The organism is Plantibacter sp. MDV22-iso1 (assembly GCF_058408345.1).
Genome location: NZ_JBZVDY010000002.1, coordinates 167,877 through 398,562, shown reverse-complemented (window position 1 = coordinate 398,562; position 230,686 = coordinate 167,877). Strand labels below are relative to the sequence as shown.

The window sequence follows — 230,686 nt, the reverse complement described above, 5'->3', positions numbered from 1 at the left end:
GGAACGTTCTGCCGCGCTTCGGCCCCTACCTCGCGGACGGCGCCGGGAACACCTGGGGCGACGGCCTCAACCTCGACGGGCCGGACTCGGACGAGGTGCGTCGGTACATCATCGACAGCGCGCTGCTGTGGTTCGAGGAGTACGGCGTCGACGGCCTGCGCCTCGACGCCGTGCACGCCCTGCACGACACCCGGGCCATCCATCTCCTCGAGGAACTCGACGCCGCGGTGGATGCGCTCAGCGCCGACCTCGACCGGCCGTTCACGCTGATCGCCGAATCGGATCTGAACGACCCGAAGCTCATCACGCCCCGGGGCCCCGGCGGTGCCGGCGGGTACGGTCTCGACGCGCAGTGGAGCGACGACTTCCACCACGCACTGCACGTGGCGCTCACCGGCGAGGTGACCGGCTACTACGCCGACTTCGCGCCGCTCGGTGCACTCGGGAAGGTCATGGAGGAGGGGTTCTTCCACAACGGCACCTGGTCGAGCTTCCGCAAGCGCCACCACGGCCGCCGCATCGACCTCGAACGGACGCCGAGCTGGCGGCTCGTCGTCTCCGACCAGAACCACGACCAGATCGGGAACCGGGCGACCGGCGACCGGCTGGCCGCGACCCTCGACGACGGCCAGCTCGCCATCGCCGCCGCCGTCACGCTCCTCGGGCCGTTCACCCCGATGCTGTTCATGGGGGAGGAGTGGGCCGCCTCGACGCCCTGGCAGTTCTTCACCTCGCACCCGGAACCCGAGCTCGGTGAGGCGACCGCGAAGGGCCGGATCGCCGAGTTCGCGCGGATGGGGTGGAACGAGGACGACGTGCCGGATCCGCAGGATCCCGAGACCTACCGTCGATCGGTGCTCGACTGGTCGGAGCGCTCCGGCGGACGGCACGCGACGCTGCTGACCTGGTACCGACGGGTGATCGAGCTGCGACGCACGGTCCCGGCGTTCACCGATCCGGCGTTCGCCGACACGACGGCGATCGTCGACGAGGCGACCGGCTCGTTCGTGCTGCGTCGTGGCTCGGCCACCCTGGCGGTCAACTTCGGGACGGAGCCGGTCGAGCTCGCACTGCGGGTCGGCGAACTCCTCGACAGCTTCGGTGAGGTCGTCACGACGGACGGATCACTCCGGCTCGGTCCCCACGCGGTCGCGATCCTCCACCACTGACCTGCCCGCCCTGCCCTTGGGCCAGCGCGGTGCGCTGACGCGAGCGCGGGTCCACGGCGTGAGCGCGCCCCTCCGGAGGGGCGCGCTCACGCGCACGCCCCGCGGCGGGGCCGATTCCGGCGCGCTCACGTCAGCGCACCGCGCCGACGCCGAAACGCTCGCGGTCACGTCGGCGCACCGCGCTGACATCTTGGCCGACAGAGGGTCTCAGGCGACCGGCAGGGTCGAGGGCGTCGTGAACCAGACCGTGGTGTCGCCGTGGATAGTCCTGCCGTCGAAAGGCCCGCTCGCGACGAGCACGGCCGAGTCCGCGAGCGACGAGGGGACGGCGATGTCGTCGGCGCCCGTGTTGGCGACGACCGTCACCGCGCCGTTGGTCAGCGCGAGGATGGTGTCGGGTGCCCCTTCGATCCAGGCGATCGAGCCGAGTCCCAGCGCATGCTCCCGGCGCAGGCGGAGCAGCGTACGGTACAGCTCCAGCGTCGAACCGGGGATGCCGGCCTGTGCGTCGCGCGAGTAGTCGTTCCAGTCGTCGGGCTGCGGCAGCCAGGATGCACCGGTCGTGTTGAAGCCGTATGCGGGGTGCCCGGCCTCCCACGGGATCGGCACGCGGCAACCGTCGCGACCATACCGCTCGTGGTTCGTGCGGAACCACGTCGGGTCCTGACGGGCGTCATCCGGCAGGTCGATGACCTCGGGGAGCCCGAGCTCCTCGCCCTGGTAGAGGTACGCTCCGCCGGGCAGGCTCAGCATGAGGGCGGTCGCCGCCCTGGCCCGCTGCAGCCCGAGTGCCCGATCCGGCTGGCCGGGGGTGTTCGGACCGACGCCGTAGCCCTGGGGGTTCTCCTCCGTGAGCGCGAGACGGGACGCGTGCCGGACGACGTCGTGGTTGGACAGCACCCACGTGCTCGGAGCGCCGACCTGCGCGAACGCCCGCAGCGACTCACCGATGACCGCCTTGAGGTCCGCGGCGTTCCACGGGGTCTCGAGGTACGGGAAGTTGAACGCCTGCTGCATCTCGTCGGGGCGCACCCAGAGGGCCATCTTGTCGAGCGGGTCGACCCAGGCCTCGGCGCAGAGCACACGGTCACCGTCGTACGTCGCGAGGAGCTCGTGCCAGTCGCGGTAGATCTCGTGCACGCCGTCCTGGCCCCAGTACGGCGCGGTCTCCGGCCACGAGGCGGGCCCGGTGCTGATGCCGGGTTCGAGGGCGACGCCCGCCGAGGCGCCACCCATGCTGCCGCCCTCAGCCGGTGGGGTGTAGTCGGGCAGTCCGTCGGCCTTGATCATGCCGTGCGCCACGTCCACACGGAACCCGTCGACGCCGCGGTCGAGCCAGAACCGGAGGATGTCGCGAAACTGCTCGCGGACCCACGGGTTCGTCCAGTCGAAGTCGGGCTGCGAGGAGTCGAAGATGTGCAGGTACCACTGGCCAGGCGTGCCGTCGGCCTCGGTGACGCGCGTCCAGGCCGGGCCGCCGAAGACGGACTCCCAGTTGTTGGGGGCGATCTCGCCGTGCTCGCCCTTGCCGTCGCGGAACATGTACCGGGCGCGCTCCGCCGAGCCGGGTCCGGCCGCGAGGGCCTCCTGGAACCAGCGGTGGGCGCTCGAGGAGTGGTTGGGGACGAGGTCGACGATGACGCGGATGCCGGCGGCGTGCGCAGCGGCGGTCATCGCGTCGAAGTCGGCGAGCGTCCCGAAGATGGGGTCGACGTCGCAGTAGTCGGCGACGTCGTAGCCGGCGTCCTTCTGCGGGCTCGTCATGAAGGGAGACAGCCAGATGGCGTCGACGCCGAGCTCCTGCAGCGCGCCGAGGCGGGAGGTGATCCCGGGCAGGTCGCCGAGGCCGTCGCCGTTCGCGTCCGCGAAGGATCGCGGGTAGATCTGGTAGATGACGGCGGAGCGCCACCACTCCGAACCGGGGGTGGAGCCTCCTGCGGGGGAGGCATGCTGAGCTGCGGTCGCCGACGTGGTCGGGAGGGCGGAGTCCATGTCGCTACCCTAGGCCATTTGCGGAGCCTGTCGCCGCTCGTGGATTGGCCGGCGCGGTGTCGCCACGGCGGGTGCGCGACGGTCGATTCGGACCGGATTCCCGGCCATCGACCCGCCCGCCCTGCTTAGAGTGGGGACATGACGACGGAATCGGACGGCTCGGCCCGCAGCACGGCGAAGCGCGTCGCCGCGCAGGCGGGAGGCATCGCCGGATCAGCGGCCCGGACGACGCGTGGCATCATCCGTCGGAATCCGACCGCGAACCGGGTGTACCGGGCGGGTGTCGGAGTCGTCGGTGGTGGCACCGTGGCGCTCGGCGTGGCCCTGATCCCGCTCCCCGGACCGGGTGCTCTCATCGCCGTCGGCGGGCTCGCCGTCCTCGCGTCGGAGTTCGAGGGAGCGAAGCAGGCCAGCACGAAGGCGAACGCCGCTGCCAAGAAGGGCGTCGCCGTCGCGAAGGACCTTCGGGCGAAGCGCCAGGCCAAGAAGGCTGCGAAGGCTGCCCGGGAGCACTGAACCTGCGGCGTGCCGCTGACCCGGCTCGCGTGGGCGAACCGCGCCGGCACCAGTGCCCGGCTACGGTGGACCGGTGGGAACATCGGCGAAGGGGAGTGGTGCCCGCCGGCCCGCACGACGGAAGACGGCCGTGCCAGGACGACGCACGGCCGGCGCAGCTCGCTCGACCCAAAAGCCGCGCCCCCGACCGGCCGGTGCGCGCAGCGGCTCCCGGCGACCGACCGCAGCCGCACGCCGGAACCGTCGATCGGGCGTCCGCGTGGGATGGCTCGTCGCCGGCGGGGCGGGAGCGATCGTCGGCCTCGCCGTCGTGATCGCCGCCGTCGTCTGGGGGCCGGAACTCGTCAATCGAGCTGAAGCGCGGGACTCGATCCTCGGAACCGCGCCCCACGCGGCCGTCGAGGGCCCCGGCATCCCGGCAGCGGGCTCGGCCGGAACGGCTCCGGCGGCCGTCACCGACCGGGTGGACCGTGCTTGGTCGGCGGCCACGGCGCTCCGCCTCGGCATCCCCGAGCGGGCGATGGTCGCCTACGCCGGTGCGGCGCTCGCCGTCGCGGAGACGCAGCCGGGCTGCGGGATCGCCTGGAACACGCTGGCCGCGCTCGGCAGTGTCGAGTCCGGCCACGGCACGATCTTCGGCGGTGCGCTCGACGATGCCGGTCGGGCCGTTCCGCCCATCGTCGGCCCGGCGCTCACCGGCACCGAGTTCGACGCCGTCACCGACACGGACCGCGGCGCCTTCGACGGCGACGCCAGATGGGATCGCGCGGTGGGCCCGATGCAGTTCATCCCGTCCACCTGGCAGCGGTGGGGAGCGGACGGGAACGGCGACGGCGTCGCGGACCCACAGCAGATCGACGACGCGGCGCTCGCCGCAGCGCACTACCTGTGTCACGGCGGCCGGGACCTCCGCATCGAAGCCGATTGGGTCGCGGCGATCGGCTCGTACAACGGGGCCGCGTCGTACCTGCAGAAGGTCGTCCACGCCGCGGACACCTTCGCCGCGAACTGATCCCGATCCGGTGTACGAAGCACCCCTCGCGGGATGCTAGTCTCTACTGGTGCCATTTCCGCGTGAGCGGTTTGGTTCGCGCTCCGATAGCTCAGTGGTAGAGCACTTCCTTGGTAAGGAAGAGGTCGCGGGTTCAAGTCCCGCTCGGGGCTCGTTCTCTCCGTCACTGCTCTCGCCGGCATACGGAGAGACGTGGCAGGGTAGCTCAGTTGGTGAGAGCGCACGACTCATAATCGTGAGGTCGAGAGTTCGAATCTCTCTCCTGCTACAGCAAGGCCCGGGAGACCGGGCCTGTTGCGTTTCCGGGCGATTGTGTTCCTTCGCACTGCCGGGCACAGCGCCTTCACCCGTGTCAGGCGCCCTTGGGCTCGGGCCCCCGGCCCGCACGGAGCAGGACGCCGACGAGCATCGCGGTGCCGATCAGGAGACTCGCGCCGGTCAGCACCACACCGACACCGACGACCGAGGTCCCCGGACCGTCGTAGCCCTCGAGCACCGCCGTGCCGGGGTCGTCCGCTCGATAGATCACCGTGACGACGTCGCCGACGGCGGGTTTGCCGTCGAGGGGCCAGTCCGCCCAGACTCGCTGTGGCGAACCGTCGGGTGCCAGATAGTCGGTCCTGAACCGGTGGTGAGATGCCTTCCGGCCGTCGTCGACCTCGGTGACCGTCCCACTCGTCCGCTCCCCGTTCTGCAACAGGTCGCTGTCGGCAGCCATCATGAAGGAGCCGACGACCACGGCCACCGGACCGGCCAACAGCATCAGGACGATCGCCGCCGTCTGGAACACCCTGCTGTGCAGGAAGCCCCGTGTGTCGCCCGCCGCGCGCTTGCTCGCCATCACCAGTGCGCCACCGTCCCGATTCGAAGCTCCTGCATCAGCGGTTCCCGGTGAGGGAAAGACTCAGCATGATGATGGCGGGCGCGATCAGGCCGATCGCGACGCCACCGGCCGCCGCCCAGAGCCCGATGCTGACATGGGGGCTCATGCGAGGACGCAGACCGAGTTCTTCGCCGATCTCCTTGATACGCGCGCGTTCGTTCTCGGGGCTGAACGCGATCTCGAACCCGCCGGGAGAGGTCCCGAGCATGATGACCCTGCCGTACCGGACACGGCCGGACTGCCAGGAGAACGACCAGGAGAGGCGCGGCTCGAAGCCGGAGACCCCAGCCGACCAGCTCATCCGCTTGACCGTGTCGGTGATGCTGAACCGCCGCCGTCGCTCATCGACCCGCACGGTGTAGGTGATGCTGTCGGACACCTCGTTCAGCTGGAGGACGTTCCACCAGCGGGCGTCCGCCAGGTCGTATCCGACCTGGAACCCGTCGGGGAGGCTGGTGACGGTGAATGGGGTGTTCTGCAGCTCGGCGTCCACGGCCCACTGATAGTCCTGTAGCACGCCCGTCGGCGCAACGTCGGTTCCACTCACGGACTCAGTATGGCAACGCGGCGAGAGTGCGCGACCACCGTCGGATGGGCAGTGCTCCCCATCGCACACTGACCTCGAACTGCTATCGCTCCCAGATGCGACGGTAGCCGGGCATGAAGGCGATCATCGCCGCGAGCAGGGTGCCGAGGTTGAGCAGTGGCAGAGCTGGACCGATGGTCCAGGGCGAGTCGGCGTAGACCCCCATCAGCATGACCATCCAGGCGCCGATGTTGCCGAGGATGAGCACGATGATGAAGGTCACCGCGGTCGCTCCCGCTCGCGACGAAACCCGCTTGCCCGCGAGGGTCGGCGCGGTGCAGATCGTGCCGACGATCACGACAATGAGTATCAGGAACGCACTCGCGAACAGGATCGAGGCGGCCTCCGGGTCGCCGTCGTCGTCGCGATCGGCGAATCCCGCAAGGAAGAAGAACAGGTTGAAGGACTCAGGGTCCTCATCCGTCTTCGTCTGGCTCGCGTAGGGGACGAACAGCGAGAGGATGAGGGCGATCTCGAGCAGCAGCATCGGGACCGAGATCAGGATCGACTCGATGCCCGCCACGCGCTCCTCGAGCCGGGTGCGCGCCGCCTGGGCGGCGACCGACTCGGTTGCGGTCGCTGGTCCCTGCTTCGCTGGTTCCCTCATCGTTGATCCCCCGATCGGGAGCCGGGCTCGAACAGGCCCGGCTCGGTTGCCATGACGACGGAGCCCGGCTCGCATCCCGGGCCTCCGACATCGACATGGTAGCCGCGATGGAACGCTACGGCCGCGCGAGGATCAGGGTGATGAGCGCGGCGTCGGACGGAACCGTGGGGTCGAGACCGGTGAGCTCGGTGAACCGCTGCAGGCGTTTCAGGAGGGTGTTGCGATGGACGAAGAGTCGGGAAGCCGTGTCGCCGATCGATCCGGAAGACTGGTAGGCACGAACCGTGTCGACGATGGCACTCCGTTTCCCCGCCGAGAGTGCGTCGAGTCGGCTCGTGAGTTCACGACGAGCGATCGGCCAGGCCTCGCCGAGGCCCTCCTCGACGAGCATCGGCCAGTGGGTGAGCAGCGTCGCGGCGTTCTGCGGCTCCGTCACCTCGTCGGCCAGACGGCGGGCGATCTGCCAGCCGACGCCGAGGCCCGCCAGTCCGTCGATGGTGGGCGACAGGCCCGCCGGCGCGGATTGTAGCCGGGCCTCGGGCGGCGTCCGCGGCCCGGATCGCTCGACGATGAGGAACTGCGTGCCGTCGATCACGTGCAGGTCGGCACCTGCCACGTGTTCCTTCGCCCAGCGTCGGAAGGCGTCCGCGAAGCGCGGGGCGGCCACGAGGACCCGATACCGGCCGAGGACCGGCAGGCCGAGCGCCGACGCCAGGTGTGCGAGCTGCGTCGGGTCGCTCGTCTCGCCGACGAGGAGGCGCCGGAGCAATGAGGCCCGTTCGAGCTCCAACTGCCGGTTCATCGACACGAGCTCGTCGATGTAGGCGGCCTGGATGTGGCTGGTGTGGACCTCGACCGCCTCCCAGACCGTGGCCACCTCCTCGGAAAGCGCGAGGACCTCGTCCGCATCCGCCTCGTCGCGGAGCACCTCCCAGAGGAACCGGAAGTCCATCCGGACTGCCCGCAGGAGCGAGTCCAGTGCGAGGCCCTGTTGTGCGCGATGCCTCCCGACCCGCTCGGAGACAGCGCTCAGCGTGCCGCGGACGTCGTCACCCGCGAGCATCCGCATGAGGAGGTCCAGGACCTCGCGGGCGGTGCGGGAGAGCTCGTCGTCCGTCACCGTCGCCACTGCGTACCCAGGGAGTCGGCGCACCTCTTGCGCGTACTCCTCGGCGATCTTGGACAGGCGGCCGCGGCATCGGTCGGCGACGTCGCGGAGCGCTGTGGTGTGCATATGCACACATTAGAGGGCCCAAGACGATGCAGGGTGGCATTGCGACCGGGCGAGCGCCTTCGGAGTATTGAAGCGCAGGTCCCCATCCCGACTTCCGGAGGCACTCATGACGCAACGCTCATCCCCGCGCTCCACCGCTCCCGTCCACGTCAGCTCGAAGGACGCGCGGCGCATCGCCGGGGCTGCGTTCGTCGGCACGGCGCTCGAGTGGTACGACTACTTCCTCTTCGGCACTGCAGCAGCCCTCGTCTTCAACCGCCTGTTCTTCACGGACCTCGACGCGACCGCAGCGACGCTCGCCGCGTTCGCCACCTTCGGCGTCGGATTCGCAGCACGTCCCATCGGTGCGTTCGTGTTCGGGATCATCGGCGACCGGTTCGGCCGTCGCCCGGCGCTGCTGGTGACGATCGTCATGATCGGCGTCGCGACCGGCCTCATCGGTGTACTCCCCGACTACCTCGCCGTCGGAGTGGCGGCGCCCGTCATGCTCGCGATCCTCCGGCTCGTGCAGGGTCTGGCCGTCGGCGGGGAGTGGGGCGGCGCGGTCACCATCGCCGTGGAACACGCGCCCATCGAGAAGCGTGCACGGTACGCGGCACTCGTGCAGATCGGTTCGCCAGTGGGAACCCTGCTCTCCTCCAGTGCCTTCGCGCTCGTCCTCCTCCTGCCGGCCGAGGCGTTCGACGCCTGGGGATGGCGCCTGCCGTTCCTCGGCGCGTTCCCGTTGCTCGCCGTAGCCCTCTACATCCGGTTCAAGGTCGAGGAGTCGCCGGTCTTCACGCAGCTCGTCCAACAGGAGGAGCGGGTCAAGGTCCCCGCGTTGCAGGTGTTCACGAAGGCCTGGGGTCGCCTGCTCGTCGCCATCGCGGCCGCCCTCCTCGGCGTCGGCGGGTTCTATCTGATGACCACCTTCGTCGTCAGCTACGGCTCGAACACCCTCGGCGTGGACCGCGGGGTGATGGTCAATGCGACGCTCGTCGCCGCCGTGCTGCAGATCCCGATGACGATCTTCTCGGGGCGGCTCGCCGAACGGTTCGGTCCCGGGCGCATGACCCTGTTCGGTGCGCTCCTCACCGCCGCGGCCGCCTTCCCGCTCTTCTGGCTCATCGACACGCAGAACGCGATCGGCATAATCGCCGCAGTGAGTATCGGTATCCTCCTGATCACCCTCGCGTACGCCGTCACCGGCGCTTTGCTCACCGATCTGTTCCCGCCGCACCTCCGGTACAGCGGTGTCGCGCTGGGCTACAACCTCGCCGGCGCCATCAGTGGTTTTCTGCCGCTCATCGCCACCGCGTTCCTCGCGTCCAGCGGCAACCAGTCCTGGTCCGCTGCGCTCCTGCTCGTCGCCGTATCCCTCATCACCGCGGTCGGCGGTCTCATCGGAGAGCGTCTCCGGATCCGAGACGCCGTCGTCACCGCCGACACCGAAAGGTCACCCGCATGACACTCGACAACGCCACCCGTGAACGCATCCTCGCCGAGGTGGATGCCGGGTTCGACGCACAGCTCGCCTTCACGCAGGAACTCGTCCGCCACCCCTCGCTCCGAACGGAGGAGAGCAGCGCGCAGGACCTCATGTTCGCGGCGATGCAGGATCGCGGCCTCGAGATGGACCGTTGGGAGCTGGACGTCGACGACATCGCGTCGCATGAGGGCGCTGGCATCATCGACGTCTCCTACGACGACGTGGACAACGTCGTCGGCACCTACCACCCCGCGTTGGAAGCCGGCCGCTCCCTCATCCTGAACGGTCACATCGACGTCGTCCCCACGGGTCCGGAGAGCGAGTGGGCGACGTCCCCGTGGGACTCGCGGATCGACGGGGACTGGCTGACCGGGCGGGGGAGCGGGGATATGAAGGCCGGTCTCGTCGCCAACCTGTTCGCTTTCGACGCCATCCGTCGGGCGGGGCTCAGCCCAGCCGGCCGCATCCACTTCCAGTCCGTCGTGGAGGAGGAGTGCACCGGGAACGGGTCGCTGGCCGCACTGCAGCGCGGGTACACGGCTGAGGCCGTCGTCATCCCCGAGCCCGAGGAGGACATGCTCGTCCGCGCCAACGTCGGCGTCATCTGGTTCCGGCTCCGAGTGTCTGGCAAACCCACCCACCCTCGCGAGATGTCCTCCGGCTTCAACGCCATCGACGCCGCTCACCACGTCGTGGGTCGGCTGCGGGAGCTCGAGGACCGGTGGAATGCGCAGAAGGACTCGCACCGGTACTTCGAGGATCTCGAACACCCCATCAACTTCAACCTCGGCAAGATCGCCGGTGGAGACTGGGCATCCAGTGTCCCCGCCTGGTGCGAGGTCGACTTGCGCGTGGCACTGTACCCGGGGGTGACCGCCGAAGACGCGTGGACGGAGATCACCGACCACCTGGCCACGGTCGTCGACGACGAGCATGGGCACCCGATCACCGCCAGGACCACCCGCAACGGCTTCTTCGCCGAGGGGTACGTCCTCGACGAGGGCAGCGACGCCGAGAACGTCCTCCGGAGCACGCACCGCGAGGTGTTCGGCGACGAGTTGCGCACCTTCACGACCCCCGGCTACCTGGACGGCCGGGTCTTCACCCAGTACGGGGGGATCCCCGCGCTGGTGTACGGCCCGATCTCGGAGGCGATCCACGGGTACGACGAACGCGTGAGCATCGAGTCGGTCCGCCGCATCACCAAGTCCATCGCGCTGTTCATCGCCGAGTGGTGCGGGATCACGGAGGCGCGGGCCGAGTCCGATCCCGGACGTTCGCACTCCTCGTGACGGAACCCGAACGTCGGTCCTGAGCGCCGCCCGCATCAGCTGCGCGGGCGGCGCTCAGGCGGCATCAAGGTCTGGGAGTCGATCCTCGCGCAGCGCGGGGCAGTGCTCCGGCGTCGGGTGGAGGGTGATGTCGATGACCGTTTCCAAGCGGGCGCGCGCTGCTTCGAGGTCGGCCATCTGCGCGGTGATGCGGTCGCGTTCGGTCTGGAGCAGCGCGAGCGACTCAGCCGTCGCGACGCCCGCATCGACGCAGGGGAGCAGCTGGACGATCGTGCGGCTCGGCAGCCCGGCGGCGAAGAGCTGCTGCACGAGCTCGACGCGTTCCACCGCCGCTTGTTCATAGGTCCGCTGGCCACTCGTCGTGCGGGTGGCGGTGAGCAGCCCCTGCTCCTCGTAGTAGCGGAGCGAGCGGACGCTCACCCCGGTCCGAGCCGCGAGATCTCCGATGCGCATCGAGCTTCCGTTCCTGGCTTGCACCTGACATTGATGTGAGGTCTTAGCCTAACCAGGCTGCTGCGGGATCGCCCCGCACGCGAAAGGGAATCATGGACATCGCAGGATCCGTCGCACTCGTCACCGGCTCGAACCGGGGCATCGGACGCAGGTTCGTCGTGCAGTTGCTCGAGCGCGGGGCCTCGAAGGTGTACGCGACCGCGCGGCGCCCGGAACTCGTCGACATCCCGGGCGTGGAGGTGCTGCAGCTCGACATCACCGATCAGGCGTCCGTCGCTGCGGCGGCCGAGATCGCGACCGACGTCACGTTGCTCGTCAACAACGCCGGGATCGCGACGCAGGGCTCGATGCTGACCGGCGACCTCGCGGACGCCCGGCGGGAGATGGACACGCACTACTGGGGCAACCTCGCCATGGTGCGTGCGTTCGCGCCGGTGATCGAGGCGAACGGTGGAGGGACGATCGTCAACGTGCTCTCCGCCCTGAGCTGGTTCGCCCACCCCGGCTCCGGCGGATACGCCGCGGCCAAGGCGGCGGAGTGGAACATGACGAACGCGGTCCGTCTGGAGCTCGCGCCGAAGGGTGTCACGGTGCAGGGGCTCCACCTCGGGGCCGCCGACACCGACATCATGGCCGGCTACGACGGCCCGATGGTCGACCCGGCGGACGTCGCACGGGCCAGCCTCGACGGCGTCACGTCCGGCGCTTCCGAGGTCGTCGTCGATGAGTGGAGTGCCATGGTCAAGGCCTCGCTCGCTCACGGCCCGGACGCGTTCTACGCGCAGTTCGCCTGAGCATCGAGGCCGCACGCCGTACTCCGGGCGTGGACGGTGCAGAATGGAGGAAGCCCCCGAACAGTTACGGTCTGCTCGGGGGCTTCCTCGTGCCGGCGTGGACTACCGCGCGGCGGCGACGAGGTCGGCGATGCGCTGGCCTCGGGCGTTCGCCTCGGCAACGAGGGTCTTCACCTGGTCTTCGGTCAGGCCGGTGACCTGGCCGTAGGCCTTCGTGTTGGCGGCGATGGAGAACCCCTGCGAGCCGCCGGGTGAGGTGTACATCGTTCCGAACGTCTCGGTGACGAGCGCGATGGTGCCGGCCGGCACGCTGATGATCTTGGGCATGTCTGACTCCTTGAGCGGGTGTCCCGGGTCGTCGCCGTCCAGGCGAGCGTTGATGAACGGATACGGATCCGTGGTGACGCCGAGGTCGGCGTTGTTCCACGTGCCGTCCGCGGTGAAGGTGATGGTGAGATGCAGATGGGCTCCGCGTGAAGCGGATCCGGTGTTCCCGACGACACCGACGGGTTCACCGCGGGCGATCGCCATGCCGACCTGATGAGGTGAGGCGCCCGCCAGGTGCGAGTAGCCCGAGTACATGCCGTCGGGGTGGGCGATGACGAGGACGTTGCCGAGCGCGTCGCTCCAGCGGTTGGCGGAGACGATGCCGGCTGCGACCGCCGGGATCGCGGCCCCGGCGCCCGGTTGGTAGTCCAGCCCGCGGTGCGGTTGGGTCCGCCCGCCGGCCATCGATCCCCAGCCGTCGGCCAGATCCATCTGCGGGAACGGGTGTTGATAGCGGAGGACCATGTGGCTCCTTTCGTGGCGCGGAGGGTGGGCCCCCGAGCAGTTACGGTCTGCTCGGAGGCCCTCCTCCGTTGCCGGTCAGTGGTGACTCGCGGTCACCGCTGCGCTACGCCTGGTTCGACGTGAGCTCCCGGATGGTGGTGTAGAACTGGTCGCCCGTGAGGTTCACGTACGGCCCGTAGGTCGGCACCAGCGCGTCGTAGACGACGGGTGCTGCGATGTAGCGGACGTAGCCGGGGCCGACGAGCGCGATGGCGCCGAAGGTCTGCTTGCCCTGCCAGACGTAGCCGGACTGTCCCTGACGGATGATCTTCACGAGTTGTTCTCCTGTGTTTGTGGATGGGTTCGCGGAGCCGAAGTAGCTCCACGGGTTCTGGCGGCTGCCAGAGGGGTCGAGCAGGTGACGGTGGAGGTGCTGATCCACCGGTCCGGTGTCGCCCGAGTAGGCGATGATGTCGCCCTGGTTGAAATGCTGACCGTTGCTCCCGACGTACCGGTCGAGGTGCGAGAACACATCGGCCCATCCGGGGTTCTGGTCGTGGTTGAAGCGGCACGAGTTGCCTGCTGATCCGTCGTTCGGAACCCAGTTCATGGTTCCGGGCGTCGGTGCGAGCACCGGGGTGCCCACGTCGGCGACGAGGTCGACCCCACCGCGGCCGCTCCGGTCGAGGTGGTGCTGCCAGGACACGTAGGGATCGCGGTTGTCGTCCGCGATCACCGTGGACGGGCCGTTCAGCACGTAGTTGTTGAGCGCCACTCTGCCTCCAATCTGTTGTTTCGTGGAGGAAGTGTCCTCCGACATTCGAACGTGTGTTCGAGAGAGACTCTATGACCATCTCGTCGTCTTGTCCAGTTCATTTTGCCGATTCATCATGAAATTCTTTCTTCAGTGGCAGATTTGACACCTGAATCGAGTCGCGCATGGCGCGGTGTCGATCCCGCTCTCAGTCTCGTCAGGAAGCCGTTCACGCCGGGGATCGCCATGATCCGGGCCAGTGCTGCGGCGATCGCGGCCGTCGTGGCCACTGCTGCCGCCGCCCAGGCGTAGACGTCGTCCGGGAGGAGTTCCCGGATCGCCTCCAGGAGCTGTGGCGCGATGATGCTCGCGGTGGTGATGCAGGCCACTGAACTCAGGATCACGGCCGCGGTCGTCTGGATCACCGTGCGGATGATCCGCTGTGCCGGAAACGGGACGGGTGGTGGAGTCGGTGATGTGGGTGGTTGGTCCGGAGTGGTCCGGCGTTCGGTCATGGTGCCTCCTCAGGCGTCGTGAGTGGTGATGGACAACCCGGATGGTTTCCAGAAGTTGTCTCATCTGGCATCATTCGGGTCGGAGATGACACTATAGAGCGCATAGGACAGGTTTTCTGCCGCTCACGACAGGGTTTCTGGCTACGATCGAAGCGTGAACGCAGCAGAGGCGATGGTCAATCAGGCGTTGGCGGACGAACTCGTCGCCGCCTACAAGCGGCGGCGCATGAATCAGCGCGCTCTGGCCGAGGCGACGGGGATGAGCCCGACGACGCTGCAACGTGTCCTCGCCGGTCGCAGCGAGATCAGCGGCCCGACCTTCGTCACCCTCTGCGCGGCGACCGGCGCCGATCCGGTGCGTCTCCTGGCCGACGCGCTGCAAGCGGTCGGGGGGATGAGTCGGATCGAGGCCGAACTGCAGGCGAGCGACGACGAGCGCGTGGCTCCCGTGTCGGACACCACTGCTACGAATGACGAGCTGGATCGCAGACGCCGGCAGCGGGAAGCTGCGTCGTGGACGACGGAGCAGTTGGAGGGGGAACGTGGGGCGGCAATCACCGATGGAGAACTGGAGCAACCCGAGCCGGAAGCCCCGTGAGCGTGGGCGCGCCTACGACCCGTATGCGCATGCGGAGGAGCTCGGTCTCGCCGTGATCTTCCGGCCGCTGCGGGTGTCCCACGAGCGCTGGCTGCCGTCCGCGCACACGATCGTCATCCAGGAGTCGCTCCGGTCCGTCCACCGGCGGAACGCCCTCGCCCATGGCATCGCACACTGCGTGCTCGGCCACGAGGACGACCGACCGAAGCACGAGGTGCAGGCCGACCGCTTCGCCGCGTCGAACCTCATCGACCTCGACGAGTTCCGGGCCATCGCGCGTTGGGCTCCGGACCTCGAGCATCTCGTCGCGGAACTCGGCGTCACGAAGCGCTTGGCGCGGGCATTCGTCGCGCAGCATACGGATCTGTCCCAGCACGCCGATCTCGTGTAGCGGCGCGCGCATACTGGGACCATGACCGACGAAGCCGCACCGGACCCGCAGCCTGAGGCGGCCGTGGGCGACGACGTCCTGGAGTCGACGATGCTCGACCTGCTGGGGAAGCGGGCCGCGACCTCGTCCATCTGTCCGTCCGACGTGGCCCGAGCCGTCGGTGGCGACGACTGGCGAGCGCTGATGGACGACACCCGCCGGGTCGCCTGGCGCTTGGTCGACGAGGGCCGGGTGCGGATCACGCAGGGTGACGAGGCGGTCGACCGCGCGACGGTCCGCGGCCCCATCCGGATCCGATGGGCCAAGGACGCCGACGCTGAGGAGTGCGCTCCCTGTCGTACTGAGACCGGAGGAGCGCGGTCCGACGCCGGTTAGGCTGGAGACATGACCATCGCCCTCATCCGTCACGGACAGACCGCCTGGAACTTCGAACGACGGCTGCAGGGCACGACGGACATCCCCCTGAACGACACCGGGCGGGAGCAGGCGGCCACGGTCGCCCCTCGACTCAGCGGCACCTGGGACGTCGTCGTCAGCTCCCCACTCGGGCGCGCACGCGAGACCGCGCAGATCATCGCGGACGCGCTGGGTCTCGAGCTCGGACCCACCTACCCGGACGTGGTCGAGCGCCACTACGGCGACGCCGAGGGCGCGACGGCGCAGATGGTCCTCGAGAACTGGCCCGACCACCAGTACCCGAACCTCGAGACCGAGGAGTCGGTCATCGAGCGCGGACTGCGTGGCATCGACGCCATCGCACGCGACTTCCCCGGGCAGAACGTCCTCGTCGTGAGCCACGGCACGCTCATCCGACTCACCCTCAGCCACCTCTCCGGCACGACGGTCCCACCGCTGGAGAACTGCTCCGTGTCGGTCATCGGGGCGACCGACACCGGTTGGTCACTCCTGGACGCCGGTACCGCTCGCACGACGCCCTCGCTCGAGACGGCGCTGTCCGGCTCCAGCGCGCAGTGAGCGGGAACGACTCGACCGGCCGTCCGGTCCGCTCCCCGTCGGGCATCGCCTGGCTCATCGGCATCGGACTGACCGCCGGGTTCCTCTCCGGGCTGTTCGGTGTCGGCGGCGGCATCCTCATCGTCCCCGCCGTCGTCTTCCTGCTCGGCTTCGGCCAGCGGCTCGCGGCGGGGACCTCACTCGCGGCGATCGTCCCGACCTCGCTCGTGGGCGTCGTGTCGTACGCGGTGAACGGGACCGTCGACTGGGTGGCGGCGATCCTCCTGGCGATCGGTGCGATCGGCGGGGCGCAACTCGGCAGCTACCTCCTCTCCAAGCTCCCCAAGAGGGCGCTGCAGTGGGGCTTCATCGGCTTCCTGCTCGTCGTGGTGGTCTCGCTGTTCCTGATCGTCCCGTCCCGCACGGCCGAGATCGATCTGCACGTCGGATCGATCATCGGCCTCATCGTGCTCGGCTTCCTGACCGGCGTCCTGTCGGGGCTGCTCGGCATCGGCGGCGGGGTCGTCGTCGTGCCGATGCTCATCCTCCTGTTCGGCGCGAGCGACCTCATCGCCAAGGGCACCTCGCTGCTCATGATGGTGCCGACCGCGATCTCCGGCACCATCGGCAACGTCCGGCGAGGCAACGTCGACCTCACGGCCGCAGCCATCATCGGCATCGCCGCGTGCACGACCACCGCCCTCGGCGCCATCGTCGCGTCGGTCGTCCCGCCGTTCGTCGGCAACCTGCTCTTCGCGGCGTTCCTCGTGGTCATCGCCATCCGCATGGTGTTCCAGGCGCTCAAACGCTCCTGACCGGCTGCCGGTCCGTCCGTGCCCGGCCTCCCGGCCGGGGCAGCGGGTAGGCTGGAGGGCGTGTCAGTGAACCCAGAGCTCGCCGGTCGGGTCTTCCCGCCCGTCGCCCCGTACCTGGTCGGACGCGAGAAGATCCGCGAGTTCTCGCGGGCCGTCTTCGCGACGAACCCGATCAACCTCGACCCGGAGGCGGCCCGCGCCGCAGGATACGCCGACGTCGTGGCGCCGCCCACCTTCGCCGTCGTCGTCCAGGAGCACACGCTCCAGCAACTGCTCGCCGCACCCGACGCGGGTATCGACTTCAGCCGGGTGGTCCACGGCGACCAGCGCTTCGTGCACCACCGTCCGATCGTCGCCGGCGACGAGCTCACCGCGCAGCTGACCGTCACCGCGGTGAAGTCCCTGGGCGGCCACTCGATGGTGACGTGCGACTCGGTCATGACCGATGCCGCCGGTGAGCCGGTGGTCACCGCGACCTCGACGCTCGTGGTGCGAGGAGATGAAGGATGAGCGACGTGCAGCAGACCCCGACCATGCCGGCCGTCGGAGACGTCGTCGCGGAGCGGACCGTCCACCTGACGCGCGACGCCCTCGTGCGGTACGCCGGAGCCTCCGGAGACTTCAACCCCATCCACTACCGCGACGACGTCGCCGCGTCCGTCGGGCTGCCGGGTGTGCTCGCCCACGGCATGCTGACGATGGGGATCGCGGCCCAGCCGGTCGTCGACTGGATCGGCGACCCCGGTCGGGTGCTCGAGTACCAGGTGCGGTTCACTCGACCGGTCGTCGTCGACCCCGAGACCGGCGCCGACCTCCAGATCCTCGCCAAGGTGGGCAAGGTCGACGAGGAAGCGCGTACCGCGCGCGTCGACCTCACCGTCACCTACGCCGAGCAGACGGTGCTCGGCAAGGCGCAGCTCGTCATCAGCTTCGCCTGACCCGGAGGACCATGAACGACGCCATCCGTCTGAGCGAGCTCACCACCCTCGGGGTCGGCGGGCCGGCCGCGGGCTTCGTGGAATGCGCGAGCGAGGCCGAGCTGATCGAGGCCGTGCTCGACGTCTGGAACACCGATGAGCCGTGGCTGTTGCTCGGCGGCGGATCGAACCTGCTGATCGGCGACGAGCCCCTCGACGCGACTGTCATCCGCGCGGCGAACCGCGGCATCGAACGCCTCGACGCTCCGTCCGGTCGGGTCCGCCTGCGGGTGCAGGCCGGTGAGGACTGGGACGCGCTCGTCGCCTTCACCGTGGAGCACGGCTGGGCGGGTATCGAGGCGCTCTCCGGCATCCCGGGATCTTGCGGGGCTGCGCCCGTGCAGAACATCGGCGCCTACGGGCAGGAGATCGTGTCGTCGCTCGTGGCCGTCGACCTGCTCGACGAGGAGTCGCAGACGGTCGAACGCGTTCCCGCCGCGGAGCTCGGTCTCGGCTACCGGACGTCGGTCTTGAAGCGTCACGGTGGCGGAGAGCCTGAGCGCTCCGGTGTGGTCGTGGCGATCATCATCGACCTCGATGACGTCGGCGCCGACGGCCTGGCAGCACCGATCGCCTATCAGCAGCTCGCCTTCGCGCTCGGCGTGGAGGTCGGCGAGCAGGTGCGCCTGGCCCAGGTGCGCACGACCGTGCTCGCGCTCCGGGCGTCGAAGGGCATGGTGCTCGATCCCGACGACCCCGACACCGCCAGCGCGGGGTCGTTCTTCACGAACCCGATCGTGTCCGAGCACGTCGCCCGGTCGCTGCCGGGCGACGCCCCGTGGTGGCCGGTGGACCCACCGGCCGACGACGACACCGAGTACGTCTTCCCGCTCGGGGACGTCGTCAATCCGCCGCGTCCGGCCCCCGTGGAACGCCTGGCGAAGCTCTCGGCCGCCTGGCTGATCGAGCGCGCGGGTGTCCGTCGCGGGTTCGCGCTCCCCGGATCGCACGCTGCGGTCTCCACGAAGCACACCCTCGCACTCACGAACCGTGGGGGAGCGACCGCGACGGAGATCGCGGAACTCGCCCGCTTCGTGCAGGCACGCGTCCACGCCGAGTTCGGCGTCCTCCTGCAGCCCGAGCCCGTGGTGGTCGGCGTCACGATCTGACGCTGATGCGAGGCCCGCTCGCCCGGAGACGAGCGAGCGGGCCTCGGGTCAGGACGCGAAGAGGCGCTGGAGACGCTGGACGCCCTCGAGGAGCTGGTCGTCGCCGAGCGCGTAGCTGAAGCGCAGGTAGCCGGACGGCCCGAACGCCTCGCCGGGCACCGCCGCGACCTCGGCTTGTTCCAGCATGAGGTCGGCCAACTCGAGCGAGGTCGTCGGGGTGACCCCGCCGAAGGTCCGCCCGAGCAACGCCGAGACGTCGGGGTACACGTAGAACGCACCCTGCGGTGTCGGTGTCTGGAAGCCGTCGATCTTGTTCAGTTCGCCGACGATGAGCTTGCGGCGGCGGTCGAAGGCCTCGCGCATCGTCTCGGCGGCGTCCTGCGGGCCGGTCAGTGCCGCGATCGCCGCACGCTGCGCGATGTTGTTCACGTTGCCGGAGAGGTGCGACTGGAGGTTGCCGAGCGCCTTGATCGCGTCCGACGGTCCGACGGTCCACCCGACGCGCCAGCCCGTCATCGCGTAGGTCTTGGCGACGCCGTTGACGAGGAGCGTCTGCTCGGCGAGCTCGGGGACCGCCTCGACGATGGAGATCGCCTTCACCGCCTCGCCGCTGTCGCCGGCCGAGTAGGTGAGGTTCTGGTAGATCTCGTCGGAGATCACCCAGATGCCGTGCTCGAGCGCCCACTCACCGATCGCCTTCGTCTGCTCGGGGGAGTAGACGGAGCCGGTCGGGTTCGAGGGCGAGACGAACAGGAGGACTTTGGTGCGCGGGGTACGAGCCGCCTCGAGCTGCTCGACCGTGACCTGGTAGTTCTGCGAGGCGTCGGCGAAGACGTCGACCGCGACACCGTCGGCGAGCGCGATGGCCTCGGGGTAGGTGGTCCAGAACGGCGTCGGCACGATGACCTCGTCGCCCGGGTTCAGCAGGACCTGGAACGCCTCGTACACCGACTGCTTGCCGCCGTTGGTGACGATGACCCGGCTCGGGTCGACCTCGAGACCGGAGTCGCGGAGCGTCTTCTCCGCGATGGCGGCGCGGAGGTCCGGCAAGCCGGCCGCCGGGGTGTACCGGTGCGCCTTCGGGTCACGGGCTGCGACGAGCGCCGCCTCGACGATGTGCTCGGGTGTCGGGAAGTCCGGCTCGCCCGCCGCGTAGGAGATCACGGGCCGGCCTTGCGCCTGCAGCGCCTTCGCCTTGGCGTCCACCTTCAGCGTGGCGGACTCGGCGATCGCTGAGATCTTCGTGGACAGGCGGGGCGTGGGAGTCGATTCAGGCACGAGTCCGAGCGTACCGAACCCGGTGTCGAGAGGACAGTATGTGTCCGACCTCGCGTGCAGCGAGGTGAGGCACCTCGTCGCCCGGTCCATCGGGGAACGACGACGTGCCTCACCTCGGTCGTTACGCGGGGTCGACGAGGTACCTCGTGTACGCCGGGACGGTGAGGAAGGTCGGGAACTCGTCGCGCAGTGCCACCTCGCGGAACAGCTCGGCGGCATCGTCGAAGCGGTCGTCCGCGGCGCGGGGGAGCGAGGCGAGGAGCTCGTCGAGGAGGCCTTCGACCCGCTCACGGGTGATCGGGCGGCCGTCGTCGGTCGCGACGTCCTGGTGGATCCACTGCCAGACCTGCGATCGACTGATCTCCGCCGTCGCCGCGTCCTCCATCAGTCCGTCGATGGCCGCGGCGCCGATCCCGCGGAGCCAGGAGTCGAGGTAGCGGACGGCGATCGACACGTTGTCGCGGAGACCGACGTCCGTGACCGCGCGACCGATGCGGACGTCGAGGAGCTGCGACGGTGTCACCGACACGTCCTCACGCAGACGGTCGAGCTGATTCGGGCGATCGCCGAGGACCGCGTCGAACTCGGCCCTGGCGGTCTCGATGAGGTCCGGGTGCGCCACCCAGGTCCCGTCGAAGCCGTCGCCGGCCTCACGACGCTTGTCGGCCGAGACCTTCTCGATCGCGCGCGCCGTCGCCTCCGGATCGCGTCGGTTCGGGATGGACGCGGACATCCCGCCGATCGCGTGCGCATCGCGGCGGTGGCACGTCTGCACGAGGAGTTCCGTGTAGGCCCGCATGAACGGCACCGTCATCGTCACCTCGCTGCGGTCGGGCAGGACGAACCGGGCACCGCGCCCCCGGTAGTTCTTGATGATCGAGAAGATGTAGTCCCACCGACCGGCGTTGAGACCGGCGCAGTGGTCGCGGAGCGCGTACAGGATCTCGTCCATCTCGAACGCCGCCGGCAGCGTCTCGATGAGCACGGTGGCGCGGATCGTCCCATGGTCGAGACGCAGACGCTCCTCGGTGAACGTGAAGACGTCGTCCCAGAGCTGCGCCTCCTCGCTCGACTCCAACTTCGGGAGGTAGAAGTACGGCCCGCGGCCGGCGTCGATGAGCGCTCGGGCGTTGTGGAAGACGTAGAGGCCGTAGTCGACGAGGCTCCCGGAGGCCGCCATGGCCGCCCCGGAGCGGTCGATGAACCGCAGGTGCTTCTCCACGAGGTGCCAGCCGCGCGGGCGCATGACGATCGTCGGCGTCTCCGTCGCGGTGACGCGGTACACCTTCCCCGCCTCGTTCGTGAACGCCAGCTCGCCGCGGACGGCGTCGCGCAGCGAGAGCTGACCACCGATGACGTTGGCCCACGTCGGGCTCGTCGCGTCCTCCTGGTCGGCAAGCCAGACGTTCGCGCCGGAGTTGAGGGCGTTGATCGTCATCTTCGGATCGGTGGGGCCGGTGATCTCGACCCGACGGTCCTCGAGACCGGGCCCGGCGCCGGCGACTCGCCAGGAGCGGTCCTCCCGGATCGCCGCGGTGTCATCGCGGAACCGCGGGTCGCGGCCGTTCCCGATCTCGAAGCGTCGGCGCATGCGCTCGGCGAGGCGGTCGTGCCGCGCACCCGCGAACCGCTGGTGCAGGTCCGCGAGGAAGACGAGGGCGTCGGGGGTGAGGATCTCCTCGTACCGGTCACCGAGACGACCGACGACCTCGACGGCGGGGCCCGTGCGCTGCGTGGGCACCGGCGCGGTGGTGGGTGTGGACGGGGAAGCGAGCATGGTGTTCATGGGGTGACTCCGTTTCGGATGGTCGTGCGTCGGATGGGCCCTTCGAGCGGTCCCTGGGCTTGTCGAAGGGCGGGGCTGGGATGGATCAGTGGAACTGCTGTTCCTCGGTCGAGCCGGCGAGGGCGAGGGTGGCGCTGCCGGGGTTGAGGGTGGTCGCGACCAGGTCGAAGTAGCCGGTACCGACTTCCCGCTGGTGCCTGGTGGCGGTGTAGCCGCTGGATTCTGCGGCGAACTCGGCCTCCTGGAGGTCGACGTACGCGCTCATCGCCCGCTCCCGGTAGTCGCTCGCCAGGGTGAACATCGAGTGGTTCAACGCGTGGAAGCCGGCGAGGGTGATGAACTGGAACGCGTACCCCATGGCGGCGAGCTCGCGCTGGAAGGACGCGATCTGCGCGTCGTCGAGGTGCGACTTCCAGTTGAACGACGGCGAACAGTTGTAGGCGAGCAGCTTGCCCGGGAACCGCTCGTGGACGGCTTCGGCGAATCGACGGGCGAGGTCGAGGTCGGGTTCCGCCGACTCGACCCAGAGCAGGTCGGCGTACTCCGCGTAGGCGAGTCCGCGCGCGAGCACCGGACCGATGCCGTTCTCCACCTCGTAGAAGCCCTCCGGGGTCCGGTTCCCGTTCAGGAACGGCAGATCGCGCTCGTCGATGTCGCTCGTGAGAAGCGTGGCGGCCAGCGCATCGGTGCGGGCGATGACGATGGTCGGGACACCGGCGACGTCCGCCGCCAGCCGGGCCGCATTGAGCGTCCGGATGTGCTGGCCCGTCGGCACCAGCACCTTGCCGCCCATGTGGCCGCACTTCTTCTCACTGGCGAGCTGGTCCTCCCAGTGGACGCCGGCGGCGCCCGCCTGGATCATGCCGGCCATGAGTTCGTAGGCGTTGAGCGGTCCACCGAAGCCGGCCTCGGCGTCGGCGACGATCGGCGCGAGCCAGTCGATCGCCTCGCGTCCCGGGTCCTCCCCGACGGCCCGCTCGGCGAAGTCGATCTGCTCGGCCCGGAGCAGCGCGTTGTTGATCCGCCGGACGACCGCCGGAACCGAGTTCGCCGGGTAGAGGCTCTGATCGGGATAGGTCTGCCCGGAGAGGTTCGCATCGGCGGCGACCTGCCAGCCGGAGAGGTAGATCGCCTGCAGGCCGGCCCGGACCTGCTGCACGGCCTGGTTGCCGGTCAGCGCGCCGAGGGCGGGCACCCATTCTTCGGTGTGGAGGAGGTTCCACAGTCGCTCCGCCCCTCGGCGGGCGAGCGTCGGTTCCTCCCGGACACCGCCGCGCAGGCGGACGACGTCCTCGGCGGTGTAGTCGCGGCGGACCCCGTCCCAGCGCGGGTCGGTGTCCCACTCGCGCTGCAGTTCCTCGGCCGTCTGCGTCTGGTCGCCGGCGCGGAGGGGCGTGCGGTGGTCGGTCGGTCGGGTGGCTTCGTTGCTCACGATGACTCCTGTGGTGTCGAGGTCGGTGGGGCGGGTCGTGCTGTGGGAACGATCCTGCGCTCGCCGCAACCCCGACGGACGTCATCCGTGGACAGAAGAACGGCCGACCTTCTGTTTGCCGGAACAACCGGCGCGTGTGAGCATGATCACCATGACCAGCACCGCCGCTGCTCCACCCGCCTCCGCCACCCCTGGTGACGGACCTGCTCCGCACGCGGACGCCCTCGTCCTCGGTCGCCGGATCCGCGATGCCCGGTCTCGCGCAGGCCTCACGCTCGACGAGCTCGCGCAGGCGATCGACCGAGCACCGTCCCAGGCATCGGCGATCGAGAACGGGCATCGGGAGCCGAGCCTGTCGATGCTCCGCGTCATCGCCGCCGCCCTCGGCACCACCGTCGACGACCTGCTCCGTGACGAACCGCCGAGCGACCGGGCCGCGCTCGAGATCGCCGTCGAGCGTGCTCAGCGGGGCCCCGTCTTCTCCGCCCTCGGGATCGCGCCCATCCGGGTCTCGAAAGGGACCGCGGACGAGACGTTGCGCACTGTGCTGGCGCTGCACGACGAGGTCGCCCGCCTGCATCGGGAGCGCGCGTCGACACCCGAGGAGGCACGCCGGGCCAACGCGGTCCTCCGGGCGGACATGCGGGCGGCCGACAACCACTTCCCCGAGCTCGAGGCCGTCGCGAAAGGGCTGCTCGACGCCGTCGGCTACACCGGAGGGCCGGTCTCGCATCAGACGGTCGCGGAGATGGCGCAGCACCTCGGGTTCTCGCTCCACTACGTCGGCGACCTGCCGCACTCGACGCGCTCGGTCACCGACCGGCGCAACGGTCGGATCTACCTGCCGACCGAACCCTCGATGTCCCGTGACTCGCGATCACCCATCCTCCAGGCGTTCGCCAGTCACCTGTGCGGACACGAGGAGCCGGGAAACTACGCGGACTTTCTGCGGCAGCGCGTCGAGACCAACTACCTGACGGCGGCCATACTCCTGCCCGAGCGCGACGCCGTGCGCGTCCTCGGTGAGGCGAAACAGCTCCGGCGCATCTCGATGGAGGACCTGCGCGACGCGTTCGCGGTGTCGTACGAGACCGCCGCGCACCGCTTCACGAACCTCGCGACGAGGCACCTCGGACTCCCGGTGCACTTCATGAAGGTGCACGAGTCGGGGACGATCATCAAGGCGTACGAGAACGACGGGGTCACGTTCCCGTCCGACGTCCTCGGAGCGGTGGAGGGCTCGCTCGTCTGCCGCAACTGGACGGCCAGGACCGTCTTCGACGTCGAGGACCGCTTCAGTCCCTGGTATCAGTACACCGACATGGACACCGGCACCTTCTGGTGCACGTCGCGGATCGAGAAGGCCAAGGAGGGCGAGTACTCGGTCAGCGTCGGCGTCCCGTTCGCGCACGTGAAGTGGTTCCGCGGACGCGAGACGCCGCATCGGTCGACCTCGAACTGCCCCGACGAGCGATGCTGTCGTCGGGCGTCGCCGGCGCTCGCCGAACGGTGGGAGGGGAACGCGTGGCCGGCGGCGCGGACGCCGACGAGTCTGCTGGCCGCGCTGCCGACCGGATCCTTCCCAGGGGTCGACTCCGTCGAGGTGTACGAGTTCCTCGAGTCGCACGCGCCCCGGGCGGACTGACGTGAGGCGCCTCGTCGCCCGACGAGGTGTCGAGCGACGAGGTGCCTCACCAGAGCGTGTTCAGCTCGCGAGGCGCGGGTAGTCGGTGTAGCCCTCGGCGCCCGGGCCGTAGAAGGTGGCCGGGTTCGGCGTGTTCTCCTCGTGCTCGCCCGCCCAGCGCTCGACGAGGTCGGGGTTCGCGATGGCGAGACGCCCGACGGCGACGGCGTCGGCGTGCGCGTGCTCGACGAGGGCGATCGCCTCGTCGCGCGTCGTGACGGTGCCGAAACCGCTGTTGACGATGAGCTTGCCGCCGAAGTGACCGCGCAGGTCCTGGACGAGCGCACCGGCCGGGTCCTCGTGGAGGATGCTGAGGTAGGCGAGGCCGAGCGGTGCCAGGGCGTCGAGCAGGGCCTCGTAGGTCGCGCGGACGTCGGCCTCGTCGGTCTCCGCCGTGTCGCCGGCACCGTTCATCGGGGAGATGCGGATGCCGACGCGCGCTGCACCGACCGCCTCGGCGACGGCGCTGACGACCTCGGCAACGTACGACGCGCGGGCCTCCGGGCTGCCTCCGGCGCGGTCGTCGCGCACGTTGGAGGCGGGGGAGAGGAACTGGTGCAGCAGGTAGCCGTTCGCGGCGTGGAGCTCGACGCCGTCGAGCCCTGCCTCGATCGCGTTGCGGGCGGCCTGGACGAACTCCTCGCGGACCGTGTCGAGCTCCTCGGTGGTCAGCGCGTGCGGGACGGGGTAGGGCTGGGCGCCGGCCGGCGTCCGGACCTCGCCGGCGATGGCGATCGCGCTCGGCGCGACGATGCGGTCGGTGCCGGTGATGTCGGTGTGCGAGACGCGGCCACCGTTCATGAGCTGCATGACGATGAGCCCGCCTGCTCCGTGCACGGCCTCCGCGACGCCCCGCCAGCCCTCGACCTGCTCGGGGGTGACGATGCCGGGCTGGCCCGGGTAGGAGCGCGACTCGGCGCTCGGGTAGGTGCCCTCCGTGATGATGAGCCCGAGTCCTGCGCGCTGGCTGTAGTGCTCGGCGACGAGGTCGCCGGGGACGCCGTCGGCGCCGGACCGCATGCGGGTGAGCGGGGCCATGACGACGCGGTTGGCGAGTTCGAGGTCGCCGAGTCGGACGGGGGCGAAGAGATCCATACGGGTGATGCCTTTCGTGGGGGTGCGGCACACGGACGACGCGGCCTCCGGACGCAACCCACCGGTGACCGTCGATATTCCGATGATGCTTCTGGACCTTGTGCATCTGGAATACTTCTTGCTAGGCTCACCGTGTGGTCGTCGGGCTCTGTCCCCGCAGCTCGCGACGAGCACGACCCGGTGTCGACGAATCCGAGGGGGAGGCGTCGGCACCGGGATCCCTGCCAGGATACGAAGATGCCCGCCCCCAGATTCGGTCTCGTCTCCGATCTCCGTCGCCCGGAGTCCGGCGAACGCGCCGAGCGCGTCACGTTCGTCGAGTTGTTCTTCGACCTCGTCTTCGTCTTCGCGCTCACCCAGCTGAGCAAGCTCATCGCCGACGACCAGAGCATCACCGCCGCCCTCGAGTCGATCGTCCTCATCCTGGCGCTCTGGTGGTCCTGGGTGTCCACGAGCTGGGTGACGAACTGGCTCGACCCGGAACGGCTCGCGGTGCGACTCGCGCTCATCGGCTTCGGCCTGTTGGCGTTCGTCGCGGCGGTGTCGGTGTCGGCGTCGTTCACCGACCGCGCGCTGGCGTTCGCCGTCGCCTACGTCGTGCTCCAGCTCGTCCGGACGCTGTTCATGGTCGTGGCGACCTGGCGGCACGACCGCGACGTGGCGCTGAGCTTCGCACGCGTCCTCGTCTGGACCGCGTTCGCCGCCGTCTTCTGGATCGCGGGCGCGCTGGTGCCGGCCGACTGGCAACTGGCGTTCTGGATCTGCGCCGTCGCCATCGAGTACGGCGGCGGGGCGCTCGGATTCCGGCTGCCGGGTGTGCGGGCCTCGAAGGTCGAGAGCTGGGAGCTCTCCGGTGCGCACCTCTCCGAGCGGGCGTCGCTCTTCATCATCATCGCGATCGGTGAGTCGCTGCTCGTCACCGGGTTCGCGTTCGTCGAGCTCGAGACGTCGGCCGCCGCCGTCGTCGGGATGCTGAGTGCCTTCGTCTCCGCGGTCGCGCTGTGGTGGTTGTACTTCCACCGCACGGAGGCGGCAGGACGCCGAGCGGTGGAGGCCGCCGAGGAGGAGGGCGACCGCGCCGACCGCGACGGAGGCCGACCCGGGCGACGGGGGCCGGGCCGTCTCGGACGCATCGCGCGCGATGGATACAGCTACGCCCACGTCGTGGTCGTCGCCGGGATCGTGCTCGTCTCGGTGGGGGACAAGGAGATCCTCGACCGACCCGCCGATGCCGTCGAACTCGCCGGGGGCGTCGTCATCCTCGGCGGCCCGGTCCTCTACCTGCTCGGGCTGTCGCTGTTTCGGTTCGTCGTCGACCGCGCCGTACCCCTCGCGCCGGTCATCGGCCTCGCGATGCTCGCGGGCTGCGCGGTCGCCGCGTTCCTCCTGCCGCAGCTCGGGGAACTCGTCCTCGGGTGTCTCTGCACCGGCGTGCTCGTCCTCGCCGCGATCGCCGACACGGTCCTCCCGGACCGGCGGGTCACTGCGGAGCGTCGCCAGGCTTGATCTGGGTGCCCTCGCGGTGCGGCCCCGTGTCGTAGCGGGCACCGCCCCGGTCACTCGGCTGCGCCGCGAGCCAGATGAAGAAGAACCACCCGAAGATCGGGACCAGGTTGATGAGCTGCCACCAGCCGCTGTGGTCCGTGTCGTGCATGCGGCGTGCGTTCAGCGACAGCCCCGGGATGATCGTCGCGAGACCCCAGATCCCGGACAGGATGCTCTGGACACCCCATGCGGGGCCTTGGGTGACCTGACCCTCCCAGAAACCGGCCGTCACCCCGGTCGCGACGTCGACACCGCGTCCGATCACCAGGAGTGCGGTGACGATGACGGCGTGGACGACCACCCACCACCAGAACTCGCTCCGGCTGGCCCGCCCGGTGAAGATCGGATACCGCTTCCAGAAGCGGAGGAACGCCTGGATCGGGCCGGCGCCCGGGAGCGGGCTGTCATCCGCAAACCGGGCCGGGATCCGGCGATCGTCCTCACGATTCATCTCCGCCGCCTTCGCGGTCACTGCGTGTTCGTCTGCGCTGCTCATCGGTCCCCCTGGGTCGAGTCGTCGTGCGTCCGAAGGAGCAACCCTACGCGAGCAAGCGCTCCGAGTGCAGGAGGAGGGATCCCTCGCCGGCGAGACCTGACGCCGGTTTTACAGCCGGGCGACCGTGCCGTACACTAGATGGAGGTAGTTGAAATCTGCCATGATTTTCTGCGCCTGTTTTCACCCGTGTGGTGAGGCAACGCACAGGAGGTCAGGGTAGCTTCGACCCCTCCGGTGCGTCAGCACTGAAGGGCGGTGGCTCAATTGGTAGAGCAGCGGTCTCCAAAACCGCAGGTTGCAGGTTCAAGTCCTGTCCGCCCTGCGAGTCGGTGCGTATGCACCGGCACACGAAAGGTGTAACGAGTGGCCCCGAAGAGTACCGACACGCCCGGCGAGGACGTCGTCGTCAAGGCGAAGGCGGACCGTGCCGAACGGCGCGGCTTCTTCTCGGGCATCGTCCTGTTCCTGAAGCAGGTCTTCGCGGAACTCAAGAAGGTCGTCACGCCGACGCGGAAGGAACTCCTCAGCTACACGGCTGTGGTGCTCATCTTCGTCTGCATCATGATGGCGCTCGTCTACGGCATCGACTTCGTCTTCGCCTGGGTCGTCACGCTGGTGTTCGGTACCGCGAGCTAGTTCCGCTCAGGTTCCGGTGCTCCGGCCCGGTACCCGGGTTCCACAATCACAGACGGCGACGCAGTCGTCACGCGCCAGGATCCGGCGCCGCGGTCGGGGATCACCCGCGATCCGCACAACAGAAACGGAATGGAAATCAGTGTCTGAGCGAAACTCGAACGACGTCGACTGGGCAACCGCTGCCGAGCAGTCCTCGGAGGACGACGAGGCCCAGGAGGGCAACGTGCTCTCGGCCGACGAGCACTCCGTCGACCCCGCTGAGCACAACGCCGTCCACGTCGAGGAGACCGGCGACACCGAGGTCGACCTCGACGCCGTGCTCGACGCAATGGCAGAAGCCGTCGACCCCGAGGCCGACGCCGTCGTCGACGACGCCCTCGAGCTCGATGAGGCCGCCGAGGTCGAAGCCGCAGCAGAGGCCATCGCCGAAGAAGAGGCCGACCCCACCGACGCCGAGCCCGCCGAGGAGTCCGAGGAGGACCCCTACGACGCGTTCCGCAAGGAACTCCGCTTCCTGCCCGGCAAGTGGTACGTCATCCACTCCTACGCCGGTTTCGAGCGCAAGGTGAAGGCCAACATCGAGCAGCGCAAGTCGACGCTCGAGGTCGCGGACTACATCTACCAGGTCGAGGTCCCCATGGAAGACGTGGTCGAGATCAAGAACGGCCAGCGCAAGATGGTCACCCGCGTCCGCATCCCCGGCTACGTGCTCGTCCGCATGGACCTCAACGAGGACAGCTGGTCGGTCGTCCGCCACACGCCTGGCGTGACCGGCTTCGTCGGCAACGCACACAACCCCACGCCGCTCCGCTTCGAGGAGTCCTTCAACATGTTGAAGTCGCTCGTCGAGGTCAAGGAGACCGCGCCCGTCAAGGGCTCCGGCACCAAGGGCAGCGCCACGCAGCAGCGTGTCATCCCCGCCGAGGTCGACTTCGAGATCGGCGAGACCATCACGATCAAGGAAGGCTCGTTCGCGGGTCTCCCCGGCTCCATCAGCGAGATCAAGCCCGAAAGCGGCAAGCTCACGGTGCTCGTCTCCCTCTTCGAGCGCGAGACGCCGGTCGAGCTCAGCTTCGACCAGGTCACCAAGCTCTAAGCCACACGGCTCCACAGTCCACCGCCGCCCGACGGGCGCGCGGGAGAGCGCACATCATCCGATGGCGCTCGAACCCCAGAAGAAGGAAGAAACATGGCACCGAAGAAGAAGGTCACGGGTCTCATCAAGCTGCAGATCCAGGCCGGCGCCGCAAACCCTGCTCCCCCCATCGGCCCCGCCCTTGGTCAGCACGGCGTCAACATCATGGAGTTCTGCAAGGCGTACAACGCGGCCACCGAGTCGCAGCGCGGCAACGTCATCCCCGTCGAGATCACCGTCTACGAGGACCGTTCGTTCACCTTCATCCTGAAGACCCCGCCCGCAGCGGAGCTCATCAAGAAGGCCGCCGGCGTCGCCAAGGGCTCCGGTACCCCGCACACCGTCAAGGTCGCGAAGCTCACCAAGGAGCAGGTCCGTCAGATCGCCGAGCAGAAGGCTCCCGACCTGAACTCGAACGACATCGACGCAGCCGCGAAGATCATCGCCGGCACCGCCCGCTCCATGGGCATCACGGTCGAGGGCTAACCCTCTCGACCCGCTTCGGGGACGCCACCAGGCGGAACCGCGCACGTCTCACTTTTTCACTCGTGGCAGCGCCGGCCAGGCGCAGATGACCACATTTCTCATAGGAGAACGCACATGGCACAGAAGTCGAAGGCCTACCGGGCCGCAGCCGAGAAGATCGAAGCTGACAAGTACTACACCCCGAACGAGGCCGTCGCCCTCGCCAAGGAGACCGGTTCCGCCAAGTTCAACAGCACCGTCGAGGTCGCCCTCAAGCTCGGTGTCGACCCGCGCAAGGCTGACCAGATGGTCCGCGGCACGGTCATCCTCCCGCACGGCACGGGCAAGACCGCCCGCGTCATCGTCTTCGCGACGGGCCCGGCAGCAGAAGCCGCGATCGCGGCCGGTGCTGACGAGGTCGGCGGCGACGAGCTCATCGCGAAGGTCGCCGAGGGCTACACCTCGTTCGACTCCGCGGTCTCCACCCCGGAGCTCATGGGCAAGGTCGGTCGTCTCGGTAAGGTCCTCGGTCCCCGTGGCCTCATGCCGAACCCCAAGACCGGCACCGTGACGCCGGACGTGGCCAAGGCCGTGTCCGACATCAAGGGCGGCAAGATCGAGTTCCGCGTCGACAAGCACTCCAACGTGCACTTCGTCGTCGGCAAGGCCTCGTTCGACGCTTCGCAGCTCGAGGAGAACATCAACGCCGCGCTCGAGGAGATCCTCCGCCTCAAGCCGTCCTCCTCGAAGGGCCGTTACATCCAGAAGGGCGCCGTGTCGACCACGTTCGGCCCCGGCATCCCGCTGGACGTCAACTCCATCTAGTCTCACCGGCACGAAGGCCCGGTCGCGTCACGCGACCGGGCCTTCGTCGTCCGACGGGGTGGCGTCGTACGATGCAGGGATGGTCTCCACCCGCACCGCCACGGCCGATGACGCCGCCACCCTCGCCACGCTGGCTGCAGCGACCTTCGCCCTCGCCTGCCCGCCCGGCACCGCGCAGGAACACATCGACGCGTTCATCGCCGAGCACTTCACCTTCGACCGGTTCACCGGCTACCTGGCCGATCCCGGACGCGCGCTCCGGCTCCTCGTCGACGACGATGACGGCACGGCCATCGGCTACACGATGCTCGTCTTCGGCGATCCGGTGGACGCCGACGTGCTCGCTGCGGTCACGCACCGTCCGACGGCGGAACTCAGCAAGCTGTACGTGCTCCCCGCGAGCCACGGTGCCGGCGGAGCGCGCACACTCATGGAGGCCACCCTCGACGACGCCCGGTCCCGAGGGGTGACGTCGGTGTGGCTCGGGGTGAACCAGCAGAACGCCAGGGCGATCCGGTTCTACGACAAGAGCGGGTTCACGGTCGTGGGGACGAAGACCTTCCTCGTCGGACCCGAACGGCACGACGACTTCGTCATGGAGCAGGTCTTCGGGAGCGCACTTCGACAGGCTCAGTGACCGGGGTGGGGCTCATTGACCGGTTCTCCGGTCCCTGAGCTTGTCGAAGGGCGGCAGCCTAGCCGTCGGCGACCTTGAGGACGATCTTGCCGCGTGAGTGTCCGCCCTCGAGGAGCACGTGGGCCTGCCGGACGGCGTCCAGGTCGAACACTTGGTCGACGAACACCCGGACGTCCCCGGACTCCAGCAGCCTGCTGATGGTGTCGAGCGTGGCACCGTCGGGTGCCACGGTGAACCGCGTCGCGCGGACGCCCGCGGCCCGGGCCTCCTCCTCGAGCGTCGGCCAGGAACCGGTCGGCGCGTTGATGATGAGCCCGCCCGGGCGGAGGACCCGCAGGGAACGCGACCCCGTGTCCTCCACGGTGTTGCCCACGAGGTCGATCACGACGTCGACCTGGTCGACGACGTCCTCGAACCGGTGCAACTCGTGGTCGACCGCCTGATGGGCGCCGAGTTCGCGCAGCCAACCGACATTCCGACCGGAGCCGGTGGCGATCACCCGCGCGCCGAAGTAGGTGGCGAACTGCACGGCGAAGTGCCCGACACCGCCGCTCCCGGCGTGGATGAGGATGCGCTGCCCCTCGTGCGCCTTCGCGACGTCGACGACCATGCCCCACGCGGTCAGTGCGGCGAGGGGGACCCCGGCTGCCTCGACGTGCGACAGGGTCGTCGGCTTCCGCGTCAGGCTCAGGGAGGACACCGTGACGTACTCGGCGTAGCTGCCGCCCGTCCGCGGGAAACTCGTCATGCCGTAGACCTCGTCGCCGGGCAGGAGGCCGGCCGCAGCGAAGGGCGACTCGACCACGATGCCGCTGAAGTCGTACCCGAGGACGGCCGGCATCGTCGTGATGGCCGAGGAGACGCCCCGGCCCGCGCGGGTCTTGGCGTCGACCGGGTTCACGCCGGCCGCGACGACCTTCACGAGGAACTCCGCCATGACCGGACGCGGTGTCGGTACGGTCTCCATCCGGAGGACCTCGGGGCTGCCGACGGCGTCGATCACCGCGGCTCGCATGGTCTCCGGTGCCGGCTTCACCGCGTCCGCGGTTGTCGCCAGAGACCAGGAGTGTCCGACTCCTTGACGCATCGAGTACTCCTTCGTCGTTCATCCCCCGAAAGCTCCACCCGGCGGAGGTCGGCTCGGCGACGAGTCTCGCTCCGGTGCGTGGTCCGGCTCTGTTCTCATCAAAGCCGTCGAATGAGTCGGCGCTGTTACGGGGGTGTCAATTGGCTGGAAACGATTCCCTCTCTTCGGGGCACAAGGCGGCCCGGCTGTCGCCCGATCGTCGGGAGCGTGCTTCCGATACAGTGGCGCAATGCGCGCACTGTTCGGAGTCATCAGGATCATCGCGGGTGGGGTGATCATCGCCGCCATCGTCGGCCAGTTCGTCTACACCCTGTCCTTCGGTGATGCGCCCGACGACTTCTTCGTCAACTTCTTCAGCTACTTCACGATCCTGTCGAACGCGCTGAGTGCGATCGTCCTGTTGGTCGGCGCCGGGTACTGCTTCCGGCTGCGACGCGATCCGGCCTGGTACAACCTCGTCCTCGGCTGCGTCGTGACCTACATGGCGACCACCGGCGTCGTCTACAATCTGCTGCTCCGCGGCATCGCCCTCGACCAGGGGCACACCCTCGGCTGGTCGAACGAGGTGCTGCACCTCATCGCACCGATCTACCTGGTGCTCGTCTGGATCGTGACGCCCGGCAAGTCCCGCCTGGAATGGCGTCAGGTGTGGGCGATCATCGCGTTCCCGCTCGTCTGGACCGTCTACACGATGATCCGCGGATCGATCGTCGGCTGGTACCCGTACCCGTTCCTCAACCCGGCTCAGCCCGGCGGCTGGGGAGCCGTCGTCGTCTACATGATCGCCATCGCCGGGTTCATCGGCCTGATGGGCTGCGCCGTCATCGCGTTGAGCCGGACGAGGCTCATCCGCGGATGACGGGAGCCACATCGGACCAGCGGGTCCCTCGCTCCTCGGCGGTCCGCCGTCGCCGGTCCGTCGCCCTCGCGTTCGCGATCATCGGTGGCGTGCTCGTCGTGGTCGCCACGGTCATGATCTGGGCCGCGCGTCTCAGTCTCGGTAAGAACAGCTACGTGAGCGGCCTCGGCGCCACCGGCGAGGTGACGGCTCCGGTCTTCAACGCGGCACTGCTCATGGTCGCGATCGGTGGTCTCAGCATCGCCGGAGCGCTGCAGCGAGTCCTCCCGTCCCGCGAGCCCGGTCAGCGCCGCACGAGGGTCGGACTGCTGCTCGTCCCCTGGCTGCTCGTCGGACTGTCGAGCCTGTGCTTCCTCGTGGCGTCCCGGGTGACCTGTACCTACGAGTGCCCGATCCCGTCGAACCCGCTGTTCACGCTCCAGGACGCGGTGCACATCTCCTTCGCGGTGCTGGGCTTCGCGCTCGCCTGCCTGGCGATGATCGGGTCGGCCCTCGGATCGCGGTTGCGCGCCGTCCGGCGGCTGTCCTGGTTCGCGGGGTCAGCCGTCGCGGTGATCGCGGGGCTCGGCGGCCTCCTCTCGCTCGCCGAGGTGGGGCAGCAGGTCGGGAGCTGGTTGGAGTTCGCGGCGATGACGATCGCCCTGTTCTGGCTCGTCGGATACGGCCTGGCGGAGGTGCTCGCCGTCGGGAAGGCGGACGACGACGGACGCCCTGGTTCCACAGTGGAGGACGCGCGTCAGGTCGATGCGGCGTCGAGCGCCCGAGGCTGAGTCATCGCGTCGATCGCGGGTGCGGACAGGGCGTCGCGCAGCACCATGATCGCCGCTCCCAAGACCCCGGCCTCCTCGCCGGCCGTCGAGGTGACGATGCCGAGGTGCCCGGTGGCGAGCGGCATCGACCGACGGTAGACCACTTCGCGGACGCCGGTGAGGAGATGTTCGCCGGCACGCGTCATCGTCCCACCGAGCACGATCACCGAGGGGTTCAGGAGGTTCACCACGACACTGAGCACCTCACCGATCTCCCGGCCGGCCTGCCGGGTGGTCTCGATGGCCGTCCGGTCGCCCGCGCGGATGAGCGCTGCGACGTCGCGACTGCTCATGGCGTCGATCCCGTGGGCGCGGAGCTCGGTGGCGATCGCCGGCCCGCTCGCGATGGCCTCGAGGTCGCGGTCGTCGTCGGCTGCGCGCGGGGAGTCCCGTCCGACGGGGACCTGCACATGCCCGATGTCGCCGGCCGCACCGAGTGCGCCGCGCTGCAGTTCGCCACCCGCGATGATGCCGGCACCGATCCCCGTGGACACCTTCACGTAGACGAGGTCGTCGGTGTCCGGCCAGGAGATCGCGTGCTCCCCGAGGGCGAGGACGTTGACGTCGTTGTCGACGAGGACCGGGACGTCGAGGGTCCGGCGGATGTAGGCGGGGACGTCGAAGCGGTCCCAGCCCGGCATGATCGGCGGGTTGGTCGGCCGTCCGGTGGAGTGCTCGACCGGTCCCGGCAGGCCGATCCCGATCCCGATGACCGGGGGAGCGACCGGCTGGGGTGTGGCCCACGTCTGCGGAGCGGCCAGCAGGGCCGACGCCGCTTCGACGACCCAGTCGAGGACGGGCTCGGGTCCTGCGGCGATCTGCAGCTCCGCGCGGCTCGTCGCGAGGATCGCTCCGGCCAGGTCGGTGACGGCCACCGTCCCGTGCGTCGCCCCCAGGTCGACGGCGACGACGACGCGCGCGAGCGGGTTGAACGCGATCCGTGCGGGCGGGCGGCCGCCCGAGGACGCGGCTTCTCCCGCGGGGCGGAGGAGGTCCGCTGCGACGAGGGCGTCGATGCGGAGGGAGACGGTGGAGCGGGCCAGACCGGTCAGGGCGCACAACTCGGACTTCGTGCGCGCCTCACCGCCGCGGAAGAGTTGGAAGAGGTCGCCGGCGCCCGGTGCTCCGGGGGAGGGGCGCAGCGGCTCGGTCATGGCCACAGTCAACCACCTCGGTCGACTTCTGTCGACTTGTCGTCAGAAGTCGAGGCTCACCAGGGGTTCCCGGAGCGGCCGAGCGACGGGCGCGGGCTCCGGGAGGACCGGGCGCCGGGCGGCCGGATTGGTGCGGTGGTACAGCTCGTCGATGAGCGCGTTCGCGAGGCCGACCAGCTTCGCGATCTCGGCGTCGTCGCGCTCGACCCACCGACAGAGCGGTTCGTCGTCGACGGGGACGAAGTCCTTGTGCTCCTCCCAGACCACGAGTGTCCGCTCCGCGCCGATCACGTATTGCTGCCACCACACCTGACGCAGGTAGTTGCGGGGGATCGAGCGCCAGGACTTCGTCGTGGTCTTGATCTCCGCGAGCACGACGGCCCCGCGCTCGGTCACGGCGATGCCGTCGGGGGTGGCGAGGTGACGGTGTTCGACCTCGGCCCGGAACAGCGCCGACGAGGGGTTGATCCCGTGCGTCGCGGCGACCCACCGGGCGATCTCGGGCTCGCGGGCGCGCCCGTGGTCGGTGAAGGCGTTGCCGGAGAAGCCCGTCCCGCCGAGCTTCGCGTCGGCCGCCCGCTGGATCGAGGCCGGGGTCGAGAGGGTGGCGACGTCGGTCGCGGTGATCCCGCGCGAACGAGCCCGCAGCCACGAGATGCGGTCGCTGGAGTCAGCGACGATCCGGGAGAGCAGAGCTGAGTTCACCTCTCCATTGTCCCCCACGCTTCCGACTCCTGCGGTATTCGTCGCCGGGGGAGTGGCGACCGGTGGGAGACTTTTGTTTGACCACCGACAGAAGTGTGGTTAGCCTGGATGTCGCAGCAGCGGCTGCCTGACACCATCATCATTGAGGAGCATCGTGTCGACTTCCCAACTCTCTGTCCAGCTCTACTCGGTACGGGAGCCGCTCACCGCGGATCGTGCCGCAGCGCTGCAGCGCCTGACCGAGATCGGCTTCCGTCAGGCCGAGCCGTTCGGCTTCGGTCCCGGCGTCAGCCTGCAGGACATCCACGATGCCGGCCTCGCCACCCCGAGCGCGCACGGCAAGGTCATCGCCGAGGGCATCGACCTGTCGGCGGCCTTCGGGGCCGCTGCTGAGCAGGGTGTTCAGGTCCTCATCGATCCCGCCATCGCCGAAGAGCGTTTCGCCACGGCAGAGACGGTCGCGTCGATCGCCGACGAGCTGAACGCCGCTGCGGCGGTCGCCGCCGGTCACGGGGTCCAGGTGGGCTACCACAACCACTGGTGGGAGCTCGAGGGCGACGTCGCGGGCACCAGCCCGCTCGAGCACCTCGCCGCACTCACCGACCCGGCCGTCGTGTTCGAGGTCGACACCTACTGGGTCGAGGTCGGTGGACGCCGCGCGGTCGACGTCCTCGGCGCGATCGGTGATCGCGTGCGCTTCATCCACGTCAAGGACGGTGACGCCTCCCGCGACACGCTGAAGCAGCTGCCCGCGGGTGCCGGGGTCGTCCCGGTGCTCGACATCCTCGCCGCGGCACCGCAGGCCCTGCGCGTCGTCGAGTTCGACGCGTTCGACGGCGACATCTTCCAGGGGCTCGAGCAGAGCTTCACCTACCTCACCACGAACGGAGTCCAGGCATGAGCAACAGCACCGGAACGGTCGGTGTCGGACTCATCGGCGCCGGCGTCATCAGCGACCAGTACCTCGGCAACCTGGTGACCTTCCCCGACCTCGACGTCCGGTTCGTCGCGGACCTCGACCTCGAGCGGGCGAAGACGCAGGCCGAGAAGTACGGGGTGCCCGGCCACGGCTCGGTCGCCGAACTCCTGGCCGACCCCGAGATCGAGATCGTCGTCAACCTGACCATCCCGAAGGTCCACGTCGAGGTCGCCATGCAGATCCTCGACGCAGGCAAGCACGTGTGGAGCGAGAAGCCCTTCGCGCTCGACCGTGAGAGCGGGCAGGCCCTGCTGGCCGCCGCGAAGGAGAAGGGGCTCCGCGTCGCCACGGCACCGGACACCTTCCTCGGCGCCGGCATCCAGTCCGCCCGCCGACTCGTCGAGGCCGGTGGCATCGGCCAGCCCCTCACCGCGCTGACCCTCATGCAGAGCCCCGGCCCGGAGTCGTGGCACCCGAACCCCGACTTCCTGTTCCAGGACGGCGCCGGTCCGCTCTTCGACATCGGCCCGTACTACATCACGGCGCTCGTGCAGCTGTTCGGGCCGATCGCCCGCGTCACCGCTCTCGCCTCACAGGCCTTCCCGCAGCGGACGATCGGATCCGGCCCGCGCGCGGGTGAGTCGTTCGACGTGACGGTGCCGACGCACGTGAGCGCCCTCTTCGAGTTCGAGAGCGGCCAGCTCGCGCAGAGCGTCTTCAGCTTCGACTCCAAGCTCGGTCGCACGCAGTTCGAGGTCGCCGGCTCGACCGGCACGCTCGTCGTCCCCGACCCGAACACCTTCGAGGGTGACCTGCTCGTCTACGGCGGTGGCGAGGAACCCGAGTCGATCCCGTCGACCGGTCCGACGCAGGGCCGCGGAACCGGTGTGGTCGAGCTCGCGCAGGCGATCCGCGCCGGTCGTCCCGAGCGTGCCTCCGGTGAGCTCGCCTACCACGTGCTCGACGTCATGGTCTCGACTGCCGAGTCGGGCCTGAGCCGCACCTCGGTCGACGTCGTCAGCACCGTGGAGCTCGCTCCCGCGCTCCCCGAGTCGTGGACGCCGGCGGACGGCACCTTCGGAGCATGACCGTGGCCGGTCCCGGTATCGCGGTGGTGGGCGGTGGCTTCATGGCCACCGTCCACAGCCGGGCGGCCCGCGCGGCGGGTGCCCGGCTGGTCGGTGTCGTCGCCTCGACGCCCGAACGCTCGCGGGAGGTCGCCGTGAACCTCGGGTTCGAGCGCGGGTACGGCTCGCTCGACGAGCTGCTGGCCGACCCGTCGGTCGACGTGGTGCACGTGTGCACGCCGAACGCGCTCCACGCCGAGCAGGCACTCGCGGCCATCGCGGCCGGCAAGCACGTGGTCTGTGAGAAACCCCTCGCGACCGACGCCGCGACCGCCGAGCGTCTCGTCACCGCCGCAGCCGAGGCCGGTGTCGTCGGCACGGTGCCGTTCGTCTACCGCTTCCACCCGCTCGTCCGGGAGGCCCGCGCGCGTGTCGCCGCGGGCGACCTCGGGACCCTGCTCACGATCAGCGGGTCGTACCTCCAAGACTGGTTGCTCGCGCAGGCCGACGACAACTGGCGGGTCGACTCGGCGGCCGGGGGCCGTTCGCGCGCCTTCGCCGACATCGGTTCCCACCTCGTCGACCTCCTGGAGTTCATCACCGGCGCGCACATCACCGAGCTGAGTTCGACGGTCCGCACCTTCTTCGCCGAACGCGCGAACACCCCGGAGGTCACGACCGAGGACGCGGCCGCGGTCGTCATCAGGCTCGAGGGCGGCGCCATCGGCACGCTGCTCGTCTCGCAGGTCGCGCCCGGTCGGAAGAACCGACTCCACCTCGAGGTCGCCGGGACGGAACTCAGCATCGGTTTCGACCAGGAAGCGCCGGAGACGCTCTGGCTCGGCCGTCGGTCGGGGACGCAGGTGCTGCCTCGCGACGCCGACCAGTTGCACCCGGACGCCGCACGCCTGTCCATCGTCCCCTCGGGGCACCCGATGGGCTACCAGGACGCCTTCAACGCGTTCGTGGCCGACAGCTACGCGGCGATGGCCGGACAGTCGCCGGACGGTCTGCCCGTCTTCGCGGACGGACTCCGAACCGCGCGCATCACCGAGGCCGTCCTGGACGCGGCCGACACCGGTCGCTGGGAAGCGATCGCCACCTCCACCGACGACGAGCAGAGGATCACCGCATGACCGACACCACCGCTAAGCAGTACGCGAGCCGCCTCCCGGTGACCCTGTTCACCGGACAGTGGGCGGATCTCCCCTTCGAGGAGGTCGCCCGTCTCGCCGCCTCCTGGGGCTATGACGGCCTCGAGATCGCGGCCTCGGGCGACCACCTCGACCTGAAGCGCGCGGATGAGGACGACGCCTACCTGCAGTCCCGCCTCGACATCCTCGACCGGCACGGCCTCGAGGTCTTCGCGATCTCGAACCACCTCACCGGCCAAGCCGTGTGCGACGACCCGATCGACTTCCGCCACCAGGCGATCGTCCGCGACTACACCTGGGGCGACGGCGACGCGGAGGGGGTGCGTCAGCGTGCGGCCGAGGACATGAAGCGCTCCGCGCGGGTAGCCCGCAAGCTGGGCGTCGACACGGTCGTCGGCTTCACCGGGTCGAAGATCTGGCAGTACTCCGCGATGTTCCCGCCGGTGCCGGCGTCCGTCATCGACGCCGGGTACGAGGACTTCGCGAACCGCTGGAACCCGATCCTCGACGTCTTCGACGCCGAAGGGGTCCGCTTCGCCCACGAGGTACACCCGTCCGAGATCGCATACGACTACTGGACGAGTGTCCGCACCCTCGAGGCGATCGACCACCGCCCGGCGTTCGGTTTCAACTGGGACCCGTCGCACATGATGTGGCAGGGCGTCGACCCGGTGGGGTTCATCGTCGAGTTCGCGAACCGGATCTATCACGTCGACTGCAAGGACACCCGGATCCGGCCGGCCACCGGTCACGCCGGCATCGTCGGCTCGCACCTGCCCTGGGGCGACCCGCGACGCGGCTGGGACTTCGTGTCGACCGGTCACGGCGACGTGCCGTGGGAGGACGCCTTCCGTGCCCTCTCGAGCATCGGCTACGCCGGGCCGATCTCCATCGAGTGGGAGGACGCCGGCATGGACCGCCTGCACGGAGCCGAGGAGGCCGTCGGGTACATCCGGAACCTGCTCTGGAAGTTGCCCGAGCAATCCTTCGACGCGGCGTTCAGCACCCAGTAGCCCCGGTCCCTGAGCCGCTTCTCCTGTCCCTGAGCCTGTCGGAAGGGCTACAACGCCTTCGCCGCCGCCACGAGCACCTGGTTGAGCGTGGGTGCCCCGGTCGCGCGGAACACCTCGGTGCCGTCGTCGGCCGTGATGATGACCGTCGGGGTGGAACGGATGCCGTCGGCCTCCGCCTCCGCCGAACGGAAGGCGACGTCGCGCTCCTCGACGACGGCTCCGGCCACGAGTGCCGGGACCTCGGCCAGGACGGCGCGAGCCTGCATGCAGGGGGCGCAGAACGCGGAGGTGTACAGGGTGAGCTTCACATCTCCTCCAACGCGACCCGGCGGTCCGCCATTCCGCCGCGACCGCCGGTTCCTGGGTGAGTTGTCAATCGCCCGCCCATTCCTCGTCGGATGGACCAGGATGGCGTCATGAGAATCGCAGTGACGGGAGGCTCGGGCAAGCTCGGGCTAACAGTGGTCGGCCATCTTCGGGAACACGGTCACCTGGTGATCAACCTCGACCAGGCGGGAGAGCGCGGTGACGGCTTCGTCCGCATCGACCTGCGTGACGCGGGCCAGGTGTTCGACGCCCTCACCGGTGTCGACGAGCAGGCGCCGGACGGGTTCGACGCGGTCGTCCACCTGAGCGCCATCCCTGCGCCGGGGCTTTCGACGAACACCGCGACCTTCCAGAACAACATCCTCAGCACCTACAACGTGTTCAACGCCGCCATCAAGGCCGGCATCACGAACATCGTCACGGCGTCGAGCGAGACCGTGCTCGGGCTGCCGTTCGACACCCCGCCCCCGTACATCCCCGTCGACGAGGCCTACGCCGCACGACCCGAGTCGACGTACTCGCTGTCGAAGCACCTCGAGGAGCAGCTGGCGATCGAGCTCACGCGGTGGCACCCCGAGCTCAAGATCATCGCCCTCCGGTTCTCCAACGTGATGAACGAGGCCGACTACGCGGCGTTCCCCTCGTTCGACGCCGACGCCACCCTCCGCAAGTGGAACCTCTGGGGCTACATCGACGGCCGCGACGGCGCGCAGGCCGTGCGACTCGCGCTCGAGCACCAGGCCACGGGATTCGACCGGTTCATCATCGCGGCTGCCGACACGGTCATGTCGCGCGACAACGTCGAGCTCGTCGCAGAGGTCTTCCCGGACGTCCCCGTCACCGGCGACATCGCCGGCAACGGCACCCTGCTCTCGATCGACCACGCCCGCGAGGTCCTCGGGTACGACCCGAAGCACAGCTGGCGCTGACCCGTTCTCAGGAGTTCCTCGGCGCGTCGCTCGCTCGCGAGCCCGGCGCTCCGGCGGACTCCTGAGAAAGGGACTTCAGAGGGCGCCGTTGAGCTTCGCGAGGAGTTCGGCGAGTCGCCGCACCTCGGCCTCGTCCCAGGACGAGAGCTGCTGGTAGAGCATCGCCTGGTCGTTGGCCCGTGTCGACTCCATCCGGCGCTCGCCCTCGGCGGTCGCGACGACGAGGCTCGCACGGCCGTCCTCGGGGTCCGGCGTCCTCGTGACGAGGCCGAGCGTCTCCAGTTGGTGGATGAGGCGACTCACCGCGCTCTTGTCGGTCGCGAGCATCTCGGCCAGGGCACCGGCGCGGATCGCTCCGGAGCGCGAGACCATGCTGAGCAACTTGTAGCCGGCCGGCTGGAGTCCGGGGGAGATCCGCTCGGCCCGGTCGCGGATACCGTTGCGGATGCGGTTGACGAGGAGCGCGAACTGCTCCTCCACGGCACCGATCGCGAGGTCGTGCGCGGTGCCGGCCGCTGCGTCGTCGGCAGCGGCCGGCCCGGCCTGGGCGTCGTGATCGATGGACATCGTTCGCATTGTACGGACTAGCGGCCGTGGCGGGGGCTGTGTGCCTCGGTCTCCGTGCCGCCGTCGGTGTCGGCGGTCTCGTCCCGTCCTCGCTCGAGTCGGGTGTCCGCCTCGCCACCGATCATGGCCTCGGCCACGTCGAGCGCACCGGTCGCGAACGACTGGGTCGACGTGGACGCGGTAACCGTCGTGACGGACCCGGTGGCCGCGCCGACGAGGGCGGGCTCCCCGGAACGCTGCTCGGCCATGCGCTGCACGGCGTTCTTCGACCCGAGCTTCTTGTTCGGGAGGAAGATCACGGCGATGATCGTCAGGATCGCGAGTGGTGCGGCGACGAGGAAGATGTCGGCCACCGCGTCACCGTAGACGGATTCGATGATGGTCCGCACCGACTCGGGCAGCGTGCTCACCTTCGGGATCGTGCCGCTCGAGAGCGTCTCGGCGATCTTGGCGCCGGGTGCGCCGAGGGCGACGATGGCCGCCTGCAGGTCGGCCTGGCGGTCGGCCAGCATGTCGGTGACCTTCGTCGCGAGCACGGAGCCCATGACCGAGACGCCGATCGTGCCGCCGAGGCTGCGGAAGAACGCGACACCCGCGCTCGCCGTACCCAGCTGCTGCGGCAGGACGTCGTTCTGGACCACGAGCACGAGGTTCTGCATCACCATGCCGACGCCGGCGCCGAGGATGAACATGTACACGGAGACGAGCACGTAGTTCGTGTCGTAGTGGATCGTGCTCATGAGGAACAGGCCGACGGTGAGGAGGATCGAGCCGACGATGAGGTACGGCTTCCAGTGGCCGAAGCGCGAGATGAACTGCCCGACCACGATGGAGGCGATCAGGAGGCCGCCGATCATCGGGAGCGTCAGCAGGCCCGACTCCGTCGGCGTCGCTCCACGCGCCAGCTGCATGTACTGGCTGAGGAACACCGAGGTGCCGAACATCGCCACACCCACCGAGATGCTCGCGACGACCGCGAGGGTGAAGGTGCGGTTCTTGAACAGCGACATCGGGATGATCGGCTCGTCGACCTTGATCTCGACGATGACCGCCGCGGCGAGCAGGAGGACGGAGATGCCCACCATGACGAGCGTCGTGAAGCTCGCCCACTCGAACTGCGTCCCGGCCAGGGTGACCCAGATGAGCAGCAGCGAGACGCCGCCGGCGATGAGGGCGGCGCCCAGGTAGTCGATCTTGACCTTGCCGACGTTCCGCTTCGGGAGGTGGAGCGTGCGCTGCAGGAGGAAGATCGCGGCGATCGCGAAGGGGACGCCGACGAAGAAGTTCCAGCGCCAGCCGAGCGAGTCGGTGAGGAGGCCGCCGAAGAGCGGGCCGCCGACCGTGCCGACCGCCATGACCGCACCGAAGAGGCCCATGTACCGGCCACGCTCACGCGGGCTGATGATGTCGGCCATGATGATCTGGCTGAGCGCCGTGAGACCACCGGCGCCGAGGCCCTGCAGGACGCGGAAGCCGATGAGCGTGCCGGTGTCCTGCGAGAAGCCCGCGAGCGCCGAGCCGAGGACGAAGATCCCGAGCGCCAGCTGGATGAGCAGCTTGCGGTTGAAGAGGTCGGCGAACTTGCCCCAGATGGGCGTCGAGACGGTGGTGGCGAGGAGGGTGGCCGTGACGACCCAGGTGAAGGCCGTCTGGTCGCCGTTCAGGTCGGAGATGATCCGGGGGAGGGAGGTCGAGACGACGGTGCCGGCGAGGATCGACACGAACATGCCGAGGAGGAGGCCGGAGAGGGCCTCGAGCACCTGGCGATGCGTCATGCCGTTGTCCGCGCGAGCGGGCGTGGCGGGTGTTGAGGTGGTGTGTGACATGGGCTCCGCGATCGTGATGACGTCAGCTAGTTGATATGCGTCAACTATATGAGAAGTAGTTGATCGGTGTCAACCAATCACGGTGGCGGCGTATTCCCGTGGCCCTTCGACAGGCTCAGGGACCGGGGTAGGCGGCTTAGGGACCGGGGTGGGCGGGTCGGGGAGCGGATGGGAGCCGCTCCCCGAGCCTGCCGAGGGGCCGGTCAGCGCCGAGTCGTGACGTCCTTGAGCTTCCCGTTCGCGATGTGCAGACGACGCTCGGCGCGCTTGGCGACCGCGGTGTCGTGCGTCACCACCACGACCGTGAGCCCGCGGTCCCGCCACAGGCCCTCGAGGAGGTCCATGATCTCGTCGCGGGTCTCCTCGTCGAGGTTGCCGGTCGGTTCGTCAGCGAGCAGCACCTCAGGCTCCTTGACGAGCGCACGGGCGATCGCGACCCGCTGCTGCTGCCCGCCGGACAGCTCGGCGGGGAGGTGCGAACCCCGCTCGGCGAGTCCGACGGACGCGAGCGCCGCACGCGCCCTGGTCTCGCGTTCGGCCCGCGGGGTGCCGATCGGGACCAGGGCCATCTCGACGTTCTCCTGTGCCGTGAGCGTCGGGATGAGGTTGAACCCCTGGAACACGAAGCCGATCTCCGTGGCGCGGATCCTGCCGAGCTTCGTCTCACTGAGCGTCGAGAGGTCGTCGCCGGCGAGGGAGATGCTGCCGGCGGTCGGTCGGTCCAGCGCGCCGAGCATCTGAAGCAGCGTCGACTTACCGCCGCCGGTCGGGCCCTGGATGGCGACGAGCTGTCCATCGGGGATCTCGAGGTCGACGCCGTCGAGCGCTGTGACGGAGCGCTTCGCCTGGCGGTACTGCTTAGTGAGGCCGGTGATCGTGTACATGGGGTCCTTCGTTCTGCTGGTCGGAGTGAGAAGTCGGACCGCCGGGTGGTCGCGGGGGAGACGGCCACCCGGCGGCGTCTGGTGCGTCGCCTAGGCGACGGAGCGGAGTGCCTCGGCCGGGCGCAGTCGTGAGGCGCGCCACCCGCCGATCGCACCGGCGAGCAGCCCGCCGAGGATGGCGATCCCGACGGCGATGACGATGATCCACGCGGTCACGGGAGCCTGGAGCACGATGTCGGTGGTGGTCGCGGCCGCAGCGCCCGGGGCACCGCCGAACCCACCGGCCGCTCCCGCCGCCGCATCCGACGGCATGCCCGCGGCACCGCCGGGGCCGCCGAGTCCGCCGCCGGCGGAGGTCGTCGCCGCTGCACTGAGGGTCGGAGCGACGAGGTTCACCACGAGGATGCCGATGAGGCCGACAGCGACACCGACGGCGCCGCCGATGAGCGACTGCACGACGGACTCACCCGCGACCTGGCCGACGATGCGCCGGTCACTCCAGCCGATCGCCTTGAGCGTGCCGAACTCGCGGGTCCGTCGCGTGACGCCGGAGATCGTGAAGAGGATCGCGATGAGGAACGCGGCGGCGAGCACGATGAGCGACAGCCAGGTGCCGAGGTTCGACACCAGCGTCGACGCCGAGGCGAGCGAGCCGGACACGGTGGACGCGAGGTCCTCCTGGGTGCTCACGGTCGCGTCGGGCAGTGCCGCCTCGATGTCCGTCTGCACCTGCGTGATGTCGGTCGACGAGGCGGCCTGCACGTACACGTCGCTGACCTGGCCGTCGAGCCCTGCGAGGGACTGCGCGACGTCGAGGGGGATGTAGACGTTCGATGCGGTGGTCGCGTCGGCCCCGGAGGCGGTCACCGTGCCGACCACGCTGAACGTGGTGCCCGCGATGTCGATCGTGTCGCCGGTGGCGATCCCCGCCTCGGTGGCGTAGGAGGCGTCGAGGACGGCGACGTCCGTGCCCGCGTCGTCGGCTGCGAGCGAGCGACCGTCGCTGAGGGTGACGGCCGAGAGCGGACCGACGGCGTCGCCCGAGGGGTCGAGACCGAGGACCGTGAATGAGTCGACGCCGAAGGAACTCCCGCCTGCGCCGTCCGGACCACCCTGCGGCGGGGTCGCGCCGCTCGCATCACCGCCGGGGACGCCTGCCGCCCCGTCGGACCCCTGTGCCTGCGAGAAGTCGGGCAGCTCGCCCGTGAAGGTCGTGTTCGTGAGCGACAGGGTGGCTGCGGCGGCCTCGACGTTGGCGACGTCGGTGACCGTGCCGAGGGCCGTCGCGTCGAAGGTCGACGTGCCACGCGCTGCTTCCAACCGCGACTGGTTGACGGTCGTCGTCCCGTCACTCGTCGACCCGTCGCCCGAGCCGAAGTCGAAGTTCTGGCCGGGGCCGCCGCCGGCCGTCGGCGCCTCGGCCGCCTGACTCACCGTGATGTCCGTTCCGACCCCGTAGACGGATTCCAGCACCGACGCCTGCGCCGTCTTCACGCCGGCGGCGACCGAGTTGACGATGATCACGAGGGCGATGGCGAGCGCCATCCCGATGGCGATGATGATGGTCTGTTTGCGGCGACCGACGAGTTCCCGCCGGAGATAGGTTCCGAACATGTCTGCGTTTCCTTCTGCTCTGGTGCACGTGCCGGCGTCCCCGTTGCGCGACGCCGACGATCCGCACGTCGCGGATGACTTGGACCGGACGCTACGGAGGCTCGCTTGGCCTGCGCCTCGGTGACGCTATGAATCGGCCCAGGCCGCTGCGGGCGCTCCGCCGGCTCGGGGAGGGCACAGCATCCGTCTGGCCGGTTCATAGACAGCTCATAGGGCGGAGGCCAATACTGAACGCGTGAACATCCCGACCCAGGCGCCCGGTGCCGCGCGAAGCGCACTCAAACGGGCCGACGGCACCGCCGTCCGTGTGCTCGTCGTCGACGACGAGGCGACGCTCACGGACCTCCTGCAGATGGCCTTGCGCTACGAGGGCTGGGAGATCCGGACCGCCGCCGACGGCCGTGAGGCCCTCACGATCGCCCGCGACTTCCGACCGGACGCCATCGTGCTCGACATCATGCTGCCCGACCTGGACGGACTGCAGGTGCTGAACCGCCTGCGGACCTCGGGGAGCGACGTCCCCGTGCTGTTCCTCACCGCCAAGGACTCGCTCGATGATCGCATCGCCGGCCTCACCGCCGGCGGCGATGACTACGTGACGAAGCCCTTCAGTCTCGAAGAGGTCGTCGCGCGGCTGCGCGGGCTCATCCGCCGGTCGACCCTGCTGGCCGCCGACGAGTCCGGCCCGGACATCGTGGTCGGCGACCTCGTGCTCAACGAGGACAGCCACGAGGTGACGCGCGACGGCGAACCCATCGAGCTCACCGCGACCGAGTTCGAGCTGCTGCGGTTCCTCATGCGGAACCCGCGCCGGGTGCTGAGCAAGGCCCAGATCCTCGACCGGGTGTGGAGCTACGACTTCGGCGGTCGTGCGAGCGTCGTCGAGATCTACATCTCCTATCTCCGGAAGAAGATCGACGCCGGGCGCGAGCCCATGATCCACACCGTGCGCGGTGCCGGCTACATGTTGAAGATCCCGACGGTCGGTTCGTGACCACGAGACCTCCCGTCACCGACCCGACAGCGACGACCGTCGACTCCACCCGCCCCAAGCGCGCTCCGTGGACGCTCCGTCGACGCCTCATGGTGGTCGTCGTCGGCCTCCTCGCCCTCGGCAGCGCCATCGTCGGCGTCGCGAGCGCGGTCGCGGTGAGCGGCCTCCTCACCGAGGGCGTCGACAACCAGCTCACGAAGGCCGCCGAGCGGATCGTCGACTACGGCCGCAACGGCCAGCTCCCCGCACCGGACTCCCTGCCGGACTCCGGCATCCCCGACGGCTACGGCGGTGGTTCGGGCACGCGTGAGCCGCCCGCCTTCATCGGCGCTCCGGGCCTCGGGCCCGGCGCACTCGGGGCGATCGTCGTCGACGGCACCATCGTCAACGCCGGATACCTCAGCGCCGACGGCAGCACGGTCCCGTGCACCGAGAGCCAGGACGCCATGATCCTCACGGTGTCGGCCGGTGACCGACCGTCGACCATCAACCTCGGGGAGCACCTCGGCGACTACCGCGTCGTCGCCGTCACCGACGCGAGCGGCGCGACGAGGATCATCGGGCTTCCGCTCGCCGAGGTCGCGTCGACGGTCATGCAGCTCGTCACCCTCATCGCGATCATGAGCGTCGTGGTCCTGTTGCTCGCCGGACTGGCGGCGTTCGCGATCGTGCGGTACTCGCTCCGCCCGCTCGACCGGGTCGTCGCGACGGCCGCGGTCGTCGCCGAACTGCCCCTCGACCGCGGTGAGGTGGCGCTCGCCGTCCGGGTACCGGAGTCGGACACCGACCCGCGGACCGAGGTCGGACGCGTCGGATCGGCGATCAACCGCATGCTCGGGCACGTCTCGTCCGCACTGAACGCCCGGCAGGCGAGCGAGAACAAGGTGCGCCGGTTCGTCTCGGACGCGAGCCACGAGCTCCGGACCCCGCTGGCTTCCATCGCCGGATACTCGGAACTCGCCGCGCGGAAGTCGGACGCGCTGCCGGAGGACGTCACCCACTCCCTCGGCCGGATCCGCTCCGAGGCCGGTCGCATGACCACGATCGTCGAGGACCTGCTGTTGCTGGCGCGGTTGGATGAGGGACGCGAACTCGCGAAGCGCCCCGTCGACCTCACCGAACTCGTCATCCACACCGTCGGCGACGCCCATGTCGCCGGGCCGGACCACGTGTTCGAACTGGATTTCCCCGAGGAGCCCGTCCTCGTCACGGGAGACGCGTCCCGGCTGCAACAGGTGATCGTGAACCTGCTGGCGAACGCGCGGACCCACACGCCCGCCGGGACGACCGTGCGGGCGGGGCTGGCGGTCGAGAGCGGTCCTGCGGGCGAGATCGCCGTGCTGACCGTGTCGGACGACGGTCCCGGCATCGACCCTGCGCTGCAACCCAACCTCTTCGAGCGCTTCGTGCGCGGTGACGACTCCCGCTCACGGGCCACGGGGAGCACCGGCCTCGGGCTCGCGATCGTGCACGCCGTCGTGACCGCGCACCACGGCACCGTCCGATGCGAGAGCGCACCAGGACGGACGGTGTTCCGCGTCGAGCTACCGGCCGTCGCCACCCCGGACGTCCTCGTCCCGTCGGCGGAGTGATCCGTGCGGCCGGGTAGCGTGGTCCCCATGTGGGTGAAGGTGTGCGGTCTGTCCGAGGCGTCCGACGTCGCTGCGGCGGTGGACGCCGGAGTCGACGCGATCGGCTTCGTGTTCGCGCCGGGGTCGCCCCGGACCGTCGAGCCCGAACGGGTCGCCTCGCTGCTCGCCGACGTCCCCGAGTCGGTGCTGACGGTCGGCGTCTTCCGGCGCCAGTCGGTCGAGGAGGTCTCACGGATTGCCGGTGCTGCGGGGGTGCAGGCCGTCCAGCTCCACGGCGACGAACCACCCGAGGCGTTCCACGAGCTGCAGGCCATGGGGTGGCGGACGCTCCGGGCCACCTCGGCGGTGCGCTACGCCTCCGAGAACGCCGCCGAGCGCGCCGCCTACGCCGAAGAGCTGCTGCTGCTCGATGCCCCGGACCCGGGAGCCGGGAGGACCTTCGACACGATCGCCCTGGTGGCGAACCCACCCACCCGCACCTGGATCCTCGCCGGAGGGCTCACGCCGGAGAACGTCCAGGGCCTCGTCGCCGAGCTCCGCCCCTGGGGGGTCGACGTGTCCAGCGGGGTCGAGTCCTCGCGCGGGGTGAAATCGCCGGAGCTCATCCGGTCGTTCGTGCACGCCGCCCGGGCGGTCTGAGCGTCAGCGGGACACCCGCTGGTCCGCGGTGTGACCCGCACGCTACATTCGTCGGATGAGGCGGTCGGTCGACCGCGACGACGACAAGGAGCGCCACCACCGTGTTCGACACCATCCTGCTCGCCGCGGACGACAACGGTCGTGCCGCCATCGAGTTCATGAACGCCCCCGCCAACGTCTTCGGCGGCATCATCGGCTACGCCCTGTTCGTCGCCTCCGTGTGGGGCATGTTCGAGAAGTCGGGCCGCTCCGGCTGGACCGCGATCATCCCGATCTACAACTGGTACGTCGTCGTCAAACTCGCCGGCTTCACGGGCGCGGCGACCATCCTCTACTTCATCCCGCTCGTGAACATCGTGTTCGGCTGGATCGTCGGTTGGCACATCGGCAAGCAGTTCGACAAGAGCACGGTGTTCCGGATCTTCGGACTCGTCCTGTTCCAGCTGATCGGGTTCTTCATCCTCAGCTACGGCTCGGACCGCTACCTGGGCAAGCAGGCCGACCGCGCCTAGCCCGCGGTCACCGGGGCCGGACGCTCACCGCGACGGCCAGGCCCACGGCGGCGTCGACAGCAGACCTTGATCCTCGACGGTCGTCTCACCGAGTCGTTTCACCAGCCGGTGCTCGTGCACCTCGCCGGCCTCGAGCATGGCCTCGATGAGTGGGCGGGCGTGGGAGACGACCACGAGCTGCGTGTCGGCGCTCGCCGCGGTGATGAGCCGAGCCAGCTGGGGGAGGAGGTCGCCGTGCAGGCTCGTCTCCGGCTCGTTCAGCACCATGAGCTCGGGCGGGCGAGGGGTCAGGAGAGCCGCGACGAGCAACAGGTAGCGGAGCGTGCCGTCGGACAGCTCGCCGGCCGAGAGCGGACGGAGCATGCCGGGCTGTTCGAGCTCCAGCCGGAACACCCCGTCGTCGGCGCGCACGCGCAGCACGCTGCCGGGGAACGCGTCGTCGACGGCGGCGTCGAGGCGGTCCCGGGCGCCGGACTCGATGATCGTCTGCACCGCGGCGGCGAGGTCGGCACCGTCGTGTCCGAGCACGGGCGTCCGCGTGCCGACCTGCGGCGCACGGGCCGGGGCCTCGCGGTCGGTCCGGAACTGGTCGTAGAACCGCCAGCCGCGCACCTGGCCGCGCACGCGCAGGATCTCGGGCGTCGCGTCGGCGTCCGAGAACTCGGTGAGGATGCTCTCCGAGGTGCCGAGCGTTCGACCGATCGGACGCCACGACCCGTCGCGGACGCGGACCGCCGGACCGTGCCGATCGACGAGCAGGCTGCTCGGTTTGGCCAGTGCGCCGGCGAAGATCTGCTCCCGCTTGATCTCGGGGTCGCGGCCGAACAGGGTCGTGGACGGCTGCGGGATCCCGAGGTCGATGAGATACCCCAGCGTGTCGGTCGCGAACCCGAGTCGCAGGCTGATCGGCCCCGAGCGGCGTGTGCCCTGGACCGGGACGGAGCCGTCGACCATGGCCTGACTCAGGTGTTCGGGGCCGGCCCAGAGCGTCGAGGAGAGCCCGCCGTCGCGGGCGAGTGATCCGACGACATCGCCGTCGCCCGCACTCGCCAGGAGTCGGAGTGCCCGGTAGAGGTTGGACTTGCCGGTGCCGTTCGCGCCGGTCACGACGTCGAGGCCGTGCAGCGGCAGCACGGTGTCTCGGATGGACCGGTAGCCGGAGATGGCGAGCGTCTGGATCATGTCTCCATGGTGACGGTCGCCTCGGACATCCGCACGGGCGGTCGTGAGCGCTCGGACCACGCCTGTCGGAACGGGGTCGGGGGTGTGTTATGGTTGTGGAAACCAAAGACCGCCGGTCACTGTCGCGTGCAAACGAGACAGTCGAAGGTTCTCATGACGAGACGTCCAGCGCAGGTGTATGAAGATCTGATCGAGGCTCGCCTCTCCCCAGCTCCGTGCGCTTGCGCCGGAGCTTTTTTCATGCCCGAATCCTTCACCGGTCCGGCGGTTGGTGTGTGCGGCCTCCGCTGCATGCATTCAAGATTCGAAAAGGAGTGGCCATGGCGAACAAGGAAGCCTCGGTTGCCGAACTCACGGAGAAGTTCCAGAGCTCGACCGCCGTTCTGCTGACCGAGTACCGCGGCCTCACTGTTGCTCAGCTCAAGACCCTGCGCAAGAGCATCAGTGCGGACGCAACCTACGCCGTGGTGAAGAACACGCTGACCAAGATCGCGGCGAACAACGCCGGCATCTCGTCGTTCGACGACGAGCTCGCCGGTCCGTCCGCGATCGCATTCGTGCACGGTGACCCGGTCACCGTCGCGAAGGCTCTTCGTGACTTCGCCAAGGCAAACCCTCTCCTCGTGGTCAAGGGCGGTTACTTCGACGGTAACCCGCTGACCGCTGACGAGGTGCGCAAGCTCGCCGACCTCGAGTCCCGTGAAGTGCTGCTGGCGAAGCTCGCCGGCGCCGTCAAGGCCTCGCTGTTCGGAGCTGCCTACCTCTTCAACGCACCGCTCTCGAAGGCCGTTCGCACGGTCGAGGCGCTGCGCGAGAAGCAGGAGTCCGCGGCCGAGTAATTCGGTTCCGCGAACCATCAACCCCGTACCTGTGCGCCGCGTGATGCGGTTGCAGGGCATGAAACAAGGAGAACAATCATGGCAAAGCTGTCAAACGAAGAACTGATCAACGCGTTCAAGGAGCTCACGCTCATCGAGCTCAGCGAGTTCGTCAAGCTGTTCGAGGAGACCTTCGAGGTCACCGCTGCTGCTCCCGTCGCCGTTGCCGGCCCGGCTGCTGCCGGCGGCGCTGCTGCTGAAGAGGTCGAGGAGAAGTCCGACTTCGACGTCATCCTCGAGGCTGCTGGCGACAAGAAGATCCAGGTCATCAAGACGGTCCGCGAGCTCACCTCGCTCGGCCTCGGCGAGGCCAAGGCTCTCGTCGACGGCGCTCCGGCTGCCGTCCTCGAAGGCGCCAACAAGGAAGCCGCTGACAAGGCGAAGGAAGCCCTCGAGGCTGCCGGCGCCACCGTCACGCTCAAGTAGTCGGTCCCCTGCGGGGGACAACCACTGGGCTGGCGACCGACTCCGGTCGGTCGCCGCTGACGATCGCGGATCTTCCTGAGACGAGTGCTGTGTGCACTCGGCAGAGACATCCGTGATCGGAGGGCATCGCCCCCGATTCGTTCGGGAGCGGTGCCCTCCGTCGGTTAACCGGGGGGCCTGCGATTCGTCGCGCCCCTCCATGCACGCGGATGCTCTGCACCCCGTCGACGACGTTCGTCGACGGTTCACGCAGGCATCCGCGTCGTCGTTCCGCTCCCGGTGAGTGGGGGCTGTCGGTGCGGTGCCCGAATCGGGAGAACCCACCACCATGAACACCCATGCACGCTGGCGTGCAACCATCACCTGGATCCGAGCCCAGCTCGCATCCGCTTTCACCGAGTCGGAACGGGCGAGCGACGCCCACCCGCCCGATCCACGGGTCAGCCAGTCCTTCACCACCTGGATGCGCTGACCCGGTTCACAATTCAGGACCGCCTGGGCGAGTCCCGCCCTGCGGGAGGCTCCCGGTGCCGACGCGCCGGGAGCCTCCTGAATTGTGATCATCGGACTGCAGGTGTAAGTGCATAGCCAGGCTATGTATACTGGTCACATCATGACCGAGAACCGTACGCATTCACCCCTGCACACCATCCTCGGCGACCTCATCACGGCATCGCACCGGCTCACCCGCCTTGCCGCCCAGGCCACCGGATCCTCCGAATCGCCCGCCGTCTGGCGCACGCTCTCCGTGCTCACCACGGTCGGCCCCGTCCGGGTCGGCGAACTGGCCCGCCAGAGTCGGGTGTCCCAACCCACGATGACCAAGCTCGTGCAGAGCCTCGACGAGCGCGACTGGATCAAGCGGATCGCCGACGTCGACGACCACCGCGCGTGGCTCATCGCCATCGCCCCAAAGGGGACGGCCGCCCTCCTCGCCTGGCGCGACGAGCTCACCGACGCCCTGGAGCCGGCCTTCACCGACCTCGAGGACGACGACCTCGCCGCGATCGCCAGGACCGTCGAGATCATCCAGGCCCGCGTGGCCGTCGAGGTCGCCTCGGAGCTGACGGCATGAGCGCCGACACCAGCGCACACACGTCCTCCACGCCCACCCCCACAGCGTCGAGCCACGGCCACGCCGCAGGCCACAGTGCCGGCCTCGGCGGCATCCTGCACCAGCCGAAGGCCGTCTGGGCGGTCGCCTTCGCGAGCGTCATCGCCTTCATGGGCATCGGCCTCGTCGACCCGATCCTGCCCGCGATCGCCGAAGACCTCCAGGCGACGCCGACCCAGGCCGAGATGCTCTTCACGAGCTACCTGCTCGTCACCGGCGTGGCGATGCTGTTCACGAGCTGGCTGTCGAGCCGGATCGGTGCCAAGCGCACGCTCCTCATCGGACTCGCGCTCGTCGTCCTGTTCGCGCTCCTCGCGGGCCTCTCCGACTCCGTCGGTGCCGTCATCGGCTTCCGGGCCGGCTGGGGCCTCGGCAACGCGCTCTTCATCTCGACGGCACTCGCCACCATCGTCGGAGCCGCAGCGGGCGGACGCGCCAACGCGATCATCCTGTACGAGGCCGCCCTCGGGCTCGGCATCGCGATCGGTCCGCTGCTCGGGGGGCTCCTCGGTGGCATCGGCTGGAAGTGGCCGTTCTTCGGCACCGCGACGCTCATGGCCGTCGGGTTCATCGCGATCGTCACCCTGCTGAAGACCGAAGGCCCCAAGCCCGCGCCGCTCAAGCTGTCCGCGCCGTTCAAGGCGCTGGCGATCCCGTCGCTGGGCATCCTCGCGGCAGCCGCACTGTTCTACAACATCGGCTTCTTCACGCTCCTCGCGTACTCGCCGTTCCCTCTCGGCCTCGATGCGATGGGTCTCGGGTTCACCTTCTTCGGGTGGGGTGTCGCGCTGGCGATCACGAGCGTGTTCGTCGCACCGCTGCTCACGGCCCGGATGCGTCGCACCTCCGTGATCAAGCTCGTCCTGCCGTTGCTGGCAATCGACCTCGTCGCGGCCGGACTCCTCGTGCAGTCCACCGTCGGCCTCATCGTCTGCATTGTCGTCGGTGGGCTGCTGCTCGGCGTCATGAACACGGTGCTGACCGAGGCGGTCATGGAGGCGACGGACCTGCCGAGCAACGTCGCATCCTCGGCCTACTCGTCGGTCCGGTTCCTCGGTGGGGCCATCGCGCCACCGGCCGCCGCGGAGATCGCGAAGCTCATCTCGCCCGCCGCGCCCTACTATGTGGCCGCCGGCTCGCTCATCGTCGCGGTCCTCATCGTGGTCCTCGGACGCAAGCACCTCGCCCGGGTCGACGGCCCGGTGGAGAGTGAGCTCGACGAGGCCATCGCGATCACCGCAGCCGACGCGAGCTGATCCGACCGGTCACCGCGCCCCACCGACGCGAGCGCGACCCTCCGGGGGCCCGCGCTCACGTCGGTGGGGCGCGCTCGTGCCAGCGCACCGCGCTGGGACCGCAGCCGGGTCGTCTAGTCCGCGGGCTCGGGGCGCGTCGTGGTCTGTCGGATCACCAGGCGGGTCGGCCAGCGCACCTCGGAGACCGTTGTGCCCGGGTCCCCGGAGTCCGGAGCCTGCGCGCGCTGCTCGTCCTCCAGGTCCTGGAGGAGGATCTCGACGGCATGCCGTCCCTGCGCGCGGGGCTCCTGCTCGAAGGTGGTGAGCGCGAACATCTCCGCATAGGAGTGCCCGTCGATCCCGATGACCGACAGCTCCGCCGGAACGGTTATCCCGAGGCGACGTGCCGCGATGATGATGCCGATCGCCACCTCGTCCGTCGAGGCGAACACCGCCGTCGGCCGGATCCTCGCGTCCCGCAGCAACTGCGCCGCGGCCTCGTACCCGCCCGGTAACGAATGGACGGCGGGCAGGACGTGCACGGCTGAGGTGAGTCCGGCATCCTCCATCGCCGCGAGGTAGCCCGCCAGGCGCCTCCCGTGCACGGTGTCCGTCTGCAGTTCCGCGTCGTGCCCGGTGATGTGGGCGATGCGCGTGTGCCCGAGGGTGATGAGATGTTCCGTCGCCTCACGGCCGAGTGCCTGGTCGTCGATGTTGATGGAGTGACCGCCACGGATGTTGCCGCCGATCGACACCAGTGGACGGGGATTGGCGAGCAGGCGTGCGATCTCGTCCTGCGAGGCCTCGATCCCGATCGAGATCATGCCGTCGAAGCGCTTGTTCGTCAGGTAGGCGTCGAAGATGCGATCGCGCTCCGGGGAGTCGGGCGGCAGATGGTGGAGCGTCAGGTCGTAGCCCCGCGCACGGAGGGCGCCCTCGGCGCCTTCCAGGACCTCCCCGAAGTACCAGCGGTTGAGGAACGAGGTGAGGACGCCGATGGCCAGCGTGCGTCCGGTGGACAGACTCGCGGCGATGGGCGAGGCGACGTACCCGATCGTGGCCGCGGCCTGCACGACCCGTTCCCGGGTCTCGGCCGACACGTATCCGCGCCCGGTGAGCGCTCGCGAGGCCGTCGCTTTCGAGACGCCGGCGAGGGCCGCGACATCGCTGATGGCACCACTCATGCCGACTCCCTCCGTTGGGTAGCACCACCATAGCGAATCTGGAACAGACCTGGAACTGCCGACTGGAACTGATCCATAACAACTGGAGCACGAATGGTCCGCCCGGCCTCGTGATTTCGGTGGGAGCGCTCTCACTGTCTATTTCGTTATGTTCTCGTGCTTGCATCCTGTCGCCGGGTGAAGTACTTTGGCGCATGGAAACGGTTCCGCATCCGGACCGATTCCGCACCAGTGCATCATCGGAACGGCTCGACCCTGGAGACGTTCGAACCTGCAGCACTCAATGAGGAGGACACAGATGAGTTTCATTCGGACCCGCCGGACGGCCCTGCCGCTGGCCGTCCTGGCCGTCGCGGGCGTCGCGCTCACCGCTTGTTCAGGCGGATCGGGCAGCAGCGGCGGTGGCGACGACGACAAGACCGTCACCATCTACGGGACGATCGCCGACACCGAGGCGAAGCTGCTCGAGGAGAGCTGGGCCGACTTCGAGAAGGAGAGCGGCATCACGATCAAGTACGAGTCCTCCAAGGAGTTCGAGTCGCAGATCGGCATCCGCGCCCAGGGTGGTAACCCGCCCGACCTGGCGATCTTCCCGCAGCCCGGCCTCCTGGCCGACCTCGCCAAGCGCGACTACCTGAAGCCCGCGCCCGACAGCGTCAAGGCGAACATCGAGAAGTACTGGTCGAAGGACTGGGCCGCCTACGGCACCGTCAACGACACCGTCTACGGCGCTCCGCTCATGGCGAGCGTCAAGGGCCTCGTCTGGTACCAGCCGGCCAAGTTCAAGGAGTGGGGCGTCGAGGTCCCGAAGACCTGGGACGAGCTGCTCACGCTGACCAAGACCATCCAGGAGAAGACGGGTTCCGCACCGTGGTGCGCCGGCTTCGGCTCCGGCGACGCCTCGGGCTGGCCCGGCACCGACTGGATCGAAGACCTCGTCCTGCGCCAGCAGGGCCCGGACGTCTACGACGACTGGGTGGCCAACAAGGTCAAGTTCACCGACCCGAAGATCAAGGAAGCGTTCGACTCGGTCGGCGAGATCCTCAAGAACCCGGAGTACGTGAACGCGAGCTTCGGCGACGTGTCCTCGATCAACTCGACCGAGTTCGGTGACGTCGCTCCGGCGCTCGCCTCCGGCGCCTGCGCCCTCCACCACCAGGCATCGTTCTTCTCCGGCTTCCTCGAGGACGCCGGCGCGACCGTCGCCCCCGACGGTGACGTGTGGGCCTTCGTGACCCCCGGCATCAAGGAGGGCGAGACCGCTGTCACCGGTGGTGGCGAGATCGTCGGCGCGTTCAGCGACGACGAGAGCACCGTCAAGGTCCAGGAGTACCTCTCGAGCCCTGAGTGGGCGAACAAGCGGGTCAAGCTCGGCGGCGTCATCTCCGCCAACAACGGCCTCGACCCGGCGAACGCCTCGACCCCGATCCTCAGCCAGGCGATCGAGATCCTGCAGGACGAGAAGACCACGTTCCGCTTCGACGCCTCCGACCTGATGCCCGGTGCCGTCGGCGCCGGAACCTTCTGGAAGGGCCTCGTGAACTGGATCAACGGCGACGAGACCGACCAGGTCCTCAAGGACATCGAAGCCGGCTGGCCCTCCAGCGAGTAATCGATATCCGGAACTGCTGCTCGTGAGCGGGAGCGCCGGAGGGTGATCACCACCCTCCGGCGCTTCCGCCTCGGCAGTGGAACCCCCTAGGGTTCACTCAGGGTCCAACGCCGTACTCGAAAGGCCAGCTATGTCAGGTTTCCTCAACTGGTTGGGCGGACTGCCTCCGCTCGCCCAGATCCCGATCGTCGTCATCGCCTTCGGCGCGGTGGTGGCCCTCCTCCTCTTCTTCGTGGACATCGCGCCACGCAAGGGCACCCTGTACACGGTCATCCGTCTGGCGTTCTGCGTCCTGGTGCCCGTCGTCGTCGTCCTCTTCTTCGGCTCGTTCCTCTGGGCCGCGGCCGTCGCCGCCGTCCTCGGCGGCGTGCTCTTCCTCCTCGACTACCGCTCGAAGAAGGGCGTCGGGTACCTCGTCCAGCTCGTCGGCTTCCTCGCACCGGCGTTCCTGCTGCTGCTGATCGGCCTGATCCTGCCGTCGATCAACACGACGATCGCCGCGTTCATGTCGGCGTCCGGCAAGAACTTCGTCGGCCTGAACAACTTCATCTGGCTGTTCACGCAGCCGAGCGCGATCCGCACCGTGATCAACACGATCATCTGGGTGCTGCTCGTCCCGGCGCTGTCGACGGCCTTCGGACTCGCCTACGCCGTGTTCATCGACAAGTCCCGCGGTGAGAAGTACTTCAAGATCCTCGTCTTCATGCCGATGGCGATCTCCTTCGTCGGTGCGTCGATCATCTGGCGGTTCATCTACGCCTACCGCGAGGCCGACGCGACCCAGATCGGTCTGCTCAACCAGATCGTCGTGTGGTTCGGCGGCACTCCGGTGCAGTGGCTGCAGAACGAGCCGTGGAACACGCTGTTCCTCATCGTCGTGCTCATCTGGGTGCAGACCGGATTCGCGATGGTCGTCCTGTCCGCCGCGATCAAGGGGGTCCCCACCGAGCAGATCGAGGCCGCCGAGCTCGACGGCACCAACGCCTGGCAGCGCTTCATCAATGTCATCGTCCCCGGCATCCGCTCCTCGCTCGTCGTGGTCGTCACGACGATCTCGATCGCCTCGCTGAAGGTCTTCGACATCGTCCGTACGATGACCGCCGGCAACAACGGCACCTCGGTCATCGCGAACGAGATGTACACCCAGTTCAAGAACTTCGAGAACGGCCGGAGTGCGGCGTTCGCCGTGGTCCTGTTCGTCCTCGTGCTGCCGATCGTCATCTACAACGCACGGCAGATCAAGAAGCAGAGGGAGATCCGATGAGTGCTGTGCAGCCGATCGAACTACCGATCGACGAATCCACCAAGGAACAGCTCGCCCAAGGGGAACGCGGCATCGAGGCCGCGAGCCGACGGACGAAGAAGCGGCTCACCAGCCGCGGGGCGACCATCGCGGCCGTCATCATCGCGGTGCTGTGGACGGTCCCGACCTTCGGTCTGTTCGTCTCCTCGTTCCGACCTGAGCAGCAGGTGAAGACCACCGGTTGGTGGACGATCTTCTCCGACTTCCAGGTCACCATCGACAACTACGTGCAGGTGCTGCAGGCCGGCAACTCGACGCTCAACCTCGCGGGCTCGTGGGTCAACTCGATCGCCATCGCGGTCCCGGCGACCCTGATCCCGCTGGTGGTGGCGAGCCTCGCGGCGTACGCGTTCGCGTGGATCGACTTCCGCGGCAAGAACTTCCTGTTCATCCTCGTGTTCGCGCTGCAGGTGGTGCCGATCCAGATGGCGCTCGTGCCACTGCTGTCGACCTTCTCCCGCGGCCTGAACATCTTCGGCCTGCAGGTCGGCGAGGGACTGGACGCGAGCGGCACCTTCGCCCAGGTGTGGATCGCGCACACCATGTTCGCGCTGCCGCTGGCGATCTTCCTGCTGCACAACTTCGTCGCGGAGATCCCCGCCGAGGTCATCGAAGCGGCACGCGTGGACGGTGCCGGTCACGGTCAGATCTTCTTCCGGATCGTGCTGCCGCTGACCATGCCCGCCATCGCGTCGTTCGCGATCTTCCAGTTCCTGTGGGTGTGGAACGACCTTCTGGTCGCGCTCATCTTCGCGGACGGCGAGGTCGCACCGATCACGAAGCTGCTGGCGGAGATCACCGGTACGCGTGGCAACGAGTGGCACCTGCTCACGGCCGGCGCGTTCATCTCGATCCTCGTCCCGCTCGTGGTGTTCTTCGCCCTGCAGCGCTACTTCGTCCGCGGGCTCCTGGCCGGTTCGACGAAGGGCTGACCCGACACGCGGTTCGATCCTCCGATCGACAGCGTCGTCGGTGCGCGAACGCCCCGGGAGCTCATGCTCCCGGGGCGTCCGTGCGTCTGCGGGTCGTCTGGTCTGGTTCACAGTTCAGGTGAGCCTCGGCGTGTCGGACCTGCCGCCGGGAGACTCAGTCAGGCTCGCCGAATCCGTCCTGAATTGTGAACAAGGAGACCGATGTGGGAGTTCGACGGCAGTGTTCACAATTCAGGAGAGCCTCGGCGTGCCCCGCCCGACTGACCGGGTTCTCGGCGCGACACTCCGTGGACATCCTGAGTTGTGGACCGAGAGCAACGGCACATCGAACGACCAGTCGAGGTCACGATTCGGCGAGAGCCGAACGAATGGCTCCTTCGACGGCGTACCAGTCGTCCATGACCATCCGGTAGGTGAATCGGAGGACGCGGTACCCGCGGATCGCCAGCATCGCGTCCCGCCAGCGGTCGTGCTCGTGAGCATCTGGCGTGTCGTGGAACTCACGTCCGTCCCACTCGATCACGATCCGTCCCGCCAGGACGAGGTCGACCCGCCCTACCCCATCGATGAGTACCTGATGGACTCCGCGGATGCCCGCACGCTCGAGGCGGATCCGGCCGATGGTCTCGAGGAAGCTGTGGCAGCCGCTCTCTCGCCGGGGGAGGGCGTCGAAGAACCGGCGGGGGAGTTCCCGCAGCCAGTCCTCGAGATGCACTGCGCCGCGTGGATCGACGTTGATGAAGGAGTCGAATGCGGCGACGGCGAGGTCGGGATGCTGGCAGGCTGCGATCTGCAGGGTGGTCTCGTATGGCGAGGTCAGGAGCTTCGGTCGGTCATCTCTGGAGAGGGGCGAGTGCCAGTGCAGAACGAGACCTTGCAGGTCGCGGAACTCCTCGCCACGGGGGTAGGTCGTCCGGTCATCGGGATGGCGGAGTCGTGAGGCGTTCTCGGCGAGGCTCACATGCACCTCACCCCTCCGAGCAACGGCCCAGCCGTAACGCTCCGCGGCTGAAACGCAGCCCAGTCGCCCGCCCACCCGGACGGCCCGGATCAAGGCGGGATCTGCGGCGGGTGCCGCGTACCAGCCACGGCGTGGTCGGACGAGGAGTCCTGTCGCCACCGCGAATGTCAGTTGTCGCCCCGTGAAACCGTGGTCGATCAGTTCACGCCGAGTCGCCACCTGTCCCAGGTGCTCTACGGCGGTCGCGAGTCCGATCATCGCTCCAGCGTCCTCGTGCCGCATCGGTCGCGACGACGCCCGCCAGCGCCGATGTGCACTGGTGACCGGTTCGACCGGTTGTGGAGCATGCTCGTGGCGGTTCACAACTCAGGATCGGGGGCGGCGTGTCGGCCAGCAGGCACACGAACGGAGGCGAAACGCCGAGCCGCTCCTGAGTTGTGAACCGCGGGACGGGGACAGGGGCGGGGAGGACGGCGGGCGGGGATAGGGTGGCGGGATGAGCATGCACGGCGGACGGGGCGGGCCACGCGGCGGTGCACCCGGGGGCGGCGGGCCCCGCGCGGGCAGCCGCGTCAGCGGTGGCGACACGGCGGCGCAGAAGGCGCTCAACGCCGAGGCGCCGAGGATCCCGAACCTCGGCAAGCGCATCGTCGCGCTGTTCGTGCCGTTCCGCGCCAAGATCATCCTCACGATGGTGCTCGTCGTCATCGGTGCCGCCCTCGCGGTGCTCCCACCGCTGCTCGTCAAGCAGGCGTTCGACGTCGGCCTGTTCCCGACCGACGGTGGCAGCCCGAACCTCGTCGCCCTCGCGGAGATCGTCGGCGCGATGGTGGCGCTGTTCATCATCGCGGCGCTGCTCGGCGTCTGGCAGACCTACCTCACGGCGACCGTCGGCAACAGCGTCATGGGCGCCCTGCGCATCAAGCTGTTCTCGCAATTGCAGGCGATGGAGCTGAGCTTCTTCACCCGCACCAAGACGGGCATCATCCAGTCGCGCCTCCAGAACGACGTCGGTGGCGTCGCGAACGTCCTCACCAACACCGTCTCGAGCGTGCTCGGCAACACCGTGACGGTCATCTCCGCGCTCGTCGCCATGCTCATCCTCAACTGGCAGCTGACGATCGTCGCCCTCATCCTCATGCCGATCCTCGTGATCGCGCAGCGCCGCGTCGGTCAGGTCCGGGCGCGGATCGCGACGAAGACGCAGGAGTCGTTGTCGGAGATGACCGCGATCACGCAGGAGGCCCTGAGCGTCTCCGGCGTGCTCCTCGCGAAGAGCTTCAACCGCCAGGACACCGAGGTCGAGCGCTACAGCGCCGAGAACCGCACCCAGATCCGCCTCCAGGTCAGCCAGGCGATGAGCGGACAGTGGTTCTTCGCGATGGTGAACATCTTCCTGTCGTCGATCCCCGCGATCGTCTACCTCGTGGCCGGCTGGCTCATCACCGGTGGGGCCGCGGACGTCACCGCCGGCTCGATCGTCGCCTTCACCACCATCCAGGCCCGCCTGCTGTTCCCGCTCATGGGCGTCATGCGGGTCGCCCTCGACCTGCAGACCTCCGGAGCCCTCTTCGCGCGGATCTTCGAGTACCTCGACCTCAAGCCCGCGATCGCCGACCGTCCCGGGGCCGCACCGCTCCCGAGCGTCGCACCGCAGATCCGCTTCGACGACGTCACCTTCCGGTACGCCGACGCCCAGGACGACTCGACCCCCACCCTCGACGGGGTCTCCTTCACGATCGAACCCGGACAGTTCGCCGCGTTCGTCGGACCTTCAGGAGCGGGCAAGACGACCATCTCCTACCTCATCCCGCGCTTCCAGGAGGTGTCGGGCGGCCGGGTCATGGTGGCGGGCGCCGACGTCCGCGACGTCACCCAGGAGTCCCTCGTCTCCCGCATCGGCATCGTCAGCCAGGAGACCTACCTCTTCCACGCGACGATCGCCGAGAACCTCCGCTACGCGAAGCCCGACGCGACCCTCGACGAGCTCGAGGCCGCCTGCCGCGCCGCGAACATCCACGAGACGATCGCTCGGTTCGAGGACGGCTACGACACGCTCGTCGGGGAACGCGGCTACCGCTTGTCCGGCGGTGAGAAGCAGCGCATCGCCATCGCGCGCGTGCTGCTGAAGGACCCGGAGGTGCTCATCCTCGACGAGGCGACGAGCGCCCTCGACACGATCTCCGAACGGGTCGTCCAGGTCGCCCTTGACGACGCGACCCGCGGACGCACGACGGTGTCCATCGCGCACCGCCTGTCGACCGTCGTGCACGCCGACGTCATCTTCGTGCTCGATCGCGGGCGCATCGTGGAGCGTGGCACCCACCAGGAGCTGCTCGCCGCCGGCGGCGTGTACGCGACGCTCTACGCGCAGCAGGCCGTCACCGCCTGAGTCGAGACGGCAGGCGCTGCGACGTGTCGTCTGGACACGTCGACCGCGCGCACGGCGGTCCGGTCCGGCAATGTCCGGCCAGCGAAGAACCGCCGTCCGGCCATTGTGGGCGCGTGACACGTGTGGCTAGAGTGAGCGCCATCGTGACCCCCGAAGAAGGGGGACGCCCGCGCACCGCCGGATCGAGTAGGGGACTCGTCGATGACCGCAGCTGTGAACGCACCATCCGGGCCTCCGCCAGGTGACGGCACTCCGCCCGCGGAAGCCTCGACGACGGGTCCTCCGATCCCTCCAGCGCCGTCCTCGGTCGCGCGGTCCCGTAGGCTCGGGCGTCGTCGCTTCGGCCGCCCCGGCTTCAGCATCCAGTCGAAACTCCTGGTGATGCTGCTGCTGGTCAGCGTGGGGGCGTCGGTGGTGACCGGCATCGTCGGGTACCTCTCCGGCAGCGAATCCCTCCGACAGGCGTCGTTCGAGCGGCTGACCGAGTTGCGCGAGTCGCGTGCCCGCGAGATCACCAACTACTACCGCCAGACGGCGGACTCGCTCGTCGTCTACACCCGCGGCACGACCGTCGTCGATGCGATGAACCGGTACCACGACGCGTTCCAGGAGCTCGAGGAGCAGCCGGTCGAGCCGGCGCGAGCTGCGGAGGTCGACCGTTTCTACACGGACACCTTCGTCCCCGCGCTCAACGAACGGACCGGCGATACGGCGGATCCAGAGGCCTTCATCCCGACGAACCCGGCCCAGACCTACCTGCAGTCGGTCTACACGCCCACCGATCTCGACTACGACCAGGCGATCACGGTCGACGACGCCGGTGACGGGAGCACGTGGTCGGCCGTCAACGCGGCCTACAACGACTACTTCCGCGAGATCATCAACCGGTTCGGCTACGAGGACGCCCTCCTGATCGACGACGAGGGTGACGTCGTCTACAGCGCGTTCAAGGGACCGGACCTCGGGACCAACGTGCTGACGGGCCCGTACCAGGGTGGCGTCCTCGGCGACGGGTTCACGAAGGCCCTGCGGTCCAACGCGGTCGATTACACGGGCATCACCGACTTCGAGCGGTACCAGCCCTCGCTCAACGTCCCCACGCAGTGGATCTTCTCACCGGTCGGGCAGGATGGCCGCATCGACGGCGTCCTGGCGCTGCAGGTGCCCATCGAACAGATCAACTCGGTCATGACGAGTGGCGGGGAATGGAAGCAGGACGGCCTGGGCGAGACCGGCGAGACCTACCTCGCCGGACCCGATCAGCTGATGCGCTCGACGTCCCGACTGCTCATCGAGGACCCGAAGGCGTATCTCAAGCAGTCCGTCGCGGCCGGCACGCCACCGCAGGACGCGCAGCGCGCGGTCGACGTCAAGGGCACGATCGAGATCCAGCCGACCCGCACCCAGTCCGTGGAGCGGGCGCTCGCCGGGGAGACCGGCACGCTCATCGGTCGTGGTTACCTCGGTGGGGAGAACCTGACGGCGTACACACCACTCGACATCGACGGGCTCCAGTGGGTGCTCGTCGCGCGGATCGACGCGTCGGAGGCCTTCGCGCCGGTCACCGACTTCACGCGCAACCTCATCATCTCCGTGCTGGCGATCGTGGTCGTCGTGTCGTTGCTCTCGCTGTTGCTGGCGCAGGTGTTCGCACGCCCGGTGCGGTCCCTCGTCGGCGCGGTGCGGCGCGTGGCCGCCGGTGACTACAGCGTCGAGGTACCGGGAAACAGGCGTGACGAGTTCGGCGACCTGGGCGCGGCCTTCAACGACATGAGTCGCAGCCTCCGGGTGAAGCAGGAACTCATCGACGAGCAGCGCGCCGAGAACGAGAAGCTCCTGCTGACGCTCATGCCGGCCACGGTGGCGAAACGCTACAAGGAGGGCGAGGAGACCATCTCCGAGGTCCACCAGGACGTGTCGGTCATCTTCGCGGACCTCGTCGGGTTCGACGACCTCACCCGAGGCCTCGACCCGGAGCGCGAGCTGTCGATGCTCAACGCCCTCGTCCGCAGCTTCGACGAGGCCGCGGAGCGACTCGGGATCGAGCAGGTGCGGACGCTGCGGGAGGGCTACCTCGCGAGCTGTGGCCTCATCGTGCCCCGTGTCGACAACGTCCGCAGGACCCTCGACTTCGCGCTGGAGATGCGCACGATCGTCGAACGCTTCAACGCGCAACACCAGGCCGACCTGACGCTCCGGATCGGCGTGGACACGGGTGTCGTGACGAGTGGCCTCGTCGGTCGCACGAGTCTCGCCTACGACATGTGGGGTGACGCGGTCAGCCTCGCCAACCAGGTCCAATCGGTCTCCGGTCGGGCCGGGATCTTCGTCAGCCAGCGGGTGCGTGACCGCATGCAGGACACCGTCACCTTCGAGGCCGCCGGCACCGTGGAGACGCGCGGGGGTCCGCAGGCCGTCTGGCAGGTCGTGGCAGGGACGACGTCATGACGCAGGTGTGGCAGGAGGCGTGGTTCCCCTGGGCCGTCGCGCTCGCGGTCGGTGTCCCGGTCCTCCTCATCGTCCTCACCGAGGTGCTCGGCGCACTGACCCGGCGCGGGAACGCCGCGGCCAAGCCGGTACGACTCATGCGGAACTACGTCGTGCCGGTCGGCGCGGTGTTCGCACTCCTGGTGTTCGCTTCGCTGCGGGCGGACGACCTCATCTGGGTCCGGATCGTCGGAACGGTCCTCGGGTTCCTCGTGATCCTGCTCATCCTGTCGGCGTTCAACGTGGCGCTCTTCGCCAACGCGGAGGAGGGCTCGTGGCGTGACCGCATCCCGTCGATCTTCGTGGACCTCGCTCGGCTCGCGCTGATCCTCATCGGACTCGCCATCCTGTTCTCGTGGGTGTGGGGCGCCGACATCGGCGGCCTGGTCACCGCGCTCGGCGTCACCTCGATCGTGATCGGCCTCGCCCTCCAGAACGCGGTCGGCGGGGTCATCTCCGGACTGCTGCTGCTGTTCGAGCAGCCGTTCCGGCTCGGTGACTGGCTCGACACGGGGAGCGTCCGCGGTCGCGTGGTGGAGGTGAACTGGCGTGCGGTCCATCTCGACACCGGCAACGGCATCCAGATCGTCCCGAACTCCTCGCTCGCCGGGGCGTCGTTCACGAACCTCAGTCAGCCGGTCGGTGCCTACACCGCGAGCGTCGAGGTGACCTTCTCGACCGACGACCCGCCGGACGACGTGCTCCGGCTGCTCCGCGAGGTCGGATCGGGACTGCCGATGCTCGAGCCGGGGGACGTGGTGTCCGCCTCCTACCTCGGAGGCGCCAGATTCTCCGTCACCCTGCCCGTGTCCGGGCCGTCCACCGCCGACGCCGCCGTCGCCCTGTTCCGCGCCTGGCTCTGGTACGCCTCGCGCCGCCGTGGTCTCGCGCTCGACGGCGACGGCTCCGACCCGATCGCGACGCCGGAGCGCTTGCGAAGTGCCATCGCCGCCTTGGCACCGACCCTCCACGCGCGGGAGGAGGACTACGACGACCTCGCCCGGACGTGCACACTCGAGCGGTACGGGCCGGGGGAGACCATCCAGCAGGCGGGAACCATCCCCGGAGCGATGCGGTTCCTCGTCGAAGGCGGCGTCCATCTCGCCGTGCCGACGGCGGACGGGCTCATCACCTTCCAACGACTCGGCGTCGGCGACTTCATCGGTCAGACGGCGCTCACGAGGGAGGTCGCCATGGCCGCAGCGATCGCCGACGGGACGACCCTGGTCCTGCGGATGCCGCTGTCCACCATCGACCAGCTCGTGCGGAGCAAGCCTCGGCTGGCGCAGGAGATCGGCGCCTCCATCGACAACAAGCATCGGCAGGCGCAGGCGGCGCTCGCCGAGGCGGGGATCGTCCGCGGTACGATCGGCCGGTAGCCAGCAGCCGTCCCCAGCCGAACGAGGAACCGATGCCGAACCCCGATGGACCGTCCGGGTCGCGGCCGTCTCCCGCCGGCGAGTCCGTGACGGAGCGGATCCGCACGGCGATCTACGACGGGACGCTCGCCTCGGGCGAGCTGCTCATCGAGGCGGAACTCCGGGAGTGGCTCGACGCTCCGAGCGAGGAGATCGCCGCAGCACTCCGGGAACTCGAACGCGTCGGACTGGTCGAGACGGCACCGCAGCGGCACACCCGTGTCGCGCAGCCACGCGCCGAGGACCGGACAGCCGTGCTGCAGACCCTCGGAGCGCTCGTCAGCGGCGTCGTCCGGGTCACCGTTCCGACCTTGACCGCGGGGCAACGGGCCGAACTCCTCGCCTTCGTCGAACACACGATGACGACCGTGGCGGCTGAGGACGCGGATGCGCACGGCCGCTGCGTCTGGGGGCTCGTGGACCGGTTCCTGAAGCACTGCGAGAACCCGGTCCTCGTCTCCGCGACGAAGGACGTGATCGGCGCACTGATCTACCGTGTCTCGGCCACGCGCTCCGCGGCGACGGTCGACTGGTCGGATCTGCGCGTCGGGTACCCGCACCTCCGATCCGCCCTCGCCGCCGGTGACGCCGTCGGGGCCGAACTCGCGATCGAGCACATCTTCCGGCTTCAGGTTCCGCTCCACGACCTGGAGGTGCACTGAGCGTCGGCGCCATGCTGACCTCGGGGCTGTCGCCGGTGGGACGCGGGGCAATAGTCTGCTGATGACGCGGTGCTCGCCAGAGCTCCGCGTCCACGTCGTCACCTCGAGCGAGAAGAGCCCAGATGTCCTCCCCGGAAGTCCCACCCTCCGTCGAACCGACCACCGCGTCGCAACTCCTCGCAGAGCTGGCCGGCACCTTCCTGCTGGTCTTCGGTCTCGTCGGGACGGCGACCTTCTCCGCGTTCTTCGGCGAAGAGACGTCGAACCCCCTGGGCGTCGGCTTCCTCGGGGTGGCGATCGCCCTCGGCCTCTCGGTGACCATCGCCGCCTACGCGTTCGGCCCCGTCTCCGGCGGGCACTTCAACCCGGCGGTGACGCTCGGGCTGGCCGCCGCCGGTCGGTTCCCCTGGCGTGCGACGTGGACGTTCATCCTCGCGCAGCTCGTCGGAGCGTTCCTCGGCGCACTGGCGGTCTTCGGCCTCGCGGCCGGCGGCCCGGCAGGATTCCTCGACAAGGCCGTTGCGAGCGGCTTCGTCTCGAACGGCTTCGGTGAGCTCTCGCCCGGCGGATTCGGACTCGTCTCGGCGATCGTCATCGAGGTCGTCATCACCGCCCTCTTCCTGTACGTCATCCTGGGCGTCACGCACACCCGGGCCGCCGCTGGTTTCGCGCCGATCGCCATCGGTGGCACCCTCACCCTGTTCCTGTTGATCGCGATCCCGATCGACAACGGCTCGATCAACCCGGCGCGCTCCATCGCGACCGCCATCTTCGGCGGGGGCGACTGGCTCGCGCAGGTCTGGGTGTTCATCGTGTTCCCGATCATCGGCGCGCTGATCGCCGGATTCAGCTACCGGATCCTGTTCGAGGGGACCCGCCCGGCGGGTTCCCGACCGGTCGCGAACCGCAGCTGAGTCGTCTCCGGATCGCCCGCGCCCCGTCCGCCCTGGCTGGACGGGGTGCGTCGTTTCGGGCCGGCACCCCGCGAACGCGGGCAACCCGCATTGGGGGACGCGCTTTCCACGGGCACCGAGCATGCTTGAGGTTCGAGCGCCGGAACCTTGGAGGGGCGATGACGATGACCGAACGCGACGCCCCCACGACCGCGTGGGTGGGTCCGCTGCAGGATGGCGGCAGCATGCCCGATGCGCCGCTCCCACCGGACGTCGCCTGGGAGCTCCTCCGGGAAGCGCTGGTCGAGGATTTCATCGACGACCTCCCGCGTCCGGTCCGGACGGCGGAACTCGCGGCGCGGCTCCATGTGAGTCGAGCGTCCCTCATGACCAACATCCGTCGTGGCAATGTCGTCGCGAACCGCCGCGCCGGCCGATGGGAGATCGACACCGTCGCCAGCCGCACCTATCTGCGGTCGGCCATCCTCAGCCTCGGTGAACGTCGTCGCGCGCTGAGCGGTGTCGATGAGGACCGCTCCGCGACCGTGCAATTGACGCTCAGCGGGCGCGCGTCAGAAGTGCTCTCGGACCTCATGCAGGACACGCACCTGTCCGCCCCGGAACTCGTGGCCATCGCGCTCGACCGGTTCCGGAGCAACCCCGTCGACGGCGGCGTCGAGGGCCGCTGACCGGCACGGAGTGACGATCGACCGCTGACCGCCGCAGACGCGAACGGCCGGGCTCCCGTCGGGACCCGGCCGTCACGCGTCTCGAGCCGGGGACTACTCGTTCCCGACGGCCTTGTCCGCGGCGTCGCGAGCGCTGTCGATCTGCCCGTCGAACTTGCCGCCGGTGACCTTCTTGGCCGCGTCGGCCACGGTGCCGAGGAGCTTGTCGCTGATGTCCTCGGCCTGCTCGCTCTTCAGGGCGTCCTTGACCTTGTTGTCGTTCAGGAATTCCTGAGCCTTCTTGGTGATGTCGTCCAGTGCCATCCGTCGCTCCTGTTCATCGGGCCCGTTCGGGCGTCGGGATCATTCTTCGCCGTCAGTCGGTGTTCTGGCTAGCCCCTTGTCGGAGCCCGCAGGTCGTCCGGGCGGTCGACGGGGCGTCAGCCGGCGAGGTCGACCGGTCCGCCCCGGTCGTCGAGCATGCCGGTCATGAGCTCGATCTCCGCCTGCTGGCTCGCGATCACCGCGCGCGTGAAGGCCAGCGCGGTCGCGTTCGTGGTCCGCGGCTGCAACGCCTCGGCCATCTCGACCGCGCCGCGGTGATGGGCGATCATCAGGGTCAGGAACACCCGCTCGGCCTGGACCCCGGACGCCGCCGTCAGCTGGTCGATCTGGGCGGGTGTGGCGAGGCCCGGCATCGGATCGCCCGGGGTGTGGGTGGACCCGGGGGTCGCCGAGTCGCCGCCGTGCGCATGGCCGCTCGCACCCGAGAGCGTGGGGAGCGTCATCCACGTCATGTCCGGCTGCCGTGAGCCCTGCGGCAGGTTCCACTGGACGAGCCAGTCGTACAACTGCCCGGACTGCTGCGCCTGGGTGGTCGCGATGTCGTACGCGAGGGTGCGCACGTCGACCGCGTCCGTCCGGTCGCGGATGAGCATGGCGAGCTCGACACCCTGGTTGTGGTGCACCTGCATGTCGCGCGAGAAGCCCGCCTCGGCGCTCGTCGTGGTGGGTGTCGGGTCGGCGAGTGTACTGAGCCGACCGACCGAGAAACCGATCGCCGCAGCGACCATGATCGCGACGACGGCCATCGCGGCGATGACGACGCGGGTCCGGCTGGAGCCGTCGGGGGAGCCCTGCGCCTCCCAGGCGGCGAGTTCCTCGTCGGTCACACCGCCGTCGGCCGGTTCACCGGTCGCCGGGGCGTCGGGGGTGCTCGCCGGGGTCAACGGATCAGACCTTGCCGGGACCGTCGATCGCGCCCGTGCAGGCCGCGCCGGGCTCCGGGACGTTGTTGCTCTTCCAGAACTCCTCGAAGAAGTCGGCGATGCGCGCGTCGCTCGCGTTGTTGACCTGCAGCTGGGAGTTCCAGCCGCTCAGCACGATCGGGGAGGGGAGGTCGGACTTCGGCGACAGGATGACGTACGTGGTGGGGAGCAGCTCCTTGAGCTTCGTGAGCTCCGCGTCGCTGAGGGACGGGTCGTAGGTGACCCAGATCGCACCGTGCTCGAGGGAGTGGACCGCGTTCTCGTTGGTCTGCTCCTCGGTGTAGACGCCGCAGTTCAGCCAGTACTGGTTGTGCGGACCACCTGCCGGCGGGTTCTGCGGGTAGTCGACCGTGCCCTCGACGTGCTCCGAGGTGTTCTGGAACAGTTGCACGCCCGCGATGTCCTGGCCGGTGCCGGTGCCGCCGCCGGGGTAGCTGGCGTTCTTGGGCAGGGTGAGGACGACACTCGTGATGAGGACGGCGATGACGGCGACGCCGCCGACGACAGCGGCCCAGATCCCGATGCGGCGGTTGCGGTTCTTCCGCTTCTGCGCCTGCTTGAACGCCGCGACCTTGGCCTGACGCTGGGCTTCGCGCTCCTGCTTCACGCTCTGCTGCTTGACGGCGGGCGGGACGGGGGTGTTCTTGGGGCGATCTGCTGCGGGGGTCACGGGGGCCTCTCGAAAAGTTGTATGCGTAACTATCGAACCAGATGTGCTTCCGGGGGCCGTTCCGGCGCCTGACGATGTGCAGTCGATTCTCAGCCTCATCCAAGCAGACGGCGGGTGAAACCGAGAGTTAGAGTCCTCTAACAAATGTAGCTCGGTGTTGCTAACATGGCCGACGTGACCACCGACCTCGCTGCTCCGGCGACCCGCGCGCCCCGCGGACCGCGACTCCTGTTCCTGCTCGGACCCGCCTTCGTGGCGGCGATCGCCTACGTCGATCCCGGGAACGTCGCGGCGAACCTCACGGCGGGAGCCCAGTACGGCTACCTGCTGGTATGGGTGCTCGTCGCCGCGAACGCGATGGCCGTGCTCGTCCAGTACCTCTCCGCCAAGCTCGGCCTCGTCACCGGGCAGAGTCTGCCCGAGCTGCTCGGCTCACGACTGCGAACCGGGCCGCGTCGGCTCTACTGGGTGCAGGCGGAGCTCGTCGCCGCCGCGACTGACCTCGCCGAGGTGATCGGCGGTGCCGTGGCGCTCCACCTGCTGTTCGGCATCCCGCTCGTGCTCGGCGGCGTCATCGTCGGGGTCTTCTCGATCGTCCTCCTCGCCGTGCAGAACTGGTACGGCCAGCGGCACTTCGAGTTCGCGATCCTGACGCTCCTCGCCGTCATCGCCGTCGGCTTCCTCGCCGGCCTGTTCGTCAGTCCCGTCGACTGGGGTGCCGCGGCCGGAGGCCTCGTGCCACGGTTCGAGGGCACGGCGACGGTCCTGCTCGCGGCGAGCATGCTCGGTGCGACGGTCATGCCGCATGCGATCTACCTCCACTCCTCGCTCAGCAGGGACCGGCACGGCGTCCAGACGAGTGACGGTGCCATCCGTCGGCTCATCGTGGCGACCCGCTGGGACGTCGCGGCGGCGCTCGTCCTCGCCGGAGCGGTGAACATCGCGATGCTGCTGCTCGCGGCCGCGTCGCTCGGCGGTGTCGACGGGACGGACTCGATCGAGGGCGCGCACGCGGCGATCACCGCTGCGCTCGGGCCCGTCATCGGCGTGATCTTCGCCATCGGGCTGCTCGCCTCCGGGCTCGCCTCGACCTCGGTGGGCGCCTACGCGGGAGCGGCGATCATGGGCGGGCTCCTCAAAGTGCGCATCCCGTTGCTCGCCCGACGGGTGATCACCCTCATCCCGGCGCTCGCCATCCTGGCGGCGGGCATCGACCCGACCACCGCGCTCGTGCTGAGCCAGGTGTTCCTCAGCCTCGGCATCCCCTTCGCGCTCATCCCGCTCGTGCGCTACACGGGCGACCGGCGGATCATGGGGGTCCATGTCGACCAGCTCGCCACCCGGGTGTTCGCCTGGGTCGTGGTCGCGCTCATCGTCTCGCTGAACGTCGCGCTCATCGTGCTGACCTTCTTCGGGTGATCCGCCCGGCGGTTCATCCGCCCGAAGACGGGCGAGTGGAGCTGCCGGCGATCAGGCGACGACCGTCACCCAGACGGCATCGGCGGCGAGGCGACCGAGCGTGAGGCGCGTGCCGGTCGCGGTGAGCCGGAGTTCGAGTTCGCCCGCGAACGCACGGTGGTCGTCGACGCTCAGTTCGGTGTCGAGGACGATGCCGAGGCTGCTCAGGTGTCGGAGGGTCTCCGGGTCGGCGTCCGAGATGCGGCACACCGTCAACGGGCTGTCGGACGGAGCCTCGTTCAACCGGACCGCGTCCGGGCGGTGCGGGGTGCCGTCGGCGGAGGGGATCGGGTCGCCGTGCGGATCGCGGATCGGGTGGCCGAGCGCGGCGTCGATGCGCTCGATCATCGTGTCGCTCGCCGCGTGCTCGAGGATCTCCGCCTCGTCGTGGACCTCGTCCCAGCCGTAGCCGAGCATCTCGACGAGGAAGGTCTCGATGAGTCGGTGCCGCCGCACCATCGCGACCGCGTGCGCCTGCCCGGCGGGGGTGAGCTCGATGCTGCCGTAGGGCTCGTGCACGACGAGTCCCTGGGCGGCGAGTCGCTTCACCGCGTCGGAAGCGGTCGCGGGACGGACACCCATGCGATCCGCGAGCAGCTTGACGGTGGCCGACTCGTCGGCCCACTCGGACGTCGTCCAGATCGTCTTGAGGTAGTCCTGGGAGACGGCGGAGAGGCCGGAGACGGTCATGGCTCCAGTCTAGGGAGCAGGTGCGCGTCCATCATGCGTCCTTCGGCAGGCCACCGGGTGTTCACGCCCGCCTGGCAGAATGGGCTCCGGCACCCCCGAACAGGGCACCCGGCTGCTACGGTCGAGTCCTCGCACCCGCGAACACCGATCCATCCGACGAGAAGGGCCACGTGATGTCCCAGGCGCTGCGCACCTCGACCGCACGGCTCGGATCCGGCGCGCGTGCCACGCTCGAACTCGTCGTCGCCGCCATGGCGGGCGAAGGCCACCTGGAGGCACCCGGGGCGGACGGGACACCCCGTCGTCGCCCGGTCGAGCTCGTGTTGCGCCGGCTTCCGGCGCTCCTCGCGGTGCTGCTGCTCGCCGCGGTCGTGCTCACGGTCATCGGCGTCCTCATGGTGCTGACCCTCGCCGTCCGGCTGGTGTCCTCTGCTGTCTCGGCACTCGGTCCGCGGCCGCGACTCGTCGCGATCCACTGACGCCGGATCGGCCCCGTCATCCGGCTGCGTTCACTGCACTCGCCGGGTAGGGTGGTCTGCATGCGTCTCCGCCTGTCGTGTTCCTGCTGTCCCCGCTGAACCGTCCCTGCCGGGATGCCGCCTCAGCCGCCCCAGCCATCCGGTGACGCACGCGAGAGTCGTGCGGTGACGCACCACAGGAACAGATTGCAGACATGAACTACGCAGACTCCGTCCTCGATCTCATCGGGAACACGCCCCTCGTCAAGCTCAACCGGGTCACCGAGGGCATCGCGGCCACCGTGCTCGTCAAGGTGGAGTACCTCAACCCGGGCGGCTCCTCGAAGGACCGCATCGCGACGCGTATCATCGACGCCGCCGAGGCGTCGGGCGACCTCAAGCCGGGCGGCACGATCGTCGAGCCCACCTCCGGCAACACCGGCGTCGGCCTCGCCCTCGTCGCCCAGCAGCGCGGGTACCGCTGCGTGTTCGTCCTGCCCGACAAGGTCGGCGAGGACAAGCGGAACGTGCTCACCGCCTACGGTGCGGAGATCGTCGTCACGCCCACCTCCGTCGCTCCCGACAGCCCCGACTCCTACTACAGCGTGTCCGACCGCCTCACCGCCGAGATCCCGGGGGCGTTCAAGCCCAACCAGTACGCGAACCCGAACGGGCCGCGCAGCCACTACGAGTCGACCGGTCCCGAGATCTGGCGCGACACCGAGGGCGAGATCACCCACTTCGTCGCGGGCGTCGGCACCGGAGGCACCATCTCCGGCACGGGCAAGTACCTCAAGGAGGTCTCCGAGGGCGGCGTGCGCATCATCGGTGCAGACCCGGAGGGCTCGGTCTACTCCGGCGGCACCGGTCGCCCGTACCTCGTCGAGGGCGTCGGCGAGGACTTCTGGCCGACCGCCTACGACCCGTCCATCCCCGACGAGATCATCGCCGTCACCGACGCCGAGTCGTTCGCGATGACACGTCGCCTCGCCCGCGAGGAGGGACTGCTCGTGGGCGGCTCCAGCGGCATGGCGGTCCAGGCCGCTCTCGTCGCGGCGCGCGACCTCCCGGCGTCGGCCGTGGTCGTCGTCCTCCTGCCCGACGGCGGGCGTGGCTACCTCGGCAAGATCTTCAACGACTCCTGGCTGCAGTCCTACGGCTTCAGCGAGGTCGCCGACGACCGCACCGTGGGCGACATCCTCCGCGGCAAGGGCTCGGAGATGCCGGACCTCGTGCACGTGCACCCGAGCGACACCGTCCGCGACGTCGTCGACATCATGACCGAGTACGGCGTCTCCCAGCTCCCGGTGCTGAGCGCCGAGCCGCCCGTGGTGATGGGCGAGGTCGTCGGTGCGATCGACGAGGCGAGCCTCATGGACGCCGTCTTCAGCGGCGCGGCCAAGATGAACGACGCCGCGAGCGCGTTCGTCGGCGACCCGCTGCCGCTCATCGGCCTCGGTGAGTCCATCCCGGCGGCGCGCGCGGCGCTCGGTTCCGCCCCGGCGTTCCTCGTCACCGACGGCGGCAAGCCGATCGGCGTCATCACGCGGCACGACCTCCTCACCTACCTGGCGGGTTGAGCGTGGGCGGCATGCAGGTCGTGTGGGCGGAGTCAGGGCGATGTCCCGACCACGCCCGACCCCGGTGACCGGGCCAGTCCGACCGGTCGCCCACCCGACACCTCCCCGAATCCTGAACCGAAAGAGTCACCCATGAGCAAGCACGACCACGGCTTCGCCACCCGCAGCATCCACGCCGGACAGGAGTTCGACCCCACCACCGGGGCGATCATCCCGCCGATCTACCAGACGTCGACCTTCGTCCAGGACGGCGTGGGTGGGCTCCGCGGCGGCTACGAGTACAGCCGCTCCGCCAACCCGACCCGCACGGCGCTCGAGACGCAGCTCGCCGCCCTCGAAGGCGCGAAGCACGGCTTCTCCTTCGCCTCCGGCCTCGCCGCCGAGGACGCGCTCATCCGGACGGCGCTCCGCCCCGGCGACCACATCGTCATCGGCAACGACGTCTACGGCGGCACCTACCGGCTGATCAACCGGGTGCACGGCGCCTGGGGGATCGAGCACACGGTCGTGGACCTCGGCGACCTCGCGGCCGTCGAAGCGGCGATCATCCCGGGCCGCACGAAGCTGCTGTGGGTCGAGACGCCGAGCAACCCGCTCATGAAGATCAGCGACATCGCGGCCCTCGCGGCCCTCGCGCACCGCCACGAGATGCTCTCCGTGGTGGACAACACCTTCGCCTCGCCGGCGTTGCAGCAGCCGCTCTCGCTCGGGGCCGACATCGTCGTGCACTCGACGACCAAGTACCTCGGCGGACACTCCGACGTCCTCGGCGGCGCCATCATCATGAACGACGACGAGCTCGCCGAGCAGCTCGGCTTCGTGCAGTTCGCCGCCGGCGCGGTCTCGGCACCGCTCGACGCGTGGCTCACGACGCGTGGCATCAAGACCCTCGCGGTGCGCATGCGTCAGCACAGCGCGAACGCGCAGGCGATCGCGGAGTTCCTCGACGGCCACGCCGCCGTCGAGCGCGTCTACTACCCGGGCCTCGAGAGCCACCCCGGTCACGAGCTCGCCGCCCGCCAGATGTCCGGCTTCGGCGGCATGCTGTCGCTCGCGCTCGTCGGTGGCCCGGCTGCAGCCACGCGCCTGGTCGAGAAGACGAAGCTGTTCGCACTCGCCGAGTCGCTCGGCGGCGTCGAGTCGCTCATCGGCCTGCCGGCGCAGATGACGCACGCCTCGGTGAAGGGCACGGAGCTGGCTGTCCCCGAGAACGTCGTCCGGCTGTCGGTCGGCATCGAGGACGTCGCCGACCTCATCGCCGACCTCGACCGCGCGCTCGCGAAGGTCCTGAAGGCGAGCGCCAAGCACTAGCGGGCCGTTCCGGCTCGTTCGCAATTCAGGAAGGCAGCGGCGCGCCCCGCGCCGAACCCGTCGATCGGCGACGGCGCGCCGGGCACGTCCTGAATGGTGAACGGGCAGGGGTTCGTCAGCGCTTGACCTCAAGTCGCATTGAGGTTCTAGGCTCGGAATCGTGACCACAGCGACGACCCCCGAGCCCGCGACCGGAGCCGACCCGACACCCCGCGACCGCGGGATCTTCAGCCGCCGGTTCGTCCTCGTCACCATCGGTGCGTGCGCGCTCGTGTTCCTCGGCGCCTTCGAGTCCCTCGCCGTCACGACGATCATGCCGCTCGTGAGTGGCGAGCTCGGCGGCGAGCAGCTCTACGCGCTCGCCTTCGCCGGCCCGCTCGCCGTCAGCGTCATCGGCATGGTCGCCGCGGGCTCGGTGGCCGACCGTATCGGTCCGGTCCAGCCGCTGCTCGCCTCCGTCGTCCTGTTCCTCGTGGGTCTCCTCCTGGCCGGAACCGCGACCACCATGTGGGCCGTCGTCGCCGGACGCCTCGTCCAGAGCCTCGGTTCGGGAGCGATGACCGTCGCCCTGTACGTCCTCGTCGCCCGCATCTACCCACCGGCCCTGCACCCGCGGATCTTCGCCGGGTTCGCGGCCGCCTGGGTCGTCCCCTCCCTGATCGGGCCGTTCCTCGCCGGCGTGGTCGCCGAGCGGTTCAGCTGGCACTGGGTCTTCCTCGGCGTGGTCGGGCTCGTGGTCGTGGCGACGCTCCTCCTCCTTCCGGCGCTCCGGATGCTGCGCGCCGCAGCAACCGAACGCGCCGAGCGGCAGGCCGCCGAGCTGCAGTCGGCGGAGGACGGTGGCGAGGCGGCCACCGTCGCGCGGACGGGCGCGGAGCTGCGTCGGCTCGGGTGGGCGGTGCTCGTCGCGGCCGCGGTCCTCGCGGTCAACCTCTCGACGGAGTTCTCGGGATGGACCGCGTGGGCGCTGCCGATCGTCGGCGCGGTCGTCGCGATCCTCGCCCTCCGACCACTCATCCCGCTCGGCACGCTCACCGCGCGCCGAGGGCTCCCGACGGTCATCCTGGTGCGCGGACTGACCTCCGCCGCGTTCTTCGGCGCCGAGGTGTACGTGCCCTACCTGCTGACCCGCGAGCACGGGCTCACGCCGGCGCTCGCCGGACTCGCGCTCACCGGTGGAGCGATCGCGTGGTCGCTGTCGTCCTGGTTGCAGGGGCGCCTCGGGGACCGGCTGTCGAATGCGAACGCCGTGCAGATCGGGTCGTCACTCGTCACGGTCGCCGTCGCGATCGCCCTGTCCGCCGCCCTCGTCGGCCTGCCGCCGGTGGTACCGATCGTCGCCTGGGTGGTGAGTGGTGGCGGGATGGGCCTCATGTTCCCGCGACTCAGCGTGATGACGCTCGCCTACTCCGACGAGCGCTCGCAGGGGTTCAACAGTGCGGCGATGTCGATCGGCGACGCGATCGGCGGTGCCCTCGCGCTCGCGGCGACCGGGCTGGCGTTCACGGCGCTCGACGGCTCGGGGGCGTTCGCCGGGCTGAGCTGGATCGCTCCCGGCGGGGTCGCGTTCGCCGGATGCTTCGCGATCGCGCTGGTCGCCGGTGTCGCGGCGGTCGTCGTCGCGCGTCGGGTGAGCCGACCAGCGGAGCCAGGCGTGACCGGGTGAGCCGAGACACCGTCGCCTGGGTAGTGCTGCGGTGCGTGGGGGGTAGCGTCGCCCACGCATCGCTGCAGTGCCCAGGCGGCGCCGCGAGACACGGTGACAGCGTGCTGGGTATCGTTGATGACGATATGCCGGAACGCCGGGCGTCGGTGGCAGGTGCGCCGAGGGGCCTCGTGCGGATGAGGAGGATCGTGCAGGACCCGATGACCGCCTCCGCGGAACGGCCCGTTCGCCGGCCGCCGGTCTGGCCGCATCTCGTCGCACTCGTCATCGTCGCGGCGACGCTGGTCATCGGCCTGGTGGTGTATCCGTCTGCTCCTGATCCCATGCCGGTGCACTTCGACGCCGCGCTCCGGCCGGACGCCTGGGCGGACAAGCGTCTCGGCGGGTTCCTGCTCCCGGTCATCATCGCGGCCGCGGTCGTGGCGATCTTCTGGATCGTCGCCGCCTGCCTGCCGCTCGCCGGAACGACCCGATCGGACGACGGCCCCCACCCATCGGCCACTGCATCCGTGTGGTCGACGCAACTGTCGCCTCGACCTGAGGTGACGGCTGCCACGCTCGACGCCACCGTGCGACTGCTGGGGAATCTGACGATCGCGACCGCCGCGCTCATCGCCGTCGTCGCACTCACCACCTGGCTCGGCGTGCCCGCGTGGATGGCGCCCTGGCTGCTCCCGGTGCTGATGGCGGTGTTCTTCGGCTCGCTCGCCGTCTCGTGCGTCCGGGTGTTGCGGGCGCAGCGCGGTCTCGTTTGACGGCGCCAGCGTGCATGAGGGGTGCCGAAGCCGCGTACCCTTGATGCGTACGTCTCGGCTCGTCCCCCCAGTGACCCGCTCCTCGTGTCTCGGAGCCGGACTGCAGAAGGACTCTCTTGAGCGACGAATGCAAACACGGTTTCGACAACGGCCTCTGCGCGACCTGCTTCCCGCCGCCGCCCCGCGAGGTGCCGGTCGCTGAACCACCCGCTCCCAAGGTCCGTCGGTCGACGGTCGCTCCCTCGCTCCGCGAGCCGGCGCCGACCCGCGTGCGGACCGCGCCCACCGCGAAGACGGTGACGAAGGCGGCGGCCGCCCTGCCCGTCGTGCGCGTCGGCGAGCAGCGGCTGTACCACGTCACCCACATCCGCAACCTCGAGCGCATCCTCGAGACCGGCAGCATCCTGCCGGTGGCGTCACCGGCGCTCCCCGACGGGCCGGTCGTCGACATCGCCGCCGCGAGCCACCGCGAAGCGAGACGCACGATGGTCCTCGCCGGCACCGACGACCTCACGCCGGCCGACTTCGTCCCGTTCTTCCTGACCCCGGACGCCGACCTCTGGGCGGGCATCCGCGCGGGTGAGCACGACGTCCGTCTGTCCGCCGAGGCGCTCGCGTCATCGGTCAACGATTACGTGGTCCTCGTCACCACCATCGACGGCGCAGCCGTGCACCCGGGCGAGTTCGACGCCGACACCGGTCGGCCCTCCCGCGCGCGGGTCGTGGTCGCCGACGGTGACGCCTCCCATGTGCTCACGAGCATCGGCGCGAACGCGATGACCGCCGACCGCATGGTGCAGCGCTTCGCGACCGACGAGGACCCCGCGGCCCTCCGACGCGCCGAGGTGCTCGTCGCCGACGCCGTCCCGTTCGACCGCATCACCGTGATCGGCGTCGCGACGGTCAACGTCCGCGAGCACGTCAAGCGACTCGTCGCCGGCGCCGGCCACCGCACCAAGGTCGCCGCCTACACCCCCTGGTTCCAGGAGCACGTCGCCGACTAGGCGAAGCCTCACCGCGTTCACAATTCAGGACGCACCCGGCGAGCCGACCCCACCTCCACACCGGTTGCGGGCGGCTCGCCGTGGCGTTCCTGAATTGCGAACAGGACAGGACCGGACGGGTCAGGTGCGCGGCGGGGTGCTCTCGCGGAGGAGGACCGTCGCGCCGACGGGCTCCGTCGTCGAGCTGTCCGTCGCCGGGTCCAGCGCCAGCCGCACCGCGTGCTCGCCGACCGCCTCGAGCGGCACGGCGACCGTGGTGAGCGCGGGGGTGACGTCGCGGGAGGTGGCGATGTCGTCATACCCGGCGACCGCGAGGTCCTCGGGAAGTCGGAGTCCGGCCGCGCGGAACGCCGACATCGCGCCGATCGCCATCACGTCGTTGACGGCGAAGACCAGGTCGACGTCGTCGAGTCCCAGCTGTAGGAGCTCGGCCGCCCCCTGTCGCCCGCCGTCGCGGGTGAACTCGGCCCGGACGATCCTCGACGGGTGGATCGCGATGCCGTGTTCGGCCAAGCCCTCGGCGAACCCGCTCACGCGCTCCCGGGAGGTGAGCAGGCGATCGTCGCCGGCGATGACGGCGAAGCGGCGGTACCCGGCACCGACGAGCTCCCGGGCGAGCTCGCGGGCACCGGTCGCGTTGCCGAGCTGCACCGTTGCGAACGGGAGCGTCCGCTGCGAGACGAGGACGACGCGTCCGCCCGTGGACTCGTAGGCCGCGAGCTCATCCGACAGTCGGTGCTCCGAAGCGACCCCGTCCCAGCGACTACCCGTCAGGATGATGGCGCGTGGCCGTTGTCCGCGGAGCACCCGCACGAGTTCGAGTTCGCGCTCGTGGTCGCGGTGCGTGACGGCCATGGTCGTGGCGATGCGTTGCTCGTCGGCCGCGCGGATGGCCCCGGCCGCGATGGACGAGAAGTACGGGTCGGCGATGTCGCTGACGAGCAGCGAGATCGTCGACGACAGGCCCTTCGCGACGGCCTGAGCCGACAGGTTCGGCGTGTAGTTCAGCCGGAGTGCGGCGTCGAGGACCCGCCGACGGAACGTCTCGTTGACCGTCCGGGTGCTCCCGTTGAGCGCGCGCGACGCGGTGGCGAGGGAGACCCCCGCCTCACGGGCGACGTCGTGCAGCGTCGGTGGGACCGGCGTCGACCGGTGCTCGTCGACCGACATGGCGCTCCTTCGTACTGGCGGCTGCTGAGACACACTCTGCCACAGGGCGGCCGCGGCGATCAGGGGTGGTGGATCGCGTCGTCGTCGTGGTCGAGGTGCGGGACGACCGTCGCCTGGAACGCGTCGACGGTGCGATCCACCACCTGCTGGAACGGGCTGTCCCAGATGTCCTGGTTGAAGAGCTCGACCTCGATGTCACCCGTGTAGCCCGCCGCCTCGACGGCACGGGTGAGCGAGCCGAAGTCGACGACGCCGTCGCCCGGATAGTGCCGGGAGAGGAGGACGTCCGCGGCGAGCGGCGTCGCCCAGTCGCACGCCTGGTAGCTGGAGATCCGACCGGTCGCACCAGCGCGGTCGATCTGCTCGAGCACCTGCGGGTCCCACCAGATGTGGAAGGTGTCGACGACCACCCCGACGGCCTCCGGAGCGAACTGCTCGGCGATGTCGAGGGCCTGACCGAGGGTCGAGACGACCGCGCGGTCCGAGGCGTACATCGGATGCAACGGCTCGATGGCGAGCTGCACGCCGGACTCGAGGGCGTGGTCGGTGAGCTCACCGATCGCGTCGCGGACGAGTTCGCGGGCGCCGAGGAGGTCGCGGGACCCGGCCGGGAGGCCGCCGACCACGAGGACGAGGGCCGGAGCGCCAAGGGCGGCGGCCTCGTCGATCGCGGTCCGGTTGTCGTCGATCGACGTCCGACGAGCCGGACCCTCGGGCATGGTGAAGAAGCCACCACGGCACAGGCTCGAGACGTGCAGCCCGCTGTCCGTGAGCAGGCTCGCCGAGGCGGCGACGCCGTACTCCTGCACCGGCTCGCGCCAGGCGCCGAAGCTCGTGACACCGGCCGCGGTGACGGCCGCGACCGCCTCCGGGAGGGTGGCGTACTTGATCGTGGCCTGGTTGACCGAGAGTCGCGCGTGCGGGGTGGTGCTGCCGCCCGCCGGTCCCTGACCCTGTCCCGCCGGTCCCGGAGCTTGTCCCGCCGGTCCCTGACCCTGTCCCGCCGGTCCCTGAGCTTGTCGAAGGGCGGTGGTGCTCATCGGATTCCTCCCGCAGCGGTCAGCGTGCCGACGACACCGGCCGTGCGCAGCAGGCCCGTCCAGCGCTCGGCGGCGAGTTCCGGGTGTTCGAGCGCGCCGGCCGCGTCGGCGAGGCGCACGATCTCCGACAGGTGCGGCAGGCTCCGGGCTGCGTGCAGGCCGCCGACCATCGAGAACGCCGGCTGGTGACCGTTCAACCAACTGAGGAAGGCGATACCCGTCTTGTAGTAGTAGGTCGGCGCGGCGAAGATCTGGCGCGACAGGGCCTCGGTCGGTCGGAGGATCCGCTCGTAGGCGGCCGGGTCGCCGGCGTCGAGCGCCTGGATCGCGGCGGAGGCGGCCGGGGCGATCGCGGTGAACGCCCCGAGCAGAGCGTCGGAGTGTCCGACGGCGTCACCGGCGATGAGATCGACGTAGTTGAAGTCGTCCCCGGTGAACATCGTCGTGCCGGCCGGAAGACGACGCCGGACGGCGATCTCCGCATCGGCGTCGAGAAGACTCATCTTGACTCCGGCGACGTGGTCGACGTGGTCGGTCATGATGCGCAGCAGGGTGTCCGAGGCTTCGGCGACGTCGCTTGCGCCGAAGTAGCCCTCGAGGCTCGGGTCGAACGCCGTGCCGAGCCAGTGCAGGACCACGGGCGCCTGCGCCGCCGACAGGACCCGGTCGTAGACGCGACGGTAGTCGTCGGCGGACTGTGCGGCCCTCGCAAGGTGTCGGCTGGCCATGATCACGGTCCCGGCGCCCGCGTCCTCCGCGAACGCGAGTTGTCCGAGGTAGGCGTCGGCGACCGTGTCGAGTGAGACGGTCTCGTCGCTGAGGTGGTCGGTGTTGACACCGACGACGAGCGCACCGCCGACGGAGGCGGCCTCCGCGGCGCTCCGGGTGATCAGCTCGCGCGTGGCGGTGGTGTCGAGTCCCATGTTCCGCTGGGCGGTGTCCATCGCGTCCGCCACGCCGAGGCCGTACGACCACACGTGGTGGCGGTAGGCGAGCGTCGCGTCCCAGTCGAGCTCGGCCGGCGCACCCGGCACGTTCTCCGCCCAAGGCTTCGGGACGACGTGCGCGGCGGCGTAGGCGGTGCGGCTCGTCAGGGGAGTGGTCGGGCGCTCGGCCACGACGGGCTCGCGGAGCTCCAGCGCGGTGACCGTGCCGTCGGTCGAGAGCAGCGGGACGGACGTCATCGTGCGACCGAGCCCTCGAGCGATGCCAGCTCCTCGTCCGCGCCGGGGGTGTCGCTCGTGCCTCCGAGCGTCACCTCGGGCAGGTCGAGGCGGCGGCCGGTGCGCGAGCTCTCGAGGCCGAGCTCGGCGAGCAGGACGCCGCGCGCACCGGCGAGCAGGTCGTACTCGTAGGGGCCGTCCTCGACGACGTGGCGGAGGAACTCCTCCCACTGCGTCTTGAACCCGTTCTCGAACACGTCGTTCGTCGGCACGTCCTGCCAGTCGCTCGCGTAGTCGTGGTCGTCGGCGAGGTCGGGGTTCCACACCGGCTTCGGGGTGACGTTCCGCGGCTGCACCTTGCAGCCGAAGAGGCCCGCCACCGCGGAGCCATGCGTGCCGTCGACCTGGAACTGCACGAGCTCGTCGCGGTCGACGCGGACCGTCCAGCTGGAGTTGAGCTGGGCGATCACGCCGCCCTCGAGCTCGAAGACCCCGTAGGCGGCGTCGTCCGCGGTGGCCGCGTAGGCCTCGCCCCGCTCGTCGAAGCGTTCGGGGATGTGCGTCGTGGCCTTCGCGTACACGGACTCGACCCGACCGAAGAGGTTCTCGAGCACGTAGCTCCAGTGCGGGAACATGTCGACGACGATGCCGCCGCCGTCCTCGGCCCGGTAGTTCCAGCTCGGGCGCTGCGCCGGCTGCCAGTCGCCCTCGAACACCCAGTAGCCGAACTCGCCACGGACGGAGAGGATCCGACCGAAGAAGCCCGAGTCGATGAGGCGCTTGAGCTTGCGCAGCCCCGGCAGGTAGAGCTTGTCGTGCACGACGCCGTTCTTCACGCCCGCCTCGGCGGCGAGACGCGCGAGTTCCAACGCCTCCTCGAAGGACTCCGCCGTCGGCTTCTCCGTGTAGATGGTCTTGCCGGCCGCGATCGCCTTGCGCAGCGCTGTCGCGCGGACCTTCGTGACGAGGAAGTCGGCGTAGACGTCCCAGCGGGGGTCGGCGAGGACCGCGTCGAGGTCGGTCGAGGTGTGCTCGATGCCGTGCCGTGTGGCGAGCTCGTCCAGGGTCGCCTGGTTGCGGCCGACGAGGATCAACTCGATCTGGCGGCGCGTGCCGTCGGACAGCTGCACGCCGCCCTGCTCCTGGATGGCCAGCAGCGACCGCACGAGGTGCTGCCGGTAGCCCATGCGCCCGGTGGCGCCGTTGACGATGATCCCGATGGTCTGCTCTGACACGGTGGCTCTTCCTCTGGTTCGTGTTCCGGTCCCGGCGGCCGCGGCTCGTCCGGAAAGCGTTTACCGGGTCACTGTAGAACGGCGTGCGGGGCCAAGGCAAGGGTTCGAACCGATTCGGTCACAGGTGATCACGGATCGAACACGGATGCGGATTGAATCGTTGCATCGTCCGATGAGGCCGTGATAGAACTTGATGCAGCTCAGCCGGGAAACGCTTTCCGGGAAGTCATCAACGACGATCGACAAGGAGGTCCGACGTGGTCCGTGCAACTCCAGGAGCGCCCAGGACGACACTCGCGAGGGGTGTTCGGTGAGCGCGCTCGGCGAGCTCCGCAAGCTCAGCGCCGGCAAACGCCCGCAGACGGCGGCCGAGAAGGCCTTCATCAAGAAGGACAACCGCCGCGACAACAAGGCCGCCTACCTGTTCCTCCTCCCGTGGCTCATCGGACTCGCCGTCATCACCGTCGGCCCGATGGTCGCCTCGCTCGCCCTGTCCTTCACGAAGTACAACCTGCTGCAGGCGCCGAAGTTCATCGGCGTCGACAACTTCATCCGCATGATGGGCGACGAGCGGCTCCACAACTCGCTCGGCGTCACCTTCGTGTACGTCTTCGTATCGGTGCCGCTCCAGCTCGCCGCGGCACTGGCGCTGGCAGCCCTGCTCGACCGCGGTCTCCGTGGCCTCGCGATCTACCGGTCCGTGTACTACCTGCCGTCGCTCCTCGGCTCCTCCGTCGCCATCGCGGTGCTGTGGAAGCAGGTGTTCGGCGGCGAAGGCCTCGTGAACCAGTTCATCGCGATCTTCGGGATCGAGGGGCGCAGCTGGATCGCCGACCCCTCGACCGCCCTCTCGACCCTCATCACGCTCAACGTGTGGACCTTCGGCGCACCGATGGTGATCTTCCTCGCCGGCCTCCGCCAGATCCCCGTCATGTACCACGAGGCGGCGCAGATGGACGGCGCGACGAAGTGGCAGCGTTTCACCAAGATCACCCTGCCGCTGCTCACCCCGATCATCTTCTTCAACCTCGTGCTGCAGATCATCCACGCCTTCCAGGCCTTCACGCAGGCCTTCATCGTGTCGGGCGGAACGGGCGGCCCGGCCGACTCGACGCTGTTCTACACGCTGTACCTCTACAACCGCGGCTTCTCGAACTTCGACATGGGCTACGCCTCGGCCATGGCCTGGTTCCTGCTCCTCATCATCGGAGTCTTCACCGCGATCAACTTCTGGGCCTCGAAATACTGGGTGAACTACGATGACTGACACGCTGACAACACGGTCCATCACGACGGACAGCAAGAACCGCAGTCGCGAGGCCAAGGAGGCCGAACGCCAGTACCGCCGCGCTCGGGGCTGGTCGCCCTGGAAGTCGGTCCTGAAGCACATCGGCCTGATCCTCGTCGGCTTCATCATGCTCTACCCGGTGATCTGGCTCGTCGTCTCCTCGCTCCGCCCGACGGAGGAGATCTTCCGGAACCCCGGCATCGTCCTCGACAGCTTCGAGGTGAGCAACTACAGCGAGGGCTGGAACACCCTCTCGGAGCCGTTCCACGTCTTCCTGCTGAACTCCGTGCTCATCGTCCTCGGCTGCATCGTCGGCAACCTCGTGTCCTGCTCGATGGCCGCCTACGCCTTCGCCCGGCTGAAGTTCAGCGGTAAGCGCTGGTGGTTCGCGGCGATGCTCATGACGCTCATGCTGCCGATCCACGTCATCATCGTGCCGCAGTACATCATGTTCTCCCAGCTCGGCTTCGTGAACACGTACCTGCCGCTGATCCTGCCGAAGATCCTCGCGACCGACGCGTTCTTCGTCTTCCTCATGGTGCAGTTCATCCGCGGCATCCCGAAGGAACTCGACGAGGCGGCCCGCATCGACGGCTGCGGCCACCCCCGCATCTTCGGGGTCATCATCCTGCCGCTCATGGTGCCGGCGCTCGCGACGACCGCCATCTTCACCTTCATCTGGACCTGGAACGACTTCTTCAGTCAGCTCCTGTACCTGACGAAACCGGAGATGTACACGGTGCCGCTCGCACTCCGGGCGTTCATGGACGCACAGTCGTCCACCTCGTGGGGGCCGATGTTCGCGATGAGTGTCGTCTCGCTCCTGCCGATCTTCCTCGTCTTCCTGTTCGGTCAGCGGTTCCTGTTGAAGGGCATCGCGACGACCGGCGGCAAGTGAGGCCCGACCCACCGACCAGCACCACCGCAGCACCCGCACCAGACCACCAGCACCAGACCCAGCACCACCGGATCCAGCAGCTCCGGGTCCGGATCGATCGATTCGAAAGGGAACAGCATGAGCATCAGCAAGCACGGCAGAGCCGCCGGCTTCATCGCGACGGGAGCCGTCGCCGCCCTCCTCCTCGCCGGCTGCAGCGCCGGGGGCGACGCCGCCACCGAACTGTCCGACGAGCCCGTCACCCTCCGCTTCACCTGGTGGGGCAACGACGCCCGCACGGCGGCCACGCAGGAGGTCATCGCGGCCTTCGAGAAGGAACACCCGAACATCACCATCGAGCCGCAGTTCACGGACTGGGCCGGCTACTGGGACAAGCTCGCCACCGAGACGGCGGCGAACGACACCCCCGACATCATCCAGATGGACGAGAAGTACATCGCCACCTACGGCGACCGCGGCGCGCTCCTCGACCTCAACACCGTGACCGATCACCTCGACCTCGGAGACTTCCCCAAGGAGACGCTGACGTCCGGCACGGTCAACGATTCGCTCTACGGCATCCCCTCGGGGATCACGAGCTATTCCATCGTCGTGAATCCGAACCTGCTCGCCGCGGCCGGCATCGAGATGCCCGACGACGAGACCTGGACCTGGGACGACTTCACCGCGCTGAGCGAGCAGGTCTCGGCAGCCGGTGGCGGATCGGTCTACGGCTTCCAGCCCTTCGGCTTCGAGGACGGTGGCCTGAACAACTGGGCCCGTCAGCACGGCGACGAGCTGTACAACGACAAGGGCGAGGTGTCCATCAAGCCGGAGACGCTCGCCTCCTGGTGGACGTACCTGCTCGAGCTCGTGAACGACGGTGCGACGCCGCCGGCGTCCGCGATCGTCGAGAAGCAGGCCGGTGGGCTCGCCGAATCCTTCACCGCGACCAACGCCGCGGCGTTCGCCCCCTGGTGGAACAGCCAGCTGACGGCCCTGACCGAGGCGAGCGGTTCGCCGCTCGAACTCCTCCGGATCCCGACCGTCGACGGTGGGGCCGACGAGTCGGCGTACTACAAGCCGTCGATGTACTGGTCGGCGTCCGCCCGGACCGAGCACCCCGCCGAGGCGGCGCTGTTCATCGACTTCCTCGCCAACAGCGAGACCGCGGCCGACTCGCTCCTCACCGAGCGCGGCGTCCCCGCCAACACGAAGATCCGCGAGTACATCACGCCGAAGCTGGCGGAGACCGACCAGGCGGTCGTCGAGTTCCTCGACGGGCTCGCCGACGACATCGGTGAGCCGCCGACCGTCACGCCCGCCGGTGGCAGCGCGATCGAGGCGCTCGTGAAGCAGTACACCGAGCAGGTCCTCTTCGCGAAGAACACGCCCGACGAGGCCGCCGAGGGGTTCATCAAGGACCTCAAGGCCGCGGTCGCAGCCGGCTGACCCGGCCACAGCCCCTCGACCGGCTCGGAGAACGACGTCCGTTCCCCGAGCCGGTCGACCGGCAGCTCCACCACCGCTTCATCCGAGGGGATCCCGTGACGACCGACCACCGCAGCCGTCCGACCGGTCTCGCGCTGACGCACGAGGTCGGTTCGGCCGTCACCGTGCATCTCGACGGGATCGACATCCTGCGGTACACCTACCGTCCGGACACGGTCCAGCGCGAGTCGCCGAAGCCGTACCTCCACCCGGTGCGCACGGCAGGTGGCGCGCTCGTGACGCTGGCCAGACCGCACGACCACGTCTGGCACACCGGGATCGCGTGGGCCCTCCCTCACGTCGGCGACGACAACTTCTGGGGCGGCCCGACCTTCACCGGGACCGCCTACGAACAACTCGCGAACAACGGCCGCTCCGAGCATGTCGCGGTCACGGACGTCCGTGCCGACCCGGGCGAGGTGCGGTTCGCACACACGCTCGCCTGGATCGCGGAGGACGGTCGGCACGTCGTCGACGAGGAGCGCGCGCTCACGGTGCGACCGGCCGCCGGGGACTGGACGCTGACCTTCGAGACCCGGATGCGCAACGTCTCCGGCCGGGACCTGTCGATCGGGTCGCCCACGACGAAGGGTCGGGAGAACGCCGGCTACGGCGGACTCTTCTGGCGCGGCCCACGATCCTTCACCGGCGGCACCCTCCACGCCCCCGACGGGAGCGGCGGTGAGGAACTCCGCGGCACCCGCCACGCGTGGATGGGGTTCACCGGCCTCCACGACGGAACGGCCGCGGCGTCGAGCATCGTCATCGTCGATGACGTCCGGAACCCCGCGCACCCGCCGCAGTGGTTCGCGCGCACCGAGGAGTTCGCCGGACTCTGCCCGGCCCCCTTCTTCAGCGAGGAGCTGCCGTTCGGAGCCGACGAGACCCTCGAGTTCCGCTACGCCGTCGTCGTCGTCGACGGTGCAGCCGGTGACGGCCGGGCTGTGGCGCTCGCCGCATCCGGTCGCGACGCACTCGAACGCTCGCGTTCGGGCCGTTCCGATCACCACGACAGCGCGCCCATCGCAACGCCCGCCGCACCGACCCGGAAGGACCCACGCGCATGACCACGACCCGCGAACGCTACGCCCTCATCGGCACCGGACACCGCTCGCAGATGTACCTCGACGCCATCGTCGGCCCGCACGCCGACGTCGCCGAGCTCGTCGCCTGGAGCGACAGCAACCCCGGCCGGCTCGACCACTACGAGGGGATCCTCGCCGAGCAGGGTGTCCCGCTGCCGGCTCGATACGGCCCGGACGACGTCGAGCGGATGATCGCCGAGCAGCGCGTCGACCGGGTGATCGTGACGACCCCCGACTTCACCCATGCCGAGATCGTCTCACGCGCGCTCCTCGCCGGTGCCGACGTCGTCGTCGAGAAGCCGCTCACCATCGACCGCGAGGGCGTCGAGCGCATCGCGGCGGCCGTCGCCGAGAGCGGCCGGAACGTCGTCACGACCTTCAACTACCGCTACAGTCCGCGGAACTCGGAGCTGCGCCGCATCGTGCAGGACGGTGGGATCGGACGGGTGACGGGCGTGCACTTCGAGTGGGTGCTCGACACCGTGCACGGCGCCGACTACTTCCGCCGCTGGCACCGTGAGAAGGAGCATTCCGGCGGCCTCCTCATCCACAAGGCGTCGCACCACTTCGACCTCGTCAACTGGTGGATCGGGGCTCGGCCGGCCTCCGTCTACGCCACCGGCGGCCTCCGCTTCTACGGCGATGCCAACGCGGCCGAGCGCGGGCTCGCGGCGCGTCCGGGGCGTGGATCGGTGCCGGACGACGCCGAGGCGGCGGCTCGCGATCGCCCGAACGACCCGTTCGCCCTCGACCTGCGTGACGACCCGCGGCTCGAGTCGCTCTACCTGCGGGCCGAGCAGCACGACGGATACCTGCGCGACCGCGACGTCTTCTCGCCCGGAATCGACATCGAGGACAACCTGTCCGTCCTCGTCGAGTACGACGGGGGCGCCTCGCTCAGCTACTCCCTGAACGCCCACGCGCCGTGGGAGGGGTACCGCGTCTCCATCAACGGGACGGAGGGCAGGGTCGAGCTCGAGGTCGTGGAGCGCGCCGCCGTGCTCGTCGGGGCCGACGGGCGCGTCGTCCTCGACCCGAGCCTGAGCGGCGACGGCGAGACCGCGGACGGCGCCGCGTCCGTCGCGCCGGTGCGTTCGCGCGGAGAGCGCCTCGTGCTGCAACGCCACTGGGAGGAGGCCCGCGAGATCGAGATCCCCGAGGGCGTCGGCGGACACGGCGGCGGCGACGCGTTCCTGCTGCGGCACCTCTTCGACCGCGTCACCGAGGACGAACTGGGACGGCCTGCCGGCTACGACGACGGTGTGCGGGCGATCTCGGTCGGCATCGCCGGGAACGAGTCGCTGCTGACCGGGCGTCCGGTCGCGACGATCGCGCCGTGAGCTGCGGCCCGGAGGCCGGCTCCGGCGCCGACTCGGACGTCGGGTCGATCCCGGCCGCTGAGCGGGTGACCGAGGCCGCCCAGATCGCTGAGTCTGTCCCGGCCGCTGAGTCTGTCCCGGTCGCCGGACCCCTCCCGGTCACCGAGCCCGTTCCGGTCACTGAGCCTGTCGAAGTGCGCCCGACGACCGCCCCATCCTCGCCCGACGAGGGTGTCGACGTGCGCGCCAGGTCGTTCGCACCTCCACCCGGCCGCGACCCCGGTCTGCGGGCGCTCGCCGCCCGGTTCAGAGAGTCGATCCGGGGCATCAGTACCGCAGACGGATCGCTCGACACCACGCGCACGCGCCTCGCCGAAGTCCTCGGTGTGCTCCCGCGACCGGTGCAGCCCGAGCCGCCCGCGGAGCTCTCCCGCTGGACCCGTGACGGCGTCGACGGGGTCGAACTCCGCTGGTCGACCGGGTTCGGTGCACCGACGTCGGCGTGGCTCCTGCGTCCGGCCGGCGAGACGGGCCCGCTCACGGGCGCGCTGGCGCTGCACGACCATGGCGGCTTCACGCGCGTCGGACGGGAGAAGCTCGCGGACGGACCCGACGGTGTCCCTGCCACGACGTCCGTGTCACGGGAGGAGTTGCAGGCGTTCCGCGACCGCTACTACGGAGGCCGCGCCGTCGCGTCCGACCTCGCGCGCGACGGGTTCGCCGTGCTCGTGCACGACGCGTTCGGGTGGGGATCACGGCGGATCCCGGACGAGGCCGTCGCCGAACGCTTCCATCGGACCGTCGACCTGCAGCTCGCCGGCCGTCGGTTCGCGTCGGTGCAGCGCGGGGAGCAGCCCGCGGCGGTGTCGCCCGGACAGCGGTCCGAGCTTCTCGCAGGGGCCAACGAGCCGCAGCTCGCGAAGGAGCTGGGCGTCCTGGGCACGTCGCTCGCCGGTCTCGTCCTCCGCGACGACCTCATCGCGCTCGATCAGCTGGCGGCCGCGCCCGGGGTCCGTTCCGGAGCCGTCTCGTGCTTCGGTCTCTCCGGCGGCGGTGCCCGGGCCGTTCTGCTCGCAGCCATGGACGACCGGATCCGCGCTGCCGGCGTGGTCGCGATGATGTCGACGTTCGATGGGGTGCTCGACGGGCATGCCGATCAGCACTCGTGGACGTTCCTGTCATCAGGACTGTCACGGGTCGGCGACTGGCCGGAGCTCGCATCCCTGCGCCCCCGTTTGCCGCTCCTCGTCCAGTACGCCGAGCGCGACGAGCTCTTCGAGCCGGTCGGCATGCGTGATGCCCACGCGATGCTCACTGAGCGGTACCGGTCCGGTGGCGAGCGCTCGGCCTACACGGGCACGTTCCATGACGAACCGCACAGCTGGTCGACACCGATGCAGGCCGAGCTGCGCGCCTGGCTTGCCGCCGCCCTCGCCTGACCGGCCCTGGTCCCGTCCCCAACTCAGGACATGTCCGGTGTGTCGTGCCCGGGCTGGGGCGGCGCACCGGGGGAGTCCTGAGTTGGGGACGGTGGTCGCGGTGTTCGCAATTCAGGATGGTTGCGGTGTGTCGGGCCCGGGGCGGGTGCTGTGGTGGGTGGCGCGCCGGGTGGGTCCTGAGTTGTGAACGTGGGTGGGTGTGGGTGGTGGGATGTTCCCTTCTCAGGAGATGTCCGGTGTGTCGGGGCTGGGCTGGGGCGGCGCGCCGGGGGAGTCCTGAGTTGGGGACGGTGGTTTCGGTGTTCGCAATTCAGGACGGGTGCGGCGTGTTGGGATGTGGGACGGGCCTGGCCGGGGTGGCGCGCCGGGTGTGTCCTGAGTTGTGAACAGGGGTGGGTGTGGGTGGTGGGGTGTCCCCTTCTCAGGAGATGTCCGGTGTGTCGGGGCTGGGCTGGGGCGGCGCGCCGGGGGAGTCCTGAGTTGGGGACGGACAGGACGGCGCTCAGGCGCGGGCTGCGGCGGGGAGCTCCAGGACGCCGTCGACGCGGCGGGGGAGACGGAGCGGATTCACCTCGTGCAGGGCCTCGGGGAGCACACGCTCGGGGGCGTCCTGGTAGACGATCGGACGCTGGAAGCGGCGCACCGCCGACGCACCCACCGAGGTGTGGAGCGAGGTCGTCGCCGGCCACGGTCCGCCATGGTGCTGTGCCCAACCCACAGCGACACCTGTCGGCCAGCCCCCGAAGAGTACCCGGCCGGCGATCGGCTCGAGCCGCGACACGAGACCGGCGATGTCCTCACCGGGCGCCGCGTGCACGGTCGCCGTGAGCGCGCCACCGACCTCGGCCAGGACCGCGTGCAGCTCGGCGTCGTCCGCGACCTCGATGACGAGCGTCGCCGGCCCGAAGATCTCCTCGAGCAGGACGTCGGGCGCGTCGAGGACCGTCACGGCGGTGGTCGCGAGGACGGTCGGAACGCCGGAATCGGCAGCCGCCGTCCCGCCGCCGAGGAGCGTCCGCACCCCGGGATGACCGGCGGCGCGAGCGGTGCCCGCGGCGTACGCCTCGGCGATGCCCGGCGTCAGCATGCGCCCGGCGACGGTGTCCGCCGCGGCCTGCGCGACGAGCTCGGCGAACCCGCTGCCGCTCGGCACGAGCACGAGCCCGGGGTTCGTGCAGAACTGCCCCACACCGAGGGTGAACGACGCCGCCAGTCCGCGCGCGAGTTCACCTGCTGCCTCGCCCTGCAGCGCGGCCTCGGTGATGACGACGGGGTTCGTGCTGCCGAGCTCGCCGTAGAACGGGATCGGGGCCGGCCGCTGCGACGCGAGGTCGAACAGAGTGCGCCCGCCGGCGAGTGAGCCGGTGAACCCGACCGCGGTGATCGCCGGGTGCTGCACGAGGGCGGTGCCCTGCTCACGACCCTCGACGAGAGCGAACGTGCCCTCCGGAGCACCCGCTGTGCGCAACGCCTCGACGACGATCGCCGCGGTCAGCCGGGAGAGTCGCGGGTGGGCGGAGTGCGCTTTGACGATGACCGGACATCCGGCCGCCAGCGCCGACGCAGTGTCACCGCCGGCGACCGAGAACGCGAACGGGAAGTTGGACGCGCTGAAGACCGCGACCGGCCCCGTCGGCCGGAGCATGCGTCGCAGCTCCGGCTTGGGCGGGGTGGCGGAGGCATCGGCGTGGTCGATGACGACCTCGAGGAATGCGCCGTCGCGGAGGACAGCGGCGAACAGCCGCAGCTGGCCCGTCGTCCGCGCGACCTCGCCCGTGAGGCGCGCGGTCCCGAGGTGGGACTCCTCGTCGGCGAGTGCGACGAGCTCGTCGACCCGGGTGTCGAGGGCGTCGGCGACGGCCTCGAGCCAGGCGGCGCGGGTCGAGGGCGCGGTGGATGCGAGCTCGGAGGAGGCCGCACCTGCTGCCGCGGCGACCTCGTCGACGGTCGGAACGGCGGCACGTCTCGCATCGGACGCGGCGTCGCCAGTGTGACCTGCGGGCGTGACGGTGTCGCCGCCGTGGCCCACGCTGCTGCTGCTGCTGCTGCTGCTGCTGCCGTTTCCGCTGCCGTCGGCGTCGTCGATACGTCCGCGGACGCTGTCCGAATCGTCGGTGCGCGCCCTGGCGGGGGTGGTGCGGTCGATCGTGCCAGTGCTGTGGTCGGTGTCGTGCATGGTGATGACTCCTCGGGAATGCGGATGCGGCTGGTGGAGATCGGGCGGGTGGCGGATCGGGCGGCGGACGGGGTCAGTGCGGGACGGGAGCGCTCTCGGCGATCCGGTCGCGGATCACGAAGCCGAGGCCCGGTCGCTGCTCGACCTGCACCAGGCCCCCGGCGATGGTGACCGGCCCGGGCGGGTCGATGGCGCCGATCGCCACGAAGCCCGCGTCCTCGACGTCCTCGACCTCGGTGACCTGCGGGAGGGCGAGGGCGAGCTGCCCGGAGAGGTCGGGGAGCAGGTGCGGGGCGAGCGTCAGCCCGGCGTCGTCGACGAGCGCGGCGATCGCGAGGAAGGGGGTGATGCCGCCGACGCGCACGACGTTCGGTTGCAGGACGTCGGCGACGCCACGGTCGACGAGGTCGCGGAACCGGTGGATCGTGTGCACGTTCTCGCCTAGCGCGATCGGGATGTCGGTCGCCTGGCGCAGCCGTTCGTACCCCGCGGTGTCGTCGGAGCGCAGCGGCTCCTCGATCCACGCCGGGTCGACGACGCCGAGCCGTTCCAGGGACGAGACCGCGCGGTCGACGTCCCAGCGCTGGTTCGCGTCGATCATGAGCCGGCGGTCCGGTCCGAGCAGTTCGCGCACCATCGTCACGCGGTCGACGTCCTCGGCGAGGTCTGGCTTGCCGACCTTGATCTTGACGGCGTCGTAGCCCGCCGCGATCCACCGCTCGACCTGCGCGGCGAGCGAGGCGGCGTCGAGGTGGAGGTTGACGCCGCTGCCGTACGCCCGGACCGTGTCGCGTCGGCGACCGAGGAGGTCGGAGAGCCCGAGACCGGCCCGTCGCCCACGGAGGTCCCAGAGCGCGGTGTCGAGCCCGGCGAGCGCGATCGTGGTGATCCCGCCACCACCGGCCTCGTGTAGATGCGTCCACAGCCGGGGCCAGAGCGATTCGGGGTCGGTCGTCGATCCGAGGGCGGCGGCCGCGATGTCGTCGTCGAGCAGCGCGCGGACGGCCGTCGCTCCGATCGTCGGTGTCCACGTGAAGCCCGAGCCGGTCGCCCCCTCGTCGTCGACGACGTCCACGCGGATGAGATGCAGCCACGGCGCCTCGGGCACCCAGGGGCGTGGCATGGTGAACCGGCCGAGCGAGGTGGTGATGGAGGCGATCCCCGGCATCGTCAGCGTCCTGCGACCAGGGTCGCGTGCTCGGCGACGAGGTCGGCGCCGGTCGCGAGCAGCGCCTCCAGGCCCTCGGTCTGCTCGGGGGTCGGATCGACGAAGGGCGATCGCACGGAACCGACCGGCAGACCGCCGAGCCGGACGCCGGCCTTGATGAGCGACACGGCGAAGCCGGGGGTCTCATCGCGGAGGGCCACCAATGGACGGTAGAACTCGCGCAGCAGGCGTTCTCGGAGCGGCTCGTCGTGCTCGGTGTACGCGCGGTAGAACAGCGTCGCGAGCTCCGGCAGCATGGCGAAGACGGCCGAGGAGTAGAGCGGGATGCCGATGCCGCGGTAGGCGGCCTGCGTGAGCTCGGCGGTGAGGAGGCCGTTGAAGAAGGCGAAGTCGTCTCGGCCCTCCTCGTGCACCGCCAGCACGATGTCCTGGGCGGCCGCGACGTCGCCGACGCCGTCCTTGAAGCCGACGACCTGCGGGTTGCGCGCGAGGTGGCGCATCGTCGCCGTCGTGTAGCGGGCGTTGTTCCGGTGGTAGACGATCGCCGGGAGGCTCGTCGCCGAGAGGACGTCCTCGACGTACGCCTGCAGTCCGGCCGCCGGCCCGGAGACGAGGTACGGCGGCATGAGCAGGATCGCGTCGGCTCCCGCCTCCTCGGCCGCCGCGGCGAGTTCCTTCGCGGTCGCCACGCCTCCTCCGGCGCCACCGATGACCGGGACGGCGCCGTCGACGACCTCGACGGTCCGCCGGACGACGCGGGCGGCCTCCGACGGCGACATCGCGTGCAGCTCGCCGGTGCCGCAGGCGGGGAACACCCCTCCGGGGCGGTGTTCGAGTCGCGACTCGAGGTGGGTGCCGAGGAGCCCCAGGTCGACCTCGCCCGCGGCGTCGAAGGGGGTGATCGGGAAGTACAGGACGCCGTCGAAGGCGAGCGGTGCTGGCATGGTGGAGGTCCTCGTCATCGTGGGGCTGGGGCTGGAACAGGAATGGTGGCCGGCCGGCCGGTGTCGGCGGCGAGCAGATCGGTGAGCCTGGCCGCCTCGGCGGGGCTGAGCACGGATCGCCAGTCGTGCTCCGGCCGCCACCCGAGGTGGGCGGTGGCCTTCGCGCTGCTGAAGGCGGCGGCTCGGTCGACGAGTCCGTCGGCGAATCCGGCGGTGCTCGGGACGTGAGCGGGCAGCAGGGTGGACAGGGGCGTGAGGGCAAGTGCGTCGTCGGCACCGACGAAGTAGATCTCACCGGAGTGCCGGGCTTCCGCGCGATCGATCCAGGCGGCGACGAAGCGACCTGCGTCGCGCGCGTCCACGTAGTTGTACAGGGACACGGCTGCGAGGGCGGGATCGGCGAGCCGGTCGACGATGGTGTGCCCCTGCTGCGTCGGTGCGCCCTCCCACTCCTCCGGGGAGACGACGAAGCACGGCCGGAAGGCGCCGGTCACGACGGCGTCGCCGTGGGCTCGGGCGAGCATCGCGACCGTCGACTCGATCGCGACCTTCGACAGCGCGTAGGCGTTCCACGGGGCGACCCGGTGCTCCTCGGTGATGGGGAGCGCCTCGGGCGTCCACCCGTGCGGGGCGCCGTAGCCGATGACGGTCGGGCTGCTCGCGGCCAGTAGCCGGGTGGCTCCGGCGGCGATCCCCGCGGTGAGGGCGGTGAAGGCGAGCGTCTGGTTGGTCGAGAGGATGACGTGCTCCGGCGCGCTGAAGGGCACGGCGATCGCCGCCAGGTGCACGACCGCGTCGGGCCGCAGGGCGGCGAAAAGCTCATGGGTGGCGTCGTGGTCGAGGAGGTCCGCGGTCCGGCCCTCGACGCCGGGGATCCCGGGGTCGGTCCGATCGACGGAGACGACCTCGTGGCCTGCTTCGGTGAGGGAGCTCGCGACGCTCCGCCCGAGTCGTCCTGCGCCGCCGGTGACGATGATGCGCATCGGTGTCCTCTCTGACCACGTCCGGGTCGACCAGGCCGACCGCGTCGACCAAGAAACCGGTTTCTCGGGGTGAGCCTATAGGATGATTGACGACGGCACCACCCATGACGAGTTGGACGAGGACGAATGAGCAACCGGTTCCCCACTGCTGGCCCGACGCCGACGATCTCGGACGTCGCCGTGCAGGCGGGCGTCTCGAAGGCCACCGTGTCGCGCGTGCTCAACGGCAAGGCCACCGTCGACGCGGCGATCGCCGACCGCGTCCTCGCCGCAGTCGACGCCCTCGGCTATCGGCCGAGCATGCTGGCCCGAAGCTTGTCGCTCGGCCGCACGAACACCATCGGGGTGGTCGTGCCCGACCTCGAGAACCCGATGTTCCAGGAGATCCTGCGCGGGGTCACCCGGGCCGCGGCAGCCGACGGCTACCGCGTCCTCGTGACCGACACCGAGGAGGACCCGGCCGACGAGGCGGCGGCGGCCCGCGAAGCCCGTCGTCGCTGCGACGCGATCGTCCTCTGCTCACCCCGCCTGGCCGAGCCGGAGCTTCGAGCGCTACTCGCGGAGCTGCACCCGGTCGTGCTCGTCAACCGCGAGCTCGCCGACTCGCCCGTTCCATCGGTGTCCATCGACTACGCGAGCGGCATGGAGCAGGTGCTCGCCGAGCTGCACGCACTCGGGCACCGGCACATCCTGTACCTCGCGGGGCCCGCCGCGAGCCAGGGCGATCGCCTCCGACGGGTCGGTATCGCCCGTGCCCGCTCGGACCTCGGCGATCTTTCCGTCGACATCGTGACGGCCGGCTCTGCGCTGGTTGACGGCGCGGCGGTCGTCGAGACGGTGGTGCAGCACGACGCGACCGCCGTCGTCGCCTTCAACGACCTCGTCGCCCTCGGGCTCGTCTCGGCGCTCCGCGGTGCCGGTGTGTCCGTCCCCTCGGCGCTCAGTGTGGTCGGCTTCGACGACATCCCGTTCGCGGCGTTCGCGGTGCCTGCGCTCAGCACGGTGTCCGTCCCGCGGCGCGAGCTCGGTGCCGAGGCGTGGAGCAGACTGCGCGACACCATCGGCGGCGCGGACGGTGGACACCCGCTCGTCTTCCGACCGCGGTTCGTCGCCCGGGAGAGCACCGCAGCGCGCCCGGCCGCGAGTCCAACGGTCTGGCACGGAACCAAGCAGCACCCCACGTCACCGGAGCCGACCGCCCGGCTCGGCGACCGCGAGGTCCTCGTCCTCCACGACGGCAGCGACCTCGGACCGACCGACGCCCCGCGACCGTTCGCACACCCCGTCACCTCGCTCGGCGGGACCGTCGTCACCGAATCCGCTCCCGACGACCACCCCCACCATGTCGGTCTCTCGATGGCCGTCGCCGACGTCGACGGTGTCTCGTACTGGGGCGGTCGCACCTACGTCGCCGGGCAGGGGTCGACGATGCTCGACAACCACGGTGCCCAGCGCGTCACCGAGACCGAGGTGGACGCCGGTGTGCTGCGTCAGTCGCTCGACTGGGTCGGGCGCGACGGGACGACGCAGCTGCGGGAGTCGCGCAGCACGGTCGTCGAGGCGTTCGCCCTGCCCGGATCCGATGTCGGGAGCGGGAGGTCGGCGCTCCGCGTCGCCGTCTCCAGCGTCCTCCACACGGCGGGATCGACGGTGACGATCGGATCGCCGGCCACGAACGGTCGTGAGGGCGCCGGGTATGGCGGATGGTTCTGGCGGCTGCCCGCGGACGCCGGACGGTCCGTCCTCAGCGCGGAGGGGCCAGGGGAGTCGACCGCGCACGGCTCCCGTGCGGCGTGGGTCGCCTTCGTCCTCGACGCCGACGGGAGCGCCGACCCGGAGACGGGTGACGCGGCCGAGTCCGCCCCGACGCCGGCTCGACGCCCCACGACCGTCCTGTTCCGACAGCCCGCAGCGAACCCCTTCCCCTGGTTCGTCCGTGCGGCCGAGTACCCGGGAGTCGGGGTCTCGCTCGCCGCCACCAGCCGCACCACCATCACCGCCGACACCCCGCTCGTCACCGGTCTGGAGGCGGTCGTCGTCGACGGCGCCCTGGACTCGGAACAGGCGGACGCCATCCACCGCGCGCTCCTCACCGCCGAGGAACGCCGCACCGAACCGCGCAGCACCGAACCGCGCAGCACAGGGAGTGACGCATGACCAGCACCGACCACACCACCGTCCCGACCGTCGTGGTCGTCGGGATCCACGGCCATGGCGCCAGCCACGTGGCGGCAGCCAGGGCGCTCGCCGCGACCGGCGCGATCCGCCTCGTCGGCCTCGTCGACCGGACCTTCACCGAGGAGGACCGCGCCGCCGGGGACGCACCACTCCGCGGTTCGCTCGAGGAGTGCTTCGCCGACGGCCGGGTGGACGTGGTCATCCTCTCGACGCCGATCCACACGCATCTGGACCTCGCCGTCACCGCGCTCGAGCACGGCGCCGACGTCCTGCTCGAGAAGCCGCCGGTGACCTCGAACGACGAACTCGATCGGTTGCAGGCCACCGCCGCCCGGACCGGCGGGCTCGTGGAGGTCGGGTTCCAGAGTCTCGGATCGCACGCGATCGGCGAGATCGCGGCCATCGTCGACAGCGGGGAGATCGGGGCCGTGACAGCGCTCGAGGCGAGGGGCACCTGGGTCCGCACCGTCGGGTACTGGACGCGTGCCGCGTGGTCGGGCAGGCGCTCGCTCGACGGTGTGCCCGTCGTGGACGGTGTCGTCACCAACCCTCTCGCGCACGCGGTCCAGACCATGCTGCGGCTCGGCGGTACGACCGACCGTGCGGCGATCGCCACCATCGACCTCGATCAGTACCGGGCCAACGACATCGAGGCCGACGACACCTCGGTCGTCCGCATCACCCCACAGCGCGGTCCGGTCATGACGGCGGCGCTCACCCTGTGCGCGCAGGCGACGACCGACCCGGTGGTCACGGTGCACGGGGAGCTCGGCTCGATCCGGTTCCACTACACGCGCGACGAGGTCGAGGTGGTCGTCGACGGCGTCACCCGGCGACGCTGGACCACAGGCCGGACCGAGCTGCTCCCCGACCTCCTCCGCGCGCGCGAGGCGGTCCGGGCGGGTCAGGACGCCGCACTCGTCAGCTCCCTGGCCGACGCGTCCGCCTTCACCGCCGTCCTCGACGCGGTCCGATCGGCCCCAGCGCCGCACCCCATCCCCGCTGATCTCGTCGAGTGGTTCGGGACGGGCGACGAGCGCCGCCCGGTGATCCCGAGAATCGAGGAGCTCGTCGCCGAAGCGGCCGCCACCGGCAGCACCTTCGCCGAACTCGGGGCCGATTGGGCCCGGCGATGAACGACGAGCGACCCGGGCCGGACGAGGGCGACCGCCGGCGCAAGCACGCCCGGCTCGTGTCGCTCCTGGAGGCCCGCGGAGCAGGCACGATCGTGCTGCGGTCCGCCGCCGCGGTCAGCTGGTACCTCGACGGCTCGCGCGTCCATGTGAGTCTTGCGGCCGACCCGATCGTCGCGGTCGTGGTCTCGCCGGGCGACGCGTGGCTCGTCGCGACCTCCAACGAGGTGGACCGGCTGCAGGCCGAGGAGCTGCCCGACATCCGCGTTCGGACGGTGCCGTGGCATACGCCGATCGACACGGTGCTGCCGAGCGGGGACGGGGTGCTGCAGGAGGCCGACGTCGCCGCCGAGCTTCGGGCGGCGCGTGCGTCGCTCCTCCCTGCCGAACTCTCGCGGTTCCGTTCGCTCGGGCGGGCGACGACGTCGGCGCTCGAGACGCTCGTCGACGAGGTCGCTCCTGACTGGACGGAACGCGAGGTCGCCGCGGACCTCGCCGGGCGCCTCGTCGCGGCCGGGATCGACCCACTCGTCCTCCTCGTCGCCGGGGAGGACAGACTCGCCCATCGGCACCCGCTGCCGACCGAGGGGCGACTCGGTTCCCGGGCCATGGTCGTCGCCTGCGGCCGCCGCGACGGGCTCATCGTGAACCTCACGCGGTGGTTCGACGAGGGCGGCACCCCGGCCGAGCCGTTCGCCAGGGGCATGCAGCGCATCCGGGCCGTCGAACGTGCCTATCTCGACGCCACCGTGCCGGGTGCCTCGCTCGCCGACATCCTCCGGACGGGGAGTGCCGCTTACGCCGAGCAGGGCTTCGACGTCGAGGAGTGGACGAAACACCATCAGGGCGGTGCGGCCGGCTACGCGGGACGCGATCCGCGCGCCACGCCTGAGGCGAGCGACGTCGTCCAGCCCTGGCAGGCGTTCGCCTGGAACCCGACCGCCCGCGGCGTGAAGGTCGAGGACACCGTCGTGGTCACGCCGGACGGTGTCGAGGTGCTGACGACGAGCTCGGCCTCGACCCACCAGATCCCGTCCACCATGGGAGGCTGAAGACATGACCCAGCACATCGTCATCGCACCGGACTCGTTCAAGGGCACGGCGACCGCCGCGCAGGTCGCCGAGGCGATCGCCGACGGGTGGCGGACCGTCCGGCCGGATGACCTCCTGCAGTCGCTTCCCATGGCCGACGGCGGCGAGGGCACGCTCGACGCATTCGCGGCCGCCGTGCCTGGAGCGCGTCGGCACCCGATCACGGTCACCGGCCCGGTCGGCGACCCGGTGGACGCCGAATGGCTCGAGTTGCCCGACGGCTCCGCGGTCGTGGAACTGGCGCAGACGAGCGGGCTGACCCTCCTCGACCCCCTACAGCCGTTCGCAGCGCACACCGTCGGCTTCGGCGAGGCCATCGCAGCCGCCCTCGACCACGGTGCGCGACGACTGCTGCTCGCGATCGGCGGAAGCTCCAGCACGGACGGTGGAGCCGGACTCCTGTCCGCGCTGGGCGCCCGGTTGATCGACGCCGACGGCGGTTCGACGGCGCACGGCAATGCGGGGCTGGCGACCCTGGACCGGATCGACACCACCGGCCTCCGCGCGCTGCCGGCCGACGGTGCGGTCATCCTCAGCGACGTGACCAACCCGCTGCTCGGCGACCGCGGCGCCGCAGCGGTGTTCGGACCGCAGAAGGGGGCAGACGCGACGGACGTCCCCGTCCTCGACGCGAACCTCGCGCGGTTCGCGCGTCGAGCCCAGGACGCCTTCGGCCAGGACCTCGCTGACGCGGCAGCGGTCGAACCCGGCGCCGGTGCCGCGGGCGGTGCGGGCTTCGGCCTCCTCGTGTGGGGCGCCACCGCCACCTCGGGCGCGGGTGGTGTCGGTGAGGCGATCGCCCTCACGGAGGCGGCCGCCGCGGCGTCGATCGTGATCACGGGCGAGGGCCGCTTCGACGACCAGACGGCCGACGGCAAGGTCGCCTCCTGGGTCGCCGGGCTCGCGGCGGACCGGACCATGCTCGTCGCCGGGGCGATCCAGGCGCCCACCGAGGGGATCTTCCTCGCGGCGGCTTCGCTCACGGAGCTGGCCGGCGGCGTCGAGGCGGCGATGGCCGAACCGCTCGTCCACCTGCGCGCGGCAGGGGCGGCACTGGCCACCCAGTACCGCCCCTGATCACGTCACCCGGCGGTGACGTACGTCATGCGGTGACGTCGATGAGGACCTTCCCGACCGTGTCGTCCTCGACGGCGGCGTGGGCCGCAGCCGTCTCGGCGAGCGGGAACACCGTGAGCGCCAGACCGTGGTCTTCGCCGACGTGGAGCGCGCCGTCCTCGATCGCGGCGGTGATGTCCTCAGCGGCGGCGTGGAGCGCGGCGTCGCCGACCGTGTAGAGCAGCATGAACTGGAGCCGCGTGTTGAGCCCCATGTGCGGACGGATGTCGAGCGTGATCGAGTCACCGCCGTTGTTCGCGTAGCTGACGACCGTGCCGCGCGGGGCGAGGACCGCCTGGTCGAGGGGGAGGTTCTGCGCGATCGCGACCTCCACGACGAGGTCGACGCCGTCAGGCGCCACCTCGCGGATCGCCGCGGCGGTGTCGCCCTCGCGGTAGTTCACGACGTGGTGCGCTCCCGCGGCGGTCGCGAGGCGGGCCTTCTCGTCGCTGCTGATGGTGGTGATGACCGTCGCGCCGGCCCAGCGCGCGAGCTGGATCGCGGCATTGCCGACGGCGCCGGCGCCACCCTGGACGAGGACCGTCCGACCGTCGAGGGCACCGGGGGTGAGGCGGGTCGGACCATCCTGCGCGACGGTGAGTGCACGGTGCGCGGTCATCGCGGGGACACCGAGGCTGGCGCCGAGTTCGAAGGACGCGGCGTCGGGCAGGGGGACCACACGGGAGGCGGGCTGGACCGTGAACTCCTGGGCCGTGCCCAGCGGGCTCTCGTGTGCAGCGAGGTACACCCAGACGCGGTCGCCGACGGCGAAGGTGGTCGTGGTCGCCGCGTCGCCGGCAGCGGGGCCGACCGCGTCGATGACGCCGGCACCGTCGAGGTTCGGGACGACCTCAGGGAAGGGCATGCCACCCGAGGGGCCGCCGCCGCGCCTCGTCTTCCAGTCGGTCGGGTTGACGCCGGAGAACGCGAGCTTGACACGGACCTCGCCGGGGCCGGGCTCGGGGAGCTCGCGCTCGACGAGGTGGAGGACGGACGGGTCACCGTTGGTGGAGTAGACGATCGATCGCATACCGTCGCCAACGTCTCCGCCTCGCGGAAGATTCCGCGGTGGCCCTTCGACAGGCTCAGTGACCGGTGGATGTTCGCTCAGTGACCGGGAGGGGTCGGCTCGGCGACCGGTACCGGCTCAGGCTCGGGCGGCGTACTGCTCGCGGGCGATCCCGGAGGCGTCCGCAGCGACTGCGTCCGCCTGGTCGGCACCGTCGCCGGCTCCCACCACGGTCCACACCGGACGGGTCCCGCTGAGCGCCCAGGCCGCCTGCACCGCTGCGCCGTCGGCGACGTACTCCCCGGGTGCCGGTACGACGACCGGGACGTCGAAGACCTCGCGGGCGATCGCCTGCACCGCCGGGTTCTGCGCCGCTCCGCCGATGAGGAGGACCCGTTCCGCCGTGACGCCCTGCGCGAGCACCGCGTCGAGACCGTCGGCGAGTCCGCAGAGCAGCCCCTCGATCGCCGCCCGGGCGAGCCCCTCCCGCGTCGTCGACTCCAGGGTCATGCCGAAGAGGGTCGCCGTGGCGTCCGGCTGGTTCGGCGTGCGCTCACCCTCGAAGTACGGCTGGAGCACGAGACCGCGCGCTCCGGCCGGGGCCTCGAGCGCGAGTCGACCGAGTTCCGCGTGGTCGACGCCGAGTAGCGCGGCCACCGCGTCGAGGATCCGGGCGGCGTTGAGCGTCGCGATGAGCGGCAGGAACGCGCCGTCGGCGGAGGCGAACCCGGCGACGGTGCCCGAGCTGTCGCGGACCACGGCCGGCGTCACGGCGAACACCGTCCCGCTCGTCCCGATCGACACGACGACGTCGCCGGCCGTCGCCCCGAGCCCGAGGGCGGCTCCCGCGTTGTCACCGGCGCCCGCCCCGATGACGGTGTCCGGCCCGATGATGCCACCGTCGACACCGGTACCGGCCGACTCCTCCGGCGCGAGCACACGCGGGAGGATCGCATCGTGGCCGAGCGCTGCGACGAGCAGCTCGCGGTCGTACTCACCGTCGGCGGGCGACCAGTACCCGGTGCCGGAGGCGTCGGATCGGTCGGTCGTCAGTTCGGCGAGGTCCGCGCCGAGTGGGCTCTCGTCTGCCGGACCGAAGCCGCGCAGACGCCAGCTCAGCCAGTCGTGGGGGAGCGCGACGGCGGCGACCTCGGCGGCGTTCGCGGGTTCGGCATCGCGCAGCCAGCGCAGCTTCGTGATCGTGAAGGAGGCGACGGGGACGCACCCGGTCCGCTGGGCGAGTTCCGCAGCGCCGAACTCCGTGATGAGGTCCGTCGCGGCCTGCGCGCTCCGGGTGTCGTTCCAGAGGAGTGCCGGACGGATGACGCGTCCGTCGACGTCGAGCGCGACCATGCCGTGCTGCTGGGCCGCGACCGACACCGCGGCGACATCGGCCAATCCGCCTGCGGCGGAGGCCGCCTCCTGCAGCGCCTGCCACCACGCGGCCGGGTCGACCTCGGTGCCGGCCGGGTGCGCCGAACGACCTTCGCGGACGAGCGCTCCGGTCTCGGCGTCGCGGATGACGACCTTGCAGCTCTGGGTGGACGAATCGATGCCGGCGACGAGCGTCATCGCTCTCCCTGTTCTCGGTGGTGGGCGGTCGGGTGACCGCCGGGTCTGCTGTGGGGTGGAACGCGGAACGGCGTTCCGCCCCCGATCCTCTCGGATCAGGAGACGGAACGCCAGGTTCGCGGGTGTCGGCTAGCGCGCGCCCATGAGGTGGTCGACGGCCAGCTGCTGCAGGCGGACGAACCCGAAGCCCTTGCCGCCGAAGTAGGCGTCGGCGTCGAAGTCCTCGTACGACGAGCGGTCGGCGAGCAGCTGCTCGACGGTCTCGCCGGGGTTGAGCGTCGGCTCGCGCAGCTCGGGCACGCGGGCGGCGGCCAGCGCCTCCTGCACCTCGGGGTCGGCGCGGAACGCCTCGGCGCGCTCCTTGAGCAGCAGGTACATGCGCATGTTGGCGGCTGCGGAGTCCCACACGCCGGTGATGTCCTCGGTGCGGCTCGGCTTGTAGTCGAAGTGACGCGGGCCGTCGTACGCGGGGCCGCCGTTCACGCCACCGTGCTCGAGGAGGTCGACGAGCGAGAACGCGTTCTGCAGGTCGCCGTGACCGAAGACGAGGTCCTGGTCGTACTTGATGCCCCGCTGGCCGTTGAGGTCGATGTGGTAGAGCTTGCCCTGGTAGAGCGCCTGGGCGATGCCGGCGGTGAAGTTGAGGCCCGCCATCTGCTCGTGGCCGACCTCGGGGTTGATGCCGACGAGCTCCGGGCGCTCGAGGGTCTCGATGAACGCCATCGCGTGGCCGAGCGTCGGGAGCAGGATGTCGCCGCGGGGCTCGTTGGGCTTCGGCTCGATCGCGAAGCGGATGTCGTAGCCCTTGTCGGTGACGTAGTCGCCGAGGAAGTTGACGGCCTCGCGGTAGCGCTCGAGCGCCGCCTGCACGTCCTTCGCGGAGTCGTACTCGGCGCCCTCGCGGCCGCCCCACATGACGAAGGTCTTGGCGCCGAGCTCGGCGGCGAGGTCGAGGTTGCGGAGCACCTTGCGGAGGGCGAAGCGTCGGACGGCGCGGTCGTTGGAGGTGAAGCCGCCATCCTTGAACACGGGCGCGCTGAACAGGTTGGTGGTCACCATCGGCACGATGACGCCGGTGTCCGCGAGCGCCTGCTTGAGGCGGTCGATCTGCTTCTGGCGTTCGGCGTCGGTCGAGCCGAAGGCGAAGAGGTCGTCGTCGTGGAAGGTGAGACCGTAGGCGCCGAGGTCGTTCAGGCGGGTGACGGCCTCGACCACGTCGAGGTCGGGGCGGGTGGGGCCACCGAACGGGTCGGTCCCGTTGTAGCCGATCGTCCAGAGGCCGAAGGAGAACCGATCGGCTTTGGTGGGGGTGAGGCTCATGCGTGCAGTCCTTCAACGTCGTTGGTGAGTGGATGATTTGTTGTTAACCACAACTTATAGTCGAGAGTAGCAGATCGTCGGCCTCGCGTCACCGTCGAAGGTCGCGAAATATTTCGTTAGCATGGGCAGAACTTCTCGCTGGAGAGACGGCCGCCCGGCCCGACGGAGCGGGATCGGAGGACTCGGATGAGCGACGACCTCGCGGTGCAGACCGCTGGACCCGGTGCCGGTGGCGGGCGCGCGACCCTGTCGCGCATCGCCAGGGAGGCCTCCGTGTCGGTGTCGACCGCCTCGAAGGTGCTCAACGGGCGGCCGGGGGTGTCGCCGGACACCCGGGAGATCGTCGAACGGTTGCTGGACCGCCACGGGTACAGTCGCCGCGGTGCCGAGCTCGCGCAGGGCTCGCTCATCGAGCTCGTCTTCGAGTACATCGACAGCTCGTGGTCGCTCGAGATCATCCGCGGTGTCGAGAAGGTCGCGCGCCAGCACGGCATGAGCGTCACCCTCACCGAGACGGGCGCTCGGCGATCGACCGGCGAGGGTTGGGTCGAGAGCATCATCTCGCGGAAGCCCGTCGGGGTCATCCTCGTGTTCTCGGACATCGACCCGGCGTACCGGCGCCAGCTCCACACGCGCAACATCCCGGTCGTCGTGGTCGACCCGGCGGGGGACCCGGGGCCGGAGGTCGCCGCCATCGGCTCCACGAACTGGTCCGGTGGGATGGCCGCGACGCGCCACCTCATCGAGCTCGGACACCGCAGGATCGGCCTGATCTCGGGCCCGCAGGACCTCATGTGCTCGCGGGCGCGGGTCTCGGGCTACCGGTCCGCGCTCGAGGAGGCCGGGATCCCGCTCGACGAGACGATCCTGCGCCGCGGGGAGTTCATCCCGGAGGCCGGACGCGTCCTGGCGCTCGAACTGCTGCAACTCGAGGACCGACCGACCGCGATCTTCGCCGGCAACGACATGCAGGCATTCGGTGTCTACGAGGCGGCGCGCTCGCTCGGGATCTCGATCCCGGAGCAGCTGTCGGTCGTCGGGTACGACGACGTCCCGCCGGCCAAGTGGGTCGGCCCGGCTCTCACGACCATCCGGCAGCCGCTCATCGAGATGGCCGAGGAGGCGACCCGCCTGGTGCTGAAGCTCCGGTCCGAGACGGTCGACAACATCCGCCTCGACCTCGCCACCTCCCTCGTCGTCCGGGGTTCGACCGCTGCCCCGCCCACCCCCTAGCCCGCGAACTGTCACTCGCCGCTCGTCCCGGCGGTCGGGACTGTGCCGGAGCGACAGTTCGCGGGTAAGGGTGGGGATGGGCTGGTGGGCGATGGGTGCGAAAAGTTTCCAATGCGGGATAGGGAAGTTGCGGGCAGACAGGCGGCGGGGCTAGCTTCAGGGCACCGCAGCGAAGCGATCCGGAACCCCGGGGCCGCAGCTGCGCGAGCAGCTCGGGAGCGTTGCACATGGCGGGAAGCGGACGGCCGGAACTCCGGGTCGCGATGATCGGATACGGCTTCATGGGAGCCGCACACTCGCAGGCCTGGCGCACCGCACCGCGCTTCTTCGACCTCGACGCGGAACCGGTCATGGCGACGATCGTCGGCCGCAACGCCGAAGCGCTCGAAGCGGCCCGCGTGAAGTTCGGCTGGCAGTCGGCCTCGACCGACTGGCGGAGCGTCATCGCCGACCCGTCCATCGACATCGTCGACGTCTGCACCCCCGGCTCCTCGCACGTCGAGATCGCGATCGCCGCCCTCGAAGCCGGCAAGCACGTCCTCTGCGAGAAGCCGCTCGCCAACAGCGTCGAGGAGGCGGAGCTGATGGTCGCCGCGGCCGAGGCGGCGAGGGCCCGCGGCGTCCGCTCCATGGTCGGCTTCAGCTACCGTCGTGTGCCCGCCATCGGGTACGCCCGCCAGCTCATCGCGGAGGGCGCGCTCGGCGACGTCCGCCAGATCCGCGCGCTCTACCTCCAGGACTGGCTGAGCGACGCGGAGGGTCCGATGACGTGGCGCCTCGACAAGGACCAGGCCGGCTCCGGCTCGCTCGGTGACATCGGCGCGCACGCCATCGACCTCGTGCAGCACCTGACCGGCGCCCGACTCGACACCGTCAGCGGGACGCTCGCCACCTTCGTCACCGAGCGACCGCTCCTCGGTGAGACCATCGGCCTGAGCGGGACCGCCTCGGAGGAACGCGGCGCGGTCACCGTCGACGACGCCGCCTGGTTCACCGCGAAGCTCACGGGCGGACTCGCGGACGGCGCGATCGGTGCCTTCGAAGCGACCCGCTACGCGACCGGCCGGAAGAACGCGCTCCGCATCGAGCTGAGCGGATCGCGCGGAGCCATCGCCTTCGACCTCGAGCGGATGAACGAGCTCGAGGTGTACGACGCCACCGCTCCCGCCGGCAGGCAGGGCTTCACGCGCATCGTCGTCACCGAGCCGGAGCACCCGTACATGGCCGCCTGGTGGCCGACCGGCCACGGCATCGGCTACGAGCACCCGTTCTCGCACCAGGTGCGCGACCTCGTCCAGGCCATCACCGGCGGCACCGATCCCGAGCCGTCCTTCGCCGACGGGCTGCAGGTCCAGCGGGTCCTGCGCGCCGTCGAGTCGAGCGCCGCGAACGGCAGCGCCTGGACGCCCACCGACTGACCCGACCACATCGCACCATCAGCAGCAGCACCCACCAAGGAGAGAACGCAATGACGCTTCGTACTTCATCCCGCCGCCGGACCCGACTGGCCGCAGTCGCCCTCGGCGTCTCGGCCCTCATGCTCGGCGCGACCGCCTGCTCCAGCGGCGGCGGCGCCCCGAGCGGTAGTGCCTCCCTCTGGGGCCTCACCGGCACCGACGAGGACACCGTCCTCGGCCCGTCGCTCAAGGAGTGGAACGCCGCCAACGCCGACGGCCAGGTCGCCGCGACCTACTTCCAGAACGACGCTTACAAGACCAAGATCCGTACGGCCGTCGGCGCGGGCAGCGCCCCGACCATCATCTACAGCTGGGCGGGCGGCACCCTGAACTCCTATGTGGACGCCGGCAAGGTCGCCGACATCACCTCGGAGACCGCGGACGCGAAGGGCAAGTTCCTCGAGTCCGTCTGGAACCAGGGTGTCATCGACGACAAGGTCTACGCGGTGCCGATGAACGCCACCACGCCGATCATGTTCTACTACAACAAGGACGTCCTGAAGGCCGCCGGGGTCGAGGTCCCGACGAACTTCGACGAGATCGTCGACGCCATCCCCAAGCTCAAGGCCGCAGGCGTGGCCCCGTTCTCGCTCGCCGGTGCCTCCAAGTGGCCGTCGCTCATGTGGGAGGAGTACCTCGTCGACCGCGTCGCCGGACCCGAGGCCTTCAACAAGATCATGGCTGGCGAGGCCGACGCGTGGAGCGACCCCGGCATCATCGAGGCGAACGAGAAGATCCAGGAGCTCGTGAAGGCCGGCGCGTTCGTCGACGGCTACGCCTCGGTCACCGCCGACAGCAACGCCGACGTGGCCCTGCTCTACACGGGCAAGGCCGCGATGATGCTCCAGGGCGCCTGGGTCATGACGACCTTCAAGCAGCAGGCGGCCGAGTTCGCCGAGAAGGGGCTCGGTTACACGACCTTCCCCGCTGTCACCGGTGGCAAGGGCGACCCGTCGAACATCGTCGGCAACCCGTCCGGGTACTTCTCCATCTCCGCCTCGGCGACGAAGGAGCAGAAGGCCAGCGCGCTGAAGTACCTCACCGAGGGTGTGTTCGACAAGGGTTACATCGACCGCATGGTGAAGGCCGGCCAGGTGCCGCCCATCACCGACATCGACTCGGAGATCGCGGACGCCGGCGGCGACTTCGGCACGACCGTCTACGACCTGACGAAGAACGCCAAGAACTTCCAGATGTCGTGGGACCAGGCGCTCCCGCCGGCACAGGCGACCGCGCTGCTGACGAACCTCGACCAGCTGTTCAACCTGCAGATCACCCCGCAGGAGTTCTCCGACAACATGAACAAGACGATCGGACAGTGATCTCCCGATGACCGTCACCCGTCCATTGAACGGGGCCCGAGGGGCCGGTGCGGCAGCGATGCGCCGCCGCACCGGCCCCAGTGGCTGGATGGTCGCGCCGGCGCTGGGCTTCTTCCTCGTCTTCGCGATCATCCCGCTCATCGTCGCCCTGTACCTGAGCTTCACCCGCTGGGACGCGATCACCGACCCCGCGTGGGTCGGCCTCGACAACTGGGCTTCCGTCCTCGTCGACCCGGTCGCGATCGACGCGCTCGTCCTGACCCTCAAGGTCATCGTGATCTCCTGGATCGTCCAGACACCGATCAGCCTGCTGCTCGGGACCTGGACCGCCGGCAAGCAGCGCAACCGGGCCGTCCTCGGCGCGATCTTCTTCCTGCCACTCCTGCTGTCGTCGGCGGCGACGGCCATCGCGTTCAAGGCGATCCTCGACCCGAACTTCGGTCTGTCGGCGTCGCTCGGCATCCCGTTCCTCAAGCAGGACTGGCTCGGCAACCAGCAGCTCGTGCTCTTCGTCGTGATCTTCATCATCGCGTGGCAGTTCGTGCCCTTCCACACGCTCCTTTTCCAGGGTGGCGTGCGGCAGATCCCGGCGTCCCTCTACGAGGCGGCCGAGATCGACGGTGCGGGGACGGTCAAGCAGTTCTTCCACATCACGCTCCCGCAGCTGCGGTACACGCTCGTGACGTCGTCGACGCTCATGATCATCGGTTCGCTCACCTACTTCGACGTGATCTTCGTGCTCACCGGCGGTGTTCCGAGCGCCGGCACCCGCATCCTCCCGATCCTCATGTACGTGACGGGCTTCTCCGCGAGCCAGTTCGGGCAGGCGAGCGTCATGGCGATCATCCTGGCCGTCATCGGTCTCGCCATCGCCCTGCTGCTCACCAAGCTGAGCGGCTTCGCCAAGATGGACAGTCAGCAGGAGGGCCTCTGATGTCAGCGACCAACCCACTCACGAAGCCCGGTGCACTCCCGACCGGGAGCCTCGACACGGTCAGCGTCTCGACCGCCGGGTCCAAGCGCGGACGCCCGGGCGAGCACGAGACGCGAGGCAGGCGCCCCCGCGGTGCCCGCCGTAAGCCGAACATCATCGGCGGGATCGGCGCCTGGATCTGGCTGCTCATCATCGTGCTGCCGATCTACTACATCGTCATCACGAGCGTGCGCCCGCAGGCCGGCTTCTTCTCGAGCAACCAGCTCATCCCGCCCACCGACCCGACCCTCGACGGCTACGCGCTCGTCTTGCAGAGCGACTTCTTCCTGTACCTCGGCAACAGCGTCGTCATCACCGTCGCGAGCGTCGCCGTCACCGTGTTCGTCTGCCTCATGGCCGCGTACGCGATCGTGCGCACCAACTCCCGGTTCACGCGGGGAGCGTTCTCGTTCTTCCTGCTGGGCCTCGCGATCCCGCTGCAGGCGACGATCATCCCGCTGTTCTACATGCTCAGCAAGGCGGGACTCTACGACACCCTCCTGGCGCTGATCCTGCCGTCGATCGGCTTCGCGGTGCCCGTCACCGTGCTCATCCTGTCGAACTTCATCCGCGACATCCCCAAGGAGCTGTTCGAGTCGATGACCGTCGACGGCGCGTCGAGCTGGCGGACCCTCGTCTCGCTCGTCCTCCCGCTCGCCCGGCCGGCGATCGTCACCGTCGCGCTCTACAACGCGCTCAACGTGTGGAACGGCTTCCTGTTCCCGCTCGTGCTCACGCAGTCGCCGAGCAACCGGGTGCTGCCGTTGTCGCTGTGGACGTTCCAGGGCTCGTTCAGCGTGAACGTGCCGGCCGTGCTCGCCGCCGTGGTGCTGTCGACCCTGCCGATCTTCATCCTGTACCTGTTCGGCCGACGCCAGTTGATCAGTGGCATGACCGCCGGCTTCAGCAAGTAGTGCCGGTCGCGAGTCGACCGGAGACCGAACCACCCCCTGAGAGGAACACATGACTGACAAGCAGGCGCTCGTGGTGCGAGGCGGCTGGGACGGGCACATGCCCGTCGAGACGACCGCGGCCTTCATCCCCTTCCTGGAGGCGAACGGGTTCACCGTCCGCGTCGAGGACGGGACCACCGTCTACACGGACACCGACTACCTCGACACGGTCGACCTCATCGTGCAGATCAACACGATGAACACCATCGAGCCGGAGGAGTTCGCCGGCCTGCAACGCGCCGTCCTGAACGGGACGGGCATGGCCGGTTGGCACGGCGGGATCGCGGACTCGTACCGCAACAACGCCGACTACCTCCACATGATCGGTGGCCAGTTCGCGCATCACGCCGGCAAGGACCCGGCCGAGCGGACGGGGGAGCAGTCCGACAATTACATCCCCTACACCGTCCACATCACCGAGTACGGCCGGACGCACCCCATCACGGAGGGGATCGAGGACTTCGACCTCGTCACCGAGCAGTACTGGGTGTTGAGCGACGAGTACAACGACGTCCTCGCGACGACGACGCAGGAGGTGCGGCCCTGGGACGCGTGGAACCGTCCCGTCACGGCGCCCGCCATCTGGACCCGCCAGTGGGGGAAGGGCAGGATCTTCGTGTCCGCGCCCGGCCACCGCATCGAGATCGTCGAAGACCCGAACGTCCGCACCATCATCGAAAGGGGCCTGCTGTGGGCAGCACGCTGAACGGGTCATCGGAGAGCACGGGAGGGTCCGTCCTCCGGGTCGGCGTCATCGGCGTCGGCAACATCTCGAAGCAGTACTTCGCCGAGTTCCCGAAGCTCCCGAACCTCGAGCTCGTCGTCGTCGCGGACCTCGACCTCGCCCGCGCCGCGGAGGTCGCCGCCGAACAGGGCGTGCGGTCGTCGAGCGTCGACGAACTGCTCGCCGACCCCGAGGTCGACGTCGTCCTGAACCTCACCATCCCGGCCGCGCACGCCGAGGTCGCGCTCCGGGCCCTCGAGGCCGGCAAGCACGTCTACGGGGAGAAGCCCCTCGCGCTGTCGACCGCCGAGGCACGACCGGTGCTCGAGCTCGCGGCGGCGAAGGGCCTCCGCGTCGGCAGCGCGCCGGACACCGTCCTCGGGTCCGGGGTCCAGACGGCGCTCGCCGTGCTCGACAGCGGCGCCATCGGTCGGCCGATCGCCGCAGCCGTCGCCTGGAGCGCCCCGGGACACGAGCTGTGGCACCCGGCCCCCGCGTTCTACTACCAGCCGGGTGGCGGACCGCTCCTCGACATGGGGCCGTACTACCTGACGAGCCTCGTGTCGTTCTTCGGTCCCGTCGTGCGGGTGTCGGGCGCGGTCGCGCGGTCGGATCGTGAGCGGTCGGTCGCGACCGGAGCGCTGGCCGGGACGCCGATCCCGGTGCACGAGGAGGTCGACACGCACGTCACCGCGATCCTCGAGCACGCGAACGGGGTGGTCTCGACCGTGACGGTCTCGTTCGAGGTGTGGGCGAGCCGCGTGCCGCTCTTCGAGGTCTACGGGACGGGCGGGACGGTCGCCGTGCCCGACCCGAACCGGTTCTCGGACCCGGTGGAGATCGCGACGGCCGACGACCGCACCTGGCGTGCCGTCCCCGACAGCGCCGGCTTCGTCGACGCCGGGCGCGGGGTGGGCCTGTCGGACCTGGCCGAGGCGATCGAACAGGACAGACCGCATCGGGCATCGGGTGACCTCGCGTTCCACGTGTTGGAGATCATGGAGGCGATCATCGTCGCCGGTCGTGAGCACCGCGTCGTGGAACTGAGCAGCACCGTCGACCGTCCGGCACCCGTGGCCCGCGAACTGTCACTCCGGCACAGTTCCAGCCGCTCGGACTAGCGTCGAGTGACAGTTCGCGGGACCGGAAGCAGGCGGACGTCGGTGAGGGTGCCGTCGGTCACCCGCGCGGTCATCATCGTGCACTCCGGTTGACGACGGCGGTCCGTCGGCGACCCGGGGTTGAGCAGACGCAGGCCGGCGGGCGAGACCGAGTCCCACGGGATGTGGCTGTGTCCGAAGACCAGGACGTCGGTGTCGGGGAAGGCCTCGTCGGCCCGTCGCTCGCGACCGGTCGCCGCCCCCGTCTCGTGGACGACGGCGAACCGCAGTCCGTCGATCTCGAAGCGCGCGACCTCGGGAAGGCGCGCGCGGAGACCTGGGCCGTCGTTGTTGCCGAAGACACCGACGAGGCGGGCAGCTCGGGTCTCGAGGGCGTCGAGGGTCGCCTCGTCGACCCAGTCACCCGCGTGGACGACGACGTCTGCTGCGTCGACGGCGGCCCAGACCGCGTCGGGCAGGACCTTCGCCCGCTTCGGCAGGTGGGTGTCGGCGAGGAGGAGCAGCGAGGTCGGCATGTTCCCACGGAAGCGGATCGCGCCGACCTCGTCAACCGGGTGGTGCCCCCGCGCCTGTCCACCGGCACGGGGGCCGGGCCGTGGACCCCCGTTCACGGACACTCCCGCAGGAGGGGCGACTAGGGTGATCCCATGCCTGCAACCGACCTTCGTTTCTCCGGGAGGATCGCCGGCTACGGCACCATGGGTGGCGTCCGCATCGTCCTCGGGCTCTGGTCCACCTCGCCGTTCGGCTCGTTCGCCGACGCGATGATCGAGGACTCCCGCGGCAAACGCCTGCTGCTCGCGCCGACCCAGGAGATCGCCGACTTCATCTCCTCCACGTACACCTTCGACGACGTCGAGATCGGCACCGTCGGCTGGACCCGCCTACCGACGGGGCTCCGCTTCGTGGGCGGTCCGCTCGACACGACCCTCCGCATCGGCGGGAGCTCTCCGCTCGGTCGTGCGCTCCGGGTCGTCCCCAAACCCGTGGCCGTGAACCCGGTCTGGCTGCAGACGATCGACCCCCTCGCCCGCGTGCTCCAACCCGGCGCCCGGACGGCAGGCTCCGCCGGCAACGGTCGACGCGAGTACTACGGCGTGACCGGCGCCCGCCGCATCACCGCCGCCACCGCGAGCTGGTCCGGTGCCGACCTCGGCACCCTCGCCCGACTCGACCCGCCCGTGCGCTTCGGCTTCGGCTCCGCGCCGGCCGACCCGCACCTCGTCGACATCGTCACCACGGTCCGCCAGCCCGCGTGAGCTGGTCGGGCGTCGCGCTGCTCACCCGCTAGCCGGTGCCGGTGCCGGCGTCGCAGGAGGAGATCCGCGCGGTGGCAGGACGTCACTCAGCCGAACGTTTTGCTGCCGTGCCGATCTCCTGCTGTCGAGCCGCGGACCATCCAGACGTCGACCTCGTCCTCGCGTTCGAGCGTGAAGCCGTGGCGCTCGTAAAGGCGGCGGGCCGGGCTGCCCTGCAAGACGTTCAGGCGGAACGGGCGCGGATCACCGTCATCGGCCAGGAGCTGCGTGAGCACCGCGGTGCCGAGGCCCGCGCCCTGGTGTTCGGGCGCCAGATAGAAGTGCTCCACCCACCGCTCGCCGGGTTCCGGGCGGAGGGCGACCAGCCCGGCCGTGACGCCGTCGACCTCGATCACCGAGGTGTGTTCCGGTCGATATCCGCCGAGGAAGCGCTGACGCACACGGGTCTCGTCGTAGCGGCCGAGGCGCTCGAGGTCGGGTCGCATGACGACGGCACGCAATTCGGCCATCCAGGTCGAGTCGTCGATGGTGGCGGGGCGGAGTGTCCAGGCGGCGGGCATCCGTCCAGTCAACCATCCGCGGCCGGAGGCGGGTGAACCGGCGTGTGTTCGGATAGGGGACACTGGAGGGATCGAGCAGAGGGTGTGCGTGTGAGCGAGTCGACAGCGGTCGGGGCGGGTCCAGCGGGCGGATCCGGCATGGGGAGCGGACTCGACTCGGTGCGCCGTCGCAACCTCGGCCGGATCGTCGAGCTCGTGCATCAGGGCGGCGTGCAGTCGCGGTCGGCGCTCACGAGGACGACCGGGCTCAACCGGTCCACGGTCGCCGCGCTCGTCACGGAACTCGCCTCGATCGGTATCGTCACGGAGTCCGTCCCGGTCGGTGGGCAGGGTGTCGGCCGGCCGTCGCCACTCGTCTCAGCCGGCCCGCGAGCCGTCGCCTTCGCAGCGAACCCGGAACTCGACGCGATCACGGTGGCGGCCGTGCGACTCGGCGGCGAGGTCCTCGAGCGCGTGCGTCGCGAGGTCGACACGACACCGACGGCGGCCGAGGCGACGGCGATCATCGCGCAACTGGTCGCGGAACTCGCCGACCGCCTGCCCGAAGAAGCTCGCGGCGGCGGTGGGATCGGGCTGGCGGTCCCCGGTCTCGTCCGGGACGCCGACGGGGTCGTCCGGCTCGCACCGCACCTCGGGTGGGTCGACGAGCCCTTGGTCGAACGGTTGCGTGCCGCGACCGGTCGTGCGGTGTTCGCGGCCAACGACGCGAGTCTCGGCGCCCGGGCGGAGCGGACCTTCGGGGCGGGCCGCGGTATCGACGACCTCGTCTACCTGAACGGTGGCGCGAGCGGTATCGGTGGTGGCATCATCGCCGGCGGCCGACCCGTCGGTGGTGCACGCGGCTACGCGGGGGAGTTCGGCCACACCTCGGCGACGACCGCCGGCAATGCGCTCGAAGACGCTGTGCGACGCAGCGAGCTCCTCCGTGTCGCCGGTCTCGCCGCCGGGGACGACGCGGTCCTCGAAGCGGCGCTCGCCGAGGGCATCGCGGCCGATCCGGCCGGGGCGATGCGGGAGGAGGTCGTCCGGCAGGCCAGGACGCTCGGACGGGCGCTCGCCGGGACGGTGAACATCCTCGACCCCGAACTCGTCGTCCTCGGTGGTCATCTCGGGATCGTGCTCGAGCTGGCCTCGGAGGAGTTGCACGACGCGGTCCGTGAGCGGGCGCTCGTCCCGCCGTTCGAGGACGTCTCGATCGTTCGTGCGGAACTCGGCCAGGACCTCCTGCTCATCGGTGCCGCGGAACTCGCGTTCGATCGCCTCATCGCGGACCCCGCCGCCTGGTGATCCTCGCCCTGGGTGCTGTCGGCCTGATGGTCAGCGCGGTGCGCCGACGTGAGATGTGCTCACCCGGTGTCAGCGCGGTGCGCTGACGCGAGATCGCGCGAATCGGCGTGGGAGCGGGGCGTGGACCTGAGCGCGGGTCTCCAGAGGGGCGCGCTCACGCGTGTGACCCGCGCTCACGTCAGCGCACCGCGCTGGCACCACCACCACCACCACACCAGACGCGACCACGAAGGGGTCAGAAGGCCGGGCGACCCGTCGACTTCCGCACGATGAGCTCCGGCTCGATCGTGCCGCGGTAGCCGACGGCGTCGACCTCGAGGTTGCCGAGCAACCGCGCGACACAGCGACGCCCCAGCTCGTCGAAGTCCTGTCGCACCGTCGTGAGCGGCGGCCAGAAGTGGGGCGCTTCCGGGATGTCGTCGAACCCCACGATCGACACGTCGCGCGGCACGTCGTACCCCTCGTCGCGGATCGCGTGGATGAGGCCGAGCGCCATCTGGTCGTTCGACGAGAAGATCGCGGTGAAGTCGCGCACCCGCATGAGTTCGATCCCGGCGCGATAGCCGAAGTCGGCGGTCCAGTCACCGAGGATCGGCGCGGTCGTCGGCACGTCCTGCGCGCTCATCTCGGCGAGGAAGCCGTGCATGCGCGCCTCCGCCTCGATCCAGTCCTGCGGGCCGGCGAGATGGTAGATGTTCCGATGCCCGAGCTCGATGAGGTGCCGCGTCGCCAAGCGTCCACCGGCGACCTGGTCGACACCGATCGAGTGGTCGTCGAGGTCACCGCCGGACTGCACCGCGATGAACGGCACCCGTACCTGCAACTCCTCGATCGCCCGGAACACCCGGACCTGCGGGGCGATGACCACGATGCCGTCGACCGACTGCGCGAGCAGATGCTCGACGGCGGCGACGATCGACGCGTCGGAGACGTCGGGCAGGTTCGCCGTGCTGACGAGGTACCCGGCGTCCTTGCTCGCGTTCTCGATCGCCTGGATCATGCTCGCCGGACCGTACTGCGACCGCTGGCTCGCGAGCACGCCGATCGTCCGCGACCGACTCGTGACGAGCGCCCTGGCCGCCCGGTTCGGACGGTAGTTGACCTCGTCCATGACGGCGAGGACCCGGTCGCGGGTGGAGTCGCGGATGCTCGGGTGGTTGTTGAGCACTCGCGAGACCGTCTGGTGGGAGACCCCGGCCAGGCGCGCGACATCACGGATATTGGGGGCTCGCCCCCGTTCGGCGTCGTCGCTCACGGATTCCTCGGACCTCGATGTGCACGGTCACATTTCGTGCTGCACCCATTATGCACACGCCTCAGGCCCCCGACGGATCGGGTCCCCCAGGGTGCGTGGAGCCACGGAGGGGTCCGCGACGGTACCGTTGGGGGATGGATACCGAAAGCGTCGCCCGCGTCATCGAAGCCACCGACTTCTCGGGCGTCGTGCTCGTCAAGCGCGGTGACGAGACGCTCTTCGAGGCCGCCCGAGGCCTCGCCTCGAGGGAGCGCGACGAACCCATCACGCTCGACACCCGCTTCGACACGGCCTCCATCACGAAGCTCTTCACCGCCGCCGCCGTGCTCCAGCAGGTGGACGCCGGACACATCGACCTCGACGAGTCGATCCACGAGTACGTCGACCTCGACGGCACGACCATCCGCCGCGACGTCCAGCTGCTCCACCTGCTCACCCACACCTCGGGCATCGCCGACGACGCCGACGAGACCGCCGGCGAGAGCTACGACGATCTCTGGGCGGAGCGCCCGGCCTCGTCGATCCGCGAGACCGCCGACCTCCTGCCGCTCTTCGCCGACAAGGAGCCGCTCGCGGCCCCCGGCGAGGAGGCGAACTACGTCAACGCGGGCTACGTGCTGCTCGGGCTCGCGCTCGAGGGGGTGACGGGGCTGCCCTACCGCCAGCTCGTCGAGCAGCAGGTGTTCGCGCTCCTCGGCATGGACCACTCGGGCTTCGTGGACCGCCGGACGGGCGAGCCCGGTCTGGCCGAGGGCGGCGACGTCGACGACGACGGCGTCTGGCACTCGAACGCCGACGCGTTCCCGCCGCTCGGCGGCCCGGACGCCGGTGCGCAGTCCACCGCGGCCGACCTCATCACCTTCCTCCGCGCCGCCCGCGACGCGAAGATCCTCACCGCCGAGCTGACCGAGGAGTTCACCTCCCCGCAGGTCGAGGTCGACGAGGAGATCTCCTACGGCTTCGGTTTCGAGTTCGACGTCGACGAGGACGGCCAGGTGCGATCGATGTACCTCGACGGTGTCAACCCCGGTGCGAGCGGCATCGTGCGCACCTACTTCGGCCCGACCGCCGCCGACGCCATCGACGTCGTCGTGCTGTCGAACTCCGAGGACGGCGCCTGGGACGTCATCCGCGCGATCGACGCCGAACTCTAGGCGTCCACTGGGATCTGCCGGGCACATCCCCGGTTTCCGGCGATGCCGATCGGGGCGTAGCTGCGCCCCCGGCACGTGCTTGCACGGGCACGCTGAGAGCGCGACCATGCCCCGGCAATCGCTGGTTATGAAAATGAGACCCATCCCGACTTGACATCAGGTGGAGGTCTGGGGCTATCGTGTGACACACAATGTGAACGGTCACATTCGGAGTGACGAGGAAGTCGACGTGGGAACGAAGCGCAATGGAGCGAGCAGGTCGGCGATGAGCCGCCTCCCGATCCACGGCACCGATCGATCCGACCACAGCTCCCTCTCGGCCCGGCTCTCCGCCGGCCACCTCTCCCTGCACCCTCGCCGGCACCACGACGAGGCGCCCGCACCCGCACCCGCGAACGCCACGTAACCGACGAGCGGCCTCGATGAGCTGGACACATCGGAGCCGACAGACCTGCGCATGACAATGACGTCCAAGCAACTCCCTAGGGAAGGAACCACACAGTGAAGAAGAGAATGCTCCTCGCCACGCTGGCCGCAGGCACGATGATCGTGTCGCTCGCCGGCTGCTCCGGCGGCGCAAGCGGCGGATCGGGCGGCGGCGAAGGCGACGGCAAGCTCGTCGGCGTCGCGATGCCCACCAAGAGCTCCGAGCGCTGGATCCAGGACGGCAACGCCGTCAAGGAGCAGCTGGAGAAGGAGGGCTTCAAGGTCGACCTGCAGTACGCCGAGGACGACATCCCGACCCAGGTCTCGCAGATCGAGAACATGATCACCAAGGGCGCCTCCGTCCTGATCATCGCCTCGATCGACGGCACCACGCTCACGAGCGTGCTGCAGGAGGCCAAGGACGGCGACATCCCCGTCATCGCCTACGACCGCCTGATCCGCGACAGCGAGAACGTCGACTACTACGCGTCGTTCGACAACTACAAGGTCGGCGTGCAGCAGGCCAACTCGGTCCTCAACGGCCTCGGCCTCGTCGACCTCGAGGGCAAGCCCACCGAGGGCGCACCCGCCGGTCCGTTCAACATCGAGATGTTCGCCGGCTCGCCCGACGACAACAACGCCACGTTCTTCTGGGACGGCGCTCAGGACACCCTGAAGCCGTTCATCGACGCGGGCACCCTCAAGGTCGCCAGCGGCCAGACCTCCTTCGAGCAGGCTGCAACGCTCCGTTGGGACGGTGAGACCGCGCAGAAGCGCATGGAGAACATCCTCACGTCGACCTACTCCGACGGCAGCAAGGTCAACGCGGTCCTGTCGCCCTACGACGGCATCTCGCGAGGCATCATCTCGGCGCTGACCGACGCCGGCTACTCGGTGGGCGACGGCTGGCCCGTCATCTCCGGCCAGGACGCCGAGCTCGACTCGGTCAAGGCCATCGAGTCCGGCGAGCAGTACGCGACCATCTTCAAGGACACCCGCCAGCTGGCGAGCGAAGCCGTCAAGATGGCCGTCGCCGTGCTGAACGGTGAGAAGCCCGAGGTCAACAACACCGAGGACTACGACAACGGCAAGAAGGTCGTCCCGTCCTTCCTCCTCGAGTCGCAGATCGTCGTCAAGGACAACATCCAGGAGGTCCTCGTGGACTCCGGGTACTGGACCGAAGACGAGATCAAGGGCTAGTCAGTCCTGCAACACCCCTTTCGACAGGCTCAGGGAACGGAATCACTTCCGATCCCTGAGCCTGTCGGAGGGCCCGGTTCAACGACGATCACCTGTAAGGAGACACGGTGTCAGGCGAGACCACGAGCATCCTCGAGATGCGCAACATCATCAAGACCTTCCCCGGCGTCAAGGCCCTCTCGAACGTCACGCTCGATGTGCAGCGCGGTACCGTGCACGCCATCTGCGGTGAGAACGGCGCCGGCAAGTCGACGCTCATGAAGGTGTTGTCCGGCGTCTACCCGTTCGGCACCTACGAGGGCGACATCGTCTTCGAGGGCGAGACGATGGAGTTCAAGGACATCCGCGACTCGGAGTCCAAGGGCATCGTCATCATCCACCAGGAGCTGGCCCTCAGCCCCTACCTCTCCATCGCGGAGAACATCTTCCTCAACAACGAGCTGAAGGGGCCGCTCGGCCTCATCGACTGGAACCGCACCAACCAGGAGGCGGCAGCACTGCTCGCCCGGGTCGGACTGCGGGAGAACCCGACGACCAAGATCCTCGAGATCGGCGTCGGCAAGCAGCAGCTCGTCGAGATCGCCAAGGCCCTCTCGAAGCGCGTGAAGCTCCTCATCCTCGACGAGCCGACCGCAGCGCTGAACGACGAGGACTCCGACCACCTGCTCGACCTGATCCTGCACCTCAAGGAGCAGGGCATCACGTCGATCATCATCAGCCACAAGCTCAACGAGATCAAGAAGGTCGCCGACACCGTCACCGTCATCCGCGACGGCAAGACCATCGAGACGATCGTGAAGAACGACGTCACCGAAGAGCGCATCATCAAGGACATGGTCGGCCGCGACCTCGAGCACCGCTACCCGGACCACACGCCGAACATCGGCGAGGAGATCCTGCGCGTCGAGGACTGGACCGCCCACCACCCGCAGGACCCGACCCGCGTGATGGTGGACGCCGTCAACCTCAACGTCCGCGCCGGTGAGATCGTCGGCATCGCCGGCCTCATGGGCGCCGGCCGCACCGAGTTCGCGATGAGCCTGTTCGGTCAGTCCTACGGCAGTCGGATCAGCGGCAAGGTGTTCAAGAACGGCACCGAGATCCGCACCCGCACGGTGTCCGAGGCGATCGACAACGGCCTCGCCTACGCCACCGAGGACCGCAAGTACTACGGCCTCAACCTCATCGAGGACATCAAGCGGAACATCTCGATGGCCTCGCTGAAGAAGCTCGAACGCGGCGGACTCGTCAACGACAACGAGGAGTACAAGGTCGCCGAGGAGTACCGGAAGAGCATGAACATCAAGGCTCCGAACGTGCTCGCGAAGACCGGGAAGCTCTCGGGCGGCAACCAGCAGAAGGTCGTCCTCTCGAAGTGGATCTACTCCGACCCCGACGTCCTCATCCTCGATGAGCCCACCCGTGGGATCGACGTCGGCGCGAAGTACGAGATCTACACGATCATCAACCGCCTCGCCGCCGAGGGGAAGGGCGTCATCGTCATCTCCTCCGAGCTCCCCGAGCTCATCGGCATCTGCGACCGCATCTACGCCCTCAGCGAGGGCCGCATCACCGGCGAACTGCCGATCGAGGAAGCGAACCCCGAAGCGCTCCTCAAGCTCATGACCATGGAGAAGCCCCGCTGACGCGGGCGCGGACGGATCGAAGGAGAACCGCAATGTCCGATCTGGACACCAAACCCACCGTCCCGGCAGGCGACGGTACCGCCGCCGGCGGCCTCGTCAACCCGGCCACCAACCGCTTCACGAGCTGGCTGACCCACATCCTCAGCGACCTCGGCAAGAACGGCATCTTCATCGCCCTCCTGCTCGTCGTCGTGTTCTTCGCCGTCATCACCGACGGCATCCTGCTGCGGCCGCAGAACATCTCCAACCTGATCGTGCAGAACGGGTACATCCTCGTCCTCGCGATCGGCATGGTGATGGTCATCATCGCCGGCCACATCGACCTGTCGGTCGGTTCCGTCGCGGCCTTCGTCGGTGCGGTCTCCGGGGTGTTCGCGGTGCAGATGCAGATGCCGTGGTGGATCGCCGTCATCCTGTCGCTCGCCATCGGCGCGCTCGTCGGTGTCTGGCAGGGATTCTGGATCGCCTACGTCGGGATCCCGGCGTTCATCGTGACGCTGGCCGGCATGCTCATCTTCCGCGGCCTCGCGCTCGTGGTCCTCGGCAACGCCAACATCGGTTCCTTCCCGGCGGAGTACCGCGCGCTCGGCAACGGCTTCCTGAACGACGTGTTCGGTGACTTCCCGATCGACCCGCTCACGCTCGGGATCGGCGTCATCGCCGTCGTCGGCCTCGTCGTGCAGCAGGTCCGCACGCGCCTCGGCCGTCAGAAGTACGGCCAGGAGACCGAGCCGTTCCCGTGGTTCGTCGCCAAGCTCGTCCTCATCACCGCGGGCATCGGCTTCTTCGTGTACGCCCTCGCCGCGTACAAGGGCATCCCGGTCACGCTCATCGTGCTGGCCGTCCTCGTGCTCGTCTACGGCATCGTCATGAACCGCTCGGTCTTCGGCCGCCACATCTACGCGATCGGTGGCAACCGTCACGCCGCGGAGCTGTCCGGCATCAAGACCCGCAAGGTCGACTTCTTCCTGTTCGTCAACATGGGCTTCCTCGCGGCGCTCGCGGGCCTCATCTTCACGGCCCGCCTGAACCTCGCCGGTCCGAAGGCCGGTGACGGCTTCGAGCTCGAGGCGATCTCCGCCGCCTTCATCGGTGGAGCCGCGGTGCAGGGTGGTGTCGGTACCATCGGCGGCGCGATCATCGGTGGTCTCATCATCGGTGTGCTGAACAACGGTATGTCGATCATCGGCCTCGGCATCGAGTGGCAGCAGGCCGTCAAGGGTCTCGTGCTGCTGCTGGCCGTCGCGTTCGACGTCTACAACAAGCGCCGCAGCGGCGGACGCTGATCCCGAGGTCCGCGACCGCGGAACCCGGATCGATCCGACGCATGGACATCCACCACGGAGGCGAGAGCACCGGCGACCTGGCCGGTGCTCTCGCCTCCGTGCGTGGTGGCGAGGCGACCGCCCCGCCCGAGTCCTCGTGGGCCATGCCGGCGCTCGCCGTCCTGCGGGACGGCACGCCGCTGCTGGAGGTGCCCTTCGGCACGGTGCACGCCGTGCTCGGCCCGGTCTCCGCGCTCCGGCGCCTGATCGCGCGGTTGTCCGGGACGGCTCCCGTCCCGCGCGGCGTGACCAGGTCGTCCGGTTCCGAGACGGTGCTCGTCGCCGGTCGACCGGCGAGGTTGTCGTCCCGGGCCGCATCGAGCGCCTCCGGGGTGGCCGTCGTGACGGCCGGGCAGGCCATCAGCTGGTCGCAGACCATCGGCGAGAACGTGCTGCTCGGTTCCGAGCGTGCCGCGGGCCTGCGGGAGACGGTCATGCGGCTCCTCCGAGGACCGTCCGCCGACCGGACGTCCGTGGGGCAGAGCGATGCCGCGCGGATCCACCGCGCTCTGCGTGTCGTCGGGCTCGACCGGTCACCCGCGGACCCCGCCGGTGCCCTGTCGGTCGTGGAGCGTCGGCTCGTGGAGCTGGCCAGGGCGGTCGCCGCGGAGGCCTCGCTCATCGTGATCGACGACAGCGGACCCGCGCTTCGAGCGGACGAGGTCGAGCGCTGGCGGCAGGCGACGGTCGAGGTGGCCCGAGTTCCTCGAGCCGCCGGCCCAGCACCCGGCGTCCTGCTCGCGACCGGGGCCGTCACCGGGCTGGCGGGCGTCGCATCGACCGCGACCGTGCTGGCCGTCGGCGGTGCCCACTCGCCCTCGATCCGACTGACTCCCGACAGCGGTGAACGCGAGGTGCTCGAAGCCATGGCCGATGGTGCGCTCGCCCTCGACGCCGCAGGTCCGGCCGGGGCCCGCTCGTGGACATCGGGCACCGCGACGGTTCCCACGGATCGGGTGTCGGGCACCGGCCTCGCCGTCGAACACTGGACCGCGAGCCACCCCGCGGACCCCGAGCGGACCGTCGTCGACGACCTGTCCTTCGCCTGTACACCGGGGGAGGTGCTCGGGCTGTTCGGTCCGCCCGACTCCGGTGCCGGGGAAGTGCTGCTGAGCGTCTTCGGTCGGTCGTACGGTGCGCGGACCCGTGGTTCGGTGGCGCTCGACGGTGCGGCGGTCGACGTCTCGACGACGGACCTGGCGCGCGCCGCGGGGGTGCTCTACACGACCGAGCATCCGATCCGCTTCGACCTCTCCTTCCTCGGTGGAGTGCCGTCGAGCGTCTCCCCGGACGCCCTCACGAGGATGGTCAGGCTCGGTGTGGCCGACGCGCGCCGCGACTACCGGGCGACCACCGTGCCGAGCGGCCTGGTCGCCGCCTTCCCCGGCGTGCACCGCGGGCCGGACGCCGACCAGTTCACCGAGTCGCTCCGGATCATCGCGGACACGGGGGCCCGCGCCGTGCTGCTCGCCGAACCGTTCGGTGCGACGGGCGCCCCCGGCTCCGAGGGCGGACGTCGGCGGGCTGAGCGGTGCGCGCTGATCCGATCGCTCGCGGCGTCCGGCCGGGCGGTCGTCGTCTCGAGCGAGGACCCGGCGGCGCTCGCGGCCGTCTGCGACCGGGTCGTCGCCGTCCGCGCGGGCCGGATCGTGGGGACCGTGGGCGCGGTCGGCGTCGCGGATGACGAGCGTCTCGACGCACGCGCCGTCATCGAGACGATGGGCGGTCTCGCATGAGTCGAGATCGCAGGAGTCGAGATCGCCTCGTCCCGTCCGTGGCCACGGCAATATACAACGTTGTACACTGGAGTGCGGCCCAGCCCTGATCCACCCGAACGAGCAGTCGCCCACACGCGCTTCACCACAGCATCGCGAATCAACCGAGCACCAGATCGACGAAGGAGTCCCACCGGTGAACACCGAGCAGAACCCGGCCGCCAGCGCCCCCGAGCAGGCGACCGCCACCCACGCCGAGACCTACACGATCGGCGTCGACTTCGGCACGCTGTCCGGCCGAGCCGTCGTCGTGCGAGTGTCCGACGGCGCCGAACTCGGGTCGGCGGTGCTCGACTACCCGCACGCCGTCATGGATCGGGAGCTCGCCTCCACCGGCGCCGCGCTGCCGCCCGACTGGGCGCTGCAGGTGCCGGCCGACTACGTCGCCGTCATGCAGTCCGCCGTGCCGCGCGCCGTCGAGGCCGCCGGGATCGACCCCGCCGCCGTCATCGGCATCGGCACCGACTTCACCGCCTGCACGATGGTCCCCGTCATCGCCGACGGGACGCCGCTCAACGAGCTGCCCGAGTACGCCGACCGCCCGCACGCCTACGTGAAGCTGTGGAAGCACCACTCCGCGCAGCCGCAGGCGGACCGCATCAACGAGCTCGCCGCCGAGCGGGGCGAGTCCTGGCTGCCGCGATACGGCGGGCTCATCTCGAGCGAGTGGGAGTTCGCCAAGGGCCTCCAGCTCCTCGAGGAGGACCCCGAACTCTACGAGCGCATGGACCACTGGGTCGAGGCGGCCGACTGGATCATCTGGCAGCTCACCGGCACCTACGTCCGCAACGCCTGCACCGCCGGCTACAAGGGCATCTACCAGGACGGCGCCTACCCGAGCCACGAGTTCCTCGCGGCCCTCAACCCCGCCTTCGAGCGCTTCGCCGACGACAAGGTCGCGCACGAGATCGGTGAGCTGGGCGCCGCCGCCGGCACCCTGTCGGCCGAGGCCGCTGGGTGGACCGGTCTCCGCGAGGGCATCGCGGTCGCGGTCGGGAACGTCGACGCGCACGTCGCGGCACCCGCGGCGCAGGCCGTCTCGCCCGGCCAGATGGTCGCGATCATGGGCACCTCCACCTGCCACGTCATGAACGGCGACGTCCTCCGCGAGGTCCCGGGCATGTGCGGCGTCGTCGACGGCGGCATCATCGCCGGCCTCTACGGCTACGAGGCCGGGCAGTCCGGCGTCGGCGACATCTTCGCCTGGTACGTCGCGAACCAGGTCCCCGCCCGATACACCGAGGAGGCTGCGGCGCGCGGCGTCAGCATCCACGAACACCTCACCTCCCTCATCCAGGACCAGCCGGTCGGCGCGCACGGCCTCGTCGCCCTCGACTGGCACTCCGGCAACCGCTCGGTCCTCGTCGACCACGAACTCTCCGGCACCGTCCTCGGCCTGACGCTCACCACCCGCACCGAGGAGGTGTACCGCGCATTGTTCGAGGCGACGGCCTTCGGCACCAGGAAGATCGTCGAGACGTTCAACGCCTCGGGCGTCCCCGTCACCGAGTTCATCGTCGCCGGCGGTCTGCAGCGGAACCCCTTCCTCATGCAGACCTACTCCGACATCCTCCGCCTGCCGATCTCGATCACCGCGAGCGACCAGGGGCCCGCGCTCGGCTCGGCCATCCACGCCGCCGTCGCCGCCGGGGCCTACCCGGACGTCCCTGCGGCCAGCGCCGCCATGGGCAAGGTGAACCGCGCCGTCTACACGCCGAACGAGGCGGCGGCCGACGCGTACGACCTGCTCTACGCGGAGTACGCGACGCTGCACGACTACTTCGGTCGTGGCGCCAACGACGTCATGAAGCGCCTGAAGCGCATCCGCCGAGCCGCCCTCGGTGGCGGCGTCGACGGCCTGCCGACCGACACCGAGACCACCGCCCTCGAAGGAGCCACCGCGTGAACACCTACTCGCCCGAGATCGAGGTCGCGATCGCGCGCGTCCGGTCCGACGTCGCCAAGCTGCACGGCGAGCTCGTCCGGTACGGGCTCGTCATCTGGACCGGCGGCAACGTCTCCGGGCGCGTGCCGGGAGCCGACCTCTTCGTGATCAAGCCCTCCGGCGTCGACTACGACGACCTCGCACCCGAGAACATGATCCTCTGCGACCTCGACGGCAACGTCATCCCGGGCACGCCCGGCGCCGAGCGGTCGCCGTCGAGTGACACCGCGGCGCACGCATACGTCTACCGGCATATGCCCGAGGTCGGTGGCGTCGTCCACACCCACTCCACCTACGCGGTGGCCTGGGCGGCACGCGCCGAGCCCATCCCGTGCGTCATCACGGCGATGGCCGACGAGTTCGGCGGAGAGGTCCCGATCGGTCCGTTCTCGATCATCGGCGACGACTCGATCGGACGCGGCATCGTCGAGACGCTGACCGGTCACCGGTCGCGCGCCGTACTCATGCAGAACCACGGGCCGTTCACGATCGGGAAGGACGCCCGCGACGCCGTGAAGGCCGCGGTCATGGTCGAGGACGTCGCCCGCACCGTGCACATCTCGCGTCAGCTCGGCGAGCCGAAGCCCATGCCGACCGAGGCGATCGACGCCCTGTTCGACCGATACCAGAACGTCTACGGCCAGGCGCCGCAGGGCGCGCTCTGACCAGAACGACCTCCGGTCCCCGCGCCGTTCCCGGTCCCTGAGCCTGTCGAAGGGCAGGGACCGCCGCACCGAACTCCGGTCCCTGAGCTTGTCGAAGGGCCCACCCACTCAGAAAGCAGACCCACCCATGCCGAAGCCCACCACCACGCTCGACCACTACACCGTCTGGTTCCTCACCGGCAGCCAGAACCTGTACGGCGAGGAGACCCTCCGTCAGGTCGCCGAGCAGTCCCAGGCCATCGCCGCCGAGCTCGGCGCCGCCGCCGACGTCCCCGTGCGGATCGAGTGGAAGCCCGTCCTCAAGGACTCCGAGTCGATCCGTCGCGCGATGCTCGACGCGAACGCCGACGACAGCGTCATCGGTCTCGTCACCTGGATGCACACCTTCAGTCCGGCCAAGATGTGGATCGCCGGCCTCGACGCGCTGCGGAAGCCGCTGCTGCACCTCCACACGCAGGCGAACGTCGAGCTGCCGTGGTCGGAGATCGACTTCGACTTCATGAACCTCAATCAGGCCGCACACGGTGACCGCGAGTTCGGGTACATCCAGACGCGTCTCGGCGTCGCCCGCAAGACGGTCGTCGGCCACGTCTCCGACCCGCGCGTCCAGCGTGAGGTCGGCACCTGGCAGCGCGCCGCGGCGGGTTGGGCGGCCACGCACGAGCTCAAGCTCGCACGCTTCGGCGACAACATGCGGTACGTCGCCGTCACCGAGGGCGACAAGACCGAGGCCGAGCTGCGCTTCGGGGTGCAGGTCAACACCTGGAGCGTCAACGAGCTCGCCGAGGCCGTGCACGCGTCGACGGACGCCGACATCGACGCGCTCGTCGCCGAGTACGAGGAGCTGTACGACGTCGTCCCCGAGTTGCGGAAGGGTGGCGAGCGGCACGAGTCGCTCCGCTACGGTGCCGCGATCGAGCTGGGCCTGCGCTCCTTCCTCGAGGCCGGCGACTTCGCCGCGTTCACGACGAGCTTCGAGGACCTCGGCGAGCTGCGTCAGTTGCCGGGCCTCGCCGTCCAGCGCCTCATGGCCGACGGCTACGGCTTCGGCGCGGAGGGCGACTGGAAGACGGCCGTCCTCGTGCGTGCCGCGTCCGTCATGGGCGCCGGCCTCCCCGGTGGCGCCTCGCTCATGGAGGACTACACGTACCACATGGAGCCCGGCAACGAGCTCATCCTCGGGGCGCACATGCTCGAGGTCAGCCCGACGCTCTCCTCGGCTCGTGCCACCCTCGAGGTGCACCCGCTCGGCATCGGTGGCAAGGAGGACCCGGTGCGCCTGGTCTTCACGGCCGATTCCGGCCCCGCCGTGGTCGTCGCGATGAGCGACATGCGCGACCGCTTCCGGCTGACGGCGAACGTCGTCGAGGTCGTCCAGCCCATCGAGGCCCTGCCGAAGCTGCCCGTCGGGCGCGCCGTGTGGAAGCCGGCTCCGGACTTCGCGACCTCGGCCGCTGCCTGGCTGACCGCCGGCGCCGCGCACCACACCGTCATGTCGACCGCCGTCGGGGTCGAGGTCTTCGCCGACTTCGCGGAGATCGCCAAGACCGAGCTCCTCGTGATCGACGAGTCGACCACCACGCGCGACTTCCAGCGCGAGGTCCGTTGGAACAACGCGTACTACCGCCTGGCCCAGGGGTTCTAGCCTCGGGACGATCCGACCGAGACGGCCTCCTGCCCACCAGCGGGAGGCCGTCTCGCGTCGTGCTGTCGTCGATCGTGCGGTACGACGACGGCGCTTGCTAGCCTGGGGCGACGCGCCGGGGGTGGCGCACTGAACGACGGGGGTCGACCGATGACGGATGTGTTCACGCGGCCGGAGCAGCAGGAGCCGGGCGATGAGGGGACGGTCGAGCCGACGAGGCTCGGGTGGAAGCTCGCGATCGGTGGGACCGTCCTCGTCGCCGGTGTCGGAGCGGTCCTCGCGATCGTCGCAGCGACGGGCGGGTTCACCGCCGCCGACCCGGCGGCCGCCGAGCGGGCGATGGAACGGTGCATCGCGGAGCGGGCGGGCACCATCATCGACGCCGGCGACCGCACCCCGGCCGAGGCTGCCGCCGAGGGATGCGCGCTCGATGCCGAGTCGGACACCTTCCTCGAGGAGTACGGCGACTGACCCGTACCCGTCCGGACGCGCTAGGGGAGGAGCCCGACGACGGCGCCGACAGCGAAGAGCGCCAGCGCGCTCCACATGAGGATGTCGTCGGTACTCATACGGAGCTTGAGGCGTCGGCCGCGAGTGCTGACGCGGCCGACCATCGCGTCGGGCGCCGGTGCGACCGTCTCGGTGCTCCGTCGGTCGCCCCGGGTCTCGCGCCACCGGGCCCAGCGCTCGACACGGTCGTCCACGGCGTCGACAGCGGCGGCGATGTCCTGCCAATCGTCGACCTTCGTCGTGACGAGGTCGTCGGTGGTCACGAGGAGGAGCCAGTCGTCGACGATCTCGACGTCGAAGCCGCGCACGTGGTCGAGGAGGCGCGCCATCACGTCGGGCGTGAACAGGTAGAGCGCGTCCGCCTCGTAGCCGATCGGGCAGTAGAGGTGGAAGTGTCGGTCGAAATCGCCCTCGAGCTCCAGTCGCTGAGTGCCCACCGGGGCGCTCGCGGCGCTCATGCCGCGGCGTCGGCCGTCCTGCGCGCGGAGCACCAGGTGTGGCAGGGCGATCGGTATCCGGAGCGCGCAGTAGCCGCCGAAGGGGGCCGCGAGGTTCTTCCGGTTTCCGGTGATCTCGTAATTCGTGATCTCGATGCCGCGCGGTTGGCGGCTTCGGAGGACGCGGTGAAGGTTCAGTGCACCGCGGTTCCGCCAGGGCATGTCGCGCGGCGCCGCAACGGGGCCGACCAGGTAGTCGAATCCGTTCGCCTCGGCGAAGGCGACGAGACGGAGGTGCGTGCGTCGCATGGTCCTGCGTGACCAGACCCTGACCGTCGTCCGGACGAGGATCACGGCGACGGTGACCATGGCCAGCGCGAGCGTTCCCAATCCGAAGGCGAGTCGTGCAGCATCCGCGCCGTGTTGTGCGAGCGCCAGGACGCCGATCAGCGTGAAGAGCGGGATGCTCAGCAGTCCGCCCACCGTGCCGATCGTGGTCGTGATCCGGCGCGCCCGCCCGATGCGGTCGAGGGCGTCGGGCTGTTCGGCGACGAAGGCTCGCCATTGCTCTCGAACCTCGCGACGGGGAAGCGGCCGGGTGAGCGCACTCGTGTCGAGTGGTTCGGGGAGTGCCTGCACGTTCACCAGCCTAGTTCCGCGTCGAGGCGTGGCCCGATCAGGCGCGGCCCGCTCAGTCGGGGGCGTCCGTCGGGGCCTCGTATCCGACCGGCAGCTCGGGGACGGTGCTCGTGCCAGTGTGGAACGCGGTGACCGCCAGAAGCGTCGGGTTCGGCGCTTCCTCGGGGTGGCCCGCCTCGTCGGTGACGTCGGGGACGAGCTCGATCGTCAGCCGGTCGGTGGTGACCGGTTCGAACACGTGCACCCTCGAGACGCCGACGGAACCGGCTCCGACGAGCGTGCGGCCGTCCGCTGTCCGGACCTCGTGGCGGTCGACGAGCTGTCCGGCTGCGAGGTCCTCGTGCAGCCGGAGGTGATCGATGGTGACCTGCCCCGCGAACGTGACGGTGACCGTCGACCCGTCGGTGGTCAGCGTTCCCGGGATCGGCTGTGCGAAGCGTCGGTCGCGCTCCGCGGCCCAGGCGGTCACGCGTTCCACATCGGCGTCGGGGAGGAGCCCGCGAGTGTCTGGTGGGAGATTGAGGAGCAGGTTCGCTCCGAGTCCGACGGACCGGTAGAAGATCGCGAGCAGATGCTCGACCGACTTCGGCTCGTCGTCCGGGTGCCAGAACCAGCCGCGGCGGATCGAGACGTCGCACTCGGGCGGCAGGTAGAGGGCCTCCTCGAACCGGCTGGTGACGACCGTGTAGTTGCTGAAGTCGGTGTGGTCGACGACGTACCGCACCGGGTCTTCGGCAAGACCGTTCTCGTTACCCACCCAGCGGATCGTCGGGGCGCCCATGTTGAACACCATCGCCTGCGGCTGGAGTCGTTCGATGATGGCGGTGATGCCGGGCCAGTCGTAGGTGTACCCCTCGGACCCGGCGCCGTCGAACCACAGCTCGACGAGCTCGCCGTAATTCGTGCACAGTTCGGTGAGCTGCCGGGCGTACACCTCGGCGTAGCGCGCCTCGTCGGCGTACTCGGGAGCGTGGCGATCCCACGGCGAGAGGTACAGCCCCAGTCCGAGGCCCGCCTCGCGACAGGCCGCTGCAAGCTCGGCCACGATGTCGCCGTGGCCGTCCCGCCACGGAGAGGATGCGACGCTGTAGTCGGTCGTCGCGGTCGGCCAGAGACAGAACCCGTCGTGATGCTTCGCGGTGAGGATGACGTATCGGGCGCCGATCGAGGCCGCCACGCGCACCCACTGCCGTACATCGAGGTCGCCTGGATCGAAGCTCGAGGCGGGCAGGGTGCCGTCGCTCCACTCCTTGCCGGCGAAGGTGTTGACGCCGAAGTGGAAGAACACGCCGAAGCCGTCCTGTTGCCAGCGCAACTGGCCCTCGGTCGGGACGGGACGGTGCTGGCGGTGGTGGGACTGTTGACTCACTTGACTCCTCCTGCTGCGACGCCTCGGTGGAACCATCGTTGCAGCACGATGAACACCACGAGGACCGGGACGACGGCGATGATGGATCCGGCCATCACGACCCTGGGGTCGAACCCGAACGACGACGCCGAGAGTCGTGCGAGTCCGAGCGAGACGGTGAACGACGACTCGCTCCGCAGGACGAGGAGCGGCCAGAGGAAGTCGTCCCATGCGGTGATGAAGGAGTTGACGACGACGACGAGCATCGCGCCGATGGACGACGGCAGGAAGAGGGCGGTGAACCGCTGCCACTCCGAGGCTCCGTCGAGGAAGGCGGCGTCCTCGATCTCGTCGGGCACCGCCGTGAACGCGGCCCGCATGATGAGGACGTTCATCGCGGAGACCGCACCGGGGAGCCATGCGCCGACGAGGGTGTCGAGCAGGCCGAGCTCCTGGGTCATGAGGAAGAGCGACACCATGATCGACTCGAAGGGCACGACCATCGACACGATCAGCACGGTGAAGGTGACCCGCCGCCCGCGCCAGCCGCGTCGGGAGAGCATGTACCCGGCGGCGGTCGGCAGCACCACCTGGGAGGCGATGGTGAGGGCGCAGACGATCGCGCTGTTCGTCAGGTAGGTGTCCATGGGGATCTGCCGGAAGATCGTGACGTAGGCGTCGAGCGTCGGCGACTGGGGGAACAGGGTGGCGTCGCGCCCGAAGAGTGCTTCGCCGGAGCCCTTGAGCGACGACAGGAACTGCCACAGCAGCGGGCCGACGGAGATGCCGAGCACGAGGAGTAGGAGCGCGTACCGCACCGGTGTCGTCCTCGACCAGCGCCGACGCCGACGCCGCAGGAGTGGTCGCGCGGGCGGCTGCCCGATGTGCGCGATCATGCGTCCCGCTCCCCGCCGAAGCGCTGAGCCAGCACGGCGAACACGGCGGTGAGCGTGAAGAGTGCCACGCTCGCGGCCGCACCGTAGCCCGCATTGCCGGTGATCGGGTCGAGCGCTGCGTCGCGGATGAAGAACGGGAGTGTCCGCGCTTCGCCTCCCGGGCCACCGGTGGCGCCGCCGAGCAGGTAGACCTCGCTGAACACGCGGAGCGACCCGATGCCGGCGAGGAGCCCGACGAGGAGCATCGTGAGGCGGGTGCCCGGCACCGTGATGGTGAGGAACCGTCGTGTCGGGCCGGCGCCGTCGAGTTCCGCCGCCTCGTAGAGATCACGGGGGATGTTGGAGAGCGCCGCAAGGTAGAAGATCAGATACCACCCGAGCCCACGCCACACCGTGAGGGCGATCGCGCTGAGCAGGATGAGTGATCCCTCGGAGAAGAACGGCACCGCCTGCTGGATGAGACCGACCCGTTGGAGCACCGTGTTCACAGGCCCCTGTTCACCGAGGAGGTTCTGCCAGACCAGCCCGACCGCGACGACGGACGCCACGATCGGAGCCGCGTAGGCGGAGCGGAAGAACCCCATCCCGGGGAGCCGGGTGTGGACGAGCTGTGCGAGCAGCAACGGGAGGACGACCAGCAACGGGACGGCGATGACCGCATACAGCACGCTGTTGCCGGTCGCGGACCAGAACGCGGGATCCTGCAGGATCGAGCGGTAGTTGTCGAGGCCGACGAAGGCTCCACCCATGCCGAGCGGGGACGTGTCGGTGAACGAGAGCGCGATGGTCCCGACGAAGGGCCCGACGCTCCAGATGGAGATCATGAGCAGCGCGGGTGCGCACCACAGCAGCGGCACCCAGGGCGGTCGGTAGCGCGCCGCCCCGTTGAGGTGGATGGCTGTCGTCATCGAGCATCGGCTCCGATGACCCGGTTGGCCGCGTCCTGGGCGGCCTGGAGCGCCTCACGCGGCGCCTTCTTCCCGGTGAGCGCCAGTTGGAGCTCGGCGTTGACCGCGTTCGCGACCGCCTCGCTCCACTGCACGATGGTGACGATCTCCGCTTCGTCGGCGAGCTCGACGGCGAGACGGTTCGCCTCGTCGATGGGTGCGGTGCCGGTGATGTCCGTGAGCTTCGGGATGCCGAGCGACTCGGTGGTGCTCGGGAAGTTCTGGATGCGCGGGTCGCTGATGAAGCGGTTCTGCTGCTCGGCGGCGAGGAGGAACCGCGCGAACGCGATGGCGGTGGCCGGGTTGGTGCTCGTGCTCGGGACACCGATGGTCTGCACCTCGGCGATCGCCGTCCCGCGGCGGTCGAGGAGGGAGGAGACGCCCACGTGCTCGTAGACGCCCGGGTTGCCCTCCTGCACGTACCGGAGCGACGAGGCGTTCGGTGACCCCCAGACGGTCGCGCCCTGGGTGAACAGGGCGGTGGGCTCGTCGTCGGAGGCGATCGAGTCCTTCGGGATGCCGCCGGCCAGCGCGAGTCGCGTCATGCGCTCGGTCCACTCCTGCACGGCCGGATCGTCGGCGAAGACGAACGCCGAACCGTCGTCGGCGATGACCTCGGCCTCCTGCAGCTGCCACTCGAGCGGGAGTCGCAGACCGAGACTCGCGGAGAAGGCACTGAACTCGCCGTTCGACCGTTCGGCGACCTGATCGGCCGCGTCGAAGAGTTCCTCGAAGGTGGTCGGCGGCTGTTCCGGGTCGAGCCCGGCGCGCTGCATGAGCTCGGTGTTGTACGTCTGGAGGCCGATGAGGCCCCAGTACCAGGGGAGTACGTAGTGGTGGTCGTCGCCGGGGAGGACCAGGCTGTCCCAGAGGCTCGGGATGAAGTCGGCGCCGATACCCGGTGACGCTGCGTCGAGGTCCGCGAGGAAGCCCTGTTCGCGGAGCCCGCCGGCGGTGGCGAGCGGCATGTTCACGACGTCCGCCAGCGAGCACGCCTGCGCGTCCGCGACGAGCCGGGTGGCGAAGCTGCCGTCGCCAGGGTCGTCCTCCCAGGTGACGGTCGTGCCGGGGTAGGCGGCTTCGAACTCCTCGATGAGCTCGGTGAAGTACTCGGAGAACGAGGCCTTCAGCGCGGTGGTCTGGAAGGTGATCTCGCCGGACGGCGTCGCGTCGACCGGCGTGCCGGCGGTGAATTCGTCGGCGATCGCGCAGCGACCGACACGCTCGCCCCCGGCGTCGCCCGTGCACGCGGAGAGCACGACCAGCGTGGTGGCTGCAGCGGCGATCGACAGGGTTCGTTGGTGCTTCATGGGGGCTCTCCTCGTCCGCGGACGGGTTCGTCAGCCGTCCTTGCATATCGAGAATAGGCATGAGGTATGTGATATGCAAGCCCTGTGTACAAAAGCCTCATGAGGTCTGCTTGTGGAGTGCACTCAGCCGTCCAGTCGACGGAACCGCACGGTCGTGGCCGGATATCGGTGGCCCATGGCCGGGAATCCCTCGGCAGGGTTCGCGGCACCCGTCAGAATGAGGGCATGACCGAACAACGCGCCGTCCTCGATGCCACCGTCAGCTTCCTGAACGGCGGCGGTCTCGCCGTCGAGGACTTCCGTCTCGACCTGCCGCCCGCCATCGCGCAGACGAAGGGGAAGGCGCAGCAGCAGGAGGTCGGTCGGCTGCTCGTCACGCACCTCGGGCTCGCGATGGTCGGCGAGATCCGCATCACCAAGCTCGAGATCGTGCGCGAGCAGCACAAGGGCTCCCGCGGGATCCTGGCGGCGGCTGCTGCGGCCGGGCTCGAGGTCCCGGACAGCGCGGCGCATGCGGACGCCGTGCGCCCCCGTCCGGCGGGCGTGCTCGTCGAACTCAGCCACCCGATCCGCGCCGGCCTCCGCACCTACCCTGGGCTGCCGGAGCCGGTGATCCGTCCGTTCCTCACCCGTGAGGACTCGCGCCCGAAGTACGCCGAGGGCACCGAGTTCGCGATGGACATCATCGAGATGGTCGGCAACACCGGCACCTACCTCGACAGCCCGTACCACCGCTACGCCGGCGGCGGCGACCTCGCGAGCCTGACGCTCGAGCAGCTCGTCGACCTCCCGGCCGAGGTGTTCCACCTCCAGGACTCGACGGAACGCGGTATCGGCGCGAACGTCTTCCTCGACCGCGAGCTGCGCGGGACCGCCGTCCTCCTGCACACCGGGTGGGACCGCCACTTCGCGACCGAGGCCTACACGAAGGACGCCCCCTACCTCGCCGAGGACGGGGTCCGGTACCTCGTCGAGCAGGGCGTGGTGCTGGTCGGCATCGACTCCATCAACATCGACGACACCGAACCGGGATCCGGCGGCGCGCGTCCGGCCCACTCGCTGCTCCTCGAGGCCGGGATCCAGGTGGTCGAGCACCTCACCGGCCTCGAACAGCTCCCCGCGAGCGGCGCCGCCTTCACCGCGACGCCACCGCTCGTCGAGGACTTCGCGACCTTCCCCGTCCGCGCCTTCGCGCGACTGCCCTAGGCGCGGTCCGAAGACCGTCCTCGCGGTGCCGTCGGCGCGCTGAGGACGGTCCCGATCACTCCTCGATCTCGGCCCGGAGCAGTGCCGCATCGGTGTGCTGCTCCAATCGCGCGTACGCGTCCGCGAGCTCGGCCGTGACCGTCGTCCAGTCGGGCGAGCCGGCAGGAAGGCGTCCGCGAGCCGACCGGAACAGGTCGACGGCACCGGCGTGGTCGTCGACGGCGACCCGCGACCTCGCCGCGAACACCTCGGCCACCGCCGCGCCGTTCTCGTCGCCGGCGGCCACGAACCCCGCAGCGGCGAGCCGAGCCGTCGCCGTCGCTTCGTCGGCACGTCCGAGCGCACCGAGCGAGCGTGCCTCCGAATCGGTGATGTCGGCCACGAGCCACGCCGCCTCGTGCGCCGAGGCGATGTCACGAGCCTCCGAGTAGAGCGGCAGCCCGGTGTCGTCGCCGAAGGCCGCCCGTGCGCTCGCCGCACGCTGGAGTGCCTGGACGAGGAGCTGCGGGTCGCCCAGACGGCGAGCGGCGGCGAGTGCCTGGTCGATGACCTCGATCGCGTCGTCGTCCTCGAACTGGACGAGGAGCGTGCTCAACCCGAAGCCGGTGCGGATGACCACCTGGTCGTTCCCCACGGACGCGGCGTCGTCGATCGCGGCGCGCCACACGCCGTACGCCATGCCGTGTTCGCCGATCATGCGCGCGGCCTCGCCCATGTTGGCGAGCAGGTCCGCGAGCTCACCCGGCGCGGCGTGCTCGCGCTTCGCCTGGTAGACCTCGTCGTAGTGCTCGAGCGCCGTGGCGGCATCGCCCGCGAACTGGAGGTACCGCGCGAGTTGGAGCGTGAGCGAGTCGAGGTCGGCGTACTCCGCCCGCTTCGCGTGGGTGATCGCCAGCTGCATGCGGGCCGCGGCCTCGCGATCCCGGTCGGCGTCGCTCAGGAGGGCCGCGGAGAGAGTGCATGCCTGGATGATGCCGAGCCGGTTGCCGAGGAGGGTCTGGAGCGCGACGAGCTCGTCGGCGAGCGCGACCCCCTCGGCGAAGGCCCCTGCCCCGCCGAGCATCCGGGTGCGGAGCGTCAATGCCGGGAGGCGGACCGACGCCCGCTGCTCGGGCTCGAGGAGCGGGTCGAGGAGCTCTGCCGCCTCCTCGATCCGGCCGGTCACGGCGAAGAGGTGCGCGTGCAGGAGGCGGGCCGGTGGGCCTGCCTCGCCCGGATCGTCGACCGCGGCGGCGAGCACGGCCTCACCCGCGAGTCGGTCGGCGATCCCCATGAACCGTTCCGCGGACTCCTGCTCGGTCTGCGCTCCCGCCAGCTCGAACGCATGGCGTGCGGTGACGACGAGCGTGTGGATGAGCCGGTCCGCGTCGACGGGGACGAGACGCGCGTCGTCGAGCTCGGCGAGCAGAAGGGTGAGCCGGTCCTCGGTCGCCGTGCCGAGGAGGGCCACGCCGAAGCGGGCCTCGACGTCGGCGACCGCGATGCGTCCGGCCGCGCGGAGCGCCGTACCGCGGTCGGCCCAGGCCGTCGCAGCGCGGTCGTCGTCACCCTCGATGACCGCTGCCTGCGCGATCGCACCGAGGAGCCCGGCGCGGAGGTTCTCGTCGGGATCCGCGGCGTCCGCGAGGAGCGCGAGGCCCTGCTCGGCGGCGACGATCGCACCGCGTGGGTCGGCGCTCTGCAGGAGTGCGGAGGTCCGTTCACGCCACTCGGCGGCCGTGGTAGCCGGTTCCGGTTCGGCGACCGGGGCTGCGAACCCCTCGACCGACAGCGGGAGGTCCCAGTGTTCGGTCGCGAGTGCCCGCGCGGCCTCGAGTCGCTCGGTACGGAAGCCGTTGCCGTTGCGTTCGTCGAAGGCACGGGTCAGGTGCTCGGCGGCCGCCCAGGCGCGCGCCGCGACCGCGGTGACGGTCCAGTCGGCGGCGTCGGTCGACTCGGTGCCGAGGTACCGGACGAGGTCCGGGGCGTCGGCGCCGCGGACGGGCAGATCGCCGTGACCGGCTCGGGCGACGGCATCCAGCAGGACGCCGACCGCGATGAGCCCGTCGGCGTGCCCGGACAGGTTGATGGGATCGTTGACGAGGGTCGGCAGGTGGCGTTCGAGCATCGCCAGGCCGCGCGCCTCGTTGCCCGTGACGGCGCAGAACACGAGGTGGTCGGCGATGATGCCGAATCCGTCGGCGTTGGAACGGGCGACCCGGTAGCTGCGCTGGTGCGCCGCCTTGGCGTCGTCGAACCGGCCGGCGCGGAGGTAGGGGAGGAGCGCCTGTGCCTCGCTCGTCTCCGGTTCCTCGCCACAGCTCATGCGGTTCTCGAACATCTCGTCGTAGATCCGGATCGCGTCGTCGTCGTGCCCGCGGAGCTGGTGGAACCAGGCGTCCTCATTGCGCACGCACGCTTCGCAGTGGCTGTACCGGTCGTCCTCGATGGTCGAGCGGCGTTCCAGGAACGCGGCGGCCTCGTCGAGGCGACCGGTCACCGTCGCGATGTGGAACTGCGACTGCACCACGCCGCTCATCGTGGCGCCCGCTGCCGCGTACCGCGCGCGCATGTCCTCGTGCATGGCCTCGATCTGCGCGAGCGAGAAGGTCGGGTTCGTCGACAGCCGGCCGGCCATCCACTTGTACTGGAACAGCAGGTCGCAGCCGTCGACCGTGATCGGGAAGCGCTCCGGGTCTGCATCGTGCTTGCCGACGCACCAGCCGAAAGAGCTGAACATGGCGTCGGTGTCGCCCGTCATGTGCGCCGACTGGGTCAACCGCATGCGGGTCGCGTACGCGGCCTCCTCGTCGCCGGCGGCCTCGGCTCGCCGGAGCGCCTCGTCGAGCAGGGCTCGCTCGGCGGGACCACACGGCAGGGTGTCGGCCTCCTCGAGGAGGTCCTGGACGCTCGCGTCGGGATCGATGTCGTTCACGGGGGTGGCGGTGGTGTCGGTCATCGGAGTTCCTTGTCGTCGAGACCGACACTGAGGCCGATCAGGTCGGTCATGGCTGCGTCGAGCATGCGGCGGTCGCGTGCTTCGAGGGGGCGGTGCCCGGCGAGAAGCGCCTGGACGTAGAGCAGTTGGATGCTGCGCTCGAACACGAGGTCGTCGTCGAGGGTCGCCAAGCGGCGGACGAGCGCCGCGTTCCAGTTGAGGCAGAGCCGGGCGGCGGTGTCGGCCTCAGCACCTCCCGGGCCGGCGTCGGCGAGGAAGGAGTCGACGGCCCCGACGACCTGCGACCAGATACCCGGCGCGACCGAGGCGGCCCGGTGCCGCTCGAGCCGTCGGAGCACGGACGGGTCGGCGACGTACAGCGCGGCGAGGTCGTCCGGCCGGTACCGGCGAACCGAGACCCGGCACTCCACCTCGGCGAGCACACGACTGGCGCGGTCCTCGAGTGCCGTCGTCGCGGCGAGGTCGTCCAGGTGGGGCGGCTCGAGGTTGTCGAGCTCGTCGGCCACCGTCACCCGTTCGACCCGCACGCCGTCGATCAGGTGGGGCAGCCGTTCCAGGATCTCCTGGTCGTACACGTACCCGCCGTTGACGATCGGTGAGGCCGGGTCGACGACCGCGGCGATCTGACGGAACTCGTCGCGGGACGCCGTGTACCGGATGACGCCGGTCTGCGACAGATGTTCGTCGATGGTCGTCGTGCCGGCGGAGGTCTCGATCGGGAGCCACCGGACCACGGCGCTCGCGAGGTCGTCGTCGTGCGCGGCGATCGCCTTGATGCCGAGCTGGTGGACGCCGATGAACTCCTGGAGTCGGTGCGGCCGTTGACGGGCGAGGTCGAGGATCCACCGTCGCAGGGCTGCACCGATGGCCTCGCGGGTGAACTCCAGCGCGTCGTCCTGCACGAGCTGCTCGCGCGACGCCGTCGGGCGGAGCCCCGTCGTGTCGACGATGCAGCGGACGAAGAACGCCCACTCGGGCAGCAGGTCGTCGATCTGTTCGCTCAGCAGCATGCCGCCGAGGTAGACGCGGCTCGCCTGCCGGGCGCCCGGCGGAGGCGGCGAGGGGAGGACGAAGGCGGTGCCCCGGGTGCCGGTGCCGGGCACCACGATCTCGACGGCGTCGAACGGGCGCGTCCCGAGCAGGTCCTCCCCGAACGCCAGGAGCGCTTCGCGAGTCGTCGCCTCAGCCGTCCGGAACACCGGGTCGACGTTGATGCGCACCGGGTGGTCGGGTGCGGAGGGATCGACCACCTCGACGTCGAGGTCGAGGAAGCGTCCGAACGTCGTGGCGAGGCCGAGCACCGTGCCGTGCCCGAGCAGACTGCCGTCGTGCAGTGGACCGTCGATGCGTGGGTCGAGCACGACCTCCGAGCCGATCGGCATAGCGGCGGTCGTGACGTCGTCGAGTTCTCGGATCGTGAACGTGCCGTCGGCGTCGCCGATCCACTCGATGGCCGGACCGCCACGAGCCGAGCGGCTGCGGACGGTGATGGTGTCGGCCACCATGAAGCAGCTCAGCAGACCGATGCCGAACCGGCCGAGGTAGTCGCCGCGCTGGAGTTCGTCGAGGTCGCCGCGCTTGGAGCTGCGGCCGACCGTCGCCAGGAGTTCTGCGGCCTCGTCGCGGGTGAGCCCGACACCGTCGTCGCGGAATCGGAACGGCGAGCCCGCCTCCGAGCCGGACGGTGGCACGTGCGGGGTGATGAGGAGTCTGCCAGGAGGCGCCGTCGGGTCGTCGGCGCGACGGGCTGCGACGGCGTCGCGTCCGTTCTGCAGGAGCTCGCGGAGGTAGACGCGCGGTCCCGAGTAGATGTGGCGGCTGAGCAGGTCGACGACTCCGCGGAGGTCGACCTGGAACGGCAGCGGGGCTCGGGAGTGGTCTGGCATGGCTCTCTTCCGTCGGCGGCTACGGGGCCTGCATCGGGCGTCTGTGCGGGGTGGATCGGGCTTCAGGCAGGCGGACCGCGACCGGTTCGTCTGCAGCCGGATCAGCCTAGCGAACGTCGTGAAACGGATGCTGGGCGGTCGCCTGGGAGTCGGTGAGACGACCCTGCTCCCCAGGGCCTGTGGAGCGAGGTCGACGCCGATCGGTCGTCCTGGGGTGTCGCGAAAACGCATCCCCGGCTGCTAGCCTTGACGCCTCTTCTCGAATCGATTCGACATCGATTCGGACCACCCCTCCACCCCCCCCCCGCACCTCGCTAGGAATCCGTTCACCAGTGCACACCGCAGGAATCACCGTCGTCCACCCCGGCGACTCGCTCTCGGGCAGGCAGCGCCTCGTCTACATCCTCGTGCTCGGCGCGCTCACCGCACTCGGGCCGTTCACCATCGACCTCTACCTGCCGGCGTTCCCGATCCTCGAACAGGACCTCGACGTCCCGGTCAGCCTCATCCAGCTCACCCTCACCGGGACCACGATCGGCTTCGCGGTGGGCCAGCTCTTCATGGGGCCCTGGAGCGACAAGGTCGGCAGGCGTCTCCCGCTCATCCTCGCGACGAGCATCCACATCGCGGCCTCGGTGGGCGCCGCATTCGCGCCCGACATCGGATGGCTCATGGTGTTCCGCGTGCTGCAGGGCGCCGGTGCGGCGGCCGGTGGTGTGGTCGCGATGGCGATGGTCCGCGACCTCTTCGGCGGGAAGCCGCTCGTGCGGATGCTGTCGCGACTCGCACTCGTGAACGGGCTCGCGCCGATCGCCGCCCCCGTGATCGGGTCGCAGCTCCTCCTCGTCCTCGACTGGCGCGGACTCTTCGTGTTCCTGGCCGCCTACGGACTGTTCGTCGTCATCGCGGTGTCGCTCTGGATCGTCGAGACCCTGCCTCCGGCGCGGCGTCGCGACGCCGGCCACAGCACCGTCCGCGACCGCTACCGCTCGGTGTTCAGCGACCGCGTGTTCGTCGGTGTCGCCCTCATCGGCGGCATGAGCTTCTCGGGCCTGTTCGCCTACCTCTCGAGCTCGTCGTTCCTCTTCCAGGAGGTCTACGACTTCGACGCGCAGGAGTACGGTCTCCTGTTCGCGGTGAACTCGCTCGGCATCGTCGCCGGGGTGCAGATCTCGTCGCGCCTCATGCGCTGGTACGGGCCGCAGTGGATCCTCGCGTGCACGACCATCGTGCAGCTCATCTCGGCGGTCACGATCGTCGCGCTGACGATGGCGGACGTCGGGCTGTTCGGTGTGCTGGTGCCGCTGTTCTTCTTCATCCTGTCGTGCGGCTTCGGCTTCCCGGCGGTGCAGGTGCTCGCACTCGCGAACCACGGGCACGAGGCCGGGACGGCGGCGTCGCTCCTCGGGGCGCTCAACTTCGGTCTCGCGGGGCTCATCTCGCCGATCGTCGGTGTGCTCGGGATCGGTACCGCGATCCCCATGGGTGCCGTGATGGCCGCGACCTCGGTCGTGTCGGTGTGTGCGCTCTGGTTCATCGTGCAGCCGAAGAAGGTCCCGGCCCTCGCCGGCTGACCTGGTGGGCTGCGCCAGCGCGGTGCGCTGACGTGAGCGCGGGCCTGTGGCGTGAGCGCGGGTCTCCGGAGCGGCGCGCTCACGGCTGCGACCCGCGGTCGCGCCGGTTCGGGCTCGCTCACGTGGCCGCACCGCGCTGACGCCGGTCCCGGGCGGTTCGGGCCGGCGCACCGCGCTGACGCCGGCATCGGGGCCGGATCGGTCGGGCGGGTCCCGGTCAGACTGAGGGGTCCACGCCGTCGACGTACGTCCACGCGCCGGTGTCCTTCGAGAACCGACTCCGTTCGTGCTGGCTCCCCGCGGAGCCCCGCACGCCGGGAACCTTGTGGTGCGCGACGAACTCGACCATCCCCTCGGTGTCGAGCAGCCCACCTCGGGACGTCGCGACGATGTCGAGCCGGTACCAGCGGAGCGAGTCGTCCAACTCGAGCGATGCCGGCTTGGTCGACGGATGCCACGTGCGCAACAGGTACTCCGGGTCGCCGACCGCGAAGGCCGAGAACCGTGACCGCATGAGCGCCTCCGCGGTCGCCGCCGACGACTCGCCTCGGTGCAGGCGGCCGCAGCAAGCGCCGTACGTCTCACCGGACAGGCAGGGGCACCGTGCGTCGTCGGCGAGGGCAGCGGTTCGGGCGTCGGTCGTCACTGCTCCAGTATCGCCCGCCAGGCTCGCGGGTCGTGCTCGCCGGACGTCGGTTTTCACTGCCCGTCGGCACGCGTCCGGTGGCGCATCGGCGCGGCGATCAGCACGACATCCTCTCGGCGCAAGCCCGCGCGTGAGACATGCCCGACACGGCATGATGGGACGATGACGGCACCCGACGACCACGACGATCCCGCAGCTGCACCGGCTCCCGAGGTGCACGAGGCGGTCTCGCCCGCGCTCGACGAGTCGGGTTCGCTCGCGATGGATCCGGACCCGGCGTCGATCCGGCCCGATCCGAAGCTCGCCGCGAAGGTCTCCCGGCGGTGGCCGTTGATCAGCGGCGCGATCGCCGTGGTCCTCGTCCTCCTGCTCGGCGTACTGCTCTTCCAGCGCGGTCCGAACGCCCCGTTCGGGTTCGACGAGGAGTGGATGCAGGAGGTCCTCGAGGAGCGTTCGCCGTGGCTCGTCCAGGCTGCGCTCGTCATGAACTGGCTCGGAGGCGGGGTCGTCGCGATCTTCGTCGTGCCGCTGCTCGGGATCGCCGTCCTGCTGCTGTTGCGCCGTCCATGGGCCGCCCTGTACTTCGCGCTGGTCTCCGCCTTGAGCGCCGGAGCAGTGCAGATCATCAAGAACATCGTCGGTCGGTCACGGCCCGAGGACATCCTCGTCCACGCCGACTTCGGTTCGTTCCCCTCCGGGCACAGTGCGAACGCGGCGACCATCGCCGTCGCGTTCGGGATCATCTTCCCGCGGGTCTGGGTGTGGTTGATCGGTGTCGCCTACACGCTGCTGATGATGCTGTCGCGGACCTATCTCGGTGCCCACTGGGTGAGCGACACGATCGGCGGGCTGCTGCTCGGTGCCGGTGTCGCGCTCATCATCGCCGTGCCGTTGCTGCACCGGATGTCGACCGAGCCGAAGAAACGTGTCCCGCTCACCGACAGCTAATCGAGTGGACGTCCGTCGCTCGTCGCTTGACGTCTAGCGCCCGTCGTTCGCGTGCTGTCGTGACGCCAGCGCGGTGCGCTGACCCCAGACCGCTCGGATCGGCGTGAGCGCGGGTCCACCGCATGGGCGCGCCCCTCCGGAGGCCCGCGCTCACGCCACAGACCCGCGCTCGCGTCAGCGCACCGCGCTGGCGGCCCCACACCCCGTCCCGACGGAGCGGTAGTCTGCTGACAGCCGGGAGCCGGCCGGGGGAGGAGACGCGTGTCGATCACGATGCACGACGTCGCCGCACGAGCGGGCGTCTCGATCAAGACCGTCTCGAACGTCGTCAACGACTACCCGCACGTGAGCGACGCGACCCGCTCCAAGGTCGAGCGCGCGATCGCCGAACTCGGCTACCGCCCCAACCTCTCGGCCCGGAGCCTCCGCTCAGGCCGGTCCGGCGTGATCAGCCTCATCATCCCGGACCTCCGCAACGCCTACTTCGCGGAGCTCGCGGACGCGGTCATGCGTCAGGCTCGTGCGCGCGGGCTCTCCGTGCTCATCGAGCAGGTCGCCGGCGGTCGCGACGTCGAGCTCGAGATCCTCCGTGGGCCGCGCATGCAGCTGGTCGACGGCATCCTCTACAGCCCGCTCAGCCTCGACCGCGACGACAGTGCACTCCTCCCGGAGGGCCCCATGGTGATCCTCGGTGAGCAACTGTTCGACGGCGACCGCGACCACGTGACGATGGCCAACGTCGACGGCGCCCGCGCGGCGACCGAACACCTGCTCGCGCAGGGCAGACGCCGCATCGTCGCGCTCGGCACCGACCCGCACGACACCCTCGGGCCGGCCGCCCTCCGCCTCCAGGGGTATCGGGAGGCGCTCGAAGCCGCCGGCATCCCGGCCGACCCCGCCTACGTCAGCACGGTCGTCAGCTGGCACCGCAGCGACGGGGCGAACGCGATGCGCGAGGTCATCGCCGCGGGCCTGCCGTTCGACGGCGTGGTCGCCTTCAACGATGCGATGGCCCTCGGCGCCATGCGCGTCCTCCAGGACGCTGGTCTCCGCATCCCCGACGACGTCGCGATCATCGGCTTCGACGACCTGGACGAGACGCGTTACGCCCTCCCGACCCTGTCCACGGTCGACATCGGCCGGGAGGAGATCGCCGAGCGCGCCGTCGAGCTGCTGATCGAGCGGATCGCCGCGCCCGGGCAGCCGGAGGAACCGCGGGCGATCGTCAGCGGTTACCGCGTCGTCCCGAGGGAGTCCACCGGTTCCGTCACCGCTCACGAGCCCGGATCCAGGGCCGCTCCTTCAACGTTGTAGAGTGCGTACTGGGCGGCCGGGGATGCCGCCGCCGAGGAGGATCATGGCGACCACCCTGCACGACGTGGCGAAGCTCGCCGGGGTGTCCGCCAAGACCGTCTCGAACGTCGTCAACGACTACCCCCACATCAAGCAGGCGACCAAGGAGCGGGTGCTCGCCGCCATCGCCGAACTCGGCTACCGCCCCAACCTCTCCGCACGCGGGCTCCGCTCCGGTCGTTCCGGCGTCATCAGCCTGATCATCCCCGACCTCAGGAACTCCTACTTCGCCGAACTCGCCGACGCCGTCATGCACGCCGCCGACCAGCTCGGCCTGTCGGTGCTGATCGAGCTCAGCGGCGGCGACCGGGCACGCGAGGCAGAGCTCCTGCGCGGTGCGCGACTCCGTGCGGTCGACGGTGTCCTCTACAGCGCGCTCCACCTCGGCGACGAGGATCTCGCCGTCGTGGAGGAGGTCACCATCCCGATGGTGCTCCTCGGTGAGCGCATGTTCAACGCGCCGAACGACCACGTGACGATGCGCAACACCGAGGGAGCGCGTGCCGCGACGGAGCATCTGATCGGGCTCGGTCGGACACGGATCGTCGCGTTCGGAGCGCACCGCGCCGACATCGTCGGTTCGGCCAGTCTGCGTCTCGCCGGGTATCGAGCGGCGCTCGAGGCTGCCGGCATGGTGTTCGATCCGGCGCTCGTCCGGGAGGTCCCGGTCTGGGGTCGCTTCGACGGAGCGCTCGCGATGCGCGAGATGCTCGACGAGGGTGTCACGTTCGACGGCATCGTCGCGTTCAACGACGCCCTGGCGCTCGGAGCCATGCGCGTCCTGAGTGAACGAGGCGTCGCCATGCCCGACGAGGTCGCGGTCATCGGCTTCGACGACATCGACGAGGGTCGGTACTCCCTGCCGTCGCTGTCGACGATCGCACCTGGGCGGGAGCAGATCGCCCTGACCGCCGTGTCGCTGCTCGTCGAGCGGATCGCCGGGGGTGTCGACGACGTGCCACCCCGTCGGGTCTACGCGGACTTCGAATTGGTACGACGTGAGTCGACCACGCCCTCGTCCGTCAGAGCTGAATCCCCATCTCCGAACGTGTCTTGACAGCTGTCGATCGGCACACGAGACTGTCTCTACAACGTTTACCTTCAACGTTGTAGAAGTCTGGACGACGACGTCCCCGGAGAGGATCACGCATGACCACCGCACGCATCGCCATCGACCCGAACGTCACGGTCGCCCCCGTCAACCGCCGGATCTTCGGCTCGTTCGTAGAACACCTGGGCCGCTGCGTCTACGACGGCATCTACGAGCCCGGCCACCCCACCGCCGATGCCGACGGCTTCCGCGGCGATGTGGTGGACCTCGTCACGGAGCTCGGCACGAGCACCATCCGCTACCCCGGCGGCAACTTCGTCTCCGGCTACCGCTGGGAGGATGGCGTCGGGCCGCGCGAGCACCGTCCCGTGCGCCGCGACCTGGCGTGGCACTCGCTCGAGACCAACCAGGTCGGCGTCGACGAGTTCGCCAAGTGGTGCAAGCTCACCGGCAGCGAGATGATGATGGCCGTCAACCTCGGCACGCGCGGGGTGCTCGAAGCGCTCGACCTCCTCGAGTACACGAACCACCCGAGCGGCACGGCGCTGTCCGACCAGCGGATCGCGAACGGCGCACCCGAGCCCTACGGCATCAGCATGTGGTGTCTCGGCAACGAGATGGACGGGCCGTGGCAGGTCGGCGCGATGTCTGCCGACGACTACGGCAAGCTGGCCGCGCGGACCGCGTCGGCGATGAAGATGGTCGACCCGAAGCTCGAGCTCGTCGTCTGCGGTTCGTCGAGCTCGTCGATGCCGACCTTCGGCGACTGGGAGCGCACCGTCCTCGAGCACAGCTTCGACTCGGTGGACTACATCTCCTGCCACGCGTACTACCAGGAGCGCGACGGCGACCTCGGGTCGTTCCTCGCGTCGTCCCTCAACATGGAGTACTTCATCCGGACGGTCGTCGCGGCCGCCGATCACGTGCAGCACAAGCGTCACTCCGACAAGCAGATCCAGCTCTCGTTCGACGAGTGGAACGTCTGGTACCTCGACGAGTGGAACGCGATCGAGGGCACGATCGAGGAGTGGGCCTACGCGCCCCGCCTCATCGAGGACGTCTACTCGGTCGCCGACGCGGTCGTGTTCGGCAACCTGCTGATGACGCTCCTCAAGCACAGCGACCGCGTCGGGTCGGCGAGCCTCGCGCAGCTCGTGAACGTCATCGCCCCGATCATGACCGAGCCGGGTGGCGGCGCCTGGCGACAGACGACGTTCTTCCCGTTCTCGGTCACCAGCCGACTCGCGTCGGGTGTCGTGCTCTCGCCGCGCATCGAGGTCGGCAGCTACGCCACGAAGGTCCACGGCGACGCACCGCTCGTCGACTCGGTCGCGACCTACGACGCCGAGGCCGGGACCGCGGCCGTGTTCCTCGTGAACCGTCATCAGGACGAGGCCATCACGGTGACCGTCGACGTCTCGGCGCTCGGCGTCGGTTCGATCGTCGAGGCGAACGGCATCCACGACGAGGACGTCTACGCGAAGAACACGATCGACGACCGCGAGCGCGTCGGCCTCGTCGCGAACGAGAGCGCGTCGCTCGCCGACGGCACCCTGACGATCACGCTCCCGCCCGTGTCGTGGACGGCGGTCGCGCTCGGCGCCTGAGTCGGGAAGCGGGCTGCGGGCCCCGGTCTGCGAGTCAGTGGTTTCGACGTTCGCAACTCAGGACGATCACGGCGGGTCTGCCGCGCTCGCGGCGATCGCGGGGCGGCGCGCCGGACCCGTCCTGCGTTGTGGACGTGTCGACGTCGACGGCGGGTGGGGAATCCCTCCCGCCGCCGTCGTCGCGCGGCCCTACAATCGGCACATGACGGCACGGGGCTCCTACGCGAAGGGCGTCGCGCGTCGGGAGGAGATCCTGCGCGTCGCGCTCGCGGTGTTCGCGCGCGAGGGGTACCGCGGCACGTCGCTCCGCGAGGTCGCGCGTGAGGTCGGCGTCAGCCTGCCGGGGCTCATGCACTACTTCGAATCCAAGGAGCACCTGTTCGCGGCGATCCTGCGGGAGCGCGACGCCGTCGACTACGAGGAGTTCGCCGCGGCCGGGTCGCAGGACGCGATCGAGGGTCTGGTCGCGGTCATGCGCCACAACAGCGATGTCCCGGGTCTCGTCGAGCTGTACCTGACCATGGCGGCCGCCGCCGGTGATGCGGAGCACCCGGTGCGCGGGTTCTTCGTCGATCACGTCACAGCGGTGCGTCGGAGCATCGCCGACGTCGTCCGGGATCGCCAGGCCTCCGGGCGGGTCGCCGCGGGCCTCGACCCTGATCACGTGGCGCGTGTCATGGTCGCCCTCGCCGACGGTCTGCAGGTGCAGTGGACGCTCGACCCGTCCGTCGACATGGCCGGTGACCTCGAGCGCGCCTGGGCCCTCCTCGTCGGCGACGCCGGCGCGGTGCGCTGACCCGAGCGCGGGTCTGTGGGGCCCGGCGCGGTGCGGTGACGCGAGTGCTGCGGAATCGGCGTGGGCGCGCCCCGGCCGCGTGAGCGCGACCCTCCGGAGACCCGCGCTCACGCGGCTGGGCCGCGCTCGCGTCAGCGCACCGCGCTGGCAGCAGCAACACCGACGGGATTCTTGAAAACCTATTGACCACTCGGGTTTCGCGCCTATACTCAAAGCCGTGCAGTGATCGGTTTCCTGATCCTGCCAGGACAGCACCACCCGCGGGCCAGAGCCGGTCCGCAGCTCAGCGTTGAGAGGAACTCGGATGTCCAACCCACCCCGCCGCCCCAAACCCACCGGCCAGCGTGCCTCGAGCGGCCCCTACGTCAGCCTCGTCACCGGCCCGTCGGGACCGACGGAACGGGCGTCGAAACGGGTCGTCACCACCATGGCGCTCGCCCAGTTCGGTCTGTTCGTGGCCTTGCTCGCCCCGGTCACCGTGAGCCTCGCCCTCAAGACGCAGCAGCTCGTCCCGGGGGATCAGGCGGCGGTCGTCAACGGCAACGTCCTCTCCATCGCCGCCCTGTTCGCCCTCGTCGCGAACCCGGTGATCGGCCGACTCTCCGACCTCACGCTCTCTCGCTTCGGTCGCCGTCGCCCGTGGATGTTCCTCGGCGCCATCGGCTTCGTCGCCTCGCTCACCATCGTCGCCCTCGCACCGAACGTCCCGGTCCTCATCGCCGGGTGGTGCCTCGCCCAGCTGACCGGCAACGCCATCCTCGGCCCGCTCCTCGCGACGATCGCCGACCAGGTCCCGCCGGAGCAGCGGGGGAGCGTCTCCGCGAACGTCGGCGTCATGCAGAACGTCGGCATCCTCGCGGCGGCGTTCGTGGCCAGCTGGTTCGTCACCGACATGCTGCTGCTCTTCGTCGCTCCGGCCGTCTTCGCGCTCATCACCGTGTGGCTGTACTGCTTCGTCCTGCCCGACCGCGCGATCACCACCCGTCCGGACGTCGGCGGGTGGAAGGGCCTGCTCTTCACCTTCTGGGTGAACCCGCTCAAGCACCCCGACTTCGGCTGGGTCTGGCTCTCGCGGTTCCTCCTGACGCTCGCCTCGTTCCTCTTCGTCGCGTTCCGCCTGTTCTTCCTGCAGGAGGAGGTCGGGCTGTCGCAGCAGGGCGCGGTCGACACCCTGACCATGGGTGTGCTGATCTACACGATCGCCCTCGTCATCACCGCGAAGCTCGGCGGCTGGCTGTCGGACCGGATGCTCAACCGCAAGGTGTTCGTCATCGGGTCCACGGCGGTGTTCGCGGTCGGACTCATCCTGCTCGCCCACACCACGACGGTGCCCATGTTCTACGTCGTCGAGGCGATCATGGGAGCGGCGTACGGCGTGTACGTCGCGGTCGACACCGCCCTCGTCGTGGACGTCCTGCCGAACCCCGACGACGCGGCGAAGGACCTCGGCGTCCTCAACATCGCGAACGCCCTGCCGCAGTCGCTCGCCGGCGCGGTGGGCGCGTTCCTCCTCGGACTCGGCGCGGTCGGCAACAACTACACGGCCCTGTTCTGGGGCGCCGGTGTCATCGCCGTGCTCGGCGCGCTGACGATCCTGCCGGTCCGACACCGCATGACCCGGAACGCCGACGGGACCATCACCGGATCGATCGCGACCCGTGGGTGAACCAGGTCACAGCCTCCCGCACCCCGATCAACAGCTCCACTCCACCACCAGCGATGCCAACGACGGCGTCAGAACGGACGACAACACCATGACCGCACCAGCGCTCTCCGTGCAGCTCTACAGCATCAAGGAGCACCTCGACCAGGGCCTCGACGACGCCCTCGCCCGGCTCGCCGGCATGGGCCTGCGCGAGGTCGAGGCGTTCGACTTCGTCTCCCGTGCGCCCGAACTCCGTGAGGCCTTCGACCGCCACGGTCTCGCCGCCCGCACCGGGCACGCGACCCTCCTCTCCGACGAGATCCGCTTCGGCGACCAGGTCATGCCGGTCGCCTCACAGGAGGACGTCTTCGCCGCCGCGACCACACTCGGCCTCGAGATCGTCATCGACTCCTTCGTGAGCCCCGACCGCTGGCTCGACGAAGCCGCCGTCGCCGACACGGCGTCCCGCCTGAACGCCGCAGCGGAGCGCGCCGCCGACCACGGTCTCCGCGTCGGCTACCACAACCACTCCCAGGAGTTCGTCGCATCGTTCGGCGGACGCAGCGCGTTCGAGGTCTTCGCCGATCAGCTGCGTGACGACGTCGCGCTCGAGGTCGACCTGTTCTGGGCGGCGACCGCCGGTCAGGACGTCCCCGCGCTGCTCGGCCGCCTCGGCGACCGCGTGCAGGCGCTCCACATCAAGGACGGCCTGCTGCCCGCCGACCCGTTCGCACCGGGCGCCGCACCCTTCGTGCCGACGAGTCTCGACCAGCGACCGTTCGGGCAGGGCGAGGTCCCGCTGCGCGAGTCCATCGCAGCGGCCCCTTCGGCACGCTTCGCGATCATCGAGTTCGACCACTACGGTGCCGGCGACATCTTCGACGGCATCCAGGCGAGCGTCGACGCGCTCGTCGCCGAGCAGCTCGTCTCGACCGAAGCGGTGGTCCGCTGATGGCCGCGGCAGCGCACGACACGGCGGCCGCGGCAGCGCAGGGCACGGCACGCGCACCGCAGGGCAGCGGCCCGGTCGGCGTCGGGTTCATCGGCACCGGCATGATCAGCGACACCTACCTCGAGCACCTCACCTCGTTCCCCGACGTCAGCGTCGTGATCCTCGGCGACCTCGACGTCGACCGCGCGAAGGCCCAGGCCGAGAAGTGGGGCGTCGGCGAGTGGGGGACCGCCGACGACGTCCTCGCGCACCCGGACGTCGAGCTCGTCGTGAACCTCACGATCCCCGCCGTCCACGCGCAGGTCGCGTCGCAGGTGCTCGCCGCCGGGAAGCACGTGTGGACGGAGAAGCCGATCAGCGTCGACCGTGCGAGCGGGCTCGCGCTCCTCGAGCAGGCCGACGCCGCAGGACTCCTCGTCGGCATCGCGCCGGACACGGTGCTCGGCCCGGGCGTCCAGTCCGCGCGTCGCGCCATCGCCCGCGGCGACATCGGTCAGCCGCTCACCGCCCAGACCGTCATGCAGTACGCCGGGCCGGACATCTTCCACCCGAACCCGGAGTTCCTGTTCGCGAAGGGTGGCGGGCCGCTCTTCGACATGGGGCCGTACTACCTGACGACGCTCGTGCAGGTGTTCGGTTCGGTCGCCTCGGTGTCGGCGGCCGGTTCCCGCGGGCGTGCGACGCGGACGATCCAGCAGGGCGACCGCGTCGGCACCGAGTTCGCCGTCGAGGTGCCGACGCACGTCAGCGCCATCGCCCGCTTCGTGGAAGGCGGCGTGAGCCAGAGCGTCTTCAGTTTCGAGTCACCGCTCGCGAAGATGGGCGTCGTCGAGATCACCGGCACCGAGGGGACGCTCGTGATCCCCGACCCGAACATGTTCACGGGCGAGGTGCGGATCACCCGTGCGGCGCCCATCGAGCGGATGCAGCAGGACCCGGAGTGGGAGGTCGTGCCGACCGAGGGTGTCCTCGCCGGCCGCGGGACCGGGGTCCTCGACCTCGCCCGGGCGATCCGTTCCGGCGGCACACCGCTCGCCTCGGGTGCCCTCGGTTACCACGTGCTCGACACGCTCGTCTCGATCGACGAGTCCGTGGTGTCCGGCCAGACCGTCGACGTGGCGAGCCGGGTCGCGCCGGTCCCGCTCGTCGCCGAGGACTGGGACCCGTTCGCCGCCACGCTCTGAGCCCTGTGGGCCGGGCAGCGCACCGCCGAACCGAACCGAGCAGCATCATCGGACCAAGCTGAGCAAGCCCCCGCTGGTGTCCGTCGCCCCCACGTACGCTGAGGCGATGGACACCACCGGTCGGCGCGCCGCCGAGCACGACGCTGATGCGACTCCTCGTCGGCGATGGATCCTCACCGGCCAGCTCGGTCCGGCGTTCGACGACGGCGGACCGATCCTGCTCATCGAATCGACGTCCACCTTCGCGAAGCGACCGATGCACCGGGCGAAGGCGCACCTCTTCCTCTCGGCCATCCGACATCGTGCGGCGGAACTCGGCGACCGGGCGGAGTTCCACCAGGTCGACCGCTACGAGGAGGTCGTCGAGGTCGGCGCCGACCTCGAGGTGATCGACCCGCCCTCGTGGACGGCTCGGCGCTTCGTCCGTGAGCGCGGCCTCCGGGTGCTCCCGAGCCGCGGCTTCGTGACCTCGGAGCCGGACTTCGCGGCCTGGGCGTCGACGCGGGACGGCAAGCGGCTCCTCCTGGAGGACTTCTACCGCACGGTGCGGGAGCGGACCGGGATCCTCATGCGCGGCGACCAGCCGGAGGGCGGCCGCTGGAACTACGACCACGACAACCGCAACCCGCCGCCGAAGGGAGCCGCCCGGCTCGGTCTGCCCGAGCCGCTCTGGCCTGACGAGGACGACATCGACGCGCAGGTCCGGGAGGACCTCGACCGGTGGCAGCGCGACGGACTGGTGCAGCTGGTCGGCGACGACGGGCCCCGGCGCTTCGCGGCCACGGCGGCCGAGGCGGAGGCGGCGCTGGCGGACTTCATCGAGACCAGGCTCGGCGACTTCGGCCCGTTCGAGGACGCCATGCTCGGCGGCGACTGGACGATGGCGCACTCCCTGCTGAGCGCGCCGCTCAACCTCGGCCTGCTCGACCCGCGCGACGCCGTCGAGACCGTGGTCGCCGAGTACCACGCCGGTCGCGCACCACTGTCGAGCGTCGAGGGCTTCACCCGCCAGATCATCGGCTGGCGGGACTACGTCTGGCATCTCTACTGGCACCTCGGTGAGCCGTACCGGACGAGTCACAACGCCCTCGGAGCACACGAGCCGCTCCCACGTCAGTTCCGCGAACTCGACGCCGCCGCCATCCGGTCCAACTGCCTCCGCGAGACGATCGACGGGATGCGTCGCCACGGTTGGGCGCATCACATCCAGCGGCTCATGGTGCTCGGCAACTGGGCCATGCAGCACGGGTACGACCCGGTCGCACTCAACGACTGGTTCATCGACATGTTCGTCGACGGCACCCCCTGGGTGATGCCCGCGAACGTCATCGGCATGTCGCAGCACGCGGACGGCGGCATCGTCGCGACGAAGCCCTACGCCTCGGGCGGTGCGTACATCGACAAGATGTCCGACTACTGCGGTGGGTGCGTCTTCGATCCCAAGGTGCGGCTGGGCGAGGACGCCTGCCCCTTCACCGCCGGATACTGGGCCTTCCTCGACCGCGTGGAACCGCGCATCCGGCACAACACCCGTATGGCGCAACCGCTGGCCGGGATGCGCCGACTGTCCGACCTGCGCGCCGTCGTCGACCAGGAGCGCACCCGCGAACAATGGTGATCGGAGCAGTCGTCCAGCCCTCGCGCGACCCCTCGACCGGTGGGGGACGCGTCGATAGGCTCGGCACATGACGCCCAGTGATGCAGCATCCGACCCGCAGATCGCCGCACTCCAGGCTGCCGCCGCCCAAGCCCAGGCCGAGCTCGAAGCCGCCCAGGCGCAGGCGGCGCTCGCCGCAGCGAAGGTGAAGGCGGCCGAAGCGGCAGCGGCGCTCGCCGGGGCCGGGATCACCGCGTCGGGCGGGGCCACGGTGGCGGCGTCACCGGTCGAGCCGGCGGGCTCCGGCTCCGCGAGTGATGCGGTGCGCGCCGAGGCCCCATCCGATGTCCCGGCTGACGTCCCGACCGACGACGCGGTCGGTGCCGACGCCAGCAGCACCGCCCCCGGCAGCAGCGGCGACAGTGCCAGCAGTACCGACGACCTCAGCGTCGACACCATCGGCCCGGGCCCGCTCGGCCTCGACGACGTGCTGAAGATCCGCGACGGCTACGTCGTGCACGGCCCGGCGCTCGAGATGGGTGCCCTGGTCAACGGGGAACCGGTGCCCGGCGTGCAGGTCCGCATCCCGCTCAGCGTCATGAACCGGCACGGGCTCGTCGCGGGCGCCACCGGAACCGGGAAGACCCGCACGCTCCAGGGCCTCGTCGAGCAGCTCTCGGCGGCCGGTGTCCCCGTGTTCGCGGCGGACATCAAGGGTGACCTCTCGGGCATCGCGACCCCGGGGGAGTCGAACGAGAAGCTCCTCGACCGCACCCGCGGCATCGGCCAGGACTGGACGCCGGCCGCCACCCCGACGGAGTACTTCGCGCTCGGCGGTGTTGGCAAGGGTGTCCCGATCCGTGCCACCATCGCCGCCTTCGGCCCGTTGCTGCTGAGCAAGGTCCTCGGCCTCAACGCCACGCAGGAGTCCAGCCTCGGTCTCGTCTTCCACTACGCCGATCAGGCGGGTCTGCCGCTCCTCGACCTGAGCGACCTGCGCGCGGTCCTCACCTACCTCGCGAGCGACGACGGCAAGGGCGAACTGCAGGAGCTCGGCGGGCTGTCGGGCGCCACCGTCGGGGTGATCCTGCGGGAGCTCATCACCTTCGCCGACCAGGGCGCCGACGTCTTCTTCGGCGAACCCGAGATCGACACCGCCGACTTCATCCGCCTCGACCCGACCGGCAAGGGCATCGTCAGTCTGCTCGAGGTGCCGGGCGTCCAGAATCAGCCGGCCCTCTACTCGACGTTCCTCATGTGGTTGCTCGCCGACCTCTTCAACACCCTCCCCGAGGTGGGCGACCCCGAGAAGCCGAAGCTCGTGTTCTTCTTCGACGAGGCGCACCTGCTGTTCCGCGACGCGTCGAAGGACTTCCTCGCGCAGATCACGCAGACGGTCCGGCTCATCCGGTCCAAGGGTGTCGGCATCTTCTTCGTCACCCAGACGCCGAAGGACGTCCCGGGCGAGGTGCTCGCGCAGCTCGGTTCGCGCGTGCAGCACGCCCTCCGTGCCTTCACCCCCGACGACGCGAAAGCACTCAAGGCGACCGTGTCGACCTACCCGACCTCCGGCTACGAGCTCGGCGAGGTCCTCACCTCCCTCGGCACGGGTGAGGCGGTCGTCACCGTGATGAACGAGAAGGGGGCGCCGTCGCCGGTCGCGTGGACGAGACTGCGGGCACCGCAGGGACTCATGTCGCCGAGTCCCGACGCCGCGATCGACGCGGCGATCGCGGCCTCGCCGCTGCTCGCGCGGTACGGGACGCCCGTCGATCGTGAGTCGGCGAGGGAGATCCTGACCGCGAAGCTCGAGGAGGCGAACCAGGCCGCGCTCGCCGCCGAGGCCGAACTCGAGCGGCAGCGCATCGCGGCGGAACTCGCGAAGCAGCAGGCCGCCGCCGACAAGGCGCAGGCCGCGGCGCAGAAGAAGGCCGACGCCGAGTACGAACGGTTGCTCCGGAAGACCGCCGGCACGACCCGCCGGACGTCGACGAGGTCGTCGTCGACTTCGTCGAAGAGTCCGCTCGAGGAGATCCTCGGGTCGAAGGCGACGCGGTCGATCCTCACCGGTGTCGTCGAGGGCATCTTCGGGACGCGCCGCCGCCGCTGAGCTGCTGCTCCGTCTCTTCATCGGCGCCCAGGTCTCTGAGCGACTTCCCTGTCCAAAGCGGTGTCTCGCTCCGGGAAGGGCGTCCCTGTCCGGAGCGGTGTCTTGGTATCGGATTGGAGTCCCGGCCCGGAGTGGTGTCCTGGTGCCGGAGCGGTGTCCTGGTCCTGCGAGCGGTGTCCTGGTCCCTGAGCGGTATCCCAGTTCCCGAGTGGTTTTCCGGTCCCTGAGCTTGTCGAAGGGCCTACCGGAGGCCGTCTTCGGCGAGGCGACCGAGCTCGACGGTGGCACGGGCGTCGTCGAGTAGCCCGTCCTGCAGCGACCACACGGCGGACAGCGCGGAGCGCGCGACCACCCACTCGAGGAGGACGGTTCGCGGCAGGCCGAGCGATCGACGCACGACGTCCACCCGCTCGGCGAACAGCCGTGGGTTCCGCGCCGTCGCTGGATCGGGGTTGCTGAACAGTGCGGTGGCGTCGAAGGCGCGGTGGCCCACGATGCCCTTGGGGTCGATCGCCCGCCAGTCGCCGGGTGCGAACTCGAGCACGTTCATGTGGTGGAGGTCGCCGTGGAGCACGACGACGTCGGCAGGCGTCGTGGTGTCGAGCAGTCGACCGGCGAGCTCCCGCCCACGCTCGAGGAACGCCGCGCTCGCCGGATCGCCGAGGAGGGTGCCGAGGGTGGACGCGTCGTCGGCGAGCAGCTCGCGGAACCACCGGCGGAGCGTCGGGAGCTCGGCGATGACGCCACCGGCATCGATCTGCGCCGGGGTGGGGATCGCCGTGTGCAGGGTGTCGAGCACGGAGCACAGGATCGCGACGGCTCCGAGGTCGTCACCTGCGCGGGTCAGCGAGGCGAGATCTCGGCCGCCCGTCGCGCGTTCCAGGACGATCGCGTGGTCATCGCCCGCGAACACCGCCGCGCACCCAGAGCCCTCCCATGACGCGAGCAGCCGTCCGCCGAGCGCCTCTTCCTCGACGAGTGGCACCTTGAGCATCGCCGGTCGTCCGTGGTGCGTCACGGGGAGCAGCCGGCTCGACGGCGTCACGATGAGCTCGCCGTCGGGCACGAGCCGCCACTGCTCGACGGCCGCGTCGATGCTCCCTGGTCGCCATGTCACGGAACTCAGCCTAGGCAACCCGCTCGGACCGGTGCCTGGGTCGCGCCTCGGTCGGTCCCTGAGCTTGTCGAAGGGCTCACGGAGGAACGTCGCCCTTCGACAGGCTCAGGGAGCGGGGAACGCCGGTTAGGCTGGCGCGGTGACCGAGATCCGCGCATACCGCCCGTCCGACCGCGCCGCTGTGGCGGCGATCTGCACCCGAACGGGCGACTCGGGGGCGGACGCGACCGGGCAGTTCAGCACGGACGATCTCCTGCCCGACATCTACGCCTTGCCCTACGTCGAGCACGAGCCCGAGTTGGCGTTGCTCGTCGACGCCGGTGCGGGCCCGATCGGGTACATCCTGGGCACCGCGGACACGGCCGCCTTCGACCGCTGGTTCATCGAGCGCTGGTGGCCGACCGTCGAGGGGAAGTACGCGGAGGCTGCGGCCTCCGGTGACGCCTCGGAGGGTGAGCGCGGTATCGTCCGATCCGCGACGGACCGTGGCGGACTGGCCCCGGAGCTCCTCGTGCAGTACCCGGCCCATCTGCACATCGACCTGCTGCCGGTGACGCAGGGGATGGGTGTCGGCAGGCGGCTCATCGACGCGTTCTGCGGGCTCCTCGCAGCGCGCGGCGTCCCGGGCGTGCACCTCGGCGTCGGCGTCTCCAACACCGGGGCGCAGCAGTTCTACCAGCGGACGGGCTTCACCCGGGTCGACGGCGACCCCGGCGCCCACTGGTACGCGAAAGCGCTCTGACCCAGGCGGTCTTCAACCCGAGCCCGATCCCGCGTGGAGCGACGGTACCCTCGCGCTCCAGCGCGGTGGCCGGGGCAGGACGTCTCAGCTACAGGAGTTCGGCGCGCGCCCAGCGCAGGCGCTCAAGCGGGGTGAGCAGGTCGGGGTGGTCCTCGCGGAGGTCGTCGAGCGAGACCGGCTGGCGAGGTCGCTCCACCGGGCCGTCGTAGGCGGCGACGACGGCCGCGATGCTGTCCGTGCTCCATCGGTTGCTGCGCATGCGGAGGAGCGGTCGGTTCTCGGCGTCGCAGACGAAGAACTGCGAGCTCGCGTGCAGCCCCCGACCCCGGAACTCGAAGAGTAGGCTGCGGCCGATCGCCTCCCGCGGAACGAACCGCTGCCGTCCGACGATGGGCTGCTCGATGAATCCGTCACGACACACGACGATGCGTTGGCGTCGAGACAGGACGGCGACGCCGAGCAGCACGACCATGCCGAGGACGCCGAGCGTGATGACCCAGGTGCGTTCGACACTCGGGGTCGGGCCGACGAGCCAGAGTGAGACGCCCCAGACGGGCAGGACGACGATCGCGGCGCTCAGGACGGCGCTCCAGAGCACGCGGGGATGCGGTCTGACCGTCACCGGTTCTTCACCCCGTCGCACCACGCGCTCACCCCCGCCGACCATCGTGGCCTGCTTTGCATGGGTGGACAATCCGCCATCTGGGGGACAAGTAGGACGAATGCCCCATTCTTCGAGCCGGTCCCTCCCGTCGGGCGGTCGTGCTTGACTTTCCCACTCTGCGATGTGCAATATATTGCATGCCCGCACCCGCTCAAGCCAACCCGCATCGCCGGGCGCTCCTCCGCGACGACGTCTACCAGTCGCTCCGCAACGCGATCGTCGACGGGACATTCACCCCGGGCGAGAAGCTCGTCGACACCGAACTCGAACGGTGGCTCGGCGTCAGCCGCACGCCCATCCGCGAGGCCGTGCTGCGTCTCGCCCGAAGTGGGCTCGTCATCGCGAAACCGGGACGGTCGACGGTCGTCGCCCCACTCGACAGCCGGGCGACGTTGCAGGCCCAGGCGGTCGCCGCCGCCATGCACGAACTCGCCGTCCGCGAGGCGGTGCCGCACCTGAGTGCGGACGACCTCGACCGCATGCGCGCGGCGAACCGGGACTTCGCAGCCGCGCTGCAACGCGACGACGCCGACGCGGCGCTCGCAGCGGACGACGCCTTCCACGCCGTGGCCGTGGACGTCGCCGGGAATCCGTTCATCCGTGATGCGCTCGAGGCGGTCACCCCGCTGCTGCGGAGGATCGAACGGCTGCGGTTCTCCTCGGTCGCGGCACGCGGGTCGATCGCGCAGCACGACGCCGTCATCGAGCGCTGTGCGGAGGGGGACGTCGACGCGGCGGCCGCCCTTGTCCGAGGCAACTGGACGACCCTCGCCGACCTCGTCCTCGCCCACCTCGAGGACGACTGAGCAGCGCGCACCACCCGACCCGGTCCCCACCACCCGACCGCGTCCGCACCACCCGAACCGGTCCCCGACGCCCCACCCGGTCCCCGAACCCGTCGAGGGGCCCGCCGCACCGATCGCCACCATTCAGCCGCACCACCGAGACCCAGGAGCCACCACATGTCCCTCAGCGACTTCGCCCGCTACCCGCTCACCTTCGGACCGAGTCCCGTCCACGAACTCAACCGCCTCACCGCCCACCTCGGCGGCGCGACGATCTGGGCCAAGCGCGAGGACGTCAACAGCGGTCTCGCCTACGGCGGCAACAAGACCCGCAAGCTGGAGTACCTCATCCCCGATGCGATCGCGCAGGGTGCCGACACGCTCGTGTCGATCGGGGGCTACCAGTCCAACCACACGCGTCAGGTCGCGGCGGTCGCGGCGAAGCTCGGGATGCAGGCCGTCCTCGTGCAGGAGAACTGGGTGGACTGGCCCGACTCCGTGAACGACCGGGTCGGCAACATCATGCTGTCGCGGATCATGGGTGCTGAGGTCCGTCTCGATCCCGCGGGCTTCGGCATCGGTTTCAAGTCAAGCTGGGAGCGTGCCCTCGACGACGTGCGCGAACGCGGCGGCACCCCGTACGCGATCCCGGCCGGGGCGTCGGACCACCGGCTCGCAGGTCTCGGGTTCGCGAACTGGGCCGCCGAGGTCGAGCAGCAGGAGCGCGAACTCGGCGTGTTCTTCGACACGATCGTCGTCTGCAGCGTCACCGGGTCCACGCACGCCGGCATGATCGCCGGGTTCGCCGGGCAGGGCCGACCGCGCCGCGTGATCGGCATCGATGCGTCGGCGAAGATTCAGGAGACCCGCGACCAGGTCGCACGCATCGCCCGCAACACGGCGGAGCTCATCGGCCTCGAACGCGAGCTCCGCGACGACGAGATCACGGTGTTGGAGGGGTGGGCCGGCGACCTCTACGGGATCCCGGTCGAGTCGACGATGGAGGCGATCCGCCTGACCGGCCGGCTCGAGGGCGTCATCATCGACCCGGTCTACGAGGGGAAGTCGATGGCGGGCCTCATCGACCTCGTGACGAGTGGTGACATCCCGGCGTCCAGCAACGTCCTCTACGCGCACCTCGGTGGGCAGCCGGCGATCAACGCCTACAGCGCCCTCTTCCGCGACTGAGCCGGTGCCGGGTGTCCCGCCCGAGCGAGGTGCCGGCGCGGTGCGCTGAGCCGAGGTGCCGGTAACCGGTGTCAGCGCGGTGCGCTGATGCGAACCCGAGGGAATCGGCGTGAGCGCGGGTCAGGCGAACGAGCGCGCCCCTCTGGAGACCCGCGCTCACGTCCATGACCCGCGCTCGCGTCAGCGCACCGCGCTGGCATCCCTCCGGAGACCCGCGCTCGCGTCAGCGCACCGCGCTGACGCACTACCAGGGTCGATGGTCGCGGTCCAGGGTCGGGCGGCGGCGCGCGGCGGTGCGAGACTTGGACCTCCACGACGCGAGGAGGTCGCATGCGCGCACCGATGGAACCCCGACACCAGACGCGGATCGCATGATCCGTCTGCAGTCGACCGCCTGGCCTTCCAGCGGCACCTCCCTCGACCTCGACGCTCTGCACGACGCGGCGACGGGATCGTTGGCGAGCATCGAGTCGCGCCTGGCCTTCACCTCCACGGCCGTGCGACTCGTCGGTCCGCTCGAACAGCGCACCGCCGGGCGCGTCTTCGCGGGACTCGGCGCCATCGCGGCGGCCGACGTCACGCTCGCACGCGTCGTCGAACCGCACCTCGACGCACTGGCCATCCTGCATCAGGCCGACCTCGAACCGCCGGCCGTCTCCACCTGGGGGGTCTTCGCGGCCGAGGCGCCCGGGCTGCGTCTCGACGCGACCCTGGTCGACGACGCCTGGCAGCTGTCGGGCACCAAGCCGTGGTGCTCCCTCGCCTCCCACCTGAGCGACGCGCTCGTCACCGCCCACACCGCGCCGGGCGAGCGGCGGCTGTTCGCCGTCGCACTCACCGATCCAGGGGTCACGACCGACGACAGCGTGTGGCTCGCCCGCGGACTGCCGCTCGTCCCGAGTGGCCCGGTCGGCTTCGACGGGGTCCCCGCGTCCCCGGTCGGCGACGACGGGTGGTACCTGCGACGCCCCGGCTTCTCCTGGGGCGGGATCGGCGTCGCCGCCTGCTGGTGGGGCGGCGCGATCACGCTCGTCGACCGCCTGCTCGCCGCGGCACGCACGCGACCCGACGCCGACCTCCTCCTGCGCACGCTCGGCGCCGCGGCCGTCGACCTCTCGATCGCCGAGCAGGCGATCGCCGACGCGGCCCAGGCCATCGAACACGGCCACGCCGACGACACGGCCGGCCCGCGCCTCGCCCAGCGCGTGCGGTCGACGGTCCGGGGTCGGGTCGACGCCATCCGCGCCGGGGTGCTCGGAGCACTCGGCCCCGGCCCGCTCACCTCCGAACCCGCCTACCTCGCCCGGATGTCCGACCTCGAGCTCTACGTCCAGCAGGACCACGGCGACCGCGACCTCGCGCGCTACGGCCGCATGCTGGTGGAGGCCGACTGATGCCCGCGTTCGACCACCGCGACCCCGGCACGTCGGCAGCCGCCTGGGCGACCCGCTTGCACGAGCTCGACCTGCCCGTCTGGGACGGCTGGCGTCATGCCACGGGCGTCGTCGTGCTGTCGCCGCACCCCGACGACGAGTCGCTCGGAGCCGGCGGGCTGATCGCGGCCGCCGCGGCCGCCGGGATCCCGGTCGAGGTCCTCCTCGTGACCCTCGGCGAGGGATCGCACCCCGACTCGCCGACCACCACCCCCGAGGAACTCGCCCCGCGCCGGGAGGCCGAGTTCATCGATGCTGTCGGTCGTCTCCACCCGACGGTCGGGCACGACGTCCTGCGCATCCCGGACGGCGGCCTCGACGCCGAACGCGTGGGCATCGCGCAGCGACTGCGGGCAGCCGTCGCCACCGCCGGATCACGACCGCTCATCGTCGCCCCCTGGCGCGGCGACGGGCACCGCGACCACCGGATCGCGGGCGAACTCGCCACGGCCCTCGCGACCGAGCTCGACCTCGCGCTCGTGGAGTTCCCCATCTGGCTCTGGCACTGGGCCGACACCGACGACGCGACCCTGCCGTGGCCCGAGGCGCGTATCGTCCCGCTCGACGCGGCTGCGCACGGGGCGAAGATCGCCGCGATGGACGCCTACCCCTCGCAGACGGAGCCGCTCTCGGATGCGCCGGGCGATGAGGCGATCGTCGACCATCACCACCTGCAGCACTACGCGCGGCGGTTCGAGGTCCTGTTCCCGAACGGGCGTGCACTGGACCTTGAGCCCGACAGCGAGCCGGATGCGGGTGCGGCGGCGGTCACCGACCCCACCGACAACGCCACCGCGACGGACACCGTCGTGACTGCCGACACCACCTCGCGCTCGAAGGAGTCGTTCGAGGACCACTACCGCGACCACCCCGACGGCTGGGACTTCGGGTCCTGGTATGAGGAGCGCAAACGTCGGGTCCTCCTCGCCGCCCTGCCGCGCCAGCGCTACGGCTCGGTGCTCGAACTCGGCTGCGCGACGGGCGTCCTCACGGAGCGGCTCGCGGACCGCAGCGACGCCGTGCTCGGGGTCGACATCGCCGAGGCGCCCCTCGAGATCGCCCATCGACGGGTGCCCAACGCCCGGTTCGAACGGGGCACGCTCCCGGACGACTGGCCGAGTGGTGTCTTCGACCTCGTGGTCATGTCTGAGGTCGGCTACTACCTGTCGGCGACCGACCTCGATCGGGTCATCGACCACCTCCTCGGCTCGCTCACGCCCGGCGGGAGCATCGTCGCGTGTCACTGGCGGCACCCCGACGACCACGCCACGACCTCGGCCGAGTACGTCCATCGCCGCTTGCTCGAACGCTGGCCCGGCCGTCGGTCCATCCAGCACGTCGAGGACGACTTCCTGCTCGACGTCCTCGTGCCCGCCGACGAGGCGAGCGTCGCCGCGGTGGACGGTCTGACGGGCTGATGCTGCGACGGATCGATGCCGTCGTGCCCGCACACGACGAGGAGGAGCTGATCGGGGCATGCCTCGACGCGCTGCTCGTCGCGCGTGCCGCCGTGCTGCGTCGTCGTCCCGAGCTGCAGGTGGGGATCGTCATGGTGCTCGACGACTGTCGCGACGACACGGCGCGGATCGTGCGGGAGCGGTTGGCGGGCTGTGATCCCGAGGAGGCGGTCACCGTCGTCATCGACGAGCGCAGTGTCGGCGCGGCCCGGCTAGCCGGTGTCGCGGCCGCTATGGGATCGCGTGCTGTGGGATCGGGTGCTGCCGACGTGTCAGAGCGGTGGATCGCCAACACCGACGCCGACTCGCGTGTTCCGGAAGCTTGGTTCTCCGTGCACGCCGATGCCTTCGACGACGGTGTCGACGTCCTCCTGGGGACCGTCCGCCCCGACTTCACGGACTTCTCCGAGCGCGACATCGAGCGCTGGATGGAGACCCACCCGCCCGGACATCTGCCGGGCAACGTGCATGGGGCCAACCTGGGTGTCCGTGCCGATCGGCTCGACGAACTCGGCGGCTTCCGTGAGCTGGCCGAGCACGAGGACGTCGATCTCGTCGAGCGTGCGCGGGCAGCGGGTCTCCGGGTCGTGCCGACGCTGGATACACCCGTCGAGACCTCGGGTCGGCGACGCGGCCGGACCCCGGGTGGCTACGCGGCGTTCCTCGCGGAGACCTACCCGCGCTCCTGACGATCCTGCACGTCTGATCCCCGGGCCGCATCCACGGTCCTATCCGTCCGTCTTCGGGTCGACGATGACCTCGGTGACCTCGCCGACGTCGAGCACCGGGTACCGGGAGACGGCCCCGATCTTCTCCTCACTCGCGAGGATGTAGACGTCGGTGCTGTGCTCGGCGAGGGCGCGTTTCGTCGCGGCGTCGTCGAGGTCGCCGGTGGTGAGGCCGTGTTCGGGATGGAAGCCCGTGACGCCGAGGAAGCAGGCGTCGGCGCTCAGGTGACGGATGGCTTCAGCGGCGAGAGCGCCGCCCGCGACCATGGAGTGACGTCCGAGTTCGCCGCCGATCATGATGACGCGCGCCGGCGAGTGCTCCGCCACGGCGAGGGCGACCGCCGGGCTCGGGGTGATGACGGTGAGGGTCGGGTCGTCCGGGAGGAGTCGTGCGAGCGCGAGCGCGGTGGTGCCGGCGTCGATGATGACGGTGCTGCCCGGTCGGATCCGCTCGGCGGCGATGCGGGCGACGCGCTCCTTGCTGGCCGTCCCGAGGGACAGTCGATCCCGGAACGGGCGATCGGCCGCGGCGACCGGGAGTGCGCCGCCGTAGACGCGGACGCAGAGGCCTGCTTCGGCCAACTCGCGGAGGTCTCGGCGGATCGAGTCCTCGGAGAGTCCGAGCGCAGCGGCGGCGTCCTTCGCGACGATCCGCCCGTCGCGGTCGAGGAGGTCGAGCAGGTGCGATCGGCGTTGGGCGCTCAACATGCGTGCTCCTTCATGATGTTGCACGATCGTGCACGGTTAACGATACAGTGCTGGACATGACAACGCCACTCCTCATCCTCATCGCCGGCCCCTACCGTTCCGGGACCGGTGGTGATCCCGATGCCATCGCCCGCAACCTGGAACGACTCGAGGCCGCTGCAGCGCCGATCTACGCGCTCGGTCACGTCCCGATGATCGGGGAGTGGGTCGCGCTGCCGATCCTGAGTGGCATCGACATCGTGTCGGGCGACGGCGACGGCGACGTGATGTACGAGACGGCGAGGCGGCTGCTCCAGCACTGCGACGCCGTGCTCCGGTTGCCGGGGGAGTCGTCCGGTGCCGACACCGACGTCGCGATCGCCCGTGAGCGCGGGATCCCCGTGTACACCGATCTCTCGGAGATCCCGGCGTTCGAGGGCTGAGGTCGCTTGCCCGCGGAGCCCCCGTGCTCCGGCTAAGCTGACGCGCGTGCTCGACGACCTCAGGATCCGCCGCTACCGCGACACCGATGCGCGAGCGACCAGGTCGATCTTCGAACGCGCGGTGCGGGTGACCGCAGCCGCTCACTACACGGCCGAGCAGCTCGCCGCCTGGGTGCCGGACGAACCGGCAGGCGCCGTGCTGGACGACTGGGCCGACCGACGTGCCGCGGTGACGACGTGGGTGGCCGAGCTCGACGACGCGGCGGTCGGTTTCACCGATCTGGACGTCGAGATCGGCTACCTCGACATGCTGTTCGTCGATCCGGACGCGGGACGACACGGCGTCGGGTCCGCGCTCATCCGTCAGGTGCTCGACGAGGCCCGGGCGGTGGGGCTCCACGAGGTGACCGTGCAGGCGAGTCGGACGGCGCAGCCGGTGTTCGAGCGCCACGGCTTCGTCGTGGTCCGCGAGCAGCGGGTCGAGCGTCGTGGGGTGCTCATCGAGAACGCGGTGATGCGGATACTCCTGGACGCCTCGACGGGGTGATGCTCCCGGGACGGCCCGCGCGCCCGGCGGGATGTCGCCAGCGCGGTGCCCCGACCCGAGTGCGGTGGTGTGGGGGCCGGCGCGGTGCGCCGACGTGAGATCGCTGCAATCGGCGTGAGCGCGGGTCGTGGACGTCGCCGCGGCCCTCTGGAGACCCGCGCTCACGCGTGTGACCCGCGCTCGCGTCAGCGCACCGCGCTGGCAGTTCGTCAGGCGTCGGCGAGTTGGGCCTCGGCACGCTCCGGCGAACCGGCTGCGAGGCCACGGTCGATGGCGCGTCGCGAGCCGAGCCAGAGTAGGACACCGACCAGGAAGACGATGACCTCCGTGACGGTGAGCGACCAGACGATGCCACCGAGTCCGAACCACAGGTTGCCGAGGAGGACGATCGGGACGAACAACACGCCCTGGGTGACGGCCATGACCGCCGCGGGGAGCGCTCGCCCGGTCGCTTGGAAGAGCGAGGTGATGAGTCCGGTGAACCCGTTGGCGATCATGGCGGTGAGCTGGGCGACGAGGATCGTGACGCCGAGACCGAGGACGGCGGGGTCGGCGATGAACGCGGAGACGATCGGTTCGCGCAGGACGAGGACGACGCCGGCGAAGAGGACCGAGATCCCGCCGACGGTGAGTGCCGAGGCGCGGAGAGCCGACCGGAGGCGCGCGCCGTCGCCCTTGCCGAACGCATAGGCGAGCAGCGGGAGCACACCGAAGGTGACACCCATGACCAGGAACTCGGGCACCTGGGCGATCCGGACCGCGACGCCCATGGCGGCGAGCGGGGCGTCTCCGTAGGCCGCAGCCAGCGTGTTCAACACGAGCGCGGTGACGATGAGGAACCCCGACTGCAGGAGCGTGCTGACCCCGACACCGAGGACCGGCTTGAGGATCGTCGGCGACAGGGTGAACCAGCGCGGTGCCAGGCTGACGTGCTCGCTGTTGCGCTGCAGCCACGCCACGAAGTAGACGAGGACGCCGAGGTTCGCCAGGCCCATCGCGAGTGCCGCGCCGGCGACGCCCCAGCCGAACCCGAGGATAAAGACGAGATCGAGGACGAGGTTCGCCACGGCCGACGCGATGAGGGCGATCATCACCTGACGGGCGGCACCCTCGGCCCGCACGAGCTGTTCCAGGCAGAACGCGGTCGCCATGACGGGGACGAACGCGAGCATGACGCCGATGAACGCCGAGGTCGCGGGTGCGGTGACCGCGTCCGCCCCGAGCAGCGACACGAGCGGGCCGAGGAACACGAGGCCGATCCCGCCCAGGACGGCGCCCGTCAGGAACGCGCCCCAGACGGAGAAGGAGGCGGTCCGTTTGATGTCTCCGGCCTTTACCGGGTCGTGTTCGGAGGCGCCCAGGAGCCTGGAGATGAGCGCGCCGCCGCCGACGCCGAACAGGTCGCCGATCGCCATGATCAGTCCGAGGATCGGGGCTCCGAGCGTGATCGCGGCGAGCAGGGTGGTGTCGTGCAGCGAGCCGACGACACCCGCGTTGATGAGGTTGTAGACGGCGCTGACGACCAGGGCCGCCGCCATCGGGACGCACAGATGGATGAGTGCCCGGATGATCGGGGCGGTCGCGAGGTACCAGCGGTTGCTGCCGACCGTGTCGGCGGCGGTCGATGGTGCGGTGTCGGTCGATGTCGCGGTGTCGGTCGAGGGTGCGGTGTCGGTCGAGGCTGTGGTGACGGTCGGTGGCGCGGTGGCCGTCGACGGTGCGGTGCTGTGGGGCAGGGGCGTTCCGGTCGGGGAATCGGTGAGGTCTTCGGGGTGCATGGCAGGCTCCGTTTCGGGCAGGTTCCGGGCGCGACGATGAGCGCCGGCGCGGCGAGGGTTCGTTGGTGGGGTGGTCGTCCGGCGCGGGCCGAGCGGTCGGGCTCAGCAGGCGTTCGGGCGCGACGGACAGCGCCGTCGTGTCATTCGCGGTCGCCATCGCATGCGGCGGTCGGCGGATGACGCGGCGAGTGGTCTCGGCGCGTGGTCAGTGAGCTCGGGTTCCCGAGCGGTGATCAGCGGGTCGGCTGCGGCAGGTGTGCCGTGAGCTTCGTGAGCAGAGCGTGCAGGGTGTCGCGTTCGCTCTGGTCCAACGGGGTGAGGATGCTGTCGTCGGCATCGGCCATCGCGGTCTCGAACCCGGCGATGAGGTCGGTGCCGCGCTGCGTGGCGAAGACCCGCTTGGTGCGGGCGTTCCCCGCTTCGGCGCGTCGTTCCACGAGCGCTCGGCGTTCGAGTCCCTGCAGGAGGCTCGAGACGCTGGCGGCGCTCGTCCGGCTCACCTCGGCGATGTCGCGTTGGATGGAGCCTGGATGCTGGACGAGGTACCCGAGGACGAAGGCCTGCTCGTGCGTGAGTTCGCGAGCGCGGATCCAGTCTTCGCCGGCTTTGCGTTGTGCCCACGCGATCCAGCGGAGCAGTTGGAGTGTGCTGCTGAAATCGGGTGTCTCATCATCCATGGTTAGAACGCTAACGCTTTGAGTTCTAACTGTCAACCCTCGAATGATCGATCTGCTCGGCGCGGTGCGCTGACGTGAGTTGGACGGACTCGGCGTCAGCGCGGTGCGCTGACACGAAACCAACGAGTTCGGCGTGGGCGCGGGTCGTAGCCCTGAGCGCGCCCCTCCGGAGACCCGCGCTCACGCGTGTGACCCGCGCTCACGCCAGCGCACCGCGCTGGCACCACGGGGATACGTCGCTGGGGAGACCCGGAAACGCAGAACGCCCCGCACGAGGCGGGGCGTTCATGGTGCAGCTGGCGGAGAATGGGGGATTCGAACCCCCGAGGGCGTTAACCCAACACGCTTTCCAAGCGTGCGCCATAGGCCACTAGGCGAATTCTCCAAGGCAGTTTGTGAAAAACGGCCAGATAGCAGCATACCTGGTTCCCGGACCGCCGCGCGCCACCCGGCCCCGCCGCCGCGCTCCGAGCCCGGCCGAGCCCGGCCGACCACGAACGCGAGCGGTCGAACACACCGGCACGGAGCGCCACTCGCGTCAGCTCGCAGCAGGCGGCCGCCAGTCCACCCGTTGATCACGCCGCAGCACGAGCGACCGCGGGAGGACGGCCGCGAGCACGCGTTCGAGCGGCTGACTCGCCGACCGCAGGGTCGCTTTCGCGTCAGCCAACGCCGCGTCGACCGAACCGGCGCTCGCCGCACCACCAGCCGAGGAACCGATCCGGGGATCGCCCCCGATGTCGCGTCGCTCTCCAGCGCTCGGCGCATAGCTCTCCCGCTCGACCGCCGCCACGAGCCGGTCGACGGCCGGCGACTCGATCCGGAACTGCCCGCGCAGCCTCGACGCGAATCCACGGGGTGACTCCGCCGACGTCACGGGGAAACCGAGGTCGCGGGCGGTGTCGAGGAACTCCGCCCAGGCCCAGCCCGCCGAGGTCCCGTCGCCCAGTGCACGCCGACGCCCGGCCGCACGCCGGAGACCCCGGGCGATCGACGGGGTGGCGAGCAGCACCAGCACGCCGAGCAGGATCGCGAGCGGAACGAGGGCGGCGGTGAACGCCCCGTCGGACCGGGTCGAGGTCGGTCCGCCGAGCGCGTCCGCGGTGGGGGTGGGGGTCGGCGCCGCGGTCGGAGCCGGACGGCTGTCGGGACTCACCGATCCGCTGCCGGGCGTCGCCGTGCTCGCGTCGCTGAACTGCGTCACGACCCCGCGGCTGGCCGTCGGCTCGAACGGCACCCAGCCAACGCCCTCGAAGTACAGCTCCGGCCAGGCGTGCAACTGGTCCGAGGTGACGATGTAGGTGTCGCGGTTCGCCGGGGTGTTGTCGATCGTCGTGCCCGGCAGGTACCCGATGGCGATGCGCGCGGGGATGCCGAGGACGCGCGACATCACGGCCATGGCGGACGAGAAGTGGATGCAATAGCCGGCCTTGCGCTCCAGGAACGTCGCGATGACCTCGGCGCCGCTGCCGTCGAAGCCCTCCTCGACGGGTGCCGACTCCGAGTACTCGAAGGTGCTGCGGAAGTAGCGCTGCAGGGCGATCGCGCGGTCGTAGTCGGTGGAGGCGGTCGCCGTCACGTCCGCAGCGGTGTCACGGATGATCTGCGGCAGGTCGTCGGGCAGCTCGAGATAGGGGGCGGCTGACGCCGGGTCGGCGACCGGCGGGACGTCGCGCATCTGCTGTGCGGTCGGCAGGATCGCGGTACTCGTCGCCGTGTAGGTCTGCCCGCGGGTGGATCCACGCTCCGCCATCGCCGTCAGCCCGGCTGCCTCGAACCGCCAGTCACCGCGGAGCCCGTCGACCTGCTGCGTCGGATACGGCAAGGGCAGCCACGGGCTCGACAGCGAGTCCACCGTGACCGTCGTCTCGAAGGTCTCCACCGGGATCGCCTCGCTGAGTCCGGCCGGCGCGGGGAAGGCGTCGAGCGTGTTGCCGTCGTTGTAGCCCGAGTTGTCCGGTCCCCAGACGGTGCCGGTGAACTCGTTGAGGTCGGTGACCTTGAGGTACGGCGGTTCGTCCGCGGTGGTCGTGTACTCGAGCGCGGTGGTGTTCGCGGGGCGCCGCAGACTCTGGCCGAGTGAGATGAGCGGGTTGATGCCGTTCACGAACGGACCGCTCCCGCGGGCGCCGGCGGTCACGTCCCGGACGGCGAGGTCCGGGAGCACAGCCGGTGTGAGGAGCGCGACGACCACCGCGACGGCACTGACGAGGACGGCCGGACCGAGGCCTCCGAAGCGACCGGCACCGGTCATCGCCGACGGTCCGGCGCCGCGTCCGTCGCCGGCAGCCCGGGCCGAGGCGAGCGCTCGCAGCAACTCGCGGCGCCGGACGTCCTCGCGGAGCAGCCAGAGGAAGGAGAGGGCGACGAACGCGAACACCCACGGATCGAGCGGGAACGACACGGCGACGGTCGGCCCGGCGTACACGGCGAAGACGAGGACGGCCGCGAGCACCGGTGCGTGGCGGCCGAGCACGAGCCAGGCGACCGCCAGCGCGACGAGCCCGCCGCCCGCGGCCATGACGAAGACCACGCCGGCGTCGGTGTCGAGTGGGGCCGAGCCGTCGTGGAAGGTCTGGAACCCGGCGTCGCGCAACCGTTCGAAGGCGCCGAGCGTCGTCGGCGTCGGGACGATGCCGATGATCGCCGTCTCACTGGCGAAGAACAGCGTGATCGTCAGCAGCCATGCGATGCCGGCGCCGAGCCACACGAACACCGCCGGCAGTCTCGTGCGCCGGAGGAGGATCGCCGTGGCGAGGACGATCGCGATGACGAGGTTCGTGACGAACCACCAGTCGAGCGCGTCGAGCACCCGCCCGAACCCGAGGCCACCCGTCGCGAGGAGCAGGAAGGCGGCGAGTCCCAGACGCAGGTCGCCGACGTTCGCGGTGTCGCGCGGGTCGTCGCGGCGTCCGCCGGCGCCTCCCGACCACGACCCGCCGCTGGTTCCACCGCGGGACGGTCGCCGTGGGTTCGACGAGCCGGCACCAGGACGGACGCCCGACGGCACGCCTCCGCGAGACGACACTCGGCCACGGGCGGCGGCCGCCGCGCGGCGTTCCTCAGCGACGGACATACGCACCTCCGGCACCCCGACGACCGCCCCGACCACCACGACCGCCCCGGCCGGAAGACTGCGGCGCCAGCGTGGTGGTCACCGGACCGCTCGTGCCGGACCACAGGGCCTGGAACGATGCGCCGCGCTCGCCGACGTGGCAGCGCCACCCGGCCGACTCCAGGAGCTCGATGGACCGACGCCGCGCGCCGGCCGGGAGCAGTGCGACAGGGAGTGGTGAGAGGTGCGCGACCGCGGTCAGCTCACCGAGATCGCCCTCCTCGACGTCGCCGAGGATCGCGATGACCGGTTGCGAACGGCGCGCGGCGATGACGGGTGAAAGGTCGAGGAACCGATCGGGTCGGACCGATGGACGCAGGAGGGCCAGGTCGAGCAGCGCGGCGTCGAGGTCGTCCTCCTCGAGATGCTGCCCGCCGCGGGCGAGCGCGTCGCCCATGTCGCCGACGGGGCTGGACCGCAGGCCTCCGGCGGCGGATCTCGCACTGATCTCGCGCGACAGCTCCTCGGTGCCGGCACCGAGGAGGTTGACGCGGTAGTCGGCATCGACGAGGTGGGCGGTGATCGAAGCCGCGAGCGACACGGCCTGCTCGAACGCCGGCAGGTACGACGGATCGTCGTCGGGCCAGACCCAGTGGGCCGCGGCGGTGTCGAGGAGGACCGTCGCCTCGGGGTCGTTCTGCTGCTCCTCCTGCCGCACCATCAGCTCACCGTGGTGCGCGCTCGCCCGCCAGTGCAGTCGGCGGATCGCGTCTCCCGGCAGATAGGGGCGCGCGATGATGTCGTCCTCGCCAGCGCCGACGTGCAGCGACGACGGGCGCGTGGAGCCGTCGCGGCTGGCGGTGAGCGCGGGTATCTCGGGCAGGACCACGACCTCCGGTAGGACGACGACCGCATGCGTCCCGCCGACGTCGCGGCGACGGACGACGAGTCCGAACGGGTCGCTCACGGTGAGTCCGAGCGGGCCGACCTCGTGCTCGCCGCGACGCAGCGCCGTCACGGTGTACTCGGCCGTTCGCCGTCGCGATCCGATGCCCGCGACGCCGGTACTCGGCAGGGTGCCCTCGGCGCTGCCGGCGAGTCCGGGCGGCACGCGGTCCTTCCACTCCGTGTGGACGTGGGGGAGCGCGCTCGTCTCGGCGATCGTGACCTCGACGGCGATCCGCCCGCCGACCGCGACGAGGTCGGGCCGGGTGGTGCGGTCGACCCGGAGCGACGGCCGTTCGAGGTAGACCGCGCCGAAGCTGGCGGCGACGAGCGCGACGAGCAGTCCGGCGGCTGCGAGCAGCTCCGGAGAGCCGATCCCGCGCGCGAAGATGAGGCACACGCCGGCCGTGACGAGCACGCCGACCGCGCGTCTCGTCAACGGCACGCGACGCTTCATGGGCTCAGGACCTCCGCTGCCGGTTCACGGCGATCCGGCGGTCGCGGTGCGTGGCCATCGGTTCAGGACCTCAGCTCGGTGCGACCGGAGTGCGGCACGGGTGTCCGCTCCAGCAGCTCGGCGAGCACTTCGGAGACGGCCTGGACGCCCGAGCGGTCGTGGGCGCTCACCGCGCGGCGGGTGGGGATGAGCCGGTGGGCGAGGACCGGCGCCAGCAGCTGGTCGATGTCGTCGGGGAGGACGAACTCGCGGCCGTCGAGCGCTGCGAGCACCTTGGCCGCACGGACGAGTTGCAGGGTGGCACGCGGGCTTGCGCCGAGGCGGAGTTCGGGGTGCACACGGGTCGCCTGCACGAGCGAGACGCAGTACTGCTCGACGATCGGCGACACGAAGACGCCGCGGGCCCAGGCGATGAGGCGCTCGACGTCGCCGCGTGACGCGACCGGACCGATGGTGTCGAGCGGGTTGACCGTGTCGCGCTGGCGGAGCATCGCGAGCTCCGCGGACGCGTCGGGGTATCCCATCGAGATGCGCGCCATGAAGCGGTCTCGCTGGGCCTCCGGCAGAGCGTAGGTGCCCTCCATCTCGAGCGGGTTCTGTGTGGCGACGACCGTGAACGGCGACGGCAGGGCGTGCGTCTCGCCGTCGACCGTCACCTGACGCTCTTCCATCGACTCGAGCAACGCCGACTGGGTTTTCGGCGAGGAGCGGTTGATCTCGTCGGCGATGACGATGTTCGCGAAGACCGCGCCGGGCTTGAACTCGAACTCGCGGTCCACCTGGTTGAAGATCGAGACGCCCGTGACGTCGGACGGGAGCAGGTCGGGCGTGAACTGGATGCGGCGGACGCTGCTGCCGACGGATGCGGCGAGGGCTTTCGCGAGGACCGTCTTACCGACGCCGGGGACGTCCTCGATGAGCAGGTGACCCTCGGCGAGCATCACGATGAGCGCCATCCGCGCGGCGAACGGCTTGCCGTCGAGGACGCGCTCGACGTTGTCGAGGATGCGCTCGGCCAGCACCTGGAACTCCTCGGCGTTCAGCGCCGGCTTCAGTTCGGCGACGGTGTCCCGTGGGGCGCGGCTGGTGTTGCTCTGCTCGGTCATGGTCGGCTCCTGCGGTCGTGGTCGAGCATGCGCTTGAACAGCAGCGCGACGATGGTGGCGAGGCCGATCGTGATGAGGGTCGGGGCGAGTGCTCCGAGGAACTGCATCCAGAGGTAATTGTCGGTCGGGCCGCTGTCGCCGACGAACCCGCGGTAGAGCAGGGTGAACGACTGCCACAGTCCCACGCCGCCGCCGAGGGTGAGGACGACACCGACGATCCAGAGGACTCGCTCCCAGACGACGGCGCGGACGCGGTGGGCGTCGGCGGCGTCGAGGTACTCCTCGTATCGCTCCTGGGCGAGCTGGGTCTGCTGCGCGTCGGGACCTGCCGAGCCAGGCTGATCGGCAACCGTCGTGGTGTCAGCGGTCTGAGCTTCGAACGGGTGGATGCGACGGTCGGCCTGCGACGGCATGCCGCGGGACGGCCGGGCGCGCGGGCCGTCGTCGAACCGGTCGTCGGTCGGCGGGCGGACGGGGCGACCGTCGGTGGGCGGCTGGATGAGCTGCGGGGCGATCTCCTCGAGCGAGGCGAGGTGGCTGCGCCGGCCGGTGTCACCGGTGTTCGGGCGCGTGCGTTCGTCCGTGTGTCCGCGCTGGAACGCGGGGTCGTAGCGTTGGTCCATCGTCGGCCTCCGTCGCGCTGCGTACATCGTCCGGGCCGGAACCCGTTGCCCGATCCTAGGACTGATAACGAACAGGTAACACCCCTGGACGTGTCGCCCACAGGAACTCCATATGTGCGCCAGGTCCCGCGCACACGGTGCCGCTGCGGGTCAGGGAACTCTTCGGAGCCGTGGGGTGTGTCGGTTGTGCGGACCCGAGCACCGAGCACGTACCCGGTCGGTGAGACGTTCTCCGGTCTTTGAAACCCGCTCCGGTCTTTGAAACCCGCTCCGGTCCCTGACACCCTTCCGGTCCCTGAGCTTGTCGAAGGGCGGGGTGTCTCGTGTGCACGTCGACAGGCTCAGTGACCGGTGTTCGTTGCCCGTCCCAGTTCCGGTCCCTGAGCTTGTCGAAGGGTGGGGTGTTCTGCGGAAACGACGACAGGCCCGGGAACGGGGATCCGTTCGCCGAGCCTGTCGAGGTGCAGGGACCTACAGTGCCGCGAGCGCCTCGCGGATCGGGGTCTCGCCGCCGATGACCTCGAACTGCGTGCGGGACGCCGCGCCCGACTCGATGAGCGCGAACAGCACGGCGGCGACGTCGGCGCGCGGGATCGAGCCGCGGCCCGTGGTCGTCGCGGCGGTGATCGTTCCGGTCGGGGCGTCGTCCGTCAGGCCACCGGGGCGCACGATCGTCCAGTCGAGGTCGCGCCCGCGGAGGTCGGCGTCGGCCTCGGACTTCGCCCGCAGGTAGACCTGGAACACCTCGTCCGAGTCGGGGTCGAAGTCGTCGGCACCCATCGACGAGACCATCACGTAGCGCGGGACCTTGGCGAGCTCGGCGGCCTCGGCGAGGAGGATGGCGCCGTCGCGGTCGAGGGTGAGCTTGCGGTCGGCGCCGCTGTTCGGGCCGGCTCCCGCCGCGAACACGACGACGTCGGCTCCGGCGAGTTCGTCGGCCAGTTCTGCCGCGGAGGAGTGCTCGAGGTCGAGGACGATGGCTCGTGAGCCGATGCCCTGGAGTTCGCCCACCTGCTCGGGGTTGCGGATGATGCCGGCGGGGGAGTGTCCTGCTTCGGCGAGCAGTCGCTGCAGGTGCAGGGCGATCTGTCCGTGTCCTCCGGCGATGACGACGTCGGTCATGTGAGTCCTCTCGTTCGATGCGGTCCCGATCGGTGCGCCGTCCGTTCGTGGGGACGGCGGTCGATCGGTGATCTGGGGCCAGTGGTCCCAGATCCGCCAGTCAACGCCTCAACCGGGGCGTACGCAACCCGGTCGCGGCTCGGGTACACTGGGTGACGGCTCCCCGCGTGGCGCCATCCAGGCCAACTCCCCCAGGGCGGAAACGCAGCAAGGGTAACCGGGCTCTGGCGGGTGCGCGGGGAGTCTTTTCGTGCCCGCGGTGCCCGCGGTGCATGCGGTGCCCGCGGTGCCCGTCTCCGGGCCCGGCACGATCAGCCCGTCCGCGTCACAGGAGGACATCCGCCTCGCAGCAGGACATCCGGCGCCGTTTCCTCCTGCTCTCGCGCCGATCTCCTGCTCTCGCGCCGATCTCCTGCTCTCGCGCCGATCTCCTGCTCTCGCGCCGATCTCCTGCGCTCGCGCCGCTCTGCCGTCGACCGCGGAAGCACGCGAAAGCCCCGGAGCCCTGCACATGGCAGGACCCCGGGGCTCGGGAGCGCGTCAGATCAGCTGAGCTGTGCGCGACGCTTCCGGACGACGAGCAGTGCGGCTCCACCGAGCATCAGCAGGGCGCTGAGACCGATGAACGCGGTGCCGTCGACACCTGTCGACGCGAGGGAGTTCCCGGCGTTGGCTGCCGGCGGCGTGGCTGCACCCGGTGCGACAGCGGCCGGGGCCGCAGCGAGGGTGAAGGACACGGGCTCGGACGGAGCCGAGATCTGGTCGACCTCGGTCGGGGCGGGGACGGTGCTCTGGATCGCGACGGTCGTGTACGCGTTCGGTGCGAAGGCGAGCGTGACGCTCCACTGACCGTTCTCGTCGACGAGGATGTCGTCGGCGGGGTCGGCCGGCTCGGCTGCAGCGCGGGCGTTCGCGGAGACCTCGTCGAGGGCGGCGGTCGGCACGGTCAGGAGACCGATGTACGCACCGGGCTCGCCGGTTCCCGTGAACGTGACGCGGTCGCCGACGACCGTCTGGCCCTCGGTCGGGCTGGTGATGCTCGGAGCGCCGAGGACGGTGTTGACCGGGAGCGTGAAGTTCACGGTCTCTTCGCCGCGGCCTGCGCCGCCGGTGACCTGGTTGACGTTGACGGTCTGGGCGACGGCTGCGTCGTCGGCGTAGGTGCCGGTGGTGGTCCACTGGCCGCCCGTGACGACGGCGGCGGTGGTGCCGGGGACGCGGTCTCCGTTGGTGTCGAGCACGTTGACGGTGGAGCCGTCGGTGCCGGTGCCGGTGAACGTGACCGTGCGGGAGCCCAGCTCCTGGCCTTCGGTCGGGCTCGTGACCGCGAAGGTCTGCGCGGGCACGGTGGTCGGGAGTGTGAAGTTCACGGTCTCTTCGCCGCGGCCTGCGCCGCCGGTCAGCTGGTTGACGTTGACCGTCTGAGCGACGGCTGCGTCGTCGGCGTAGGTGCCGGTGGTGGTCCACTGGCCGCCCGTGACGACGGCGGCGGTGGTGCCGGGGACGCGGTCTCCGTTGGTGTCGAGCACGTTGACGGTGGAGCCGTCGGTGCCGGTGCCGGTGAACGTGACCGTGCGGGAGCCCAGCTCCTGGCCTTCGGTCGGGCTCGTGACCGAGAAGACGGGGGCGACAGCCGGGAGGGAGAAGTCGACGGGGACCTGTGGGATGCCACTGCCGCCGAAGAGGCCACCGACCTTGATGTTCTGGGCGACGGTTGCGTCGTCCGCGTACGTCGGGAGCTGGAGGCTGTAGTCGATGGGCTGGCCGAAGCTGCCGCCGACGTTGGTCCGAGCGAGCGGGGTGGTGCCGTCCGCCGCGTAGACGATGACGGTCGAGCCGCCGAACACGGAACCGGTGACGGTGACGGTGCGGGAGTCGACGGTGGAGTTCTGAGCCGGCGCGGTGACCGTGAGGCCGGCTTCGGCAGCGGAGGCCGGTGCTGCGGTGAGCACCGCGCCGCCGAGGGCAAGAGCGATGGCGGCGGGCACGGCCAGTGCCTTCCGCCAGGACAGGTGTCGTGACAAGAGCATTCCTTGGGTTCGGGAGTCGGTTTGGGTCGTCCGGGATGACAGGCGCGTGCGACTGTGCAGGGCGTCCGTGTGCATGGACGGGTGTTATGACCGGACCGGGCGTCCGTCTGATGTCGGTTGCCCTGTGGGAGAAGCTAACAGTTGCCTGAGAGCTTTCGGCCCCCAAGCGGAAATTGGCTGATCGACAAAAATGCCTGGTCAGCGCAACGCTACGCGGGTGTAGCGCGGGGATCGGCGGCCACTTCGGCGGAACGTCGCGGTTGTCGATCGTGTAAGCGTTTCCATTGCCAACCATTCCCGCGGTCGCGTTGGCCGCAACATTCATGACGGCGGATATCCAGGCTTGCCCCGGGCCGGATTCGCTGCTACCGCTCCCCGAGAGGACGACATTGTGCGCTTACCCAGCCCCCGCAGAGCACGCCCCCGTAGGCTGGAAACCGTGGCGCGAAGCATTTACATCATCTCTGCCGAAGGACACTCCGGGAAGTCGACGGTGGCCCTCGGGGTCCTCGACACCCTGAGCCATCAGATCGAGCGGATCGGGGTGTTCCGCCCCATCGCACGGTCCACGACGAAACCCGACTACGTGCTGCAGCTGCTGCTCGAGCACGACGGCGTCGACCTCGCCTACGAGGACTGCATCGGCGTCAGCTACGACGACGTGCACACCGATCCCGAGGCGGCGCTCTCGCGCATCGTCCAGCGGTACAAGCACATCGAGGCGCAGTGCGACGCTGTCGTCATCCTCGGCTCCGACTACACCGACGTCGGCAGCCCGACGGAGCTCGGCTACAACGCGCGCATCGCCACCAACCTCGGTGCGCCCGTGCTGCTCGTGCTCGGCGGCCGTGCCGGTCAGGGTGCCGGAGAGCAGCTCGGGCAGTCTGTCGCCCGCACACCCGACGACATGCGCAACATCGCCGAACTCGCCCTCGGTGAGCTCGCCGACGCGCACGCCCAGTTGCTCGCTGTCGTCGCGAACCGCGCCGATCCCGACAAGCTCCTCGAGATCACCGCTGCGATCAGCGACGCCATCCACCCGAACGGTTCCGCGAACGGTTCCGTCGTCGCCCCGGCCGGCCACGCCGCCGGCGCCGCGATGGTCCCCGTCTGGGCCATCCCCGAAGACACCTTCCTCATCGCGCCGACCATGGACAGCATCCTCGAGGCGGTCGACGGCACCCTCGTGAAGGGCAGTGAGGAGCTGCTCACCCGCGAGGCGCTCGGCGTCGTCGTGGCGGGCATGTCCATGGTGAACGTGCTCCCGCGCATCACCGAGGGATCCGTCATCGTGATCCCGGCAGACCGCACGGAGGTGCTGCTCGCCGCGCTCATGGCCAACGCCTCCGGCACGTTCCCGTCGATCGCGGGCATCGTGCTCAACGGTGGGTTCCCGCTGCCCGAGGTGGTGGAGGAGCTCATCTCCGGTCTCGGCGAGATCCCGCCGATCGTCAGCACCGACCTCGGCACCTACGACACCGCGGTCCGCGTCATGAACACCCGTGGGCGTCTCGCCGCCGACTCGCAGCGCAAGTACGACACCGCGCTCGCACTGTTCGAGCAGAACGTCGACGCACCGCTCCTGCTCGAGCTGCTCAACGTGGCGCGCGCCGACGTCGTCACCCCGCTCATGTTCGAGTACGGACTGCTGGAGCGTGCACGGTCGAACCGCAAGCACATCGTCCTGCCGGAGGGCGACGACGACCGCATCCTCCGCGCGGCCGGCACCCTGCTCGCCCGTGAGGTCGCCGACCTCACCATCCTCGGTGAGGAGATCGAGGTGCGGTCGCGGGCCATCGAGCTCGGCATCGACCTCAGCAAGGCGACCATCGTCAGCCCATTCGACGCGGTGCTGCGCCTCAAGTTCGCCGAGGAGTACGCCAGGTTGCGGGCCCACAAGGGCGTCACGATCGACATGGCGAGCGACGCCGTCACCGACGTGTCCTACTTCGGCACGATGATGGTGCACCTCGGGCTCGCCGACGGCATGGTCTCGGGCGCCGCCCACACGACGGCGCACACGATCCGGCCGTCGTTCGAGATCATCAAGACGAAGCCGGGCGTCTCCGTGGTGTCCAGTGTGTTCCTCATGGCGCTCGCAGACCGCGTGCTCGTCTACGGTGACTGCGCGGTGAATCCCGACCCGACCGACGCCCAGCTCGCCGACATCGCGATCTCCTCGGCCGAGACGGCGGAGCAGTTCGGGATCGAGCAGCGCATCGCGATGCTGTCGTACTCCACCGGTGATTCCGGTGCGGGTGCCGACGTCGAGAAGGTCCGCTCGGCGACCCGGCAGGTGCGTGAGCGTCGGCCCGACCTCCTCGTCGAGGGGCCGATCCAGTACGACGCCGCTGCCGACGCCGCGGTGGCCGCGACGAAGATGCCCGACTCGCAGGTCGCCGGCCGTGCGACGGTGTTCATCTTCCCCGACCTCAACACCGGCAACAACACGTACAAGGCGGTGCAGCGCTCGGCTGGTGCCGTCGCGATCGGCCCGGTGTTGCAGGGGCTCAACAAGCCGATCAACGACCTGTCGCGCGGCGCGCTCGTGCAGGACATCGTCAACACCGTCGCGATCACCGCCATCCAGGCGCAGGAACAGGAATAGGTCCAGACACACATGCCCACCGTCCTCGTGGTGAACTCCGGTTCCTCGTCGTTCAAGTACCAGCTCATCGATGTCGAGACGGAGCGGACGCTCGCCAGCGGACTCGTCGAACGCATCGGCGACGCGACGGGTGCCGCCGAGCACCGGTCGTACCTGCCCGACGCCGCCGGCGCGACGACCCCGCCCATCGAGGAGCGCTGGGTCATCGAGCGTGAGATCCCCGACCACACAGCCGGGTTCCGGGTCATGCTCGACGCGTTCGCCGAGCACGGGCCGTCACTCGACGAGCACGCGCCGATCGCGGTCGGCCACCGGGTGGTGCACGGCGGGAAGCGCTTCTTCGAGCCGACCGTGGTCACGGACCTCGTGAAGATCAACATCGAGGACATCTCCGAGCTGGCGCCGCTGCACAACCCGGCGAACCTGCAGGGCATCAACGCGGCGCAGGTCGCGTTCCCCGACGTCCCGCACGTGGCGGTGTTCGACACGGCGTTCCACCAGACCATCCCGGCTGCGGCGTACACCTACGCGATCGATGCGGAGCTCGCCGCGAAGCACCGCGTGCGTCGGTACGGCTTCCACGGCACCTCGCACAAGTTCGTGTCGGAGGCGGCTGCGGCGTTCCTCGATCGTCCGCTCGGTGAGCTGAAGCAGATCGTCTTCCACCTCGGCAACGGGGCGTCGGCGTGCGCGATCGACGGCGGCCGGTCGGTCGACACGTCCATGGGCATGACACCGCTCGAAGGACTCGTCATGGGCACGCGCTCCGGTGACCTCGACCCCGCGGTGCTGTTCCACCTGCATCGCAAGGCTGGGCTCGGGTTCGACGAGCTCGACACGCTGCTCAACCGCCGCAGTGGTCTGCTGGGGCTGTCGGGTACCGGGGACATGCGCGACGTCACCGAGTCGGCGTCGAAGGGCGACGAAGCGGCGCAGCTCGCGCTCGACGTGACCGTCCACCGCTTGCGGCACTACCTCGGGGCGTACCTCGCGGTCCTCGGCGGTCTCGACGTGGTCGTGTTCACCGCCGGTGTCGGCGAGAACGCGCCGCTGATCCGCGCGGGTGCGGTGCAGGGGCTCGAGGGGCTCGGCATCATCCTCGACGAGGATCGCAACGCCGAGCGTGCGCGTGGCATCCGGGTGATCTCGACGGACGACTCCCCGGTGACCGTCCTCGTCGTCCCCACCAACGAAGAGCTCGAGATCGCGCGCCAGACGGTCGCCGCACTGGCCTAGCCGCGAGTCGCCGACTCTTCGGTCCCTGAGCACCCTCTGCCGGTCCCCGAGCACCTCTGCCGGCCCCTGAGCTTGTCGAAGGGCGGGGTTTCGCGCGCGCACTTCGACAGGCTCAGTGACCGAATCGGCCCCGGGCGCTTCCTCCGGTCCCTGAGCTTGTCGGAGGGCGCACGGCAGACCCTCGCTCGCGTGTCCCCCGTGCAGAGGACAAAAGAATGAGTGGTTCCCCCTATTAACTTTCCCCCTGAGTTCCCTTAGTCTCAGGAAACCGCCAGCGACGTCGCGCCTGTCGGACCCCTAGACGAAAGTACTCACCTCAGTGAATTTGAAGACGTCACGCCGCACTGCGGCTCTCGCCACCGGCATCGCAGTTGTCGCCGGATCCACCCTCCTCATCGCCGGACCCGCGTCTGCAGCTGAGATCCAGGTCACCGATGACCAGGTTGCTGCCAACGAGACGGTGTACACCGGCTGGCACGAAGGCTACGGCCTTCCCGGCTCGACCACCCCTCCCGGCGCTGACGCGGTTGTCACCGACGCCGGCCTCGAGATGACCGGTCCTTCGCAGATCATCAACGGTTACGCGGCTCCGGTCGCGGTCGACGGCGCGGATGTCACCTTCGCGACGATTGCGGCGACGGCTGGAGTCGTGTCGACGAACAACCTGGCCTACTTCCAGATCCCGGTCTACGCCGAGACTGGCGACACCAACACCTTCACCACGCTTCGTCCCGAGAACCCGGGCGCAGCGGGCCTCACCGGCAACTGGGTCGCGAGCAGCGATGACATCGCTGGCATCGCTGCGAACACGCCGACGTCCATCGCCGACCTGAGCGGCGCGCTCGGCAGCTTCGACCTGCTCGCCTTCGGTGTGCTCGTCATCGCCGGTGGCGACGACGTCGTCCAGACGATCTCGTTCAACGGCGACAACTACAACTTCGCTGCTCCGGTCGTCGCTCCGGTCTTCGACCCGCTGGTAGTTGTCGACCCCGACACGATCTACTTCTCCGACGTCCGCCCCGGCGGTGCAGGCTTCGCGGTGACCGTCACGGGCTTCACCCCGGGCGACACCCTGACGATCAGCGTCATCGACCCGAACGGCGAGGTCTTCGGGTCCGCTGACGGTGGCGACACGGTCATCGCCGACGCAGACGGTGGTTTCGCCGCAGCTGACCTCACCTTCGTGGGCGAGGGCATCCAGGTCGGTACGTACACCTTCCGCGTGACTGACAGCGCGGGTGTCTTCGCCGAGGACGCGATCGCCGTCATCGCCGACCCGGTCGCCGCTGGCGCCCCCGTCCCGACGCTGGCTGACACCGGCTCGGACTCGGGTGTCCTCGTCGGTGGCGCTGCCGCGCTGCTGCTCCTCGGCGCTGCCGGCATGCTGTTCGCAGCTGCTCGCCGCAAGGGCGCGCAGGTTACGGCCTAGTCTCACCCTGCGAAGCCCCGTTCTCAACTCCGGTCGAGGGCGGGGCTTCGTGCTGCCGCCGGGGAGCTGACACGTCGACAGGCTCAGCGCCCGTTCCCGTTCCCTGAGCTTGATGAAGGGTTGTCCGTGTTGCATTTCGACAGGCTCAATGACCGAGACCCCCCGTTCCTTGGCGTTGGTGGAGAGCTGTCCGCGGTGCGCTTCGACAAGCTCAGTGACCGATACCGCCCCCGGTCCCTGAGCTTGTCGAAGGGCACACGGGAGACTTCCTGGCTCGAGCGCGGCGGGGAGGAAGGCGGAGCGGCAGCTCCGTTGCTGCACTCCGCCCGGTCGCACGTGCCGGGACCGCTTGGCCCGGGCCATGCGCGCCGGCCATTTGCGCGTTCGGGTAACGAAAATGACCGGAAACAGTGCTTCGGAGCGTCCGGCGGCGTGGATTGGTTTGACGTCGAGATAATCGTCCGGTCGTGCTGAGCGCGTCACGCAGCGCGCAGCCTCGGCTTGCCGCCGCGTCGCGGGATGCGATGCGGGTCGATGTGCGCGGGCGGGATGAACCAGGGCACGTGGTCGCGCACGATGACCTCCCATCCGTCGTTGTGGATGCGATGGTGATGGAAACTGCACAACAGGATGCCGTTGGACAGGTCGGTCGGTCCGCCCCGTGACCACCAGACGAGGTGATGGGCCTCGGTATACGACGGTGGATGGGTACAGCCGGTCCAGGCGCAGCCACCATCGCGCTCAGCGAGGGCGATCTTCTGATTCTTGGTGAACAATCGTGTGCCGACCCCGAGGTCGAGCACCTGCGACGGCCCGCCGAGCACCATCGGGATGATCCGGCCATCGGCTGCCATGCACCGTGCGGTGCCGGCGGAGATCGGTTCGGAGACGCCGTCGATGTAGGCCCGGCCGTCGGACCACTGGCCGTCGTCGGCCAGGTCGGGTTCGTCCATGCGGATGATGAGGGAGACGGGTGCCAGTTCCATGACCGCCGACTCGCAACCTGCGGCGTGACGGAAGACCCCGACGAGGGCTTCCACGCGGTGTTCGTCCATCGTGCGGGTGTCGGGCATCTCTGCCGGCGGGACGTAGGCGTCGTCGAAGGGATCGGCTGAGGGCAGCTCACCGCCGGTTGCTGGCGCCGCGGCCGTTTCGTCAGAGGGATCGACGAACCGGACCTGCCGCAGCTGCTTGCCGACGACGGCATCCATCGTCGCGCGGACCCATCCCGCCGCCTCGGGCGCGAGGAAGGCGCGGAGCTCGGTCATGCCGTCGGGGAGTTCGCGGAGGGTGCAGCGCTGCTGCTTCCGGAGCGCGATCTCGCGCGGCACGGGGCCGTCTTGGTCGAGGCTGGTGCGGACGAGCTTGGCGAGGCTGTTGACCTCGGCGAGCGGTGCACCGTCGCAGTGCTCGATGCCTGCACTGACGGCACGGTGGACGCGTTCGTCGTCGACGCCGGAGCCCACCAGTCGCAGTTCGCGCAGCAGGATGCCCGCGCCCTCGACACTGAGTGCGGACCGGACGAAGCCGGATGGGGTGGTCGCCTCGTCGTGGTCGACCGTGCACGTCGGGTTGTCCCCTGCAGACAGCGGCAGGCAGGGGGCGTCGGCGGCGGGCCGGGGTTCGATGGCTGCGGCGATCTCAGGGCGGTCGCATTCGATGACGTCGCCGGTGAGGGCGCGCTTGGGGGTGATCGCTTGGGCGACCGAGGTGATCGTGGCGGCGCGTCCGCGAGAGATGCGCCACCGTTCCGAGAGCATGACGGCCGGCGTCGCATACCCGTGGCCGCGGGCCAACGGGTCGTGGCCGACGATGCCGCCGCGGGAGCGCTCCGACACCGAACCCATGACCCGTGCGGCCAGGACTTCGACCACATGCTGTACCGCACCCAGCTGGTCGAGGACGCGGACCACGCCTGCGTCGTTCATGCCGGCGAGTTGCTCGATGGCGTCGTCGCCCGGTCGGATCGGGTCGAGCGCGCCCGACCAGGTGCGGAGGAGCTCGGACACCGTCTCGCCCAGCGTGCCCAAGGGGTCGGCGGAGACCGGACCGAGGGGAAGGTGTGGGCTGCTGGACATGGGACCATCCAAACACGAGCCACTGACATTCGAATGCCGACCGATTCCGGCGCTGATCTGGGATATTTAGCCAACGTCTGTTGCGTTCGGATGCCTCGCCGGGCTCTGCGAGCGGCGGGGGAGTTCTCGCGTGGCCCGCGTACACTCGCCATATGCGCCCCCTCGCCGACCGTGAGCGTGACCTCCTGGTCGCCCTGATCGCCCGCGGCACGGAGCCGGGTGCCGACCGGGCCGTCGCCGCCTCCGATCGAGAACGGTGGGCGGGCCAGCTCCCGGGCGTCATGGTGCACGGGACGTGCGGGTGCGGCACGTGTCCCTCGATCGACCTTGTCCCTGAGGGCTACGACCGGCCAACCACGGCGCGTCAGACGGTCCTCGAGGCGAGTACGTCGAACGCTTTCCTCCTCCTCTTCATCGAGGACGACCGGCCGACGTACCTGGAACTCGCCCCGTTCGGCGATGAACCGATCACCGAGTTCCCGCCGGTAGCAGACGTCGAGTTCTGAGGTCGCGGGTCGGCGGGCTCGCACCTCTCGACGGGGGTCGCCACCCTTCGACAAGCTCAGGGACCGGGAGGGGTACTCAGGGACCGGGAGGGCTGTTCGGGGACCGCACGGGTGCCCGGGGTAGGGATGGGTGCTCAAGACCGGGTGGCGCGCTCAGGGACCGGGAGTGGTGCTTAGGGACCGGGAGTAGTGCTTAGGGCCCAAGAGCGCGCTCAGACCGAGCGGGCCCGCTCAGGAACCGGGAGCGGTGCTTCGGCGGCCACGGGGTGCGTAGAACCGAAGCGTTCGCATCCGTCGCGATCCGGTCCGGTCCCTGAGCTTGTCGAAGGGCACCACCGCCCGCTCAGTCCCGCGTGCCGAACAGGCCTTCGCCGTGCTTCGTCAGCACCTCGTACGCGTCGGCGTAGTTGTCCGGCAGCGGGGCACCGGGCTCGTACTTCGCGAGGAGGATCCCGATCAGTCCGAGAGCCGGCGGCGTGAGCGGTCGCTTGCGGTCCTTGTCCTTGTCGGCACGGGCGTTCGCCTCGGGGTTCGGCGGCACGTAGGCGGGCGTGACCGTCGGCCACAGCACCGGTTGCCTCGGTGAGGTGAGGTTCACGGCGTTGAAGATGCTCGTGGCAGTGCGGTCGCGTTCGGTCAGCGGGTCGAGTCCGTGCAGCTCGGCGAGGGTCTTCATGAGTGAGCCGTGATGCATCTCCTCGTTGATGACGCTGCCGGCCTTCGTGTACGCGGAGATGACGATGGTCGGCACCCGCAGTCCGAGGCGGTCGAAGGTGAAGCCCATCTCGCCCGCCTCCGGCTTGCCCGACGGCGGGGTCGCCTCAGGTGGCGCGACGTGGTCGTAGATGCCGCCGTGTTCGTCGAAGGTGACGAGCATGACCGTGTTCATCGCGTTCGAGCCGGTGGTCGACGCCCCGTGTTTGATCGCCGTGTAGACCTCGCCGAGGAGTTGCTCGCCGGCACGCATGTCGGAGTAGGCGGAGTCGAGCTCCGGGTCGAGGTCGTCCCGGCTCGGGTTGTCGGGACGGACGACCGGCGGGTGCATGTCGTTGTGGTCGAACACCATCCGTGGTTCGACGAAGGCGTAGTCGGGCAGGTCACCGTTCGCGGCGTCCTCGTGGAACTGCTCCATGCTGCGGAAGTTGCTCTTCCAGTACTGCTCGATCGACGGTGCGCTCAGCAGACCGGTGAGGGACACGACCTGTTGGGCGTCGTAGTAGACGCGCCAGGTCTTGCCGGCCTCCTCGAGTCGGTTGAACACGGTGGGGACGGCAGGTGCGCTCAGCCACTTGCCGATGCCGTCGCCCTCGATGTTGGTGACGTACCCGTGGGAGGTGCTCGCGTGGAAGAAGGAGCGGTTGCAGAAGGTCTGTGAGGGGACCGCCGCGTACCAGTGGTCGTAGACGCCGAAGTTCTTGGCGAGCGTGGACAGCACCGGCAGCATCTCGGGGGAGAAGCCGCCCATCACGGTGGAGTATTCCTCGGGCGTCGGCTTGCGTCCGCGGGCGAGCGTGGAGTTGACGATGTAGTCCTTGACGAAGCCGTCGTTCTTGGGGGAGGAGGTGTCGGCGGGGAGGTTCCACGGCGGCTGCAGCGGGTTGCGGAGGTCGCCGTTGCTCTCGGGGTCGATGGTGCCGAAGAGCTGCGTGTTGACGTGTGGGTAGAACTCGCCGGGGTCCGGGTCGGGCTGGGCCATGATCTGGTCGGTGGGGCCCGTGTAGACGTGGGCTGGGACGGCTTCGCCGGACTCGCCGGGGTTGCTGTAGTCGCCCTGGGCGAGGCCGTCGAAGGTCTGGCCGGCCGGCTCGCCTCCGGCGGGATACAGCCAGCCGAGCATGTGGTCGAAGGAACGGTTCTCGAACATCACGACGACGACGTGGTCGAACCCCGGTTCGCTGCGTCTGGGGAGCGGCGTGAAACCGTAGTCCTCCTGCGGGTCGGACGCGGTGGCGGCTGCGATGCCGCCGCCGACCGCACCGCCTGCCGCTAACCCGGCGACGCCGAAGCCCGCGGCGCGGAAGAAGTCGCGGCGGGAGGTGGGGCGCTTGGAGCGGGCATCCTGTTCCCCTCCAGGCTCGCTCACCTTTGGCTGCGCGGGGCCATCACTTTTGGTCACTTATGCCTCCCGTGGCCCATCTCACCGATCCGCATAGACCCGCGTCATCCCAGACACCGGAGCACTGACGACAATTCAGTGCCCTAGCGTCTAACGTAATCGAGCTGGAGGGAGCACGCAGGGTGTTATCGCAGGCGATGGGTGGGCTAACCCCTGGGTCTTCAACTCGACTGATCTCTAATCTGACGGAGTGGGCCATTCAGCCGAGTTCGAGAGTGTCGCCAGATCCATCCAAACGCGCAACGTCTCGCTGGATCGAGTGTGCGATGACTGCGGCCATCCAGCCGTGATTTGCCCGACACCGTCGGCGGCGGTACTTCGATTCCTCAGGCTGTCGCCTCGCGCTGCGTCATGTCCAGTTCGAGTTGAAGATGTCAGCGGCCTGGGATCGCTTCCATGCGGTTGCCGAAGCAGCCAACACGGCTCTTGACCGAAATCATGGCTGGGCCTTCGACCGGTTGCCGATGCGCGGCGGCAGGAGTCGAGTTCCCGGCGCGCGTATTTCAAGTTTTCGGCGGAGCCTCCCCAGCGGCACTTCGACCAGTCGGTAAACCAGTTCAGCAACGACCAGAGTCAGGGGGAACGCGAGCGCGTCTGCGACCGGCTCGATGGGAAGGAACGCCCCCGTGATCGAGATCGCAAGTCGGTGGAAGAGGTAGACGGAGAACGACAAGACTCCGATATGGGCGAGCCAACGATTGTTAAGGATTTTTCCTGCCCATGCGTTTGGCTGCGCGATCACGAACCAGAAGATGGGCACCAGACACATAATCTGAATGGTGTCGGCGATCGTCAAGCGGAACTGCGGAATATCGACGACGGCGGTGGCGGCGAAAACGAGCAGCGCTACCGGAACGAGCCGGCTGATGGTGCGGTCTGACAGCCCAAGCGGTGCGCGGTCTCCGACCGCTGGATTGAAGAGCAGCGCCATGGCCGCGCCGAACAGAAGCGCGTCAAAACGAGTATCTGTGGACGTATAAAGGCGGAAGAAATCTGCGCCCTGCGCCGTCAGAATGATCCTCCAGATGGGCGCAAACGCGCACGCCCCCATCAAAATGAGGGCGATCGTCCGCATGCTTAGTTTCCGCCACAGGAGGACTATCAGCAGTGCCGGGAAGATGAGGTAGAAGTGCTCTTCGACGGCGAGGGACCAGAGCATGCTCGTTTCTGGAGGCAGGCCTTCACGGCCCTCGAAAACCAGATAGTAGTTGGTGTAGTTCAGAACCTCGGCCAGAACTCCCCAACCCGTTGTGGTCGCGGGAAGGAGCCCGATCGCCCCGACGAGGACTCCGGCTCCGATGGCGAGATACGCGGGCGGGAGAATGCGGAGTGCTCTTCGCAGGTAGAACTTCGGGAGGGAGATTCTGGAAGTCTTCTCGTGTTCGCGCCGCAGCAGTGTAGTGATCAGGTAGCCGCTCAGGAAGAAGAAGATCGTAACGCCCACATGCCCTGGCCACAGCCCGGGCATCGTCGCCGTGTGACCCACGAACACGATGAGTACGGCGATGGCACGGATTCCGTCCAGAGACGGGATCGTAAATGCGCCGTGCGTCTTGCTACCTGCAGTTGCTGGCATGCTCTTCTCCCACTGGTGGTAGTGACGGACAGACGGATCGCGGAGGGATCCAGGATGCGCGGGTCAGCCCGAGGGCCACTTGTCGAGGTTCGTGGGCGGGTCTTCAAACCGTGCGCGGATACAGCACCTTGGGAGAGGCCGCCTCGAGGGCTTACGCGTGCAGCTAACCATGGAGGATGGACGCCCAGATCTCGACGAAGACTGGGACTAGAAGCGCGGAGTATTGGGGCGTCGTGTGAACTTTGTCGCGCTTCACTGCGACCCCGTCCACGAAGCTCGGACAGAGTCCGTCATCGGAACAGAACCACGACTTTGTGTCGATATAGTCTGCGCCAGTCGTTTGAGCCACCGACCGGTAGATCGAATTCACATCGTCGTACGTCGACGTGATCTCAGCAACGCAGTCTCTAGGAGAGCTGAAGTTGGTTGCACAGTCCGTTAGCGCCTTACCGAGAGGCGGCGAACTGACTATAACGACCTGCGCGCCCGAGGCCTGCAATTGAGCTACGAGAGATTCGGTGCCCTGACGCCACTCGAGTTCGGCGGCGGAGCCAGTGGCCCCAGAGGCCAGGCTATTGATGTATCCGTACATCGCTGTGATGAATACAACATCAGGGCTTTGCGCTGTGATCTCAGTCAGCGCCGCAGCCCGGTGCTGCTCACAGGCGCTGGCGTCATTCGCGTCGTCAAAGGTGGTCGAGACGTCGAAGGGTACGCACGCCGCCATCGTCAGACCGCGAACGTTGTAGTCTCCTCCAAGCCCCTCGCGAACCAAGGGCAGCAAGGTGATTCCTGTCGAGTCTCCGAGAACGACCGCTTCCTTCGTAGCTCCGTCATTCGGGAAAGCGCAGGAGGTTGGGTCCGCTACGACCGTCCGGCTGCAACCTGCACTGTCCTCGATTGGGGCGCCATCCGTGAGAATTGTTGCGATAGAAGGTGTCAGCTCTGGCCATTCTGAGGCAGCCAACGCTGCGTCGATTCGGGCACCAAGATCCGCCTGAGCGGGCATCGCTTCAGCGGCGGCTGTGGAAGTGGCGACCGGCTCGCCGAAACTAATGACTCGTGGCTCGGCAGAGGTGGCCGGTTGCGCTGGCCAGATCAAGATGGTCACGGAGATGAGCGCATAGGTCGCTATAGCGCCGAACAGCCCGTAGGTCCAGCGCTGGCGGGTTTCATCCCGCGCCGCGCGGCGTTCTGCCTTCAACTGGCGCTTGCGAGCTGCAGGCTCAAGCCAGCCGGACGTCCGAAGAGGGTTCTCAACGAAGTGGTAGGAGGTAACGGCAAGTGCGACAGTCAGGATAAGGACGATTACGGAGTACTTGATTGGATCGTCGAAGAGTGGGGCAAGGAGCACGATCAATGGAAAATGCCACAGGTACAAGGAGTAAGAGATATCACCAACGTAGCGCGTGACACGGTTCGTGAGCGGCCAAAGGAATGCTGCCCTACCACCGGTTCCAGCGGCGATGACTAGCGCTGTGCCGAGGACGGGAACCAGCGCGCCCGGCGCCGGGATCGGCGATTCGCTGTTGAGTAACGCAACACCCGCGATCATTGTGAGGATGCCGAGCCATGCGAGATATGGACGCATGACCGACGGAATTCGTACCAGTAGCGGCGCACAGACGGCGATCAGGGCGCCGACTCCGAGTTCCCAAGCGCGCGTGGCGGTCGAGAAGTAGGCCCATGCGCCATTCGTTGCGGTTTCGAACAGTGCCCACCCGAGAGAAGCCAAGACGAGAAGGCTCAAGGTCACACCTATGACGACCCGTCGAGATCTGGTGCCGATCGCGGCAGTTACGAGAGCGAGCGCCGTCAGGATGACCGGCCAGACGAAGTAGAACTGCTCCTCGACGCCGAGGGACCAGTAATGCTGCAATGGAGAGGTGCCTTCGGCGGCCCAATAGTCGGTGCCGGTTGACGCGAAGCGCCAGTTCGCGACGAAGAACAGAGAGGCGATGCCGTCCGTCAGTACGCCCTGCGCCTTCGAAACGTTGTAGATCAAGAACGAAGCAAGGACGGTTACAGTCAGGACTAGCGTCGAAGCGGGCAGAATGCGCTTGGCGCGTTTCCGATAGAACCCTCGGAAATCTATGCGCCCGTGTTTGTCGATCTGACGCAACAGCAGCGAACTGATGATGAATCCGGAGATGACGAAGAACACGTCGACACCGAGGAAACCTCCTGAGGGCCACGCAAACAAGTGGTCCAAGATAACCACCACAACCGCAAAGGCGCGCAGTCCTTGGATATCCGGGCGAAACGAGGACAAGGGCGGAGTCGCAGCCGCAGCTCGAGACCGAGCGTTGCGTCGAAGACTCATGGATGCGGTCATGCTGCTCGTTTCAGTGGAAAATCGGGACAACAGATTCGAAGGAACGCGCTCGTCACTCGCAAGCCTCGACAATGCGGCGATCGTGTCCTCGCGCAACGACGAGTAGTACCGACACCATAATCGCGTAGGCAACGGTGGTCACGATGGCGAACGCGATGCAGGTCGCGATGAGCCCGGCGCCGGATGCGATCATCGCGCCGCAGACGACGACGACGAGCAGGAGGCGCATGAGTTGCAGGCTGAACAGCAGTCCTTCTCGCGCAAGCATCGGGAGCAGCGGGGTGATCGGCGCGACGATCAGTTGCAACGACATCGGAACAGCGAGAATCGCCGTCACTGTGCCAGCGGTCTCCCACCCTGGACCGAACACCGGCACGGCGAGGAGCGGGGCCAGAACGATGAGAGCCACGGCCATCAGCACGGCAACTCCTCCAAGTCTCACTACCTGTTTGCGGAGGATCAAGGCGACAGTCGGCTTGTTTGCGCGAATGGCTGCAGCAGCCCCGCCTTGAACGATCTGGGAGAGCGCCTGTCCGATGAGTGCGATGGGAGCGCCGGCTACACGCTGTGCGACACCCACGTAACCGCTGGCGGCCGTGCCGAACGTGGAGCCCGAGACAATGGTGATGGCCTGCATCGAAGCCGTCCACACGACTCCTGATCCCACGGCCAGGGCAATACGACGAGGCGTGAGCGCTGGAGCCGACGTTCCTGTTTGACTTGCTGCGACACCACCGCTGCGGGGTCGAGTCGCGAGAATGGAAATGGCACGACCAATGAGGATCGCAACCGCGAGCGCCAGGACAGAGTGCAGGAAGACCGCGGCTACAAGCTGCAGCCCTGCGGCCAAGAGGCCCGAGACGGCGTTCCGAAGCGCGAGCCGTCCGTGCTCGCCAGTGCGTATGAGACGTGCATTGTCGAGATTCATCCAGGCATAGGCGGCGATGATGAAGCCGACCATCGTCGCCGTCTCAGCAGCTGTTGCGTTTCCGGTGCTCAGGAGCAGGAGCCCGACGATCGCAGCCACGAGCGCGACAGCGCTGGTCGATAGATAGCCAATTCGGATGTAACGGCGCAGGACATGCTGGTCGGGCACGAGCGGGATGTAGAACTCGAGACGTAGCGACGCAAGGGGCTGCAGGATGAGCGCGACAGCAGTGGCGATCTGATAGACACCCATTTCGGCAGGCGTGAAGATCCTGGTGAGAATCGGAATCGCGACGACGAGGCTCAACTGCCCGATGAGCTGGCCCACAATCATCGTGGTTGCTGATCGGCGACCCGCGCCGCCTCGCTCAGCCATTTGGTGCACCTTGTCTAAAGGTCATCGGGAGACCGTTCACAGCGATGCGTCAGCGAGCAATTGATGCTCGATCGTCTCGAGCTCGCGGCTCGCTGCGGAGAAGGCGGTGTCCAACTCGTCGTGCCGAGTCAGCTGTGCTGAGAGGAAATCGGCCATTTCGGGAATCGTGCTGATGGAACTGTTGAGTGTCATCTGCTCGTATCCGACCGCGCGGAAGTTTGCCGCGACCTTGGGGACGGGGTTCGGAATGAGCTGTGCCGGCACGACCCCGCTCGTTGCCGCGACGACCAGGACATGGAGTCGGTCGGAGATCACGATCCGCGAGCGGTCGTAAACTTCACGCACGAAGGCTTCGTGGGCAAGATCGTGTTTGCCCGACCAGTCGTCGTGAGACGCGTTCAATCGTGCTGCCACGTCACGAGATCGCGCCACGTCGCCATAGACCTGCGAGACGACTTCGATGCTGAAGCCGTTGTCGGCAGCGAAGTCGCGGACTGCCTGGAACCACGGGTCCTCGGGCATGGGACGATCCCAGCGGAGACTCACCGCCAAGACCGTGCGCGTTGCGGCGACTGATCCGACCCGTGTAGACATGCTGAAACCGATGTCTGGGGACGGCCTTCCAGTCCGCAGCCGTGCGGCGTCCTCACGCGTGCGCCAGAGGCAAACCTGCGACGCGCGACTCGCGAGGCGATGCAGAGCGAGGTTGACCCGTGTCGGACGGGCGACGGCGCGCGGTGGCCGTACAACATACCCACGCTTCGCGCGGACGAGGAGAGTCAATGCGAGATAGACCACTTCGCGACGGAAATTGCCGCGATCGAGAGGAACTTCGCCCGGGTCGAACACGAACACGGGACGCCTCGACCGGATGAGGTCGCTGATCCAGTGGCGAACATTCGCCTTTGTCCGTACGACATGGTCGTCAACCATGAGACCAACTGAGGGGAACCACTCTTCGGGTGCACCACCAACGTACGCACGGATCTCGCCCATTTTTCGCGCCCAGGCGAGAGACTGGCGTCGGATGACGGCGTCGCCGATGTTGGTGAAGTCGCCGGTGAGGGAGACGAAGACTTTTCGTGGGGGAGTCAAGCGGATTCCAATCATCGGCCGCAGAGCGGCGCGGTGGTGTGAAGTGCGGAAGATGGGCGGTGCGCGGAGTGCATGGTGGATATCAGGCGGGACGCTGAGGTGATGACTTCTGCGGGATGCGAGCTCGAGACGATTGCCGACCGTGTCCGTCACCGCTCAAGCCAACCGCGGTTGCGATGAGTATGGCGAGCAACAAGTACACGACGAGCCCTTGCGGGAAGAGGAAGATCCTCCACATTTCGGCGAGTGAGTAGGCGACAACTGCGCCGGCTACCACAACGATCGACCTGAAGTGACTGATGTAGCCGAAGAGCCACCCCGCAACGAACATCGTCATCAGGATGTAGCCGAGACCCCACCACCCGTACGTGGCGAATACATTCGCGAAGGCGGAGTTCGTCGTGAGGCTCGACGCTACTTGGACTACTTGCGAGATGGATCGGGCGGCTGCCTGACCGGTTCCTTCGCCTTCTGGACGCAGGAAGGTTGGAACGATGAGCAGTGCAGACGAGATCGGGTCGCTGGACGTCGAATATCCTCGATTCATGATCCCGTTTGCCACACCAAGTGAGACCTGGAAGGGCGCTCCGAGATAGGCGGCAATCTGATAGAAGTTCATCGACACAGGGTCACTGACGCCTGATGCAAGGTAGTACTGAGCGTTGCGGAAGTAGTTGAAGACCGTTAGTGCCGCGAAGACCAGCGCCGCGCTCGTAACCACCGGCACTGCTCTGAAGCGAATCTCCCCGCGGAGACGGAACACCAAGAAGATCAGGACGACGACGGCCATGATCATCGACAGGCGACTTGAGAAAAGTGCGCTCGCGACCAGGAGCAGGATGTTCCATACAGCGAGCGATAGCCGCCCGCCGCTGTACTTCCAGACGTACATTGCGACCGGCGCAGAAATTGCGGCCGTGTATCGCAAGGTCGCAATACCAGCAACACCGCCGATCGTTTCTTTCAGGTCGTTTCCTTGGGTCGCCGTCAGGACTTCGATGATCGACGTCTGCTGTTGGGCGAGGTACATGGAGTACAGCACACCAATTGAAGCGAACACGGTGAGTACGACCGAGAACCGGCGCTGGAACCTACCCGAAGTCGTCCGGGTGACGAGCGACTCGCTCGGACCGAGCACTCGACCAACGCGCGAGCCAACCCACACCAGCCCAGCGCACGCCGCGTAGAACGTGATCAAGAGAAGCCATGCGCCGACATTCGCATCGGCGCGAACATCGAAACCACGGAGTCGGTATGAGCTCCCGGGGACGAGCCAGACGAAGCAGCTGGCTACGACCGGCGCCAGCAGATAGAACACCGGACTGGTGAGCATCCGACGGATCATGCCGGCCTCCCCCCGTGGCGTTTGCAGCGGACTTGGTTCATACCGTACCGGAGGGGGCTCGTGCTGATTCCGAATCAGCATCGGCATCCTGGACAGAGGCTTGGTCGAACTCATACGCGTGCCTCGCAGACGAATGCGAGCAATGCGGACGCCTTGGAGGCCCAGTCCTGTGCGGAAGCTGCAGCTTGACCCGGCACATTCGGGTTCGCGACTGTTTGTGCAGCGGCGAACGCGCGCGCAGCGTCGCGGGTCGTCGTGTATGTGAAGACTCCGGATGCTGGCGCGGCCTGAAGAACAGGAGTTGCGCGGGTGACGACGGCTAGCCCGGAGGCCAGGTATTCGTATAACTTCATCGGACTCCGCCCTTGATTGACCGGAGCATCAGACAAGGGCAGCAGCCCAATCCGTGCACGTCCAAGGACTGCGGGTAGATCGTCGTACGAAACCACGCCACGAAGGGTGACATTACCTGGCAGCGGGGCCGTCGGTGCTGGACCGGGGCCATAGATATCGAACGTCCAGTCGGATGCCGAGTCAGCCATCGCGCGAACAGCGCCCCAATCGAATCGATCATCGAGAGCGCCGACGTAGATTGCACGCTGCGGTCGAGCGTCGGTGGATGATGCTTCCGCGAAACGAGCCAACTCGACGCCGTTCGGCAAAGCCATAGACGGCGTTCCCGGCGAGAGCGGCAACCTCGCAAGTACCTCGCTGGAAGTCGCCACGGCGGCATCGGCTTCGGAGAGGATGGAGCGCTGGAAACGCGCTTTCGTTCCCGTCTCGTAGAGATCGGTCGGACGATAGACGAGCGTCGTGGCCACTCGCCTGAGCTGCAGCGACCAGAGCGTCGGTTGATCGATGAGCACAACGTCGACCTTCGGCTCGCCGAAGACATGCGAGACGATCCGCTCATACGGCAAGCGCGACGAACCCGCAGGAAAGATCGTCCGTGGCACGAGGTGCGTGACACCGTCCGCGTCGGTGATCGCACCTTGACGGGATGCGTGATCCCGGGTCGCCTCGCCCCGCCCGAGCAAGCGGTGGGCCAAGGACACCGGAGTGGATAGATGCAGCACACGGTGTCCGAGCTTCGAGAGCTCGCGGGCGAGATGATGACTTCCGACGCGGAACGTGCCGAATGCGTCGGTGTGGCTCACAAACATGATTGTGAGCGGAGGCTGTCCGCTCATCAACGCTCTCGCAATGTCGTAGAGACGAGATCAGCGGTCTTGTCCCAGCTGTACTCGGCGGCGAATTCGCTCGCCTGAGGTCGATCCGCAAGCGTTGCTGAAAGCGCGTGTGCCCACTCGAGGTCGTCATGCGCATCGGCGATCGAGACACCCTGGCCACGGGAAATCTCTGCTATTGACTCGCAGCCTTCCCAGAAGATCACTGGCGTGCCGCAGGCGATGCTCTCAGCAGCCGGTAGCCCGAAACCTTCGACGAGTGAGGGGAACACCGTGGCCACGGCCCCCCGGTACAGTGCCGCCAGAGCATCATCGGTGAGACCGCTTCGGACATCCACCCTTTCAGCGACACCGAACTCGGCCGCTCGACGGATCGCGCCGTCGCGGTCGTTCATTACGACGACCAGACGACAGTCATCGGTCTGGGCAAGTGCTTTGAGCACGACGTCGAGGTTCTTGTGGGCTCTGAGATTTCCTACATACAAGAAATAGGGATCAGCAGCCTCGGACGGGCCGTCAATCCGGAATGCTGCCGACAAGCCGTTGCCCGCATTGACGACACGTACTCGATCGTCATTTACCCACTCCTCGATTACCCGCTTCGATGTCTCCGAAACGGTGAGCACGAGTCGATTTCTGCGCACGAGCGGCCGCAGCACCGTGGCGTAGTGGGCCGCATAGACGGAACGTCGCGGCGTGGTGGGGTGCAAATGGATGAGGTCGTGAATCGTAACTACCTGGGGTATGCGAGCGATGAACCCGTTGTATCCGGGGCTGTAGATGCTCGCTCCCCGTGGTGCGCGTCGAACCCGCAGGAAGTCCTGTGGCTGTGATGGGCGCCCGCCCACCTCGAGCGCCGACCATTCGACGCTCAACCGTGGGAGTACCTCGGACGCATAGCGACCGATGCCATGGACGCCGCTCCACCTGGTGTCGGCAAGGATCATGAGGCGAGGGTCCGATCGGTTCCGTCAGTGCGGGCGGGTCGGCCGACCCAGCCGGTGAGCTTGGTGGCGAAGGCGGCGGAGCCGAACAGCGCGTTGACGCGCTCTTGAGCCGGTGCCATGTCGACGAGGAGGGCGCGCTCGACCGCCTCGCGCAGCGTCGCGTCGTCGAGCGCATCGACGACGACGCCGCCGTCGATGGCGAGCACGCTCTCGGACGCGCCACCTTCGGAGAGCACGAGCGCGGGCGTACCGAGTGCCATCGCCTCGACGGGCATGATGCCGAAGTCCTCCACGGCTGCGAACACGAGGAGCGACGCCGCCTGGTAGAGCGCGAAGAGCAGTTCGTCGCTCGGTCTCGTCATGATGATGACCGGCACCATCGCGGCATCCGCGAGGGCTTGTAGCTCGGCGTGCTGCGGACCAGCGCCCGCGAGCACGACCGGCAGGCCGGCGAGTTCGCCGGCGCGGATGGCGACGTCGAGCCGTTTGTAGTCGACGAAACGGGAGGCACCGAGGACGTACTCGGACGGCAGGGTCGAGAACAGGTACGCGTCTTCGGCGCTCAGGCGGTCCGCCCAGGACGGCACGCTCTGGAGGTACTCGACACGGACCGGCGGGTGGATGACCTCCGCCTCGACGCCCCACGAGCGCTCCATCCGCTGGCGGATGTAGTCGCTGTTGGCGGCGAACGTCGCGCCGTCCTGCGCGCGCTTGCGGTCGACTCGACGGAGTGCGGGGGCGAGTGCGCGGGCTGCGAGGTTGCCGCCGCGGACGTCCAGCTCGGGGGCCCAGAGGTATCGGGCAGGCGTGTGGACGTAGACGAACCGCTGCGGGCCGTCCACTTCCTGCCGTCCGCCGGCGTGATGCGCGAAGGCGTGCGAGCTGATGAGGACGAAGTCGGCGGCGGAGACGTCGGTCCGGGCCCAGGTGGTCGGCATGAACGGCAGGGCGGCCGCCTTGCTCCGACGAAGTGGTGTCCGCGCGATCCAGGACTCAGTCACGGTGTGGCCGGGAAAGCGGTCTGGCGCGTTGCTCCACAGGCAGTGGATGTCGGCGTCGGGATAGGCGGCGGCCATCGCATCGACGACGTTCTCGGAGCCACCGTGACGTTCGATCCACTCGTGGATGATGAGCCCCGCCATCAGTGGGCCTCCGAACCCGGCGCGACGACGGCACGGATCGTCCGCCACAGGATGACGACGTCGCCCATGAGTGACCAGTTCTCGACGTAGTACAGATCCAGGCGGATGGCGTCCTCCCAGCTGAGCGCCGAGCGGCCGCTGACCTGCCAGAGGCCCGTCATGCCGGGCTGCACGATGAGGCGGCGCTTCGCCGCGGAGTCGTAGAGCGCGACCTCGCCCTCACGCTGCGGGCGCGGACCGACCAGACTCATGTCGCCGCGGAAGACGTTGATGAGCTGTGGGAACTCGTCGAGCGAGAACTTCCTCAGGGTGGCGCCGACACGAGTCAGGCGTGGATCGTTCTGCACCTTGAACAGCGGGCGATCGCTCGTGCCCTGTTGGGCGAGCAACGCGGCGAGCTCCGCGTCGGCGTTCACGCGCATGGAGCGGAACTTCAGCATGTTGAACGGTTCGCCGTTCAGCCCCACCCGCTCCTGCCGGTAGAGGACCGGACCGGGGCTGGTGAACTTCACCAGGAGGGCGACGATGAGCAGGATCGGCGACGCGACGAGCAGGATCGCACCGGAACCGAGGATGTCGAAGAACCGCTTCGAGAACCGCTTCCGGCCCTCGTAGCGCGGCGTCTCCACGTGGATGAGCGGCAGACCGGCCACCGGCCGCGTGTGGATGCGCGGGCCACCGATGTCGGTGAGGCTCGGCGCAACGATGAGGTGCTGACGACCGGGCTCGAGGCTCCAGCTGAGCTGCCGGACGCGTACCGGCGTGAGTTCGTCGGAACTCGTGATGATCACCGTGTCCGCACCTGTCGCCTCGAGCGCCTGCAGCACGGTGTCGACGGTTCCGGATACCGGGATCGTGGTCGATCCGAGTGTGCCACCGACCTTGCCCGTCGGAACACAAGCGCCGACGACGCGGTACCCGGAATCCGTCGATCGCCCCAGCTCGGCGGCGATGTGCTCCGCGGAGTCGGCGGACCCGACGAGCAGGACGAGCGAGGAGTACTTGCCCCGGGCGCGCTGCACCGAGAGCCATTGCCGCCACATCCAGCGGGACAGGAGGAGTACAAGGATGCCGAGCGGGAACGCGAGGAGGAAGTAGCCGCGAGCGAGGTCGAGTTTGAAGAGGAACGCGACGATGGCCACGAGGCCGAAGAGGCGGATGCTCGCATCGGCGATGAGCTTGTACTCGGCGTTGCCGTTGCCGACGATTCGAGCCTCTCGGGTCCCGAACACGCGGAGGGTCAGCATCCACGCACCGATCAGGACGACCGAGATGATCGTGTAGTTCACCGCGACGGACATCCGATTGGAGAATCCCACGTTCGTCGTCTGTTGATCGAAGTCGAACCAGACCAGTTGTGTCCCGAAGACCACCCAGATCAGGACGAGAGCATCCGTCAGTGCGAGACGGTTCGCGTACACGCGTCGCCAGTCGCGCACGACGACACCAGGTGGGGCGGGGGCAGTGCTCGCGGGCGTCGTTGGCAGCGGCACGGAAGGCTGCGACAACATGCGGTCTCCGTGGTGGAACACGTAATTACTACTGATGACGAGAAGTGAAGGAGGCGTTTCGATACGGGACTGTATCGGTCTTGTTGACACTAGCGGTGGAGATGCCCGACATCTGTCCCCTTTTTGGCGGTTGTGACCCATTTGGGCCGCAAACGCGACAACTGTAGGGAAAACCCTACTGCGCACCAGGCGCCGGTGGGGCGCCTCAGGAAGGGACGGCTCCCCACGAGGCGCCGCCGTCGGGCGAGCTGAAGAGCAGATCGCCCACCCAGAGCCAACTGACCCCTTCGGCTGAGGTGAGCGCGGCCGGCGCGGTGACATCGGCCCCTGCGACGCACCCGACACTCTCCGGCGCGGACGTAGCGGTCAACGTCGTACCGGGCACGCGGAGGACTCCGAGGCCTGTGCAACCAGTGACTCCACGAGCGGCGAACAGGATCTGTTCCGGTTGGAGCTCCACGGCATGAATACCGGCGAATGGGATAGACGTCCAGGAGCCGTTCGTCGCATCCCACTCGGCGAGGGCGGCCGAGCAAGCCGTCACCGTGCGAGTCGCGTCTGCCGCGAGCGCCTCGATGATCGGGCAAGGCGCCACCACCGGCTGCCCTGCCATGACGACCGTGGTCGAGCCGTCGGGCGCGACCGGTGTCTGGTAGGCGATGGTCGAGAGCAGCTCGGGTGTGGAGGTCCACGTGTCGCCGGCGTCGGTCGACGAGTACCCGCCGAGCGCACAGTCCGCGCCGGCTGAACCGACGAGCTGCACTTCGTCCTCGCTGGTCGCCGTAAGTGCGGAGACGACGCGGAGGTCGAACGCCTGGGCTGTCGGGATCACTGCCCACGTGGCGCCAGCGTCCTCGCTGCGCTCGACGACGGCGGGAGCTTCGCAGGTTCCTTGCGTCGCGCGCCAGATGACGGTGGCACTCCCCGCAGCGATGAACCGGTCGCTCGGCTCGGCGGCAGCAGGCTCCTCGGTCGGTTCCGGTGAGGCGGAGGCAGACGGCGTACCACCGAAGGTGGGAATCGGGCGCTGGGTCGCATCGTCCGAACTGCGGCCGTTGGCCGTGAGCGCGAGCCCGACGAGGATGACGTCGGCGACGAGGAAGAGCGCCAATCCGATGAGCGCCAATGTCCGGCGTCGGGAGCCGAGGCGATCCCAGAAGGTCTCCTTGCGATCGCCCGCGCGATACGTCGACCTGCTCTGCTTCGGCGTCACGCTCGGTCGCCCGCCTGGGCGAGTCGATCCGCGATGACGGAGACGTGATCATGGATCTGGTCGCCGACCCGAGCGTAGGTGGTCGCGCTCCGGCGGTAGGGGTCTTCGATGTCGTCATCCTCCGGGTCCTCCGGCGGCGGAACGGAGCCACGCTGCGCGGCGACTTCATCGACGAGCATCCACGGGTCGGAGACGGCGGGGGCCTCCGCGACGAGCCTCGCGAACTGCGGCACGGTGAACGTGACGCGGGAGGCTCGGGGGAGAAGCCGTGCCACGACGCTGCGGTGTTCGCGGGTCGCCGTCAGGATCAAGTCGGCATCGGCTACGAGGTCGCGGTCGAGCGGTGTGGGGACGTGGCCTTCCGGTGAGCCACCGAAGCGGCGGGACTGTTCGACGACCTCCTGAGGCATCTCGAGGCCCTGGCCGACGCCCGTCCCCGCGCTGGACACGGTGATCGGCCGGCCACCCGCGGTGACGCCGGCTGCGGCGAGCCGCGCGGTGAGGATCTGCGCACCGAGCGCCGAGCGGCAGATGTTCCCCGTGCAGACGAAGAGGACCGAGAACGGCCGCTCGTGGGTTCCAGAGGAACCGGTCACTTCTTCACGTCCTCGGCGTAGCCGTAGCCGGCCCCGTAGCCGTACCGGGCGTATCCGTAGGCGTCAGGGCCCTTGGTCGGCACCATGGTCATGACGAGGCCGGCGACCGAGGCGTTCACGTGCGTCAGTGACTCCAGCGCACCCTTCAGCTGGTTCTTGTGGGTCCGACCGGCTGCGACGACGACGAGCGCACCGCCGGTGTGACGGGCGAGGAGCGCACCGTCCGTGACCGGCAGGAGCGGCGGTGCGTCGATGAGGACGTAGTCGAACTGCTGCTCCAAGCCGCGGATCAGCTTCTGCATCGTCACCGATCCGAGGAGCTCGCTGGGGTTCGGCGGAACGGCACCGGCCGGCAGGATCGACAGCAGCCCGCGGCCCCAGGGCTGCATGGTGTCGTCGAGGGTCGCACGCCTGATGAGGACATCGCTGAGCCCGACCGCGCCTTCGATGTCGAAGTAGTTCGCGAGCTTCGGGCGCCGCAGGTCGGCGTCGATGAGGACGACCTTGTGACCGGCGTCCGACAGCGCGATCGCCAGGTTCGCCGCCGTCGTGCTCTTGCCCTCGCTCTGGATCGAGGACGTGATGACGTAGCTGCGTGGCTGATCCGTCACGTCGAGGAACTGCAGGTTCGTGCGCAGGCTGCGGAAGGACTCGGCCCGCGGGCTCTTCGGGTCGGCCTGCACGATGAGCGGCCGCTGCCGTGCCTTCGGGTCGAAGGCGATGCCGCCCATGAGCGGGATGTCCGTGACGCCTTCGACGTCGCGCTCGTTCCGGATACGGGTGTCGAGGGTCTCCTTCAGCACGGCGAACCCGACCCCGAGCGCGAGACCGACGAGGAGTCCGAGGGCGATGTTGAGGGGGACGTTCGGGCTCACCGGGGTGAACGGGACGTCAGCCTCCTGCACGCGGGTGAGCTTCACCGGGCTCGATGCCCCGTTTTCAGGGGTCTCGATCTTCGCGACCACACCGGTGAGGCTCTCGGCGGTCGTGTTCGCGATCTCCGCTGCGAGCACCGGGTCCGGGCTCACCGCCGTGATCTCGATCAGTGTCGTGTCGAGCGGCGCGGACGCCGAGACCTGCTGTGACAGCTGCCCCGCGGTGATGTTGAGTTCGAGCGTCGCGATGACCGGCAGGAGGACGATCGGCGTCTGAACGAGGTCCGCGTAGGTCTTCACCCGTTGCTGGGTGAACGCGTTCCCCTGGGCCAGTTCCTGCACGTTGTCGCTCGACTGCGTCGAGACGAAGACCTTGGCCGACGAGCTGTACTCGGGCGTCTTGACGAGCGAGTAGGTCGCCGCCAGCGCCACCCCGAGCAGGGAGAGCGCAACGATCAGCACCCAGTACTTGCGAAGGACACGGAGATAGTCACGAAGCTCCACGCGGTGGCATCCGATCAGTCAGAGGGGAGAGCATGGCGCCTCGGATCGAGGCGGCCCCGAAGAGGGGGTTGTGAGCCATGGTGCCACAAACCGTCAGCTGTTCCCGAGCGTCGTGATCCAGCGGGTCGACGCGTGGCGTAGCTTTGCGACCGTGACGGACGACCCAGGAACCCCTTCGAGCGCGGACTCGCGACGCGCCAGGACGCGGCTGACCATCGCGCTCATCGGGCTCGCGGCCGCGGCCCTCTTGGCCGTGACCATGCGGGCAGGGGTGCAGATCGCGCAGCCGTTCGACGCCCTCGGTGGTTACGTGCTCGTATGGGTCCCCCTCCTCGGTGCGGTGCTGCTCGCCCGATTCGCCGTTCCGGCTCCTCGTGGAACTGCACCGGTGCTCGGCCTCGCCTTTCGACCGATCGACCTGCTCTGGGGGCTGGCCGCGGGGCTCGTCCTCCGCATCCTCGTCAGCGCCCTCGAGGTGGTCGTCTACGGCTCATTGCCGGCAACGGCGGGTGGTGGAGCGCCGACCGGGAGTGCGCTCATCGTGGTCTCGTTCATCGTCGCCGTGCTCGCGGCCACGGTGATCGCTCCCGTCGTCGAGGAGCTGTTCTTCCGGGGGCTGCTGTTGCGATCGATGAGCGGAAGCCTGCCCGGCCGGGCAGCGTGGGTCGCCGTCGTTATCTCGGCAGCGCTGTTCGCTTCGCTCCACCTCGTGGTCGTGAGTGGGACGTCGGAGGCACTCGTCACCGGCGTCGGAACATTCCTCGTCGGGCTCGGAACCGGCACCGCCGCCGTGCTCACCGGGCGCCTCGGTCCGGCCATCGTGATGCACATCGTCTTCAACGCCTCGGTCCTCGTGCTCGGTGTGACCGCCGTGACCGGTGGAACAGGCGTCGTGATTGAATAGCGCCCATGCCGTCCCCATCCGACGACCGTCGTTCATCTTCCGGCGATCGCCCCGCCGCTCGACGGTCTGAGGGCCCGAGCCGCACCGACGGCTCCCGACGGAGATCGAGCGCCAGCTCCCGCGCACGTCGTCGCGATGGTGCTCGTGACGAACGCTTGAAGGTGCGCCGTCGCAGGACGCTGCTCATCGTCGGTGGTCTCGTCCTCGTCATCGTCGCTGCCGTGGCCTGGATCGGGGTGCGAGCCTTCCTCGCCAAGGGCGAGCTCGAAGCCGCCGTCCCACTGGCGCAGACGGTTCGCGAGCAGGTCGTCGCCGACGACCCCGGAGCGGCCGGCACGACCGCGCGAGAACTGGCCGCGCATGCGCGATCGGCCGCCGATCTCACGAGCGATCCGATCTGGCGAGCCGCTGAGGTCATCCCGTGGATCGGCCCGAACCTCGCCGCCGTCCGCGAGCTGGCCGGGGCGACCGAAGATGTCGCCGTCGGTGCCATCACGCCGCTCGTGAACCTCGCTGGCTCCCTCCGTCCGGAGCTGTTCAAGCCCGTCGACGGTGCCGTACCGCTGCAGCCGATCGTCGATGCGCAGGAGGACGTGCGCAAGGCGGATGACGCTCTGGAAGGTGCCGCCAAGCGGGTGCGGACGATCGACGAAGGCCCGCTCATCAGCCAGGTCCGTGGCGCGGTCGACCAGCTCCGACCCGTCCTCACCGAGACTGCCGACACCGTGGACGCGGCGAGACGCGCGATCGATCTGATGCCGGCCATGCTCGGAGCCGATGGGCCGCGCACCTACCTCGTGCTGTTCCAGAACCCGGCTGAGCCGCGGGCGAGCGGCGGCAACCCGGGTGCACTCGCACTCATCGGTACGGACGGCGGAAAGATCTCATTGCTGCAGCAGGCGTCGACGGCCGACTTCCCACGCTTCCCCGAGCCGGTCCTGCCGCTGCCGACCGAGACGGCAGGCATCTATGGCAACATCACCGGCCGCTTCATGCAGAACGTCACCCTGACGCCGCGATTCCAGCTGTCCGCCGAGCTCGCCTCGGAAATGTGGTTCCAGCGCTTCGGCACCCGCGTCGACGGCGTGCTCAGCATCGACCCGGTCGCCCTCGGCTACCTCCTCGACGCGACCGGCCCGATACCGCTCGCGACCGGCGACGAACTCACGACCGAGAACGCGGCGCAGCTCCTGTTGAGTGACGTGTACAACCGCTATCCGTCCGGGCCCGAGCAGGACGCATTCTTCGCCGCGGCGTCGGGTGCCGTGTTCGACCGCGTCGCGTCGGGTGACTTCGACCCGGCCAAGCTCATCGGAGCCCTGGCGAAGGCGGGGACCGAGCGGCGGGTGCTGGTCTGGAACGCGGCCGAGGCGGAGCAGGCGCTGCTCGACGGCACGACCCTCACCGACCTGCTCCCCACCGCCGAGCAGGCTCCGCAGACGTTCGGCGTCTACGTCAACGACGCCACCGGTAGCAAGATGGGCTACTACCTGGACCTGCAGGCCGCGACCGGTGTCGCGAAGTGTGGTTCAGACGGTCAATTGCTCGGATTGCAGCTCACGCTCACGAACACGGCTCCAGCCGATGCGGCCTCGACGCTGAGCGACTACGTGACCGGCGCCGGTCAGGCCGGCGTGACGCCGGGCAACTTCCGTTTCATCATCGCCGTCTACGCCCCTCCGGGGTCTCTGCCCGGCGGGGTCCAGCGGGACGGTGTCGAGCTCCCGTCCCAGCTGGCCACCGATGGTGAGTACCCGGTCACGCAATTCAAGATCGAGCTCGCTCCAGGGGAGAGCACGACCATCGACCTCGGTGTGACGGCGTATGACGCCTCAGGAACGCCCGGAATCGTGTCCACTCCGAAAGTTCATCTCTCCGAAACACAACAGGTGGCCATTAACTGTGAATTTGCTCTACAGTGAGAACTGTTGTCGCTCTTGACCCGTTTTCGGGGGGTGTCGGGGAGGCACGATCTACTTCCGCTGTGAGACGACATCGTCCTGGCGGTCGGCTACAGCACTGTCATCGCACCAGTACACCTGCAGAGCCTTCAAGGGGACATCACATGATCAAGAAAATCACCGCGGTCTTCGCGCTGGCCCTCGCAGGCCTGTTCGTCGCGCCGATCGCCGCCAACGCTTCCTACGTGCCGGATGCCGGCATCACGGTCAGCGGTTCGGTCACTCCCGGTGGTACCGTCACCGTTTCCTTCGGCGACGGCGGCTTCCAGCCTGGCGAGACCGTCTCGCTCGCTCTGACCGGTGAGAACGCTTCGGGCGCCACGCTCGCCGCCGTCGAGACGAAGACCATCCAGAAGACGGCCTCCTCGACCGGAGCCGTCAACCTCAACGTCACGCTGCCGACCAACGCAACCGGTTCGTACACGGTCACCGGCACCGGCCTCACCACGGGCATCACCGGCACCGCGACCCTCACGGTCACCGCTGCTGGTTCGGGCTCCGGCTCGGGCGGCAACGACAACGACCTCGCTGACACCGGCTTCGGCGCTCCGGCGTTCGTCGTCTGGGGTGCAGCCGGCGCAGTCGCCCTCGGCGCAGCGCTCATCGCGGTCCTCGTGATGGTTCGCCGCCAGCGCGCTTCGCTCGCGGCCTAGTCACACCGCGGCTCACGCCGCACACGAAACGGCGGCCGGTGCTTCTGCACCGGCCGCCGTTTCGTCGTTCCCGAACCCTACGCGTCATCGCTCGGGTGGTCGGGGTCTTCCTCCTGGTTGAAGTTCGAGGCGTCGGGGTCGTGACCGACCGCGAGGCCGTCCTCGCTGTTGGGGATGGTCTGGTTCTCGCCCAGGCCGCCCGGCTTCGGCGTTCCCCCGCTGCTGTTCTGGTCGGTGTCGTTCGTGTCGTTCGTCATGGGGACAGGTTAAGAGGTACGCGAGCGCTGTTGAGCGGGCTTGACAGGGTGTCCGGGACGGTGGTTTCGGGCCCTTCGACAGGCTCAGGGACCGGGCGAACCGACGGTCCTTGCGGAAAACGGATAGGCCGGGACATACCTCCCTTCCGGGGGACAGATGACGGGCAATACAGTTCGAGCAGCCTGGGTCCGGTCGTCGGATCCTCCACGACCGAAACGAGCATCATGACCGCCACCGCCGCTTCCAGGACCGCTCCGAAGCCGATCGTCATCTCCTTCTGGCTGTGGGTCGTCTCCGCCGTCCTCTCCGTCATCTCCGGTGTCACGACCGCGATGTCAGCCGGGACCGTCGCCGAGGCCGCAGCCGAACAGTCCGCCTCGGGCGGTGTGCTCTCCTCGAGCGTGCTCCTGATCTCGACCGCCGTGGGCGCGTTCATCGTCGGCGCCCTGCACGTGCTGTTCGCCTTCTTCATGCTCCGCGGTCGCAACTGGGCTCGGATCGTCCTCACCGTGGTCGGCATCCTCTCCGTCCTCGGTTCGATCACCGGGCTGATCGCCCTCAACCCGCTCTCCTTCATCTTCGTCATCGTGACCATCGTCGCGATCGTCCAGATGTACGTGCCGGCAGCTCGCGAGTACTTCGCCGCGAACAAGCGATGAGCGACCACCCTGTCCCGGCGGAGACCGCCCCGCGCCCGGGCTCGCGCCAGGAACGGGCTGAAGCTCGCCGCGCCGAGGCGCGCCTGCCCTACAGCCCCTCGCCTGACACCCGGTGGGGTATCCCGACCGCGCTGACGACCTTCGTCGCGATCGTTGCGCTCCTCGTCGTCGTCGAACTCGCACGGACCTTCGGCGTCCTTCCCGGTGAGGTCGGCACGATGATCATGTGGATCATCTTCGACGGCGGCATCCTCATCGCCCTCGCGATCGTCTGCCGAACCTGGGGAAGCGGGTCCTGGTCGACGGACTTCGGTCTCCGCTTCCGCTGGTTCGACGTGTTCATCGGGCTCGGTTCCGCCGTCGGTATCCAGCTGATCGGTGGCATGATCGGCCAGTTCGTCATCGCCCTCACCGGCGAGACGCCGAAGTCGAACATCGCCCCGCCGTCGCCAGAGCTCGTCTGGGTGCTGGTGAACACCGTGTTCGCCACGGCGATCGTCGCGCCGTTCTGCGAGGAAGCGCTCTTCCGCGGGCTCCTGCTGCGCGGATTCCGGAACACGATCCTCCGCGGGCGGACGACGAACGGCGTGCGCCGAGGTGCGGCGACGCCCTCGACCGCCCGGCGCCGCACGGCGGCCATCGTCTCGGTGGGAGCGAGCGCACTGATCTTCGCGATTGTCCACCTCTACGAGGGCTGGGGCAGCCCGGTCACGATGGTGACGCTCGGACTCACCATCCTCGTGCTCGGCACGGTGAACGGTGTCTACGCCGCGACGACCCGACGCCTCGGACCGGGCATCTGGACGCACGTGTGGTTCAACACCTTCACGGTGCTGCTGACGCTGGCACGCAGCGGGAGCTGAGCCGGGCGCCGGTCCCTGGGCGAAGCGAGGAGCCCGTGGGCCCTTCGACAGGCTCAGGGACTGGGTGGGGCTCAGGGACCGGCGGAGGGTTAGGGACCGACGGGGCTGAGGGACCGGCGAAGGGCTGAGGTACCGGCGGGGACCGAGGGATCAGGGGCGGAGGGTCGGACTCGGCGCTCGTAGGCGGCGTCGGCCGCGAGCACCGCACGCACTCGGGCCAGGTCGAACTTCGGCTTGCGATCGAAGTCGTAGATGCCGTTCTGCTCCTGGAACGTGTCGGTGAGCTGCGTGTAGCAGTAGCCGAACATGTTCTCGTCGTCGGTCAGTACCCGGACGAGCCCCGCGAAACGCTCGTGGAACTCCTCGACCGACGCCACCCGCGCACCATAGCCCCAGGAGTCACCACCGGTGTCCGCCGCCGCGAGCTCCGCGTTCCACCAGATGCCGCCGAACTCCGACACGAAGAACGGCTGCCCCTCGTACGGCAAGGAGATGGTGCGTCCGTCCTCGAGGTTCGTGAACGGCTCACCGTCCGCGATCCCACCCTGCTCGACGGCGAACGCCGCCGGGTCCTGCTCGTAGGAGTGTGCATCCCACACGTCGGTCTCCCGCACCCGGTGCGCGTAGCCCGAGGCGTCGATCACCGGCCGACTCGGGTCGATCAGCTTCGTCGCGAGGAACATGCCTCGCGTGACGTCGTCGAGGACGGTCACGCGGTCGTGCAGCGTCTGGTGCGTCTCGTTCAGCGGGCACCAGCCGATGATCGATGGATGGTTGACGTCGCGCTCCAACGCCTCGACCCATTGCGTGATGAACGACGCCGTCGGGCCCTGGTTGTGACCGACCGTGCCCGCACCGGACACGCCCCAATCGCCGAACTCGCCCCACACCAGATAGCCGAGGCGGTCCGCGTGATAGAGGTACCGCTCCTCGAACACCTTCTGGTGGAGCCGCGCACCGTTGAACCCGGCGTCCATCCCGAGCGTGATGTCGGCCACGAGCGCGTCGTCGTCCGGCGCGGTCATGAGCGAGGACGGCCAGTACCCCTGGTCGAGCACGAGCCGCTGGAAGACGTGCTCGCCGTTGATCAGCACCGCGGTGCCGTCGATCGCGACACTGCGCAGCCCCGCGTAGCTCGAGACGCGGTCGGTGACGTCGCCCGCACCATCGCGGATCTCGATGTCGAGGGTGTAGAGGAACGGGTCGGCGGGGCTCCAGAGCCGCTGCTGGTCCGCCGGGACCTCGAGCCGCACCGACGGCGACATCGTCGACCCGAGCTGCGCGGTCTCGCTCGCGACGACGACACCATCGGCGGACAGGGTCACCGTCGCGGTCGCACCGGCGGCGTTGCGGCTGGGGACGAGCGTGCAGTCGAAGCGCGCGGCGTACGCATCGGGGACCACGGTGAACCGCCGCAGGTGCAGCTCGTCGACGGCCTCCACCCAGACCGTCTGCCAGATCCCGGTCGTGCGGGTGTAGTAGCAGTCGGTGTTGCCATACCAGGTCGCCTGCTTCCCACCGGCCTTCGGCTCGTGGCGGGTGTCGCGGGCGCGCACCACGATCTCGAGTTCCTGCCCCGGCTCGACCGCACCGAGCGGCACCCGGATCGGCGTGAAGCCACCCCGATGCCGCATCGCCTCGACCCCGTCGACCCACACGGTCGTGTCGTGGTCGACGGCGCCGAAGTGCAGCACGCCCTGCTTCCCCTGCCAGCCGGCCGGAACCGTGAACCGCGTGCGGTACCAGACGGCCTCCATGAAGTCCGTGTGCTCGACGCCCGATGCGGCCGACTCCGGCGCGAACGGGACGAGGATGCGGTCGGTCAGTTCGCGGCCGAGGAGCCCGCGCTCGAGCCCGCTGTCGCCGGCGTCGATCTCGAACTCCCACAGGCCGTTGAGGTTGACCCAGCCGTCACGGACGAGCTGCGGCCGAGGGTACTCCGGGCGCGGCTGCGGCGTGGTTTCGGCGCGGCCGCTCGGCAGCGGGGCGGGGAAGCGGAGAGGGTGCGTCATGGGTGTCGTTCCGATGCGTGGTGGTGGGTGGAGGTGTCGTCGGGGCCCTTCGACAAGCTCAGGGACCAAGGAGGTTGCTCAGGGGCCGGGGTGGCCCTTCGACAGGCTCAGGGACCGGGAGTTCGGCTCAGGGACCGGGAGTTCGGCTCAGGGACCGAACGGGCTGAGCCTGTCGAAGGGCGGGGAGTCGCTACCGGGCGTCGTCGACGGCCTTCGTCAGCTCGGCGACGAACGCTTCAGCGGCCTCCTTGGGGGTGGTCTTGCCGAACTGGACGTCCTGGTTGTAGCGGCCGAGGATCTTCTCGCTGTCGCCACCGCCGACGGGGGTGATCGCCGGCGGGGTGCCGGACTCCTCGCGCGCGGCGTCGACGACGCCCGCCACGATCTGGTCCGTCGGAGTCAGGTCGGGCTCGATGGCCTTCTGGAAGTCCGGGTTCGCGGGCATGCCGCGTTCGGTGCTGAAGAGCTTCGCGACCTCGGTGTCGGTCGTGAGGAAGTCCACCAGCAGTGCCGCCTCGGCGGGGTGCTCGGACTTCGACGAGACCGACCAGTACATCGACGGCTTGAGGTACTGGTATCCCTCGGAGGCGTCCTTCGCCGCGGGGAACGGGAGCATGTCGAGCTGGTGGTCGGGGGCGGCGGCCTGGAACGCGGTGAGCACCGACGACGGCTGGAAGGTCATCGCGACCTTGCCCGTGCTCATGTCCATGAGGTCGATCGCCACACCGTTGCCCTCGGCCAGCTGCGAGGCGCTCGGGGCCGCGCCGCTCTCGATCTGGTCGAGCGCGTACTGCCAGTAGCTCTCCACGACCTCGGGCTTCAGGATGACCTTGCCGTCTTTGTCGTAGATGTCGTTGCCGTGCTGACGCGCCCAGAGCGTGAGGGTCGGCATGTCGCCGCCGAACGGGGACATGCCGTGGACGGCGCCGCCCGAGGCCTCGGTCACCTGCAGGGCGACCTCGTTGAGCTCGTCCCACGTCCAGGTCGTCGCGTCGGGCAGCTGGATCCCGTACTGCTCGAAGATGGACCGGTTGACCATGAGGCCGACGGTGCCGACACCGATCGGCACGCCGTACAGCTCGTCCTTCACCTTGCCCTGGTCGAGCACCTCGGCGCTGAGGTCGGAGGTGTCGAGGAACTCGTCGAGTTCGCCGAGGTCTGCAAGGGCCCCGCGCTGCGCGTACGAGGCGAGGTAGAGCTGGTCGAACTGCATGACATCGGGGGCGTCTCCGCCGGCGACCGTGGTGGCGAGCTTGTCCCAGTAGCCGCCCCACTCGGTGGACTGGCCCTTCACGGTGATGTTGGGGTACTTCTTCTCGAAGAGGTCGATTGCCGCGCGGGTGCGCTCGTCGCGGGCCGTGGCACCCCACCAGTTGAAGGTGATGGTGACGTCCTCGTCGCTGAGTGCGGCGTCTCCGTTCCCGCCGCCGACGGCGCAGCCGCTGAGGGCTAGGGCCGAGATGGCGGTGGCGGCTGCGAAGCCGAGGAGACGGGACCGGGATCGTGGTTGGCGTTGCATGATGCTCCTTTGCATGGGGTGGATGGGGTGGCCCTTCGACAGGCTCGGGGACCGGGTTGTGGACTCGGGGACCGGGGCTACTTGCCTCCGGTGGTCGCGATGCCCCGCAGGAGGAACCGCTGACCGAACAGGAAGGCGAGGAACACCGGCAGCAGGGTGACGACGCTCATGGCGAAGAGGGCGCCGTAGTCCGATTGCGACTGCGTGTCGACGAACGAGCGGAGGGCGACCGATGACGTGTACCTGTCGGGGTCGGTCACGAAGATCAGCTGGCCGAAGAAGTCGTTCCACGTCCAGATGAAGGTGAAGATCGCCGTCGTCGCGAGTGCCGGGGTCATGAGCGGCAACATGATCTGCACGAAGATCCGCAGGTGCCCCGCTCCGTCGATGCGTGCCGCCTCGTCGAGCTCGCGGGGGATGCCGCGGATGAACTGCACCATGAGGAAGATGAAGAACGCGTCCGTCGCGAGGAACTTCGGCACGATGAGCGGCAGGTAGGTGTTGATCCAGTCGAGCTGGGCGAAGATGACGTACTGCGGGATGATCAGCACGTGGATCGGCAGCATCATGGTGAGCAGCATCGCCGCGAAGGCGAAGCGCTTGAACCGGAACCGCAGCCGGGCGAAGCCGTACGCGGCGAGCGAGCAGGTGAGCAGGTTGCCGATGATCGACCCGACGACCACGATCGCCGAGTTCGCCAGGTAGCTCCCGAACGGCTGCGCGAGCGCGTTCCAGCCGTTCGTGTAGTTCGACGCTTCGAAGGTGTCGAGCACGAGACCCGGGTTGTCGAAGATGTACCCGTTCGGGCGGAGGGAGGACGCCACCATCCACAGCACGGGGTAGAGCATCAGCAGCCCGAGCAGGATCAGCAGCGCGTGCTTGCCGATGCTCGAGATCCGCTGTCGGCGCAGGAGCTTGGCGCGCTGAGCGTCGCCCCGCTCGCGACGGGCGGCCGCATCGGGTGAGAGGCCGTCCTCGGAGGAGGGGCGGGTCTTGAGGTCAGTCATCGTAGAACACCCAATACTTCGAGGCCCAGAAGTTGATGGCCGTGGCGGCGGCGATGATGATGAGCAGGAGCCACGCGATCGCCGACGCGTACCCCATCTGGAAGCTGCCGAAGCCCTTCTGGTACAGGTAGAGCGTGATGAACAGCGTCGAGTCGGACGGCCCGCCCGATCCGTTCGACACAACGTAGGCCTGCGTGAACGACTGGAACGCGCCGATGATCCCCAGCACGAGGTTGAAGAAGATGATCGGGCTGAGCAATGGCAGGGTGATCGACCGGAACTGGGTCCACCGGCCGGCACCGTCCGTCGAAGCCGCCTCGTAGTACTGCCGCGGGATCTGCCGGAGGCCGGCGAGGAAGATCACCATCGGGGCGCCGAACGTCCACACGTGCAGGATGATCAGCGTCGACAGCGCGGTGTCGGGTTCGGAGATCCACCCGGGGCCCTGGATGCCGAAGACGGCGAGCAGCGCGTTGACGAGTCCGCTCGAGCCGAAGACGAGCCGCCAGAGGACCGCGATCGCGACGCTGCCGCCGAGGAGTGACGGCAGGTACAGCACCGACCGGTAGAACGAGAGCCCGCGCATGCCGCGATCCAGGAGGACCGCGATCGCCAGGGCGACGATGAGCTGCAACGGCACCGACACGAGGACGTAGGTGATGGTCACGCCGAGGGATTGGTGCAGTCGGGGGTCCTCGACCATCCGCTGCGCGTTCTCCAGCCCGGTGAAGTTCGGGTTCTGGAGGAGGTTGTAGTCGGTGAACGACAGGTAGAGCGAGACGAGGACCGGTCCGAGCGTGATGACGAGGAAGCCGATGATCCAGGGACCGAGGAAGAGGAGTGCCGCACGGTTGTCCCGGAACTCGGAAGCGTCGCGGTGCTTGATCGCCCCCTTCGGCGTCCGCAGTGCGCGCAGCTCGTTGAGCGCGCTCATGTGGCGGCTCGGGTGATGGGTGGTGGGCTCTCGAACATGCTGCGCATCTCCTTCGACTCGCTGCGACCGTGCTGACAGGGAGACACGCTAACGGCTTGTGCTACGTAGCACACGACACAGTTGGAAAACGCTTGCCGTGACAATCCGGGCGTCGTGGAGTCGCTACGCTTGCGTCAGGACGGACGCGCGGTGGAGCGTGCGCGACCGACGGGGAGGCACGGATGGCAGTGACCGCACGGGATGTCGCGCAGGCGGCCGGTGTCTCCCAGCGGACGGTTTCGGACGTCGTGAACCTGCCGGGGCGGGTCGGCGCCGAGACCCGCAAGCGCGTGCAGGCGGTCATCGACGAGCTCGGCTATCGGCCCAATCCGCACGCGCGGGGGCTCCGCAACAACCGCAGTGGACTCATCGCGCTCGTCGTCCCCGAGCTCGATGTGCCGTACTTCTCCGACCTCGCCCGCTGCCTCATCCCCGAACTCACGAAACGCTCGCTCACCCTCGTCGTCGACCAGACGAACGGCGATCCGGAACGCGAGCGCGCGGTGCTCACCGGGGGAGCGGTGTCCTCGACGTTCGACGGTGTGCTGCTCAACGCCCTCAACCTCACTGCCGCCGACGTCGAAGCCGCCGCCGCGACGCAGCCGATCGTCCTGCTCGGCGAACGCGACTACGGCGCGAGCGCGGACCATGTCGCCATCGACGGCACCGAGGCTGCCTACATGGCGACCCGACACCTGATCGAACGTGGATGCACCCGCATCGGAGCCATCGGTCGGCAGGCCCATTCCACGGGCACCGCGAAGCAGCGCGTGGACGGGTTCACGAGAGCGATGCTGGAGGCCGGACTCGACCCGAACCGGTATATGGCCGAAGGGGAATACGATCGCGCGAGCGGAGCGGCGGTCATGGGCCGCATGCTCGACGCCGGCGATCCGCCCGACGGCGTGTTCTGTTTCAACGACCTCATGGCGCTGGGCGCGATGCGTGCGGCGTGGGATCGCGGCGTCGACATCCCGCGCGACCTCGCCGTGGTCGGCTTCGACGACATCGAGGACGGTCGCTACGCGATGCGTTCGCTGACGTCGGTGGCCCCAGACAAGGAGGCCATCGCCCGCGAGGCCGTCGCCATGCTGGTCCAACGCGTGGCCGGGCACGTCGGGCCGGGGCGCCGGGTGCGCGCCGGGTTCGAACTGATCGTCAGAGAATCCTCGGCCGGGTGACCCCTCGGGCCGACCCGCCGGTCAATCAAGCGACGACACTGCACGTCGCCGCCCCGAGCACGATGGCTGATCCCTGCGCCACCTTCCGCGTCGACTTCCACTCGCTGCCGAACCGGGCCGAGAGCCCGAAATACTTTGCCCCGGTCAGAACGCCGCCAAGGAGGTCAAGGGATATCGTGGCGTCCAGATGGTTCGCCGTGGCGGAGGGGGTGATGGTGGGAGCCAGCACTGTCACCGTCCCGAACCCGGCCGTCGTCGAGTACTCGAACAGCGTGTCCGTCGACCCAGCCGGCATCCGGTAAGTAATCGTGTAAGAGGCTGCGATCCCGAGCAGTCCTGGGTTGAATGTGCACGCCGTCATGGTCACCGGCGCGATCGTGGCTGCCGTGAAGCTGCCCGAGCCGAGCTCCGCGTCGGCCCAGGCGGCCTCGGTTTGCGGGGGAGCTGGCTGAGAGGCGAACACGACAGCGGTGAGGACGATGACCAGCACCGCTTGGAGTCTGCGTCGGCCTGCGCTCATCGCAGTCCCCTCGCCGAACGCGAATGCTGTCGCAGCGCGCCGAACCACGCGCCGATGAGACCGATCAGGATCGTTCCCGCAGCCGCCCAGACCGCGAACTCGATGCTCGCGCCGGTGCGGGGGAGCGTGGCGATCGGGCCGGGCGAGACCGAGAGGTCGTCACCGACGCCCTCGGCCGTGACCGTGAGGGCGACCGAGGCGTTCGCCACCGCTGCGCCGGACGGCATCCGGACGTCGAACTTCAGCCACCACGCCTCGGTGCTCCTCATCGAGAGGACCGCGCGCTCGACACCGTCGACGGGCACTGCCATCTCGTCGAACAGGTGGGTGACGGTGCCGACGCAGCCGGCTGCGGTCCAGCGGACGGAACAGGCGTCGACCGCCATGACGAGTCCGAGCTCTGTCGAGCCCGAGCCGACCATGGTCACGTCGATGGAGCCCGGTGTCGCCTCCGGCTTGGTCGTGATGCCCACCTCCCAGGGCGTCGACCGACCCGGGGTGAGGGACTGCATGGCCGACGGGTCGCCGATCGATGTGAGTACGACCGCCTCGCCGGCGATGACGTCCACCGTCGGCTCGGCGTGCGCGGGAGCGGCGCCGCCGATCGCGAGGCCGGCTCCGAGGAGCAGGGCTATCGGTGAGCAGCGGAGCGCGGCGTGGCGAGCCGGTCGTGGTCCGGCTCCGTCGGCGACGGTACCGGCAGCGGCCGAGCGGCGCCGCGGAGCAGGACGACCGCCGCCACCCGCTCCTCCGTCACCACCCGGCGGGCGCTTGCGATCCGAGCGCGGCCAGAACGCCCACATGACGAGCGCCGAACAGCTGAGCGTCAGTCCGCCGAGGACCCACGGGTTGGACAACCACACGACGAGGTACGCGAGCCCGGGCACCGAGGCGAGCACGAGGCGGACCGTCGAGACCGTGTACGGCTCGGGGTCCTCCGACCGGTTCGCATCGCCCTGCATGGTGATCGTGCGTTGTGGTCCGGCGGTGTCGACGCCGCCGCTCACCGAGGTGACGCGGTGGGTGACGGGCAGCTGGCCGGCACGGTCGACGGTCACGACGTCGCCCACCGCGATGTCGGATGCCGGGATCTCGCGGACGAGCGCGAGTGAGCCGGTGGGGATCGTCGGGCTCATGGAACCGGTCTTGAACATGATGAGGGTCACGTTGAAGCAGGTCGCGAGGATGACGAGCACGATGCAGACCACCCCGCCGACGGCGGCGAGGTTGAGCAGGGTGTCTCCGACGATCGACGCCACCGAGCGGCGGGGCTGCTGCCGCTCAGTGGCGTCGATCGCTTCCGTGGAGGGTCGGGTCACGGTGCTCCGATCAGGAACTGGAGGTGCTGGTGAACTGCCACGTCGCCGACGCCGTTCCACCCTGGAAGCTGGAGGCCGTACCCGCCTTCACCCGCACGTCGAAGCAGAAGCGCACCGTCGAACCGCCGGCCGCCGTGAGTACACCGGTCGCCGTCGGTGGAGCCGTGCCCGTCGACAGCGAGGCGGTGTAGGCGGGGACTGTAGGTGAGGTGAACGCGGCGGCGTTGCAGGCCGTGCCCGCCGCCGTCGTGACGACGCGGTACTCGAGCTGTGGCAGGAGGGTGCCCGTCGCCGCCGAGACCGCGGACAGCGCCGCCGTCCCACCGATGTTCGTCGCGGCGGTCGTGCGGATGTCGATGAAGGCGAACTGCGACAACCCCGGCGACATGGCGGTCGCGTTGAAGACCAGCGTGGCGGGGTTCGCCGCCTCGTGAGCCGCCCAGGTCGACGATGAGGTCTGCGACTCCACGGCGAAGGTGCTGGCCGCGAAGGTCGCCGTTCCGAACTCGTCGTCGCTCCACGCGGCGAGGGTGAGCGAGGTCCCGACGCCCAGCACGAGCGCTGCTGCGAGGGCCGCTCTGGCCTTCGTATACCGTGCCGTGCTCCGTCGTCGATCGGTGCGGTGGTGTCTCCCCATCGCCGGAGTGTGTCGTCCCATGATCGCCGTCTCGCCGCGGGTTACGGCAGCGGAGTGGTGGACTCGGCTGCGAACTCCCAGAGCACGGTGCCGCTCGGCGACGACTGCGGCAGCGTCGCGGACGGTGTGACCTCGAAGCAGAGGAACACCGGGGTCGTGACCGCACCCAGTGTGAAGATGTCCGCGGCTGTGCTCGACGTGGTCGCGGCGTCCGTCACGAGCGGGTCACCGGCGGCAAAGCTCGTGGCGTCGCAGCCGAACGTGGTGGTCTCCACGACGGAGTAGCTGAGCGAGGAGGCGATGGCGGCTCCGCTCGAGGCCGTGATGTCCACCGTGCCGGCGTACGTCGACGCGGCGGTCAGCTGGACGGCGAACCCGGCGTAGACGGGCTCTTCGGGTGCCAGGTTGTCGGCTTCCACCGCGAAGGTGAGCGGGGCGGCCGCCGCCTCGGTCGGGTGTTCGGTGAAGGCGGTGCCGTCCGTGCTGCCCTCAATGCCGAACCCACCACCGGCGAAGATCCCGGTCGCGAACTCGGAATCGTTCCAGGCCGCGAGCGTGATCGCCGCACCGACGCCGAGCACCAGCCCGCCGGCCAGGATCGCCTTCGCCCGCTTGCTGCGCAGGCCGCGCACGGGTGCGTCGGTGCCGGTGGCCACTGGGGCCTCGGTGCTGGTGTCGATGGTCATGGAAGCCCCCTGAAGTCCGTCGGTGACGGCTGACGTCACCACAGGTGTCGGGCGTGCGGAGACGGTCTCCGCGCGTCTCGCGACACTCTCAGGACGATAGGCAGCCAGGTGTCTGTTGTAACCAGTAGTGGGGTACTGGGATCGCCGGACGCTACCGAGAAAACTGCTGAACCGCGCTGCGTCGCCCGCTCAGGGGGTCAGGCCTGACGCTGCGAGGACTGCGCGACCAGGCGGCCGAGGTCGCGCCGTCTCCCCGCGCCCAGCTTCGTCCGTGCTTGGAGCACGTGCGACTCGACGGTGCGGACGCTGAGGAAGAGCCGCGTCGCGATCTCCTGATTGCTCAGTCCTTGCGCGATGAGCAGGGCGACCTCCAGCTCCCGCCGGGTGAGCGCGCTCAGGTCGGCTGCGGCGGCCTCCTGGCCGGTGTCCGTCTGTCCGCGGGAGAGGTAGGCCAGGGGTGCGTGCGTCGAGTGCGGCTCGACCGGGACGGTGCGCTCGACCGGCGCGGTCTCCTCCGTCGTCTCCGGCCGGTAGGTGGCGAACACGGGCGACGGAGACACGACCGAGGTCCATCGGGCCTCCGGATCCGCAGCGGCGCCTGGCGTGGGACCCACGAGTTCGGCGGCCCGCTCCGCGCAACGGCGGGCGTGCTGCAGTCGCCCCTGGGCCTCGTGGAGTCGTTCTGCGAGCAGATGAGCCCCGATCGCCCGATGCCGCGCTCCGACCTCCTCGAGCGAACAGGCGGCCTCCTCGGCGCGGCTCGCGTCGCCGGCGGCGCCAGCCTCGAGGAGCAGCATGAGCGACGCCTGCAGGGGCGTGAGCTCCTGCGATCGGGCGTCCACGACCCAGGACAGGGTCTCGGACAGCTCGGCGCCGGCCGCGGCGGCCAGGCTCGCGGAGTAGATCCGCTGGGTCAGCGGCTTCCGGATGTCCTGCGCGAGCCGGCGCAGGTGATCCCGTGCCTCCAGGACGCGACCGCCTGCCATCAGCAGACCGAAGTCGGCGATGTCCGCCAGGTAGGAGAGGACCGTGGAGGCGGCGATGAGGCGTTCGTCCTCGGCAGCTCGCCGTTCCGTCGCCTCCTCGAGCTCGCCGGTCTGAGCGAGAGCACCGACGAGGAGGAGCGCGGTCTGCGTGTGCACCTCGGGCGGAACGGTCGAGTCGAGGAGCCGCTCGACGACCCGGAGGTCGGCCACGGTGCGGTCCGGGCGGCCGTCGAAGAACGCCAACTGGGCTCCGAGGATCCCGACGATGCACTGGTCCGTCGTCGCCAGGCGCCCGGTTCCGCGCTCGGCGCGAGCGACGAACTCGTCGATGTAGCGCGCGAAGCCGGCCCAGGAGAGTCCGGTGAGCAGGCGGATGGTGCCGGCCGACAGGACGTACATGGCGCTCGCGTCGCGCAGGGCGTGCGACAACGGCCGCGCGGCGCTGTAGGGCACCGACCGGTAGACGGCGTCACCCAGCTGGAGCAGCTCCCGCAGCTCGGACGGTGGCAGCCTGAGGCCGAGCCTGGTCACGAGCGCGGCGGCGGCATACAGTCGCGAGGACTGCGCGGCGTCGACGTCGCGCAGGACCTTCCAGAAGACGGCATCGCTCTCGGACGGACCCTGCCGATCCTGGTCGCGCCAGGTCTCGACCATCAGGATCCGTTGGGACAGCACACGGCTGTGCTCCTCCTGCTCCGTCAGCTCCTGCGCGCAGGTGCGCTCGGACCAACGATCGAGGGTCGCCCGCCAACTCAAGACCTCCGCCTGCATGTCCTCGTCGGAATCGGCCGCGGGATCGACCTCGAGGACCCGCTGAGCCCCGTCACCGTCGCCCAGCATGGCGAGCGACCGTGACCATTGCAGCGCCGCTGCCACGGACGGGCGCCAGGTGTACGCGCGTTCGGCGAGCAGACGACCGTCCTCGGCGAGGCCGGAGACGTTCGCGACGTGCGCCGCCTCGAGGAAGGTGCGGGCCATCGTGAGGGACTCGAACCCCTCGTCCAGCTCGGTGTGCGGGGCCGTCAGCCAGTACCGGCCGAGGATGAAGGACTCGTTCGGCGTGAGACGGGCACCGCCACGCAGGTCCGAGATGAGCGTCCGCTGGACGCGGTCGTGGCGGTGCAGTCGTCCGCTGTGGCGCCACTCCGGGAGTGCCGACCACGCGTGCAGTTCGTCGGCGACGATGCGGTCCTGGCCTGAGCCGTCGTGCCGCGCGAGTCCGAGCCGGAGGAGCGCGTGCAACTGGTGCTCGCCGAGCAGGCGGATCGCGCGCGAGTAGGGGACCGGGCCGAGCTTCGCCAGCATGACCAGCGCGTAGCGACCCTCGTCCTCGAGCCGGGAGAGCTGAGGTTCCGTGAGGTCGTGCACTCGCCGTGAGACCCCCGCGACCCCGAGCGAGAGGATGCTGCGCGGCAGGTAGAACTCCCCACCCGTCTCGAGCGCGTCCTTGGTGAGCTCATGCACGAGTCGCGGAGAGCCGTTGCTCAACCGCACGATGACGGCCTTGGCCATGTCGTCGAGGACCGCGTCGTCGGCGGCTTCGTCCACCATCGCCGAGGCTTCGAACCCGTCGAGCGCCGGGAGGTCGATCCGTGTGAGCGACCCGGTCCGCCAGACGGCGAGGAGCCGATCGGCGGACTCGTCACCGCGCCCCTGCAGTCCGGCGAGCTCCTGCTCCAGCGTCACCAGGGCGACCTGCTCACGCGACCGCGAGAGTTCGATGATGTCGGCGAGGCTCGCCGGGTGGAGGTTCGCCCCGTCGTCGACGATGAAGACGGCACCGCTCGGTACCGTGCGCCAGTCGCTCAGCGTGTGCGAGGCGTCCCGTGACGCACCCGACACGTGGATGACCGGGCGTCCTTCCTCGTGCATCCGACGTCCGATCGCGTCCGCGGTGAAGGTCTTGCCGTAGCCGTGTGGTCCGACGAGGAGCGTGCTGGTCCGGTTCGCGATGAGCGCCGTCATCCGGGCGATCGCGGCCGCTCGACCGCTCGGTTGGGCGGGAGTGCGGGTGGCGGATTGGCGGAACTCGCCGGAGCGACGGGTGGGTGATGCGGCGGACCGCGCGCCGCCACTGAACCGATGCGCACCCGGGTTCATGGGATGACCTGCTCGGCCGACCTCGGGCGTGGCTTTCGCTCCGCTACCGTCGCAACCGGTTCTTCCATATCGCAGCCCCCTCAAGCTCCGTCAGGACGACGGGATCCGCATCACTAGGGACGCTGCGAATACTCCGTCGGATGCCCCATTATCCGTAATCCCTGAGTGCTCCCGCAGCCCTAAGAGAGCGTTCTCAGTAGAAACTACGCACCCCAGTCGGGGGTAAACCCCCGGCCAGTGCGGGTTATCTCTCAACCGTCATCGATGACACGACACGGATGGAACCGACTGCACCGGAGCCCCGCCACTGATGACGCGTCGGAGGCCCCCGGGACCGATCGAAACCCGGCGTCCCGCGGCGCCGCCTCGCACTGCGGAGACCAGTACCGGTTTTCCATCCGGCACTACGGAGGTTGTGGTCCCTCCTCTGGGGGACAGGGAAGCCCGCCCATAGATTGGCCGGGATCGACGCCAGTCGCGGGTTCGCCCGTGCACCGAAGAAAGGGTTCCACCGTGGGGGAACAGCAGCGAAGCATCCTCGGCCGAGGCCGTGCGTGGAAGGTCGCGGCCATGGCCGTGGTCGGCACGGTCATCGCCATGGGATCGACGACGGCGGCCACAGCGGCCCCGACCGATGTCTCCGACGGCTTCGGCCGGTTCCTCGGAGGCCAGGCGGCCGGGATCAACCTCGACGCCCTCGCCGCGGTCGCCGGTGCCCGCGCCGAGAACCCGAGTGGTGTCCACCCCGTCGCCGCGAACCCACTGTCGGCCGAGGTGCTCAACACCCTCGGTGTCGACCTCGGCGACTCGCTCCAACTGTTCGGTGCCAATGGCGTCATCGAGCTCGGTGCCGTCGCTCAGTACGGGTCCGCCGCCGACAACGGCGACGCGATCGCCGGCTCAGGCGCGGTCACCGACCAGGGTGGCGTCTCGATCGGTGGACCCGATGCTCCGCCGGCGGACGCCGAACTCGACCTGACCGGTCTGCTGGGCCGGGTCGGGACACCGACCGGCGGCATCCTCAGCGACCTCTCCCTCAGCCTCGGCGCCCTCGCCTCCACGATCTCGCAGACGGGCGGCACCACGGCCGTTCCCGACTACCAGATCGCCGGTGCGACGCTCAACTTCCAGAGCCCCCTCGTGCAGAACGTCGGCACGCAGGTGACGGGCCTCCTCCCGCCGCTACAGACCACGCTCAACGGGCTCACCTCGGCGCTCAACACCGCGCTGAACGCGAACCTCATCGGCGTCCTCCGCGTGAGCGCGACGGGGACGGTCACCCCGCCGAACCTGTCGACCGTGGTCAACACGATCCTCACCACCCAGGCGTCGCAGTCGGCGGCGACCGGCGTCTCCGTCAACCTGCTCACCGGTGCGGTGACCGTCGACCTCGCGACCCTGCTCGCGAACGACCCGACGCTGCCCGACCTCAACGACCTGCCGCCGAACACCTCGCTGCTGTCCGGCCCGATCGGTGCCGCCATCGCGGCTGCGATCACGTCTGCCGTCACCGCGCAGGTCACGGCCGTGTCCGCCGGCCTGCAGACGGCCGTGGACAACACACGCATCCAGGTCACCGGTAACGTCACGACGAACGTCGTGGTCACCCAGGTGCCGGTCATCTCCCTGTCGCTCGACTCGACCCTCGGGGCGGTCCAGAACGGTACCGCCGCCTTCACCTCGGCGGGGCTCCTCCCGAACGTGCTGAACCCGATCCTCGCGACCCTCGGCTTGACGCTGGACGGCGTGGTCAACCTCGTCCTCGGACTCGTCAAGAACGTCGTCGCCACCGCGTTCACCAGCCTGAACACGCTCGGCACCGGCCTCAACAGCATCACCGGAGGCCTCGCCGCGAACGTCGTCGGACCGATCCTCAACATCGTCCGCCTCGTCGCCGATGTGACGGCCAACGTGCAACCGGCCACCGGCGACCTCGGGGCGGGATCATCGACGGTCCGCGCCGTGCAGATCTCCCTCGTCCCGGCGATCTCGCTCGCGACGGTCAACCTCGCGTCGTCCTCCGTGCGCGGGACGCTCGTCGTGTACGACACGGCCATCACCGCCACACCGGCGACCGTCAACCCCGGCCAGTCCACCGTGATCGACGGCACCGGCTTCGCGGCGAACGAGCAGGTCACGATCACCGCGCCCGGCCTCGACCCGGTCACCACGACGTCGGACGCCGCCGGAGTGATCAGCCAGAGCGTCGCGATCCCCGCCGGCTTCACCCCGGCGACCCTGACGTTCACCGCCACCGGTGCGACCTCCGACACCCCGGCCACCACCGACCTCGTCGTCGCCCCCTTCGTGACGGCGATCACCGCCGACCCGGCGACGATCGCCCCCGGGGGCAGCACCACGATCACCGGCACGGGGTTCCTGCCCGGCGAGTCGGTGTCGATCACCGTCCCCGGCCTCACCGACCCAATCGTCACTACCGCGACGGGCACCGGCACCATCTCCGCCAGCCTCACGCTCCCGGCGGACTTCCCGCTCGGCCCGGTGACGGTCACGGCGACCGGCGCCTCGTCAGCCAGCCCGGCGACCACGACGGTCACCGTCGAGGCGACCCAGTACGTCACCGCGATCACCGCCGACCCGGCCAGTGTCGTCGCCGGTGGGACCACGACGATCACCGGGACCGGCTTCGCCTCGGGCGAGACCGTCTCCGTCTCGATCCCCGGCGTCAACCCGGTCACCACCACGGCCACCGGAACCGGCACGATCTCGGTCGAGCTCGACGTCCCCGCCGACTACGCCGCAGGCCAGGTCGTCGTGACCGCGCTCGGCGAGACGTCCGACACCCCGGCCACCACCAACCTCGCCGTGGTCTACGAGACGTCGATCGTCGCTGTCCCGGCCACGGTCGCGGGTGGCACGACCACGATCATCAACGGCGCCGGCTTCGCGCCCGGCGAGGACGTCGTCGTGACGTTCCCTGGCCTCGAGCCGATCACCGTCACCGCCACCGCACTCGGCGCGATCGGCACCCCCATCGCCGTCCCGCAGGACTTCGCGGTCGGCGACGTCACGGTCACCGCCCTCGGCGCCGTGTCCGCCACCGAAGCGACCACCGTCGTCACCGTCACTGCGACGGTCTACGACACCGCCATCACGCTCGACCCGACGTCGCTCATCCCTGGGAACACCACGACCGTGACCGGCACGGGCTTCCTGCCCGGTGAGACGGTCACCGTCGGCTACCCGGGCGGCACCCCGGTGACCGTCGATGCGGACGGCGACGGCGGCTTCACCGTCGACCTGCCCGTCCCCGACGGCACGCCCGCCGCGACCGTCGTCGTCACCGCCACCGGTGAGACGTCGGCCACCCCGGCGACCGCCGACCTCGAGGTGCTGCCGTACGACACGGCCATCACGGCCGACCCGGCCTCGCTCCTCCCCGGCAACTCGACCACCATCACGGGTACCGGCTTCGCCGCGAACGAGTCGGTCTCCGTCTCCTACCCGGACGGCACGCCCGTCGTCGTGACGGCTGACGGCGACGGCGGCTTCACAGCCGTCCTGCCGATCCCGTCGGGTACGCCCGCCGGCCAGCTCACGGTCACCGCCACCGGCGCGGTCTCCGCCACACCGGCCGAGACGGAGATCACCGTCGAGGCCTACGACACCGACATCGCGCTCGACCCGGCGACCATCGCCCCCGGTGGCAGCACGGTCGTCACCGGTTCCGGTTTCGTTCCGCTCGAGTCCGTCGAGATCACCATCCCCGGCCTCGCGACGCCCGTGACGACCACGGCGAACGGCGACGGCGAGATCACGGTCAGTGTCACGCTCCCGGCGGACTTCCCGCTCGGCGACGTCACGGTCACCGCCACCGGCGCCGTCTCGGCCACCCCGGCCACGGCGACGCTCACCGTCGAGGCGACCACCTACGTCACGGCCATCACGGTCGACCCGAGGACCGTCGTCGCGGGGGAGAGCACGCTCGTCACCGGTACCGGCTTCGAGCCCGACGAGACCGTCACGGTCTCCATCCCCGGTGCGCCCGCGGTCACCACGCAGGCGTCGGCGACCGGCACCATCTCCGTCTCGCTGCCGGTCCCGGCGGACTACGCGGAGGGCACGGTCGTCGTGACCGCCCTCGGCGAGGTCTCCGAGACCCCGGCCACCACCAACCTCGCGGTCGACGTCGTCTACACCCCGACGATCACCGCCGACCCGGCCACGGTCCCCGGCGGCACCAGCACCGAGATCTCGGGCGCCGGCTTCGCGCCGAGCGAGAGCGTCACGGTCACCTTCCCGGGCCTCGACCCGATCACGGTCACGTCGAACGCAGCCGGTGAGATCACGACCACCGTCGACGTCCCGCAGAACTTCGCGGTCGGTCCGGTCACGATCACCGCCCTCGGCGTCGTCTCCGCAGCCGAAGCGACCACCACGGTCACGGTCGAGGCCACGGTCTACGACACGGCGATCACCGCCGACCCCGACACGCTCCTCCCCGGCGGCAGCACCACCGTCACTGGAACGGGCTTCCTGCCCGGCGAGTCCGTCTCCGTCTCCATCCCCGGCGGCACGCCCGTCGTGGTGGAGGCCGGCCCGGACGGCGACATCACCGCCATCCTGCCGATCCTGCCCGGCACGGACCCCGGCACCGTCGTCGTGACGGCCGTCGGAGCCGTGTCGAACACGCCTGCAACTGCGACGATCACCGTCGAGGCGTTCGACACGACGCTCACCGCGACGCCGTCCACGCTGAACCCCGGTGACTCGACGATCCTGTCCGGCACCGGCTACGTCGCGAACGAGTCGGTGACCATCTCGGCGCCCGGCTTCGACGACGTCGTGACCACGGCGAACGGGCTCGGTGAGATCAGCCAGGTGGTCGCCTTCCCGGCGGACTTCTTCCCCACGACCGTGACGTTCACGGCCACGGGTGCCCTGTCGCTCACGCCGGCACAGACCTCGGTCCTCGTCGAAGCGGTCGTGTACGACACGGCGATCACGGTGGACCCGACGACGGTCAACCCGGGTGGAACCACCACCGTCACGGGCACCGGCTTCGCACCGAACGAGACCGTCACCATCACGATCCCGGGCGGCGACCCCGTCACCGTGACGACGAACGGCGACGGCGACTTCACGCAGCCCGTGACGATCCCGGCCGGAACGCCTGCTGGGCCACTGACGATCACCGCGACCGGTGACACGTCGAACACGCCCGCCGATGCCGACGTGACCGTGGTGCCGTACGAGACCGCGATCACCGCCGACCCGGACACGCTGGTCCCCGGCACCTCGACGACGATCACCGGTACCGGGTTCGCACCGAACGAGTCCGTCTCGGTCTCCATCCCCGGTGGCACGCCGGTCGTCGTGACGGCGAACGGCGACGGCGGCTTCACCGCCGCCCTGCCGATCCCGTCGGGCACGCCCGCCGGACCGCTCGTCGTGACCGCGACCGGCGCCGTCTCCGCGACGGATGCGACCGCGACGGTCACCGTCGAGGCCTACGAGACTGCGATCACCCTCGACCCGACGACGGTCGCCCCTGGCGGCAGCACCACGGTCACCGGCGACGGCTTCGCGTCGAACGAGTCCGTGAGCGTCACCGTCCCGGGCATCGCGACGCCGATCCCCACCACGGCTGACGGCAACGGTGAGATCTCCGTGAGCGTCGACCTCCCGGCGGACTTCCCGCTCGGACCCGTGACCGTCACCGCCACCGGTGCCGTCTCGGCGACCCCCGCCACGGCGACGCTCACCGTCGAGGCCACGACCTACGTCACGGCCATCGCCGCCGACCCGGCCACCGTCGTCGCGGGTGCCAGCACCCTCGTCACCGGCACCGGCTTCGCACCGAACGAGAGCGTCACGGTCTCGATCCCCGGTGCCGACCCGGTGACCACCACGGCGACGGCGACCGGCACCATCTCGGTGTCGCTGCCCGTGCCGGCCGACTACGCCGAGGGCGTGGTCGTCGTGACCGCGCTCGGGGCGACGTCCGACACGCCTGCGACGACGAACCTCACGGTCGACGTGGTCTACGCGCCGACGATCACCGCCGACCCGGCGACGGTCCCCGGCGGGACCTCGACGGAGATCTCGGGGAGCGGCTTCGCTCCGACCGAGAGCGTCACGGTCACCTTCCCCGGCCTCGCGCCGGTGACGGTCACCTCGAACGCCGACGGTGAGATCACCACGACGTTCGCCGTCCCGCAGGGCTTCGCGACCGG

The 230,686-nt window shown here is 69.4% G+C and carries 199 protein-coding genes, 4 tRNA genes and 1 other RNA gene (2 of these 204 only partly in view); 117 read left to right on the top strand and 87 right to left on the bottom strand.

Features of this window, described 5'->3' with window-relative positions; translation table 11 throughout:
* Positions 1-1,169 carry the 3' portion of a malto-oligosyltrehalose trehalohydrolase gene (gene treZ / locus AC4PMY_RS12500; RefSeq protein WP_491622872.1) on the top strand. 607 nt of this gene lie to the left of the window's left edge, so 1,169 of the gene's 1,776 nt are visible here — the last part of the coding sequence; the start codon falls outside the window, past its left edge; the stop codon is at positions 1,167-1,169.
* Between the two features lie 207 nt (positions 1,170-1,376).
* On the opposite strand, the gene AC4PMY_RS12495 is transcribed toward treZ, so the two are convergent.
* Positions 1,377-3,161 carry a glycoside hydrolase family 13 protein gene (locus tag AC4PMY_RS12495; RefSeq protein ID WP_491622871.1) on the bottom strand — a complete coding sequence of 595 codons (1,785 nt, stop codon included), beginning with the start codon at positions 3,159-3,161 and terminating at the stop codon, positions 1,377-1,379.
* A gap of 138 nt (positions 3,162-3,299) precedes the next feature.
* Here AC4PMY_RS12495 and AC4PMY_RS12490 point away from each other — a divergent pair, with 138 nt between their 5' ends.
* The 4 genes from AC4PMY_RS12490 (at position 3,300) to AC4PMY_RS12475 (ending at position 4,957) form a co-directional block, all read left to right on the top strand.
* The gene (locus tag AC4PMY_RS12490; protein ID WP_079003267.1) at positions 3,300-3,677 is read left to right on the top strand and encodes a PGPGW domain-containing protein; all 378 of its coding nucleotides are present in this window, start codon (positions 3,300-3,302) and stop codon (positions 3,675-3,677) included.
* 259 nt (positions 3,678-3,936) lie between these two features.
* Entirely contained in the window at positions 3,937-4,689 is a 753-nt protein-coding gene (locus AC4PMY_RS12485) for a lytic transglycosylase domain-containing protein (RefSeq protein WP_064294574.1), read from the top strand.
* An 80-nt stretch (positions 4,690-4,769) separates the two neighbouring features.
* Positions 4,770-4,841: transfer RNA gene (locus AC4PMY_RS12480), tRNA-Thr, on the top strand.
* Positions 4,842-4,883: 42 nt separating this feature from the next.
* A tRNA-Met gene (locus tag AC4PMY_RS12475) sits at positions 4,884-4,957 on the top strand.
* 84 nt (positions 4,958-5,041) lie between these two features.
* Here AC4PMY_RS12475 and AC4PMY_RS12470 read toward each other — a convergent pair.
* The 4 genes from AC4PMY_RS12470 to AC4PMY_RS12455 form a co-directional block, all read right to left on the bottom strand.
* Positions 5,042-5,530: a DUF3592 domain-containing protein gene (locus tag AC4PMY_RS12470; RefSeq protein ID WP_064294573.1), complete on the bottom strand. Its 489-nt coding sequence runs from the start codon at positions 5,528-5,530 to the stop codon at positions 5,042-5,044.
* A 37-nt stretch (positions 5,531-5,567) separates the two neighbouring features.
* Positions 5,568-6,119 carry a hypothetical protein gene (locus AC4PMY_RS12465; protein ID WP_157583340.1) on the bottom strand — a complete coding sequence of 184 codons (552 nt, stop codon included), beginning with the start codon at positions 6,117-6,119 and terminating at the stop codon, positions 5,568-5,570.
* Between the two features lie 82 nt (positions 6,120-6,201).
* On the bottom strand, positions 6,202-6,765 hold the full coding sequence (locus AC4PMY_RS12460) for a hypothetical protein (RefSeq protein ID WP_064294571.1): 564 nt from the start codon (positions 6,763-6,765) through the stop codon (positions 6,202-6,204).
* A gap of 115 nt (positions 6,766-6,880) precedes the next feature.
* A complete protein-coding gene (locus AC4PMY_RS12455) occupies positions 6,881-7,999 on the bottom strand; it encodes a PucR family transcriptional regulator (RefSeq protein WP_082915928.1) in 1,119 nt (372 codons plus the stop codon).
* A 106-nt stretch (positions 8,000-8,105) separates the two neighbouring features.
* Between AC4PMY_RS12455 and AC4PMY_RS12450 the strand changes: the two genes are divergently transcribed.
* Together AC4PMY_RS12450 and AC4PMY_RS12445 are read left to right on the top strand one after the other, a co-directional pair.
* Entirely contained in the window at positions 8,106-9,446 is a 1,341-nt protein-coding gene (locus tag AC4PMY_RS12450) for an MFS transporter (protein ID WP_064294569.1), read from the top strand.
* The gene (locus AC4PMY_RS12445; RefSeq protein ID WP_064294568.1) at positions 9,443-10,759 is read left to right on the top strand and encodes an ArgE/DapE family deacylase; all 1,317 of its coding nucleotides are present in this window, start codon (positions 9,443-9,445) and stop codon (positions 10,757-10,759) included. Before AC4PMY_RS12450 ends, AC4PMY_RS12445 begins: the two co-directional genes overlap by 4 nt.
* Positions 10,760-10,813: 54 nt before the next feature.
* Here AC4PMY_RS12445 and AC4PMY_RS12440 read toward each other — a convergent pair whose 3' ends face one another.
* Entirely contained in the window at positions 10,814-11,212 is a 399-nt protein-coding gene (locus AC4PMY_RS12440; protein ID WP_064294567.1) for a MerR family transcriptional regulator, read from the bottom strand.
* A 92-nt stretch (positions 11,213-11,304) separates the two neighbouring features.
* On the opposite strand from AC4PMY_RS12440, the gene AC4PMY_RS12435 reads away from it, so the two are divergent.
* A complete protein-coding gene (locus tag AC4PMY_RS12435) occupies positions 11,305-12,006 on the top strand; it encodes an SDR family oxidoreductase (RefSeq protein ID WP_064294566.1) in 702 nt (233 codons plus the stop codon).
* Between the two features lie 102 nt (positions 12,007-12,108).
* Here the strand turns inward: AC4PMY_RS12435 and AC4PMY_RS12430 are convergent, their stop codons facing one another.
* From AC4PMY_RS12430 to AC4PMY_RS12420, 3 genes are all read right to left on the bottom strand, one after another.
* The gene (locus AC4PMY_RS12430) at positions 12,109-12,798 is read right to left on the bottom strand and encodes a M23 family metallopeptidase (protein WP_064294565.1); all 690 of its coding nucleotides are present in this window, start codon (positions 12,796-12,798) and stop codon (positions 12,109-12,111) included.
* 103 nt (positions 12,799-12,901) lie between these two features.
* Positions 12,902-13,552, bottom strand: coding sequence for a M23 family metallopeptidase (locus tag AC4PMY_RS12425; protein WP_491622870.1), 651 nt, complete (start codon positions 13,550-13,552; stop codon positions 12,902-12,904).
* Between the two features lie 113 nt (positions 13,553-13,665).
* Entirely contained in the window at positions 13,666-13,956 is a 291-nt protein-coding gene (locus AC4PMY_RS12420; protein WP_491622869.1) for a hypothetical protein, read from the bottom strand.
* Positions 13,957-14,218: 262 nt separating this feature from the next.
* Here AC4PMY_RS12420 and AC4PMY_RS12415 point away from each other — a divergent pair, with 262 nt between their 5' ends.
* From AC4PMY_RS12415 to AC4PMY_RS12380, 8 genes are read left to right on the top strand one after another with little or no spacing between them, the layout of a single operon-like run.
* The gene (locus AC4PMY_RS12415) at positions 14,219-14,644 is read left to right on the top strand and encodes a helix-turn-helix domain-containing protein (protein ID WP_071258721.1); all 426 of its coding nucleotides are present in this window, start codon (positions 14,219-14,221) and stop codon (positions 14,642-14,644) included.
* Entirely contained in the window at positions 14,589-15,035 is a 447-nt protein-coding gene (locus tag AC4PMY_RS12410) for an ImmA/IrrE family metallo-endopeptidase (RefSeq protein WP_491622868.1), read from the top strand. Before AC4PMY_RS12415 ends, AC4PMY_RS12410 begins: the two co-directional genes overlap by 56 nt.
* Positions 15,036-15,056: 21 nt before the next feature.
* On the top strand, positions 15,057-15,410 hold the full coding sequence (locus AC4PMY_RS12405; RefSeq protein ID WP_491622867.1) for a DUF3253 domain-containing protein: 354 nt from the start codon (positions 15,057-15,059) through the stop codon (positions 15,408-15,410).
* A gap of 9 nt (positions 15,411-15,419) precedes the next feature.
* Positions 15,420-16,010: a histidine phosphatase family protein gene (locus AC4PMY_RS12400; protein WP_491622866.1), complete on the top strand. Its 591-nt coding sequence runs from the start codon at positions 15,420-15,422 to the stop codon at positions 16,008-16,010.
* On the top strand, positions 16,007-16,804 hold the full coding sequence (locus AC4PMY_RS12395) for a sulfite exporter TauE/SafE family protein (protein ID WP_083397111.1): 798 nt from the start codon (positions 16,007-16,009) through the stop codon (positions 16,802-16,804). The genes AC4PMY_RS12400 and AC4PMY_RS12395 overlap by 4 nt, the downstream gene beginning before the upstream one ends.
* A 60-nt stretch (positions 16,805-16,864) precedes the next feature.
* Positions 16,865-17,314, top strand: a complete 450-nt coding sequence (locus tag AC4PMY_RS12390) for a MaoC family dehydratase N-terminal domain-containing protein (protein WP_079706694.1) — start codon at positions 16,865-16,867, stop codon at positions 17,312-17,314.
* Positions 17,311-17,742 (top strand): MaoC family dehydratase, encoded by a 432-nt coding sequence (locus tag AC4PMY_RS12385; RefSeq protein ID WP_231884290.1) that lies wholly within the window; start codon positions 17,311-17,313, stop codon positions 17,740-17,742. Before AC4PMY_RS12390 ends, AC4PMY_RS12385 begins: the two co-directional genes overlap by 4 nt.
* A gap of 11 nt (positions 17,743-17,753) precedes the next feature.
* Positions 17,754-18,890 (top strand): UDP-N-acetylmuramate dehydrogenase, encoded by a 1,137-nt coding sequence (locus tag AC4PMY_RS12380; protein WP_491622865.1) that lies wholly within the window; start codon positions 17,754-17,756, stop codon positions 18,888-18,890.
* Between the two features lie 48 nt (positions 18,891-18,938).
* Here the strand turns inward: AC4PMY_RS12380 and AC4PMY_RS12375 are convergent, their stop codons facing one another.
* From AC4PMY_RS12375 to aceA, 3 genes are all read right to left on the bottom strand, one after another.
* A complete protein-coding gene (locus AC4PMY_RS12375; RefSeq protein ID WP_491622864.1) occupies positions 18,939-20,168 on the bottom strand; it encodes a pyridoxal phosphate-dependent aminotransferase in 1,230 nt (409 codons plus the stop codon).
* 121 nt (positions 20,169-20,289) lie between these two features.
* Positions 20,290-21,945 (bottom strand): malate synthase A, encoded by a 1,656-nt coding sequence (aceB, locus tag AC4PMY_RS12370; RefSeq protein WP_064294634.1) that lies wholly within the window; start codon positions 21,943-21,945, stop codon positions 20,290-20,292.
* Between the two features lie 94 nt (positions 21,946-22,039).
* Positions 22,040-23,386: an isocitrate lyase gene (gene aceA / locus AC4PMY_RS12365; RefSeq protein WP_491622863.1), complete on the bottom strand. Its 1,347-nt coding sequence runs from the start codon at positions 23,384-23,386 to the stop codon at positions 22,040-22,042.
* A gap of 151 nt (positions 23,387-23,537) precedes the next feature.
* Here aceA and AC4PMY_RS12360 point away from each other — a divergent pair, with 151 nt between their 5' ends.
* Positions 23,538-25,031 (top strand): helix-turn-helix domain-containing protein, encoded by a 1,494-nt coding sequence (locus AC4PMY_RS12360; protein WP_491622862.1) that lies wholly within the window; start codon positions 23,538-23,540, stop codon positions 25,029-25,031.
* 60 nt (positions 25,032-25,091) lie between these two features.
* Here the strand turns inward: AC4PMY_RS12360 and AC4PMY_RS12355 are convergent, their stop codons facing one another.
* Entirely contained in the window at positions 25,092-26,165 is a 1,074-nt protein-coding gene (locus AC4PMY_RS12355; protein ID WP_491622861.1) for an alkene reductase, read from the bottom strand.
* A 237-nt stretch (positions 26,166-26,402) separates the two neighbouring features.
* Here AC4PMY_RS12355 and AC4PMY_RS12350 point away from each other — a divergent pair, with 237 nt between their 5' ends.
* Positions 26,403-27,671, top strand: coding sequence for a low temperature requirement protein A (locus tag AC4PMY_RS12350; protein ID WP_491622860.1), 1,269 nt, complete (start codon positions 26,403-26,405; stop codon positions 27,669-27,671).
* Here the strand turns inward: AC4PMY_RS12350 and AC4PMY_RS12345 are convergent.
* Complete coding sequence (locus AC4PMY_RS12345) at positions 27,646-28,206, bottom strand: DUF805 domain-containing protein (RefSeq protein WP_491622859.1); 561 nt, start codon at positions 28,204-28,206, stop codon at positions 27,646-27,648. The genes AC4PMY_RS12350 and AC4PMY_RS12345 overlap by 26 nt on opposite strands.
* Before the next feature lie 249 nt (positions 28,207-28,455).
* Here AC4PMY_RS12345 and AC4PMY_RS12340 point away from each other — a divergent pair.
* From AC4PMY_RS12340 to AC4PMY_RS12315, 6 genes are all read left to right on the top strand, one after another.
* Positions 28,456-28,528, top strand: a tRNA-Trp gene (locus tag AC4PMY_RS12340).
* 41 nt (positions 28,529-28,569) lie between these two features.
* Entirely contained in the window at positions 28,570-28,842 is a 273-nt protein-coding gene (gene secE / locus AC4PMY_RS12335) for a preprotein translocase subunit SecE (RefSeq protein WP_056014068.1), read from the top strand.
* 139 nt (positions 28,843-28,981) lie between these two features.
* On the top strand, positions 28,982-29,938 hold the full coding sequence (nusG, locus tag AC4PMY_RS12330) for a transcription termination/antitermination protein NusG (protein ID WP_064294553.1): 957 nt from the start codon (positions 28,982-28,984) through the stop codon (positions 29,936-29,938).
* Positions 29,939-30,031: 93 nt separating this feature from the next.
* Positions 30,032-30,463 carry a 50S ribosomal protein L11 gene (rplK, locus tag AC4PMY_RS12325; RefSeq protein WP_056014074.1) on the top strand — a complete coding sequence of 144 codons (432 nt, stop codon included), beginning with the start codon at positions 30,032-30,034 and terminating at the stop codon, positions 30,461-30,463.
* A gap of 114 nt (positions 30,464-30,577) precedes the next feature.
* Positions 30,578-31,267 (top strand): 50S ribosomal protein L1, encoded by a 690-nt coding sequence (gene rplA, locus AC4PMY_RS12320; RefSeq protein ID WP_064294552.1) that lies wholly within the window; start codon positions 30,578-30,580, stop codon positions 31,265-31,267.
* A gap of 79 nt (positions 31,268-31,346) precedes the next feature.
* Complete coding sequence (locus AC4PMY_RS12315) at positions 31,347-31,904, top strand: GNAT family N-acetyltransferase (protein WP_491622858.1); 558 nt, start codon at positions 31,347-31,349, stop codon at positions 31,902-31,904.
* A gap of 58 nt (positions 31,905-31,962) precedes the next feature.
* Here the strand turns inward: AC4PMY_RS12315 and AC4PMY_RS12310 are convergent, their stop codons facing one another.
* Entirely contained in the window at positions 31,963-32,919 is a 957-nt protein-coding gene (locus AC4PMY_RS12310; RefSeq protein WP_121289064.1) for an NADP-dependent oxidoreductase, read from the bottom strand.
* Between the two features lie 301 nt (positions 32,920-33,220).
* Between AC4PMY_RS12310 and AC4PMY_RS12305 the strand changes: the two genes are divergently transcribed.
* Positions 33,221-33,850, top strand: coding sequence for a Pr6Pr family membrane protein (locus AC4PMY_RS12305; protein WP_064294549.1), 630 nt, complete (start codon positions 33,221-33,223; stop codon positions 33,848-33,850).
* Positions 33,847-34,620 (top strand): DUF998 domain-containing protein, encoded by a 774-nt coding sequence (locus AC4PMY_RS12300; RefSeq protein ID WP_167620518.1) that lies wholly within the window; start codon positions 33,847-33,849, stop codon positions 34,618-34,620. Before AC4PMY_RS12305 ends, AC4PMY_RS12300 begins: the two co-directional genes overlap by 4 nt.
* Here AC4PMY_RS12300 and AC4PMY_RS12295 read toward each other — a convergent pair.
* On the bottom strand, positions 34,587-35,813 hold the full coding sequence (locus tag AC4PMY_RS12295) for an ROK family transcriptional regulator (RefSeq protein WP_071258753.1): 1,227 nt from the start codon (positions 35,811-35,813) through the stop codon (positions 34,587-34,589). The two genes, AC4PMY_RS12300 and AC4PMY_RS12295, sit on opposite strands and share 34 nt — an antisense overlap.
* Before the next feature lie 42 nt (positions 35,814-35,855).
* Positions 35,856-36,518 (bottom strand): YqaJ viral recombinase family protein, encoded by a 663-nt coding sequence (locus AC4PMY_RS12290; protein ID WP_079003253.1) that lies wholly within the window; start codon positions 36,516-36,518, stop codon positions 35,856-35,858.
* A 154-nt stretch (positions 36,519-36,672) separates the two neighbouring features.
* Between AC4PMY_RS12290 and AC4PMY_RS12285 the strand changes: the two genes are divergently transcribed.
* The 4 genes from AC4PMY_RS12285 to AC4PMY_RS12270 are packed head-to-tail and all read left to right on the top strand — an operon-like array spanning position 36,673 to position 40,671.
* Entirely contained in the window at positions 36,673-37,419 is a 747-nt protein-coding gene (locus AC4PMY_RS12285; RefSeq protein WP_064294545.1) for a sugar phosphate isomerase/epimerase family protein, read from the top strand.
* Positions 37,416-38,525 (top strand): Gfo/Idh/MocA family protein, encoded by a 1,110-nt coding sequence (locus AC4PMY_RS12280; RefSeq protein ID WP_071258759.1) that lies wholly within the window; start codon positions 37,416-37,418, stop codon positions 38,523-38,525. The genes AC4PMY_RS12285 and AC4PMY_RS12280 overlap by 4 nt, the downstream gene beginning before the upstream one ends.
* Entirely contained in the window at positions 38,522-39,640 is a 1,119-nt protein-coding gene (locus AC4PMY_RS12275) for a Gfo/Idh/MocA family protein (RefSeq protein ID WP_491622857.1), read from the top strand. Before AC4PMY_RS12280 ends, AC4PMY_RS12275 begins: the two co-directional genes overlap by 4 nt.
* Entirely contained in the window at positions 39,637-40,671 is a 1,035-nt protein-coding gene (locus tag AC4PMY_RS12270) for a sugar phosphate isomerase/epimerase family protein (RefSeq protein ID WP_491622856.1), read from the top strand. Before AC4PMY_RS12275 ends, AC4PMY_RS12270 begins: the two co-directional genes overlap by 4 nt.
* Positions 40,672-40,718: 47 nt before the next feature.
* Here AC4PMY_RS12270 and AC4PMY_RS12265 read toward each other — a convergent pair whose 3' ends face one another.
* Positions 40,719-40,979 (bottom strand): thioredoxin domain-containing protein, encoded by a 261-nt coding sequence (locus AC4PMY_RS12265; RefSeq protein ID WP_064294542.1) that lies wholly within the window; start codon positions 40,977-40,979, stop codon positions 40,719-40,721.
* 108 nt (positions 40,980-41,087) lie between these two features.
* Here AC4PMY_RS12265 and AC4PMY_RS12260 point away from each other — a divergent pair, with 108 nt between their 5' ends.
* Positions 41,088-41,927, top strand: a complete 840-nt coding sequence (locus AC4PMY_RS12260) for an NAD-dependent epimerase/dehydratase family protein (protein WP_491622855.1) — start codon at positions 41,088-41,090, stop codon at positions 41,925-41,927.
* A gap of 75 nt (positions 41,928-42,002) precedes the next feature.
* Here AC4PMY_RS12260 and AC4PMY_RS12255 read toward each other — a convergent pair whose 3' ends face one another.
* From AC4PMY_RS12255 to AC4PMY_RS12240, 4 genes are all read right to left on the bottom strand, one after another.
* Entirely contained in the window at positions 42,003-42,494 is a 492-nt protein-coding gene (locus AC4PMY_RS12255; RefSeq protein WP_158596512.1) for a MarR family winged helix-turn-helix transcriptional regulator, read from the bottom strand.
* A gap of 17 nt (positions 42,495-42,511) precedes the next feature.
* The gene (locus AC4PMY_RS12250; protein ID WP_491622854.1) at positions 42,512-44,320 is read right to left on the bottom strand and encodes an MDR family MFS transporter; all 1,809 of its coding nucleotides are present in this window, start codon (positions 44,318-44,320) and stop codon (positions 42,512-42,514) included.
* Positions 44,321-44,523: 203 nt separating this feature from the next.
* Positions 44,524-45,204, bottom strand: coding sequence for an ABC transporter ATP-binding protein (locus AC4PMY_RS12245; RefSeq protein WP_064294539.1), 681 nt, complete (start codon positions 45,202-45,204; stop codon positions 44,524-44,526).
* Positions 45,205-45,294: 90 nt separating this feature from the next.
* Positions 45,295-46,818: an ABC transporter permease gene (locus tag AC4PMY_RS12240; RefSeq protein ID WP_491622853.1), complete on the bottom strand. Its 1,524-nt coding sequence runs from the start codon at positions 46,816-46,818 to the stop codon at positions 45,295-45,297.
* 235 nt (positions 46,819-47,053) lie between these two features.
* Between AC4PMY_RS12240 and AC4PMY_RS12235 the strand changes: the two genes are divergently transcribed.
* The 4 genes from AC4PMY_RS12235 to AC4PMY_RS12220 all read left to right on the top strand — a co-directional run bounded on the left by AC4PMY_RS12235 (position 47,054) and on the right by AC4PMY_RS12220 (position 50,555).
* Complete coding sequence (locus AC4PMY_RS12235; protein ID WP_079003251.1) at positions 47,054-47,812, top strand: response regulator transcription factor; 759 nt, start codon at positions 47,054-47,056, stop codon at positions 47,810-47,812.
* On the top strand, positions 47,809-49,404 hold the full coding sequence (locus AC4PMY_RS12230; protein ID WP_491622852.1) for a sensor histidine kinase: 1,596 nt from the start codon (positions 47,809-47,811) through the stop codon (positions 49,402-49,404). Before AC4PMY_RS12235 ends, AC4PMY_RS12230 begins: the two co-directional genes overlap by 4 nt.
* Positions 49,405-49,431: 27 nt before the next feature.
* The gene (locus tag AC4PMY_RS12225; protein ID WP_491622851.1) at positions 49,432-50,043 is read left to right on the top strand and encodes a phosphoribosylanthranilate isomerase; all 612 of its coding nucleotides are present in this window, start codon (positions 49,432-49,434) and stop codon (positions 50,041-50,043) included.
* 101 nt (positions 50,044-50,144) lie between these two features.
* The gene (locus tag AC4PMY_RS12220) at positions 50,145-50,555 is read left to right on the top strand and encodes a DUF5684 domain-containing protein (protein ID WP_491622850.1); all 411 of its coding nucleotides are present in this window, start codon (positions 50,145-50,147) and stop codon (positions 50,553-50,555) included.
* 24 nt (positions 50,556-50,579) lie between these two features.
* Here AC4PMY_RS12220 and AC4PMY_RS12215 read toward each other — a convergent pair whose 3' ends face one another.
* Positions 50,580-51,737: an AAA family ATPase gene (locus AC4PMY_RS12215; RefSeq protein WP_491622849.1), complete on the bottom strand. Its 1,158-nt coding sequence runs from the start codon at positions 51,735-51,737 to the stop codon at positions 50,580-50,582.
* A 320-nt stretch (positions 51,738-52,057) separates the two neighbouring features.
* Between AC4PMY_RS12215 and rplJ the strand changes: the two genes are divergently transcribed.
* The 5 genes from rplJ to AC4PMY_RS12190 all read left to right on the top strand — a co-directional run bounded on the left by rplJ (position 52,058) and on the right by AC4PMY_RS12190 (position 55,411).
* Positions 52,058-52,576, top strand: a complete 519-nt coding sequence (rplJ, locus tag AC4PMY_RS12210) for a 50S ribosomal protein L10 (protein ID WP_064294534.1) — start codon at positions 52,058-52,060, stop codon at positions 52,574-52,576.
* Positions 52,577-52,654: 78 nt separating this feature from the next.
* Positions 52,655-53,041: a 50S ribosomal protein L7/L12 gene (gene rplL / locus AC4PMY_RS12205; protein WP_064294533.1), complete on the top strand. Its 387-nt coding sequence runs from the start codon at positions 52,655-52,657 to the stop codon at positions 53,039-53,041.
* A gap of 328 nt (positions 53,042-53,369) precedes the next feature.
* Positions 53,370-53,513 (top strand): hypothetical protein, encoded by a 144-nt coding sequence (locus tag AC4PMY_RS12200; protein WP_153303516.1) that lies wholly within the window; start codon positions 53,370-53,372, stop codon positions 53,511-53,513.
* Positions 53,514-53,654: 141 nt separating this feature from the next.
* Entirely contained in the window at positions 53,655-54,116 is a 462-nt protein-coding gene (locus AC4PMY_RS12195; protein WP_064294532.1) for a MarR family winged helix-turn-helix transcriptional regulator, read from the top strand.
* Positions 54,113-55,411: an MFS transporter gene (locus tag AC4PMY_RS12190; RefSeq protein ID WP_491622848.1), complete on the top strand. Its 1,299-nt coding sequence runs from the start codon at positions 54,113-54,115 to the stop codon at positions 55,409-55,411. Before AC4PMY_RS12195 ends, AC4PMY_RS12190 begins: the two co-directional genes overlap by 4 nt.
* 113 nt (positions 55,412-55,524) lie before the next feature.
* On the opposite strand, the gene AC4PMY_RS12185 is transcribed toward AC4PMY_RS12190, so the two are convergent.
* Complete coding sequence (locus AC4PMY_RS12185; RefSeq protein ID WP_064294531.1) at positions 55,525-56,574, bottom strand: LacI family DNA-binding transcriptional regulator; 1,050 nt, start codon at positions 56,572-56,574, stop codon at positions 55,525-55,527.
* Between the two features lie 298 nt (positions 56,575-56,872).
* Between AC4PMY_RS12185 and AC4PMY_RS12180 the strand changes: the two genes are divergently transcribed.
* From AC4PMY_RS12180 to AC4PMY_RS12170, 3 genes are all read left to right on the top strand, one after another.
* Complete coding sequence (locus AC4PMY_RS12180) at positions 56,873-58,186, top strand: ABC transporter substrate-binding protein (RefSeq protein WP_064294530.1); 1,314 nt, start codon at positions 56,873-56,875, stop codon at positions 58,184-58,186.
* A 130-nt stretch (positions 58,187-58,316) separates the two neighbouring features.
* Positions 58,317-59,450 (top strand): carbohydrate ABC transporter permease, encoded by a 1,134-nt coding sequence (locus AC4PMY_RS12175; protein WP_064294529.1) that lies wholly within the window; start codon positions 58,317-58,319, stop codon positions 59,448-59,450.
* Complete coding sequence (locus tag AC4PMY_RS12170; RefSeq protein ID WP_064294528.1) at positions 59,447-60,421, top strand: carbohydrate ABC transporter permease; 975 nt, start codon at positions 59,447-59,449, stop codon at positions 60,419-60,421. The genes AC4PMY_RS12175 and AC4PMY_RS12170 overlap by 4 nt, the downstream gene beginning before the upstream one ends.
* A gap of 343 nt (positions 60,422-60,764) precedes the next feature.
* Here AC4PMY_RS12170 and AC4PMY_RS12165 read toward each other — a convergent pair whose 3' ends face one another.
* On the bottom strand, positions 60,765-61,388 hold the full coding sequence (locus AC4PMY_RS12165; RefSeq protein ID WP_491622847.1) for an endonuclease domain-containing protein: 624 nt from the start codon (positions 61,386-61,388) through the stop codon (positions 60,765-60,767).
* Between the two features lie 496 nt (positions 61,389-61,884).
* Here AC4PMY_RS12165 and AC4PMY_RS12160 point away from each other — a divergent pair, with 496 nt between their 5' ends.
* The 6 genes from AC4PMY_RS12160 to AC4PMY_RS12135 all read left to right on the top strand — a co-directional run bounded on the left by AC4PMY_RS12160 (position 61,885) and on the right by AC4PMY_RS12135 (position 69,923).
* Positions 61,885-63,774, top strand: coding sequence for an ABC transporter ATP-binding protein (locus AC4PMY_RS12160; RefSeq protein WP_491623089.1), 1,890 nt, complete (start codon positions 61,885-61,887; stop codon positions 63,772-63,774).
* A gap of 381 nt (positions 63,775-64,155) precedes the next feature.
* Entirely contained in the window at positions 64,156-66,222 is a 2,067-nt protein-coding gene (locus tag AC4PMY_RS12155; protein ID WP_491622846.1) for an adenylate/guanylate cyclase domain-containing protein, read from the top strand.
* On the top strand, positions 66,219-67,640 hold the full coding sequence (locus AC4PMY_RS12150) for a mechanosensitive ion channel domain-containing protein (RefSeq protein WP_491622845.1): 1,422 nt from the start codon (positions 66,219-66,221) through the stop codon (positions 67,638-67,640). Before AC4PMY_RS12155 ends, AC4PMY_RS12150 begins: the two co-directional genes overlap by 4 nt.
* A 32-nt stretch (positions 67,641-67,672) precedes the next feature.
* Positions 67,673-68,341 (top strand): GntR family transcriptional regulator, encoded by a 669-nt coding sequence (locus AC4PMY_RS12145; protein WP_194603750.1) that lies wholly within the window; start codon positions 67,673-67,675, stop codon positions 68,339-68,341.
* 122 nt (positions 68,342-68,463) lie between these two features.
* Positions 68,464-69,255, top strand: coding sequence for an aquaporin (locus AC4PMY_RS12140; RefSeq protein WP_121289094.1), 792 nt, complete (start codon positions 68,464-68,466; stop codon positions 69,253-69,255).
* 158 nt (positions 69,256-69,413) lie between these two features.
* On the top strand, positions 69,414-69,923 hold the full coding sequence (locus AC4PMY_RS12135; RefSeq protein WP_314139275.1) for a hypothetical protein: 510 nt from the start codon (positions 69,414-69,416) through the stop codon (positions 69,921-69,923).
* Positions 69,924-70,016: 93 nt separating this feature from the next.
* Here the strand turns inward: AC4PMY_RS12135 and AC4PMY_RS12130 are convergent, their stop codons facing one another.
* The 3 genes from AC4PMY_RS12130 to AC4PMY_RS12120 form a co-directional block, all read right to left on the bottom strand.
* Positions 70,017-70,226 (bottom strand): antitoxin, encoded by a 210-nt coding sequence (locus tag AC4PMY_RS12130; protein WP_064295701.1) that lies wholly within the window; start codon positions 70,224-70,226, stop codon positions 70,017-70,019.
* A 116-nt stretch (positions 70,227-70,342) separates the two neighbouring features.
* Entirely contained in the window at positions 70,343-71,131 is a 789-nt protein-coding gene (locus tag AC4PMY_RS12125) for a DUF305 domain-containing protein (RefSeq protein WP_314139274.1), read from the bottom strand.
* Between the two features lie 4 nt (positions 71,132-71,135).
* Positions 71,136-71,840, bottom strand: coding sequence for a thioredoxin-like domain-containing protein (locus tag AC4PMY_RS12120; RefSeq protein WP_071258792.1), 705 nt, complete (start codon positions 71,838-71,840; stop codon positions 71,136-71,138).
* A gap of 165 nt (positions 71,841-72,005) precedes the next feature.
* Here AC4PMY_RS12120 and AC4PMY_RS12115 point away from each other — a divergent pair, with 165 nt between their 5' ends.
* Positions 72,006-73,259: an Nramp family divalent metal transporter gene (locus AC4PMY_RS12115; protein WP_175117364.1), complete on the top strand. Its 1,254-nt coding sequence runs from the start codon at positions 72,006-72,008 to the stop codon at positions 73,257-73,259.
* Between the two features lie 51 nt (positions 73,260-73,310).
* Here the strand turns inward: AC4PMY_RS12115 and AC4PMY_RS12110 are convergent, their stop codons facing one another.
* The gene (locus AC4PMY_RS12110) at positions 73,311-73,988 is read right to left on the bottom strand and encodes a metal-dependent transcriptional regulator (protein WP_064295704.1); all 678 of its coding nucleotides are present in this window, start codon (positions 73,986-73,988) and stop codon (positions 73,311-73,313) included.
* Positions 73,989-74,158: 170 nt separating this feature from the next.
* Between AC4PMY_RS12110 and AC4PMY_RS12105 the strand changes: the two genes are divergently transcribed.
* The 6 genes from AC4PMY_RS12105 to AC4PMY_RS12080 all read left to right on the top strand — a co-directional run bounded on the left by AC4PMY_RS12105 (position 74,159) and on the right by AC4PMY_RS12080 (position 80,762).
* Positions 74,159-74,467 carry a hypothetical protein gene (locus AC4PMY_RS12105; RefSeq protein ID WP_491622844.1) on the top strand — a complete coding sequence of 103 codons (309 nt, stop codon included), beginning with the start codon at positions 74,159-74,161 and terminating at the stop codon, positions 74,465-74,467.
* Positions 74,468-74,661: 194 nt separating this feature from the next.
* On the top strand, positions 74,662-76,026 hold the full coding sequence (locus AC4PMY_RS12100) for a cystathionine beta-synthase (RefSeq protein ID WP_064295706.1): 1,365 nt from the start codon (positions 74,662-74,664) through the stop codon (positions 76,024-76,026).
* Positions 76,027-76,158: 132 nt separating this feature from the next.
* Positions 76,159-77,337, top strand: a complete 1,179-nt coding sequence (locus AC4PMY_RS12095) for a cystathionine gamma-synthase (protein WP_491622843.1) — start codon at positions 76,159-76,161, stop codon at positions 77,335-77,337.
* A 160-nt stretch (positions 77,338-77,497) separates the two neighbouring features.
* A complete protein-coding gene (locus AC4PMY_RS12090; RefSeq protein WP_491622842.1) occupies positions 77,498-79,003 on the top strand; it encodes an MFS transporter in 1,506 nt (501 codons plus the stop codon).
* Between the two features lie 188 nt (positions 79,004-79,191).
* Positions 79,192-79,758, top strand: coding sequence for a DUF1648 domain-containing protein (locus AC4PMY_RS12085; RefSeq protein WP_491622841.1), 567 nt, complete (start codon positions 79,192-79,194; stop codon positions 79,756-79,758).
* A 116-nt stretch (positions 79,759-79,874) separates the two neighbouring features.
* Entirely contained in the window at positions 79,875-80,762 is an 888-nt protein-coding gene (locus AC4PMY_RS12080) for a DarT ssDNA thymidine ADP-ribosyltransferase family protein (protein WP_491622840.1), read from the top strand.
* Between the two features lie 120 nt (positions 80,763-80,882).
* Here the strand turns inward: AC4PMY_RS12080 and AC4PMY_RS12075 are convergent, their stop codons facing one another.
* From AC4PMY_RS12075 to AC4PMY_RS12060, 4 genes are read right to left on the bottom strand one after another with little or no spacing between them, the layout of a single operon-like run.
* Positions 80,883-81,932, bottom strand: a complete 1,050-nt coding sequence (locus tag AC4PMY_RS12075; RefSeq protein WP_121289112.1) for a LacI family DNA-binding transcriptional regulator — start codon at positions 81,930-81,932, stop codon at positions 80,883-80,885.
* Between the two features lie 59 nt (positions 81,933-81,991).
* A complete protein-coding gene (locus AC4PMY_RS12070) occupies positions 81,992-82,972 on the bottom strand; it encodes a sugar phosphate isomerase/epimerase family protein (protein WP_491622839.1) in 981 nt (326 codons plus the stop codon).
* Positions 82,969-84,156: a dihydrodipicolinate synthase family protein gene (locus AC4PMY_RS12065; protein ID WP_491622838.1), complete on the bottom strand. Its 1,188-nt coding sequence runs from the start codon at positions 84,154-84,156 to the stop codon at positions 82,969-82,971. Before AC4PMY_RS12065 ends, AC4PMY_RS12070 begins: the two co-directional genes overlap by 4 nt.
* Positions 84,153-85,322: a Gfo/Idh/MocA family protein gene (locus AC4PMY_RS12060; RefSeq protein WP_491623088.1), complete on the bottom strand. Its 1,170-nt coding sequence runs from the start codon at positions 85,320-85,322 to the stop codon at positions 84,153-84,155. The genes AC4PMY_RS12065 and AC4PMY_RS12060 overlap by 4 nt, the downstream gene beginning before the upstream one ends.
* A gap of 358 nt (positions 85,323-85,680) precedes the next feature.
* Here AC4PMY_RS12060 and AC4PMY_RS12055 point away from each other — a divergent pair, with 358 nt between their 5' ends.
* The 6 genes from AC4PMY_RS12055 (at position 85,681) to AC4PMY_RS12030 (ending at position 92,869) form a co-directional block, all read left to right on the top strand.
* The gene (locus AC4PMY_RS12055; protein WP_064295713.1) at positions 85,681-86,637 is read left to right on the top strand and encodes a carbohydrate ABC transporter permease; all 957 of its coding nucleotides are present in this window, start codon (positions 85,681-85,683) and stop codon (positions 86,635-86,637) included.
* Complete coding sequence (locus tag AC4PMY_RS12050; RefSeq protein WP_079003233.1) at positions 86,630-87,556, top strand: carbohydrate ABC transporter permease; 927 nt, start codon at positions 86,630-86,632, stop codon at positions 87,554-87,556. The genes AC4PMY_RS12055 and AC4PMY_RS12050 overlap by 8 nt, the downstream gene beginning before the upstream one ends.
* Positions 87,557-87,673: 117 nt before the next feature.
* Entirely contained in the window at positions 87,674-88,987 is a 1,314-nt protein-coding gene (locus tag AC4PMY_RS12045; protein ID WP_491622837.1) for an ABC transporter substrate-binding protein, read from the top strand.
* A 95-nt stretch (positions 88,988-89,082) separates the two neighbouring features.
* Positions 89,083-90,093: a DUF6807 domain-containing protein gene (locus AC4PMY_RS12040; protein WP_491622836.1), complete on the top strand. Its 1,011-nt coding sequence runs from the start codon at positions 89,083-89,085 to the stop codon at positions 90,091-90,093.
* On the top strand, positions 90,090-91,451 hold the full coding sequence (locus AC4PMY_RS12035) for a Gfo/Idh/MocA family protein (protein WP_064295716.1): 1,362 nt from the start codon (positions 90,090-90,092) through the stop codon (positions 91,449-91,451). The genes AC4PMY_RS12040 and AC4PMY_RS12035 overlap by 4 nt, the downstream gene beginning before the upstream one ends.
* Positions 91,448-92,869 (top strand): dienelactone hydrolase family protein, encoded by a 1,422-nt coding sequence (locus tag AC4PMY_RS12030; RefSeq protein ID WP_064295717.1) that lies wholly within the window; start codon positions 91,448-91,450, stop codon positions 92,867-92,869. Before AC4PMY_RS12035 ends, AC4PMY_RS12030 begins: the two co-directional genes overlap by 4 nt.
* 502 nt (positions 92,870-93,371) lie before the next feature.
* Here AC4PMY_RS12030 and AC4PMY_RS12025 read toward each other — a convergent pair.
* The 4 genes from AC4PMY_RS12025 to AC4PMY_RS12010 all read right to left on the bottom strand — a co-directional run bounded on the left by AC4PMY_RS12025 (position 93,372) and on the right by AC4PMY_RS12010 (position 98,140).
* Positions 93,372-95,045 (bottom strand): aldehyde dehydrogenase (NADP(+)), encoded by a 1,674-nt coding sequence (locus tag AC4PMY_RS12025; RefSeq protein WP_491622835.1) that lies wholly within the window; start codon positions 95,043-95,045, stop codon positions 93,372-93,374.
* Between the two features lie 73 nt (positions 95,046-95,118).
* On the bottom strand, positions 95,119-96,213 hold the full coding sequence (locus AC4PMY_RS12020) for a mandelate racemase/muconate lactonizing enzyme family protein (protein WP_491622834.1): 1,095 nt from the start codon (positions 96,211-96,213) through the stop codon (positions 95,119-95,121).
* A gap of 2 nt (positions 96,214-96,215) precedes the next feature.
* On the bottom strand, positions 96,216-97,157 hold the full coding sequence (locus AC4PMY_RS12015; protein WP_064295016.1) for a 5-dehydro-4-deoxyglucarate dehydratase: 942 nt from the start codon (positions 97,155-97,157) through the stop codon (positions 96,216-96,218).
* Positions 97,158-97,171: 14 nt separating this feature from the next.
* Positions 97,172-98,140 (bottom strand): NAD-dependent epimerase/dehydratase family protein, encoded by a 969-nt coding sequence (locus AC4PMY_RS12010; protein WP_491622833.1) that lies wholly within the window; start codon positions 98,138-98,140, stop codon positions 97,172-97,174.
* A gap of 126 nt (positions 98,141-98,266) precedes the next feature.
* Between AC4PMY_RS12010 and AC4PMY_RS12005 the strand changes: the two genes are divergently transcribed.
* Genes AC4PMY_RS12005 through AC4PMY_RS11990 form a run of 4 tightly spaced genes read left to right on the top strand, consistent with a single transcriptional unit; the run spans position 98,267 to position 103,620 of the window.
* Entirely contained in the window at positions 98,267-100,297 is a 2,031-nt protein-coding gene (locus AC4PMY_RS12005; protein ID WP_064295014.1) for a DUF6807 family protein, read from the top strand.
* Entirely contained in the window at positions 100,294-101,454 is a 1,161-nt protein-coding gene (locus AC4PMY_RS12000; protein WP_491622832.1) for a Gfo/Idh/MocA family protein, read from the top strand. The genes AC4PMY_RS12005 and AC4PMY_RS12000 overlap by 4 nt, the downstream gene beginning before the upstream one ends.
* A complete protein-coding gene (locus AC4PMY_RS11995; protein ID WP_491622831.1) occupies positions 101,451-102,503 on the top strand; it encodes a M24 family metallopeptidase in 1,053 nt (350 codons plus the stop codon). The genes AC4PMY_RS12000 and AC4PMY_RS11995 overlap by 4 nt, the downstream gene beginning before the upstream one ends.
* 4 nt (positions 102,504-102,507) lie before the next feature.
* Complete coding sequence (locus AC4PMY_RS11990; RefSeq protein ID WP_064295011.1) at positions 102,508-103,620, top strand: glycerate kinase; 1,113 nt, start codon at positions 102,508-102,510, stop codon at positions 103,618-103,620.
* A 25-nt stretch (positions 103,621-103,645) separates the two neighbouring features.
* Here the strand turns inward: AC4PMY_RS11990 and AC4PMY_RS11985 are convergent, their stop codons facing one another.
* The 3 genes from AC4PMY_RS11985 to xylA all read right to left on the bottom strand — a co-directional run bounded on the left by AC4PMY_RS11985 (position 103,646) and on the right by xylA (position 107,560).
* Complete coding sequence (locus AC4PMY_RS11985) at positions 103,646-104,689, bottom strand: NADPH:quinone reductase (protein ID WP_064295010.1); 1,044 nt, start codon at positions 104,687-104,689, stop codon at positions 103,646-103,648.
* A 117-nt stretch (positions 104,690-104,806) separates the two neighbouring features.
* Positions 104,807-106,240: a xylulokinase gene (xylB, locus tag AC4PMY_RS11980; RefSeq protein WP_491622830.1), complete on the bottom strand. Its 1,434-nt coding sequence runs from the start codon at positions 106,238-106,240 to the stop codon at positions 104,807-104,809.
* A 129-nt stretch (positions 106,241-106,369) separates the two neighbouring features.
* Complete coding sequence (xylA, locus tag AC4PMY_RS11975; protein WP_064295008.1) at positions 106,370-107,560, bottom strand: xylose isomerase; 1,191 nt, start codon at positions 107,558-107,560, stop codon at positions 106,370-106,372.
* A gap of 186 nt (positions 107,561-107,746) precedes the next feature.
* Here xylA and AC4PMY_RS11970 point away from each other — a divergent pair, with 186 nt between their 5' ends.
* The 7 genes from AC4PMY_RS11970 to AC4PMY_RS11940 all read left to right on the top strand — a co-directional run bounded on the left by AC4PMY_RS11970 (position 107,747) and on the right by AC4PMY_RS11940 (position 115,343).
* Positions 107,747-108,793, top strand: a complete 1,047-nt coding sequence (locus AC4PMY_RS11970) for a LacI family DNA-binding transcriptional regulator (RefSeq protein WP_491622829.1) — start codon at positions 107,747-107,749, stop codon at positions 108,791-108,793.
* Between the two features lie 227 nt (positions 108,794-109,020).
* Positions 109,021-110,211, top strand: coding sequence for a Gfo/Idh/MocA family protein (locus AC4PMY_RS11965; protein ID WP_491622828.1), 1,191 nt, complete (start codon positions 109,021-109,023; stop codon positions 110,209-110,211).
* 50 nt (positions 110,212-110,261) lie between these two features.
* Positions 110,262-111,572 (top strand): extracellular solute-binding protein, encoded by a 1,311-nt coding sequence (locus AC4PMY_RS11960; protein ID WP_491622827.1) that lies wholly within the window; start codon positions 110,262-110,264, stop codon positions 111,570-111,572.
* Between the two features lie 7 nt (positions 111,573-111,579).
* Positions 111,580-112,506 (top strand): carbohydrate ABC transporter permease, encoded by a 927-nt coding sequence (locus tag AC4PMY_RS11955; RefSeq protein ID WP_071258845.1) that lies wholly within the window; start codon positions 111,580-111,582, stop codon positions 112,504-112,506.
* The gene (locus AC4PMY_RS11950; protein ID WP_079003217.1) at positions 112,506-113,459 is read left to right on the top strand and encodes a carbohydrate ABC transporter permease; all 954 of its coding nucleotides are present in this window, start codon (positions 112,506-112,508) and stop codon (positions 113,457-113,459) included. The genes AC4PMY_RS11955 and AC4PMY_RS11950 overlap by 1 nt, the downstream gene beginning before the upstream one ends.
* A 49-nt stretch (positions 113,460-113,508) precedes the next feature.
* On the top strand, positions 113,509-114,204 hold the full coding sequence (locus AC4PMY_RS11945) for a ThuA domain-containing protein (protein ID WP_064295003.1): 696 nt from the start codon (positions 113,509-113,511) through the stop codon (positions 114,202-114,204).
* A complete protein-coding gene (locus tag AC4PMY_RS11940; RefSeq protein ID WP_491622826.1) occupies positions 114,189-115,343 on the top strand; it encodes a Gfo/Idh/MocA family protein in 1,155 nt (384 codons plus the stop codon). Before AC4PMY_RS11945 ends, AC4PMY_RS11940 begins: the two co-directional genes overlap by 16 nt.
* On the opposite strand, the gene AC4PMY_RS11935 is transcribed toward AC4PMY_RS11940, so the two are convergent.
* Positions 115,340-115,858: a metallophosphoesterase family protein gene (locus AC4PMY_RS11935; protein ID WP_491622825.1), complete on the bottom strand. Its 519-nt coding sequence runs from the start codon at positions 115,856-115,858 to the stop codon at positions 115,340-115,342. The two genes, AC4PMY_RS11940 and AC4PMY_RS11935, sit on opposite strands and share 4 nt — an antisense overlap.
* A 132-nt stretch (positions 115,859-115,990) precedes the next feature.
* Here AC4PMY_RS11935 and AC4PMY_RS11930 point away from each other — a divergent pair, with 132 nt between their 5' ends.
* Complete coding sequence (locus AC4PMY_RS11930; protein WP_491622824.1) at positions 115,991-116,602, top strand: hypothetical protein; 612 nt, start codon at positions 115,991-115,993, stop codon at positions 116,600-116,602.
* 86 nt (positions 116,603-116,688) lie between these two features.
* Here AC4PMY_RS11930 and AC4PMY_RS11925 read toward each other — a convergent pair whose 3' ends face one another.
* On the bottom strand, positions 116,689-117,162 hold the full coding sequence (locus tag AC4PMY_RS11925; protein WP_491622823.1) for a GNAT family N-acetyltransferase: 474 nt from the start codon (positions 117,160-117,162) through the stop codon (positions 116,689-116,691).
* 90 nt (positions 117,163-117,252) lie between these two features.
* On the opposite strand from AC4PMY_RS11925, the gene AC4PMY_RS11920 reads away from it, so the two are divergent.
* Entirely contained in the window at positions 117,253-118,449 is a 1,197-nt protein-coding gene (locus tag AC4PMY_RS11920; RefSeq protein WP_231884320.1) for an ROK family protein, read from the top strand.
* Between the two features lie 235 nt (positions 118,450-118,684).
* Here the strand turns inward: AC4PMY_RS11920 and AC4PMY_RS11915 are convergent, their stop codons facing one another.
* Positions 118,685-119,704 carry a LacI family DNA-binding transcriptional regulator gene (locus AC4PMY_RS11915; protein WP_064294998.1) on the bottom strand — a complete coding sequence of 340 codons (1,020 nt, stop codon included), beginning with the start codon at positions 119,702-119,704 and terminating at the stop codon, positions 118,685-118,687.
* Positions 119,705-119,838: 134 nt separating this feature from the next.
* Here AC4PMY_RS11915 and AC4PMY_RS11910 point away from each other — a divergent pair, with 134 nt between their 5' ends.
* From AC4PMY_RS11910 to AC4PMY_RS11865, 10 genes are all read left to right on the top strand, one after another.
* Positions 119,839-120,858, top strand: a complete 1,020-nt coding sequence (locus AC4PMY_RS11910) for a serine hydrolase domain-containing protein (RefSeq protein ID WP_121293787.1) — start codon at positions 119,839-119,841, stop codon at positions 120,856-120,858.
* Positions 120,859-121,123: 265 nt separating this feature from the next.
* Positions 121,124-121,264: a hypothetical protein gene (locus AC4PMY_RS11905; RefSeq protein ID WP_153303513.1), complete on the top strand. Its 141-nt coding sequence runs from the start codon at positions 121,124-121,126 to the stop codon at positions 121,262-121,264.
* A gap of 107 nt (positions 121,265-121,371) precedes the next feature.
* A complete protein-coding gene (gene chvE, locus AC4PMY_RS11900) occupies positions 121,372-122,484 on the top strand; it encodes a multiple monosaccharide ABC transporter substrate-binding protein (protein WP_064294996.1) in 1,113 nt (370 codons plus the stop codon).
* Positions 122,485-122,621: 137 nt separating this feature from the next.
* Positions 122,622-124,130 (top strand): multiple monosaccharide ABC transporter ATP-binding protein, encoded by a 1,509-nt coding sequence (gene mmsA / locus AC4PMY_RS11895; RefSeq protein ID WP_064295024.1) that lies wholly within the window; start codon positions 122,622-122,624, stop codon positions 124,128-124,130.
* Between the two features lie 32 nt (positions 124,131-124,162).
* Positions 124,163-125,416 carry a multiple monosaccharide ABC transporter permease gene (gene mmsB, locus AC4PMY_RS11890; RefSeq protein WP_491622822.1) on the top strand — a complete coding sequence of 418 codons (1,254 nt, stop codon included), beginning with the start codon at positions 124,163-124,165 and terminating at the stop codon, positions 125,414-125,416.
* A 41-nt stretch (positions 125,417-125,457) separates the two neighbouring features.
* The gene (locus tag AC4PMY_RS11885) at positions 125,458-127,191 is read left to right on the top strand and encodes a hypothetical protein (protein ID WP_491622821.1); all 1,734 of its coding nucleotides are present in this window, start codon (positions 125,458-125,460) and stop codon (positions 127,189-127,191) included.
* A gap of 247 nt (positions 127,192-127,438) precedes the next feature.
* Complete coding sequence (gene araB, locus AC4PMY_RS11880) at positions 127,439-129,136, top strand: ribulokinase (RefSeq protein WP_436278724.1); 1,698 nt, start codon at positions 127,439-127,441, stop codon at positions 129,134-129,136.
* Positions 129,133-129,840, top strand: a complete 708-nt coding sequence (locus tag AC4PMY_RS11875) for an L-ribulose-5-phosphate 4-epimerase (RefSeq protein WP_071258853.1) — start codon at positions 129,133-129,135, stop codon at positions 129,838-129,840. Before araB ends, AC4PMY_RS11875 begins: the two co-directional genes overlap by 4 nt.
* A gap of 127 nt (positions 129,841-129,967) precedes the next feature.
* On the top strand, positions 129,968-131,485 hold the full coding sequence (gene araA, locus AC4PMY_RS11870) for an L-arabinose isomerase (RefSeq protein WP_491622820.1): 1,518 nt from the start codon (positions 129,968-129,970) through the stop codon (positions 131,483-131,485).
* Positions 131,486-131,635: 150 nt separating this feature from the next.
* Positions 131,636-131,956, top strand: a complete 321-nt coding sequence (locus tag AC4PMY_RS11865) for a hypothetical protein (protein ID WP_491622819.1) — start codon at positions 131,636-131,638, stop codon at positions 131,954-131,956.
* Between the two features lie 20 nt (positions 131,957-131,976).
* Here AC4PMY_RS11865 and AC4PMY_RS11860 read toward each other — a convergent pair whose 3' ends face one another.
* Genes AC4PMY_RS11860 through AC4PMY_RS11840 form a run of 5 tightly spaced genes read right to left on the bottom strand, consistent with a single transcriptional unit; the run spans position 131,977 to position 137,572 of the window.
* On the bottom strand, positions 131,977-133,071 hold the full coding sequence (locus tag AC4PMY_RS11860; RefSeq protein ID WP_121293797.1) for a hypothetical protein: 1,095 nt from the start codon (positions 133,069-133,071) through the stop codon (positions 131,977-131,979).
* Positions 133,072-133,123: 52 nt separating this feature from the next.
* Positions 133,124-134,440, bottom strand: coding sequence for an alpha-L-fucosidase (locus AC4PMY_RS11855; protein WP_491622818.1), 1,317 nt, complete (start codon positions 134,438-134,440; stop codon positions 133,124-133,126).
* A complete protein-coding gene (locus tag AC4PMY_RS11850; protein WP_491622817.1) occupies positions 134,437-135,315 on the bottom strand; it encodes a carbohydrate ABC transporter permease in 879 nt (292 codons plus the stop codon). Before AC4PMY_RS11850 ends, AC4PMY_RS11855 begins: the two co-directional genes overlap by 4 nt.
* A complete protein-coding gene (locus AC4PMY_RS11845) occupies positions 135,312-136,223 on the bottom strand; it encodes a carbohydrate ABC transporter permease (protein ID WP_491622816.1) in 912 nt (303 codons plus the stop codon). The genes AC4PMY_RS11850 and AC4PMY_RS11845 overlap by 4 nt, the downstream gene beginning before the upstream one ends.
* Positions 136,220-137,572 carry an extracellular solute-binding protein gene (locus AC4PMY_RS11840; RefSeq protein WP_491622815.1) on the bottom strand — a complete coding sequence of 451 codons (1,353 nt, stop codon included), beginning with the start codon at positions 137,570-137,572 and terminating at the stop codon, positions 136,220-136,222. Before AC4PMY_RS11840 ends, AC4PMY_RS11845 begins: the two co-directional genes overlap by 4 nt.
* Positions 137,573-137,797: 225 nt before the next feature.
* On the opposite strand from AC4PMY_RS11840, the gene AC4PMY_RS11835 reads away from it, so the two are divergent.
* On the top strand, positions 137,798-138,778 hold the full coding sequence (locus AC4PMY_RS11835; RefSeq protein WP_064294986.1) for a cyclase family protein: 981 nt from the start codon (positions 137,798-137,800) through the stop codon (positions 138,776-138,778).
* Between the two features lie 55 nt (positions 138,779-138,833).
* Here AC4PMY_RS11835 and AC4PMY_RS11830 read toward each other — a convergent pair whose 3' ends face one another.
* Both AC4PMY_RS11830 and AC4PMY_RS11825 read right to left on the bottom strand, forming a co-directional pair.
* Complete coding sequence (locus tag AC4PMY_RS11830) at positions 138,834-141,716, bottom strand: hypothetical protein (protein ID WP_491622814.1); 2,883 nt, start codon at positions 141,714-141,716, stop codon at positions 138,834-138,836.
* On the bottom strand, positions 141,713-143,602 hold the full coding sequence (locus tag AC4PMY_RS11825) for an HSP90 family protein (protein ID WP_491622813.1): 1,890 nt from the start codon (positions 143,600-143,602) through the stop codon (positions 141,713-141,715). The genes AC4PMY_RS11830 and AC4PMY_RS11825 overlap by 4 nt, the downstream gene beginning before the upstream one ends.
* A 332-nt stretch (positions 143,603-143,934) precedes the next feature.
* Here AC4PMY_RS11825 and AC4PMY_RS11820 point away from each other — a divergent pair, with 332 nt between their 5' ends.
* Positions 143,935-145,176 carry a multidrug effflux MFS transporter gene (locus AC4PMY_RS11820; protein WP_231884319.1) on the top strand — a complete coding sequence of 414 codons (1,242 nt, stop codon included), beginning with the start codon at positions 143,935-143,937 and terminating at the stop codon, positions 145,174-145,176.
* Positions 145,177-145,393: 217 nt separating this feature from the next.
* On the opposite strand, the gene AC4PMY_RS11815 is transcribed toward AC4PMY_RS11820, so the two are convergent.
* Entirely contained in the window at positions 145,394-145,822 is a 429-nt protein-coding gene (locus AC4PMY_RS11815) for a YchJ family protein (protein WP_430893641.1), read from the bottom strand.
* Between the two features lie 162 nt (positions 145,823-145,984).
* On the opposite strand from AC4PMY_RS11815, the gene AC4PMY_RS11810 reads away from it, so the two are divergent.
* The 10 genes from AC4PMY_RS11810 to AC4PMY_RS11765 all read left to right on the top strand — a co-directional run bounded on the left by AC4PMY_RS11810 (position 145,985) and on the right by AC4PMY_RS11765 (position 159,065).
* Entirely contained in the window at positions 145,985-146,770 is a 786-nt protein-coding gene (locus AC4PMY_RS11810; RefSeq protein WP_491622812.1) for a phosphatase PAP2 family protein, read from the top strand.
* A gap of 261 nt (positions 146,771-147,031) precedes the next feature.
* Entirely contained in the window at positions 147,032-148,084 is a 1,053-nt protein-coding gene (locus tag AC4PMY_RS11805) for a LacI family DNA-binding transcriptional regulator (protein WP_491622811.1), read from the top strand.
* A 43-nt stretch (positions 148,085-148,127) separates the two neighbouring features.
* Positions 148,128-149,180 carry a LacI family DNA-binding transcriptional regulator gene (locus AC4PMY_RS11800; RefSeq protein ID WP_491622810.1) on the top strand — a complete coding sequence of 351 codons (1,053 nt, stop codon included), beginning with the start codon at positions 148,128-148,130 and terminating at the stop codon, positions 149,178-149,180.
* A gap of 92 nt (positions 149,181-149,272) precedes the next feature.
* On the top strand, positions 149,273-150,781 hold the full coding sequence (gene arfA, locus AC4PMY_RS11795) for an arabinosylfuranosidase ArfA (RefSeq protein WP_491622809.1): 1,509 nt from the start codon (positions 149,273-149,275) through the stop codon (positions 150,779-150,781).
* Between the two features lie 202 nt (positions 150,782-150,983).
* The gene (locus AC4PMY_RS11790) at positions 150,984-151,577 is read left to right on the top strand and encodes a TetR/AcrR family transcriptional regulator (protein WP_121293817.1); all 594 of its coding nucleotides are present in this window, start codon (positions 150,984-150,986) and stop codon (positions 151,575-151,577) included.
* A gap of 304 nt (positions 151,578-151,881) precedes the next feature.
* Positions 151,882-153,243 (top strand): MFS transporter, encoded by a 1,362-nt coding sequence (locus tag AC4PMY_RS11785; protein WP_064294978.1) that lies wholly within the window; start codon positions 151,882-151,884, stop codon positions 153,241-153,243.
* 88 nt (positions 153,244-153,331) lie between these two features.
* Positions 153,332-154,174, top strand: coding sequence for a sugar phosphate isomerase/epimerase family protein (locus AC4PMY_RS11780; protein ID WP_491622808.1), 843 nt, complete (start codon positions 153,332-153,334; stop codon positions 154,172-154,174).
* Complete coding sequence (locus AC4PMY_RS11775; protein WP_491622807.1) at positions 154,174-155,358, top strand: Gfo/Idh/MocA family protein; 1,185 nt, start codon at positions 154,174-154,176, stop codon at positions 155,356-155,358. The genes AC4PMY_RS11780 and AC4PMY_RS11775 overlap by 1 nt, the downstream gene beginning before the upstream one ends.
* A 106-nt stretch (positions 155,359-155,464) precedes the next feature.
* A complete protein-coding gene (locus tag AC4PMY_RS11770) occupies positions 155,465-156,976 on the top strand; it encodes a cryptochrome/photolyase family protein (RefSeq protein ID WP_064294976.1) in 1,512 nt (503 codons plus the stop codon).
* 67 nt (positions 156,977-157,043) lie between these two features.
* A complete protein-coding gene (locus tag AC4PMY_RS11765; protein ID WP_491622806.1) occupies positions 157,044-159,065 on the top strand; it encodes a helicase HerA-like domain-containing protein in 2,022 nt (673 codons plus the stop codon).
* A gap of 241 nt (positions 159,066-159,306) precedes the next feature.
* On the opposite strand, the gene AC4PMY_RS11760 is transcribed toward AC4PMY_RS11765, so the two are convergent.
* A complete protein-coding gene (locus tag AC4PMY_RS11760; protein WP_175484329.1) occupies positions 159,307-160,182 on the bottom strand; it encodes an aminoglycoside phosphotransferase family protein in 876 nt (291 codons plus the stop codon).
* 139 nt (positions 160,183-160,321) lie between these two features.
* Between AC4PMY_RS11760 and AC4PMY_RS11755 the strand changes: the two genes are divergently transcribed.
* Positions 160,322-160,924, top strand: a complete 603-nt coding sequence (locus AC4PMY_RS11755) for a GNAT family N-acetyltransferase (protein ID WP_064294974.1) — start codon at positions 160,322-160,324, stop codon at positions 160,922-160,924.
* An 88-nt stretch (positions 160,925-161,012) separates the two neighbouring features.
* Here AC4PMY_RS11755 and AC4PMY_RS11750 read toward each other — a convergent pair whose 3' ends face one another.
* Entirely contained in the window at positions 161,013-161,546 is a 534-nt protein-coding gene (locus tag AC4PMY_RS11750; RefSeq protein ID WP_139205296.1) for a hypothetical protein, read from the bottom strand.
* A gap of 179 nt (positions 161,547-161,725) precedes the next feature.
* Between AC4PMY_RS11750 and AC4PMY_RS11745 the strand changes: the two genes are divergently transcribed.
* The 5 genes from AC4PMY_RS11745 to AC4PMY_RS11725 all read left to right on the top strand — a co-directional run bounded on the left by AC4PMY_RS11745 (position 161,726) and on the right by AC4PMY_RS11725 (position 167,140).
* The gene (locus tag AC4PMY_RS11745; RefSeq protein WP_064294972.1) at positions 161,726-162,394 is read left to right on the top strand and encodes a GntR family transcriptional regulator; all 669 of its coding nucleotides are present in this window, start codon (positions 161,726-161,728) and stop codon (positions 162,392-162,394) included.
* 156 nt (positions 162,395-162,550) lie between these two features.
* Positions 162,551-163,561, top strand: a complete 1,011-nt coding sequence (locus tag AC4PMY_RS11740; RefSeq protein ID WP_491622805.1) for a 1-aminocyclopropane-1-carboxylate deaminase — start codon at positions 162,551-162,553, stop codon at positions 163,559-163,561.
* A 371-nt stretch (positions 163,562-163,932) separates the two neighbouring features.
* Complete coding sequence (locus AC4PMY_RS11735) at positions 163,933-164,955, top strand: acyl-CoA/acyl-ACP dehydrogenase (RefSeq protein WP_064294970.1); 1,023 nt, start codon at positions 163,933-163,935, stop codon at positions 164,953-164,955.
* Positions 164,955-166,412, top strand: coding sequence for a PIG-L family deacetylase (locus AC4PMY_RS11730; protein WP_491622804.1), 1,458 nt, complete (start codon positions 164,955-164,957; stop codon positions 166,410-166,412). The genes AC4PMY_RS11735 and AC4PMY_RS11730 overlap by 1 nt, the downstream gene beginning before the upstream one ends.
* Before the next feature lie 23 nt (positions 166,413-166,435).
* The gene (locus AC4PMY_RS11725; RefSeq protein ID WP_231884317.1) at positions 166,436-167,140 is read left to right on the top strand and encodes a glycosyltransferase family 2 protein; all 705 of its coding nucleotides are present in this window, start codon (positions 166,436-166,438) and stop codon (positions 167,138-167,140) included.
* A gap of 39 nt (positions 167,141-167,179) precedes the next feature.
* Here the strand turns inward: AC4PMY_RS11725 and AC4PMY_RS11720 are convergent, their stop codons facing one another.
* Positions 167,180-167,887: a DeoR/GlpR family DNA-binding transcription regulator gene (locus AC4PMY_RS11720; RefSeq protein ID WP_491622803.1), complete on the bottom strand. Its 708-nt coding sequence runs from the start codon at positions 167,885-167,887 to the stop codon at positions 167,180-167,182.
* Between the two features lie 56 nt (positions 167,888-167,943).
* On the opposite strand from AC4PMY_RS11720, the gene AC4PMY_RS11715 reads away from it, so the two are divergent.
* Together AC4PMY_RS11715 and AC4PMY_RS11710 are read left to right on the top strand one after the other, a co-directional pair.
* Complete coding sequence (locus AC4PMY_RS11715) at positions 167,944-168,309, top strand: DUF4406 domain-containing protein (RefSeq protein ID WP_491622802.1); 366 nt, start codon at positions 167,944-167,946, stop codon at positions 168,307-168,309.
* Between the two features lie 46 nt (positions 168,310-168,355).
* Positions 168,356-168,856: a GNAT family N-acetyltransferase gene (locus AC4PMY_RS11710; RefSeq protein WP_491622801.1), complete on the top strand. Its 501-nt coding sequence runs from the start codon at positions 168,356-168,358 to the stop codon at positions 168,854-168,856.
* 209 nt (positions 168,857-169,065) lie between these two features.
* Here AC4PMY_RS11710 and AC4PMY_RS11705 read toward each other — a convergent pair whose 3' ends face one another.
* The 8 genes from AC4PMY_RS11705 to AC4PMY_RS11670 form a co-directional block, all read right to left on the bottom strand.
* Complete coding sequence (locus tag AC4PMY_RS11705; protein WP_491622800.1) at positions 169,066-170,634, bottom strand: MATE family efflux transporter; 1,569 nt, start codon at positions 170,632-170,634, stop codon at positions 169,066-169,068.
* A 233-nt stretch (positions 170,635-170,867) separates the two neighbouring features.
* A complete protein-coding gene (locus AC4PMY_RS11700; protein WP_285038943.1) occupies positions 170,868-171,311 on the bottom strand; it encodes a MarR family winged helix-turn-helix transcriptional regulator in 444 nt (147 codons plus the stop codon).
* A 297-nt stretch (positions 171,312-171,608) separates the two neighbouring features.
* Positions 171,609-171,696: transfer RNA gene (locus tag AC4PMY_RS11695), tRNA-Ser, on the bottom strand.
* A gap of 153 nt (positions 171,697-171,849) precedes the next feature.
* Positions 171,850-174,387, bottom strand: a complete 2,538-nt coding sequence (locus tag AC4PMY_RS11690; protein ID WP_491622799.1) for a transglutaminase TgpA family protein — start codon at positions 174,385-174,387, stop codon at positions 171,850-171,852.
* The gene (locus AC4PMY_RS11685) at positions 174,374-175,768 is read right to left on the bottom strand and encodes a DUF58 domain-containing protein (RefSeq protein WP_491622798.1); all 1,395 of its coding nucleotides are present in this window, start codon (positions 175,766-175,768) and stop codon (positions 174,374-174,376) included. The genes AC4PMY_RS11690 and AC4PMY_RS11685 overlap by 14 nt, the downstream gene beginning before the upstream one ends.
* Positions 175,769-175,830: 62 nt before the next feature.
* A complete protein-coding gene (locus tag AC4PMY_RS11680; RefSeq protein WP_491622797.1) occupies positions 175,831-176,874 on the bottom strand; it encodes an AAA family ATPase in 1,044 nt (347 codons plus the stop codon).
* Entirely contained in the window at positions 176,871-177,497 is a 627-nt protein-coding gene (locus AC4PMY_RS11675; protein WP_491622796.1) for a hypothetical protein, read from the bottom strand. Before AC4PMY_RS11675 ends, AC4PMY_RS11680 begins: the two co-directional genes overlap by 4 nt.
* A gap of 471 nt (positions 177,498-177,968) precedes the next feature.
* Positions 177,969-178,619, bottom strand: coding sequence for an SDR family oxidoreductase (locus AC4PMY_RS11670; RefSeq protein WP_121293855.1), 651 nt, complete (start codon positions 178,617-178,619; stop codon positions 177,969-177,971).
* Between the two features lie 154 nt (positions 178,620-178,773).
* Here AC4PMY_RS11670 and ffs point away from each other — a divergent pair.
* An RNA gene (gene ffs, locus AC4PMY_RS11665) (signal recognition particle sRNA small type) lies at positions 178,774-178,870 on the top strand.
* Between the two features lie 294 nt (positions 178,871-179,164).
* Here ffs and AC4PMY_RS11660 read toward each other — a convergent pair.
* Positions 179,165-180,643 (bottom strand): LPXTG cell wall anchor domain-containing protein, encoded by a 1,479-nt coding sequence (locus AC4PMY_RS11660; RefSeq protein ID WP_491622795.1) that lies wholly within the window; start codon positions 180,641-180,643, stop codon positions 179,165-179,167.
* 445 nt (positions 180,644-181,088) lie between these two features.
* On the opposite strand from AC4PMY_RS11660, the gene pta reads away from it, so the two are divergent.
* The 3 genes from pta to AC4PMY_RS11645 all read left to right on the top strand — a co-directional run bounded on the left by pta (position 181,089) and on the right by AC4PMY_RS11645 (position 185,922).
* Positions 181,089-183,257 (top strand): phosphate acetyltransferase, encoded by a 2,169-nt coding sequence (gene pta / locus AC4PMY_RS11655; RefSeq protein ID WP_064296374.1) that lies wholly within the window; start codon positions 181,089-181,091, stop codon positions 183,255-183,257.
* A 12-nt stretch (positions 183,258-183,269) separates the two neighbouring features.
* Complete coding sequence (locus tag AC4PMY_RS11650) at positions 183,270-184,493, top strand: acetate/propionate family kinase (protein ID WP_079706815.1); 1,224 nt, start codon at positions 183,270-183,272, stop codon at positions 184,491-184,493.
* 319 nt (positions 184,494-184,812) lie between these two features.
* Positions 184,813-185,922 (top strand): hypothetical protein, encoded by a 1,110-nt coding sequence (locus tag AC4PMY_RS11645; protein ID WP_491622794.1) that lies wholly within the window; start codon positions 184,813-184,815, stop codon positions 185,920-185,922.
* 479 nt (positions 185,923-186,401) lie between these two features.
* Here AC4PMY_RS11645 and AC4PMY_RS11640 read toward each other — a convergent pair whose 3' ends face one another.
* Positions 186,402-188,000: an HNH endonuclease signature motif containing protein gene (locus AC4PMY_RS11640; protein WP_491622793.1), complete on the bottom strand. Its 1,599-nt coding sequence runs from the start codon at positions 187,998-188,000 to the stop codon at positions 186,402-186,404.
* Between the two features lie 152 nt (positions 188,001-188,152).
* Here AC4PMY_RS11640 and AC4PMY_RS11635 point away from each other — a divergent pair, with 152 nt between their 5' ends.
* The gene (locus AC4PMY_RS11635) at positions 188,153-188,506 is read left to right on the top strand and encodes a hypothetical protein (protein WP_491622792.1); all 354 of its coding nucleotides are present in this window, start codon (positions 188,153-188,155) and stop codon (positions 188,504-188,506) included.
* Between the two features lie 343 nt (positions 188,507-188,849).
* Here the strand turns inward: AC4PMY_RS11635 and AC4PMY_RS11630 are convergent, their stop codons facing one another.
* The 13 genes from AC4PMY_RS11630 to AC4PMY_RS11570 all read right to left on the bottom strand — a co-directional run bounded on the left by AC4PMY_RS11630 (position 188,850) and on the right by AC4PMY_RS11570 (position 206,251).
* Positions 188,850-190,589, bottom strand: a complete 1,740-nt coding sequence (locus AC4PMY_RS11630) for an alkaline phosphatase family protein (RefSeq protein WP_491622791.1) — start codon at positions 190,587-190,589, stop codon at positions 188,850-188,852.
* 469 nt (positions 190,590-191,058) lie between these two features.
* A complete protein-coding gene (locus AC4PMY_RS11625) occupies positions 191,059-192,198 on the bottom strand; it encodes an acyltransferase family protein (RefSeq protein WP_491622790.1) in 1,140 nt (379 codons plus the stop codon).
* 163 nt (positions 192,199-192,361) lie between these two features.
* Complete coding sequence (locus tag AC4PMY_RS11620; protein ID WP_491622789.1) at positions 192,362-194,533, bottom strand: acyltransferase family protein; 2,172 nt, start codon at positions 194,531-194,533, stop codon at positions 192,362-192,364.
* A 52-nt stretch (positions 194,534-194,585) separates the two neighbouring features.
* Positions 194,586-195,836 carry an oligosaccharide flippase family protein gene (locus tag AC4PMY_RS11615; RefSeq protein ID WP_491622788.1) on the bottom strand — a complete coding sequence of 417 codons (1,251 nt, stop codon included), beginning with the start codon at positions 195,834-195,836 and terminating at the stop codon, positions 194,586-194,588.
* Between the two features lie 36 nt (positions 195,837-195,872).
* Entirely contained in the window at positions 195,873-196,931 is a 1,059-nt protein-coding gene (locus AC4PMY_RS11610) for a hypothetical protein (protein WP_491622787.1), read from the bottom strand.
* 82 nt (positions 196,932-197,013) lie between these two features.
* A complete protein-coding gene (locus AC4PMY_RS11605) occupies positions 197,014-198,276 on the bottom strand; it encodes a hypothetical protein (RefSeq protein ID WP_491622786.1) in 1,263 nt (420 codons plus the stop codon).
* A gap of 110 nt (positions 198,277-198,386) precedes the next feature.
* Entirely contained in the window at positions 198,387-199,433 is a 1,047-nt protein-coding gene (locus AC4PMY_RS11600; RefSeq protein WP_491622785.1) for a glycosyltransferase, read from the bottom strand.
* Between the two features lie 32 nt (positions 199,434-199,465).
* A complete protein-coding gene (locus AC4PMY_RS11595; protein WP_491622784.1) occupies positions 199,466-200,410 on the bottom strand; it encodes a glycosyltransferase family 4 protein in 945 nt (314 codons plus the stop codon).
* Positions 200,407-201,552: a glycosyltransferase gene (locus AC4PMY_RS11590; protein ID WP_491622783.1), complete on the bottom strand. Its 1,146-nt coding sequence runs from the start codon at positions 201,550-201,552 to the stop codon at positions 200,407-200,409. Before AC4PMY_RS11590 ends, AC4PMY_RS11595 begins: the two co-directional genes overlap by 4 nt.
* Positions 201,552-202,991, bottom strand: coding sequence for a sugar transferase (locus AC4PMY_RS11585; protein ID WP_491622782.1), 1,440 nt, complete (start codon positions 202,989-202,991; stop codon positions 201,552-201,554). The genes AC4PMY_RS11590 and AC4PMY_RS11585 overlap by 1 nt, the downstream gene beginning before the upstream one ends.
* 277 nt (positions 202,992-203,268) lie before the next feature.
* Positions 203,269-204,276 carry a beta propeller repeat protein gene (locus AC4PMY_RS11580; protein WP_491622781.1) on the bottom strand — a complete coding sequence of 336 codons (1,008 nt, stop codon included), beginning with the start codon at positions 204,274-204,276 and terminating at the stop codon, positions 203,269-203,271.
* Positions 204,273-204,872 (bottom strand): arsenate reductase/protein-tyrosine-phosphatase family protein, encoded by a 600-nt coding sequence (locus AC4PMY_RS11575; protein WP_491622780.1) that lies wholly within the window; start codon positions 204,870-204,872, stop codon positions 204,273-204,275. The genes AC4PMY_RS11580 and AC4PMY_RS11575 overlap by 4 nt, the downstream gene beginning before the upstream one ends.
* Positions 204,869-206,251, bottom strand: a complete 1,383-nt coding sequence (locus AC4PMY_RS11570; RefSeq protein ID WP_071258939.1) for a tyrosine-protein kinase domain-containing protein — start codon at positions 206,249-206,251, stop codon at positions 204,869-204,871. Before AC4PMY_RS11570 ends, AC4PMY_RS11575 begins: the two co-directional genes overlap by 4 nt.
* Positions 206,252-206,402: 151 nt before the next feature.
* On the opposite strand from AC4PMY_RS11570, the gene AC4PMY_RS11565 reads away from it, so the two are divergent.
* From AC4PMY_RS11565 to AC4PMY_RS11555, 3 genes are all read left to right on the top strand, one after another.
* Positions 206,403-207,155, top strand: a complete 753-nt coding sequence (locus AC4PMY_RS11565) for a CPBP family intramembrane glutamic endopeptidase (RefSeq protein WP_491622779.1) — start codon at positions 206,403-206,405, stop codon at positions 207,153-207,155.
* Positions 207,156-207,316: 161 nt separating this feature from the next.
* A complete protein-coding gene (locus AC4PMY_RS11560; protein WP_491622778.1) occupies positions 207,317-209,077 on the top strand; it encodes a DUF4012 domain-containing protein in 1,761 nt (586 codons plus the stop codon).
* Between the two features lie 143 nt (positions 209,078-209,220).
* On the top strand, positions 209,221-209,769 hold the full coding sequence (locus AC4PMY_RS11555; RefSeq protein WP_491622777.1) for a hypothetical protein: 549 nt from the start codon (positions 209,221-209,223) through the stop codon (positions 209,767-209,769).
* Between the two features lie 77 nt (positions 209,770-209,846).
* Here AC4PMY_RS11555 and AC4PMY_RS11550 read toward each other — a convergent pair whose 3' ends face one another.
* A complete protein-coding gene (locus AC4PMY_RS11550; protein WP_491622776.1) occupies positions 209,847-210,026 on the bottom strand; it encodes a hypothetical protein in 180 nt (59 codons plus the stop codon).
* A 225-nt stretch (positions 210,027-210,251) separates the two neighbouring features.
* On the opposite strand from AC4PMY_RS11550, the gene AC4PMY_RS11545 reads away from it, so the two are divergent.
* A complete protein-coding gene (locus tag AC4PMY_RS11545) occupies positions 210,252-210,686 on the top strand; it encodes a hypothetical protein (protein WP_491622775.1) in 435 nt (144 codons plus the stop codon).
* Entirely contained in the window at positions 210,683-211,549 is an 867-nt protein-coding gene (locus tag AC4PMY_RS11540; RefSeq protein WP_491622774.1) for a CPBP family intramembrane glutamic endopeptidase, read from the top strand. Before AC4PMY_RS11545 ends, AC4PMY_RS11540 begins: the two co-directional genes overlap by 4 nt.
* Positions 211,550-211,638: 89 nt before the next feature.
* Here AC4PMY_RS11540 and AC4PMY_RS11535 read toward each other — a convergent pair whose 3' ends face one another.
* The 4 genes from AC4PMY_RS11535 to AC4PMY_RS11520 form a co-directional block, all read right to left on the bottom strand.
* Positions 211,639-213,561 carry a glycoside hydrolase family 2 protein gene (locus AC4PMY_RS11535; protein WP_491622773.1) on the bottom strand — a complete coding sequence of 641 codons (1,923 nt, stop codon included), beginning with the start codon at positions 213,559-213,561 and terminating at the stop codon, positions 211,639-211,641.
* Between the two features lie 190 nt (positions 213,562-213,751).
* Positions 213,752-215,080: an ABC transporter substrate-binding protein gene (locus tag AC4PMY_RS11530; RefSeq protein WP_491622772.1), complete on the bottom strand. Its 1,329-nt coding sequence runs from the start codon at positions 215,078-215,080 to the stop codon at positions 213,752-213,754.
* 77 nt (positions 215,081-215,157) lie between these two features.
* Positions 215,158-216,087 carry a carbohydrate ABC transporter permease gene (locus AC4PMY_RS11525; protein ID WP_491622771.1) on the bottom strand — a complete coding sequence of 310 codons (930 nt, stop codon included), beginning with the start codon at positions 216,085-216,087 and terminating at the stop codon, positions 215,158-215,160.
* The gene (locus tag AC4PMY_RS11520) at positions 216,080-217,021 is read right to left on the bottom strand and encodes a carbohydrate ABC transporter permease (protein WP_071258957.1); all 942 of its coding nucleotides are present in this window, start codon (positions 217,019-217,021) and stop codon (positions 216,080-216,082) included. The genes AC4PMY_RS11525 and AC4PMY_RS11520 overlap by 8 nt, the downstream gene beginning before the upstream one ends.
* A 221-nt stretch (positions 217,022-217,242) precedes the next feature.
* Here AC4PMY_RS11520 and AC4PMY_RS11515 point away from each other — a divergent pair, with 221 nt between their 5' ends.
* Complete coding sequence (locus AC4PMY_RS11515) at positions 217,243-218,241, top strand: LacI family DNA-binding transcriptional regulator (RefSeq protein WP_491622770.1); 999 nt, start codon at positions 217,243-217,245, stop codon at positions 218,239-218,241.
* 25 nt (positions 218,242-218,266) lie between these two features.
* Here AC4PMY_RS11515 and AC4PMY_RS11510 read toward each other — a convergent pair whose 3' ends face one another.
* From AC4PMY_RS11510 to AC4PMY_RS11490, 5 genes are all read right to left on the bottom strand, one after another.
* Positions 218,267-218,731: a hypothetical protein gene (locus AC4PMY_RS11510; protein WP_064295783.1), complete on the bottom strand. Its 465-nt coding sequence runs from the start codon at positions 218,729-218,731 to the stop codon at positions 218,267-218,269.
* Positions 218,732-218,757: 26 nt separating this feature from the next.
* Positions 218,758-220,080, bottom strand: a complete 1,323-nt coding sequence (locus tag AC4PMY_RS11505) for a signal peptidase I (RefSeq protein ID WP_491622769.1) — start codon at positions 220,078-220,080, stop codon at positions 218,758-218,760.
* A 10-nt stretch (positions 220,081-220,090) separates the two neighbouring features.
* On the bottom strand, positions 220,091-220,717 hold the full coding sequence (locus AC4PMY_RS11500; RefSeq protein WP_491622768.1) for a SipW-dependent-type signal peptide-containing protein: 627 nt from the start codon (positions 220,715-220,717) through the stop codon (positions 220,091-220,093).
* A gap of 41 nt (positions 220,718-220,758) precedes the next feature.
* Positions 220,759-221,403 carry a SipW-dependent-type signal peptide-containing protein gene (locus AC4PMY_RS11495; protein ID WP_139205301.1) on the bottom strand — a complete coding sequence of 215 codons (645 nt, stop codon included), beginning with the start codon at positions 221,401-221,403 and terminating at the stop codon, positions 220,759-220,761.
* A gap of 197 nt (positions 221,404-221,600) precedes the next feature.
* Complete coding sequence (locus AC4PMY_RS11490; protein WP_491622767.1) at positions 221,601-224,489, bottom strand: LuxR C-terminal-related transcriptional regulator; 2,889 nt, start codon at positions 224,487-224,489, stop codon at positions 221,601-221,603.
* A 513-nt stretch (positions 224,490-225,002) separates the two neighbouring features.
* On the opposite strand from AC4PMY_RS11490, the gene AC4PMY_RS11485 reads away from it, so the two are divergent.
* Positions 225,003-230,686: the 5' portion of a hypothetical protein gene (locus AC4PMY_RS11485; RefSeq protein ID WP_491622766.1), read on the top strand. Its footprint extends 2,704 nt past the window's final position; 5,684 of the gene's 8,388 nt are visible here — the first part of the coding sequence; its start codon is at positions 225,003-225,005; its stop codon lies beyond the right edge, outside the window.

Excerpts from the sequence above, each read along its gene's own strand:
- AC4PMY_RS11925 (WP_491622823.1), bottom strand. The coding sequence starts at position 117,162 with ATGCCCGCCGCCTGGACACTCCGCCCCGCCACCATCGACGACTCGACC.
- AC4PMY_RS12460 (WP_064294571.1), bottom strand. The coding sequence starts at position 6,765 with ATGAGGGAACCAGCGAAGCAGGGACCAGCGACCGCAACCGAGTCGGTC.
- AC4PMY_RS12150 (WP_491622845.1), top strand. The coding sequence starts at position 66,219 with ATGACGCAGGTGTGGCAGGAGGCGTGGTTCCCCTGGGCCGTCGCGCTC.
- araA (WP_491622820.1), top strand. The coding sequence starts at position 129,968 with ATGCCGAAGCCCACCACCACGCTCGACCACTACACCGTCTGGTTCCTC.
- AC4PMY_RS11595 (WP_491622784.1), bottom strand. The coding sequence starts at position 200,410 with ATGATCCTTGCCGACACCAGGTGGAGCGGCGTCCATGGCATCGGTCGC.
- AC4PMY_RS11910 (WP_121293787.1), top strand. The coding sequence starts at position 119,839 with ATGGATACCGAAAGCGTCGCCCGCGTCATCGAAGCCACCGACTTCTCG.
- AC4PMY_RS11540 (WP_491622774.1), top strand. The coding sequence starts at position 210,683 with ATGAGCGACCACCCTGTCCCGGCGGAGACCGCCCCGCGCCCGGGCTCG.
- AC4PMY_RS12155 (WP_491622846.1), top strand. The coding sequence starts at position 64,156 with ATGCTGCTGCTGGTCAGCGTGGGGGCGTCGGTGGTGACCGGCATCGTC.
- AC4PMY_RS12035 (WP_064295716.1), top strand. The coding sequence starts at position 90,090 with ATGACCACGACCCGCGAACGCTACGCCCTCATCGGCACCGGACACCGC.
- AC4PMY_RS12255 (WP_158596512.1), bottom strand. The coding sequence starts at position 42,494 with ATGTCCATCGATCACGACGCCCAGGCCGGGCCGGCCGCTGCCGACGAC.
- AC4PMY_RS11745 (WP_064294972.1), top strand. The coding sequence starts at position 161,726 with ATGCCCGCACCCGCTCAAGCCAACCCGCATCGCCGGGCGCTCCTCCGC.
- AC4PMY_RS12170 (WP_064294528.1), top strand. The coding sequence starts at position 59,447 with ATGAGTGCTGTGCAGCCGATCGAACTACCGATCGACGAATCCACCAAG.
- AC4PMY_RS11490 (WP_491622767.1), bottom strand. The coding sequence starts at position 224,489 with ATGAACCCGGGTGCGCATCGGTTCAGTGGCGGCGCGCGGTCCGCCGCA.
- AC4PMY_RS12110 (WP_064295704.1), bottom strand. The coding sequence starts at position 73,988 with ATGACCGTCTCCGGCCTCTCCGCCGTCTCCCAGGACTACCTCAAGACG.
- AC4PMY_RS11705 (WP_491622800.1), bottom strand. The coding sequence starts at position 170,634 with ATGCACCCCGAAGACCTCACCGATTCCCCGACCGGAACGCCCCTGCCC.
- AC4PMY_RS11675 (WP_491622796.1), bottom strand. The coding sequence starts at position 177,497 with ATGGACCAACGCTACGACCCCGCGTTCCAGCGCGGACACACGGACGAA.
- AC4PMY_RS12095 (WP_491622843.1), top strand. The coding sequence starts at position 76,159 with ATGAGCAAGCACGACCACGGCTTCGCCACCCGCAGCATCCACGCCGGA.
- AC4PMY_RS11535 (WP_491622773.1), bottom strand. The coding sequence starts at position 213,561 with ATGACGCACCCTCTCCGCTTCCCCGCCCCGCTGCCGAGCGGCCGCGCC.
- AC4PMY_RS12015 (WP_064295016.1), bottom strand. The coding sequence starts at position 97,157 with ATGCCAGCACCGCTCGCCTTCGACGGCGTCCTGTACTTCCCGATCACC.
- AC4PMY_RS12360 (WP_491622862.1), top strand. The coding sequence starts at position 23,538 with ATGACCAGCACCGCCGCTGCTCCACCCGCCTCCGCCACCCCTGGTGAC.
- AC4PMY_RS11810 (WP_491622812.1), top strand. The coding sequence starts at position 145,985 with ATGACGGCACCCGACGACCACGACGATCCCGCAGCTGCACCGGCTCCC.
- AC4PMY_RS12260 (WP_491622855.1), top strand. The coding sequence starts at position 41,088 with ATGAGAATCGCAGTGACGGGAGGCTCGGGCAAGCTCGGGCTAACAGTG.
- AC4PMY_RS12400 (WP_491622866.1), top strand. The coding sequence starts at position 15,420 with ATGACCATCGCCCTCATCCGTCACGGACAGACCGCCTGGAACTTCGAA.
- AC4PMY_RS11730 (WP_491622804.1), top strand. The coding sequence starts at position 164,955 with ATGCCCGCGTTCGACCACCGCGACCCCGGCACGTCGGCAGCCGCCTGG.
- xylB (WP_491622830.1), bottom strand. The coding sequence starts at position 106,240 with ATGACGCTCGTCGCCGGCATCGATTCGTCCACCCAGAGCTGCAAGGTC.
- rplK (WP_056014074.1), top strand. The coding sequence starts at position 30,032 with ATGGCACCGAAGAAGAAGGTCACGGGTCTCATCAAGCTGCAGATCCAG.
- AC4PMY_RS12075 (WP_121289112.1), bottom strand. The coding sequence starts at position 81,932 with ATGTCGGTCGACGAGCACCGGTCGACGCCGGTCCCACCGACGCTGCAC.
- AC4PMY_RS11740 (WP_491622805.1), top strand. The coding sequence starts at position 162,551 with ATGTCCCTCAGCGACTTCGCCCGCTACCCGCTCACCTTCGGACCGAGT.
- AC4PMY_RS11775 (WP_491622807.1), top strand. The coding sequence starts at position 154,174 with ATGGCCGCGGCAGCGCACGACACGGCGGCCGCGGCAGCGCAGGGCACG.
- AC4PMY_RS11995 (WP_491622831.1), top strand. The coding sequence starts at position 101,451 with ATGAACGACGAGCGACCCGGGCCGGACGAGGGCGACCGCCGGCGCAAG.
- AC4PMY_RS11930 (WP_491622824.1), top strand. The coding sequence starts at position 115,991 with ATGCCTGCAACCGACCTTCGTTTCTCCGGGAGGATCGCCGGCTACGGC.
- AC4PMY_RS12430 (WP_064294565.1), bottom strand. The coding sequence starts at position 12,798 with ATGGTCCTCCGCTATCAACACCCGTTCCCGCAGATGGATCTGGCCGAC.
- xylA (WP_064295008.1), bottom strand. The coding sequence starts at position 107,560 with ATGAGCCTCACCCCCACCAAAGCCGATCGGTTCTCCTTCGGCCTCTGG.
- AC4PMY_RS12180 (WP_064294530.1), top strand. The coding sequence starts at position 56,873 with ATGAGTTTCATTCGGACCCGCCGGACGGCCCTGCCGCTGGCCGTCCTG.
- AC4PMY_RS11950 (WP_079003217.1), top strand. The coding sequence starts at position 112,506 with ATGTCAGCGACCAACCCACTCACGAAGCCCGGTGCACTCCCGACCGGG.
- AC4PMY_RS11735 (WP_064294970.1), top strand. The coding sequence starts at position 163,933 with ATGATCCGTCTGCAGTCGACCGCCTGGCCTTCCAGCGGCACCTCCCTC.
- AC4PMY_RS12300 (WP_167620518.1), top strand. The coding sequence starts at position 33,847 with ATGACGGGAGCCACATCGGACCAGCGGGTCCCTCGCTCCTCGGCGGTC.
- AC4PMY_RS11500 (WP_491622768.1), bottom strand. The coding sequence starts at position 220,717 with ATGGGGAGACACCACCGCACCGATCGACGACGGAGCACGGCACGGTAT.
- AC4PMY_RS11670 (WP_121293855.1), bottom strand. The coding sequence starts at position 178,619 with ATGACCGACGTCGTCATCGCCGGAGGACACGGACAGATCGCCCTGCAC.
- AC4PMY_RS11720 (WP_491622803.1), bottom strand. The coding sequence starts at position 167,887 with ATGTTGAGCGCCCAACGCCGATCGCACCTGCTCGACCTCCTCGACCGC.
- AC4PMY_RS11865 (WP_491622819.1), top strand. The coding sequence starts at position 131,636 with ATGACGGATGTGTTCACGCGGCCGGAGCAGCAGGAGCCGGGCGATGAG.
- AC4PMY_RS11800 (WP_491622810.1), top strand. The coding sequence starts at position 148,128 with ATGGCGACCACCCTGCACGACGTGGCGAAGCTCGCCGGGGTGTCCGCC.
- AC4PMY_RS12440 (WP_064294567.1), bottom strand. The coding sequence starts at position 11,212 with ATGCGCATCGGAGATCTCGCGGCTCGGACCGGGGTGAGCGTCCGCTCG.
- AC4PMY_RS11845 (WP_491622816.1), bottom strand. The coding sequence starts at position 136,223 with ATGACGACAGCCATCCACCTCAACGGGGCGGCGCGCTACCGACCGCCC.
- AC4PMY_RS12435 (WP_064294566.1), top strand. The coding sequence starts at position 11,305 with ATGGACATCGCAGGATCCGTCGCACTCGTCACCGGCTCGAACCGGGGC.
- AC4PMY_RS11970 (WP_491622829.1), top strand. The coding sequence starts at position 107,747 with ATGAGCGACGACCTCGCGGTGCAGACCGCTGGACCCGGTGCCGGTGGC.
- AC4PMY_RS12050 (WP_079003233.1), top strand. The coding sequence starts at position 86,630 with ATGACTGACACGCTGACAACACGGTCCATCACGACGGACAGCAAGAAC.
- AC4PMY_RS11650 (WP_079706815.1), top strand. The coding sequence starts at position 183,270 with ATGCCCACCGTCCTCGTGGTGAACTCCGGTTCCTCGTCGTTCAAGTAC.
- AC4PMY_RS11715 (WP_491622802.1), top strand. The coding sequence starts at position 167,944 with ATGACAACGCCACTCCTCATCCTCATCGCCGGCCCCTACCGTTCCGGG.
- rplA (WP_064294552.1), top strand. The coding sequence starts at position 30,578 with ATGGCACAGAAGTCGAAGGCCTACCGGGCCGCAGCCGAGAAGATCGAA.
- chvE (WP_064294996.1), top strand. The coding sequence starts at position 121,372 with ATGCTCCTCGCCACGCTGGCCGCAGGCACGATGATCGTGTCGCTCGCC.
- AC4PMY_RS12305 (WP_064294549.1), top strand. The coding sequence starts at position 33,221 with ATGCGCGCACTGTTCGGAGTCATCAGGATCATCGCGGGTGGGGTGATC.
- AC4PMY_RS12380 (WP_491622865.1), top strand. The coding sequence starts at position 17,754 with ATGAACGACGCCATCCGTCTGAGCGAGCTCACCACCCTCGGGGTCGGC.
- AC4PMY_RS12025 (WP_491622835.1), bottom strand. The coding sequence starts at position 95,045 with ATGCACGACACCGACCACAGCACTGGCACGATCGACCGCACCACCCCC.
- AC4PMY_RS11780 (WP_491622808.1), top strand. The coding sequence starts at position 153,332 with ATGACCGCACCAGCGCTCTCCGTGCAGCTCTACAGCATCAAGGAGCAC.
- AC4PMY_RS11555 (WP_491622777.1), top strand. The coding sequence starts at position 209,221 with ATGATCAAGAAAATCACCGCGGTCTTCGCGCTGGCCCTCGCAGGCCTG.
- AC4PMY_RS12345 (WP_491622859.1), bottom strand. The coding sequence starts at position 28,206 with ATGAGCAGCGCAGACGAACACGCAGTGACCGCGAAGGCGGCGGAGATG.
- AC4PMY_RS11885 (WP_491622821.1), top strand. The coding sequence starts at position 125,458 with ATGGACATCCACCACGGAGGCGAGAGCACCGGCGACCTGGCCGGTGCT.
- AC4PMY_RS12000 (WP_491622832.1), top strand. The coding sequence starts at position 100,294 with ATGACCAGCACCGACCACACCACCGTCCCGACCGTCGTGGTCGTCGGG.
- AC4PMY_RS11700 (WP_285038943.1), bottom strand. The coding sequence starts at position 171,311 with ATGGATGATGAGACACCCGATTTCAGCAGCACACTCCAACTGCTCCGC.
- AC4PMY_RS11620 (WP_491622789.1), bottom strand. The coding sequence starts at position 194,533 with ATGACCGCATCCATGAGTCTTCGACGCAACGCTCGGTCTCGAGCTGCG.
- AC4PMY_RS12405 (WP_491622867.1), top strand. The coding sequence starts at position 15,057 with ATGACCGACGAAGCCGCACCGGACCCGCAGCCTGAGGCGGCCGTGGGC.
- AC4PMY_RS12215 (WP_491622849.1), bottom strand. The coding sequence starts at position 51,737 with ATGATCCAGACGCTCGCCATCTCCGGCTACCGGTCCATCCGAGACACC.
- AC4PMY_RS11905 (WP_153303513.1), top strand. The coding sequence starts at position 121,124 with ATGAGCCGCCTCCCGATCCACGGCACCGATCGATCCGACCACAGCTCC.
- AC4PMY_RS11765 (WP_491622806.1), top strand. The coding sequence starts at position 157,044 with ATGACGCCCAGTGATGCAGCATCCGACCCGCAGATCGCCGCACTCCAG.
- AC4PMY_RS12355 (WP_491622861.1), bottom strand. The coding sequence starts at position 26,165 with ATGGATCTCTTCGCCCCCGTCCGACTCGGCGACCTCGAACTCGCCAAC.
- AC4PMY_RS12270 (WP_491622856.1), top strand. The coding sequence starts at position 39,637 with ATGACCGACACCACCGCTAAGCAGTACGCGAGCCGCCTCCCGGTGACC.
- AC4PMY_RS11825 (WP_491622813.1), bottom strand. The coding sequence starts at position 143,602 with ATGCCAGACCACTCCCGAGCCCCGCTGCCGTTCCAGGTCGACCTCCGC.
- AC4PMY_RS12495 (WP_491622871.1), bottom strand. The coding sequence starts at position 3,161 with ATGGACTCCGCCCTCCCGACCACGTCGGCGACCGCAGCTCAGCATGCC.
- AC4PMY_RS11635 (WP_491622792.1), top strand. The coding sequence starts at position 188,153 with ATGCGCCCCCTCGCCGACCGTGAGCGTGACCTCCTGGTCGCCCTGATC.
- AC4PMY_RS12280 (WP_071258759.1), top strand. The coding sequence starts at position 37,416 with ATGAGCAACAGCACCGGAACGGTCGGTGTCGGACTCATCGGCGCCGGC.
- AC4PMY_RS11495 (WP_139205301.1), bottom strand. The coding sequence starts at position 221,403 with ATGACCATCGACACCAGCACCGAGGCCCCAGTGGCCACCGGCACCGAC.
- AC4PMY_RS12140 (WP_121289094.1), top strand. The coding sequence starts at position 68,464 with ATGTCCTCCCCGGAAGTCCCACCCTCCGTCGAACCGACCACCGCGTCG.
- AC4PMY_RS11960 (WP_491622827.1), top strand. The coding sequence starts at position 110,262 with ATGACGCTTCGTACTTCATCCCGCCGCCGGACCCGACTGGCCGCAGTC.
- AC4PMY_RS12130 (WP_064295701.1), bottom strand. The coding sequence starts at position 70,226 with ATGGCACTGGACGACATCACCAAGAAGGCTCAGGAATTCCTGAACGAC.
- arfA (WP_491622809.1), top strand. The coding sequence starts at position 149,273 with ATGACCACCGCACGCATCGCCATCGACCCGAACGTCACGGTCGCCCCC.
- AC4PMY_RS11520 (WP_071258957.1), bottom strand. The coding sequence starts at position 217,021 with ATGAGCGCGCTCAACGAGCTGCGCGCACTGCGGACGCCGAAGGGGGCG.
- AC4PMY_RS11530 (WP_491622772.1), bottom strand. The coding sequence starts at position 215,080 with ATGCAACGCCAACCACGATCCCGGTCCCGTCTCCTCGGCTTCGCAGCC.
- AC4PMY_RS11785 (WP_064294978.1), top strand. The coding sequence starts at position 151,882 with ATGTCCAACCCACCCCGCCGCCCCAAACCCACCGGCCAGCGTGCCTCG.
- AC4PMY_RS12245 (WP_064294539.1), bottom strand. The coding sequence starts at position 45,204 with ATGTACACGATCACCGGCCTCACTAAGCAGTACCGCCAGGCGAAGCGC.
- AC4PMY_RS11965 (WP_491622828.1), top strand. The coding sequence starts at position 109,021 with ATGGCGGGAAGCGGACGGCCGGAACTCCGGGTCGCGATGATCGGATAC.
- AC4PMY_RS11590 (WP_491622783.1), bottom strand. The coding sequence starts at position 201,552 with ATGGCGGGGCTCATCATCCACGAGTGGATCGAACGTCACGGTGGCTCC.
- AC4PMY_RS12310 (WP_121289064.1), bottom strand. The coding sequence starts at position 32,919 with ATGCGAGCCGCGGTGATCGACGCCGTCGGCAGCCCCGAGGTCCTCCGG.
- AC4PMY_RS12350 (WP_491622860.1), top strand. The coding sequence starts at position 26,403 with ATGCCCGCCCCCAGATTCGGTCTCGTCTCCGATCTCCGTCGCCCGGAG.
- AC4PMY_RS12175 (WP_064294529.1), top strand. The coding sequence starts at position 58,317 with ATGTCAGGTTTCCTCAACTGGTTGGGCGGACTGCCTCCGCTCGCCCAG.
- AC4PMY_RS12185 (WP_064294531.1), bottom strand. The coding sequence starts at position 56,574 with ATGAGTGGTGCCATCAGCGATGTCGCGGCCCTCGCCGGCGTCTCGAAA.
- AC4PMY_RS11770 (WP_064294976.1), top strand. The coding sequence starts at position 155,465 with ATGGACACCACCGGTCGGCGCGCCGCCGAGCACGACGCTGATGCGACT.
- AC4PMY_RS11835 (WP_064294986.1), top strand. The coding sequence starts at position 137,798 with ATGACCGAACAACGCGCCGTCCTCGATGCCACCGTCAGCTTCCTGAAC.
- AC4PMY_RS12240 (WP_491622853.1), bottom strand. The coding sequence starts at position 46,818 with ATGTTCGGAACCTATCTCCGGCGGGAACTCGTCGGTCGCCGCAAACAG.
- AC4PMY_RS11640 (WP_491622793.1), bottom strand. The coding sequence starts at position 188,000 with ATGTCCAGCAGCCCACACCTTCCCCTCGGTCCGGTCTCCGCCGACCCC.
- AC4PMY_RS12065 (WP_491622838.1), bottom strand. The coding sequence starts at position 84,156 with ATGACGTCCGTCCCGCTGCTCTCGACCGACGGCACGGTCACCGCGCTG.
- AC4PMY_RS11525 (WP_491622771.1), bottom strand. The coding sequence starts at position 216,087 with ATGACTGACCTCAAGACCCGCCCCTCCTCCGAGGACGGCCTCTCACCC.
- AC4PMY_RS11625 (WP_491622790.1), bottom strand. The coding sequence starts at position 192,198 with ATGCCAGCAACTGCAGGTAGCAAGACGCACGGCGCATTTACGATCCCG.
- AC4PMY_RS12275 (WP_491622857.1), top strand. The coding sequence starts at position 38,522 with ATGACCGTGGCCGGTCCCGGTATCGCGGTGGTGGGCGGTGGCTTCATG.
- AC4PMY_RS11615 (WP_491622788.1), bottom strand. The coding sequence starts at position 195,836 with ATGGCTGAGCGAGGCGGCGCGGGTCGCCGATCAGCAACCACGATGATT.
- AC4PMY_RS12100 (WP_064295706.1), top strand. The coding sequence starts at position 74,662 with ATGAACTACGCAGACTCCGTCCTCGATCTCATCGGGAACACGCCCCTC.
- AC4PMY_RS12135 (WP_314139275.1), top strand. The coding sequence starts at position 69,414 with ATGACGATGACCGAACGCGACGCCCCCACGACCGCGTGGGTGGGTCCG.
- AC4PMY_RS11830 (WP_491622814.1), bottom strand. The coding sequence starts at position 141,716 with ATGACCGACACCACCGCCACCCCCGTGAACGACATCGATCCCGACGCG.
- AC4PMY_RS12450 (WP_064294569.1), top strand. The coding sequence starts at position 8,106 with ATGACGCAACGCTCATCCCCGCGCTCCACCGCTCCCGTCCACGTCAGC.
- AC4PMY_RS12115 (WP_175117364.1), top strand. The coding sequence starts at position 72,006 with ATGGCCGACGTGACCACCGACCTCGCTGCTCCGGCGACCCGCGCGCCC.
- aceB (WP_064294634.1), bottom strand. The coding sequence starts at position 21,945 with ATGCTCGCTTCCCCGTCCACACCCACCACCGCGCCGGTGCCCACGCAG.
- AC4PMY_RS12145 (WP_194603750.1), top strand. The coding sequence starts at position 67,673 with ATGCCGAACCCCGATGGACCGTCCGGGTCGCGGCCGTCTCCCGCCGGC.
- AC4PMY_RS12455 (WP_082915928.1), bottom strand. The coding sequence starts at position 7,999 with ATGCACACCACAGCGCTCCGCGACGTCGCCGACCGATGCCGCGGCCGC.
- AC4PMY_RS12315 (WP_491622858.1), top strand. The coding sequence starts at position 31,347 with ATGGTCTCCACCCGCACCGCCACGGCCGATGACGCCGCCACCCTCGCC.
- AC4PMY_RS11790 (WP_121293817.1), top strand. The coding sequence starts at position 150,984 with ATGACGGCACGGGGCTCCTACGCGAAGGGCGTCGCGCGTCGGGAGGAG.
- rplJ (WP_064294534.1), top strand. The coding sequence starts at position 52,058 with ATGGCGAACAAGGAAGCCTCGGTTGCCGAACTCACGGAGAAGTTCCAG.
- AC4PMY_RS11685 (WP_491622798.1), bottom strand. The coding sequence starts at position 175,768 with ATGAAGCGTCGCGTGCCGTTGACGAGACGCGCGGTCGGCGTGCTCGTC.
- mmsA (WP_064295024.1), top strand. The coding sequence starts at position 122,622 with ATGCGCAACATCATCAAGACCTTCCCCGGCGTCAAGGCCCTCTCGAAC.
- AC4PMY_RS12005 (WP_064295014.1), top strand. The coding sequence starts at position 98,267 with ATGAGCAACCGGTTCCCCACTGCTGGCCCGACGCCGACGATCTCGGAC.
- AC4PMY_RS12020 (WP_491622834.1), bottom strand. The coding sequence starts at position 96,213 with ATGCCGGGGATCGCCTCCATCACCACCTCGCTCGGCCGGTTCACCATG.
- AC4PMY_RS11515 (WP_491622770.1), top strand. The coding sequence starts at position 217,243 with ATGGCAGTGACCGCACGGGATGTCGCGCAGGCGGCCGGTGTCTCCCAG.
- AC4PMY_RS12415 (WP_071258721.1), top strand. The coding sequence starts at position 14,219 with ATGGTCAATCAGGCGTTGGCGGACGAACTCGTCGCCGCCTACAAGCGG.
- AC4PMY_RS12385 (WP_231884290.1), top strand. The coding sequence starts at position 17,311 with ATGAGCGACGTGCAGCAGACCCCGACCATGCCGGCCGTCGGAGACGTC.
- AC4PMY_RS12490 (WP_079003267.1), top strand. The coding sequence starts at position 3,300 with ATGACGACGGAATCGGACGGCTCGGCCCGCAGCACGGCGAAGCGCGTC.
- AC4PMY_RS11955 (WP_071258845.1), top strand. The coding sequence starts at position 111,580 with ATGACCGTCACCCGTCCATTGAACGGGGCCCGAGGGGCCGGTGCGGCA.
- rplL (WP_064294533.1), top strand. The coding sequence starts at position 52,655 with ATGGCAAAGCTGTCAAACGAAGAACTGATCAACGCGTTCAAGGAGCTC.
- AC4PMY_RS11985 (WP_064295010.1), bottom strand. The coding sequence starts at position 104,689 with ATGCGATCGATCGTCTACTCCACCAACGGTGACCCGTCCGTCCTCCAC.
- AC4PMY_RS12250 (WP_491622854.1), bottom strand. The coding sequence starts at position 44,320 with ATGTCACACACCACCTCAACACCCGCCACGCCCGCTCGCGCGGACAAC.
- AC4PMY_RS12160 (WP_491623089.1), top strand. The coding sequence starts at position 61,885 with ATGCACGGCGGACGGGGCGGGCCACGCGGCGGTGCACCCGGGGGCGGC.
- AC4PMY_RS12195 (WP_064294532.1), top strand. The coding sequence starts at position 53,655 with ATGACCGAGAACCGTACGCATTCACCCCTGCACACCATCCTCGGCGAC.
- AC4PMY_RS11945 (WP_064295003.1), top strand. The coding sequence starts at position 113,509 with ATGACTGACAAGCAGGCGCTCGTGGTGCGAGGCGGCTGGGACGGGCAC.
- AC4PMY_RS12295 (WP_071258753.1), bottom strand. The coding sequence starts at position 35,813 with ATGACCGAGCCGCTGCGCCCCTCCCCCGGAGCACCGGGCGCCGGCGAC.
- AC4PMY_RS11840 (WP_491622815.1), bottom strand. The coding sequence starts at position 137,572 with ATGAAGCACCAACGAACCCTGTCGATCGCCGCTGCAGCCACCACGCTG.
- mmsB (WP_491622822.1), top strand. The coding sequence starts at position 124,163 with ATGTCCGATCTGGACACCAAACCCACCGTCCCGGCAGGCGACGGTACC.
- AC4PMY_RS11990 (WP_064295011.1), top strand. The coding sequence starts at position 102,508 with ATGACCCAGCACATCGTCATCGCACCGGACTCGTTCAAGGGCACGGCG.
- AC4PMY_RS11545 (WP_491622775.1), top strand. The coding sequence starts at position 210,252 with ATGACCGCCACCGCCGCTTCCAGGACCGCTCCGAAGCCGATCGTCATC.
- AC4PMY_RS11605 (WP_491622786.1), bottom strand. The coding sequence starts at position 198,276 with ATGATCCGTCGGATGCTCACCAGTCCGGTGTTCTATCTGCTGGCGCCG.
- AC4PMY_RS12470 (WP_064294573.1), bottom strand. The coding sequence starts at position 5,530 with ATGGCGAGCAAGCGCGCGGCGGGCGACACACGGGGCTTCCTGCACAGC.
- AC4PMY_RS11850 (WP_491622817.1), bottom strand. The coding sequence starts at position 135,315 with ATGATCGCGCACATCGGGCAGCCGCCCGCGCGACCACTCCTGCGGCGT.
- AC4PMY_RS12045 (WP_491622837.1), top strand. The coding sequence starts at position 87,674 with ATGAGCATCAGCAAGCACGGCAGAGCCGCCGGCTTCATCGCGACGGGA.
- AC4PMY_RS12225 (WP_491622851.1), top strand. The coding sequence starts at position 49,432 with ATGTGGGTGAAGGTGTGCGGTCTGTCCGAGGCGTCCGACGTCGCTGCG.
- AC4PMY_RS12190 (WP_491622848.1), top strand. The coding sequence starts at position 54,113 with ATGAGCGCCGACACCAGCGCACACACGTCCTCCACGCCCACCCCCACA.
- AC4PMY_RS11690 (WP_491622799.1), bottom strand. The coding sequence starts at position 174,387 with ATGTCCGTCGCTGAGGAACGCCGCGCGGCGGCCGCCGCCCGTGGCCGA.
- AC4PMY_RS12070 (WP_491622839.1), bottom strand. The coding sequence starts at position 82,972 with ATGAGCACCACCGCCCTTCGACAAGCTCAGGGACCGGCGGGACAGGGT.
- AC4PMY_RS11935 (WP_491622825.1), bottom strand. The coding sequence starts at position 115,858 with ATGCCGACCTCGCTGCTCCTCCTCGCCGACACCCACCTGCCGAAGCGG.
- AC4PMY_RS12200 (WP_153303516.1), top strand. The coding sequence starts at position 53,370 with ATGAACACCCATGCACGCTGGCGTGCAACCATCACCTGGATCCGAGCC.
- AC4PMY_RS12445 (WP_064294568.1), top strand. The coding sequence starts at position 9,443 with ATGACACTCGACAACGCCACCCGTGAACGCATCCTCGCCGAGGTGGAT.
- AC4PMY_RS11550 (WP_491622776.1), bottom strand. The coding sequence starts at position 210,026 with ATGACGAACGACACGAACGACACCGACCAGAACAGCAGCGGGGGAACG.
- AC4PMY_RS11680 (WP_491622797.1), bottom strand. The coding sequence starts at position 176,874 with ATGACCGAGCAGAGCAACACCAGCCGCGCCCCACGGGACACCGTCGCC.
- AC4PMY_RS12060 (WP_491623088.1), bottom strand. The coding sequence starts at position 85,322 with ATGGGCTACCGGCAGCACCTCGTGCGGTCGCTGCTGGCCATCCAGGAG.
- AC4PMY_RS12010 (WP_491622833.1), bottom strand. The coding sequence starts at position 98,140 with ATGCGCATCATCGTCACCGGCGGCGCAGGACGACTCGGGCGGAGCGTC.